This window comes from Paenibacillus lautus NBRC 15380 (genome assembly GCF_004000945.1).
GTDB classification, from domain to species: domain Bacteria; phylum Bacillota; class Bacilli; order Paenibacillales; family Paenibacillaceae; genus Paenibacillus_AQ; species Paenibacillus_AQ lautus.
The window spans coordinates 57,672-288,357 of the sequence record NZ_BIMF01000004.1; the positions used below are offsets into that span (position 1 = coordinate 57,672).

General features: G+C 50.3%; 212 protein-coding genes, 6 tRNA genes, 3 pseudogenes and 2 other annotated features (2 of these 223 only partly in view). Of the genes and pseudogenes, 50 read left to right on the forward strand and 171 right to left on the reverse strand.

Annotation, left to right across the window (positions count from 1 at the left end):
• The 3 genes in view from PLA01S_RS09420 to PLA01S_RS09430 are tightly spaced (at most 24 nt apart) and all read right to left on the reverse strand, a layout consistent with a single transcriptional unit that may run on beyond the window.
• Positions 1–817, reverse strand: partial view of a glutathionylspermidine synthase family protein gene (locus PLA01S_RS09420; RefSeq protein WP_127591775.1) — the 5' portion only. 383 nt of this gene lie to the left of the window's left edge; the window shows 817 of its 1,200 coding nt (coding positions 1–817); its start codon is at positions 815–817; its stop codon lies beyond the left edge, outside the window.
• Entirely contained in the window at positions 814–1,494 is a 681-nt protein-coding gene (locus PLA01S_RS09425; protein WP_127591776.1) for a hypothetical protein, read from the reverse strand. Before PLA01S_RS09425 ends, PLA01S_RS09420 begins: the two co-directional genes overlap by 4 nt.
• Positions 1,495–1,518: 24 nt before the next feature.
• Positions 1,519–1,734 (reverse strand): hypothetical protein, encoded by a 216-nt coding sequence (locus PLA01S_RS09430; RefSeq protein WP_100536170.1) that lies wholly within the window; start codon positions 1,732–1,734, stop codon positions 1,519–1,521.
• A gap of 329 nt (positions 1,735–2,063) precedes the next feature.
• On the opposite strand from PLA01S_RS09430, the gene PLA01S_RS09435 reads away from it, so the two are divergent.
• Positions 2,064–3,002, forward strand: a complete 939-nt coding sequence (locus PLA01S_RS09435) for an NAD(P)-dependent oxidoreductase (protein WP_127591777.1) — start codon at positions 2,064–2,066, stop codon at positions 3,000–3,002.
• Positions 3,003–3,166: 164 nt separating this feature from the next.
• On the opposite strand, the gene PLA01S_RS09440 is transcribed toward PLA01S_RS09435, so the two are convergent.
• From PLA01S_RS09440 to PLA01S_RS09450, 3 genes are all read right to left on the reverse strand, one after another.
• Positions 3,167–3,406 carry a glutaredoxin family protein gene (locus PLA01S_RS09440; protein ID WP_127591778.1) on the reverse strand — a complete coding sequence of 80 codons (240 nt, stop codon included), beginning with the start codon at positions 3,404–3,406 and terminating at the stop codon, positions 3,167–3,169.
• A gap of 23 nt (positions 3,407–3,429) precedes the next feature.
• Entirely contained in the window at positions 3,430–4,302 is an 873-nt protein-coding gene (locus PLA01S_RS09445) for a DUF8832 domain-containing protein (protein ID WP_127591779.1), read from the reverse strand.
• A 194-nt stretch (positions 4,303–4,496) separates the two neighbouring features.
• Positions 4,497–6,131 carry a cobyric acid synthase gene (locus PLA01S_RS09450; RefSeq protein ID WP_164817385.1) on the reverse strand — a complete coding sequence of 545 codons (1,635 nt, stop codon included), beginning with the start codon at positions 6,129–6,131 and terminating at the stop codon, positions 4,497–4,499.
• Positions 6,132–6,315: 184 nt separating this feature from the next.
• On the opposite strand from PLA01S_RS09450, the gene PLA01S_RS09455 reads away from it, so the two are divergent.
• The 3 genes from PLA01S_RS09455 to PLA01S_RS09465 all read left to right on the forward strand — a co-directional run bounded on the left by PLA01S_RS09455 (position 6,316) and on the right by PLA01S_RS09465 (position 8,379).
• Positions 6,316–6,567, forward strand: a complete 252-nt coding sequence (locus PLA01S_RS09455) for a cyclic nucleotide-binding domain-containing protein (RefSeq protein ID WP_127591780.1) — start codon at positions 6,316–6,318, stop codon at positions 6,565–6,567.
• An 18-nt stretch (positions 6,568–6,585) separates the two neighbouring features.
• Positions 6,586–7,149 (forward strand): redoxin domain-containing protein, encoded by a 564-nt coding sequence (locus PLA01S_RS09460; RefSeq protein WP_127591781.1) that lies wholly within the window; start codon positions 6,586–6,588, stop codon positions 7,147–7,149.
• 255 nt (positions 7,150–7,404) lie between these two features.
• Positions 7,405–8,379 carry a hypothetical protein gene (locus tag PLA01S_RS09465; RefSeq protein WP_127591782.1) on the forward strand — a complete coding sequence of 325 codons (975 nt, stop codon included), beginning with the start codon at positions 7,405–7,407 and terminating at the stop codon, positions 8,377–8,379.
• On the opposite strand, the gene PLA01S_RS09470 is transcribed toward PLA01S_RS09465, so the two are convergent.
• From PLA01S_RS09470 to PLA01S_RS09490, 5 genes and pseudogenes are all read right to left on the reverse strand, one after another.
• The gene (locus tag PLA01S_RS09470) at positions 8,374–9,459 is read right to left on the reverse strand and encodes a Gfo/Idh/MocA family protein (protein ID WP_127592206.1); all 1,086 of its coding nucleotides are present in this window, start codon (positions 9,457–9,459) and stop codon (positions 8,374–8,376) included. The genes PLA01S_RS09465 and PLA01S_RS09470 overlap by 6 nt on opposite strands.
• 46 nt (positions 9,460–9,505) lie before the next feature.
• Positions 9,506–9,592, reverse strand: a pseudogene (locus tag PLA01S_RS33015) (ThuA domain-containing protein); the annotation flags it as partial.
• Between the two features lie 291 nt (positions 9,593–9,883).
• On the reverse strand, positions 9,884–11,503 hold the full coding sequence (locus PLA01S_RS09480) for an extracellular solute-binding protein (RefSeq protein WP_127591783.1): 1,620 nt from the start codon (positions 11,501–11,503) through the stop codon (positions 9,884–9,886).
• Between the two features lie 43 nt (positions 11,504–11,546).
• A complete protein-coding gene (locus PLA01S_RS09485) occupies positions 11,547–12,467 on the reverse strand; it encodes a carbohydrate ABC transporter permease (RefSeq protein ID WP_127591784.1) in 921 nt (306 codons plus the stop codon).
• A 20-nt stretch (positions 12,468–12,487) separates the two neighbouring features.
• Entirely contained in the window at positions 12,488–13,417 is a 930-nt protein-coding gene (locus PLA01S_RS09490) for an ABC transporter permease (protein ID WP_127592208.1), read from the reverse strand.
• Between the two features lie 313 nt (positions 13,418–13,730).
• On the opposite strand from PLA01S_RS09490, the gene PLA01S_RS09495 reads away from it, so the two are divergent.
• On the forward strand, positions 13,731–15,467 hold the full coding sequence (locus tag PLA01S_RS09495) for a sensor histidine kinase (RefSeq protein ID WP_127591785.1): 1,737 nt from the start codon (positions 13,731–13,733) through the stop codon (positions 15,465–15,467).
• On the forward strand, positions 15,464–17,086 hold the full coding sequence (locus PLA01S_RS09500; protein ID WP_127591786.1) for a response regulator: 1,623 nt from the start codon (positions 15,464–15,466) through the stop codon (positions 17,084–17,086). Before PLA01S_RS09495 ends, PLA01S_RS09500 begins: the two co-directional genes overlap by 4 nt.
• A 139-nt stretch (positions 17,087–17,225) precedes the next feature.
• Here the strand turns inward: PLA01S_RS09500 and PLA01S_RS09505 are convergent, their stop codons facing one another.
• From PLA01S_RS09505 to PLA01S_RS09535, 7 genes are all read right to left on the reverse strand, one after another.
• Complete coding sequence (locus tag PLA01S_RS09505; RefSeq protein ID WP_127591787.1) at positions 17,226–18,302, reverse strand: Gfo/Idh/MocA family protein; 1,077 nt, start codon at positions 18,300–18,302, stop codon at positions 17,226–17,228.
• 217 nt (positions 18,303–18,519) lie between these two features.
• Positions 18,520–19,437, reverse strand: coding sequence for a ribose ABC transporter substrate-binding protein RbsB (rbsB, locus tag PLA01S_RS09510; protein WP_127591788.1), 918 nt, complete (start codon positions 19,435–19,437; stop codon positions 18,520–18,522).
• A gap of 15 nt (positions 19,438–19,452) precedes the next feature.
• On the reverse strand, positions 19,453–20,421 hold the full coding sequence (rbsC, locus tag PLA01S_RS09515) for a ribose ABC transporter permease RbsC (protein WP_076320794.1): 969 nt from the start codon (positions 20,419–20,421) through the stop codon (positions 19,453–19,455).
• Between the two features lies 1 nt (position 20,422).
• Positions 20,423–21,904, reverse strand: coding sequence for a sugar ABC transporter ATP-binding protein (locus PLA01S_RS09520; RefSeq protein ID WP_127591789.1), 1,482 nt, complete (start codon positions 21,902–21,904; stop codon positions 20,423–20,425).
• 15 nt (positions 21,905–21,919) lie between these two features.
• A complete protein-coding gene (gene rbsD / locus PLA01S_RS09525; RefSeq protein ID WP_127591790.1) occupies positions 21,920–22,318 on the reverse strand; it encodes a D-ribose pyranase in 399 nt (132 codons plus the stop codon).
• Between the two features lie 2 nt (positions 22,319–22,320).
• Positions 22,321–23,199: a ribokinase gene (gene rbsK / locus PLA01S_RS09530; protein ID WP_127591791.1), complete on the reverse strand. Its 879-nt coding sequence runs from the start codon at positions 23,197–23,199 to the stop codon at positions 22,321–22,323.
• The gene (locus PLA01S_RS09535) at positions 23,199–24,182 is read right to left on the reverse strand and encodes a LacI family DNA-binding transcriptional regulator (RefSeq protein WP_127591792.1); all 984 of its coding nucleotides are present in this window, start codon (positions 24,180–24,182) and stop codon (positions 23,199–23,201) included. Before PLA01S_RS09535 ends, rbsK begins: the two co-directional genes overlap by 1 nt.
• Before the next feature lie 236 nt (positions 24,183–24,418).
• On the opposite strand from PLA01S_RS09535, the gene PLA01S_RS09540 reads away from it, so the two are divergent.
• The 5 genes from PLA01S_RS09540 (at position 24,419) to PLA01S_RS09560 (ending at position 30,129) form a co-directional block, all read left to right on the forward strand.
• Positions 24,419–25,399: a carbohydrate ABC transporter permease gene (locus PLA01S_RS09540; RefSeq protein WP_127591793.1), complete on the forward strand. Its 981-nt coding sequence runs from the start codon at positions 24,419–24,421 to the stop codon at positions 25,397–25,399.
• Positions 25,396–26,220 carry a carbohydrate ABC transporter permease gene (locus tag PLA01S_RS09545; RefSeq protein WP_127591794.1) on the forward strand — a complete coding sequence of 275 codons (825 nt, stop codon included), beginning with the start codon at positions 25,396–25,398 and terminating at the stop codon, positions 26,218–26,220. Before PLA01S_RS09540 ends, PLA01S_RS09545 begins: the two co-directional genes overlap by 4 nt.
• Before the next feature lie 124 nt (positions 26,221–26,344).
• Positions 26,345–27,706, forward strand: a complete 1,362-nt coding sequence (locus tag PLA01S_RS09550; RefSeq protein WP_127591795.1) for an ABC transporter substrate-binding protein — start codon at positions 26,345–26,347, stop codon at positions 27,704–27,706.
• Positions 27,707–27,938: 232 nt separating this feature from the next.
• A complete protein-coding gene (gene rocF / locus PLA01S_RS09555; RefSeq protein WP_127592210.1) occupies positions 27,939–28,844 on the forward strand; it encodes an arginase in 906 nt (301 codons plus the stop codon).
• 94 nt (positions 28,845–28,938) lie between these two features.
• A complete protein-coding gene (locus PLA01S_RS09560) occupies positions 28,939–30,129 on the forward strand; it encodes an ornithine--oxo-acid transaminase (protein WP_127591796.1) in 1,191 nt (396 codons plus the stop codon).
• Positions 30,130–30,142: 13 nt separating this feature from the next.
• Here the strand turns inward: PLA01S_RS09560 and PLA01S_RS09565 are convergent, their stop codons facing one another.
• Positions 30,143–31,108 (reverse strand): arsenic resistance protein, encoded by a 966-nt coding sequence (locus PLA01S_RS09565; RefSeq protein WP_127591797.1) that lies wholly within the window; start codon positions 31,106–31,108, stop codon positions 30,143–30,145.
• A 229-nt stretch (positions 31,109–31,337) separates the two neighbouring features.
• Between PLA01S_RS09565 and PLA01S_RS09570 the strand changes: the two genes are divergently transcribed.
• Positions 31,338–32,234, forward strand: coding sequence for a TIGR01777 family oxidoreductase (locus tag PLA01S_RS09570; protein ID WP_127591798.1), 897 nt, complete (start codon positions 31,338–31,340; stop codon positions 32,232–32,234).
• A 72-nt stretch (positions 32,235–32,306) separates the two neighbouring features.
• Here PLA01S_RS09570 and PLA01S_RS09575 read toward each other — a convergent pair whose 3' ends face one another.
• Positions 32,307–32,897 (reverse strand): YdhK family protein, encoded by a 591-nt coding sequence (locus PLA01S_RS09575; protein ID WP_127591799.1) that lies wholly within the window; start codon positions 32,895–32,897, stop codon positions 32,307–32,309.
• A 206-nt stretch (positions 32,898–33,103) separates the two neighbouring features.
• Here PLA01S_RS09575 and PLA01S_RS09580 point away from each other — a divergent pair, with 206 nt between their 5' ends.
• From PLA01S_RS09580 to PLA01S_RS09595, 4 genes are all read left to right on the forward strand, one after another.
• Complete coding sequence (locus PLA01S_RS09580) at positions 33,104–34,036, forward strand: AraC family transcriptional regulator (protein WP_127591800.1); 933 nt, start codon at positions 33,104–33,106, stop codon at positions 34,034–34,036.
• A 226-nt stretch (positions 34,037–34,262) separates the two neighbouring features.
• Entirely contained in the window at positions 34,263–36,044 is a 1,782-nt protein-coding gene (locus tag PLA01S_RS09585; protein ID WP_246059407.1) for a class I mannose-6-phosphate isomerase, read from the forward strand.
• Positions 36,031–37,035 (forward strand): ROK family protein, encoded by a 1,005-nt coding sequence (locus PLA01S_RS09590; protein ID WP_127591802.1) that lies wholly within the window; start codon positions 36,031–36,033, stop codon positions 37,033–37,035. The genes PLA01S_RS09585 and PLA01S_RS09590 overlap by 14 nt, the downstream gene beginning before the upstream one ends.
• 21 nt (positions 37,036–37,056) lie before the next feature.
• Positions 37,057–39,546: a glycoside hydrolase family 38 N-terminal domain-containing protein gene (locus PLA01S_RS09595; protein WP_127591803.1), complete on the forward strand. Its 2,490-nt coding sequence runs from the start codon at positions 37,057–37,059 to the stop codon at positions 39,544–39,546.
• Positions 39,547–39,652: 106 nt separating this feature from the next.
• Here PLA01S_RS09595 and PLA01S_RS09600 read toward each other — a convergent pair whose 3' ends face one another.
• The 19 genes from PLA01S_RS09600 to rpmG form a co-directional block, all read right to left on the reverse strand.
• Complete coding sequence (locus PLA01S_RS09600) at positions 39,653–39,889, reverse strand: DUF6953 family protein (RefSeq protein ID WP_041621962.1); 237 nt, start codon at positions 39,887–39,889, stop codon at positions 39,653–39,655.
• A gap of 80 nt (positions 39,890–39,969) precedes the next feature.
• Entirely contained in the window at positions 39,970–40,695 is a 726-nt protein-coding gene (locus tag PLA01S_RS09605; protein WP_127591804.1) for a YwiC-like family protein, read from the reverse strand.
• A gap of 51 nt (positions 40,696–40,746) precedes the next feature.
• Positions 40,747–42,261, reverse strand: coding sequence for a nitrate/nitrite transporter (locus tag PLA01S_RS09610; protein ID WP_127591805.1), 1,515 nt, complete (start codon positions 42,259–42,261; stop codon positions 40,747–40,749).
• A gap of 167 nt (positions 42,262–42,428) precedes the next feature.
• Positions 42,429–43,076, reverse strand: a complete 648-nt coding sequence (locus PLA01S_RS09615) for a response regulator transcription factor (protein WP_127591806.1) — start codon at positions 43,074–43,076, stop codon at positions 42,429–42,431.
• Complete coding sequence (locus PLA01S_RS09620) at positions 43,073–44,155, reverse strand: sensor histidine kinase (protein WP_127591807.1); 1,083 nt, start codon at positions 44,153–44,155, stop codon at positions 43,073–43,075. Before PLA01S_RS09620 ends, PLA01S_RS09615 begins: the two co-directional genes overlap by 4 nt.
• Positions 44,152–44,616: a GAF domain-containing protein gene (locus PLA01S_RS09625; RefSeq protein ID WP_076320773.1), complete on the reverse strand. Its 465-nt coding sequence runs from the start codon at positions 44,614–44,616 to the stop codon at positions 44,152–44,154. Before PLA01S_RS09625 ends, PLA01S_RS09620 begins: the two co-directional genes overlap by 4 nt.
• A 51-nt stretch (positions 44,617–44,667) precedes the next feature.
• Entirely contained in the window at positions 44,668–45,360 is a 693-nt protein-coding gene (gene narI / locus PLA01S_RS09630; protein ID WP_100536131.1) for a respiratory nitrate reductase subunit gamma, read from the reverse strand.
• On the reverse strand, positions 45,347–45,925 hold the full coding sequence (gene narJ / locus PLA01S_RS09635) for a nitrate reductase molybdenum cofactor assembly chaperone (RefSeq protein ID WP_127591808.1): 579 nt from the start codon (positions 45,923–45,925) through the stop codon (positions 45,347–45,349). Before narJ ends, narI begins: the two co-directional genes overlap by 14 nt.
• Positions 45,918–47,453 (reverse strand): nitrate reductase subunit beta, encoded by a 1,536-nt coding sequence (gene narH / locus PLA01S_RS09640; RefSeq protein WP_127591810.1) that lies wholly within the window; start codon positions 47,451–47,453, stop codon positions 45,918–45,920. The genes narJ and narH overlap by 8 nt, the downstream gene beginning before the upstream one ends.
• Positions 47,443–51,117: a nitrate reductase subunit alpha gene (locus tag PLA01S_RS09645; RefSeq protein WP_127591812.1), complete on the reverse strand. Its 3,675-nt coding sequence runs from the start codon at positions 51,115–51,117 to the stop codon at positions 47,443–47,445. The genes narH and PLA01S_RS09645 overlap by 11 nt, the downstream gene beginning before the upstream one ends.
• Before the next feature lie 244 nt (positions 51,118–51,361).
• Complete coding sequence (locus PLA01S_RS09650; protein WP_127591814.1) at positions 51,362–52,336, reverse strand: Gfo/Idh/MocA family protein; 975 nt, start codon at positions 52,334–52,336, stop codon at positions 51,362–51,364.
• A 33-nt stretch (positions 52,337–52,369) separates the two neighbouring features.
• Positions 52,370–52,819, reverse strand: a complete 450-nt coding sequence (locus PLA01S_RS09655) for a hypothetical protein (RefSeq protein ID WP_127591816.1) — start codon at positions 52,817–52,819, stop codon at positions 52,370–52,372.
• 154 nt (positions 52,820–52,973) lie between these two features.
• Entirely contained in the window at positions 52,974–53,579 is a 606-nt protein-coding gene (locus tag PLA01S_RS09660; RefSeq protein WP_127591818.1) for a hypothetical protein, read from the reverse strand.
• On the reverse strand, positions 53,572–54,402 hold the full coding sequence (locus PLA01S_RS09665; RefSeq protein WP_127591819.1) for a sensor histidine kinase: 831 nt from the start codon (positions 54,400–54,402) through the stop codon (positions 53,572–53,574). The genes PLA01S_RS09660 and PLA01S_RS09665 overlap by 8 nt, the downstream gene beginning before the upstream one ends.
• Positions 54,403–54,527: 125 nt before the next feature.
• On the reverse strand, positions 54,528–54,716 hold the full coding sequence (locus PLA01S_RS09670) for a hypothetical protein (RefSeq protein ID WP_127592212.1): 189 nt from the start codon (positions 54,714–54,716) through the stop codon (positions 54,528–54,530).
• Positions 54,717–54,905: 189 nt separating this feature from the next.
• On the reverse strand, positions 54,906–55,808 hold the full coding sequence (locus PLA01S_RS09675) for an alpha/beta hydrolase fold domain-containing protein (RefSeq protein WP_127591821.1): 903 nt from the start codon (positions 55,806–55,808) through the stop codon (positions 54,906–54,908).
• 213 nt (positions 55,809–56,021) lie between these two features.
• Positions 56,022–56,630, reverse strand: a complete 609-nt coding sequence (locus PLA01S_RS09680) for a DUF1349 domain-containing protein (protein WP_127591823.1) — start codon at positions 56,628–56,630, stop codon at positions 56,022–56,024.
• A gap of 109 nt (positions 56,631–56,739) precedes the next feature.
• Positions 56,740–57,210, reverse strand: coding sequence for a hypothetical protein (locus PLA01S_RS09685; protein WP_127591825.1), 471 nt, complete (start codon positions 57,208–57,210; stop codon positions 56,740–56,742).
• A 112-nt stretch (positions 57,211–57,322) separates the two neighbouring features.
• Positions 57,323–57,472, reverse strand: a complete 150-nt coding sequence (rpmG, locus tag PLA01S_RS09690) for a 50S ribosomal protein L33 (protein WP_127591827.1) — start codon at positions 57,470–57,472, stop codon at positions 57,323–57,325.
• Positions 57,473–57,774: 302 nt separating this feature from the next.
• Between rpmG and pdxR the strand changes: the two genes are divergently transcribed.
• Complete coding sequence (gene pdxR / locus PLA01S_RS09695) at positions 57,775–59,211, forward strand: MocR-like pyridoxine biosynthesis transcription factor PdxR (protein ID WP_127591829.1); 1,437 nt, start codon at positions 57,775–57,777, stop codon at positions 59,209–59,211.
• A 135-nt stretch (positions 59,212–59,346) separates the two neighbouring features.
• Here the strand turns inward: pdxR and arsC are convergent, their stop codons facing one another.
• The 5 genes from arsC to PLA01S_RS09720 all read right to left on the reverse strand — a co-directional run bounded on the left by arsC (position 59,347) and on the right by PLA01S_RS09720 (position 63,567).
• Positions 59,347–59,766 (reverse strand): arsenate reductase (thioredoxin), encoded by a 420-nt coding sequence (gene arsC / locus PLA01S_RS09700; RefSeq protein WP_127591830.1) that lies wholly within the window; start codon positions 59,764–59,766, stop codon positions 59,347–59,349.
• A 29-nt stretch (positions 59,767–59,795) separates the two neighbouring features.
• The gene (locus tag PLA01S_RS09705; RefSeq protein WP_127591832.1) at positions 59,796–61,088 is read right to left on the reverse strand and encodes an arsenic transporter; all 1,293 of its coding nucleotides are present in this window, start codon (positions 61,086–61,088) and stop codon (positions 59,796–59,798) included.
• Between the two features lie 132 nt (positions 61,089–61,220).
• Positions 61,221–61,544, reverse strand: a complete 324-nt coding sequence (locus PLA01S_RS09710) for an ArsR/SmtB family transcription factor (RefSeq protein WP_127591834.1) — start codon at positions 61,542–61,544, stop codon at positions 61,221–61,223.
• A 239-nt stretch (positions 61,545–61,783) separates the two neighbouring features.
• Positions 61,784–63,190: an FAD-dependent oxidoreductase gene (locus PLA01S_RS09715; protein ID WP_127591836.1), complete on the reverse strand. Its 1,407-nt coding sequence runs from the start codon at positions 63,188–63,190 to the stop codon at positions 61,784–61,786.
• Positions 63,191–63,252: 62 nt separating this feature from the next.
• Positions 63,253–63,567 (reverse strand): ArsR/SmtB family transcription factor, encoded by a 315-nt coding sequence (locus tag PLA01S_RS09720; RefSeq protein WP_127591838.1) that lies wholly within the window; start codon positions 63,565–63,567, stop codon positions 63,253–63,255.
• A gap of 211 nt (positions 63,568–63,778) precedes the next feature.
• Here PLA01S_RS09720 and PLA01S_RS09725 point away from each other — a divergent pair, with 211 nt between their 5' ends.
• Together PLA01S_RS09725 and PLA01S_RS09730 are read left to right on the forward strand one after the other, a co-directional pair.
• Positions 63,779–64,228: a MarR family winged helix-turn-helix transcriptional regulator gene (locus PLA01S_RS09725; protein WP_127591840.1), complete on the forward strand. Its 450-nt coding sequence runs from the start codon at positions 63,779–63,781 to the stop codon at positions 64,226–64,228.
• 53 nt (positions 64,229–64,281) lie between these two features.
• Positions 64,282–64,792: pseudogene (locus PLA01S_RS09730) on the forward strand (arsinothricin resistance N-acetyltransferase ArsN1 family A).
• Between the two features lie 43 nt (positions 64,793–64,835).
• Here PLA01S_RS09730 and PLA01S_RS09735 read toward each other — a convergent pair.
• Positions 64,836–66,425 (reverse strand): sensor domain-containing diguanylate cyclase, encoded by a 1,590-nt coding sequence (locus tag PLA01S_RS09735; RefSeq protein WP_127591841.1) that lies wholly within the window; start codon positions 66,423–66,425, stop codon positions 64,836–64,838.
• A 233-nt stretch (positions 66,426–66,658) separates the two neighbouring features.
• Here PLA01S_RS09735 and PLA01S_RS09740 point away from each other — a divergent pair, with 233 nt between their 5' ends.
• Positions 66,659–67,279 (forward strand): putative glycolipid-binding domain-containing protein, encoded by a 621-nt coding sequence (locus PLA01S_RS09740; RefSeq protein ID WP_127591843.1) that lies wholly within the window; start codon positions 66,659–66,661, stop codon positions 67,277–67,279.
• Between the two features lie 198 nt (positions 67,280–67,477).
• On the opposite strand, the gene PLA01S_RS09745 is transcribed toward PLA01S_RS09740, so the two are convergent.
• Entirely contained in the window at positions 67,478–68,779 is a 1,302-nt protein-coding gene (locus PLA01S_RS09745) for an NCS2 family permease (RefSeq protein WP_127591845.1), read from the reverse strand.
• A gap of 198 nt (positions 68,780–68,977) precedes the next feature.
• Here PLA01S_RS09745 and PLA01S_RS09750 point away from each other — a divergent pair, with 198 nt between their 5' ends.
• The gene (locus PLA01S_RS09750; protein ID WP_127591847.1) at positions 68,978–69,685 is read left to right on the forward strand and encodes an SOS response-associated peptidase; all 708 of its coding nucleotides are present in this window, start codon (positions 68,978–68,980) and stop codon (positions 69,683–69,685) included.
• A gap of 227 nt (positions 69,686–69,912) precedes the next feature.
• Here the strand turns inward: PLA01S_RS09750 and PLA01S_RS09755 are convergent, their stop codons facing one another.
• The 4 genes from PLA01S_RS09755 to PLA01S_RS09770 all read right to left on the reverse strand — a co-directional run bounded on the left by PLA01S_RS09755 (position 69,913) and on the right by PLA01S_RS09770 (position 75,149).
• On the reverse strand, positions 69,913–70,200 hold the full coding sequence (locus PLA01S_RS09755) for a stage VI sporulation protein F (RefSeq protein WP_127591849.1): 288 nt from the start codon (positions 70,198–70,200) through the stop codon (positions 69,913–69,915).
• A gap of 86 nt (positions 70,201–70,286) precedes the next feature.
• Positions 70,287–72,338 carry an ATP-dependent DNA helicase RecG gene (gene recG, locus PLA01S_RS09760; protein ID WP_100536110.1) on the reverse strand — a complete coding sequence of 684 codons (2,052 nt, stop codon included), beginning with the start codon at positions 72,336–72,338 and terminating at the stop codon, positions 70,287–70,289.
• A gap of 14 nt (positions 72,339–72,352) precedes the next feature.
• Positions 72,353–73,210 (reverse strand): DegV family protein, encoded by an 858-nt coding sequence (locus PLA01S_RS09765; RefSeq protein ID WP_127591851.1) that lies wholly within the window; start codon positions 73,208–73,210, stop codon positions 72,353–72,355.
• Positions 73,211–73,370: 160 nt separating this feature from the next.
• A complete protein-coding gene (locus tag PLA01S_RS09770; RefSeq protein WP_127591853.1) occupies positions 73,371–75,149 on the reverse strand; it encodes a DAK2 domain-containing protein in 1,779 nt (592 codons plus the stop codon).
• A 366-nt stretch (positions 75,150–75,515) separates the two neighbouring features.
• Between PLA01S_RS09770 and rpmB the strand changes: the two genes are divergently transcribed.
• Complete coding sequence (gene rpmB / locus PLA01S_RS09775; protein ID WP_006209230.1) at positions 75,516–75,704, forward strand: 50S ribosomal protein L28; 189 nt, start codon at positions 75,516–75,518, stop codon at positions 75,702–75,704.
• Between the two features lie 441 nt (positions 75,705–76,145).
• Here rpmB and spoVM read toward each other — a convergent pair whose 3' ends face one another.
• The 18 genes from spoVM to PLA01S_RS09865 form a co-directional block, all read right to left on the reverse strand.
• The gene (gene spoVM / locus PLA01S_RS09780; RefSeq protein ID WP_034273235.1) at positions 76,146–76,226 is read right to left on the reverse strand and encodes a stage V sporulation protein SpoVM; all 81 of its coding nucleotides are present in this window, start codon (positions 76,224–76,226) and stop codon (positions 76,146–76,148) included.
• A 160-nt stretch (positions 76,227–76,386) separates the two neighbouring features.
• A complete protein-coding gene (gene rpe / locus PLA01S_RS09785) occupies positions 76,387–77,046 on the reverse strand; it encodes a ribulose-phosphate 3-epimerase (RefSeq protein WP_127592214.1) in 660 nt (219 codons plus the stop codon).
• 3 nt (positions 77,047–77,049) lie between these two features.
• On the reverse strand, positions 77,050–77,958 hold the full coding sequence (gene rsgA, locus PLA01S_RS09790; RefSeq protein WP_127591855.1) for a ribosome small subunit-dependent GTPase A: 909 nt from the start codon (positions 77,956–77,958) through the stop codon (positions 77,050–77,052).
• 51 nt (positions 77,959–78,009) lie between these two features.
• Positions 78,010–80,145, reverse strand: a complete 2,136-nt coding sequence (gene pknB, locus PLA01S_RS09795; RefSeq protein WP_127591857.1) for a Stk1 family PASTA domain-containing Ser/Thr kinase — start codon at positions 80,143–80,145, stop codon at positions 78,010–78,012.
• Entirely contained in the window at positions 80,142–80,918 is a 777-nt protein-coding gene (locus PLA01S_RS09800; protein ID WP_127591859.1) for a Stp1/IreP family PP2C-type Ser/Thr phosphatase, read from the reverse strand. Before PLA01S_RS09800 ends, pknB begins: the two co-directional genes overlap by 4 nt.
• Positions 80,919–80,924: 6 nt before the next feature.
• The gene (gene rlmN, locus PLA01S_RS09805) at positions 80,925–81,965 is read right to left on the reverse strand and encodes a dual-specificity RNA methyltransferase RlmN (protein ID WP_100536104.1); all 1,041 of its coding nucleotides are present in this window, start codon (positions 81,963–81,965) and stop codon (positions 80,925–80,927) included.
• A 180-nt stretch (positions 81,966–82,145) separates the two neighbouring features.
• Complete coding sequence (gene rsmB, locus PLA01S_RS09810) at positions 82,146–83,474, reverse strand: 16S rRNA (cytosine(967)-C(5))-methyltransferase RsmB (protein ID WP_246059430.1); 1,329 nt, start codon at positions 83,472–83,474, stop codon at positions 82,146–82,148.
• Between the two features lie 50 nt (positions 83,475–83,524).
• The gene (gene fmt / locus PLA01S_RS09815) at positions 83,525–84,466 is read right to left on the reverse strand and encodes a methionyl-tRNA formyltransferase (RefSeq protein ID WP_127591863.1); all 942 of its coding nucleotides are present in this window, start codon (positions 84,464–84,466) and stop codon (positions 83,525–83,527) included.
• Positions 84,463–84,957, reverse strand: a complete 495-nt coding sequence (gene def / locus PLA01S_RS09820; protein ID WP_076320731.1) for a peptide deformylase — start codon at positions 84,955–84,957, stop codon at positions 84,463–84,465. The genes fmt and def overlap by 4 nt, the downstream gene beginning before the upstream one ends.
• 43 nt (positions 84,958–85,000) lie before the next feature.
• Positions 85,001–87,529, reverse strand: a complete 2,529-nt coding sequence (gene priA / locus PLA01S_RS09825; RefSeq protein ID WP_127591865.1) for a primosomal protein N' — start codon at positions 87,527–87,529, stop codon at positions 85,001–85,003.
• Complete coding sequence (gene coaBC / locus PLA01S_RS09830) at positions 87,529–88,779, reverse strand: bifunctional phosphopantothenoylcysteine decarboxylase/phosphopantothenate--cysteine ligase CoaBC (protein ID WP_127591867.1); 1,251 nt, start codon at positions 88,777–88,779, stop codon at positions 87,529–87,531. The genes priA and coaBC overlap by 1 nt, the downstream gene beginning before the upstream one ends.
• A gap of 124 nt (positions 88,780–88,903) precedes the next feature.
• Complete coding sequence (rpoZ, locus tag PLA01S_RS09835; RefSeq protein ID WP_076320729.1) at positions 88,904–89,104, reverse strand: DNA-directed RNA polymerase subunit omega; 201 nt, start codon at positions 89,102–89,104, stop codon at positions 88,904–88,906.
• A gap of 59 nt (positions 89,105–89,163) precedes the next feature.
• Positions 89,164–89,736, reverse strand: a complete 573-nt coding sequence (gene gmk / locus PLA01S_RS09840) for a guanylate kinase (RefSeq protein ID WP_071223696.1) — start codon at positions 89,734–89,736, stop codon at positions 89,164–89,166.
• Between the two features lie 13 nt (positions 89,737–89,749).
• Entirely contained in the window at positions 89,750–90,010 is a 261-nt protein-coding gene (remA, locus tag PLA01S_RS09845; protein ID WP_006209218.1) for an extracellular matrix/biofilm regulator RemA, read from the reverse strand.
• A gap of 53 nt (positions 90,011–90,063) precedes the next feature.
• Positions 90,064–90,951 (reverse strand): YicC/YloC family endoribonuclease, encoded by an 888-nt coding sequence (locus PLA01S_RS09850; RefSeq protein ID WP_127591869.1) that lies wholly within the window; start codon positions 90,949–90,951, stop codon positions 90,064–90,066.
• 38 nt (positions 90,952–90,989) lie between these two features.
• On the reverse strand, positions 90,990–92,861 hold the full coding sequence (locus PLA01S_RS09855; RefSeq protein ID WP_127591871.1) for a bifunctional homocysteine S-methyltransferase/methylenetetrahydrofolate reductase: 1,872 nt from the start codon (positions 92,859–92,861) through the stop codon (positions 90,990–90,992).
• A 182-nt stretch (positions 92,862–93,043) separates the two neighbouring features.
• On the reverse strand, positions 93,044–93,880 hold the full coding sequence (dapF, locus tag PLA01S_RS09860; RefSeq protein WP_127592216.1) for a diaminopimelate epimerase: 837 nt from the start codon (positions 93,878–93,880) through the stop codon (positions 93,044–93,046).
• A gap of 75 nt (positions 93,881–93,955) precedes the next feature.
• A complete protein-coding gene (locus tag PLA01S_RS09865; RefSeq protein WP_127591874.1) occupies positions 93,956–96,751 on the reverse strand; it encodes a calcium-translocating P-type ATPase, SERCA-type in 2,796 nt (931 codons plus the stop codon).
• Between the two features lie 177 nt (positions 96,752–96,928).
• On the opposite strand from PLA01S_RS09865, the gene PLA01S_RS09870 reads away from it, so the two are divergent.
• Positions 96,929–98,686, forward strand: coding sequence for an Rqc2 family fibronectin-binding protein (locus PLA01S_RS09870; RefSeq protein WP_127591876.1), 1,758 nt, complete (start codon positions 96,929–96,931; stop codon positions 98,684–98,686).
• A 174-nt stretch (positions 98,687–98,860) separates the two neighbouring features.
• Here the strand turns inward: PLA01S_RS09870 and PLA01S_RS09875 are convergent, their stop codons facing one another.
• From PLA01S_RS09875 to PLA01S_RS09915, 9 genes are all read right to left on the reverse strand, one after another.
• Entirely contained in the window at positions 98,861–99,727 is an 867-nt protein-coding gene (locus tag PLA01S_RS09875) for a PHP domain-containing protein (RefSeq protein WP_127591878.1), read from the reverse strand.
• Positions 99,728–99,765: 38 nt separating this feature from the next.
• The gene (locus PLA01S_RS09880) at positions 99,766–100,671 is read right to left on the reverse strand and encodes a selenium metabolism-associated LysR family transcriptional regulator (RefSeq protein ID WP_127591880.1); all 906 of its coding nucleotides are present in this window, start codon (positions 100,669–100,671) and stop codon (positions 99,766–99,768) included.
• Between the two features lie 117 nt (positions 100,672–100,788).
• Positions 100,789–101,226: a hypothetical protein gene (locus PLA01S_RS09885; protein WP_071223691.1), complete on the reverse strand. Its 438-nt coding sequence runs from the start codon at positions 101,224–101,226 to the stop codon at positions 100,789–100,791.
• 405 nt (positions 101,227–101,631) lie between these two features.
• On the reverse strand, positions 101,632–101,895 hold the full coding sequence (locus PLA01S_RS09890; protein WP_006209210.1) for a YlbG family protein: 264 nt from the start codon (positions 101,893–101,895) through the stop codon (positions 101,632–101,634).
• Positions 101,896–101,942: 47 nt separating this feature from the next.
• The gene (locus PLA01S_RS09895; RefSeq protein ID WP_100539297.1) at positions 101,943–102,380 is read right to left on the reverse strand and encodes a YlbF/YmcA family competence regulator; all 438 of its coding nucleotides are present in this window, start codon (positions 102,378–102,380) and stop codon (positions 101,943–101,945) included.
• A 103-nt stretch (positions 102,381–102,483) separates the two neighbouring features.
• A complete protein-coding gene (locus tag PLA01S_RS09900) occupies positions 102,484–104,205 on the reverse strand; it encodes a helicase-associated domain-containing protein (protein ID WP_127591881.1) in 1,722 nt (573 codons plus the stop codon).
• Entirely contained in the window at positions 104,202–105,986 is a 1,785-nt protein-coding gene (locus PLA01S_RS09905) for a DNA repair helicase XPB (protein ID WP_127591884.1), read from the reverse strand. The genes PLA01S_RS09900 and PLA01S_RS09905 overlap by 4 nt, the downstream gene beginning before the upstream one ends.
• A gap of 160 nt (positions 105,987–106,146) precedes the next feature.
• On the reverse strand, positions 106,147–107,316 hold the full coding sequence (locus tag PLA01S_RS09910; RefSeq protein ID WP_127592218.1) for a M20 family metallopeptidase: 1,170 nt from the start codon (positions 107,314–107,316) through the stop codon (positions 106,147–106,149).
• Positions 107,317–107,349: 33 nt separating this feature from the next.
• Entirely contained in the window at positions 107,350–107,859 is a 510-nt protein-coding gene (locus PLA01S_RS09915; protein WP_100536088.1) for an NUDIX hydrolase, read from the reverse strand.
• A 253-nt stretch (positions 107,860–108,112) separates the two neighbouring features.
• On the opposite strand from PLA01S_RS09915, the gene PLA01S_RS09920 reads away from it, so the two are divergent.
• Both PLA01S_RS09920 and ftsW read left to right on the forward strand, forming a co-directional pair.
• Positions 108,113–108,460 (forward strand): YugN family protein, encoded by a 348-nt coding sequence (locus PLA01S_RS09920; RefSeq protein WP_100536087.1) that lies wholly within the window; start codon positions 108,113–108,115, stop codon positions 108,458–108,460.
• An 11-nt stretch (positions 108,461–108,471) separates the two neighbouring features.
• Positions 108,472–109,689: a putative lipid II flippase FtsW gene (gene ftsW, locus PLA01S_RS09925; protein ID WP_100536086.1), complete on the forward strand. Its 1,218-nt coding sequence runs from the start codon at positions 108,472–108,474 to the stop codon at positions 109,687–109,689.
• Between the two features lie 56 nt (positions 109,690–109,745).
• Here the strand turns inward: ftsW and PLA01S_RS09930 are convergent, their stop codons facing one another.
• Complete coding sequence (locus PLA01S_RS09930) at positions 109,746–110,132, reverse strand: Asp23/Gls24 family envelope stress response protein (protein WP_009589611.1); 387 nt, start codon at positions 110,130–110,132, stop codon at positions 109,746–109,748.
• Between the two features lie 187 nt (positions 110,133–110,319).
• Here PLA01S_RS09930 and cax point away from each other — a divergent pair, with 187 nt between their 5' ends.
• Complete coding sequence (cax, locus tag PLA01S_RS09935) at positions 110,320–111,393, forward strand: calcium/proton exchanger (protein WP_127591886.1); 1,074 nt, start codon at positions 110,320–110,322, stop codon at positions 111,391–111,393.
• A 119-nt stretch (positions 111,394–111,512) separates the two neighbouring features.
• Here the strand turns inward: cax and PLA01S_RS09940 are convergent, their stop codons facing one another.
• The 5 genes from PLA01S_RS09940 to PLA01S_RS09960 form a co-directional block, all read right to left on the reverse strand.
• A complete protein-coding gene (locus PLA01S_RS09940; protein WP_009589686.1) occupies positions 111,513–111,800 on the reverse strand; it encodes an Fpa/YlaN family protein in 288 nt (95 codons plus the stop codon).
• A 150-nt stretch (positions 111,801–111,950) separates the two neighbouring features.
• On the reverse strand, positions 111,951–112,196 hold the full coding sequence (locus tag PLA01S_RS09945) for an HPr family phosphocarrier protein (RefSeq protein ID WP_071223684.1): 246 nt from the start codon (positions 112,194–112,196) through the stop codon (positions 111,951–111,953).
• 95 nt (positions 112,197–112,291) lie between these two features.
• On the reverse strand, positions 112,292–113,407 hold the full coding sequence (locus PLA01S_RS09950; protein ID WP_100536083.1) for an aminopeptidase: 1,116 nt from the start codon (positions 113,405–113,407) through the stop codon (positions 112,292–112,294).
• A 128-nt stretch (positions 113,408–113,535) separates the two neighbouring features.
• Positions 113,536–114,363, reverse strand: coding sequence for a hypothetical protein (locus tag PLA01S_RS09955; protein ID WP_246059410.1), 828 nt, complete (start codon positions 114,361–114,363; stop codon positions 113,536–113,538).
• Between the two features lie 103 nt (positions 114,364–114,466).
• Positions 114,467–116,458 (reverse strand): sensor domain-containing diguanylate cyclase, encoded by a 1,992-nt coding sequence (locus PLA01S_RS09960; protein WP_127591890.1) that lies wholly within the window; start codon positions 116,456–116,458, stop codon positions 114,467–114,469.
• Between the two features lie 532 nt (positions 116,459–116,990).
• Here PLA01S_RS09960 and rpsD point away from each other — a divergent pair.
• A complete protein-coding gene (rpsD, locus tag PLA01S_RS09965; protein ID WP_100536080.1) occupies positions 116,991–117,593 on the forward strand; it encodes a 30S ribosomal protein S4 in 603 nt (200 codons plus the stop codon).
• Positions 117,594–117,741: 148 nt separating this feature from the next.
• Here rpsD and tyrS read toward each other — a convergent pair whose 3' ends face one another.
• Positions 117,742–118,992: a tyrosine--tRNA ligase gene (gene tyrS, locus PLA01S_RS09970; RefSeq protein WP_127591892.1), complete on the reverse strand. Its 1,251-nt coding sequence runs from the start codon at positions 118,990–118,992 to the stop codon at positions 117,742–117,744.
• A gap of 51 nt (positions 118,993–119,043) precedes the next feature.
• Positions 119,044–119,299: a binding site (T-box leader), on the reverse strand.
• A gap of 144 nt (positions 119,300–119,443) precedes the next feature.
• On the opposite strand from tyrS, the gene PLA01S_RS09975 reads away from it, so the two are divergent.
• Positions 119,444–122,548 carry a transglycosylase domain-containing protein gene (locus tag PLA01S_RS09975; RefSeq protein WP_127591894.1) on the forward strand — a complete coding sequence of 1,035 codons (3,105 nt, stop codon included), beginning with the start codon at positions 119,444–119,446 and terminating at the stop codon, positions 122,546–122,548.
• Between the two features lie 256 nt (positions 122,549–122,804).
• On the opposite strand, the gene acsA is transcribed toward PLA01S_RS09975, so the two are convergent.
• Entirely contained in the window at positions 122,805–124,529 is a 1,725-nt protein-coding gene (acsA, locus tag PLA01S_RS09980; protein ID WP_127591896.1) for an acetate--CoA ligase, read from the reverse strand.
• A 286-nt stretch (positions 124,530–124,815) separates the two neighbouring features.
• Between acsA and PLA01S_RS09985 the strand changes: the two genes are divergently transcribed.
• Positions 124,816–125,448, forward strand: coding sequence for a GNAT family N-acetyltransferase (locus PLA01S_RS09985; protein WP_071223676.1), 633 nt, complete (start codon positions 124,816–124,818; stop codon positions 125,446–125,448).
• A gap of 112 nt (positions 125,449–125,560) precedes the next feature.
• Here PLA01S_RS09985 and PLA01S_RS09990 read toward each other — a convergent pair whose 3' ends face one another.
• The 4 genes from PLA01S_RS09990 to PLA01S_RS10005 all read right to left on the reverse strand — a co-directional run bounded on the left by PLA01S_RS09990 (position 125,561) and on the right by PLA01S_RS10005 (position 128,347).
• Positions 125,561–126,262, reverse strand: coding sequence for a 5'-methylthioadenosine/adenosylhomocysteine nucleosidase (locus PLA01S_RS09990; RefSeq protein ID WP_127591898.1), 702 nt, complete (start codon positions 126,260–126,262; stop codon positions 125,561–125,563).
• 115 nt (positions 126,263–126,377) lie between these two features.
• Entirely contained in the window at positions 126,378–127,388 is a 1,011-nt protein-coding gene (ccpA, locus tag PLA01S_RS09995) for a catabolite control protein A (protein WP_015734310.1), read from the reverse strand.
• Between the two features lie 93 nt (positions 127,389–127,481).
• The gene (gene ytxJ / locus PLA01S_RS10000) at positions 127,482–127,829 is read right to left on the reverse strand and encodes a bacillithiol system redox-active protein YtxJ (protein ID WP_127591900.1); all 348 of its coding nucleotides are present in this window, start codon (positions 127,827–127,829) and stop codon (positions 127,482–127,484) included.
• A gap of 95 nt (positions 127,830–127,924) precedes the next feature.
• A complete protein-coding gene (locus PLA01S_RS10005) occupies positions 127,925–128,347 on the reverse strand; it encodes a hypothetical protein (protein ID WP_246059412.1) in 423 nt (140 codons plus the stop codon).
• A 305-nt stretch (positions 128,348–128,652) separates the two neighbouring features.
• On the opposite strand from PLA01S_RS10005, the gene PLA01S_RS10010 reads away from it, so the two are divergent.
• Positions 128,653–129,180 (forward strand): type 1 glutamine amidotransferase domain-containing protein, encoded by a 528-nt coding sequence (locus PLA01S_RS10010; RefSeq protein WP_127591903.1) that lies wholly within the window; start codon positions 128,653–128,655, stop codon positions 129,178–129,180.
• A 154-nt stretch (positions 129,181–129,334) separates the two neighbouring features.
• Here PLA01S_RS10010 and ptsP read toward each other — a convergent pair whose 3' ends face one another.
• The 4 genes from ptsP to aroA all read right to left on the reverse strand — a co-directional run bounded on the left by ptsP (position 129,335) and on the right by aroA (position 134,932).
• Positions 129,335–131,098, reverse strand: coding sequence for a phosphoenolpyruvate--protein phosphotransferase (gene ptsP / locus PLA01S_RS10015; protein WP_127591905.1), 1,764 nt, complete (start codon positions 131,096–131,098; stop codon positions 129,335–129,337).
• Positions 131,095–132,978, reverse strand: a complete 1,884-nt coding sequence (locus PLA01S_RS10020) for a glucose PTS transporter subunit IIA (protein ID WP_100536073.1) — start codon at positions 132,976–132,978, stop codon at positions 131,095–131,097. The genes ptsP and PLA01S_RS10020 overlap by 4 nt, the downstream gene beginning before the upstream one ends.
• 187 nt (positions 132,979–133,165) lie before the next feature.
• On the reverse strand, positions 133,166–133,588 hold the full coding sequence (locus PLA01S_RS10025) for a CoA-binding protein (RefSeq protein ID WP_127591907.1): 423 nt from the start codon (positions 133,586–133,588) through the stop codon (positions 133,166–133,168).
• A 51-nt stretch (positions 133,589–133,639) separates the two neighbouring features.
• Positions 133,640–134,932 carry a 3-phosphoshikimate 1-carboxyvinyltransferase gene (gene aroA / locus PLA01S_RS10030; protein WP_127591909.1) on the reverse strand — a complete coding sequence of 431 codons (1,293 nt, stop codon included), beginning with the start codon at positions 134,930–134,932 and terminating at the stop codon, positions 133,640–133,642.
• A gap of 166 nt (positions 134,933–135,098) precedes the next feature.
• On the opposite strand from aroA, the gene PLA01S_RS10035 reads away from it, so the two are divergent.
• Positions 135,099–135,407 carry a rhodanese-like domain-containing protein gene (locus PLA01S_RS10035; RefSeq protein ID WP_174819205.1) on the forward strand — a complete coding sequence of 103 codons (309 nt, stop codon included), beginning with the start codon at positions 135,099–135,101 and terminating at the stop codon, positions 135,405–135,407.
• Positions 135,408–135,538: 131 nt separating this feature from the next.
• Here PLA01S_RS10035 and PLA01S_RS10040 read toward each other — a convergent pair whose 3' ends face one another.
• Entirely contained in the window at positions 135,539–136,051 is a 513-nt protein-coding gene (locus tag PLA01S_RS10040) for a shikimate kinase (protein WP_272868142.1), read from the reverse strand.
• A 205-nt stretch (positions 136,052–136,256) separates the two neighbouring features.
• Between PLA01S_RS10040 and PLA01S_RS10045 the strand changes: the two genes are divergently transcribed.
• Entirely contained in the window at positions 136,257–136,694 is a 438-nt protein-coding gene (locus tag PLA01S_RS10045) for a hypothetical protein (protein WP_246059414.1), read from the forward strand.
• Between the two features lie 46 nt (positions 136,695–136,740).
• Here the strand turns inward: PLA01S_RS10045 and gnd are convergent, their stop codons facing one another.
• Both gnd and PLA01S_RS10055 read right to left on the reverse strand, forming a co-directional pair.
• On the reverse strand, positions 136,741–138,150 hold the full coding sequence (gene gnd, locus PLA01S_RS10050; protein ID WP_174819206.1) for an NADP-dependent phosphogluconate dehydrogenase: 1,410 nt from the start codon (positions 138,148–138,150) through the stop codon (positions 136,741–136,743).
• 192 nt (positions 138,151–138,342) lie between these two features.
• On the reverse strand, positions 138,343–138,939 hold the full coding sequence (locus tag PLA01S_RS10055; RefSeq protein WP_127591911.1) for a YkzI domain-containing protein: 597 nt from the start codon (positions 138,937–138,939) through the stop codon (positions 138,343–138,345).
• Positions 138,940–139,203: 264 nt separating this feature from the next.
• Between PLA01S_RS10055 and PLA01S_RS10060 the strand changes: the two genes are divergently transcribed.
• Entirely contained in the window at positions 139,204–139,827 is a 624-nt protein-coding gene (locus PLA01S_RS10060) for a DUF1054 domain-containing protein (RefSeq protein ID WP_127591913.1), read from the forward strand.
• 372 nt (positions 139,828–140,199) lie between these two features.
• Positions 140,200–141,675: an aminotransferase class I/II-fold pyridoxal phosphate-dependent enzyme gene (locus tag PLA01S_RS10065; RefSeq protein ID WP_127592223.1), complete on the forward strand. Its 1,476-nt coding sequence runs from the start codon at positions 140,200–140,202 to the stop codon at positions 141,673–141,675.
• A 66-nt stretch (positions 141,676–141,741) separates the two neighbouring features.
• Here PLA01S_RS10065 and PLA01S_RS10070 read toward each other — a convergent pair whose 3' ends face one another.
• Together PLA01S_RS10070 and PLA01S_RS10075 are read right to left on the reverse strand one after the other, a co-directional pair.
• Positions 141,742–142,065: a DUF1292 domain-containing protein gene (locus PLA01S_RS10070; protein WP_071223049.1), complete on the reverse strand. Its 324-nt coding sequence runs from the start codon at positions 142,063–142,065 to the stop codon at positions 141,742–141,744.
• Positions 142,066–142,159: 94 nt separating this feature from the next.
• The gene (locus PLA01S_RS10075) at positions 142,160–142,714 is read right to left on the reverse strand and encodes a stalk domain-containing protein (protein ID WP_100539292.1); all 555 of its coding nucleotides are present in this window, start codon (positions 142,712–142,714) and stop codon (positions 142,160–142,162) included.
• A gap of 251 nt (positions 142,715–142,965) precedes the next feature.
• Here PLA01S_RS10075 and PLA01S_RS10080 point away from each other — a divergent pair, with 251 nt between their 5' ends.
• On the forward strand, positions 142,966–143,703 hold the full coding sequence (locus PLA01S_RS10080) for an MBL fold metallo-hydrolase (RefSeq protein WP_127591915.1): 738 nt from the start codon (positions 142,966–142,968) through the stop codon (positions 143,701–143,703).
• 62 nt (positions 143,704–143,765) lie between these two features.
• On the forward strand, positions 143,766–143,999 hold the full coding sequence (locus PLA01S_RS10085) for a DUF3892 domain-containing protein (protein WP_100536066.1): 234 nt from the start codon (positions 143,766–143,768) through the stop codon (positions 143,997–143,999).
• A gap of 88 nt (positions 144,000–144,087) precedes the next feature.
• On the opposite strand, the gene PLA01S_RS10090 is transcribed toward PLA01S_RS10085, so the two are convergent.
• A complete protein-coding gene (locus PLA01S_RS10090) occupies positions 144,088–144,531 on the reverse strand; it encodes a GNAT family N-acetyltransferase (protein WP_090912986.1) in 444 nt (147 codons plus the stop codon).
• A gap of 342 nt (positions 144,532–144,873) precedes the next feature.
• Positions 144,874–145,137 carry a hypothetical protein gene (locus tag PLA01S_RS10095; protein ID WP_100536065.1) on the reverse strand — a complete coding sequence of 88 codons (264 nt, stop codon included), beginning with the start codon at positions 145,135–145,137 and terminating at the stop codon, positions 144,874–144,876.
• A 135-nt stretch (positions 145,138–145,272) separates the two neighbouring features.
• On the opposite strand from PLA01S_RS10095, the gene PLA01S_RS10100 reads away from it, so the two are divergent.
• Positions 145,273–145,345 (forward strand) — tRNA-Val (locus PLA01S_RS10100).
• Between the two features lie 160 nt (positions 145,346–145,505).
• Here the strand turns inward: PLA01S_RS10100 and PLA01S_RS32490 are convergent.
• The 4 genes from PLA01S_RS32490 to PLA01S_RS10120 form a co-directional block, all read right to left on the reverse strand.
• Positions 145,506–145,712 carry a hypothetical protein gene (locus PLA01S_RS32490; protein WP_127592225.1) on the reverse strand — a complete coding sequence of 69 codons (207 nt, stop codon included), beginning with the start codon at positions 145,710–145,712 and terminating at the stop codon, positions 145,506–145,508.
• Between the two features lie 276 nt (positions 145,713–145,988).
• Positions 145,989–146,129, reverse strand: coding sequence for a cyclic lactone autoinducer peptide (locus tag PLA01S_RS10110; RefSeq protein ID WP_098742799.1), 141 nt, complete (start codon positions 146,127–146,129; stop codon positions 145,989–145,991).
• Positions 146,107–146,655: an accessory gene regulator ArgB-like protein gene (locus tag PLA01S_RS10115; protein WP_127591917.1), complete on the reverse strand. Its 549-nt coding sequence runs from the start codon at positions 146,653–146,655 to the stop codon at positions 146,107–146,109. The genes PLA01S_RS10110 and PLA01S_RS10115 overlap by 23 nt, the downstream gene beginning before the upstream one ends.
• Positions 146,597–147,274 carry a hypothetical protein gene (locus tag PLA01S_RS10120; RefSeq protein WP_127591919.1) on the reverse strand — a complete coding sequence of 226 codons (678 nt, stop codon included), beginning with the start codon at positions 147,272–147,274 and terminating at the stop codon, positions 146,597–146,599. Before PLA01S_RS10120 ends, PLA01S_RS10115 begins: the two co-directional genes overlap by 59 nt.
• 806 nt (positions 147,275–148,080) lie before the next feature.
• Here PLA01S_RS10120 and PLA01S_RS10125 point away from each other — a divergent pair.
• Positions 148,081–148,362, forward strand: a complete 282-nt coding sequence (locus PLA01S_RS10125) for a hypothetical protein (RefSeq protein WP_127591921.1) — start codon at positions 148,081–148,083, stop codon at positions 148,360–148,362.
• A gap of 45 nt (positions 148,363–148,407) precedes the next feature.
• On the opposite strand, the gene PLA01S_RS10130 is transcribed toward PLA01S_RS10125, so the two are convergent.
• The 5 genes from PLA01S_RS10130 to PLA01S_RS32495 form a co-directional block, all read right to left on the reverse strand.
• Positions 148,408–150,039, reverse strand: coding sequence for a hypothetical protein (locus PLA01S_RS10130; RefSeq protein ID WP_127591923.1), 1,632 nt, complete (start codon positions 150,037–150,039; stop codon positions 148,408–148,410).
• Between the two features lies 1 nt (position 150,040).
• A complete protein-coding gene (locus tag PLA01S_RS10135) occupies positions 150,041–150,826 on the reverse strand; it encodes an ABC transporter ATP-binding protein (RefSeq protein ID WP_127591925.1) in 786 nt (261 codons plus the stop codon).
• A 64-nt stretch (positions 150,827–150,890) separates the two neighbouring features.
• Complete coding sequence (locus tag PLA01S_RS10140; RefSeq protein ID WP_100536010.1) at positions 150,891–151,430, reverse strand: GNAT family N-acetyltransferase; 540 nt, start codon at positions 151,428–151,430, stop codon at positions 150,891–150,893.
• Between the two features lie 22 nt (positions 151,431–151,452).
• The gene (locus tag PLA01S_RS10145; protein ID WP_127591927.1) at positions 151,453–152,079 is read right to left on the reverse strand and encodes a TetR/AcrR family transcriptional regulator; all 627 of its coding nucleotides are present in this window, start codon (positions 152,077–152,079) and stop codon (positions 151,453–151,455) included.
• Positions 152,080–152,456: 377 nt separating this feature from the next.
• Positions 152,457–152,666, reverse strand: coding sequence for a hypothetical protein (locus tag PLA01S_RS32495; protein ID WP_246059415.1), 210 nt, complete (start codon positions 152,664–152,666; stop codon positions 152,457–152,459).
• Here PLA01S_RS32495 and PLA01S_RS10150 point away from each other — a divergent pair.
• Positions 152,598–152,924, forward strand: coding sequence for a L,D-transpeptidase (locus PLA01S_RS10150; RefSeq protein WP_233355172.1), 327 nt, complete (start codon positions 152,598–152,600; stop codon positions 152,922–152,924). The two genes, PLA01S_RS32495 and PLA01S_RS10150, sit on opposite strands and share 69 nt — an antisense overlap.
• Before the next feature lie 52 nt (positions 152,925–152,976).
• Here PLA01S_RS10150 and PLA01S_RS10155 read toward each other — a convergent pair whose 3' ends face one another.
• Positions 152,977–153,360, reverse strand: a complete 384-nt coding sequence (locus PLA01S_RS10155; protein WP_127591929.1) for a VOC family protein — start codon at positions 153,358–153,360, stop codon at positions 152,977–152,979.
• A gap of 90 nt (positions 153,361–153,450) precedes the next feature.
• Between PLA01S_RS10155 and PLA01S_RS31915 the strand changes: the two genes are divergently transcribed.
• Positions 153,451–153,612 carry a hypothetical protein gene (locus PLA01S_RS31915; RefSeq protein ID WP_164817388.1) on the forward strand — a complete coding sequence of 54 codons (162 nt, stop codon included), beginning with the start codon at positions 153,451–153,453 and terminating at the stop codon, positions 153,610–153,612.
• Between the two features lie 69 nt (positions 153,613–153,681).
• Here the strand turns inward: PLA01S_RS31915 and PLA01S_RS10160 are convergent, their stop codons facing one another.
• The 11 genes from PLA01S_RS10160 to PLA01S_RS10210 form a co-directional block, all read right to left on the reverse strand.
• Positions 153,682–155,598: a beta-N-acetylhexosaminidase gene (locus PLA01S_RS10160; protein WP_127591931.1), complete on the reverse strand. Its 1,917-nt coding sequence runs from the start codon at positions 155,596–155,598 to the stop codon at positions 153,682–153,684.
• Between the two features lie 142 nt (positions 155,599–155,740).
• Positions 155,741–158,476: an alpha-mannosidase gene (locus PLA01S_RS10165; RefSeq protein ID WP_127591933.1), complete on the reverse strand. Its 2,736-nt coding sequence runs from the start codon at positions 158,474–158,476 to the stop codon at positions 155,741–155,743.
• A gap of 21 nt (positions 158,477–158,497) precedes the next feature.
• Complete coding sequence (locus tag PLA01S_RS10170) at positions 158,498–161,638, reverse strand: beta-galactosidase (protein ID WP_127591935.1); 3,141 nt, start codon at positions 161,636–161,638, stop codon at positions 158,498–158,500.
• Entirely contained in the window at positions 161,635–162,954 is a 1,320-nt protein-coding gene (locus tag PLA01S_RS10175; RefSeq protein ID WP_127591937.1) for a glycoside hydrolase family 125 protein, read from the reverse strand. Before PLA01S_RS10175 ends, PLA01S_RS10170 begins: the two co-directional genes overlap by 4 nt.
• 20 nt (positions 162,955–162,974) lie before the next feature.
• Positions 162,975–166,088 carry an alpha-mannosidase gene (locus PLA01S_RS10180; protein WP_127591939.1) on the reverse strand — a complete coding sequence of 1,038 codons (3,114 nt, stop codon included), beginning with the start codon at positions 166,086–166,088 and terminating at the stop codon, positions 162,975–162,977.
• 4 nt (positions 166,089–166,092) lie between these two features.
• Positions 166,093–168,390: a glycoside hydrolase family 3 N-terminal domain-containing protein gene (locus tag PLA01S_RS10185; RefSeq protein WP_127591941.1), complete on the reverse strand. Its 2,298-nt coding sequence runs from the start codon at positions 168,388–168,390 to the stop codon at positions 166,093–166,095.
• 26 nt (positions 168,391–168,416) lie between these two features.
• Positions 168,417–169,313 (reverse strand): carbohydrate ABC transporter permease, encoded by an 897-nt coding sequence (locus tag PLA01S_RS10190; protein WP_164817402.1) that lies wholly within the window; start codon positions 169,311–169,313, stop codon positions 168,417–168,419.
• Between the two features lie 53 nt (positions 169,314–169,366).
• The gene (locus tag PLA01S_RS10195) at positions 169,367–170,296 is read right to left on the reverse strand and encodes an ABC transporter permease (RefSeq protein WP_164817403.1); all 930 of its coding nucleotides are present in this window, start codon (positions 170,294–170,296) and stop codon (positions 169,367–169,369) included.
• 140 nt (positions 170,297–170,436) lie between these two features.
• Positions 170,437–171,915, reverse strand: a complete 1,479-nt coding sequence (locus PLA01S_RS10200; RefSeq protein ID WP_127591943.1) for an ABC transporter substrate-binding protein — start codon at positions 171,913–171,915, stop codon at positions 170,437–170,439.
• A 127-nt stretch (positions 171,916–172,042) separates the two neighbouring features.
• Positions 172,043–173,554 carry a response regulator transcription factor gene (locus PLA01S_RS10205; protein WP_127591945.1) on the reverse strand — a complete coding sequence of 504 codons (1,512 nt, stop codon included), beginning with the start codon at positions 173,552–173,554 and terminating at the stop codon, positions 172,043–172,045.
• A complete protein-coding gene (locus PLA01S_RS10210; RefSeq protein ID WP_127591947.1) occupies positions 173,547–175,370 on the reverse strand; it encodes a sensor histidine kinase in 1,824 nt (607 codons plus the stop codon). The genes PLA01S_RS10205 and PLA01S_RS10210 overlap by 8 nt, the downstream gene beginning before the upstream one ends.
• A 181-nt stretch (positions 175,371–175,551) precedes the next feature.
• On the opposite strand from PLA01S_RS10210, the gene PLA01S_RS10215 reads away from it, so the two are divergent.
• Entirely contained in the window at positions 175,552–175,890 is a 339-nt protein-coding gene (locus PLA01S_RS10215; RefSeq protein WP_127591949.1) for a L,D-transpeptidase, read from the forward strand.
• A gap of 101 nt (positions 175,891–175,991) precedes the next feature.
• A complete protein-coding gene (locus PLA01S_RS10220) occupies positions 175,992–177,068 on the forward strand; it encodes an AI-2E family transporter (protein ID WP_127591950.1) in 1,077 nt (358 codons plus the stop codon).
• 100 nt (positions 177,069–177,168) lie between these two features.
• On the opposite strand, the gene PLA01S_RS10225 is transcribed toward PLA01S_RS10220, so the two are convergent.
• The 3 genes from PLA01S_RS10225 to PLA01S_RS10235 all read right to left on the reverse strand — a co-directional run bounded on the left by PLA01S_RS10225 (position 177,169) and on the right by PLA01S_RS10235 (position 178,563).
• Positions 177,169–177,597 carry a hypothetical protein gene (locus tag PLA01S_RS10225; protein WP_246059417.1) on the reverse strand — a complete coding sequence of 143 codons (429 nt, stop codon included), beginning with the start codon at positions 177,595–177,597 and terminating at the stop codon, positions 177,169–177,171.
• Positions 177,584–178,270, reverse strand: coding sequence for a uracil-DNA glycosylase (locus tag PLA01S_RS10230; RefSeq protein ID WP_127592230.1), 687 nt, complete (start codon positions 178,268–178,270; stop codon positions 177,584–177,586). Before PLA01S_RS10230 ends, PLA01S_RS10225 begins: the two co-directional genes overlap by 14 nt.
• Before the next feature lie 207 nt (positions 178,271–178,477).
• Positions 178,478–178,563: transfer RNA gene (locus tag PLA01S_RS10235), tRNA-Leu, on the reverse strand.
• A 358-nt stretch (positions 178,564–178,921) separates the two neighbouring features.
• Between PLA01S_RS10235 and PLA01S_RS10240 the strand changes: the two genes are divergently transcribed.
• The 3 genes from PLA01S_RS10240 (at position 178,922) to PLA01S_RS10250 (ending at position 181,804) form a co-directional block, all read left to right on the forward strand.
• Positions 178,922–179,686, forward strand: a complete 765-nt coding sequence (locus tag PLA01S_RS10240; protein ID WP_127591954.1) for a polysaccharide deacetylase family protein — start codon at positions 178,922–178,924, stop codon at positions 179,684–179,686.
• 192 nt (positions 179,687–179,878) lie between these two features.
• The gene (locus PLA01S_RS10245; protein ID WP_127591956.1) at positions 179,879–180,478 is read left to right on the forward strand and encodes a TetR/AcrR family transcriptional regulator; all 600 of its coding nucleotides are present in this window, start codon (positions 179,879–179,881) and stop codon (positions 180,476–180,478) included.
• A gap of 120 nt (positions 180,479–180,598) precedes the next feature.
• Positions 180,599–181,804, forward strand: coding sequence for an MFS transporter (locus PLA01S_RS10250; protein ID WP_127591958.1), 1,206 nt, complete (start codon positions 180,599–180,601; stop codon positions 181,802–181,804).
• A 613-nt stretch (positions 181,805–182,417) separates the two neighbouring features.
• Here the strand turns inward: PLA01S_RS10250 and PLA01S_RS10255 are convergent.
• Positions 182,418–182,606 (reverse strand): hypothetical protein, encoded by a 189-nt coding sequence (locus PLA01S_RS10255; RefSeq protein ID WP_071223022.1) that lies wholly within the window; start codon positions 182,604–182,606, stop codon positions 182,418–182,420.
• A gap of 275 nt (positions 182,607–182,881) precedes the next feature.
• Here PLA01S_RS10255 and PLA01S_RS10260 point away from each other — a divergent pair, with 275 nt between their 5' ends.
• Positions 182,882–184,492: a GMC family oxidoreductase gene (locus PLA01S_RS10260; protein ID WP_127591960.1), complete on the forward strand. Its 1,611-nt coding sequence runs from the start codon at positions 182,882–182,884 to the stop codon at positions 184,490–184,492.
• A gap of 241 nt (positions 184,493–184,733) precedes the next feature.
• Here the strand turns inward: PLA01S_RS10260 and PLA01S_RS10265 are convergent.
• From PLA01S_RS10265 to PLA01S_RS10285, 5 genes and pseudogenes are all read right to left on the reverse strand, one after another.
• Positions 184,734–184,795 (reverse strand) — tRNA-Met (locus PLA01S_RS10265).
• Between the two features lie 10 nt (positions 184,796–184,805).
• The gene (locus PLA01S_RS10270) at positions 184,806–185,516 is read right to left on the reverse strand and encodes a DUF421 domain-containing protein (protein ID WP_127591962.1); all 711 of its coding nucleotides are present in this window, start codon (positions 185,514–185,516) and stop codon (positions 184,806–184,808) included.
• A gap of 75 nt (positions 185,517–185,591) precedes the next feature.
• A pseudogene (locus PLA01S_RS33175) lies at positions 185,592–185,690 on the reverse strand (YmaF family protein); the annotation flags it as partial.
• A 9-nt stretch (positions 185,691–185,699) separates the two neighbouring features.
• Complete coding sequence (locus PLA01S_RS10275; RefSeq protein WP_243390839.1) at positions 185,700–186,461, reverse strand: DUF2935 domain-containing protein; 762 nt, start codon at positions 186,459–186,461, stop codon at positions 185,700–185,702.
• A 749-nt stretch (positions 186,462–187,210) separates the two neighbouring features.
• Positions 187,211–187,276 (reverse strand) — tRNA-Met (locus tag PLA01S_RS10285).
• 279 nt (positions 187,277–187,555) lie between these two features.
• Here PLA01S_RS10285 and PLA01S_RS10290 point away from each other — a divergent pair.
• Entirely contained in the window at positions 187,556–188,206 is a 651-nt protein-coding gene (locus PLA01S_RS10290; RefSeq protein WP_164817390.1) for a DUF4367 domain-containing protein, read from the forward strand.
• 65 nt (positions 188,207–188,271) lie between these two features.
• On the opposite strand, the gene PLA01S_RS10295 is transcribed toward PLA01S_RS10290, so the two are convergent.
• Positions 188,272–188,475 carry a YolD-like family protein gene (locus PLA01S_RS10295; protein ID WP_127591968.1) on the reverse strand — a complete coding sequence of 68 codons (204 nt, stop codon included), beginning with the start codon at positions 188,473–188,475 and terminating at the stop codon, positions 188,272–188,274.
• 428 nt (positions 188,476–188,903) lie between these two features.
• On the opposite strand from PLA01S_RS10295, the gene PLA01S_RS10305 reads away from it, so the two are divergent.
• Positions 188,904–190,853, forward strand: a complete 1,950-nt coding sequence (locus tag PLA01S_RS10305) for a glycosyltransferase (RefSeq protein WP_127591971.1) — start codon at positions 188,904–188,906, stop codon at positions 190,851–190,853.
• Positions 190,854–190,967: 114 nt separating this feature from the next.
• Positions 190,968–191,498 (forward strand): class I SAM-dependent methyltransferase, encoded by a 531-nt coding sequence (locus tag PLA01S_RS10310; RefSeq protein ID WP_127591973.1) that lies wholly within the window; start codon positions 190,968–190,970, stop codon positions 191,496–191,498.
• Between the two features lie 429 nt (positions 191,499–191,927).
• Here the strand turns inward: PLA01S_RS10310 and PLA01S_RS31920 are convergent, their stop codons facing one another.
• The 22 genes from PLA01S_RS31920 to lspA all read right to left on the reverse strand — a co-directional run bounded on the left by PLA01S_RS31920 (position 191,928) and on the right by lspA (position 211,609).
• On the reverse strand, positions 191,928–192,068 hold the full coding sequence (locus PLA01S_RS31920; RefSeq protein WP_164817392.1) for a hypothetical protein: 141 nt from the start codon (positions 192,066–192,068) through the stop codon (positions 191,928–191,930).
• Between the two features lie 295 nt (positions 192,069–192,363).
• Positions 192,364–192,437: transfer RNA gene (locus tag PLA01S_RS10320), tRNA-Ile, on the reverse strand.
• 55 nt (positions 192,438–192,492) lie between these two features.
• Positions 192,493–192,569, reverse strand: a tRNA-Met gene (locus PLA01S_RS10325).
• Between the two features lie 82 nt (positions 192,570–192,651).
• Entirely contained in the window at positions 192,652–192,816 is a 165-nt protein-coding gene (locus tag PLA01S_RS31925) for a hypothetical protein (RefSeq protein WP_164817394.1), read from the reverse strand.
• A gap of 178 nt (positions 192,817–192,994) precedes the next feature.
• Entirely contained in the window at positions 192,995–193,267 is a 273-nt protein-coding gene (locus PLA01S_RS10330) for a WXG100 family type VII secretion target (protein ID WP_071223018.1), read from the reverse strand.
• Between the two features lie 44 nt (positions 193,268–193,311).
• The gene (locus PLA01S_RS10335; RefSeq protein ID WP_100535987.1) at positions 193,312–193,581 is read right to left on the reverse strand and encodes a DUF4176 domain-containing protein; all 270 of its coding nucleotides are present in this window, start codon (positions 193,579–193,581) and stop codon (positions 193,312–193,314) included.
• 2 nt (positions 193,582–193,583) lie between these two features.
• Positions 193,584–194,348: a hypothetical protein gene (locus PLA01S_RS10340; protein WP_127591977.1), complete on the reverse strand. Its 765-nt coding sequence runs from the start codon at positions 194,346–194,348 to the stop codon at positions 193,584–193,586.
• A 14-nt stretch (positions 194,349–194,362) separates the two neighbouring features.
• The gene (locus PLA01S_RS10345; protein WP_127591980.1) at positions 194,363–195,436 is read right to left on the reverse strand and encodes a WXG100 family type VII secretion target; all 1,074 of its coding nucleotides are present in this window, start codon (positions 195,434–195,436) and stop codon (positions 194,363–194,365) included.
• A 73-nt stretch (positions 195,437–195,509) separates the two neighbouring features.
• Positions 195,510–196,295, reverse strand: a complete 786-nt coding sequence (locus PLA01S_RS10350) for a hypothetical protein (RefSeq protein ID WP_127591982.1) — start codon at positions 196,293–196,295, stop codon at positions 195,510–195,512.
• A gap of 218 nt (positions 196,296–196,513) precedes the next feature.
• A complete protein-coding gene (locus tag PLA01S_RS10355) occupies positions 196,514–197,098 on the reverse strand; it encodes a TetR/AcrR family transcriptional regulator (RefSeq protein ID WP_127591984.1) in 585 nt (194 codons plus the stop codon).
• Between the two features lie 201 nt (positions 197,099–197,299).
• Positions 197,300–197,941: an orotate phosphoribosyltransferase gene (gene pyrE / locus PLA01S_RS10360; RefSeq protein WP_127591986.1), complete on the reverse strand. Its 642-nt coding sequence runs from the start codon at positions 197,939–197,941 to the stop codon at positions 197,300–197,302.
• On the reverse strand, positions 197,938–198,675 hold the full coding sequence (gene pyrF / locus PLA01S_RS10365) for an orotidine-5'-phosphate decarboxylase (RefSeq protein WP_127591988.1): 738 nt from the start codon (positions 198,673–198,675) through the stop codon (positions 197,938–197,940). The genes pyrE and pyrF overlap by 4 nt, the downstream gene beginning before the upstream one ends.
• Before the next feature lie 19 nt (positions 198,676–198,694).
• Complete coding sequence (gene carB / locus PLA01S_RS10370) at positions 198,695–201,901, reverse strand: carbamoyl-phosphate synthase large subunit (RefSeq protein WP_127591990.1); 3,207 nt, start codon at positions 201,899–201,901, stop codon at positions 198,695–198,697.
• Position 201,902: 1 nt separating this feature from the next.
• The gene (gene carA / locus PLA01S_RS10375) at positions 201,903–203,039 is read right to left on the reverse strand and encodes a glutamine-hydrolyzing carbamoyl-phosphate synthase small subunit (RefSeq protein WP_127591992.1); all 1,137 of its coding nucleotides are present in this window, start codon (positions 203,037–203,039) and stop codon (positions 201,903–201,905) included.
• Positions 203,040–203,099: 60 nt separating this feature from the next.
• Positions 203,100–204,401 (reverse strand): dihydroorotase, encoded by a 1,302-nt coding sequence (pyrC, locus tag PLA01S_RS10380; RefSeq protein ID WP_127591994.1) that lies wholly within the window; start codon positions 204,399–204,401, stop codon positions 203,100–203,102.
• Positions 204,402–204,524: 123 nt separating this feature from the next.
• Positions 204,525–205,436, reverse strand: coding sequence for an aspartate carbamoyltransferase catalytic subunit (locus PLA01S_RS10385; protein WP_272868143.1), 912 nt, complete (start codon positions 205,434–205,436; stop codon positions 204,525–204,527).
• The gene (gene pyrR, locus PLA01S_RS10390; protein WP_127591996.1) at positions 205,436–205,996 is read right to left on the reverse strand and encodes a bifunctional pyr operon transcriptional regulator/uracil phosphoribosyltransferase PyrR; all 561 of its coding nucleotides are present in this window, start codon (positions 205,994–205,996) and stop codon (positions 205,436–205,438) included. Before pyrR ends, PLA01S_RS10385 begins: the two co-directional genes overlap by 1 nt.
• A gap of 317 nt (positions 205,997–206,313) precedes the next feature.
• Positions 206,314–207,567 carry an LL-diaminopimelate aminotransferase gene (locus tag PLA01S_RS10395; RefSeq protein WP_127591998.1) on the reverse strand — a complete coding sequence of 418 codons (1,254 nt, stop codon included), beginning with the start codon at positions 207,565–207,567 and terminating at the stop codon, positions 206,314–206,316.
• 152 nt (positions 207,568–207,719) lie between these two features.
• Positions 207,720–209,684 carry a ribosomal protection-like ABC-F family protein gene (gene abc-f / locus PLA01S_RS10400; protein ID WP_127592000.1) on the reverse strand — a complete coding sequence of 655 codons (1,965 nt, stop codon included), beginning with the start codon at positions 209,682–209,684 and terminating at the stop codon, positions 207,720–207,722.
• Between the two features lie 143 nt (positions 209,685–209,827).
• The gene (locus tag PLA01S_RS31930) at positions 209,828–209,983 is read right to left on the reverse strand and encodes a hypothetical protein (RefSeq protein ID WP_164817395.1); all 156 of its coding nucleotides are present in this window, start codon (positions 209,981–209,983) and stop codon (positions 209,828–209,830) included.
• 154 nt (positions 209,984–210,137) lie between these two features.
• Positions 210,138–211,094 (reverse strand): RluA family pseudouridine synthase, encoded by a 957-nt coding sequence (locus PLA01S_RS10405; protein ID WP_246059419.1) that lies wholly within the window; start codon positions 211,092–211,094, stop codon positions 210,138–210,140.
• A 14-nt stretch (positions 211,095–211,108) separates the two neighbouring features.
• Positions 211,109–211,609, reverse strand: a complete 501-nt coding sequence (gene lspA, locus PLA01S_RS10410; protein ID WP_127592003.1) for a signal peptidase II — start codon at positions 211,607–211,609, stop codon at positions 211,109–211,111.
• A gap of 210 nt (positions 211,610–211,819) precedes the next feature.
• Here lspA and PLA01S_RS10415 point away from each other — a divergent pair, with 210 nt between their 5' ends.
• Positions 211,820–212,560, forward strand: coding sequence for a TraR/DksA C4-type zinc finger protein (locus PLA01S_RS10415; RefSeq protein ID WP_127592005.1), 741 nt, complete (start codon positions 211,820–211,822; stop codon positions 212,558–212,560).
• A gap of 74 nt (positions 212,561–212,634) precedes the next feature.
• On the opposite strand, the gene PLA01S_RS10420 is transcribed toward PLA01S_RS10415, so the two are convergent.
• From PLA01S_RS10420 to murG, 18 genes are all read right to left on the reverse strand, one after another.
• On the reverse strand, positions 212,635–212,982 hold the full coding sequence (locus PLA01S_RS10420) for a DUF5665 domain-containing protein (protein ID WP_127592007.1): 348 nt from the start codon (positions 212,980–212,982) through the stop codon (positions 212,635–212,637).
• Between the two features lie 241 nt (positions 212,983–213,223).
• On the reverse strand, positions 213,224–216,313 hold the full coding sequence (gene ileS / locus PLA01S_RS10425) for an isoleucine--tRNA ligase (RefSeq protein ID WP_127592009.1): 3,090 nt from the start codon (positions 216,311–216,313) through the stop codon (positions 213,224–213,226).
• Between the two features lie 280 nt (positions 216,314–216,593).
• Positions 216,594–216,875 (reverse strand) — a binding site (T-box leader).
• A gap of 65 nt (positions 216,876–216,940) precedes the next feature.
• Positions 216,941–217,435 carry a DivIVA domain-containing protein gene (locus PLA01S_RS10430; RefSeq protein WP_071222998.1) on the reverse strand — a complete coding sequence of 165 codons (495 nt, stop codon included), beginning with the start codon at positions 217,433–217,435 and terminating at the stop codon, positions 216,941–216,943.
• A 172-nt stretch (positions 217,436–217,607) separates the two neighbouring features.
• A complete protein-coding gene (locus tag PLA01S_RS10435; protein ID WP_127592011.1) occupies positions 217,608–218,390 on the reverse strand; it encodes a YlmH family RNA-binding protein in 783 nt (260 codons plus the stop codon).
• Positions 218,391–218,405: 15 nt separating this feature from the next.
• Entirely contained in the window at positions 218,406–218,675 is a 270-nt protein-coding gene (locus tag PLA01S_RS10440) for a YggT family protein (protein WP_100535966.1), read from the reverse strand.
• An 8-nt stretch (positions 218,676–218,683) separates the two neighbouring features.
• Positions 218,684–219,130, reverse strand: a complete 447-nt coding sequence (locus tag PLA01S_RS10445; RefSeq protein WP_009589651.1) for a cell division protein SepF — start codon at positions 219,128–219,130, stop codon at positions 218,684–218,686.
• Positions 219,131–219,132: 2 nt separating this feature from the next.
• Entirely contained in the window at positions 219,133–219,822 is a 690-nt protein-coding gene (locus PLA01S_RS10450) for a YggS family pyridoxal phosphate-dependent enzyme (RefSeq protein WP_127592013.1), read from the reverse strand.
• An 8-nt stretch (positions 219,823–219,830) separates the two neighbouring features.
• Positions 219,831–220,688, reverse strand: coding sequence for a peptidoglycan editing factor PgeF (gene pgeF, locus PLA01S_RS10455; RefSeq protein WP_127592014.1), 858 nt, complete (start codon positions 220,686–220,688; stop codon positions 219,831–219,833).
• A gap of 69 nt (positions 220,689–220,757) precedes the next feature.
• The gene (locus PLA01S_RS10460) at positions 220,758–221,057 is read right to left on the reverse strand and encodes a YlmC/YmxH family sporulation protein (protein ID WP_243390607.1); all 300 of its coding nucleotides are present in this window, start codon (positions 221,055–221,057) and stop codon (positions 220,758–220,760) included.
• Between the two features lie 198 nt (positions 221,058–221,255).
• Positions 221,256–222,038: an RNA polymerase sporulation sigma factor SigG gene (sigG, locus tag PLA01S_RS10465; RefSeq protein ID WP_006209087.1), complete on the reverse strand. Its 783-nt coding sequence runs from the start codon at positions 222,036–222,038 to the stop codon at positions 221,256–221,258.
• 77 nt (positions 222,039–222,115) lie between these two features.
• The gene (gene sigE / locus PLA01S_RS10470; protein WP_071222992.1) at positions 222,116–222,838 is read right to left on the reverse strand and encodes an RNA polymerase sporulation sigma factor SigE; all 723 of its coding nucleotides are present in this window, start codon (positions 222,836–222,838) and stop codon (positions 222,116–222,118) included.
• A 172-nt stretch (positions 222,839–223,010) separates the two neighbouring features.
• On the reverse strand, positions 223,011–224,027 hold the full coding sequence (gene spoIIGA, locus PLA01S_RS10475) for a sigma-E processing peptidase SpoIIGA (protein ID WP_246059433.1): 1,017 nt from the start codon (positions 224,025–224,027) through the stop codon (positions 223,011–223,013).
• Between the two features lie 390 nt (positions 224,028–224,417).
• Entirely contained in the window at positions 224,418–225,545 is a 1,128-nt protein-coding gene (gene ftsZ / locus PLA01S_RS10480; protein ID WP_100535962.1) for a cell division protein FtsZ, read from the reverse strand.
• A 57-nt stretch (positions 225,546–225,602) separates the two neighbouring features.
• Positions 225,603–226,886, reverse strand: a complete 1,284-nt coding sequence (gene ftsA, locus PLA01S_RS10485; RefSeq protein ID WP_100535961.1) for a cell division protein FtsA — start codon at positions 226,884–226,886, stop codon at positions 225,603–225,605.
• Positions 226,887–227,101: 215 nt separating this feature from the next.
• Positions 227,102–227,857 (reverse strand): cell division protein FtsQ/DivIB, encoded by a 756-nt coding sequence (locus PLA01S_RS10490; RefSeq protein ID WP_127592016.1) that lies wholly within the window; start codon positions 227,855–227,857, stop codon positions 227,102–227,104.
• Between the two features lie 60 nt (positions 227,858–227,917).
• On the reverse strand, positions 227,918–229,201 hold the full coding sequence (murA, locus tag PLA01S_RS10495) for a UDP-N-acetylglucosamine 1-carboxyvinyltransferase (protein WP_071222989.1): 1,284 nt from the start codon (positions 229,199–229,201) through the stop codon (positions 227,918–227,920).
• 16 nt (positions 229,202–229,217) lie between these two features.
• Positions 229,218–230,123, reverse strand: coding sequence for a UDP-N-acetylmuramate dehydrogenase (gene murB, locus PLA01S_RS10500; RefSeq protein ID WP_100535960.1), 906 nt, complete (start codon positions 230,121–230,123; stop codon positions 229,218–229,220).
• A 158-nt stretch (positions 230,124–230,281) separates the two neighbouring features.
• Positions 230,282–230,686 carry the 3' end of an undecaprenyldiphospho-muramoylpentapeptide beta-N-acetylglucosaminyltransferase gene (gene murG, locus PLA01S_RS10505; protein ID WP_127592017.1) on the reverse strand. Its footprint extends 705 nt past the window's final position, so the window shows 405 of its 1,110 coding nt (coding positions 706–1,110); the start codon falls outside the window, past its right edge; the stop codon is at positions 230,282–230,284.

Consider the following 230,686-nt stretch of genomic DNA (forward strand, 5'->3'; position numbering starts at 1 on the left):
CCCACATGGCGGCAAGCAGTCCTTTGGATTGCAGTAAAATGCTGTGCGGCGAGTTGAACAGCTGCAGCCGTCCCGTCTCGATGGCATAGGCAAGCGCATCTCCGCCATCATCGACGGACATCCACTCCTTCGGATATAGGGCAAACATCCGGTGAATCTCCCGGCCGTCGCCGTCCTTCAGCATGCCTTCGTCCACCCACAGATCAAGACAATCCACCAGCCGGATATCCAGCCCGCTGTGCCGAACCAATGCTTCGATCGTACCGGAGTCCTCTTTATGCTCGCCGTAAGCAATGCAGGCGGCCGTATCCGGACGCTCTGCCCCCCACGCTTGTGCGACCAGCTCTTGCATCCGTTCGTTGGGAGAGAAGATGCCAGCCTGACGGCACATCCACGGCGTTGCAATGGAAGCCTCAACATAACCTGTAGGCGTGTCCGCATTCAGCTCCAGCAGCTTGATGCTGCCGTCATGGGCAATAGCAAAATCAAACCTGGCATATCGGCTGATCAATCCCTCTTCCGGCAGCGGACATTCGTCCAGCATCTGCCACAGGACGGGCGGAATGCCAATTAAGGCGTAGATATGATGATTGCGATGAATATAACGAACGGTTTTGTCCAGCATGGCCCATAATACCGCAGCCGCTTCTTCCAGCTCACGATAGGTCTCTTGGCGTATGGTGACGATCTGGTCTATCCAGTAGGCTTCCCCTTCCAAATCCGCCCAGGTAAAGCCGAGCTCCGCGAGCTCCGATACGCGACCATCCCGATTGGGGTCAGGCTGTCCCGATACGGTGAATACGCTGTCGTGACTCATCCTCCAAAACCGCCGGATCTGGAGCTTGATTTCGAACCCGATGAACTGAACCCGCTGGAATTGCCGCCAATACCGCCGGACTTCGACGACGTGGAGCGGCGCGTAATCGTACCCGAAGAAGAAGTGGAGGTTTTCGGGCGAACATTGGAGTTCACCACCGGTTTATTCTGAAACGTACCACTCGAATACGTGCGGGGTTTGTAAGGCTTGCCGTTATTCGCATAATAACCGCGATGATTGTTGTACCATCCGCTGGATGAATAATAAGAACCATTGTTAAACAGCATGTGATAGAGCAGCAGATCATCCCAGCCGAAGCCGGAATTGTACCCGCCATAGTTGTTGACAATCGTGGTTCCGCCGCCCGAACCCGATCCTGCAGCGGCTCCTTCTACCGGCTCTTCCTGGAATTCTTCCTCACTAGGAAACGGAATGTTCCAATCCACATTCTTGTCAAAATACTTCTTCACTTCTTCTGTTGACCAGGATACCAGCTGCGGCTCTTCGGATGAGGTAACCGCTTCCGAAGCGAGGTCTTTCGCAGCCGCGCCCGATACCAGAAATGCGTTCGCCAACAAGGCGATGCCCAGCGAGCTCGACAAGACCCGAATCGGTTTGCCTTCCGGCGTCAGCCATTTGGATGTTGACTGATCTTTTTTGTCTTTTTCATTACTCAAGATGGTTTCTCCTTTCGGACAGAATTAATCGTTCCGCATCGGAACGAGCAGAAGCTCCAGTTTGCCCGTGTCTACATTTAATCTGCCTTCAATCGTTTCATATTCCCGGCCGCCAACAACGATATAATTCACATGCTCCAGGGCAGCGACCATGTTCATCGTCCATGACCGTTCTTCAATCTGCACCAGCTCACCGTCCGGCCTCTTTTCAAACAAAATGACGTTCATCCCATTATCCACTGTGTGTCTACCCCTTCCATCTAAGCAGTGAGTATTGATACGTGGTATATTCCGAATCGTTTCAAAAAATCTACGATGGGCTATCAACGCTTACCGCAGCGATTTTTCCAAAAGACGCAACCCATATAATAACACCGCTACTGATTATTTACACCTGCGAATTACCATTAAAAAATTGATGAAAACGAACATTCTGGCCATACAGTACCTGATTATTTACGTTTTATAAGGTGTAGCATCAAATTTCATGATGATCGTCTGTCTTGACATTGTCACTAGTGTCATACTTTAGAATCGGTATCATTCCAGTCCAGAAAGGGGTTTTACCGATGAATCCAAATCTTGATAGATCATCTCACGTTAACCATCAGCCCAATGCGAAGGCGAACAGTTCTGCTCTTACTTCAGTAACCGTGATCGGATTAGGCGCCATGGGCTCCAAGCTGGCCCGCACCTTCGTGAACAGCGGACATGACACCACCGTCTGGAACCGCACACCTGATAAAGCCGCTGAACTTGTAGGTTTGGGTGCCTCCGGCGCTACGGAGATCGCAGATGCCATCGCCGCCAGTCCCCTCGTAGTCGTCTGTGTCCTGGATTACGATGCCGCCCGGCACATTCTCGAGCCTATTGGCGATAACCTTTCCGGCAAGGTTGTCGTAAATCTGACAACCGGCACTCCCGAGCAAGCCCGCACGATGGGGACGTGGATGAGTAGCCTGGGCGCTGAATATCTGGATGGAGGCATCATGGCCGTCCCTTCCCTGATCGCCACACCTCATGCCGTCATACTCTACAGCGGTTCAGAGACTGCGTACGGAACGTATGAACAGGTCTTGGACAGTTTAGGTACAAGTCACTATTTGGGACCTGATCCCGCCCTCGCCCCACTGAATGACTTGGCACTGCTTAGCGGAATGTATGGGATGTTCGGCGGTTTTATCCATGCCGCGGCGCTTGCAGGCACCGAAGGAGCGAAGGCTTCAGACTTCACGACTTCGCTGCTGATGCCTTTTCTGCAGGCCATGATGTCCACTCTGCCGGAGATGGCGAAGCAGATCGACTCCGGCGATTATACCGCCAAGGATGCGAGCCTGGCGATGCAAGCAGCTCACGACACCATCGGGGAGGTCAGCAGGGCACAGGGCGTCAGCCCCGAGCTGTTCACGCCGATTTATGAGCTGATGAAACGCCGGGTGGAAGGCGGTTTTGGCGGGGACGACTTCGCCAGCGTAATTGAACTGACCCGCAAGCGTCCATCGTCTTGATCGGCATAAGAGAGAGATTAGCGGCATGAGGCTAATGGCACATGCGAGACACATCGCGCTTTGGTGACCATGCGATGCGCTCTGGATCCCTCAACACAAAAAGAAGCCTGGATCATCCCGTTGGGAACGATCCAAGCTTCTTTTTCATTTCCATGAACCTTTATTTATTCAATCAATTCCCTGATTTCCTGAAAGTTATCGGCAAATCCGATAAATACTTTTTCACCCATAACGATCGTAGGCACAATCTGTTTTCCCGTCAGACGTTTCACTTCTTCCGGATATTCCGGGTTCTGTGTACAATCATACTCCGTATACGGAACCTCCTGCTCCTTGAAGTAACGCTTGGCATGATGGCAATCGCTGCATGTGGGTATGGTATAGATTTTCAATGGTTCTGTCATATCGATCACTCCTTAAGCGAAATTTATTTTATCTCAACAACAAAGGGCACGGTCATCACTTCACCTTGATGCTGGAATTGTCCCCAGATTTTGTAGATGCCGCTGTGTGGAAAGGTAGTGGCAAATTCCGCTTTGGGTCCTGTGCTCTGCTCGTCCAGAGGATGCACATGGATGTACTGCTCCGCGTCTTCGGACAGAATGACAACGTGCCCGACTGCGCCCAGATAAGGCTCCAGATTGTTGATTCCTTGCTTGGTCTTTGCATCCTGAATATGATAGGCGAGCACGACCTCTTCATTCGATAAGGTATTGCTTAAGTTCAGTTCAATTTCCTTGCCGTTTACTTGTTTGATAAGGCTGGCATCCGGTTGAATCGGCGACGGTTCTCCTTCTTCTCCCTCAATCTGAACCCATTCGCTAAGCGTGGTCCCTCCAGCACCTGTAGGGACAAAATCTGCGAACAATTTATATTCGCCGCCAGCCGGGAATGTCGTGTTCACGGTAAATACGCCATTCTCCTTGTAATCCGGATGAATATGGTTGAAGAAAGACAAATCGCGATTCACGATGATCAGATGCAGGAGCTTCTCATGATTGACATCAAAATCCTGGACAGGTTTACCGTCTTTATCCGTAATTTGAATCGTCAGCTCCGATTCGGCGCCTGCCCTTGCCGGTTCATTCCATGTAAACGCTGCGTTGTAATGATCCGAGGCAGTTTCATGCCCGCCAGCATGTTTACCGTGTCCGTTTGTTTCCTGGCTTTCGCTTTCCTGTTCATGGTTCCCGCCATGGCCGCCCGCATCAGGGGCCTGCTTCGCGTTATCGCATGCTGTCAACAATCCAAAAGCAAGTATGCCCGTTAAGGTTAGTATGGTGCCCTTCCTATTCAACATGGGCTATCACTCCAATCATTGGATATACTGCAAGATGAATTTTCATTTTCACCCGCTTCTATATTTAGTATACCCCCCTATCCTATAATTAATCAACTTTTTTCTGTTCGCTCCACGCAAATAACACCATGCAACCTGCATGGTGTTATCTTCCTATTCATCATTATTACCCGAATGATTGGATGCATTCCTTATCATGAATGCGTATAACCGATGATTTCATATATTTTTTTCATATCCACATGGTTACGAACGACGTCCGCTACACGGTCAAATTCCGCAAATTTGCGTTCTTCTGCTTTGTACGTTTCCGAAATTGGCATCAGCCCCTTCTTCATCCGAATGCCGTTCAGCCAGGACCTGCGGAAGACATCATTGTCAAACAAGCCATGCAGATAACTTCCCCATATGCGGCCATCCGAAGTAGCTGTCCCTTCAACGTGCGGCTGAATATCTTCTGTCGCCTTTAAAGAATCTGTACCATCTGCTTCAATCGAAAAAAGCGGTCGGTATCCCGAGCCGTCAGCCAAGGCACTCCATTGCGTCACGCCCATATGAATTTCATAGGCCGTAATCGTCGAATCGGCCTCAGTGTCCGAAATAACGAACCTCAGAGGATGTTCCTGTAACAATTCCCCTTTCACCCGAACGGTCCTTTTGTGCTTTAAAAAGGAAGTCCGAATCGGCAGTAGTTCGAGCCCCTTCGCTTCCCGAACGCGCCCTTCGACCGCATGCGGATCCGACAGCTGCTCGCCCAGCATTTGATATCCTCCGCAGATGCCAACCAGCTGCACATCCCGCTGCTGCGTCTGCCTCAAGATCGCATCGGCCAGCCCCCGATCCTGGAGGAACCCGAGGTCACTGATCGTATCCTTGGTGCCAGGCAAAATAATGACGTCCGGCGTGCCGAGTTCATCCGCTGATTGGACGAAGCGAACGACAACATCCGGTTCCCAGCGCAGCGCATCAACATCCGTAAAATTCGAAATGCGCGGATACCGGATCACGACAATATCGAGGTCGCGTTGTTCCTGTCTTTGATATTGAAGCTCATCCAGCACAACCGAATCTTCTGCCTCGATTCGCATGTCCTGAATATAGGGGAGTACGCCTAGCACGGGAATGCCTGTCCGCTCTTCAAGCCAGTCCAGTCCCGGCTGAAGCAGCGCCAGATCCCCACGGAACTTGTTAATGATAAACCCTTTGACCCTGGCCGCTTCATGGGGCTCAAGCAGTTCAAGCGTACCTACAATGGAAGCGAACACGCCGCCGCGATCGATATCCGCAACCAGAATAACCGGCGAATCCGCCCATCCTGCCAAGTTCATGTTAACAATGTCCCGATCCTTAAGATTGATCTCCGCCGGGCTTCCCGCGCCTTCCATAACAACGATGTCGTAACGCTCCCGTAGTCGATCCAGTGCATCCAACACAATCTCTTTGGCCTTCGGCAGGAACTGTGTCCGGTAATCCATCGCACTCATCTGCATTTGGGGCACGCCGTGGATCACAATTTGCGAAAACATGTCCTTTATCGGCTTGATCAGGATCGGATTCATGTCCGTTGTTGCGGCAATGCCGCAGGCTTCAGCCTGTACGCCCTGTGCTCTGCCGATCTCTTTGCCATCCGGCGTCACGTAGGAATTAAGCGCCATGTTTTGCGATTTGTATGGAGCCGTGCGATAACCATCCTGTAGAAATATGCGGCATAGCGCTGTCGTTACGATGCTTTTGCCTACATCCGAAGCGGTGCCCTGCAGCATGAGTACCGCTCCTTGTCCCTTCCTGATCTTCGTGGGTGTATCCCTTATGTATTCTGTTTCATTCATCTTCTTCACCCTTCTCCCTGACTTAAACCGCTCACCCACATCATTATAGCAAACCGTCGTTAAAGGCGTTCTTCTCCCATGAAATCCAGATAAATTCCCTTGTACTTTGTCAGCCCGAAATGTTAACTATATAGAATAGCAGTATCGCATGTCCGTGTTGATTACCGAAAGGCGGAAACCAACCATGAAGCCTGAACTGAATGACAAGCAAATAACCGACATCTTCCCTTATTTAAAAATTGTACCACCAGAAGAATGGATTCAAGCTAATGCTTTTACCAAACATTTTGAAGCCAAATCGAGAATCTTTCATCGAGAGGATGCCGCGATGTATGGCATGTTCCTGATCAGCGGATCAGCCCGGATCACGATTATCAACGAGGATGGCAACGAATCGGTGTTAAACATACTAGGCCTCACGCCTATATACCGTTAACCCAGGAGGAAATCCAAAATGAACAACGTGCTTCAATCCGGAGAATATGCTCCATTATTTCAAAGTGTAGATCAACATGGAAATATGATTTCGCTGGAAACCTATCGCGGACGTAAATTACTTCTCGCTTTTTTCCGTAACGCAGCCTGCGCACTGTGCAATCTGAGGGTGCACCAGTTTATTCAACGATATCCTCAGTGGCAGCAGTATCATCTCGATGTCATTTGCGTATTCGAATCACCGGAAGCAGCGCTTCATCAGCATGTTGGTCAGCAGAAAACTCCGTTTCCTCTTATTGCCGATCCGAATGCGGAGCTCTACACGCTCTATGGAGTCGAGACTTCGGCAGCCAAGACACAAGCCACCTTAGCTCAACCGAATGTGCATCAATTTACGGATGAAGCCGAAGCGGCAGGTTTCAAGCTGACGCCGGAAGAAGGTTCAAATTTCAATCGGATTCCAGCAGAGTTTGTATTGGACGAGGACGGCATCATACGGATCGCGCATTACGGTCGTCTGATTACCGATCATCTGCCTTATGAAACCATTGAACGTTATGCTGCCGTAACACAGCTTCCTTAGCCGGGTTGAGCCTGTCTTTAAGCCGCATTCAGCAGTAAAAAGAACTCCTAACACGGGACATAAAAACAAGCCGATCCGGGTGGATCGGCTTGTTTGGTGACGCTATGACTATAAAGTCAACCGCTGCCTATGAACGCTCTTAAGGGATAAAATTATCATAACGAGGGATATATTCATCCAACAATATACTTTTTTAGTTAATTTTGTATTATCTTGGATAGGTGACTAGAGTTGGTTAAGGGAGGAACTGATTGAATGGTAATGCATTTCTCCGAGATTAGCAACATCTATATTCATGTCAAATGGTTCACGGATAACTTTGAATGGGTCCCCCTGCCTTTTCCCCGCATCGTTACACTGACATTCCTGTTTTGGTTAGCGTTTACATTGTTGATCTTATTGCTCACATGCGCATTTCACGATCCCTTGGGAAAGATGCGGCCCGTCGTGCGAATCCACGGATGGCTGCACAGGCTGAGGCCCCATACCGAGGTGATTCTGCGTTTTGGGCTGGCTATCGGGCTGGTGCTGCAGCTTCTGAGCGGCTCGTACCTCGCACCCGAATTTCGAACCAATTCCATGTGGATTATCCTCGGCCTATCCGCAGCAGCAGCGTGCCTGCTCTATAAACGCACCTTGCCGTTGAGCGGCGCCATCCTATTCTTGCTCTATATCCAAGCTTCCTTGTCCTACGGTATGTTTCATTCCATCGATTATTTGATCTATCTCGGCATTGTGTATTATCTGTTTGTGTGCGGCACTCCTATAAAAAGAACGGCAGCCCCGGTCATGTATATATGCACAGGCATGTCCCTCGCTTGGCTTGCCATGGAAAAGCTGACCATTCCCGAGCTCGCCTGCACGGTTATGGGCAGCTATGGACTTCCTACCTTCGGTTTTACCATTGAGCATTTCGTCATGATTAGCGCTTTTATCGAAATCGGGCTGGCATGGGCGTTCATCGTAGGCATCATGAACCGGTTCACGGCGCTGCTGGTATCCTGCATTTTTGTTATGACAAGCCTTGTATTCGGTTACAAAGAAGTCATCGGCCATACGATCATTCACACAGTGCTGATCCTGTTCCTGATCGAAGGCACGGGGGACCTCCGTACTCCTTTTCAGTTCCACCGCTCGCCTGTGCTCCGCGGATTGTTTGTAGGCGTCAACTTCTGCCTGTTTCTGTTCAGTTTGATGGCGCTGTATATCTGGATGGGCAAGACGTTATGACAAACTCTGGATCCGTTGGCCGATGGATTTACCAAGCTCTACCACCGTTTTGGTCTCGCTTGATCTGACGACCGCGTCCAGCACCTCTTGATTCCGGTATCCGTCCATAAACCCGGGGACTCCGTCGGCAGGCGTTCCCCGCAATATCGCGGCAAAATCGGCATACTGCTTGACTTTGCAATGCTGCGGCACTTCCATTGTCGTTCTAGCGAGCTGCCCGGGCTCTTCTTCGCGAATCCACACGACCCTCTCCGGATCCAATGTACTCGCGTGGACCGTGCCGTGGTCGCCATAAATGGACACTTCATGCTGATTGCCTGAACCGAATGCATTGCGTGACGTCTGGAATACGCCCATAATATCATCGGTCATCCGGGCCTGAAAGCTGGCAAAATCATCGACTTCGATCTTGGCCATGGCTCCCGTCACCGGGTCCCGGCGTTCCGGGATGATGGTATGTAGCTGGGCCGTGATTTCTTCAAACTCTCCAAACAGAAAACGGGCCATATCAATCATATGCGAACCGAGATCTCCCAGCGTCCCCGTGCCCGTGATGGCTTTGTTATATCTCCACATGTAGGGAACCTGCTGGTTCGGCACGCCAAACCCCTGCAAATACTGAATGGAGAAATGACGGATCGTACCCAGTTTGCCCGTACGAATGAGTTCCCTGGCATAACGAAAAGCAGGCGTATAACGGTACGTAAACCCGATCATGGCTGGAACGGGCTGCTTCTCATACAGCTCCAGCAAGGAGATGGCCTCTTCAAAGACGCGCGTAAAAGGTTTTTCCGCCAAGAAAGGTTTCCCCGCTTGCAAGCATGCACTGATGATATCGGCGTGCACGTTGTTGGGCGTAACCGAAATGACAGCATCGACGTCAGGATCTTCAATCAAATCTTTGAAATCCGCATAGCGCTTGCCGTCCTCGATCCCCAGCTGATCACCTACTCTGGCCACGGCTTCGCCGTTGACGTCGCTTACGGCCACGAACTGATAAATTTTCTCTTCATTCATCCAGCGGATATGCTCCTGCGCCATCCCGCCCAAACCAATTAAGCCGATTCGAAATTGATTCATCATCAAAACACTCCTTGTATATATCTTATCTCTCACTGGTATTGAATATGCCGTTCGGATATATGCTGGCTACCAGTTCATTATGTCTCTCATGCCGGTATTCATTCCATACCGTGACTTTGATGTTTCCCATGATTGCTGCTTCCTGAGTTCCCTAGAATTCGATTCAATAAAAGCTTATTCATCACTTCGAATGCGGATCATACTTACGATCCCTGTTGCCCCCAGATTTTTTTACGTTTTGTTATATGGTGATAATCCGGGGACAAAGGGGACCGCTTCGCTTCTCCAATATGATTCCGCCTTCTCCGTTGAAGTCTGATACATGAATACTGATCATAATCCTTTTTCATCCCATGTCGAAATCACGCTGCCCCGCAGCATTTCGATCTGCGGGGCAGCTCATGACGATTGCAGCCAATCCTTATTTGACGCTGATATACCGCTGATAGGCTTCCTTGCGGATCTGTACCAGCCGCTCAAGGCCCATATCGTTCAGCTTCTTGACGTACGCATCCCATTCCGCATCGATGTTGCCTTCGGATATCCATTTTGCGCGGGTCGTGCCGACATAACCATCGATATCCGTTGTCAGCGTAGGCAGCTCCTGGAATTCTTCGGCGCTGTACATCACGTTCGGGAACGGCGTTGTCACGTAATCGCTGCCCAGCTTGTCGATGACCAGCTTCAAGCCGTCGCCCGTGGTCTCATCCAGTATGATGTTTTTCTCGAAGCTCGGGCTTACGTACTTGGGACCGAAATCCCTTACGGATTGCTCCCAGTACCAGGCATCCGCACTCGTTCCTTCCGGCGGACTCATGAGCGTAAACGTTCCGTCGTCGTTCTTCTGAATCACCGTGCCGATGGCTCCCCAGAAATTCTGGATGCTCGCTTCATTGGTGTAGAACTGATCCGCCCAGCGCGCCGAAATTTCCGGATATTTGTTCGACGTGGTGATGAGGAACTCGTTTCTTCGCAGGCTCATGCCCTGAGGCTCGCCGCCCTGGTACCGTTTCCCGTCAGGTCCGGCAATGGACGGAATCGCGATGTATTGATCCTTCCATTTCCCGAATACCGCGTCCGGTACCCATTGGTTGGAAAAACCGATCAGCGCCGCATCCGGATTCTGATGCTTCGCCGTGGACATGGTGCTGTCCTGCGTGAAAATCTCTTGGTCTATGAGGCCTTCGGCGTACAGCTTATGCGCCCACTTGATCGCCTCCTTGTAGTTCTCCGTCACCGGGTAGAACACGGGCTCGTTATCGATAACCATCATGCTGTTTCCGTTGATGTCCGTGATGCCGAACGGATTCAACAGATCGATGCTGATGTTCCCCGATCCGCTGACCGGAATTTCGTCGGCCTTGCCATTGCCGTTCGGATCTCCTTCTTTGAACGCTTTAAATACGTTATACAACTCGTCCGTGTTGTCCGGTACTTCCAGTCCGAGCTGATCCAGCCAGGCTTTGTTGATGATCGGCTGAATCGATGCTTTCGGCCTTGACGGCAGCCGCGCCGGCAAGGAGTAGATTTTCCCGTCCGGGAATGTGCTCATCTTTTTCATTTCTGGCGTTTCTTCCAGCGCCGCTTTCAGGTTCGGCATGTATTGATCGATGTAGTTATCCAGCGGGCGGAAATACGACAGGTTGTTCACGATGTCGGAATCGCTGAACACGATATCGCCGAAAATGATATCCGGCAGCGTACCGCTCGCCAGCATGATCGATTTTTGCTCGCCCCAATCATTGGAGGACATGATTTGCCAATTGATTTTGACGTTGGTCTCCTTCTCCAAATCCTTAAGCCACTGGTTCTGGAGGAACGTATCTCCCATATTGCCCCAGCGAACGGTCAGCACGTCCAGCGTAATCGGCTCATTCACGATCGGCAGGCCTTCTTTGTTAAAAGCGGCTTCGGCATCCGAATTGGCGTCCTCCTTCTTGCCGCCGCTGCAGCCCGCCAGATTCAGCAGCAGGATTGCGGCCAACATGATGACGGCAGCCAGCTTCAGGCGGTGCTTCCTCTTTGCGTTGTTTGTTCCCATTCAACCATACCCCCAATACTTATTTTTCATAAATTCATCGGTGTTACGACTTCACGGCTCCGATCATCACCCCCTGATTGAAATACTTCTGCACGAACGGGTAGATGCACATGATCGGCACCGTTGCGACGATAATGACCGCGTAGCGCATAATATTGGCCAGTCGCAGCGCGATGGCCGCGGCTTCTCCGGTACCCATGGCGGACTGCATCTGGTTGGTGACCAGAATATTGCGCAGAATGAGCTGCAGAGGGTACAGGTTCGTATCTTTTAAATAGATCAGGGCGTTGAAATAGGAATTCCAGTGACCCACGGCCGTCCACAAGGCGATGACCGAGATGACCGCTTTCGAGAGCGGAATCACGATGGTCACGAAATATCTCAGATTTCCGCAGCCATCGAGCTGTGCCGCCTCCCATAAATCCTCCGGAATGCTGCTTTGGAAAAAAGTCCGCGCCACAATGATGTTGAAGGCGGCAACCGAGAACGGCAGCACCATGACCAGAAACGTATCGTACAGCTGGAAATCGCGGATCGTCATAAAGGTCGGAATCAAACCGCCGTTAAAGAACATCGTAAAAATAAAGAGCAGCGATATATACTTGCGGCCCACGAGGTCTTTGCGCGAGAGCGCGTAAGCTGCGGATATGTTAACCACCAAGCCGATGGCGGTACCCACAATCGTATACACAATCGTATTTCGGTACCCAATCCATATATTAGAGTGCTTCAGCAATTCTTGATAGCCTGCCAGCGTAAAATCCTTAGACCACAGCCATACCTGTCCATTCGCAACCGCCGCCGGCTCGCTGAACGAAGCGATGATGATGAAGTACAGCGGATAAATTAACACGATCAGCATCAAGACAGCGAATACATACAGGCCGATTTCCAGCACCCTGTCGGAAGATCGGGTATTCCTCTGCCGCGGCGCCGTCTTCTCTCTTACTTCCACTACACCCATAGAACCCTTCCTCTCTTGCGTTACCACAAACTGTTTTCGCTGTATTTTTTCGAAATCTGGTTGACCAGAATCAACAGAGCAAAATTAATGACCGTATTAAACAGATTGATGGCCGACGAGAAGCTGTATTGGCTGCTCAGCATCCCGATTTTGTATACATACGTGGAGATGACCTCACTGGAGGTAATATTGAGACTGTTTTGCATAAGGTAAACCTTTTCGAAGCCGACGCCAAGCAAGCTGCCTATCCGCAAAATGAGCAGAGTCACAACCGTTGGCATCAGCATCGGGATATCGATAAACCGGATTTTTTGGCACCGGCTTGCCCCGTCCATCGTGGCCGCTTCGTACAAGCTGGGGCTCACCGCAGATAACGCTGCGATATAGATAATGCTGTCCCAGCCCGTATGCTGCCACACATCCGACCATACATACACGCTGCTGAACAAGCCGGCCGATCCCATCAGGTTCGGCGCCTCAGCACCGAAGAGCCGGAATATATTTCCGATCAATCCCGAGCCCGGCGAGAACAGAATCAGCATGAGTCCCACCATCACGACCGTGGATATAAAATGCGGCATATAGGTTACGGTCTGAAAGAAGCGCTTGAACCCATTCTGGCGCATTTGATTGACCATCAAGGCAAGCATGATCGGAATCGGGAATGTCGCCACGCTGTATAAGCTGATGACCAGCGTATTGGTAATGGTTGTCGAGAATTGATAGGAGTTAAAAAACTTCTCGAAATACTTCAGGCCTGCCCAGGGGCTGTCCATAATCCCGAGAGCGGGACTGTAATCCTTGAATGCAATCAAGATCCCGTACATCGGTACGTAAGAAAACAACAAAACCAGCACTACCGCAGGCAGCAGCAGCAAATACAGGCCCCAATTTTTTCTGATCCGCCCGAGGGTTGGGTGTGTGGTTCTATTCAGTTGGCCTGCTTTCAAATCGATTCCCCTTTCTGTGTTCGTCGTGAATCCGGTATGTCGCGTAAGCAATTTCAGTATACTGCGATCCGGCATCATGATTTGGACCTCATGATGTCCTATCCGGACCTTTGCCTTGTTCCACTTCAAGGAATCCTCGAGTCCCCTATGCAAAGCATGCTATTATCCGGACTTTACGATGTGGTATCCGGACTTTATGGAAAATGCGCTCACGTTCGCTCCTGTTTTTTTCGTCTTTTCCATTTATAATGATCAGTACCACTATTAAAACGCTTTCATGTACAGGCGAATTGAAAGGAATCACGGCATCCCTATGGTTAAAGCACTGAATAACAAGCCTTATCCCATCCGTCACTATGTGAAAATCATGCTCTTTATCTCGATTTTTGCCCTCGTGGTGGATCTCGTGATCAGTTTCGCTTCCATCTTCATCGTGAAGCAGCAATCGACCCGATATTTGCAGGATACGGCGAATCTGTACATCAGGCAGATCAATCATGACTTCTCCTACATCAACCACTATATGGGCTGGACGCTGGCGAATGATGAGAGCGTTAAGATCATGGATACCCCCGGCACTGACTACGTGGACTATATAAAGTCCAGCGAAAGAGTGCATAAACGGTTTAACGAGCTTCAAAAAAACTACGGCCAAGAATACAACTTCTTCTTCTATTTAAAGGAGCAGGATTTTTTCCAGAATTATGCGCCCATGTCCCTGTCGTATACGGAGTTCCTGGAGCTAAAGGAACAGATCGTCTCCCTCACGGATTCCAAAAACGTATACGAAACGTTCTACTCCAACTGGAATCCGATCCTTGTTCAGGACACGCATTACATCATCAACATCGTTCCTTACCACAACCGGTATCTGATCTGCCTCATCTCCGCTGACGATTTGATTCGACCGCTCCAACAGCTGGATTTGGGCGAGGACGGTTACGTTTCTCTTGTGGATGATCAAGGGGCAGCCCTTTCGAGTGCCGGTACCGGCGAGCTGGGGGCCAAGGCCGAAGCTGCCAAAGCTTCCCCCTTTAGCTTGTCACAACCGCGGACAACGGTCACGGAGGGATTCTCGAACGCCTCCTTCAACGTGCAGCTGGTCATCCAATTCGGCGTGTTTGAAACCATCATGATCGCCCAACTCCTCATTATGCTGCTGTTTGTTATACTGACGTGCACGCTCAGCGTGGTTATGCTGTATTTCAAGAAGAAGGTGTTAAAGCCGATTCAGAATTTCTCGGAAAACGTAAGGCGCATCCATGAGGATAGCGAAAATTTGGATTTCATGAGCAGCGAGATTATCGAGCTCGAGCAGGTCAACTCCCAATTCAAACACCTGATCGAACAGATCAAGAAGTTTAAAATCGATATCTACGAGCAGGAGCTGGAGAAGCAAAGAATCCAGCTGGATTACATGAAGCTGCAGATCAACCCCCATTTCTTCCTGAACTGCCTGACGAACATCTACAGCATGGCGCAAATGCAGATGTTTAAGGAAATCGAATATATGTCACTGTCCACATCCAAATATTTTCGTTACATCTTTCAAAGCGGCGATAACCTCGTGCGGCTTGAGGACGAAATCGAGCATGTCCGGATTTACCTGGAGATTCAGAAGCACCGCTATCGCGATGCCTTTTCTTATCGTATTGATTTTGAAGAGGAGCTTACCGGTCTCACCATTCCGCCCCTCGTGCTCCAGACCTTTATCGAAAACGCGGTAAAATACGCCGTATCCCGAGATCATGAGCTGCAAATCCGGTTGTCCGTCAGCCTACGGATGGAGGGTGATAAACCTTCGATGGTCATCCGGATCTCCGATACCGGCCCCGGGTTTCCCGCAGACGTATTGGATAAACTGGCTGCCGGCAAACCGCTGGATCAAAGCGAAGGAAAGCACATCGGGATCATGAACACCCTTCAGCGGCTGGAGCTGCTTTATCATCGCAGGGCGCAAGTGGAATTTTCAAATCGAGAAGAGGGCGGCGCTTGCGTCATATTAACGCTGCCACAACCCGTGCAGGAATGGAGAGGAGAAATTCAATGAATGTATTGCTGGTTGATGATGATTATTTTGTCGTGGCCGCACTGGAGAAGAAAATCGATTGGAAGGCACTCTCGATCGAACAGGTCCATACCGCTTACAGCGTTGCACAGGCAAGGGATATACTGCAGCAGCATTCGGTCCAGATCCTCATCTGCGATATCGAAATGCCGCAAGGCAGCGGGCTGGAGCTTCTCGCCTGGATACGCGAGGAACAATACAGCATTCAGACGATCTTCCTGACCAATTACGCTGATTTCAATTATGCGCAGAAGGCCATTGAGCTGCAAAGCCTTGACTATTTCCTGAAGCCGATTGAATTCGATAAGCTTAGCCTCATCATCTCCAAGGCTGCCTATAAAGCAAAGGAACAGCAAAGCGATCAGGAAGCGATACAAGACGGGCAGCTGTGGAAAAAAAATCAAAAAAAGCTCCAGGAGCATTTTTGGAGCAAGCTGATAAAGGAAAGGAAAGCTTCTTCGGACCGGGTCGCCATCGCAGGATATATCGCGGAACAGAACCTGTCCTATGAGATGTCGGATCTATTTCTTCCTGTGCTCGTCACCATTTTTCCGCATGATAAAAGTTTGGGCAAAGAAGACAAAGACCTGTTTGACTATGCATTTCTCAACGTGCTGTCCGAATTGTTCCAGGACCCGCTCTTCACGGTTGAAGCCGCTATGGAATATAGGGATTACAATTGGATGGTCATGCTGAAATGGAATCATCCTCCGGATACCGGGGTCATTGAATCCATCTGCACTTCGTTCATTGAAAAAGCCAATCAATTCCTCCGGAGCGATGCTTGCTGCAGCGTATCGACTTCGGTGGCTTTGGAGGAAATCAACAAGTCCATTCGGATTCTGCTGCAAATGAATGAGGATATGATCAAGAAGCGGAATCAGATTGTTTTTCTGGAACATCATTCCATGCAAGAAACCGCGTACGCCCCTCCCCCGCTGCAAGACTGGGAAGCGCTTCTTAGCGGTAACAATCCGGCTGGGTTTCTGGTTGAGACCCGCAAATACTTGCAAAACCTAGCCAGGAACGGCGTCTACAACACCTCGGTGCTGCGTTTATTCCGCTTGGATATCGTGCAGCTGGTGTATTCCTATCTGAAGGGCAAAGAGATCCAGGCACATAAGCTGTATACCGGCAAAACCAATGACCAGCTGTTCCTGCAATCCTTGAACTCGATTGAAGATATGGAGAAATATATGGAATATCTCGTCAGCACGGCAGCAGAATATCATGCCTACGCCGACCATTCGCATACGGTGGTGGAGGAGATCAAGCATTATATTCAAAGCCATTACGGGGATGAGCTGACGCGAACGAGCCTGGCGGAAACCGTCTATCTTAACCCGGATTATTTGGCCCGCGTGTTCAAGAAAGAGACGGGCGTCTCTTTGGGTACTTACATCATTCAGTCCCGCATCAAGGCGGCCAAGCATCTGCTGGAGACGACTCCATTGTCGGTGTACCAGATTGCGGCTAAGGTGGGGTACGCCAACTATTCCTATTTCTCGAAGCTGTTTAAGCAGGATACGGGCTGGGCGCCCAGCGACTACAGGCGGGTGCTGCAAGCCGGGAGTTCCGGAAAGGTCAATCATGCGAAATAACATTACATTCTCGATGAGTTTCGCAAAGTAAGCTGTCAGTTACCACAACATAAAAAATAAAAAGTACCGCAGCCTCAAGCCTAATTCGCTTGGAGGACGCGGTACTTTTTCTATAATAATAAGTGCAAATCTGTATAGATTACGCAGGGTAAATATCGAAATCCTTCAGCGTTTCTCCTGTTCGTGCCGATTCAAACACCGCTTCGATCAGGTTCAGGACGCGCAGCACTTCCTCGTTCTTCACAATCGGTTCAGCCTCGCCTTGGATCACGGCCGCAAAGTTATCGAAGAAGCTGCTGGACTGACGGTATGGCTCCGGCAGAGCTCCAGTAATGGTAGCTTCTTCGGAAGGAGGGGCCATCGTTTTGGTCAAGCCTACCCCGGCTTGAATCGGCTTCGGCTCCACTTTCACGGCATCCTGGTTCCGGGTAACGACTCTTCCGTTTAACGACCAATCCTCAATAATACCGGTTCCCTCGGTTCCTTTGACGTACCAGCGTGGCAGCGTAATGAAATTCGTCGTCCCCACTTCAATCAGAACCGATACGCCGTTCTCGAATTCGATAACCGACTCAAAGCCGTCATCCACCTCATCGCCCAGAATAAAGCTTAAACGGCTGCTCAGGCTGGTAATCCGGCTGTCCACCATGAACAGGATCTGGTCCAGCAAATGCACGCCCCAGTCCAGCAGCATGCCGCCGCCGTGGGCTTCCAGGTGGCGCCAGTCGCCCGGAATGCCGTTCGCCCCGTGTACCCTGGATTCGATACGGAACAAATCGCCAATCGTCTTCTCGTTGTACATTTGCTTAATCGTCAAGAAGTCCTCGTCCCAGCGGCGGTTCTGGTGAACCATCAGCACCCGTCCAGCAGCATCGGCCGCAGACACCATCTCTTTGAAGTCACTGACGGACAATGTTACCGGCTTCTCGCAGATGACATGCTTGCCGGCTTTAAACGCCTGAAGTGCCAATTCCTTGTGCACATCATTAGGTGTAGCAATGAGCACCACGTCAACCGCAGCATCGTTTAATACCTGTTCATAACTCTCGTAGGCAGGATACCCGTCCTGCTGGGATACCTCCCGGCGATCTGCCAAAATATCGTAGGTTCCGGTCACCTCAAGAAACGCGTTGTCCTTAATCAGCTTGGCATGGTAGCTGCCCATTCCGCCGTAGCCTACAATCACGATCGCTTGTTTTCTTTTTTCCGTCGTCATAGTTACATAGCTCCTTTTTCACATCTAAGCAGTAAACGCATACACAACCATTATAATATCATATGCGAAATAACTGTTCCCTTTTACGATATTGTATTCCTGCTGTCATCGCAAGGCTGTGAGTTACTTCGCAGCCCGGGATGGAATGATCAGGATGGCAAAAAAAAGCGTTACCCTGCTTCTATCGCACAAGGTAACGCTCCTTGATCCCGCCAGATTACTCCTTCACAACCAGTTTCAGCGGTGCAGCGATATTCGCTTCCACCTCTTTGCCCTGCAGCACATCTTTGGCTGCGCCAACGGCGAGCTGACCGATCAGCTCAGGCTGCTGGGCTACCGTGGCCGTCAGGTTGCCGGCTTCGATGGACTTCAGCGCATCATCATTACCGTCGAAGCCGATGACCATGATGTCTTTGCCCGAGCTTTGGATCGCTTCGATTGCGCCCAGGGCCATCTCGTCATTATGGGCAAATATCGCTTTGGTGTCCGGATTGCCCTGCAGCAGATTCTCCGTCACGGTAAGACCCTTTGTCCGGTCAAAATCCGCTGCTTGCTTCGCGACCACGTTCAGCTGCTTATCTGCGATATCATGGAAACCCTTGCCGCGTTCACGGGTCGCGGAAGCGCCCGGAACGCCTTCGAGCTCAATGACCTTCGTATCTTTGCCCAGTTGTTCCACGATATACTCGGCTGCCATCTGACCGCCTTTGACGTTATCGGAGGCAACCAGCGCAGCGACCTCACCTTGATCCGCCGAGCGGTCGAGTGTAATGACCGGAATGCCCAAGCTATTCGCCGTTTGCACCACGGTTGAAATCGCAGACGAATCCGTTGGGTTAATCAGCAGTGCGTTGACGCCCTGCTGAATCAGGTCGTCGACGTCATTGCTCTGCTTAGCCGAGTCGTTCTGTGCGTCAACGACAACGACCTCCATTCCCTGCTTCGCCGCTTCGGCGACGACGCCATCCTTCAAGGAGACAAAGAACGGGTTATTCAAGGTCGAGATGGAAAGACCGATTTTGATGTCTTTTACATCTCCGCTAGCCTTGGGCTTCGCCCATTCCGGCGGCTCCAGCGAACAGCCTGTTATGAAGATCAGCATAAGTGATACGAGCAGCAAAGTTGTTTTTTTCATCGTTCATTCTCCCCCTTAAGCCGATTTTCTACGGTCGAGCAGTACGGCAATCGCAATCACGACGCCTTTGACAACCATCTGATAGAAAGAGTTCACGCCGAGCAGGTTGAGTCCGTTGTTCAGTATGCCAATGATCAGCACACCGATTAACGTACCGACGATCCGGCCGCGACCGCCGGTCAGGCTTGTACCGCCCAGAACAACGGCTGCGATGGCATCCAATTCATAGGACGTCCCTGCTGTCGGCTGTGCGGAATTCAAACGAGAGGTTAGAATCGCGCCGGCAAGCGCGGACAGCATCCCTGCCAAGGAGTAGATCATAATCTTCACGCGCGGTACTTTAATACCGGATACTAGCGATGCTTTTTCGTTACCGCCGATGGCATAGGTCTTGCGGCCAAACGACGTTTTATGCAGGATGACCCACAGCACGGCAAACGTGATGATCATCGTAATGGCAGGTACCGGAATACCAAGCAGGTAACCGCGGCCGAACAATTGGAATGCAAGGCTGTCGCCGAGACCCGTAATCGGGTTACCGTTCGTATAGACCAGCGTAAGTCCTCGGAATATCGTCATGGTAGCCAAGGTGGCGATAAACGGCGCCATTTTCCCTTTGGTAATCATGAGACCATTGATCATCCCCATGACACCGCCAAGGGCAACGCCGATGATGATCGATAGGATCGGGTCAAACCCGGCCACCATCATATTGGCGACAAATGCGCTGGAGAGTGCGAGAATCGAACCGACCGAAAGGTCAATGCCGCCTGTCAGGATAACAAACGTCATACCGAATGCAATTAATGCGTTAATCGATACCTGACGCAGCAGGTTCAGAATGTTAAGCGGTTCCAAGAAGCTTGGATTCAGAACGGATACGATAACGATCAGAATGATCAGTCCGAGCAGCGGACCGAGCTTTTGCGTCAAACCTGATACCTTAAACCCTTTTTCCGCCTTGGCATCGTTAATAGTTGTCATATTACTGACCTCCTGTAGCTAGAGTCATGATGTGTTCCTGCGTGGCTTGTTCGCGATCCAATTCACCGGAAATTCTGCCCTCGTGAACAACCAGAATCCGGTCGCTCATCCCGAGCACCTCCGGCAGCTCCGACGAGACCATCAGGATCGCCACGCCGCGTTCGGTAAGCTCATTCATCAGCTGGTAAATTTCCCGCTTCGCCCCAACGTCCACGCCGCGTGTCGGCTCGTCCAGGATGAGCACGCTCGGCCCAATGCCGATCCACTTGGCGATTACGACCTTCTGCTGGTTACCGCCCGACAGATTGCGTGCCTGCGTCTCGGATGAATGGGTCTTGATTTGCAGCCGCTTCGTCAACGTGTCCACGAAATCCTGCTCCTTCTTCCCGGAGATGAACCCTCTGGATGAGAAGCTGAACAGATTGGGCAGCGCCATATTTTCACGGACCGAGAAATCCAGGACCAACCCTTCATCCTTGCGGTCCTCTGTTATGAATCCAATACCGTGTTTCACGGCATCATCCGGCTTCTTGATCGAAACTTTCTTTCCGCGTACCCAGATTTCGCCGCTATCCAGCGGGTCCAATCCGAATATCGCTCGCATCATCTCGGTGCGTCCCGCGCCCATCAAACCGGACACGCCTACGATCTCGCCGGCACGAACCGAGAAACTCACATTCTCGAACCGGCCCTTGCCCGTCATATTTTTCACTTCCAGCACCGGTTCGCCCGGAGATGGCTGTCGTGCGGGATATCGCTCGGTCAGCTCCCGGCCGACCATCTTTTTGACAACTTCGTCAAAATTCGTGTCCGGAATGGCTTTGGTATCAACGGATTTCCCATCCCGCATGACCGTGATTCGGTCGCAGATCGTAAAAATTTCCTCCATCCGGTGGGAAATGTAGACGATGGATACGCCTTGTTTTTTCAATGAACGGATGACATCAAACAGCTTCTCGATTTCCCTTTCGGTCAGCGCCGCCGTCGGCTCGTCCATAATAATGACTTTCGCTTTGGTCATGAGTGCTTTGGCGATCTCAATCATCTGCTGCTGGCCGACGGAGCATTCTCCCGCCTCCTGCGTCAATGGTATCGTCACCGCTAATTTGTCGAACTGTTCCTTCGCAAGCGCCTTCATTTGTTTCATATTGAGGAAACCGAGGCCGGACGTCATCTCCTTGCCGATAAACAAGTTATCCAGAACCGTCATCTCCGGCCAGATGTTAAGCTCCTGATGGATGAAGGCAACGCCTTTCTCTTCCGCTTCCTTCGGATTAGCAAAATAGGTTTCCTTACCGTCGATGACAATCTTGCCTTCATCCCGGCTGTGAAGACCGGTTAATATGTTCATCAGCGTCGATTTACCCGCGCCGTTCTCTCCCATCAGAGCATGGACCTCTCCTTCCCGGAGATCAAAGTCCACGCCTGCCAGCACCCGGTTCGTGCCAAAAGATTTATGGATGTTCGTCATCTCAATGTTCATGGTGCTTCCTCCTTTTTAACCGAAATGAACACCGGCCTGCAAAATGCAGTTCGCGTAGGGCTTGGCTTCGCCTGTACGGATAACCGCCTTGGCGTTTTGCGTCCGTGCCTTGAACTGCTCATGCGAGCAGGCCTCAATCTCGCAACCGTGAAAGTTCTCCTGTATATAGTGCAGTGTTTCCTTATTATCAAGCTTCATTTCTTCAGCAATGACGATTTTTTCAATCACCATATCATTGGCAATCGCATCCACCACCTCGGTAAAGCTTGGCGTCCCCAGCGTTAATGCCAAGTCAATCTTGGGAACGCCGGGAGGAATCGGAAGGCCCACGTCGCCAACAACGATGGTATCGGTATGTCCCAGATCTGCCAGCACTTTCGCGATGTGACTGTTCAGCATGCCGTTCTTCTTCATGATCAAAGACTCCCTTCCACTTCGAGGCGAGACGGCATTCCGCCCTGCGCTCCGAACTTCATGACCGACAAGGAAGCTGCGCGGTTCGCAAATCTCAGGCTGTCCGCAATGCTCATGCCCTCGGACAGAGCCACGGCAAAGGCACCGTTGAATGTATCGCCGGCTCCCGTCGTATCCACGGCATCAACCTGATAGCCGGGAACCACAACCTCTTCGTTGCCGTCGAAATAACGAACGCCCCGCTTGCCTTCCGTCACGATCAGTTTGTTCGGATAACGGCGCAGCACGTCGCCTAATGGCTCATCTCCGAACAGAATAGCCGCTTCGTGCTCGTTTGGCGTAATGTATGCCGCCCGTTCAATAACGACGCTCGGCACCGGGCGGGCAGGAGCTGGGTTCAGCATCAATGGCACCTGATAATTCGCGCATAACTCACTCACGTGGACCACCGTTTCTTCCGGAATCTCCTGCTGAATCAACACGATATCCGCGGCCTTGATCACAGCTGCTGCCTGTTCCACGTAATCCGGAGTGATCCGATCGTTGGCAGCCTTAACCACCACGATGCTGTTGTCTCCCTCTGCCAAAATGATGTGTGCGGTTCCGCTTTCCATACCTGTAACCGGTTCCACATGGTTCGTAATAACGCCATTCGACTTCAAATTGCTCAAAATCGTTTCGCCGAAGGAGTCATCGCCTACACAGCCAATCATCGTCACCTCTGCGCCCAGTCTCGCCGCCGCGACGGCCTGGTTGGCTCCCTTCCCTCCGGGTACCGTCTTAAAGCTGTCGCCAAGCACCGTCTCTCCCGCGCCGGGGCGCTTGGTGGAGATGACCACCAAGTCCATCGACGCGCTTCCGATTACCACGATTTTCGCCATTATGATTCCACCTTTCTCGTTGTCTGCCGCTCTATAAATTCTACCGAGAATTCGATATTGCTTTTCTCAATGTGCCGCCCCTCAATAAGTCCGATAAGCAATCTGGCCGCTTCCCGGCCCATTTCATATGCCGGCTGATGAATCGTGGACAGCGGAGGGGCCAGCAGCCTGCTGAGCAAAATATCGTCAAATCCGATAATTTGTACGTCTTCCGGCACCCTTTTCCCCAGCCGATGCGCTTCCTTCACCACGGCCGATGCCATGATATCGTTACTGGCGATTACGCCGTCCGTGTCCGGATGCTCGCTGAACACTTTCTGGGCGAATTCTTCGGCATCGGTTAAAGAAAACGATGTCGTCTTCAGCACTTGATACGCAGCCGCCTGTTCTTCCAGAACCTCAACGGCTCCTTCAAAACGTTCCTGAGCAGGCCGCACATCCGCCGGACCTTGAATGACCGTTACAGCTTTACTCCCTCGCCGCACGATCTCCTGGGCGGCTATTCTTCCTCCCTGCCGACCATCCGCGTAAACGGAAGGGCGGTCCGACGAGGTGCGGTCCAGAAACACAACGGGAATGTTCAGCTCTGTATACATGTCGGCATCCGGATCATTGGTCGATGATATGACACCAACCACATTATTTTGGACAAAGGTTTGGATGTACTCCATTTCCTTCTTCTTGCTCTCGTCGCTGTTCCCGAATATCAGCCGATAATCATTCTCCTGCATCTCATCCTCAACTCCGCGAGCAAGCTGCGGGAAATAAGGGTTCATAATATCCGGAAGCAAAAGTCCAATCAATTTGGATTTTCTTTTATATAAAGAACGTGCTACTTCATTCGGCGTATAATTCAGCTCGCGAATGCTTTGTTCTACCTTGGACCTGGTGTCCTCATGCACGTAACCGTTTCCATTTAAAACCCGTGAAACCGTGGCTACGGACACACCGGCCCGATTTGCCACATCCTTGATCGTTGCCATTACCGTCATCACCTCATTTATGTGTAACCGGTTACAGCTATAAGATATCACATCCCTTCTCAACCTGCAAGCCTTTAAGGATTGGAATATTTTTGTACCGTGCGCTGACAAACTCTCCTTCAGTAACTAAAATGTCCGGCAATAAATTACGGTATTCTTACAAAATCCTTTACTGGAGTTTACATCCGACTCCTATACTCAATACCTGTAAGGCCAAGCAGGAAAGTGAGGTAAACATGATTATGGAAAAAGATTTGACGCTTCCATCTCCGGGTCACTCTCTGACGCCGCCGGTCAGCGAAGCTGAGTCTACGACAGCGGCAAAACCAATCTCCATCAAGAAAACAAGGCGCAGGGAAATCATGCTTGCTTATGCATGTTTAGCACCTTCGCTGCTCATTTTCGGTCTGTTCCTGTTCTACCCGCTGCTCAAATCGGTTTATCTGAGCTTGTTCCTGACCGATCCCCAAGGCCGGGTAGCCGAATTTGTAGGGTTCGATAATTTCAAGGAAATACTAGCCTCCGAGATGTTTTATACAAGCTTCGGCAACACGCTGCTGTTTATCGTACTGACGGTCCCGACCGGCATGGCGGCCGCCATACTGCTCGCAGCCCTGACGCACAATAAGCTGAAAGGCATGAAAATATTCCGCTTCATATTCTCGCTGCCGATGGCCGTGTCCGTCGGCACCGGCTCGATGATCTGGGTGATTCTCTACCATCCGACGTTGGGCATACTGAATTACTTTCTGTCGCTGCTCGGCACTCAGCCCATTCAATGGCTGACCGATCCGAAATGGGCCATGATCTCCGTTGCGCTCATGACCGTCTGGATGAATCTTGGATTTAATTACATCCTGATGCTGAGCGGCATGCAGGGCGTATCCGAGGATATCTACGACAGCACCAAGATGGACGGCTCCGGTCCGCTGAGAACCTTCTTCCGGATTACGATGCCGCTGATCTCCCCTACGTTATTCTTCACGTCCGTTGTCTCGGTCATCGGCGCCTTCCAAGCATTCGGACAGATCAACATCCTGACCAAGGGCGGTCCGATGAACAGCACCAACGTCATCGTATTCAACATCTATCAGGATGCATTCGTCAACTTCCGCTTCGGCATCGGCAGCGCGCAAGCACTCATCCTGTTTGCGATCATTCTGCTGCTGACCGTCTTTCAATTTAAATTCGTGGAGAAGAAGGTGCATTACCAATGAGCATGCGTCTCATGCCCAAAAGCTTCATCTACGTCGCGCTGCTTCTCGGTTCATTGGCCGTTGCCTTTCCGCTCCTGTACACCTTGTCGACATCGCTGATGAGCGAGGCCGAGTCGGCCGTTTATCCGCCGCCTCTGCTTCCCGAAGCCATCAATCTGTCCAATTTCGCCAAGGTGATCGATACGATCCCCGTCCTTACCTTTATCGGAAACAGCCTGGTTGTTTCCATTGCCATCATGCTTGGGCAGATCGTGACCGCGAGTTTGGCGGCATACGCTTTCGCTTTCCTGCGGTTCCCGGGAAAAACGCTGCTGTTCAGCCTCTTTCTCGCCACCATGATGATACCGTGGGAAGTGATCATGATTCCGAATTATTTGACGGTCAAAAGCCTGAACTGGCTGGATACCTATCAAGGGCTCATCATTCCATTTCTGGCCACGGCCTTCGGAACCTTCCTGCTCAGACAGACCTTCCTGCAGCTGCCGAAGGAGCTGTTTGAAGCGGCCCGCGTGGACGGCTGCGGACATGTCCGCATTTTCCTGAGCATGGTGCTGCCGTTATCCATCCCCGGAATCGCCACGCTGGGCGTGTACTCGTTCCTGAACCATTGGAACATGTACCTGTGGCCGCTCCTGACAACCAACCGCGTCGAGATGCGAACCGTCCAAATCGGGATCGGCATGCTGCAGTTCGAAGAGATGAACTCATGGAATCTGATACTCTCCGGCGTACTCCTGCTGCTGCTTCCTTCCCTGCTGCTGCTTGCACTCGGGCTGAAACCCCTTGTACGCGGCATCACGGCAGGTGCTTTGAAGGGCTGATGGCTAATATAGCCGGACCCTACATGTTCAGCCTTGCGTGCCGGTTATCGATAAAAATCGGTCCCACGCATTTCTGATAGATCAAACCATACTTTATTTTCAAAAAGGGAGAGATTAACCGATCATGAAACGTTTTGGTAAAAGGTCCTTCGCGCTGCTCCTGCTTTCCTGCTTCATGCTGATCAGCGCCGCTTGCAGCAATACGCCAGCCGCTGGAGAAACGACCGTTGCCGCCGGCAGCGAACCGGCCAAAGAACCTGTTAAGGTCGTATGGTGGCATTCCATGAGCGGTGAGCTCGGGACCGTCGCGGACAAGCTGATCTCCGATTTTAACGCAGCCCACATGGATATTCAGGTAGAGGGCGTGTTTCAAGGAACATACGATGAAAGCTTGAACAAGCTGAAGGCTTCCTTGGGATCGAACAGCGGCCCGACCATGATTCAGGTGTACGAAATCGGCAGTCGTTTCATGATGGACACCAAGGCGATCCGTCCGGTTCAGGACTTCATGGATGCTGAAGCATACGACATTTCCTCCTTGGAACCGAATATTAAAAATTACTATACATTCGACAACCAATTGTATTCGATGCCATTTAACTCCTCCAACCCGATCCTTTACTATAACAAGGATGCCTTTAAAGCGGCCGGACTGGATCCGGAAAATCCTCCAAAAACCTACGAAGAGGTAGCCGACGCGGCCAAGGCGCTAACGAATGGCGGCCAAACCGGCGCATCCTTTGCGATCTACGGCTGGTTCATGGAGCAATTCCTTGCGAACCAAGGCGTTGAGCTGCTGAACAACGGCAACGGCCGCACTTCCCCGGCAACCGCTTCGCAAGTCAACAACGGCGCTGCCGTGAAGACGCTGGAATGGTGGAAGCAAATGCTGGACGATAAAGTTCTGCTGATCCTGGGACGTAAAACGGATGACACCAAAAAAGCATTTGCAGCGGGTCAAATCGCCATGACGCTGGACTCCACGGCTTCGCTCCGCGGTATCGTCAGCGCAGCGGAAGGCAAATTCGAAGTCGGCACTGCTTTCCTGCCTAAACCGGCTGACGGCGGCGACGGCGGCGTGATTATCGGCGGTGCAAGCCTGTGGCTGATGAACAACAAATCGGAAGAAGAGCAGCAGGCAGCCTGGGAATTCATGAAATATTTGGCCGAGCCGCAAACGCAAGCCTACTGGCATGTCAACACCGGTTATTTCCCGGTAACGACTAAAGCTTACGAAGAGACCCTGGTGAAGGAAAACTTGGAGAAATATCCTCAATTCCAAACGGCTGTGGATCAATTGCATCAAACGACGGCCAACCTGGCAACGCAAGGCGCTGTCATGGGCGTGTTCCCTGAAGCCCGCCAGCTGACGGAAACGGCCATCGAGGAAGTGCTGAACGGTCAAAAAACGGCGCAGGAAGCACTGGACAAAGCCGCTCAGGAGATCAGCTCCAAGATCGAGACCTATAATAAAACGGTAAAATAAACGTCGATCATGCCGCGTACGCATACGATGAAGCATGAATCGAATTGAATGTATTACACACCCTTCATGCTGCATCATGGGGCCCTCTACGGTCACCTCATGAATCATGCATCAAGGGTGTTTTTCTCGTGGTATCCAAAACCTTCCACATTGGTCAGCTTGTATAGGGGTTTGCCCAAGTCACGCAGCCGGGCTCCTGAATACACTGATACAAAGTGGAGGTGAGCCTATGATGAGAAATCTTCCGTCCACCGTAACAATTGTCCCGGTGCCTTTCGACCGGGGAGCTACCCGACGTGGCGCCGGACAGGGACCGAACGCGATATTCGGAGCCGGTCTGAAACGCAAGCTTGACTCGCTCGGTGTATCCTACCAGGTCGATGACTTTGCTGCGCTCCCCGAACACAAGGATGAAGCGCACCATCCTCAACTAAAACATCTGAAAGAAGTCATAACGATTAACGAGCAGCTCGCAACTCGTGTGTCCGCCCTGGCAGAATCGGGTGTCTTCCCGCTTGTCCTTGGCGGTGACCATAGCATTGCAATCGGCACACTAGCCGGGCTTACCCGGCACTACCAAAGCCTGGGCGTCATCTGGATCGATGCCCACTCCGATCTCAATACGCCGGATACCACCCCAAGCGGCAATATCCACGGCATGTCGCTGGCCGTCAGCTTGGGAAAAGGCGATGCGCGGCTAACCTCGATTGGCGGCGTAAAATCAACGATCAAGCCGGAACACGTAGTGCTCATTGGCGCACGCTCCCTCGATCAGGGCGAACGGGATTTCATCCGCCAGGAAGGCATTACCTGCTTCACAATGCAGGATATCGACCGCATGGGCATGTTCCGGGTCATGGAGGAAGCCATCCGAATATCGTCAACGGGGACGGATGGCGTTCATCTCTCCTTCGATATTGACAGCGTCGATCCAAAGATTGCACCGGGAACAGGAACGCCGGTTCAAGGCGGGCTGAGCTACCGGGAAGCGCACCTGGCCATGGAAATGCTGTCGGAATCCGGTATTCTGACCTCAGCCGAATTCGTGGAGAACAACCCGCTGCTGGACCGCGGGCAGAAGACTTCCCGGCTGCTTGTCGGCTTAATCGCCTCCATGCTGGGCGAAAGCATCTTGTGACATGGCACCATGCTTGATATGAGAAGCCTCTTAAGCACGGTATAAGGTATTTTCCCTGTTACAGGTTTCTTTAGACTCCCAAGGAGGTTACGCCATGAACCCTTCCAACCCACATATCGAGAAAGCCGAACGGTACGGCGCGAGAAACTACCACCCCCTTCCCATCGTCATTGCCGAAGCTGCAGGCATCCATGTGACGGATTCGGATGGCAAGCAGTATATCGACATGTTGAGCGCCTACTCGGCGCTGAACGCAGGTCATTGTCACCCCCGCATTATCCGGGCCTTGAAGGAACAGGCAGATAAGGTGACCCTGACCTCGCGCGCATTTCATCATGATCAATTGGGCGTCTTTTACGAGAAGCTGTCCGCTTTTACCGGCAAAGGCATGATGCTTCCCATGAATACGGGAGCCGAGGCGGTTGAGACAGCGCTTAAGGCAGCACGTCGCTATGCTTACCGGAAGAAAGGTATACCGGCAGATCAGGCCGAAATCATCGTCTGCGAAGGCAATTTCCACGGCCGAACCATCACCGTTACCTCTTTCTCCTCATCCACCGAATACCGTGAGGACTTCGGTCCGTTCACGCCGGGCTTCAAAATCATCCCTTATGGCGACCTGGAAGCGCTGAAGCAGGCCATTTCACCGAATACGGCCGCCTTTCTTGTGGAGCCGATCCAAGGCGAATCCGGCATCGTCATTCCGCCTGACGGATACCTTAGCGGCGCACTGGAGCTGTGCAGGCAGCACAACGTCCTTATGCTTGCGGACGAAATCCAGACGGGCTTTGGCCGAACGGGCAAACGCTTTGCCTGCGACTGGGAGTTGATCGTGCCGGATATGTACATTCTTGGAAAAGCGCTCGGCGGCGGCGTCTTTCCCGTCTCTGCCGTGGCGGCGGATGCGGATATTCTCGGTGTATTCGAGCCGGGGTCCCACGGCTCCACCTTCGGCGGGAATCCGCTCGGCTGCGCGGTGGCCATCGCCTCCATGGATGTGTTCATTGAGGAAGGGCTGGAAGACCGCTCCCTGGAGCTCGGCGAATATTTTCTCCAGCTGCTTCGATCCATCCCGCATCCCGATATTAAGGAGGTGCGCGGCAGAGGTTTATTTATCGGCATGGAACTCAAGGTCCCGGCCAGATCCTACTGCGAGAAACTAAAAGATCTCGGCCTGCTCTGCAAAGAAACCCATGAATCCATTATCCGCTTCGCCCCTCCGCTTATTATCACAAAAACGGAGCTAGACCAGGCCGCGGAGATCGTAAGGCAGGCGTTTGCGTGACGAATCGATCTAGTTATGAAATCGACTTCCGATTCATTCTTCTTGTAACTAGCAGCAGCTGAGAGACAGCGGCAAGCACGGGCAGTTCGATCAGCGGTCCGATGACCAAGGCAAGGGCAATCACGGGCTGTTCCGGAAAAGCCGTCACGGCGATCGCGAGCGCTACCGGGGAGTTCCGGGCAATGATCGTTAAATGGAGGCTGACCGAATCCTCGTAGGAGAAACGCAGCATTCTGCCTACCACGCTGCCCAGCATGTAATTCATTATGAAATAAATCAAGATCGGAACAATGAGGATATACATCATGTCCAAGTTGTTCCATAAGTATGACCCTTGAGACGCAAACATCGCGACAATGGCAAGACCCAGAAAGACAATCTGTGCCCGGCCAAAGAACGGCATCAGCTTGTGCTCCAGCACCTCTTTCTTCGCTCTCAGCAAGAAACGGGTGAGATGTGCAAGAGTAAACGGAACAACGAGCACAAGCAGCACGCTTTCGATCAGCGTTGCCATCGATATCGTTTCGATCGTGCCGGAGAACAAGAGCAAATACAGCGGAAGCAGCAGCACCTGGAGGATCAGGTTAATGGGCAGCACCGATGTTGACAAGGGCACGTTCCCCTTGGCAATCGAGGTAAACACCAAATACCAGTCGGTACAGGGGGTCACCATCAGCATGATGAATCCGATCCAGAGCGCCGGGCGATCCGACAGAAAGACAGCGCCAAGTCCCCAGGCAAGCAGCGGCGTCCAGATAAAATTAATGAGTGTGCTCGCCCCCAGAAACTTGATGTTCTTGAACGCCTCTCTTAGCTGCTGCAGCGGTATCGTCAAAAATAATCCATATAACATCAGCAGCAAAAAAGGAACAATCCCATATTCCGCATAATCTGCGGCAGCCGGCAGCTGCCCCAATGCCAGCCCCATCGCCACTGCGCCCATAATGATCAAGGTTTGAAGTTTCTCTATAAGTCCCATCCCGCACCCCTTACCGTTTCAAATCATGACAAACTGAAGCGTTGACCGAAAAATCGTATAACGGTATCATACCGCATTTCCTGTATAATGGATTGTATAATGTTGGCTTTAAACTTCAGAAAAGAAACATATCGTTATTCCCTCTCGGCTCATTTCAACGTATGAGGGGTAATGATTCTCAGCCATGTTTTGTCAAGGTTGGTGATAACTTTAACAAGGAGGTTCACTTATGAGAATAGCCGTTTGCGGGGGCACCGGTTTCATTGGCCAAGCATTGTGCAAGCGCTGGCAGCGCGACGGTCATGACGTTATCATCGTCACCAGATCGAAGCCGGAAACTCCCCAACACGGGCAGGTATCCTACTTGACCTGGGATGATATGAAGTCTCATCCGGAGCGTTTTGAGGATTTGGATGCCCTCGTTAACCTAGCAGGCTCTTCCCTTAGTCAGCGCTGGACACAAGCAGGCAAGCAGAGAATACTTCAGTCAAGACAACGAACCGTCTCCTCCGTAGCCGAACTGATGGACCGCCTGGAGCATAAACCTCCGGTCGTAATTCAAGCTTCGGCGATGGCCATTTACGGCACATCCGAGTTTGAAACGTTTGATGAGGAAAGCCCTGCCACCGTTATGGACTTCCCTTCCGAGGTTGTGTTGCAATGGGAGCAAGCGGCCGACCGCATCCCGGTTGACCGCTTGATCAAGCTGCGCATCAGCGTTGTTCTGGGCGGAAATGGCGGAGCCCTTCCCAAAATGCTGCTGCCCTATAAACTGGGCGTTGGCGGCAAGATCGGCAGCGGCAAGCAATGGCTCTCCTGGATACATATCGACGACATCGTGGATTTAATCGATTATTGCATCCGGCACGGGGACATTTCAGGAGCCGTGAACGCCGCTTCCCCGCATGCGGTCACGAATGAGGAATTCGGCAGAAGCGTCGCCAAGGTTTATCACCGTCCGCATTGGCTCCCCCTGCCTGCCTTCATGCTCCAAGCCATCCTGGGTGAAATGTCGCTCATTCTGCTAAAGGGCCAGCGAATCCTTCCGGCCAAAGCGCTGCGTCACGGCTTCCAGTTTCGATATCCGGAAGTGACGGGTGCACTGCAGCAGATCAAAGGAAGCTGAGCATCCCCCCATATGCATAAAAAACCATCGCTCTCTTGTCTTAAGAGAGCGATGGTTTTATTCTATGAAACTTTATTGGACCGGGGATAACTCACTCTCTGTCACCCACTTATGGTTCTTGACTTCTTCGCCGGTTGTTGTCGTGAAATCCACCATATAGACCGTCGTTTGTTCGGCGGAATCGATAACGGCAGTGGCTCCCTTCATCCCCTCCATATGATCCGCATTCACGACCGCTTCCGTTCCAGGTTCCAAGGGCTCCTTTCCAGCATCCTTCAGCTCCTCATGAATAACCCATTTATGATCCTTCACTTCGGGTCCGCCGTTCGTCGGCGTATACGATATGGTGTACACCGTCGTATCGTAAGCTCCGACTATCGTTGCTTTTGCCCCCTTCATCCCGGGCATGTGATCGGATTTAATGATCGCTTGGGTCTGGACCGCATAGGTTGGATTCTCTGCCGACTTTAACCCATCCGGAACCTCGCCCGAGCCGGAATGATTCATGCTGCCATGATCCATGCCATCCGTGTTCCCGGTGGCCTCCGTGCTTTCCTTGCTATCCGGATCTGCGCTTTTCGTATTTCCGCAGGCACCCAGTATGAGGATAAGGGATGCTAACGCAACCAGAAAAAGCGGCTTCAATCGTTTAGTAGCTGACATATAATGAACTCCTCTCTTATATTGAATGTTCATAGCATAGCAACTACTTATGAAGAACTTGTGTAGCTGTCTATGCATTACATCACGATACCCATTTTTTCAATAAAACATATCTATGATATAAAATAGAGAGTGATCATTAGTCCCATTTAGCCCATATTCTTGGCAGGGAAATCCGCCAATTCCGAAAAGGAGTACCATCTCCCATGCACATCGATGACGATGCTTTCATCCCCTTATTTAAACGGGCCAATTCCATATTAAACCGAACCTTGAACCGTATTAAACAGCAGGAACTGAACGTCCGGATCCACTACTGGGGATTTATGCCGCGCCACTTCGACAATACGGAGCATAAGCATTCATTTTTTGAAGCTTGTTACGTGTTGACAGGCTGCGGCTCGTATATCGAAAACGAGACAGAATTCCATCTTCATCCAGGCACCCTGTTTCTCTCCAGGCCGGGCGTCCAGCACCAAATTAAGAGCAGGGAAGGCTTGGCTTTATGTTATGTTGCCTTTGAACTGGATGAATCGGCAAACAACGATCTCCATACGGCTGCTTTCCGAAGGTTAGCCAGCCAAGGCATTCCGGTGCTTCAGGAAGGTGCCGGGCAAGCGCCCGGACTCTTGTGGCTTTCGCTGTTATCGGTGTTTCATTCGGGCTCTGGCGGTAAGCAGCACCCGCCGCATATGCTGAACAGCATGGCTATTTCGCTCCTATTATCGATTCTGGCTGCGCACGGCCCCGGTTTCTACCAAGAACCTTCCGAAGTTGGAGCAAACGAAGAAGGGGCGTCGATGTTTCATCAAGCCGAATTGTTTATCAAGGATAATCTGGGCGAGCCGCTCTCACTGGAGCGGGTGGCTGGCCATCTTCACGTTACGACCCGTCATTTGACCCGGCTGTTCCGTAAATACGGACATCAATCCTTTGTTCATTATGTGCAGGAGCAGCGCGTGCAGCAGGCTAAACACCTGCTTCTGAATACAGACCGGCAGATCAAAGAGATTGCCGTCTCTTGCGGATTCGAGTCCGTGCACTACTTCACCCGGGTGTTTACGTCCAAGCTTGGCGTAACCCCGGCCCGCTTCCGGCGATCGCAGTTTTCGGAAGGACGTTACGACTCCGAGCTTTAGCGCTTAGGGGCCGATGTCCTGATCGTACAAAAACACTTCCTCTTTTTATAAAGACGGATCCTCCCTTGCCTTCTACAATGAAGTCGTAACAGACATTCCGGAAGGGAGGATCCATCAATCCATGAAACCTGCAACGGCCTTTCAATCACACCCAATCAACCACTTGGACTTTCGCAACCAACCCCTATTTATGAAGAATGGGATCGACTCATGGTGCTCACTTATCATGTCGACCTACAAACAAAAATCCCAGCATCTAGTACAAGAAAAGCGCAGTATCTTCATTACGCTTGACGGAACGCACGGCGTCGGTTTCGATAAACTGCTGGGCAAGCTTCAGCAAACCTGTGAGCAAGAAGGGATCGCCTTCTCATGCGATTCCACGTCCAATTACGTCAAACCCGAAGCCGAGCTCCGGGCCGAGATGGCTCCTTATCTGACTGATAATCGGGCATTCGGCTATAAAGCAACCGATGTCCGCCCCATTCAGTATTTTCAACAGGACGCACGGCCTGCCTTGAAAAAAAGCGCGCTTGAATTTGACGCAATGCAAGGCATATACGTACTGCACGGACCCGGTGCTTCGCTGCTTGAAGGCCAGACCCCCGACCTTCGCTTCTACGCCGATTATTCCCGCGAAAATCAGCAGCGGCGCCATGCCCAGCATATGGGCGGCTTTGGCTTGGGCAGCTCCAACGATAAGGTTGAGACTTACAAGAATTGTTTATTTCTCGAATGGCCCGTCTGGGAGACTTACCGTAGCAACTGGTTAGCCCATTATACCCATTCCGAACACTCGGATAACAAAGCTTACTATATGGACTTCAATCGTCCGGAAGAGCCGGTGTGGCTGCCGACAGCAGACTTGGTGAACGTACTGCATAAAGCTAGTCGGCAGCCGTTTCGGGTCAAGCCGTTTTTTGCTCCGGGGATATGGGGCGGTCAATACCTTAAGGAATTGTGCGGTCTTCCCGACGAATGGCCGAACTGTGCTTGGAGCTTTGAACCCATCGCTCCCGAGAATACACTTCTGCTGCGCGTGCAGGATATCACCCTTGAGGTTCCGTTCACGTTATTAATGGAATCGGCTCCCCAAGAGATCATGGGAGAGCGGAATGCCCGGCTATTCGGCGATTACTTCCCGATCCGGTTTGATTATCTGGATACGATGCAGGGCGGCGAACTGTCGCTGCAGGTGCATCCGCTGCAAGAATATGCCGAGTCGCGGTTCAACGAACATATGACACAGCAAGAGTCGTACTACATCATGCGGAATGCCCCGGGAGCCAAGGTATATCTCGGGCTGAAGGAAGGAATAAGCGGCGGACGGCTGCTTGAAGCAGTGGAAGACGCCCAACTTCGGGAAGAGCCGCTTGAGCTTTCCGACTACGTTAACGAGTACTACTCCCAAACCGGGGATCTCTACCTCATTCCACCGGGCACAGTCCACTGCTCCGGCAGGGATAATCTGGTGCTGGAAATCTCCTCAACCACCTGGTGGTTTACGTTCAAAATCTACGATTATCTGCGGCTGGACGCGGATGGCAAGCCACGCCCGATGAACCCTGAGCATGCACGCCACAATATCAATGACGCCATGAATACGTCAGCGGTAGAAGACGGACTTATCGCCCAGCCAACCGTCATTAGGCGTCAAGGCAGCAGTTCGGAGGAGCTGCTCGGCCAACGGGATGATCTGCTGTTCCAGGTCAGCAGGCTGACCCTGCATGAAACATGGAATGCGGACACACAAGGAGAATTCGTCATGTACAACCTCGTGGATGGCGAACGCGTCCGCCTTGTACCGGCAGCGGACGAAGGTGCGGCCGTTGAATGGGGTTACGCGGAATCCTACATCGTCCCGGCATGTGTGGGAGAATACCGTCTGGAGAACCTGTCCGGGTCCCCATGCACCTTGATTGCAGCCAGAGTCAATCCCGAGTGGAATCATCCGCTGCTTCCGCCTTCCCGGACATCCGGAACGGAGAGTTTCCATGTTGCGGAATGATGGGGCGGATCCTGGGGGCATGCCCACCCCGGCCCCCATCACCATCGCGCTGGATGCCGGCGGCACCGCCTTGAAGGGAGCGCTTATCGTGAACGGTCAGCTTGTTCCCGGATCGTTCCTAACCCGGCCCTCGGAATCGCAAGGGGCTGCGGCCGATACGATCGCCAGCTTCGCCCAAGCCTGTCATGATCTGATCACCTATTACGCTTCGGCCTACCGGCCGTTGGATTATCACGATTCCATTCGGATCGGCTTTGCTTTTCCAGGACCCTTCGATTACGCAAAAGGCATCGCGCTTCTTCAAGGCATCGGCAAATATGAAGCCCTGTTCAAGCTGTCGGTTCGGGATCTGCTCCGCTTCGAATTTCAGAGACTCAAGCCATTCTTCCCGGGTGTCACGATGAATCGACTGACCGCCGCCGATATCCGGTTCGGGAATGACGCCTTCATGTTCGGGCTTGGGGCCTCCATCCGGTTCCCTTCGGAACGTCTCCTATGCCTTACGCTCGGTACAGGCCTCGGCTCTGCCTTTGTGGAGAATGGTCAAATCGTAGCCGGCAGGCACGGTATCCCAAGCAGCGGAATGCTGTTTGCGGAGCCTTACCGGGATCACATCGTGGACAGCTATTTCGGGAGAAGGGGCATTCTGAACATGGCTTCGGAGAGGGGGCTCCTGGCTGACGGGATCGACGTAGCCGACCTCGCTGAAGCAGCCAAGAGCGGTAACGCGCAAGCTCAGGATGTATTCCGGGAATACGGCAGCAAGCTGGGAGAGATGCTTCTGCCTTATCTATCCGAGTTCAAACCGAGCCGCCTGGTGCTGGGCGGACAAATCTCGGGCAGCTTGCCCTTATGGGAAAGAGATATCCAACTGGCTTTAGGCAGGTACCCCGTTCCGGTTCACGGTCTCGCGGATGGGACGGCGGCTGTGTTTAACGGCATTGAGAAGCTATTCGAGGATACGGATTATCATGCATCCGCTCCCAATTAATCTATAGGAGGTCACCAATATATGAACCTATCCACCCAAGGCGGTCATGAACCCGCCCGCCCCTGGACGATTTATGTCATTCATCATTCTCACACGGATATCGGCTACACCGAGCGCCAAGAGAGGATTGAGCAGTACCATGTTGATTTTATCCGCCAGGCACTAGGCATCGCGGAAGCCGCAAACAGCGGAGATCGCCCGGAATGGAAAACATTCCGCTGGACTTGCGAAACCTTTTGGGCCGTAGAGAAATTTCTCGAAGCAGCAACTCCGGCAGAAAAAGAAGCTTTTCAACAAGCGGTAAAACGCGGCGATATCGAACTGTCCGGAACCTATCTCAATATGACCGAACTCCCGGATTACGACCTCCTACTGCGGAACCACGGCAAGGCGCAAAGGTTCGCGGAGACCTTCGGACATCGGATCGACAGCGCCATGACCGCTGACATTAACGGGTACGGCTGGGGGTACGCGGAAAGCCTGCTGCAAAATAACATCGAGCATCTATTTTCATGCATTCATACGCATCACGGCATGTATCCGTTGGGCCGCAAACAAACGCCGTTCTGGTGGGAAAGCCCGAACGGCGGCAGACTGCTTGTTTGGAACGGCGAGCATTATATGTTCGGCAACGAGCTCGGGTTCTGTCCGGACGCACTGGGTAAATACATCATCAAAGACGAGCTTCAGCATAACCTGATGGAGCCTGAACAACGTCACAACGACATCGCTGCTTTACGGATTAACCGGTATTTATGGAATCTCGAGCAGGAAGCCTACCCGTATTCCTTCGTTCCGGTCATGGTCTCCGGCCTGGGCACGGACAATGCATCCCCGAATGCGGATATCGCGGAGTGGTTGACGAAATGGAATGAACAATACGGCGACCGAATCACCATCAAGCTGGCTACGCTGTCCGAATTTTTTGCGGCATTGAAACAGGAGGACCTGTCCGAGCTTCCGGTACACCGGGGGGATTGGCCGGACTGGTGGACCGATGGGGTGGCTTCAACAGCGATGCATACCCAGATTTACCGGGATGCCCAGCGTACCCTTCGCAAAGTCAAGCGGCTCGATCCGGCCCATGGTGCGGCAAGCCTCGCCGAGATCGAGGATGCCTCACAGGCGCTGACCATGTACGCGGAGCATACATGGGGCTATCATTCCTCCGTGTATGAGCCATGGCATCCGCAGGTGCAAATGCTGGAGGTACGGAAGCAGGCCTATGCGGCGGAAGCCAGCAAACTTGCTTACCGGGCATTGGACAAAGCGCTCGTGGCCCGTCATGGCGCGCTGCTTGCCCCCCATCGACCCTTGCGGTACGAGGTGATCAACACGGAACCGGCACCGGCGACGCTGCAGGTCACCATCCCGCTGGATGGTTGGGAACACGTGATCTTGAAGAAAAAGTTCGAGCTCATCGACGAAACGACCGGGCAGCCTCTACCGTACCAATTGGCACATTCGGGTGCGCTTGTCGCGCAGCTCTCACTTGAACCGGATGAGTCCCGGATCTTGTACATCCATCCGCACGAAACGCAAGATGCCCTCTCCGCTTTCGGGAATATGGTGACCGCGCGCAACACCGAACCGATTGCGTGTGAAGGAATCGCAGACATCCAGACTCAGCCCATAACTCCTTATCCGATCGTGGTGGGCAAGCGTTCGATCGAATCCGAATCCTTCCGGATCGAATGGGAAATGAACGAAGGCATTACGGCCTGGATCGATAAGACGCGCTCGGCAGACCTGCTGGACGGCGTACGCGAGCACGGGCCATTCACCCCCGTGTACGAGGTTACGCCGGCTCAGGATGAGCATAATCCATCCGAGGTGTGCTCTACCCGCCGCCGCATGGGTCGCAACCGGAAGGGCGTCAACGTCCAGCGGGACACCGGGCGCCTGACCCGAGCGACCGTTCTGGACAACGGGCCGCTATTTGCCCTGGTGGAGCTGGTCTTTGACGTGAAAGGGCTCAGCTACTATGCCCTCCACATCAAGATGTATGCGAATCAGCCTCGTGTCGAGGTGTCCGTCCGCTTCCACAAAGACAGCGTCTGGCTGCCGGAAAATGTTTACGTGGCTTTGCCATTCACCATGGGCACTGAAGCCGAGCTATATGTAGAAAAAGCAGGCTGTCATATCCGCCCATGGAAGGATCAGATTCCCGGATCCTGCCTGGATTACACCAGCGTCCAAGAGGGGATATTCTGGCACTCGGCTAAAGAACGGGAAGCGCTCATCCTGTCCATGACAGACACGCCGCTCGTACAGCTGGGAACGCTGGAGCACGCGCCCCGGCAGCTCCACACCATGCAGCCTGCGGACAGCCGTCCTTCCACGTATGCCTGGATATTGACCAACTACTGGGAAACCAACTTCAAGGCTACGCTTGGCGGCTTCTACGAGTTCCGCTATGCGGTAGAACGGCATCGCCAGCTGGACCCGGAGCAGGCTGCGAAGACCCTGCACGCTTCAACCGGACAATTCACGGTTCACCGAATCAAATAAGTCGTAATGAAAAACAGCTGCCCTGGTTTCAAGGCAGCTGTTCTCATTATAATAGGCAGGATGGCCCTCAAGCCGCTCCAGCCCTTATTATTTTTCCGAAGCAAGACTACGTCCATGCCCACATGAATCCGTCACGATCCCAAGCGATCCGACCGCCATGCAGTTTGCGGAATGCCTTCTTCACGTCCTTGGACAGTGAGGCATTACCGTTTTCGTTAACGAAAACAAACTCTTCCCCGAAGTTCTCGCGTACATAGCGGATGGCCTCCGTCTGATACAAATTACCCGTAAACCGGATTTCCTCCACCATCCATTCAGCCACCTGCTGCGCTGTATATGTCATATAAACATCGTTCCCTTCTGTATGCCTCCACTTATTATAACAGAATGGACGATGGAATCGATTTTTATGAAAACGGCAGACTACATCAACATCATGGACAGCAATAAAAACTGAACGGAACCTACAATCTCGATGATTCCGACCTTCATCGGTTTCATTGCTTTTCCGGAATACAGGAACGTCTTAATGAACGGAAATACGAATGGCAGAAACATCCACGGATTCCCGAAGATGATCGGCAGAACCAACATGACGGCATGATATATTCTTGCGTATATCGTCCAGCGCCTGTTTTTCCGCTCACGGAATACCGATTTGACAAAGAACACGGTGCCCGTGAAATATAGGAAATTATACACAATGACGGCGGCAAGCATCGGATCGAAACCACCGCCCCCCAGCATATAAGCAGCGGCACCTCCGGTACAGAACAGCAGAATTGCGCAAATATCATTTAACAGCGCACGCTCCGCTTTCTGAAGGACATGCCAAACGTTCACCATGATCAGGATGAGCAGCACAGGTGCAAACCAGAGCATCGACGGTTTGAAGACAAGCACCGGAATCAGAAAAACCACGGCGATAAAGGTATAAATGATCCCCCAGGATATCCAAGTTTTACGTTGGGACATCTTCTTTAAGGATTGCAGAAACGGATAGGACGCCATGTATAAACCTAACCACGCCAAAAATAGCGGAAGGTGCAGCAGAGCCGGCTTGGCTGCCGCCATTCCTATGATATAGGGTACACTGACCATAGCCCAGCCACCATGCTCCCGCGGGATGACAATCCTCGTCTTTTTCATGCGTTTCTCCCTCTCCAATCCATCAACTCATACCCATCGTGATTCATATCTTCAGCCATTCGAACAACGGCCAGGCGGATGATAAGTAATATCGCTAAAGGTACCCACATACTGAACGATGTCACCCGATTCGTCCTTTACCGCGTTAATCGTCAGCAGCTCCAAGTACTCTTCTCCGTCTTTCCGGCGGTTCCAAATCTCCCCCTGCCAGCTCCCGTGTTCCCTGATTTCAGACCACATCGCCTGATAAAACGCCGGTGATTGTCTTCCGGACTTTAATACGCTCGGATTTTTGCCGAGTACTTCCTCCTCCGAATATCCGGTTAACTTCGTGAATGCCGGATTGACGGCATTGATCCTACCGTTCGGATCCGTAACCAGAATCCCCTGGCCGGTGGAGTTAAACACCTCCGATTGTACGGTGAGTTTGTCCTGGTAGTACATCCATACCACAATAACGAAACTGGCAAGCGCAACCTGCGATAAGGCCATGAATCCAATGGAGTACTGCCCCGTAGCCGAATGGATGAAGGAAAGCATCAGCGGCGGGAAGAATCCGCCAAGGCCGCCCATCATGGACACAATACCGTTTACAATACCGGCCTGCTTGTTGAAGTAAAGGGGCACGAGTTTGAAAACAACCCCGTTTCCGAGACCGGCACCAACGGCAATGGTTAAGCATCCGGCCGTATATAAGCCAATGGATGGAGAGAATGCCAACAGGATGGCCGCAGCCGTGAGCCCTATGAATACGCCCATTAATAAGAACAGCGGTTTAAATTTATCCGCAAGCCAGCCGCCTACGGGACGTAATAAAGTGGCTACCAAAATGAACCCTGCCGTCCGCATGCCGGCGTCCACCTTCGCAAGCTCAAAATGGGTTACCAGGAAGCTTGGCAAGTACACTGTAAAGGCCACGAACGAACCGAATGTAATAAAATAAAAAAGCGAGAAAAACCACAATTTTTCATTTTTATACACGCCCTTGATTTGTTCCATTACCGGTGTTTTTACCTTTATTTCTTTGCGATCGCCTAAAAATGCATTTAGCACGGCAAATATCAGCAGCAGTATCAAATACAGCTGGACGGTGTTGGACCATCCGATCTGAGTCGCGATGACCGGTGCGGCAAACGTGGTAATGGCAGTACCGATGTTGCCCATCCCGTAGATCCCATTCACGAGTCCCAGCTTCTCTTTCGCATAGTATTTAGGCAATGAGGTCACGCCAACCGAGAACACCGCCCCCCCGATCCCCAGGAACAAACCTCCGATGACCAGATGCGTAAAGGAGGAAGCCGAGCTGATAAAATAGACCGGAAACAGCAGCAGGATGAAGCTGGCGATAAAAACAATTCGTGCTCCCACCACATTGGCGTAATAGCCAAGCGGAATCCGGAGGACCGAACCCAGCACCACCGGAATAGCCGTCAGAATAGCGAGTCGGTCGGCCGAAATGGAGATGTCCTCTCGAATAAACGGCAGGAGCGCGGAGATGATAACCCATACCATAAAGCCAAGCACCAGATTCATTGTTTGCAGCGGAAGCTGCAGCTTTTTGATCATTTCCATCACCTTTTCTAAAGCGTAATGAATGGCATATTGATCCCCAGCTCCTATTGTACGTGCACCTATTCACAATGCTAATAGGGAAGTTCCCTGAATCTCCCCGGGGAACTTCCCTATTCCTTAAAGCAACGACCCTTAATTGCGCCCTGTTGTATATGTAAGGACTAAAAATCCAGCAATTTTTTCTTCAATGCATATTCCACTAACTCCGGACGGCTTTTCAAATTCAGCTTTTCCATAATTTTGGCCTTGTGCGCTTCCACCGTCTTGACCGATACGAATAGTTTTTCTGCGATTTCCTTATTGCCATAACCCTTGGCGATCAGAGGCAAGATCTCAATCTCCCGTTTGGACAGACTGTTAAACGGATCTTGGTCCGCGCTCTCGCTATCTTTCTTAATAAACTCCCGAACCAGGGAAGTAGCCATCTGGGGATGGATATAGGTCCCTCCCTTATGCACCATGCGGATGGCGGAGATTAATTCATCATCCGGCGCATTTTTGAGTACGTAACCTGAAGCCCCGTTTTTTAATACATGAAACAGATAATCATCATCATCATACATGGTTAGAATCAGAATTTTCGTCTCTGGAAATTCACTGCTGATCTTGCCGGTTGCAATCAGTCCGCTTTCGCCGGGAGGCATGCTTAAATCCATCAACAGCACATTCGGCCGGTGCTTCGCCACCATGGTGTAAGCCTCCATGCCGTCTGCCGCCGTCGCGACGACCTCCATATCTTCCTGGTAATTCAGAATCATGGAAAATCCGCTGCGAACCACGGCATGATCATCCGCAATCACAATTTTCATGTACCCATCACCTCCAGCTTGTCGTCACTATTCGTAAGCGGAATGTTAAGCTGAATCGTCGTACCCTCACCGGGAGCGGAAAGCAAAATAAACTGACCACCGACAAGCTCTGCGCGTTCGCGCATCCCGTACAGTCCCAGTCCGGTTCCCTTAGCTTCATCAATGACCCTGTTAAACCCGACTCCACGGTCCCGGACGGTTAACTGAAGGTAGCCATTCACTTCACATAAGCGTACATGCACCTCATCCGTTCCTGAATATTTCATGGCATTCAGCACCGCTTCCTGGCATACCCGGTACACAACCGTTTCAATCTCGCTGCCGTAGCGTGCTGCCGCTAACTCCGCAGAAAAATCAACAAGCACTCCGTAGTTCTTTCCAATCCATTTAAAATGGGAGCGGAAGGCAGCCTCAAGCCCCAAATCATCTAATGAAGCCGGCCTGAGTTCAACGGATAAATGCCGGATATCATCCAGAAGCCTGGTTAAAGACACCTCGGTCTGGTGCAGTTTCTTGAGCACATCCTCGCCCACGTTCATATATTTAACGACGCGCAGGTCGACCAGCGAGCTTAAGAGCTCTTGAGCCACGCTATCATGCAGTTCGCGGGATATCCGCTTGCGCTCGTCCTCCTGTGCCTTGATGACATATTTCAGCATATTCGTCCGCTGCAGCATTTCCTGTGTCTTCTGCTGCTTCGTCAGGTCGAGAAGCATCATCACCCGGATGCCGCGAGCTTCATCGATGATATGGTAACTGGCCGCATAGGGAACGATTCCTTCGCCCCGTGTCTTAAGATAGACTTGGAACGACGAAAACTCGCCATCCGGATAATCCAGATAGCATGTGGAGCAGGTTATGAGATCCTGTTCATCGGTGTACCCTTTGCAGGTTTGGCAGAAGGAACCATCCGCACCAGAATGCATCCTCTCGATCACTTCAATGTCAAGGATGTTCTTTGCGGCCGGATTCATAGCCACCACGCTGCCCTTTTCGTCAATAAAAAAAATGGCCTCCATGCTATTATGATACATGTTTCTAAGCAATTCGCTTAAATGCTCATCCGTCATTTGAATCAAGGCTGTGATACCTCCTTGGCATAAAAAGCACCAAATTCCGTTCCTATTCCTTCCTGAAACGTCTCAAAGGACATTGGATCCAGCACGTTTTCCTTGCGATATCCCACAAGCAAAACACCCCTGACGCGAGAGCCTTCCCACAGCGGTACTGCACCAAGGCTTTTCAACTGCTCGGCAACGATAATCGGGTAATTATACAAGTCCCTTGATTCAATATCAGCATTCACGTTTTGAATCAGCATCGGTTTTCCGGTCTTAAACACCATGCCGGCGATGCCTTTGCCGGAATGTAAAACGATGCGCTTATACCTCTCGTTTATATTTCCCGAGGCATACTGCCAGGTCAATACAAATCGGTCTTCAGCCGGCTGCACCAATGCCATGGACACGAAATCGAATTGAAACCGGGCACGAAGCTTATCCATTTCACTTTGGTAGTTAAAGATCGGCTGATTCTTCATTTCCATTACTCCTCTGACGTAGAAAAGAAGGCCAAAAAGCCTTCTTCCGCTCTACGATTCAAATTTACGGTGCTTTCTATACAGGATATATCTTCTACCCACATAATTCAACGGAACACTCCACACATGCACCAATCGGGTAAACGGCCATAAGCCGAAAATGCCAAATCCCGCCAGAATGTGAATTTTAAACGATAGCGGCACATTCACCATCAATGAAGCATCCGGACGGAGCATAAACAACCCACGGAACCACACGGAGACCGTTTCCCGATAATTGAACTCCGGCTGCACCGCGTTCGTGACCAGCGTGCTGTACATCCCCATAAATACGATAAACAGCAGGAGGACATTAACCATCATATCGGATGCGGAGCTGAGTTTTCGGACATTTCGAATGGTGAACCGCCTGGCGGTTAACAATACCATGCCTGCCAGCGTTAGAAAGCCAAATGCGCTCCCGATATACACCGCCCCGATATGGTACATATGATCACTGACGCCCAGCGACTCCATCCAGGATTGAGGGATAGCTAGACCTGCGACGTGCCCCCCGATAACCGGAATGATGCCTAGATGAAACATGAGACTGCCCAGTTTGAGATGCTTCTTCTCGATAAATTCGCTGGATTTTGCCGTCCAGTTAAACTGGTCCGTACGGTATCGGTAGATATGACCGACAATAAACACGGCAAGGCAGATGTAGGGAAAAATGACCCACAGAAACTGATTAATCATGCTCATGAGCTGCCGCCTCCCGATGGACACACGCTTTGAACGTCTCTCGCAGACCTTGAATGAGATAACGATACGGACTCTTATACTTCTCCAAAGCTTTCAGCAGATGATAGGTGCCGTCTTCCATTACAGCCATCATCAAACCCAGGCTCTCCGCCGCTTCCTTTTCACGCCCCTGCCAATTCGCTGCATACAAAAATTCACACATCAGGGGAAGATAATCCGATAATTCCGAGCCCTCGATGCCGAGGCCAAACATCTCATACGTCTCTTTAAGTCTGGCGAGCATCTGGCCACGTTCCCTGCCATCCTCAAATTTATAATAGGTCATATACAACGTAGATTTTGCCTGAAAGTCGAAGGTCTGGACGTAGAGCTCTTCAATCTGTTCCATGCTGTATTCATGCATGGTCGTCCAGTACGTTCTGATGGATTCATAGGCCGGGTCTGCGGAGCCAAGCGACTCCTCCATGACCGACGGATGGAAGTCCAGCTTTTCCGGATACGTGAGCTGCTGAGCGAAAAAGCCGAAAACATGTTTATAATCATGCAGCTTTCCGAGATTAATCACGCCAGATCCCTCCGTAGAAGTTTTCTTCGTACAGCTCTTTGCCCGTTTTGCCCTGCAAACCTTCCGGTCCGCAGCCGCCGCAGCTTGCGCTAAAGCCTTCGGAACCCTGTGAACGGTAAACATCCATATGGCTTTCTTTATGCGAAGTCGGAACAACAAATCGGTCATCGTATTTAGCGATGGCAAGCAGCCGGTACATCTGATTCATTTGATAGGCGGTCAAGCCAACCCGTGCTAGCCGTGTCTCATCAAACGCAGTCTCCGACGATTGCGCACGCATGTAAGAACGCATCATGGCCATTTTTTGCAGAGCTTCCTTCACCGTCACCGTATCCCCTGCCGTGAGCAGATTCGCGAGATACTGGATCGGTGTACGCATCTCCTCGATTGCCGGGAAAATCATGTCCGGGTTCTCAATCGAATCCCTGCCTTCAAAATAGTTCATGATCGGACTGAGCGGCGGCACGTACCAAACCATCGGCAGCGTCCGGTACTCCGGATGGAGCGGAAAGGCCAGCTTGTATTCAATGGCCAGTTTATATACGGGCGAGTTTTGGGCAGCTTCGATCCATTCTTCGGTTAATCCGTCCTTGCGCGCCTGCTCGATCACAGCCGGATCATGCGGATCCAGGAACAGATCGCACTGAGCTTGATAGAGATCCTTCTCATCCGGCGTGGAGGCTGCCTCCTGTACCTTGTCGGCATCGTACAGCAGCACGCCCAAGTACCGGATACGTCCTGTACAGGTTTCGGAGCATACCGTAGGCAGCCCGGCTTCAATTCTCGGAAAACAGAAGGTGCATTTCTCTGCCTTGTTCGTTTTCCAGTTAAAATACACCTTTTTGTACGGGCAGCCCGTCATGCAGTACCGCCAGCCGCGGCAGGCTTCCTGGTCCACCAATACGATGCCGTCTTCATCCCGCTTGTACATGGCTCCGGAAGGACAGGACGCTACGCAGCTCGGGTTCAGGCAGTGCTCGCACAGGCGGGGCAAATACATCATGAACGCCTGCTCAAAGTTGAACTTGATTTCTTCCTCGATCTTTTCGATATTCGGATCTTTTGGGCCGGTCACATGGGCTCCCGCCAGATCGTCTTCCCAGTTCGGACCCCATTCCAGATTCATCGTCTCGCCGGTTACAGCCGATTTCGGACGGGCCACCGGCTGATGCTTCTTCTCCCCGGCATTGGTTAGATGCTCATAGTTATAGGTCCACGGCTCATAGTAATCTTTCATTTCCGGCATATCCGGATTGTAAAAGATTTTGCCGAGCGCGATTTTGGACAGCTTACTGCCGGATTTCAGCTGCAGCTTGCCCTTTTTCAGCGTCCAGCCTCCCTTGTACTTCTCCTGGTCTTCCCAGCGGATCGGATAGCCTACGCCCGGCTTCGTTTCCACGTTGTTAAACCACATGTATTCCGCACCCGGACGGTTCGTCCAGGTGCTCTTGCAGGTGACACTGCACGTATGGCAGCCGATGCATTTATCCAGATTCATGACCATGGCGACTTGTGCCTTAATCTTCAAGCCAATCCACCTCTTTCATTTTGCGGACAGCCACGTACACATCCCGCTGGTTGCCGATCGGTCCGTAGTAGTTAAATCCATAGCTGAGCTGTGCATAGCCCCCGACCATCTGGGTCGGCTTCACATGTATTCTCGTCGGCGCGTTGTGGCTGCCTCCGCGGTCCTTCGTAATTTCCGAGCCCGGCACGTTGATGTGTTTATCCTGCGCGTGATACATGTACATCGTGCCTTTCGGCATCCGGTGGCTGACGACGGCGCGGGCGGTGACAACGCCGTTGCGGTTGTAGACTTCCAGCCAATCGTTGTCCTGAATGTCATGAGCCGCTGCGTCATCGTTGTTAATCCATACCGTCGGGCCACCGCGGAACAGCGTCAGCATGTGCAGATTATCCTGATAGGTGCTGTGAATGTTCCATTTGCCATGCGGCGTCAGATATCGGAGCACGAGTGTATCCTTCCCCCCGGTAATCTGCTTGTCGCGCGGTCCGAATACCATGGGCGGAAGCGTCGGTTTATACACCGGCAGCGCCTCTCCGAACTGCAGGAAAATTTCGTGATCGATATAAAAATGCTGTCTGCCGGTCAGCGTGCGGAAAGGTACGAGCCGTTCAATATTCGTTGTGAACGGGGAGTATCTTCTTCCCATTTTGTTCGATCCGCTGAATACCGGCGTCGGAATAACTTCCCGCGGCTGGGCCGTGATGCTCTGGAACGTGATGCGCTCTGCGGCGCGGTCCGCGGAAATGTCTTTCAGCTGCACGCCGGTGTCCTGCTCCGCCGATTCCCAGGCTCGCTGCGATACTTTGCCATTCGTGGCCGAAGACAGATTCAAAATGGCGTCCGCCGCATTTCTTGCCGTATGGAGTTTGGGCAGGCCATTCTTGATGGTGTCATCGTAATAAGTTCCGTTCAAACGCTTCAGCTCTTCATACTCTTCGGCGACCGAGAAGCTGACGCCGTGCGCTCCGACTTTGCCTGTAGCCAGGTTCGGACCGAGCGTAATATATTTGTCGTGAATTTTCGTATAGTCCCGCTCAACCACCGTCAGATTAAGCATCGTTTTGCCCGGAATCGCTTCGATCTCGCCCTTGCGCCAATCCTTCACTTCACCGTATGGCTGGGCAATCTCGCTAATGGAGTCATGAGAGAGCGGTGTGGTGACCAGATCCTTATATATTCCCGGCAGATGAGTCTTCGCCATGTCGGAGAAGACTTCGGCAATCGTTCTGTATATATCCCAGTCCGACCGTGATTCCCAGAGAGGATCGACTGCCGGGTTAAACGGATGCACAAAAGGATGCATATCGGTTGAAGACAAGTCCGTTTTCTCATACCAGGTTGCTGCAGGAAGGACGACATCTGCGTACATCGGAGTTGATGTCATCCGGAAGTCCAAGGCAACAAGCAGATCCAGCTTGCCTTCCACGTTATCGCGCCAGACCATTTCCTCCGGCTTATCCTCTTCATTCGGCGTCGAGAGCAGGCTGTCCGAAGCGCCCAATAAATGCTTCATGAAATATTCCTGACCCTTGGCAGAGCTCGAGATCAGGTTCGAGCGCCAAACGAACAACGAACGCGGATAGTTTTCCGGCGCATCCGGATCCTCTGCCGCAAACCGGGTCTCTCCAGAGATCATTTGCGCAAGCGTATGCTTCACAATTTCCTCATGGGTGGTTTTCCCCTGCTGCGCTGCTTCCTCCGCAAACTTCAGGCTGTTTTTGTTGAACTGCGGGTAAGATGGAAGCCATCCAAGTCTCGCGGCAAGCACATTGTAATCCGCCGGATGCTGGTAACGGATCTCCCCGCCCGTTGGCGATTTCAGAGAATCGGCTCCCATTTCTTCGTACTTCCATTGGTCAGTCGCAAAATAAAAGAACGATGTCGCGTTTTGCTGACGCGGCGGTCCCTGCCAGTCTTTGGCGAAGGCGACCGTGGACCAGCCCTCGATCGGTCGGCATTTCTCCTGGCCGACGTAATGCGCCCAGCCACCGCCGTTTACGCCTTGGGACGCCGTTAGAATGACCAGATTCAAAATGGAACGGTAGATCGTGTCACTGTTAAACCAGTGGTTAATCCCGGCGCCCATGATGATCATCGAGCGACCGCCGGTTTCCAGCGAATTCTGCGCAAACTCCCGGGCAATCTGAACCACGATGGATGGCTTCACACCGGTGATTTTCTCCTGCCAGGCCGGGGTATAGAAGGAGTCCGCATCCTTGTACCCGTCTGCATCCAGCCCGCTGTCTGCCTGTCCAATGCCATACTGGCTCAGCATCAGATCGTATACCGTTACCACCAGACGCTGCGTCCCGTCCGCCAGCTGAATGGTCTTCGCCGGAATATGGCGTTCGAAAGTGCCGTTGGCGTTGTTATCGAAGAACGGGAAGGAAATCGTCTGTCGCTCTCCACCCTGAGGCTCCACGGATAGCGCCGGCGCAATGACCGAGCCGTCCTCGCGCTCCAGGATCAGGTTCCATTTCTTGTCCTGCTCCCAGCGCTGCCCCATCGTGCCGTTCGGAACCGTGATTTCATTGGTATTCTCGTCGATAATCACCGGCTTCCACTCGGCATGCTGCGTGGTATCTCCCAGATCGCTTGCCCGGAGGAAGCGTCCTGCCTTGTATCCCCCCTCAAACTCATCCAATAGAATCAGGAAAGGCATATCCGTATATTGTTTCGCATAATTCAGGAACATCGGTTCCTGACGGTCATGATAGAATTCTTTCAAGATGACATGCGTCATGGCCTGTGCAATGGCCGCATCGGTTCCGGGATTCGGAGCCAGCCAGTTGTCGGCGAACTTAACGTTCTCGGCATAGTCCGGCGCGACCGACACGACCTTCGTGCCTTTGTACCGCACCTCTGTCATGAAGTGGGCGTCCGGCGTCCGCGTTAACGGCACGTTCGAGCCCCACATGATAAGGTAACCGGCATTGTACCAATCGCTGGACTCCGGCACGTCGGTCTGCTCTCCCCAGATTTGTGGAGATGCCGGCGGCAAGTCCGCATACCAGTCATAGAAGCTGAGCATTTCTCCCCCAAGCAGGGAAATAAATCTGGCCCCTGAAGCATAACTGATCATCGACATGGCCGGAATGGGCGTAAACCCGGCAATGCGGTCCGGGCCGTATTTACGGATCGTATAGATTAACTGGGCGGCGATCAGCTTCGTGGCCTCCTGCCAGGACACACGGACATGACCGCCTTTCCCCCGTGCTTGTTTATAGGACTTGGATTTCTCCGGATCTTCGACGATGCTGGCCCAAGCGGCGATCGGATCGCTGTGTTGGCTTAAGGCCTCTTGCCACATATGCCATAGCCGGCCGCGCATATAAGGGTATTTCACCCGCAGCGGACTGTATTCATACCAGGAAAATGAAGCTCCGCGCGGGCAGCCGCGCGGTTCGAATTCCGGCATATCCGGCCCGCAGGAGGGATAATCAATCTGCTGGTTTTCCCAAGTGATGATCCCGTTCTTCACAAAAACCTTCCAGCTGCAGGAGCCTGTGCAGTTCACGCCATGCGTCGTCCGTACCACTTTGTCATGCGACCAGCGCTTGCGGTACATATCTTCCCATTCCCTGCTTTTCTCCTCCAGAACGGACCAATTGTCAGAATAGCTTTCCATCCTCTTGAAGAACTTCAGCCCCGACTTTCGTTTCATAGGACAGTTCAACTCCTTCTGCTTGAATGACAATGATTGGGGAATCAATGTGCCGTCCTTCGTATAGCTTTATTATGGGTGCCTTCTTGATCGGTTCCTATTAGGGAAACACCTATATTCCTGCGAGAATTCCCTTGGTTAAGGCAGGCGCGATTCATGCACGGTTCTCTTTGAAACGAAAAAAAGATGCCCCCGGAAGACCTGATGGTCTTCTGGGACATCTTGGGGTTCTAACGGGATATGATCATTCCCCGATCTTCACTGGGACCCCCGTTTCGGCCGACTGCAAAGCAGCAAAGGTAATTTTCATGGTTTTAAACGCATCCTCGTATGAGGATAAGATTCCGGAGGCATCCCCGGTGCGAACCGCGTGGATGAACACTTCGTTCTCCCGAAGATACGGGTTAGCCGCATTGCGGTATTCCGTCATTCTTCCTTTTTCCTTAACGATGAGTTTATCAGATTGAATGCCGATGACCCCCTGCTCCGTATAAATATCCAAGCCGGCCCGATCCGACTCCGGCAGCATGCAGGTATTGGAGATCGTTGCCACGGCGCCGGATTTTAATTTCAGCGTCGCGGTACCTACGTCGTGCACCGTCACCCCCTCATGAATATCCTTCATCGCTCGATGGGCAAAAGCCGCATACACTTCATCCGCTTCACCCAGCAGGCAGCGAAGCAGGTCAACTATATGGGTGGTTTGCTCGATGAATTGCCCTCCCGAGCCTTCCTGCTGTCTCCACCAGTACACCTGCGGCATGTCTCCCATCCAGTAGCCAAGCGCCATCCCGATCTCCCGGCCTTCCAGCAGCTCGGCAGCCTTGATGGCTGCATCCGTATAGCGGAAATGGTACCCTGCAGACGTAATCAAACCGGCCTTCTTCACCTCATGCAGAATTTGCCTTGGCGTATCCAGGTTCGTGCCCAGCGGCTTCTCGACCAAAAAAGGAATGCCCCGCTCCACTACCTGGGCTTCGATCTCTCCGTGCGCAAACGGCGGGACGCAGATATAAACCGCATCCGGCTTAGTTGCATCCAGCATCTGTTCAACGTTGCTGTACGCCTTGGCCCCGGCATAGCCCCGCACCGCTTGTTCCGCTTTCTCCTGACTCGTCCCAACAAAGGCGGCAACGTTAACTCCGTCCATGTTGGACAAAATATCTGCATGTACTTTGCTAAACCAGCCTGTGCCTATGATTCCAATTCGCAATGCCATGTAATCCTAAGACCTCCCCTTTGATTAGAGATACTATGGTTTTCTTCTCAGCCATTGATATACAAATCCTGCAGCGAACACAACCAGCATCAGGACATAAGCGATGATGACGATCTCCGTGGAGCTGATGTCTCCAGAATACATCAAATGAACCTGGGTTCCAATGATAATCATGAATAACACATAATATTGGGACAGACCGGCGAGCATCATGTTCCTGGAGGCCTCGTCCACAAGTACGAACTGCCAAATGTAGAGCAGGAAGGCTGGCAGCCAGACCAGGTTACCCAGTAGGAAGCTGTATATCTTACTCCTCGGAAGCAGAGCGAACTGCCGCCCGGCCCAGAACAAGAACAGCATGAATCCTATATTGACCGTCCAGAGCAAAAAACCGTAAAAGGGCAGCATAACCATTAATGAATTAAACAACCAGCCTCCGATTAATGGCGCCAGCACAATCAAGCCGTATTTGTTTTTTCTCAAAAAAAGCTCCAAAACCTCACTCCTTACTGAATGATTCTTTTCCTATTATAAAAGATGTCAGCGGGTGATGCTGAAAATCGTGCCTTTCAGCGATTGAAAAAACGAAGAGGCGGCCGCATCCGGCCGCCCTTCTGTCTGTATTACTTGTTCCACGCTATTTCAGAGTCAATGTTTTCTCCCAGGTTAACTCATGTCCCTGCTCATCGATAAAACGGAACAAGACCTGGCCCTCCTCGCCCTTCATCCCGTCAGGATAGATAAACCCGGAAAATTGTCCGTTTCCGCTGATATAAAATCCGTCTTCCCCGGTCTGCCCGTGTTCAATCGCTTCTTGAAACGTGCTCTTGATCTCGGTTTTGTCCGATTTCCACTCCATTTCACTCAAGGAGTAACCCTCCGGAAGTTTAGTCACGCCAAAGTCGAAGCTGTTTCCCGTAATCGGCTTGGGGGTTTGATCGATCACAATAAGGATCTGCTGATCCCCTTCCGCCGGTGGATCCTGGATTTCGTTTTGTTTTTCCTGATCAGGATCTTTGGTTGCTTCCGAGTCTCCTTGGTTCGATTCGGGATCCGCTGAAGCACCGGTCCCATCTTGACTGGCAGCCGGCGTTTCAGGATCGACCACGTTACCTTGATCCGTATCAACCGTCGAGCCAGCTTGGGTTTCCGGAGACTTCGTGTCCGATGGTCCGCCGCACGCGCTGGTCAGAAGCAGCACGAGCAGGGTTGAAATAAGATAGATATATTTGTTGTTATTCATGATTTTCCCCTCTGCTTTCGTTCAATGTAAAATAAAAGGCCACGCCTCGATCCGTATTCATCACGCCATAGTCGCTTTCATGAAGCACCAGAATATGTTTGACAATCGCGAGTCCAAGGCCGGTACCTCCGGATTTGCGATCCCGGGAACGCTCGGCTCGGTAGAATTGGTCCCATATCCGCCCCATATCCGATTTCGAAATGGGCTTGCCGGCATTTTCAATGATCGTGGTGACCTTCCCTGGAGACATCCGCAGTAACCTTATGGTAACGACGCTGTTCTCCTCGGCATGCCGGATAGCATTGCTCAATAAATTGAGAATAACCTGTTCAATCCGTCTCGAATCCGCCTGAACGATGGCCTCTTCATCTTGACCTTGGTGGATGCTAAGCTGGAGACGTTTGTCCTCCAACTGCCGGGTAAACGAATCCGCCGCCTGTTGGATAAGATCAGTGAGCGAAAAACTTCGGGGCTGCAGCCTTATAGCACTCACTTCGAATTTGGAAAGCTCCAGCATATCCATAATCAGCGCATTCATTCGATCCGTTTCATTGACGATGAAGGCAAGGTACCGTTCTCTTTTATCGTCCGCCACCCCATCCTGCAGCCCTTCCGCAAATCCTTTGACAATCCCCAGCGGGGTCTTTAATTCGTGGGAAATGTTCGCGATCAGCTCTTTGCGGAGCTGTTCGGATCTCAATTTCTCCTCCACGTCTTCCTGCAGCCTGGCATTCGCCCGGGTAAGCTCCTTCAGGGCTTCATCCAGATTCTGCGATAACGTGATCATGCTGCGTGACAGCTCCCCGAACTCATCCTTGTACATCGTGTGTACTCGGTTTGAACTTTAGATGCTCCTATCACGAGATGATCATCGGACACCCCCGAGTCCTTTATCTGAATAACAAAAGGCCGCTCCCCGGTCATCGTTCCAGGAAACGGCCTTTACAGTTATCTAAAAATCATCCATATCACAATAAACGCAATTAACGAAACAAGATAAATGATGAGCAGCTTCGTGAGATTGGTTTTTGTTTTCCGCTCATAGTTCGGGTTTGCCTTCTTATTCTCCTGAGATAATCCTACAACAAGCGTGGAAACTCCTCCAATTAAAGCCAGCGCGATGACGATAATATACATAACCAACCACAAACAACCCCATTCGATTATTCATTATATACAATCTATTATAGAACCTGAGGCATCAGGATCAACAGTAATCATCATTCTTATATCATTTCTGCCTCATTATAATGAACAATCGGCTAATGCACACCATCCAATTTCGCCACAGTTTGACCATCCAATTGGATGGTCGCTCACCCTCCATTACGACTCTCCTCCATCGCACGCCACCCATTGATGCAGCCGCTCCAGTGCCTCTTCGGCTTCAGGCATCGGAAACAGAGGCCACACATGCATCATATTCTCGTACTCCCAATACTCGGTATCAACGCCTTCTCGGACCAGTTTATCGCGCAGAAGGCGAGTGTCCGGCAGCAGGGAATCATCGGTTCCGACGAGAATGACCGTGCGGGGAAGGCTTCTCATCTCGCCAAACAAAGGACTGACAGACGGGTCGTCCATCGAAAGGCTTCCTGCATACATCCTTCCGACCTCACCGAGCCCGACCGGCTGGAGAAAGACGTCGCGCTGCGGTATACCGAGCGCGGCAATCTGCGGATTGTCCGTGGCTGCATCCACCCATGGCGAGAGCAGTATTAACCCCTTTGGTGCAAACAGAGTTCCCTTGACCGACTGGGCCATATCGAGAGCCAGCGCGCCACCCGCCGAATCGCCCATTAGAAATACCGGACTCCACAATTGGGTGCAGATGTACTTGTAAAATTCGCGCATGAGCCCCGTCAGCTTCTTGGCATCCATAGCTGGGACGGTAGGATAATTGGGTATAATTACGCTGAATCCAGTTCGCTTCGTCCACTGTTTAGCAAAAGCGAAATGGGGCGCCAAAATCTCTTCGATATAAGCTCCGCCGTGCAAATAAACAACGGTTCCCTGTTCCTTAGAGCCATGCGATACATAATAATTCATGCTTACGCCCGATCCGCTTTGGAAACAGCGGGTTTCAAATCCTTCCTGTTCCTCTGATAACGTAGGATATGGAGGCAATGTTTCGATATATTGCCGAATCGTTCCGGCATTTTCCCATTTATGATGAAATCCCTCTGCGGTCAGCAGTTCTTTGATAGCAACACTTTCTTTGCTCGGCATATGGCTTTATCCCCTTTGCTGGACGTAATCAATATATGGCAGGTTAGTGTGTATCCACCCTCAATATATCACCACACGCGGCATGGCCGCTGTGGCAATTGATACAGAACTATCTGTATAAAAAAATAGACCTCACCGATCACGAAATGATGGGTGAGGTCTATTTGCCGCTATGAGTGTTGGTTAATCTCAGGAATCTAAGTTGGCTCTTTCCTACTCTTCAATCGGCGGGTCAACATGAATATCGCTGTCCGGCTGCGTGCTCACCCAACGCGTAAAGGTCACGATCAGACCGGAGCGGGTCGGCGAACAGACAAAAGGCCCTGCTTGACTTTCTGTTCTGGCGGGGAAAGGTGCCACGCGAACGGTTCGCCAAGGATGCTTCCCGGTTCTCGCCCTGATGATGACCGCATCATTCAGCCTGGAGGCACGGATCGTGACACGCTCGCCCACCCACTCCGGCACGGGTGCGAGTGACCAATCCGAATATTCATGGGTGACGACCGTGGCCAGCTGCGGGATTCCGTCATTGATTTCGATCCCGGCTTTGATCCATTGTCCCGGAGCGTTCATTAGCATCAGCCCGGCCTGATCATAAAGTTCCGTAAAGGCATCCAATTCAAATGTGACCTCCATTGCTGCATCTTTATCCCACGCCGCAAGCAGTGAATGGCCGCTGTCGCGTTGGAACCCATACAGGGTTTTCTCCCAATAATCACTGCCTTCTCTGGACTCAACCTTCAGATTCAACCCTTCCTCTGTCACCGATACCGGTGCGGTTGTCCATTGGGCTGAATGCCAAGCAATTCTTCGTTTCGTCATTCGATCACGACTCCTTATTTCACCTAATAGGGATGTTCGAAGCTAAGGTGCTCAAGGGACTCTGAGCTGGCAAAACAATAGAACTTCTATGTAAAAGCTCCGTATTCTACTAGGCTGAATCTCTTAGTAACTGATCCGCGCTGTGCTGGAGAAGAAGACAGAAGGACCGGTTATGTCCGATAAAAAACGACGATACGTCATAGCGGTGACGGGCAGGCTCATAGGTAATCAGCGCTCGATGCCTCATATTTCCCATCAGTATGTTAGCGAACTGCTCCGCAGGACCGCTCGAGAAAAAAGTTAGGTAGGCGTACAGAGAATGATCAACAGGTTCATCAAGAGGACTTACGCCCGCGCAGGAAAACTCGGTGTCCAATCCCGCCTGCTGCAGCCGGATCAATATCGGATATAACTGCTCATCCACAGGGGTGTTGCCGAATAACCGCGTCCGTTTGGGCTGTTTGCTTATTTTGGGTCTGTTGATCCACTCGTTTAGCTCCTGTCTTCTCCGCCTCCACTGTTCCGGGGTATGTGTACTCAGGAGCAGCTCTCCGCTGGTATCATGTCGTTCCTGGTTCATCCTATCCATCCCCCTCATTGACATGGCTGCATTCTGCTACTTCTAGTGTAATCCCATTTCGTTTGAAGTCAAATAAGCCGGATGATAGATCCGGCTTATGATTCGTATTCGTTTAACGGGTTTCCCGATGAAGCGTCACCCGCTTCAAGCGCGGACAATATTTGCGCAATTCCATTCGCTCCGGGTGATTTCTTTTATTTTTGGTCGTTGTATAGTTACGGTCGCCGGTTTCCGTGCATGCCAATGTTACCGTCAGTCGCATACTTAGCACCTCCTATTCTCGTGTTTATATAATCGTAATAATTACGATTAACTCAATCCATACTTTATTCCTGTTTTTACGTTTTGTCAAGAAACCGAAAGCGACTTCAGCCACATCCCGGTATGGGTGGTTATGTTGACCCATCCAATGTACAAATTAGATCCGCCATCCATGTTCAACGGAGTGCTGGATATTTGTCATCGTAATGATGAAATTATGAAAACACTTCATTTATGCATAATGATATGATTAACATTACAGACAAAAAACAGCCTGAATATGTTCATGAAAGGATGAGGAAGGTGTGGAAGCCGGATCGCAACAGCACACAACCTCTATATCAGCAAATTGCAGATGATCTGGAGCAAAGAATATCCTATGGTGAGTTTCCTCCAGGCAGCTTACTCCCCTCCGAGCGAAAACTGGCGGAGCAAATCGGAGTTAATCGAAGCACCGTGGTTCTGGCTTACTCGGAGCTTCGGGCGCTAGGAATTATAGAGAGCCGTTCCGGAAGCGGAACACGGGTCAGCAACTCCAAATGGGGAGCCACGCCCAAGCATACGCCGAACTGGCACCGTTATGCCGAGGGAGGAAATTTCCTGCCGAATCTCCCTTTTCTCCGCCGGATTCGGGAAGCGCTGGCGCATGATCCTTCTTTGATTGATTTTGCCAGCGGAGAGCTTGCCGGCGATTTGGCGCCGATCCAAGAAATGAATACGTTAATGAGCCAAAAACCGAACACGTCCTATTTCGGATATGACAACCCTCAGGGATATGGACCGCTCCGACAGGCATTGGTTACGTATCTGAAAAAGTATCGGGGGATCCGGACCACCGAATCCTCCATATTGATCACGTCAGGATCACAGCAGTCGCTGTATCTTATTACGCAGTGCTTGTTGTCGCCTGGCGACGCGGTGGCTATTGAAGACCCGTCGTATTGCTATTCGCTGCCGATGTTTCAATCGGCTGGCCTTCGCTTGTTCAGACTCCCAGTTGATGAACGGGGGGTGCGGCCCGATGACATTCGCTCGCTGTACAAGAAACACCGGATCAAGATGATTTTCATTAATCCGAATTTTCAAAATCCGACTGGCACCGTCATGGCTCAGGAGAGAAGATCGCAGCTGCTGGATGCAGCCAGTGAACTTGGACTTCCCATCGTGGAGGACGACCCCTTCAGTTTGACCGCCTACCAGTGCTCGCCGCCTGCCCCTTTGAAATCCGTCGATTCCATCGGGTCGGTGCTGTACATCGGATCGCTCTCGAAAATAGCTGCATCCGGCCTCCGCGTAGGCTGGATGGTCGCCCCGAATTCGGTGGTGGAGCGGCTCGCGGACGCCAGGCAGCAGATGGATTTCGGATTGAGCGTGGTGCCCCAAAGCTTGGCCGGACAGTTTCTCAATTCTTCCTATTTTGCTCCGCATCTAGACAGACTGAGAGCGAGCTTGCTGTACAAGCGGGATTTACTGATCGAGGCCCTGCAGAAAGAACTGCAAAACCTGGTTCATTTCCATGTGCCGGAGGGTGGCCTGCATCTCTGGTGCAAGATCGTCCCGGAAGTGAATGACAGCAAACTGCTGGAGGCCGCCATTCAAAAAGGCGTTATTTTTGCGCCGGGAAGTGTATACGGTTCAGCTTCCGGATATGTGCGGTTCACTTATGCCCGTGCCAGAGCCCAGGATATCCCATCCGGAATAACAAGGTTCGCTGAAGCTCTGCGCGCCGCGATTCAATAGGGAGAACCGGTAACGAGAGGTCCTCTCGACAAAAAGAACGCCCGAGTAGGGGCGTTCTTGGTATACATGGATGCAGGCTTTCAATGTTTTCTCAAGAATTCTCTTAGAGTTCGGACCCTGGCATAAGGCTTTATATTACTCGCCGGTTTCAGCGAATTTTTGAATACGCTCGCCGATTTGATCGCGAACACGCTGGAAAACAGCCCATTTTTCTTCGTCGGTCCCCTGAGCCTTCGCCGGATCGTCAAATCCCCAATGCTCACGGCGAACATGCGGAGGCGTCATCGGACAACGATCGGCAGCATCACCGCACAAGGTGACCACCAGGTCGGATTGATTTAACACCTCCGGATCAATGATATCGGAAGTTTGTTTCGATATATCAATGCCAACCTCATTCATCGCTTTGACGGCATTCGGGTTCAGGCCATGAGCTTCGATGCCGGCGCTGTAGACCTTCCAATCATCACCCAGATGTTTTTTGGCCCATCCCTCCGCCATTTGGCTGCGGCAAGAGTTGCCTGTGCACAAGAAGTAAAGTGTCTTTTTCTCCACGATTCGATTCTCTCCTTTTATCCTGTAAATTACGGTATGGTCAACCAGATATATAAGCCTAAGAGGGTTATAAATAAAGTTGGGATCGTCAGTATGATGCCTGTCTTAAAGTATGTCCCCCAGCTAATCTTCACGCCTTTGTTCGAAAGGACATGCAGCCATAGCAAGGTTGCCAGCGAGCCAATCGGCGTGATCTTGGGACCTAAATCGGAACCGATGACATTGGCATAAATTAATGCCTCCCGAATGGCAGCCGATGTGCTTGTCGCATCAATTGCCAGCGCATCAATCATGACGGTCGGCATATTGTTCATGATGGAAGAAATAATCGCTGCGATAAATCCCATCCCCATGGTTGCAGCAAGTAGTCCTTGATCCGCGATGCTCTGTATGACGCTTGCCAGTAGATCCGTAAGACCCGCGTTACGCAAGCCATATACGACCACATACATGCCAATAGAGAAAAACACGATTGCCCACGGAGCACCTTGGAGGACTTCCTTGGTTTGCACAGCCGGACTTTTCCGCGCCATCAGCAGGAAGAAAATCGCGATAACCCCAGCTACGATCGATACCGGAATACCGACAAATTCGCACACAAAGTAACCGATAAGGAGCACACTCAACACGATCCATGATAACCGGAACATCGCAGGATCTTGAATCGCCGTTGATGGCTGCTTGAGCTGGGTGCCATCAAACTTCCGCGGGATACTTTTGCGGAAAAACAAGTAAAGTACCAGGACACTTGCTGCTAAAGAGAACAGATTGGGAACCAACATTCGGCTGGCGTATTCGGTAAACGTGATGCCAAAGAAATCGGCAGATACGATATTCACCAGGTTGCTGACCACTAGCGGAAGGGAGGTTGTATCCGCAATAAAGCCGCTTGCGATAATAAAGGGGAATACCTTCTTTTCGTCGAAATTCAGCGCCCGTACCATGGCAAGCACAATCGGGGTTAAGATCAGTGCTGCACCGTCATTTGCGAAAAAAGCAGCGACAACCGCTCCAAGAACGGATACATACACAAACATCCGGATACCGTTTCCTCGAGCAGCGTTCGCCATATGCAATGCCGCCCATTCGAATAAACCGATTTTATCCAGAATCAATGAAATGATAATAATGGCGACAAAGGCAAGCGTAGCATTCCATACAATCTGGGTGACATCCCAAACATCCTGAAAGTCGACAACTCCAACGAGCAGTGCCAGTACAGCACCTCCGAAAGCCGACCATCCAATGGACAGATTTTTAGGCTGCCAAATAACAAAAACCAATGTAACAAGAAAAATAATGCTAGCCAAAACAGAAACCAATGTACAAACCCTCCAATGACGTGTTGAACTAAAATACCGTTATGCATTCCCTCTATTAATCAATATATATTTAGGCAGCGATTATAACTCTCATCAACCTGAGAGCTATTGCTCATACGGACTGATTGCCGGTTAATCACAGGAACAGTTGATTTCCTTATTTAACGTTGACAATATTTCTTGAGAACTTGGCATTTCATTCAACACCGCTTGGATATATGGCTTATCCGCAACATGCAATGAATAATAAACCCATTGGCCTCTTCTGGCTTCATTTACGATCCCTTGAGACTTAAGCTTTCTTAAGTGCTGGCTGATTGCAGGCTGTGACATATCAAAAATATCTACAAACTCGCAAACGCACCATTCTCTTTCCTTAAGGAGCGTCAACATGGTAAGCCTTGTTTTATCCCCAAGCAATTTGAGTTTCTCGGCTATTTCGTTCATATGCTCCATTAAGGTTCATCCCTTTCTTCCGATAAAATAAGATTAATGATCCCATAACCATATAATTTAATGCTTATATACTAATGGAAAGCGTGCCTGATTTCAAGTGCGGAGACTCTTCCTCCAAAAATTCTCGCTATCCAGCCCATCAACCGCCCCGTTCCTATAATGATTGATTTATACATGTCGCTCACTCCTCTGTTTCATTTATCCGGGAGAACCAGGTCTTGATTCCCCCTAGATAGATATTAATTGCAGCCGGAAGTAGATGAGGCGGCGGGCATGCAGCAATCATTGGCATTCGGCGCACTGTTAATACCGCATACGCCGGTCTCCGGCAGCTCTAATTCAACTTTTAACGCGGATTCTAAATCGTCATCCAGATATGCAGCAATGGATCTGACCTGTTCGTAGCCCGTCGCCATAAGGAAGGTAGGTGCTCGGCCATAACTCTTCATTCCAACGAGATAGAAATTCTTATCTAAATGACGCAGCTCTTTTTCGCCATGGGGTCTTACAGTTCCGCAGCTGTGTACATTGGGATCGATAAGGGGCGCAAGCGCTTCAACACTCTCCGTAGCAGGATCAATGCTAAGTCTGATCTCGCTCAGGAATGAAAAATCAGGTCGGCTCCCTGTATTTACGATAATTTCATCGATTTCTTGTATTTCGTTGCTTTCACCGTTTGCAGTCCCCTTGATGTTCATTCTTCCATCGTGTTTGGAAAGCCCCTCGATCATGAACGGAGTGACCACTTGGATTTGGCCGGCATTAATCAACTGGTGAATGTGGCTTCCAAGTGCCCCTCGCGCCTCTAACTGATCATTCTCTTCACCACCGTAAGCTTCTTCCACAGATTTTTTTCTCATCACCCAAATAATCTCAGTGTTCGGATCCGTTTCTTTGAGCTTGGCTAAATCCAGTAAAGTGTTGATCGCAGAGTGCCCGCCTCCTACAACTGCAACACGTTTTCCTGCGTACTTCTGCCTTTGTTCTGCTGATAAATCCGGAATCCCATAATAAATATGGTCCCTCAAATCACGCTCTTCACGTGTCCATATCCCGTCTGCATTTAGCGGATTCGAATGTCCCCAGGTTCCAGAGGCATCGATTACTGCCCTAGCTTCAAAGCGTTCGGTATTTCCGTTTCGTTCAACATAAAGTACAAACGGCACAGCTACGCGATTAGCGGATTTCATTTTATCAGCATTTTTCTTCGATATAGACACCACTGTAGCATTCAACATGATGTAGGGCTCCAATTCAGGTAGTTGCGCTAAGGGCCACAAATACTGATTCACAATCTCTTGACCGAAAGGTAATTCCGTTAATATAGGAGGCTGCCATCCTTGTTTACGCAAAAGTCGCTCAGCAGCTTTATCGATGTTGTACTGCCATGGTGAAAAAAGACGCACATGTCCCCATTGCAGGATGTTTTGACCTATGCTGGGTCCCGCTTCAAAAAGAATGAATGGTTGCCCTCTTTCGGCCAAATGAGCTGCTGCAGCCAAGCCGATAGGTCCGGCACCAATAATTACGACAGGCAGGTTACCGTTGTGCGGAACATACTCCTCCTTCACTGTTTCTTTAGTGGTTAACGGTACTTGGGGGGTACAACAAGAAGATGAGGCTGCCTTAAATTCAATGTTTTTCATATAGAAAATCCTCCTTATGTTTTCAATTCATCAATTTTTTTTGATGTATTGGTTAAAAAAAATTATGTTTTTGTACTAGGATAGAAAATGCAGCACAGCTTTTCGGATAATAGTCCTTTAATTTCTTCATCGTTTAATTCGTAGTAATTCCATTTTCCGATGCGTTCCATCAATATAATATTTGCATCCAGCAACATTTTCAGATGGTACGACAGTTTCGATTGAGGCAGTTCCAGCATGTCGGTAAGGTCGCATACACATACTTTACCTCGTTGATTTAATTCATAAATGATTCTCAGCCGATTCTTATCGGATAACGCTTTGAACTTCTGTTCATACAGGCTTAATACGTCTTCTGGTATTGTAGAGACCTTCATGTTGTCACCTCTTTACTTCCCATCAAATAATTTTGATGTGCTCATTGTAGCAAGCCATCCGTGACACGTCAAGCATCAATTATTTTTGATTTGTTTAGTAATGTTTGCAGAATCACACTCTGATATACGATAGAACTGAATGAAACGATAGGTTAAATTACTTGCATATTGCAAATATGTGTTGTATAACAAATCAGAGGTGATATTCCAGATGGAAAATGCTCGTGAGTTGTTTCAAATCATGACCCGCAGATTTGGTCTATTGAATAAAAACTGTTGCAGTGTAGGAGTAACCGATGTCACTTTGGTTCAGAGTCACATCTTGTATGAAGTTGACCGGCAGCATAATCCCTCGATGCAGCAGATCGCTGAAACATTGGGGACCGATATTACGACGTTCAGCCGACAGGTCCAATCCTTGATTAAACTGAATTTCGTACAAAAAACACCGGATCCCCAGGATCGAAGAGTTCATACGCTGGCGCTTACCTCAAAGGGGAAATGGATAGCCGATACCATTGATAAGCAGATGAATGACTATCTGGACGAAGTGTTCTCCTATATGACGGATTTCGAAAAAGAAACCGTGCTTCACTCCATTAAAATTTTCAACCAAGCCATGGCTAAATCCAGTACATGCTGCAGCCCATTATCGCAATAACTTTTGGCTAAGCTGTCATTCATTTAAAGAGAAAGGTGAGGAACCCGCCGCTTATGAACCCAATTACGATTAGAACAGCCCACACGAACGACGTGAATCGAATATTACTTATTTATAATCAAGGAATTGAAGATCGCATTGCTACCCTTGAAGTAAAGACAAAAGATATTACATATATGCATCATTGGTTCCGACAACATGCGGATCGTTACGCTGTCATTGTCGCTGAAAGCGCAGGCGAGGTGGTCGGTTGGGCTTCCCTCAACCCTTATTCTCAGCGCTGCGCCTATGATGGTGTTGCCGACCTATCCATATATATCGATCGGGCATTCCGAAGCAAAGGAATTGGAAGTATGCTGCTTCATCGCCTTGAGACGATTGCAAAGGAAAATGGTTTTTATAAAAATTGTGCTGTTCACCTTTCCGTTCAATCAAGGCGGGCAGGGTTTATATCATAAACTCGGGTACCGTGATGTTGGTGTTTTTGAAGACCACGGCATCTTGGATGGTAAGTTCGTAGACGTAAAGATTATGGAGAAGTTATTAAATGATATCCTCTCATAAATATACTTTGACTCGGTAATTAAGGGATTAGTCGCATGTACTATTACGCCGATAATCCTGCGGCGATCGTCCGGTTACGGCCTTCGTCCTTCGCCCGGTATAACGCCATATCCGCTGCCTGGAATACATCCTCGCGGGTCCTGCCATGTTCAGGATACAAGGAGACGCCGATCGATACGGTAAGCGTTAGGGAATACGGCGTTTGGGAAACCAGGATCGCGTTGCGTATCCGTTCAGCCATACGGTAGGCCTCTTCCATACTATGCTTGCGAAGAAGAATGACAAACTCCTCCCCGCCAAAACGGGAGCAGACCGCACCCGCAGGAACGCAACCGCTCATGACCGCCGCCACCAGTTTCAGGACTTGGTCGCCGGTTTGGTGGCCATATGTATCGTTTACTTTCTTAAAATGGTCAATGTCCAGCATTAAAAGGGCATACGGATCCCCAAGCGAATCCCACGAATCAAGGCAGCGTTCCAGTTCTCTGCGATTGGTCAGCCTTGTTAATGGATCCGTACTGGCTTCCTGCTGTAACGAATAGGCCTGCTTGGCCAGCGTTTCGGCAGCGGCCCCCATAATCTGGTTCAATTGATCAGCTTCCCGATTCCAATGCGGCCGGAATTCCTCGGAAGACACCGTTTGGCCGGCTGCTATCGATTTTGTTAACTTATACAGCTGGGTAAATGGCGCAGCAATTCTTGTAGCCATATATGCGGCAATGACCAGCATGATCATGATCGGAAGGAGCATACTTCTCAGCTGATCCTGCAAGTTGCGATTGACATCGTCCAGAATGGAACTTACCGATGTCTGCATGACAATCCCCCAACCATTCATCGAAACGCCGGCGTAACCCGTCAAGTAATCGTTACCTTGCGTATTCATGACACGTTGCATGCCGCTCTCGCCGTCTATGAGCCGCTGTACCACAACGTTAGAACTTACGTCCTCCCCCACCCGGCTTTTATCCAGATGATAGAGCAGCTTCCCGCCGGAATCGACAATGTAGGAGTAGGAGTCCTCTTCATTTCCCGCACCAGATCCGAAAATACGATGCAATATATTATTTTCTTCCAAGTAGATCGTGCCGGCAATCATCCCGTGATACTTGCCGGAACTGTCGAAAATCGGCTCGCTCGCAAGAACAATCCAGCGCCCAGATGGGCTTCTATACGGTGCCGATAAATAGGACTTTCTCTCCTTTAGCGCCTCCGTGGTCCCTTCCGTTATTAATCGGGCCGGATTCAAATGGTTCCCCACAGGAGAAACCACTCGAATGGTACCCGCTTGATCGGCCCAAAAAACGGAGTTGAAGTAAGGGCTGCTCTGAAGCATAAGATCAAAAATGACCTGCAACTCCTTCTCATCGGATGCCGCACTGGCCTCAATTGCCGGGTTGTTGGCAGAGGCGCGAAGGCTTTGGCGCATCCCTGAGAAAAGCGCTTCAATGGTAACCGCCATTTTTTGTGCGGAGGATAAATTAAGCGACATGGTATTGTTATATAGTGAACGTTTCTCATTTTTATACTGAATATAGATCATAATCGACATCGTCATCAGAATGGATAATGAAACCAGCGCAGGCATGACCGTGGCTAGACTGATTTTAATGCGTTTTTTAGGTATGTTCATGGCGGCTGCACTCCTACTCTGGATGAAAAATATTGCCGAATTATTATACGATCTTTACATATTACTTCACAAACCTTTTTGCGTCCATATATGGAATTAGCGTTTTGCGTTGGAAGTCCCCAATCGGTTATGACGCACTGTATTTATCGCTTTATAACAAACGTATGTTCGTTATATAATATAGAGGAGCAGCATCCATTCATACTCTTTTTGATAAAGGACGTGATCTCGCCTTGAACGACAATATACATACTGAAGCAAACATGCAGCACATCGGACCAATAACCGCAAGCCCTGGTCAGCTTCTGCAATCGCTGCTCTGGAACCGACACGATCTGCCCTCTCTGGAGCATGGCCGGCTCTATCGACATCATGACGGATTCACGCTCACCGGAATGGTCGTAGCCGATCTGGAAGGCCGGCAGCTCCACTGCTCCTACGAGGTTGGAACCACCTGCAGCTGGCAGACCAGGAAGGTAAAGATTGAGCTCTCCAGCGGCACCGAAGAACAGTCCCTTCACCTGGAGCGGGATGATGACGGCCGCTGGTGGAACGGCGATTCCGAGCTCACCGCATTTGCCGGCATGAACGATATTGATCTTGGCATTACCCCGTCCACCAACACGCTGCCGATCCAGCGGTTGGGACTGAAGCCTGGGGAGAGCGCGTCCATGACGGCAGTCTGGATTCAGTTCCCGAGTTTAACCATCGCCCCCCTTGCCCAACAGTATACGCGTACGGGTGAGTATGCCTACCGTTATGAGAGTAACGATGGAGCCTACCAAGCGGATCTGGAGGTTGACGAGCACGGCCTCGTTACAAGGTACGCGGACGTATGGAGCCGTGCTCGCTAAAGCTCGGTGCATCCACGGCCGGCATGAGAAGGTATATCCTCTTAACCGGTCGAAAACAACAACCCGGAACCGTTGCAGCATCGCCTAGATCCGTTACCAATAATCCTCACACTTATACGGTTTATCGGCATGCCAAATATCCCCTGCCGGGTCTGCTCAGACCTTGCAGGGGATTTTCATGCACCTAATACTCCTGAATCAATGCGGGACAAAGACAAGCTGCAGCACGAACAGCACGGCAAAAATATACATCAGCGGATGAACCGCCTTCCACTTGCCCTTCACGATTTTCATCAGCGGGTATGAAATAAAACCGAGCGCGATCCCGGTCGCGATGCTGGACGTAAGCGGCATGGTCAAGATGACGAGAAACGCGGGGAACGCTTCATCAAAATCATTCCACCGGATGTGCTGAACGTTGCCCAGCATCAGGCAGCCCACTACGATGAGCGAAGGGGCCGTAATGGCGGATAATCCCGCAACCGCGCCGATCAGCGGACTGAAGAAGGCGGCAACGACGAACAACGCGGCAACGACGACCGCCGTCAATCCTGTCCGACCGCCTGCGCCGACGCCGGCTGCAGATTCAACATAGGCGGTGGTCGGGCTTGTACCGACCATGGATCCGGCCACGGTTGCCACCGAATCGGAGAACATGGCGCGTTCTGCACGAGGCAGCTTGTTATCCTTCATCAGCCCCGCCTGCTCCGCCACACCAACAACCGTGCCTGTGGTATCGAACAGCGTCACCAGGAGGAAAGAGAACACAACGGCATAGAGTCCATGCCTGATCACATCGGAGGCAGCGGTAATCGGGTTCCATACCAGAATGCCTTCCGGCAGCGTAGGGACCGACATAATCCCGCTCGTAAAGGACAGCATATCGGCAAAATAAGCAATAATCCCGGTAATAATCATACCGATAAACAAAGCACCCTTTACATCACGGGACAGCAGCACAAGCGTAACCGCCAATCCCACCAAGGCGAGCACAACCGATGGCTGGTGCAGATCACCGAGCGCTACCAGATTATCCGGATGCGCTGTAATGATGCCGCTCATCCGCAGACCGATAAAAGCAATAAACAGGCCGATTCCGACCGTGATCGCATGCTTCAAATTCGACGGGATCATCTCAATCAGCCTGCGCCGCAGGGAAGTCATCGATAACACCAGAAACAGAATACCGGCTATAAAAACAGCCGAGAAAGCTTCAATATACCCAAGTCCGGCATGTCCTTGAACAACGGAATAGGTGAAGTAGGCATTCAAGCCCATCCCCGGCGCCACAGCGATCGGGTAGCGGGCTACGAGCCCCATCAGCAGTGTGCCAATCACAGCGGCAATAATCGTTGCCGTGAAGCTCTGCTCAAAAGGTACACCCGCTTGCGACAGAATCAGCGGATTCACAACGGTCACATACGCCATCGTGAAAAACGTCGTGGCCCCGGCAACAACTTCTGTCTTCACCGAGGTACCATTAGCTTTTAAATCAAACACAATAAATCCTCCATTCATGATGCTTGGCCTGGCTTTGTGCTAGACTCTTTTGGTAAGTTATGCAATATTTGATATACTCAAAAACAAATGTACTGTAAATCTCTAAGTAGCCATTTCGTTCTGAACTCGATAAAAAGTCTTAATTAGTCGCTATATTCAAAATCTTAAGCGAGAGCAAATGACAGGAGGTTTGAATCCATGTGCGGACGCTTTACACTCACGGTCACTTGGGAAGAACTAATGACAAGGTATCTCATCGATCCCGAATCGGTATCTCCCTTTCACATTCCCAGGTACAACATCGCTCCTACGCAGATGGTCACGGCGATTATCAACGACGGCAGCGCCAACCGGATCGGTCAGCTGCAATGGGGGCTTGTCCCATCCTGGGCCAAGGATCCCTCAGCCGGAGCCAAAATGATCAATGCGCGCAGCGAAACGCTGGAAGATAAGCCTGCATTTAGGATGCCCTTTTATCGGAAAAGATGCCTGATACCTGCAGACGGTTTTTACGAATGGCAAAAAAACGGCAATGGCAAGCAGCCTTTTCGCATCGGCTTGAGGAACGGGGAAATATTCAGCATGGCAGGTCTGTACGATACCTGGATCACCCCAAGCGGAGATAAGCTCAGCACCTGCACCGTCATTACAACCGCACCCAATCGACTCATGGAACCGATCCATAACCGGATGCCGGTCATTCTGAGCCCCGCTGACGAAGCGCTATGGCTCGAACGGCAGACATCTTCCCAAACCAATGAAAGCAGCCCTTCCCTTTTGCAAACCCTCAAAGAGCTTTTGAGGCCTTACCCCGCGGAGGAAATGCAGGCCGTACCGGTTAGCACAACCGTAAATTCCGTTAAAAATGACACGGAAGCTTGCATCCGTTCCATTACGGACAGCTAAATACTTCGGAAAGATTGGGAGGGCCTCTTCAACTTCCGCACTTTTTCTTAGCTCCCCGGTTCCTCTGCTATCGGTTAGACTACAAATCAAGGGACTTCTTTTATAAAAGTCCGCCAGGAACGTTTCATCCCTGCACATGCCAAATCAAAAGCCCCTGCTCATAAGGAGAAAACACTCCCGAGAGGGGCTTCTTCTATGCAAAATAAAACCTTGATGTCATCCAATTGTTATCGAAACATCCCCCACAGCTTGATCAAATGGAAGGTGTTGTTCGGATCGATGCGCTGTGCAAGGACGAATTGAACCATTTGCTGCTCCTGCGCGGAGCTCAGCTTTTCATTCAAGATGCCGCTGGCCGTCCGGATCAATTGATGCACTTTTGCGCTATTTTGAAGATCTGCCTTGGTCAAACCCTGAGTCAGCCCTTTGATTCTTTCCTTGACTGCCGGGTTTTTCATTTTTAGCTTGATTCGCTCCACCAGCTGCGGACTAATCCCGTACTGCTGATAACTCAATGTTGAAGCACCTCCAGTCATAAATGCTGCTACCCTTTTTGAGTATATGACGAAGGTCTGTCCATTGTGCTAACAGATTCATGTCATTAATCCATGATATCGCCCTGGAAGATCTTTTCCTGCTGCAAAAAGTCGCGCAGCGGCTCATATTCCGGCGACGTCCAGAAAGAACTGTCGCTAACGAGAGCTGCCGCGTCTCCCCGGGCCTCTTCAACCACTTTGAAATCCGCGACCATGTCGGCCAGCCGGAACTCCGGCAGCCCGCTCTGCTTCGTACCGAAGAAGTCGCCCGGTCCCCGAAGCTCCAAATCCCTCCGGGATACCTCGAAGCCGTCCTCGGTTTCCGTCATGACCTGCATCCGCTCCTGGCCCACTTCCGATTTTGGATCGGCCACAAGGACGCAGTAGGATGCATGCTGCCCACGGCCTACGCGACCCCGAAGCTGGTGCAGCTGAGACAGACCGAAGCGATCGGCATCCATAATGATCATCAAGGTTGCGTTCGGCACGTCAACGCCAACCTCAACAACCGTCGTGGAAATCAGCAGCTGGACCTCATTGCTGTAGAATTGGCGCATGACCTCATCCTTCTCGGCAGGCGTCATACGACCGTGCAGAAGTCCGACAGCATACGTGGGAAACGCCTGCTGCATCTGGACATGCAGGTCAATTGCATTCTGAACGTCCAGCTTATCCGATTCTTCAATCAAAGGAGCAATCAAATAGGCCTGACGACCTTGATTTACTTCCCGGGAAATAAATCCGAGCACACGGTCCATGAGTTCATGTTTGACCCAATAGGTCGTAATAGGAATACGACCTTTCGGACGCTCCGACAGCGTGGATACATCCATATCCCCAAAGGCAGTAATTGCCAGCGTCCGTGGAATCGGCGTTGCCGTCATCGTGAGCACATCCGGGTTATAGCCTTTACGGCGGAGTACGCTTCGCTGATTCACGCCAAAACGGTGCTGCTCGTCCGTCACGACGAGTCCCAGCTCCCGGAAGTACACATCATCCTGGATGAGGGCATGTGTGCCCACGACAACGTCCGTCAGCCCCATCTGTAAGGAAGCCAGCAGGTCTTTACGCTTCTTCCCCGTTACACTGCCTGTCAACAGGCCAACGGTAATGCCGAAGGGCTCAAACAGCTTCTGCAGCGAACGCATATGCTGTTCGGCAAGAATCTCCGTTGGGACCATCAAGGCCCCTTGAAAGCCTGAGCGCACCGTTGTAAACAGAGCGATGGCGGCAACAATCGTTTTTCCCGAGCCGACATCCCCTTGAAGCAAGCGGTTCATGCAGTAAGGGGAGCGCATATCATGCAAGATCTCCAGCTCCACCTTCTTCTGCGCATCGGTAAGCTCAAACGGGAAGCTGCGCACGAACTCCCGGATCGTTGCATTGTCAGCCGTATGTACAACACCGTCCATCCGTCCCCGGTTCAGCGCCCGGAACGCCTGCATTTTCAACTGGAACAAGAAGAGCTCCTCATACACCATCCGGCGCCGCCCTTCCTGTCCTTCCCGGGAGTCGACAGGCTGATGGATCGTCATGATCGCCGCTTTACGAGGCATCAGATCATACTTCCTGAGCAGGGATTGCGGCAAAATTTCGGGAATCATCTCCCCGTATTGCTCCAAAGCCTGTCCCATCGTTTTTCGGATCCAGGATTGCGTGATCTTCCCGCCGATGGAATACACCGGCTGCAGCGTTCCGCTGCGGAAGGCTCCCTTATCCGGGAACTCGGACTCGGACACCGTAAGCTGCATTCTGCGCTGATCCCACTTGCCCGTCAGCACGATCTCCCGGCCGGCCGTAAGCTGGTCCTTCAGAAAATGCCGATTGAACCAGGTTGCGGTGAACATCCAGTTTTCGGCCAGCATTTTGCAGGTGAGACGGGATTTGCGCCCGTAGCGCTGCAGTACCGGCACGCTGGCTATTTTAGCTTGTATGGTGATTTTGTCCCCGTCCTTGACTTCGCTTAAAGACCTTAGCCGGTAATCCTCATACCGGAAGGGGTAATACTCCAAAAGATCCTTGACCGTAGAGACGCCAAAGGCGTGAAGCTCCCCCTCTTTCAGGGCGCTCACGCCGTTGATCTGTCTGACGGATATTTGATCGAGTTTGAGACTCATATCATCTACCTCACTTAAGCAGGCCATATATATGCTGCAATGGTTCCCGGTCCAACATGCGTACCGATAACCGGACCGATCTCGGAAAACACCGTTTCCTCGATCGTAAACACAGCGGACAGCTGCTGCAGAAAATCCTCAACCTGAGCAGGGTCAGCTGTATGACCCACAGCCACTTTAATATTTTTCACACCGGATAGATCCTGTTGAAACAGCTCAATGATTTTGGCCGTCGCTTTCTTGCGACCGCGGACCTTGTCTACCGGAAAGATAATCCCTTCGCCATCAATGGACAGGATTGGCTTAATGTTAAGCAGTGTGCCAAGCACGGCTGAAGCCTTGCCGATCCGTCCGCCCTTCTGCAAGTACTCCAGTGTGTCTACCAGGAAGTAGAGGCGGCGCTTAGAGCGAAGGTCCTCAAGCGACGAAATAATATCTGGAACAGCGGCTCCTTCTTGTGTGAGCTTCGCTGCATGAACCACGAATAGTCCGAAACCGTAAGAGGCCGATTTGGAATCCCATACAGTGATATCCGCTTCTCCTTCGATAAGAGAGGTGGCAAGCAATGCGGACTGATACGTTCCGCTCAAGCCGGATGAGATGTGAATGGACATAATGGAGCAGCCTGGGTGCTGTTCCAGAATGGACTCATACACAGCTACAAAATCTGCGGGTGAAGGCTGGGAGGTCGTCGGAAGCTGGGGTGACTGCACCAGCTTTTTGTAGAACTCTCCCGGCGTGATTTCGACTCCGTCCAAATACGTATCTTCCCCGAACATAAGTCTCAGCGGCACAATATGAATGTTGTGTTGCTTCGCCAGGTCTGCCGGAATATCCGCTGTGCTGTCTGTCACAATAACGGTCTTATTCACCGGAACCCCTCCTAAAAATGTACCTTGCATAATGTCAAAGCGTTATAAGAAAAACTTTATCGACGTACTTCCTTAGAAGTCAGACCGCATATAGCGGAAGTTTTTCTTGCGAGATAAGGAAGGGAAAACCTCGGAAGTGTATACTTCCTTATCTCTTAGATCAAGACTCCACGGAGAACAGATAGGAATAAATCGGCTGACCGCCGTAGTGAACCTCAACCTCTGCGTTAGGATACTGCTCGCCAAGCCACTCCGTGAGTGCGTTGGTCGATTCCTCAGTTGCGTCCGCGCCGGTAAGCAGCGTCACGATTTCATCGCCGGACTCCAGCATTTTACCCAGCAAATCCTGGGAGGTCGTAATCAGATCCTCGTTTGCTGCAACGATGTTGGAATTGCGAATACCGATAAACTGGCCAGCCTTGATCTCGAGATCATCAATCGTTGTGTCCCGAACGGCATAGGTTACCTGCCCCGATTGCACGCGAGTGATCGCATCCAGCATGTTGTCGGTGTTCATATCCGCATTCTCGTCTTCCTGGAAAGCAAATGCCGCCGCGATCCCCTGCGGAATCGTCTTGCTCGGAATGACCGTTACGCTGCGTTCGCCTTCAAGAAGCTCTCTCGCCTGCTGGGCGGCCAGCACGATGTTGGAGTTGTTCGGCAGGATGTAAATCTGCTGCGCCGAGATCGAAGAAATCGCATTAACAAAATCCTCGGTGCTCGGGTTCATCGTCTGTCCCCCGGAGAGAACAACGTCAACGCCCAGGCTCTTGAATATATCGGAGATGCCTTCCCCTGACGATACCGCTATGAAACCGTACGGTGCAATCTCGTCTGCCGGGGGAACAGCCGGAGCTTCCGGTGTCACGGTCTCTGCCGGAATATCTGCAAACAACTCGGGCATCGGTGCAATATCCATTCCCGTTGTCAGCAAATCACGATGCTGCTCGCGCATATTCAATATATGAATCTGAGTGATCTCTCCATACATTAGCGCCAAATTCAACACTTCGCCCGGAGCCTTGGAATGCACATGAACTTTGATCGTCTCGTCATCGGCGATGACAATGATGGAATCACCATTCACTGCAAGCGCTTTCCGGAACTTATCTTCATCAAAGTCTGCGCCCGTTCCTTCGCCGAGCTGCCTATTAATAAAGAATTCCATGTCATATAAAAATTCAATGTCCTCTGTGGACAGTCTGGACTGGGCAGAAGCCGGAGCTTGAACCGCCGAGAAGTCAGGGACCGCTTGAAAGGCCGGTGCCTTGTTGCTCTGTTCGGCTTGTCCTTCCGCAACAGCAAACGATCCGGACGGAGCGTCTTTTCTAAGCGCCTGCAAGAAACCTTCATAAATGTAAACCAGGCCCTGGCCACCCGAATCCACTACGCCAACCTGCTTCAGAACAGGGAGCATATCCGGCGTCTGGGACAGTGTTTCTTTGGCTTTGGCCAACACCTGCTCCATCAATTCCACAATATCGTTGTTGCGGCGGGAAAAATAGACCGCATGCTTGGCCGCTTCTTTAGCTACGGTAAGGATGGTACCTTCGACAGGCTTCACAACAGCTTTATACGCAGCTTCTACGCCTGTTTGCAGTGCTGCGGCGAATTGATGAGAATTTAGTTCTGTATAAGGTGCCGCATATCGGCTGAAACCACGGAACAGCTGGGACAGAATAACCCCCGAGTTCCCTCTGGCTCCCATCAGAAGCCCCTTGGACAGCACACCGGCACTATGCCCGACGGACTCCGAGTACTTACTCTTCAGTTCTGCCACACCTGCCGTCATCGTCAAATTCATGTTGGTCCCCGTGTCGCCGTCCGGCACCGGGAACACATTCAGGGAATTGACGTGTTCTGCATGCTGCTGCAGCTGCTCCGCTCCGGCTAGGACCATCGCGGTAAATTCTGTTCCATTCAAAGAACGCTTACTCAATGAGAATTCCCCTTCCTGGCTTGATACCCATAACACTACTTGTCGTAAATTTCATATTTATTTCATAGCTTATAGCTGACGAAATGCCCAGGCAGTAAATAAAAGACTTACCGTGATTAATGGATCATAAATCTAGGTTGGGCGATCCTCTCGTCCTCTACGCTTTCCGGCGGTTCCCAAGCCTCTTGAGAGCCCTGCCGACCAGCCCACGAACTATTTCTTCGGAAATATTATGGACTAATCAACATTGTACTATAATGGCAAAGAGAAATAAATGTTTTTAGGACAGTTGACGGAGCAATTTTTACTGTGATATTATATTTAAGTATTGTTTCATGCAGGGTTAGGAACAAGGAGGTGTAATGAATGGCTCGCAAATGTTATGTAACTGGCAAGAAACCAAGCAGTGGTAACCATGTTTCTCACGCTAACAATCACAACAAGCGTTCTTGGGGTGTCAACGTTCAAAAGGTTCGCATTTTGGTAGATGGCAAGCCAAAACGTGTATACGTCAGCACTCGCGCTTTGAAATCCGGTAAAGTGACTCGCGTATAATCATCTTGTGTTATATGAAGAAAAACTTCTTAATCTCCAGGCACCATTTGTGGGCGATCCGGGACAAGGAAGTTTTTCTTGCGTTTAGATACATATTCTTCTTCTAAACAAAAAGCACCCTGAGCAGTTAGCAGGTGCTTTTTTTATTTAGATATAAGAAAAATGAAAGAGCAAAACTTCCGCTTTCTTATATCGCAAGAAAAACTTCCGGTCGAACGCGGTCTGTCCTCGATAAGTACGTCGCTAGACACTCTTCTTTTGATATAAGAAAGCGAAGGAGGACTAACGCGCATTTTGGCTTTCTTATACCGCAAGAAAACTTCCGCATACAGATGCGGTATGTCCTCCATGCGCTCTATCGGAGTGTTCTTGCCTCTTTCCCCAGAACCGGCTAGGCGGCGTCAGTCCCAGGCGGAGGTTTTGTTACGCCGGGACAAGCTGTCAGCTCTTGTGAAACGTATTTAAGATGGCCTTCACAAAACCTCCCAAAAACTTCGGCAGCTTGAACGTATAGAATTTCATGTCTCACCCTCCCCATCATTCTCATGCCTTCCTAGATTATGTTATGCACCAAGCCCATAGATGTGAACACAGACAAAAAAGGCTACATGAGAACCCAGCTCATGTAACCATATTTATGCGGGAACCCCGCGCCCTATGCATCCCGTTGCTCACGTTCTGGTCAAGATGTTACGCTGTCACGGATTTTTGCAATGGCTGCCGCGCGATCCGGCATGCCGAATACCGCGCTGCCCGCAACCAGGACATCCGCTCCCGCTTCCACCACAAGCGGCGCTGTCTCCGCTGTAATGCCGCCATCCACTTCAATATGGATATTCGGGTTGTCAGAGTTTGAAATCCATTCACGCAGCTGTGAGATCTTGTTTACCGTCCGCTCGATAAAAGCCTGTCCGCCAAACCCCGGGTTCACGGTCATCACCAGTACCAAATCCAAGTCAGGCAGCACTTCCTGTAGGACATGGGCCGGCGTAGCCGGATTGATCGCGACGCCGGCCTTCACGCCAAACTCTTTGATCAGATGGATGACACGATGAAGATGCGGGCAGGTCTCGGCATGAACGGTGATCAGGTCGGCTCCAGCCTTGACGAAGTCCGCAATATACAGCTCCGGCTGTTCAATCATCAGATGCACGTCAAGCGTCAGGCTCGTATGGGGCCTGATTGCTTGGACGATGGGCGGCCCCAGCGTAATATTAGGTACAAAGTGTCCGTCCATGACGTCCACATGTATCCAATCGGCTCCGCCGGCCTCGGCTTCCTTAATTTCTTGTCCCAGCTTCGCAAAATCCGCTGACAATATGGATGGGGCAATTTTTATCATCATTCAGTACCTCCGTTTCTTGTCTTTCATCTCCGTATAAAACTCCACATAATGCTCATAACGGCTAGCCAGGATGATTCCATCCTCTTTGGCTTGGACCACCCGGCAGCCCGGCTCATGCAGATGACTGCAGCCTCTGAATTTACATTCGGCAGCATAAGGAGCGAATTCTCTGAAACAGGTCGATAACTCCTCGACACCCAGCTCCAGAAAATCCAGCTGGCTAAAACCCGGGGTATCGGCGACATACCCCCCGTTATCTAGCTCAATCAGCTCCACATGGCGTGTCGTATGCCGACCGCGGCCAAGACGCAGGCTGATTTCGCTCGTCTCCAGCGAGAGGCCTGGCATTAACGCATTCAGCAGGGACGATTTCCCGACACCGGATTGACCGGAGAAGACACTAATTCGACCGGCCAGCCGTTTCTTTACCTCTTCAGTCCCGATTCCTTGCAGAGAGCTGGTAATCAGCACTTCGTAACCAATCTCTTCATACTGGCGCTTCACCTGCTCCAGCACATCGTCGGATGCGTCCACAAGATCCTGCTTCGTCAGACAGATCAATGCCTCAAGGCCCTCATTCTCTATATGTACCAGAAACTTGTCCAGCAGATGCAGGCTCAGATCCGGTTCTTTGACCGAAAACAACAGCACCGCCAAGTCGACGTTCGCGACAGGCGGGCGAATTAGTTGGGAAGACCGTGGAAGAATTTCATCCACGGTCCCTTCCCCATTTTCAGTCAATGAGTACATCACGTGATCTCCAACGAGCGGAGAGATACCTTTCTTTTTGAAAATGCCGCGGGCTCTGCATTGAACCGCTGGGTCCTCCCCGGATATAATGTTGCCATCCTGCAGTGGTTTGACATAATAATATCCGCTTAGTGCCTTCACGATCAGTCCCTCTAGCATATAATAGGCCTCACCTTTCTTGTTGAAATTTAGTGTTCTCACGACTTGTTTCTAATCGTTATCTTTACCTTTGCCATTACCCTTGCCGTTTCCATTGTTCCCGGAGTCCCAATGGTAAGCAGCATCATCTTCCTCATTCGAACCTTCCTCACCATTTCCTTCATCCGGATTCGTGTCCACCGGTACATCAGGTTCAACGGGCGGTTGTTCAAAGGTCGGCTGCGGCACAGTACCGTTCTTGACATCGCTGTAACTTACGCTGTACGTATCCACCTGGCGACCGTCACGGAAGATCATGACCGTTGCATGCTTGTCGGGAGCCAGCAGCAGCTTAACAGGTACCATTTCCGAGGTCGTAATGGTCTTGTTCACAGCTTCCTGGTTTTCTCCCAGCGCGTCGGTGAAAACGACCCGTATTTTGCTTTCTTGGCCTTCGACGCTCGGCGACACCGGTACGCTGTAATTATACTCAAGCGCGTCCGAAGGATAGCCGGAGCTGACGAACAGCGTGATTTTTGAGCCTGGAGCAACCTGTTGATTGGCCTCATGCGGCCATTGCTCTATTACGATACCCTTCTTCACTTCAAAGCTGGATCTCTCTTTGATTGCCTCAATCTTAAAGCCATTGGACTCCAAAATATTGACAGCATTTTCCTGCTCTAAGCCAACCACGCCCGGCATAGGGACCAGATTCTTGCCCTCACTTACCGTTACGCTGATTACTTCCGTTTCCGGATCGATTTTTGTCTTGGCTTCTGGACTTTGCTTAAAGATCTTGCCTTCAGGCACTTCATCATTTTTCTCCGAATTTTGCTTAATGGAGATTGGCTTAACTCCAATCCCTTTTAACGCAGCAACTGCCTCATCAAAAGTCTTCCCATTAAGATCCGGCATTTCCGGAAGTGGCTTGGCATCCCCAACCGACAATTGAACAGGGGCCCCCTGCCTCAGCATGGAATCTGGTTCCTTATCCTGGGCAAACACAATGCCTTCATCGACATTTGGTTTATATTCACGAATGACTTCCTCATCCACCGTCAAACCTTTGGCCTCAAGCTCGCGGATCGCATCCTCCTCCGTCATGCCTACAACTGGCGGCACCTTAACCTCCGGCACCTCCAGCATGTTGTTCACATACATGACGACACCGAACATGATGCCGAGGAACAGGAGCACTGACCCGATGATGATGGTCGGCTTGACCCATTTTTTCTTCGGTTTACCTGTCGGCTTTTCCTCAAACTCCTCATCTTCCGTATCATCGTCTTCGTCATGATGCTGGCTGCTGCGCTGCATCGTTTTAAGCGCCGGCATGACCAGAGTAGAATCGGCATCGTCCTCAAACTCCATCTTCGGTTCGTTGAGTCGCATCGGCATCAAACACGTCTCGAGATCGTCCATCATCTCTTCCGCAGACTGGTAACGCTCCTCCGGGTTTTTGCGCATGGACTTCAGGATGATGTTCTCCACGCTTTGAGGAATGAGCGGATTCACTTCTCTAGGCTCATCAAATTCCTCTTGGAGATGTTTCAGAGCAACACTAATCGGGCTCTCGCCCAGAAACGGAAGACGGGCCGTGAGCATTTGATATAACACAATACCAAGTGAGTATAAATCCGATTTTTCGCCCGTAACGACGCCCTTGGCGTGCTCCGGGGAAAAATAATGCACAGAGCCCACAACAGAGCCTGTCTGTGTAATGGTTGTCGACGTGACCGCTCTGGCAATACCAAAGTCGGTTACTTTTACCCTCCCATTACGACCAATCAGAATATTATGCGGTTTAATGTCCCTGTGAATGATCTGGTTATGATGAGCGTGCCCCAGTGCATCACAGATCTGGGTCGCAATCCTCACAGCTTCTTCCACCTGCAGCGGTGCCCGTTCTTTTATAATTTCATTCAAATTCTGACCTTCGATATATTCCATGACGATGTAATGCACATCTTCCTCTTGGCCCACATCATAGATGCTGACCACGTTGGAATGCGACAACGAAGCCGCTGATTGTGCTTCACGCCGGAAACGGCGAATAAATTCCTCGTCGTGCACAAACTGCTGGCGCAGCACTTTGATCGCTACATTCCGGTTCAGCAAAATATCCTGAGCCTTGTAGACCAGCGCCATGCCACCGCCACCGATGCGTTCTATAATTTTATAACGACCAGCCAATTCATGTCCGATCATGAATCCCACCCCTTTATACGTTGCCCGACAACTTCTTCTTGATGTTCAAACATGGCGACCGTGATGTTGTCCTCACCGCCGGCAAGAAGTGCCAGTTGAAGCAGGCGATCCGCTCTTTCTTCCAGAGGAAGGTCAAGTGAACCGGAAATCTGTCCGATCAGCTCGCGGCTGACCCGGTTGCTGAGTCCGTCACTGCACAGCAGCAGCACTTCGCCTTCTCCGATCGTAACTGGTGTAAGCTCAACCGTCACATCCACATCCGTTCCAAGTGCCCGGCTTAATACATTTTTCCGGGGATGGGTTTCCAGTTGATCTTCCGTAATCTGACCACTCTTAAAAAGCTCATTGACCAATGTGTGATCATCTGTGAGTCGAATCACTTGTCCGGGAACGACTTTGTAAGCCCTGCTGTCCCCGATATGTCCGATATAGCCTTCGGAACCTCGCAGCAGCACCGCTACAATCGTCGTGCCCATATTGTGAAGCCGCTCATCAGCCGAGGCTTCCCGATAGATAACGGCATTGGCATGCAATATGGCATCACCAAGCGCAGCCCGGATACTATCCATGGACATGTCCTGTTCCAATGAGGACAAATCCTCGGCCACGGTATCTACCGCAAGCCTGCTGGCGGTGTCACCCGCAAGGTGACCTCCCATACCGTCAGCAACCACACCCAAGGTATAGCCATGCTCCAGTGTGCTAACAAATACCGAATCTTCATTAACAGGACGAACGCGTCCCACATGGCTTACATGAACCGTCTTGATCAAATCTTCTCACCTCAACTCCATATGCTTGGCCCGCAGCTGACCGCAAGCGGCAGCGATATCATGGCCTTGTTCACGACGGATGGTCACATTGACCCCCTTGTCTGCTAACGCACGTTGAAATTTGAAAATATCGTTACGCGATGTGCGAACATATTTCCGTTCCGGCACATGGTTAACCGGAATCAGATTGACGAAGCAGTTCATATCCTTAATGACGTCCGCAAGCTCTTCGGCATGCTCAACCTGATCGTTTACGCCGCCGATCAAGGCGTATTCAAACGTAATGCGCCGCCCGGTTTTTGCCTGGTAATAACGAAGCGACTCAATCACGTCGTCGAACGGGAACCGGCGGTTAACAGGCATGAGCTTGGAGCGCAGCTTATCGTTCGGTGCATGTATGGAGATGGCCAGATTAATCTGGGTATCCTCTTCCGTGAATTTATAGATGTTAGGCACAATGCCACTCGTTGAAACGGTAATGTGGCGCTGGCCGATATTCAATCCTTTTTCATGGATCATCGTGCGCAGAAACTTCATCGTCGCTTCATAGTTCTCAAACGGTTCGCCTGAGCCCATGATCACGATGCTGCCGACACGTTCTCCCGTTTTATCGAGAATCTTCTGCGCCTGAACCACTTGGGCAACGATCTCGCCGGAGGTCAGATTTCGCTTCAAGCCACCCAGCGTGGATGCGCAGAACGTACATCCGATACGGCAGCCTACCTGCGTTGTCACGCAGATGCTGTTGCCGTAATTGTGCCTCATGATGACGGTCTCGATCGCATGGTCATCATGCAAGCCGAACAGAAACTTGACCGTTCCGTCCTTCGACTCCAGCTTGGTGATTTCCGTCAGGGTAACAAAACTGAACTCCTGCTCCAGCTTCGAGCGAAGCTCCTTGGATAGATTCGTCATTTCCGCAAAGTCGTTCACCCGCTTCACGTACAGCCAGTCATAAATCTGGGTTCCGCGAAACGCCGGCTCCCCATTCTCTTGAGCCCATGCTTGAAGCTCTTCCAGTGAATAATCATATATAAAAGGTTTCATTCTCACCACACCTGTCTAATTTAGAGGATGTCCAGCCAGCATTCTTCCGAACTCTCCCTATTACATTCATATGCATCTCTTTTTTCATTCTTCCTATTCTAACATAAATAAAAGAGACGGTAAAAGAGGAAAACCCGCCGGCATTGGCGGGATACGACTATAGTCATGGCGGCAGAGCCCTTAAGAGGGGCGTCTGCCGAGTCTTGCAATGTAAAAACCGTCACTGTGATAGTGCTGGGGCAGAATTTGAATCCCGCCTCCTCGCTGAAGCGATTTCTCCTCCAGCCGGCTTAAGGCGCCAAGACCATCTTCCGCGATTTCAAACTCGGAATGGCCTTCCAGAAAAGCAGATACAACGCCTTCATTCTCCAGCGGTTCAATCGTGCACGTGCTGTACACCAAGAGTCCTCCGGGACGAAGCAAGGTAGAGACCGACTCCAGCAGCCTTAGCTGCAGCGCCGCAATTTCATGGATGTCCTCCTGTGACTTGCCCCACTTCAGATCGGGCTTGCGACGGATGACGCCAAGGCCCGAGCAGGGAGCATCCAGCAGAATCCGGTCAAAAGACGCAGGCTCGAAGCGGTCAACCAAATCCAGCGCGTCCCCGGTCACGATCGAAATGCTGTCCAGTCCCAAACGGCTGGCCTGATCCGATATCAGCTTGCCTTTATGCGCATGAATGTCGTTAGCGACAATGCTGCCTTCATCCTTCATCAGCTCGCCCATGTGGGCACTTTTCCCGCCCGGGGCTGCACAGCAATCCAGCACCCGCATTCCCGGCTCGGGCTTAACAGCCTCGGCAACCAGCATGGAGCTTTCATCCTGGATCGAAATCATTCCGTCCCGGTACCAATCGGTCAAGGCCATATTGCCCGCTCCTTTTACGACAATCCCATAGGGACTGAGCGACGAAGGGGTGGCGTCGAGGCCGTGGCTGCTCATTAATGTCAGCATGTCCTCACGGCTGAGCATCGTGGTATTCACCCTGACGCTGACTGCCGGCGGTTCATTGTTTGCGGCACAGATCGCTTCCGTCGTCTCGATCCCGTACTGGAATATCCAGCGTTCCACCAGCCACTGCGGATGGGAATGAAGCAGAGAAATACGCTGGGCAGCCGGCATATTCTCAGGGATCGCCATGCTTTCCTTCTGGCGCAAAATATTCCGAAGCACCCCGTTCACCATACCGGAAATCCCTTGATGCCCGCGGCGCTTCGCCAGATTAACGGCCTCGCTGACAACCGCGTGATCCGGAATCCGATCCAGATATACGACCTGATACAGACTGATGCGAAGCAGCGCCCTTACCCACGGCTGAAGCTTCTGTACCCCTTTATTGACAAACTTGTCCAAAAAATAATCGAGCGTGTTCAGCCGCGATATCGTGCCATAGATCAGCTCCGTGGCAAGTCCCGCGTCGCTCTTCGCAAGCGAGGACTTCTGCAGGGCGGTGTTGAGCAGGAGATTGCTGTACGCTCCCTCCTGCTCAACCTGTGTCAATACATTCATCGCCAGCTCCCGCGGGGAGTCCAGTCGCCCCTTCGGGCTGCGGTTTCCGCTCACGTCAGCACCGTCCCGGCCGTCAGGCTCGTCCCGCGCACGAATTGCGCTGCATTCATTGCCTTCTTGCCGCTGGGCTGAACCGTAAGCAGCGTCAGCGTGCCGTCGCCTGTTTTCACGACGATCCCCTTCTCGTGGAGCTCGAGCACGGTTCCGGGCTGTGCATCGCTAGATGGCTTCTGAGCGCTGTCCGGCTTAGCCGCTGCCCATACTTTGAACACTTCCCCGTTCCACAGCGTGAATCCGCCGGAATAAGGAACCAGACCACGAATTTGATTGTAAATTTCGCGGGAAGTGCGATTCCACTCAATCTTCTCGTCATCCCGGTTCAGGTTCGGAGCATACGTTGCCTTCGTTTCATCCTGGGGCTCGGCATCCACCTTGCCCTTCACGAGCCGCGGCAGCTCCCGCAAGAGCAGCTCCGCTCCGGCTTGGCTCAGCTTCTCGAACATGGTTCCGGCCGTATCGTCATCTTCAATGGGAACCTCGGCCTTGGCGATCATATCACCCGTGTCGAGCCCCTCTGCCATATACATCAGCGTGATGCCTGTTACGGATTCTCCGTTGATGATGCTGCGCTGAATCGGAGCTCCTCCCCGATAAGCGGGGAGAAGCGAGCCGTGGACATTGAGACAGCCCAGTGCCGGCATCTCCAGCACCGATTTCGGCAGGATTTGGCCATAGGCGGCCGTGACGATCAAGTCAGGCTTATATTCGGCCAGTTCGGCCACGGCTTCCGGATTCCGCAGGCGCTGCGGCTGCAGAACAGGTATGCCGTGACGAAGAGCGGCTTCCTTAACCGGCGTTGGGGTCAGCACTTTTTTACGCCCTTGCGGACGATCAGGCTGAGTGACAACGGCAGCTATGGAATAACCTTCGGCAATCAACATTTCCAGGCTGGGTACTGCAAAGGCCGGGGTGCCCATAAATACGATATTCATCGATTCTCCAGCTCTTTTCTCGGCTGTTCCGGAACATACTCATACACCCGGTCAGCGATTTCCGTAAACAGCACCCCGTTCAGATGATCGATTTCATGTTGAAACGCTCTCGCAAGCAGCCCGGTACCCGTAATGATAAGCTCTTTGCCTTCGCGGTCAAGCCCCTTAACCGTCACTTTTTCCGCACGGCGCACATCCCCGTTCCATCCCGGAATGCTCAGGCATCCTTCCGGCCCGAATTGCTCGCCTTCGCTCTCCACGATCTCCGGATTGATCATCTTGATCAAGCCATGCTCGTCACCGGCATCGATTACGATCAGACGCTTCAAAATGCCGACCTGCGGCGCAGCCAATCCGACGCCTTCCGCATCGTACATCGTGTCGGCCATATCGTCCAGGAGCTTTTGAACGTTCGGCGTAATTTTGGTAACTTCCTTTGCCTTTTTATGAAGAACCTCATCCGGTTCTTTAACGATAATTCGAATCGCCATGTCTATGACACCATCCTTGTGCTTTTCATCATTGTATGCTGTATTACATTAACATTTGCGGATCAACGTCAATACTGATCTGGAGCTTGCTGTCCCGCGCCGAATCCTGAAGCTTCTCGGCAACCGAACGCACCAGCGAGACAGCATCCATCGTTCCCCGCCATTTTATCATACATTGAAATCTGTATCTATTTTTCAACCGTGGAATGGGAGAAGCTACCGGACCCAATATATCGAGCGCGCTGGCGTCGAATCGGTCCAGGCTTCCAAACCATCCCCGGCGGTCGGATTCGCTTTTGATCGTCGCGGCAAAATTCTCCGCCATTCTTACCAGCAGCGGCAGTTGTTCATGCGACAGCGTCACCAGGATCAGCCTGCAATACGGCGGATAATGGAGCGCTTTGCGGTGCTTCAGCTCGTCCTTGACGAAGGATAAATAATCATGGCTGCTTGCATGGATAATCGAATAATGCTCGGGCGTATAGGATTGGATAACCACTTCACCCGGCAGCTGATGGCGGCCTGCTCTTCCGGCAACCTGAGTGAGCAGCTGAAACGTCTTCTCGGCCGCCCGGAAATCGGGCAGGTTCAAGGCCGAATCGGCCGTAATGACACCGACCAAGGTGACATCGGGGAAATCCAGGCCTTTGGCGACCATCTGGGTGCCTAGCAGCACGTCCCCCTTTTTATCCCGAAACTGCTTCAGCAGCTTCTCATGGGAGCCTTTCTCGGTCGTGGTATCGACGTCCATCCGAATGACGCGAATGCCGGGAAACAGCTTGGCCAATTCTTCCTCGACACGCTGCGTGCCCGTACCGAAATAACGTATATGCTCGCTTCCGCAATCCGGGCAAACCTCTGGCGCTTGTGCGGCATAACCGCAATAGTGGCAGCGCAAATTATTCGATTTCTGATGATAGGTTAGCGAAATGTCGCATTCCGGACAGCCTGCCACATATCCGCAGCTCCGGCACATGACAAACGTGGAGTAACCCCGCCGATTCAGCAGCAGCACCGTCTGTTCACCGCGTTCCAGCCTTGTCGAAATCGCGGCATGCAGGGAGCGGCTGAACATGGAGCGATTTCCTTCACGGAGCTCCTCCCGCATATCCACGACCTGGACTTCCGGCAGCTTGTTGCCCAGCGCACGGCTCGGCATCTCCAGCAGATGAGGCGCAAAATCATCCTGAGCTTGCGATCTCGCCGCATGGTAGCTCTCCAACGAAGGGGTTGCCGAACCCAGAATGACGGCTGCACCGGTCAGCTGGGCACGGTGAATCGCAACATCCCTGGCATGGTACTTCGGCGTTTCTTCCTGCTTATATGAGCCTTCATGCTCTTCATCCATAATGATCAGGCCCAGACGGTCAAACGGCGCAAATACCGCCGATCGCGCACCCACGACAACGGACGCCCGGCCTTCTCTTATTTTCCGCCATTCATCGTAACGCTCCCCATCCGAAAGCCGGCTGTGCATGACAGCTACACGGTCGCCAAAACGGGCTTTGAACCGCTCCACCATTTGCGGTGTCAGCGATATCTCAGGTACCAGGACAATCGCTTGACGCTCCTGTTCGAGACAGCGCTGAATGGTCTGCAGGTAGATTTCGGTCTTGCCGCTGCCGGTTACCCCGTGCAGGAGAAACACGCCATGCTTGCGTTCACCCAGCTTGTGCACGATACTGCGGTACACCGCTTGCTGCTCCGGTGTGAGCGCCAATGGGGTGCTGGGCGTAAAATGCCGCCCTCGATACGGATCCCGGAACACTTCGATATCCTCAAGGGTAATCAGCCCTTTGTCAGCCAGCGCCTTCACGGTGCCTGCGGTGACGCCCAGCGTCTGCAGCAGATCCTTCTGCGATATCGGCAGAAATGCTTCCATCTCCAATATATATTGGAGCACTTCCTTCTGACGCTGGGCCTTGGCAGGAAATGAAGCCAGCGCCTGTTGCGCTTCCTCGCTCGATACGGCAAGCTCTACCGCTTTCATCGTTTTTTTCTGCAGTTTATCCTTGATTTGCTGAAATTCACTCAGCCGTCCTCGGCCGATCAGCGCTTTAATGGTAGCAGCCCCATCCGGAAATGCTCGCGTTAACTGCTGGAGCGAAACCTCGCCTCTCTGACTGACAAACCGGATCATTTCATGCTCCGACTCGCTTTCCGGCAGCAGCGCAAATAATCCGTCGCTTTCCTCCGTCAGACCTGCGTCTGGCTCGCTAAGGGAAATGTATCGCTCGGCTTTCCCTTTGAGCGCTGTTGGCAGCATCGACTGCAGAACCGATATATAACGGCATGCATAACGCTCCTTCATCCATTCTCCAAGCTCAATCAGTTCAGGCGAAAGAGGCGGCATCACATCGAGCACTTCCTGAATCGGCTTCATTTTGGCCGTATCCATCTCGGGCCTTGGATGCAAAGAGACCACGAACCCTTGGAGCGTACGGTGCCCAAACGGCACGCCGACCCGGCTGCCTACCTCGACCCAGGGCCGGAGTTCCTCGGGAATCAAATAATCAAAAGGTCGGTCCGTATCCTTGGACGGCACGTCCACAATCACGCGGGCCATTTCCATCAGGACGACCTCCCGGACAACCGATCAGCCGCCAGCGTTAACAGCCTCTGGGCCACTTCCTCCTTGGACATCACTGGAAGCTGGAGGACCAGTCCTTCTGCATCAAAGATATGAACGCTGTTCGTATCCGTGCGGAAGCCCGCTCCTTCCTGTGTAACATCGTTAGCAACGATCAGATCGCAATTTTTACGTTTCAACTTTTCCCTGGCGAACTGCTCCACCGTATCGGTTTCGGCCGCAAATCCGATTAAGAACTGGGAGGTTTTTTGGCGTCCCAGGCTTTCCAGAATATCCGTTGTCTTGACAAGATCCAGCGTCATGGTCTCCCCGCGCTTTTTGATCTTTGACGTCGCTACCTCAGCAGGGCGATAATCGGCAACCGCCGCTGCTTTGACCACGATATCGCTATGATCGAACACGCGTAGCACCGCTTCGTACATATCTTGGGCCGATTCCACCTTTTCCGTCCGGATTCCCTCTGGTGGAGCTTCATCGGTATGCGCGGCAATCAGGTGAACATCCGCTCCCAGCTGCTTGGCCGCTTTCGCGATCGCAAATCCCATTTTTCCGGAAGAATCATTCGTTATATACCGGACCGGATCAATGCGTTCGATCGTGCCGCCGGCCGTGACAACTACCTTTTTACCATGCAATATGCCTGTGGTGCTGCTCGCTATTTCTTCATTCAACGCCACAAGCTGTGCGCGTTCTCGGAAAAACCGCTCAACCACATCAACAATCGTATCAGGCTCTTCCATCCGTCCCTTTCCGACGTATCCGCAAGCGAGAAGCCCCTCTCCAGGTTCAATCATGGACACCCCGCGGGAGACCAGCGTCTCCATATTCGCCATGACGGCCGGATGCGTGTACATATGCACGTTCATTGCCGGCGAGATCATGACAGGTGCCGTGGTCGCTAGCAGCGTCGTGGTCAGCATGTCATCCGCCAGGCCATGTGCCATCTTGCCGATGACATTGGCTGTAGCCGGGGCGATCAACACCAAATCGGCCAGATCGGCCAAGTGGATATGCGAGACGACCGATGGGTCCCGTTCATCAAAGGTATCGCTATAAACCGGGTTTTTGGTCAGCGTTTGAAGCGTTAATTCCGGAATGAACTGCTTCGCGGATTCCGTCATAATGACATGCACATCCGCCCCCCTCTGGACAAGCCTGCTGCATAAAGTCGCTGCTTTATACGCGGCAATGCCACCTGTAACGCCAAGCACAATGACTTTTCCGTTCAACATGACAATCCCCCGCTTTCCATTGTATAAAGGCTACATTCTCATATCTTCTCAAAAAAATAACAACCTTTCGGTTGTCACATTTTCGCGCGCTAACGCATGTTATTCAAATATTGAAAAAATAGTCTTAGTCCTGTCCCCGCTCGATTTTCACGTAATCGCCATAGATTTCTTCCAGAGCAACACCGACAAACTTATGGGATTTCGGATTTTTCAACTCGCTGACTCCACCTTCACGCAACTGGCGTGCACGGCGGGAAGCCGCAACCACAAGAGAATATTTACTGTCTACTTTGTTCATCATTTCATCAATGGATGGATATAACACGGTCGAAGCACCTCTTCTTCTTTTACTTGAAAGTTAACACCGTCTATGAAAAAGACAGCTTACTTTCTCACCTTACAATGTTCGGCAATAATGATAGATTGTATTCTCTCACAAGCGAGATTGATTTCATCGTTCACTACCGCATAATCATAATGCTGCAGCAAATTGATTTCGTCAACCGCTACGGACATGCGGTGGTCGATGGTAGCTTGACTCTCGGTTCCCCGGCCCTGGATCCGATCTTTCAGTTCATCCAGAGACGGCGGCATCAGAAACACAAAGATACCTTCCGGAAACTTCTCCTTGACCTTCAGTGCACCTTGCACTTCGATCTCCAATATAATATCCTTGCCGGAGGCTAAAGTTTCTTCCACAAAATCACGCGGGGTTCCATAATAGTTCCCGACGTATTCCGCATATTCGAGAAGCTGGTCGTTCTCAATCATATCCATGAATTGTTCCCGACTTTTGAAAAAATAGTTCACACCATGTACCTCACCGAGCCGCGGCGAACGTGTCGTAGCCGACACCGAATACACCAGCTCCGGAACCCGGCTGCGAAGTGCCGTACAGACGGTTCCTTTTCCCACCCCGGAAGGACCGGACAATACAATCAATAATCCTCTAGACATAGTACTCCTCATCTTATTCGTCGTTGTCGTCATCTTTGCTGGACAGACGGTGAGCCACCGTTTCTGGCTGCACAGCCGATAAAATAACGTGATCGCTATCCGTAATGATAACTGCTCGTGTCCTTCGGCCATATGTAGCATCAATCAGCATATGACGGTCCCGTGCTTCTTGAATGATCCTCTTGATCGGAGCCGATTCAGGACTCACGATTGAGATGATCCGATTGGCCGATACGATGTTTCCGAAGCCAATATTAATAAGTTTGATTGCCATTGTGCGGTTGCTCCCCCTATACATTTGACTCTTACTTGCCGATGAAGCTGCGGTCATTCCACATTAGCGGCTTGTTCACGAATCTTCTCCAGTTCCGCTTTCATTTCGACAACACGGTTTACCAGAGTCAGATGATTGGCTTTCGATCCAATCGTATTGACTTCTCTATTCATTTCTTGAATCAGAAAATCCAGTTTACGGCCTACAGGGCTCTTCTGATGAAGCAGCTCTCTGCATTGTTCCAAATGACTGTGAAGTCGAATCAACTCCTCGTCCACATTGGAACGTTCAGCAAACAGCGCGACTTCCATTCCGAATATATGTTCATCAACAGCAAGCGATCCGTCATCAAGAGATTCTATGCGCTGCCGCAGACGCTTCCGGTATTCTTCCGGAACTGCCGGAGCAAGTTCGGTCATCTCTCGGTGAAGCAGCATCAATCGGTCAAGCCTCTGCCCGATGTCCTTCACGAGAAAAGAGCCTTCCCTGCTGCGCATCTGGATCAGACCATCCAGCGCTTGTTCAAGACCTTGAAGAAGCGCATCATTCCATAACTTCTGCTGCGCTTCATCCATGGGAAGTCCGCTCGGACTAACAAGAACATCTGGCAGCGACAAAATATCCCGCACCGCCAGATCTCCCTTGATTCCATATGACTTCAAATCCTCGGCTGCCTGTAAATACGCCTGAACCATGGCGTGGTTCAGCACGGCACCCTGGGACTCGCCGTTGTTTTCCTTGTTAATATAAACATCAATCCGTCCGCGTCCGATTCGGCTCTGTACCGTCCGTCGAAGTGAATCCTCGAAGAGTGCCCATTCACGGGGCATACGAAAGACGATTTCACAATACCGATGATTGACTGACTTCACTTCGAAAGAGATACTGTAACCTTGAAAATCGACAACGGATTGCCCATATCCGGTCATGCTCAATGACATCGGAATCACATCCATTACACTATTGTAATTGATAATTATTAATGAAACAAGGGGGTCAATCGGCGGCCCGATTTCTCCCAGACATACTCCATTAATTGTACGCTCATTTCATAGAACATAAACGGCGTCATCAAATATATGCCGTTAAAATGCGCTGTTGCAACATCCAGCAGCTCCTTGCCGATCTTAACGCCCATCGCCCGGCCCGCTTCGCCTTCAAGCCCGGCCATGCGGCTGCGGACTTCGTCCGACAGTTGAATGCCAGGCACCTCGTTATGCAGATACTCTGCGTTCCGTCCGCTAGCCAGCGGCATGATGCCGATAAAGATCGGAATATCCAGATGTGCCGTCGCTTCCCTCAGCCTAACCATTAACTCGGGATCGTACACGGGCTGCGTCATCACATAATCCGCACCGGAAGCAATCTTCTTCTCCAAGCGGGCAACCGCCTTGTCCAGATGCCTTACATTGGGATTGAACGCTGCACCGACAACGAATTTGGCCTTTTGCTTCAGCGGCTTTCCGGAAAAAGCAATGCCCTCGTTCAGCTGTTTAATCATGCGGATGATTTCAAATGAGGTCATGTCGTACACCGAGCTGGAATCCGGCAAATCCCCGAAGCGTGCCGGATCACCCGTCACCGCAAGCACATGGTCGATGCCGAGCGCATCAAAGCCCATCATGTGCGACTGCGTACCGATCAGGTTTCGGTCACGGCAAGCGATGTGAATCAGCGGCCGCAGTCCCGTGCGTGCTTGTACCAGATGTCCAAGGGCCATGTTGCTCATACGGGTTACGGCCAGCGAGTTATCCGCAAGGGTCAAGGCGTCGGCTCCTGCTTTTTTCAAAGCTTCCGCGCCCTTCATGAACTTGGTGATATCCAGATCCCTTGGAGGGTCCAGTTCCACGATCACCGTATGCCGCTCCTTCACGATATCAACAATCGTCGGCTCCCCGCTGCGCTCGTAAAACTGCTCCTGGGCCGTCTCGTGAATCACGATCCGGTTGACCTCAGCCTCTTCGACGATGGGAAGCGGCGCAGGTACGTAACCGGACAACGCCGATGAAATTTCAGCGATATGCTCCGGCGTCGTTCCGCAGCAGCCGCCGACAATCCGGGCGCCGCGATCCGCAAACTCCAGGGCTGTCCTGCCGAAATACTCGGGACTCGCACCATACCGGTATTCCCCGTCCACATAATCGGCGATCCCCGCATTAGGGTAGACCGAAGCCGGAAGATTCATAATGCCGTTCAGAGTCTCCAGCGCACGCATAATGCCGTTTGGACCTGTCCGGCAGTTAAAGCCGATCACGTCCGCACCTTCTTGACTCAGTATGCGGTATGCATCCGGCATCGTGAAGCCGTCCAGCGTGCGGGCAATATCCTCTACCGCAAACTGGCAGATCACCGGCAGGTCGCTCAGCATCCGAGCCTGCGCCAAAGCCAATTGAATTTCATCCACGTCATAGAACGTTTCGAGCAGAATGCCGTCAACGCCTTCCGATATGAGTACCGACAGCTGCTCTTCGAAATAACGCTTGAGCTCGCTCGTGGAAATGTTGCTTCTTTTGCCCGCGCGAATGGAGCCTACCGCACCCACTACATATCCATGATCACCGGCAGCTTCACGCGCAATTCTCACGCCTGCACGGTTAATCTCCCCTACCTTCGCCTCCAAACCGTATTTGGACAGCTTGTCATAATTGGCAGAGAACGTGTTCGTCTCTATGACCTGGGCACCCGCCTCAACATACTGGCGATGAACGTTCCCGATGACCTCCGGGGAGGTTAAATTCAGTTCTTCATAAGAAATGCCTACAGGAAATCCTTTTTGATATAAATAAGTACCCATCGCGCCGTCACCGACCAGTACCTGATTCTCCCATGCCTGCCGAAGATTCGGTTTCATCGCGTTTCTCCTCCACCCGACGTTTATTTTCAACTAATGTATCATAAAACCTCTCAAAAGATAAAGAGACAAAAGGGAGGCCTTCCGAAGGCCTCCCTAACGTGTCCACCCCTACAGGACAAACTTTAGATCATACTGTTTTTTGCTTTTGCGAGCGGGGATTGTCATGGCTGGCGAATGCTCTACAAGGCAAGCGTCCCTGCGTACACGACTTCGGCCGGCCCTGTCATGTATACATGATTGTCGGACTCATCCCACTCGATGAACAAGTCCCCGCCTTTAAGAGAGATCGTCGCGCTGCGGTCTGTCAATCCGTTCAGCACCGAGGATACCAATGTTGCGCAAGCGCCGGTCCCGCAGGCCAATGTCGGTCCTGCACCGCGCTCCCATACCCGCATATCCACTTGACCCCGTGAATTTACCGTCGCAAACTCCACATTAATCTTTCTCGGGAACAGCGGATGCACCTCCAGCTTGGGTCCCCATACACCAAGGTCGAAGTTAATTGCATCGTCCACATAAATGACGCAGTGCGGATTGCCCATGGACACGGCGGTGAAACGGAATTCCCGGCCGTCCACTTCAATGGGATGATTCACCACCGGATTAAGATCAACCAAGGTTGGCACGCTGAGTCCGTTCAGGCCCGGTTCACCCATATCGACCCGGACGCTGCTTACCTGACCGTCCTGCACCGTGAGGCGTACTTGCTGTACTCCGGCGCCGATGGTTTCAATAGTAATCTCCTCTCGGTCAATATGGGCGTGATCATACACATATTTCGCGACACACCGAATGGCGTTGCCGCACTGCTCCGCTTCGGAACCGTCTGAATTCATTATGCGCATCATGAAGTCAGCCTTCGTGGAAGGCAGAATATATACAAGTCCGTCTGCACCGATGCCGAAAAAGCGATTGCACAGCTTCACGGCCCGTTCGGATGCATTGGATGGAAGTTCTTGCTCGCCATATACGACAACGAAGTCGTTGCCAAGTCCATGCATTTTCGTAAATTCCATCATAAAACCCATCTCCTCTGCAATTGCTATGCTCGTGCTTAGCATATCGCAGAGGTGATGGGCTATCCATTCAATTTATGCCGAAATATTTGCACTCTTCGTCATCATGCTGCGGCGGTTCCGGTTGCGGTTTCGTCTGCCGCCCCACACGCTTCCAGCCCCCATCAGGAAGGTAGGGATGCCGGCGGCCACGAGTGTCAGTGCCCACTCCTTCAAGCCAAGCGGAACCGTCTTGAAGATCGGCTGGAACGCCTCGATGTACATGACGCCAAGCATCAGCAATACCGAGGACAGCACAGCCAGAACCAACGCTTTGTTCTGAAGCGGATTGCGGTGGAAAATCGAACGTGAGCTGCGGCAGTCAAACACATGGATCAGCTGGGCCATGACGAGGGTAGCAAAGGCAACGGACTGTGCTTTGGCCAACTGGCCCGGATCATTCGGTGCGATGCGCAGCGTAATCCAAAATGCCCCGAGTGTACACAGGCCGATCAAGATGCCGCGGCTGATGATTTTCCAGCCAAGGCGTCTGGCAAAAATATTTTCCTTGGCTCCGCGGGGCTTGTGCTCCATCAGATCCTTCTCCGGCTGATCCACCCCAAGCGCCATCGCCGGCAGCCCGTCGGTAACAAGGTTCACCCACAGAATCTGGATCGGAACGAGCGGAAGCGGCAGACCCATCATCATCGCGAAAAACATCGTCAGAATTTCGCCGACATTGGAAGCCAGCAAATAACGGATAAACTTGCGAATATTTTCATAGATGCTGCGCCCCTCCTCAATCGCCGAAACAATCGTGGAGAAATTATCGTCACTGAGCACCAGCGATGACGCTTCCTTCGTTACGTCCGTACCGGTAATGCCCATGGCAATCCCGATATCCGCGGCTTTGATGGCCGGAGCATCGTTCACACCGTCCCCCGTCATGGCAACCACATGCCCCTTACGTTGAAGCGACTTCACGATGCGGAGCTTATGCTCGGGAGATACGCGGGCATAAACGAAGGTCTGATCCACCCTCGCATCCAGCTCCTTGTCATCCATCCGGGATAACTCCCGTCCCGATAGCGACAGTCCGTTCCTTGGCAGGATGCCGAGCTGGGCCGCAATCGCTTCCGCCGTTGTCCGATGGTCGCCCGTGATCATGACAGTCTTGATGCCCGCGCGGCGGCATGTCGCAATCGCATCGCGCACTTCACGGCGCGGCGGATCGATCATTCCGGCAAGTCCCACAAAGATAAGCTGGCTCTCGGCCTCTTTCTCCGTTTCCGGCTTGTCATAGGAACGCAGATCCCGATAAGCCAAACCAAGCACGCGCAGCGCATCGGAAGCCATGCCTTCATTGGCGGTCAGCACCTTCTGGCGGAGCGTGGCGGTAAGCGGCACAACGTTTCCGTCCCACAAAATATAAGTGCATGCATCCAGCAGGACGTCCGGCGCGCCCTTTGTGCAGAGCAAGCGCCCTCCCTGATGGCTGACGATGACGGACATCAGCTTTCGCTCCGAATCAAACGGAAACTCTTTGTCTCTCTGATAGATGGTGTTCAGGCTTCCCTTTGTCAATCCCATTTTGGACGATAGCGTCAGCAGTGCTCCTTCTGTCGGGTCCCCTTTTAACTCCCAAGCAGCAGCTGCCGGCTCTTCCTTGCCCTTGCGCTTGTTCCGGGCTTCCTCCTGCACGTTCTCATAAATCTCCGCATTGTTGCACAGCCCGCTGATTTGCAGCAGTCGGCGAAGCCCCTGATCGGATCTCAGCTCCACCGGCTTGCCTCTGTGAAGAATTTGACCCGTCGGGTCATACCCATGCCCGGTCACTTCCAGCGAGCGTCCTCCCAGCCAAACCTGGGTTACGGTCATTTTATTCTGCGTGAGCGTCCCCGTTTTGTCCGAACAGATCACGGATGCGCAGCCCAGCGTCTCCACGGATGGCAGCTTGCGCACGATCGCTTTGCGCTTGATCATGCGCTGCACGCCGAGGGCGAGGGCAATCGTAACGATGGCCGGAAGCCCTTCTGGGATGGCCGCAACCGCCAGGCTGACTCCTGCGAGGAACATGCCTGCGGCAGGCTGTCCATGCAGAATGCCTGCTACGACAACCAGAATCGTAAGCCCCAGCGAAACGACAATCAGAATTTTGCCCAGCTGTTCCAGGCGATGCTGCAGCGGCGTCTCCTGTGACTCCGTGTTCTGGATCAAATCGGCGATTTTGCCCATCTCCGTATCCATTCCGGTTCGGATGACAACGCCTTTTCCCGTACCTCGGGCCACCATCGTGCCCATAAAGCCGATGTTCTTGCGGTCGCCCAGCGGAACATCCGCATCGTGAATCGGCTCGGCATGTTTGTTCACCGGCAGGGACTCGCCGGTCAAGGCCGATTCCTCGACACTGCAGCTGTTGATCTCGAGCCAGCGAACATCGGCCGGAATGCGGTCTCCGCTCTCCACGAGCACGACATCGCCAGGGACAAGTTCCCTAGCCGCAACCTGTACCACTTTACCGTCCCGGATCACCCTGGACGTCGGCGCGGACAGCTGCTTCAAAGCCCGAAGCGACCGTTCCGCCCTAAATTCCTGGACGAAACCAAGGATCCCGTTGATCAGGATGATGGCTACAATCGTGACGGCATCCAAATACTCGCCCAGCAGACCGGATACCAGGGTGGCGCCAAGGAGCACCAACACCATGAAATCCTTAAATTGATTCAAGAACAGAACAAATGGAGAAATTTTAACGCCCTCGGAGAGCTCATTATAGCCACTTTTTTTTCGTCTCTCCCCGGCTTCCTCTTCCGTGAGGCCCTGCTCCGGATGCATATGCAGCACTTGCTGCAATTCATCCGTATCCATTTGGTGCCATTGCTTTTGTTCCATGCTTCCTTTCCCTCCCGGTTGTTTGCTCCGGCGGATGACAGCTTTTCCACCCTTTCTACGTAAATGTATTCGGACAGGTCCTGAATTATCACAGAAGGGGCCTTAAGTTTTTGAGGGAAATATGGCATCATAGAGAAGTACGATAGGAAGGGTAACAGACAGATAGGAGAATGAAGGATGGCATTAGACGGCATTGTCACGCGTGCGATCGTGCATGAGCTTCAATCATGCCGGGGCGCACGGATCAATAAAATATATCAACCGAACGATCGGGACATCGTATTTCATATACGCACCCAGCAAGGTAACGCCAAGCTGCTGCTATCCGCAAACCCCACGTATCCCAGGGTCCATCTGACACAGGAGACCTTTCTGAATCCGGCCGAAGCCCCTATGTTTTGCATGATTCTGCGCAAGCATTGCGAGAGCGGCATCATCGAGGACATCCAGCAGGTGGGCATGGAACGGATTATTCATCTTACGATCCGGCAGCGTGACGAACTCGGCGATATTTCCTCCAAGAAAATCATCGTTGAGCTGATGGGCAGACACAGCAACATCATTCTGCTCGATCCCGCAAGCGGCACCATACTGGACGGCATCCACCATGTGACGCCTGCCATCAGCAGCTATCGAGTGGTCATGCCGGGATTCTCTTATACGAATCCGCCGGAGCAGCACAAGCTCAATCCGCTCGAAACCGGGCAGGAAGCCTTCCGGGAATCTTGTCTGATGAACGAGGAGCAGGCCGTTCCATGGCTGGTCGGCGCATTCAGCGGCCTTAGTCCGCTCGCGGCCCAGGAAATTGCCCACCGCGCAGGGGGAAGCAGTCCAGGCGGGCTTGAAGGGGAAAAAGATTGCGGCAGCCTGTGGAGCGCATTTGATGAGATCATGGAACAAGTCCGCAACCATCAATATACGCCGGTTACAGGCGTCAATGCCAAGGGGAAGTCGGTGTTCTCCGTCATTCCGCTGACATTGCTGGTGGACGAGACTACAACCTACGAATCGGTCAGTCGATGCATGGAGGATTATTACGGAGATAAAGCTCAGCGGGATACAGTTAAACAGAAGGTCAGCGACCTCCTCCGATTCCTGCAGAATGAACGGTCGAAGAACATCAAGAAGCTGGATAATCTGAACAAGGACTTGGAAGAAGCCGGGGATGCCGACCGGTATCGGATCTTTGGCGAGCTTCTCTTCGCTTCGCTCCACCAGATTCAGAAGGGCGACCGTGAAGCCAAGCTGGTTAACTTCTATGATGAAGAGCAGGCGACCGTCACCATCCCGCTGGATCCGCTCCTGACTCCGTCGGACAATGCGCAGCGCTATTTTAAAAAATATAACAAGTACAAGAACAGCCTCGCGGTCATTGACGAACAGTTAATCAAAACCCGCGAAGAGATCAACTATATCGAGAATCTGCTGCAGCAGCTGTCGCATGCTTCCTTGAGCGACATCGATGAAATCCGGGACGAGCTGATCCAGCAGGGATACTTGAGAGACCGCAATCGTAAAACGAAGAAAAAGAAGAAAAACGACAAGCCGACGCTCCACGTCTATACTTCATCCGAAGGCATCGAGCTTTATGTAGGCAAAAATAACCTTCAAAACGAGTACGTAACCAACCGTCTCGCTTCCTCAAACGATACGTGGCTGCACACCAAGGATATCCCGGGCTCCCACGTGGTCATCCGAAGCAGCGAGTACGGGGATGCAACGCTGCAGGAAGCGGCACAGCTGGCTGCTTATTACAGTCAGGCCAAAGAATCCAGCAGCGTGCCCGTCGACTACACGCTCATTCGCCATGTACGCAAGCCGAATGGAGCCAAGCCCGGATTTGTTATTTATGACAATCAGAAAACACTGTTCGTCACGCCAGACGAGCAGCGAATCAAAGCGATGCCCAATTCGGTAAAAAACAATCGCAATTAAGATGACCAAAGACATCGATATATCGTTGGCTTAACCAAAAACGGGTACCCCGAGAGGTCGTATGACCAGCCGGGATACCCGTTTTTTTCTTACTGTCATGCCGGGATTCACCTATACGAATCCGCCTTAGCAGCACCAACTTAATCCGCTCGAAACCGGGCAGTATTGTCGATCTTAGCTCCTTGCCCGCACCTGTTGAAGCTGGTTCAATACCTCGATGGATACCTGACGGCTGCCGATATCCCCATGGAATACCTGGCCCTGCCTCTCGCCATGGTAATCCGATCCGGCGGTCACGATCAAACCGTATTCCTCGGCCATCGCCAAGTAGCGTTTCTCCTCCGCTGCCCCATGGTCCGAATGATAGACTTCAATCCCTTTGAAAGCAGCCTCTTCAATGATAGCTCTCACCAACGCATCATCGTCGTAGAGTCCAGGGTGTGCAAGCACCGGCACGCCCCCGGCTTCACGTATCCATTCGCAGGCTTCCTTGGGATGAATCCGCGGCTGCGGCACATAAGCAGCTGCGCCCTGTGCGAGATAACGGTCGAAGGCATCCCTTAGATCGAGGGCATGACCCTTAAGGACCAGCGCATCCGCAATATGCGGGCGTCCGATGCTCTCATCGGGTTCCAGCGGCCGTCCCAAACCTCCGATCACTTCTTCCATCGTCAGCACGATGCCAAGCTCACGGAGCTTGGCCACGATCTTCTCATTGCGCTTCTCCCTCGTTCGACGCAGCTCTGCCAGCCGCTCCAGAAATACGGGATCCCGGTAATCTATGTAATAACCCAGAACGTGAATATCCGTCCCGCCTGCCATGGTACTGATTTCTACGCCGGGGACCACGACCATGTTCAGGCGTTCTCCGGCTTGCAGCGCCTCCTCGACACCGGCTACGGTGTCATGATCCGTTATAGCTAGAGCCCCAAGTCCCCGCTCGAAAGCAAGCTGCACGTTCTCCGAAGGTGTATTCATCCCGTCCGAAGCCTGGGTGTGGGAATGGAGGTCGCAGCCCGTCCGATCCATCGATTTATCCATAATATTCAATCCCCTTTCGTTGTAAGTGCGGGTGTTCTTTATCGCTGGGTTCGCTGGCGTTCCCTTAAATAGGCCAAAAACGTCATTGCCGACATCGGCAGCAGCGCGGACCGTAACTGAATGGAATAAAAGTTGCGTTTAAACGAGGCATCCGCAATATCGATCATTTTGACTAATCCGAGCGCGGTTTCATGCTTGACCGTTGAGGTCGACAGCATCGTAATGCCGAGCCCTTCCTCTACCGCCGATTTCACCGCTCCCGTACTCCCTAGCTCCATCACCGTTCGGATGCTTTCGGGATCGTACCCCCGTTCCAGCAGCACATCCTCCATCACCTTCCGTGTGCCAGACCCCTTCTCGCGAAGCACAAACGGATATTTCAGCACGTCATCCAAATATATCGCATCCTCCCTTGCTGCTAAAGGATGGCCGGAAGGAACGATCAGTTTGAGCTCATCCTCCATGACCGAATCCAGGACCATATCCGGATGCTCCACAGGTGCCTCAATCAGCCCAAAATTCAATTGATGGCCAGCGATTTCCTCGAGAATCTGCGTGGTGTTCATCACTTTAAGCATGATGGATATATCCGGATATTCCCGGCCGAAGGGCCCCAGCAATCGGGGCAGCACGTACTCCCCAATGGTCAGGCTTGCCCCCAGTTGCAGCCTTCCCTGAAGCTTATTCGAGAAAGCCGCCATCGCCGCGTCCGTTTCCTGCGACAGCTCCAGGCTCTTGCGGGCAAAAGGAAGCAGCGTCCTTCCAGCCTCGGACAATTCCATGCGCTTGGTGGAACGAATGAGGAGTTTTGTCCCAAAATACTCCTCCAGCGATTGCACCTGCATCGTTACAGCCGGCTGGCTCATATGAAGCGCCTGGGCAGCAGCGGAAAAACTCCCGCGCTCTGCTACCGTATAAAAAATATGTAGCTGATGAAAGTTCATAGCATCGGTTCCCCTCTCGCTGCCTCTTTTGTTTTTATCATTGTAACGGATCACGGCGGAGCATACAAAAAAGACATCCGCGCTTACGCTCGCATGCCATATGATGACTCTATTTCTTTATTTACGTTTACGGCTGTTCTTAATCAGTGTCATACGACGTGAATGGCGAAGCCATGAGTAATACGACTTCAGGTCTCGAAGCTCAATGGTTTCTGACATACGTCCCAAAAAAGTTACAATAATCATCCGATGCAGCGGATTGCCAATCAAATCACGTTCATGCTCCAGCTCCGAAAACTCCGCCACAACCACCAGGTCATCGTCAATCAGATAGACATCCTGTTCGTTGCGGTAATACGGCACGATCCGGTCCTGCTTCAGGCACTCCCACATCCAAGTCCCGATTTCCTCATGGGAGGTGTCGTTACCCTGAACCCGGTCCGTATAACGGCTCTTCGCATGATTGGTAATGACGATGTCGGCTACCTTTTTATCATTTAACGTAATATAAAACGGCTCATAGGTGCTCCACCGCTCAGTCCCTTTGTCGCGCATGGAATATCACTCTCCACCAAATGGGTCTTTGTATCTATGTATATATACCCAACATATTACATCATTCCACTGGCATTCACAAGATTGAAACCTCGCTTCTTGTGAACAATCACCGAAAATTTAGAAATATCTCTAGTTGTATCCTGTGCGTTAGGCGCTGACGTCGCCTGGAATGATGGCTTGATTAAAATGTAAATTGTACCTTACTTATACTATTTTATCAAACAAGTTTCTGATTTATGCCAATCTATCGCCATCCATTCGTAATAAACTTTATGAGGATATACACATGCTCGAATTTAATACTTTCCGATATCTTAAAAAAAGCGGCCCCTGCGGGGGCCGCTTTACGCTCTTTTCGCTAACTTATGCGATTTGCGTTAGATTCTCGACAGGCACATCATGCTAAGGACCGTAAAACTTCGCTTTATCCGGCCCTTTGCTGCTGTACTCTGTCTTAATCTCATTCCGGTAGGAGCGCTCGATCTTACGAACGTAGGACAATCTCCGGATGTTCTTCATTGTTTCCTCGGCGCGGTCAGCATTGACGTACATGACAACATAGTGCATGCGGCGTGATATATAGTGCACGCTGCCGTATTTCTCCAAATTCCTTGCTGCCTTTACATCGCTGACCCATATAATAAAACCGGTCCGTTCAGCCAACATCCTAAGCTCCTCGCCTCACTTTCGTCTCTATCTCTAGTCTATGCCTATTATCCGCACGAACAAGCTCCGCCGCTGCCGCACCCCTTCTTGGGAAGAGGATCGTTGCCCGGAACCTTGATGCTCTCCGAAACCGAAAAAGCAATCTTCTCCGACATCGAATGCAGCAGATCGTCCAGATTCTTCTCCGCCTGCTTGAACCGGGCTACAGGCTCGAAAGCCTCAAGCTCCGCTTCCACTGCGGCTACTTCATCCTTGGCCGAATGGTAATTCGGGTGAAAGTGACCGAACCGCTGAGTCTCTTCGAACAGTTCTTTTTTGGAATCAAGCTTTCTGATCAAAGCCTGAATCGTAGGGTCACCCTCAACTGCCTGCTTCCAATATAGATAATCCGCCACTTCGACGGAAGCATTAATCATGTCGCCTATTTCATAGGCATAGGTGAGCACCTCGGCCATATCGACCGTGTTTATTTCCGATACGCTCATGAACTCATCCCGCTTTTCTATTAGTTTGGCCCACTGCTTTGTTCGTGGACTCTTTCATCATAGCATAACGCTCGTATCTTAAGAAGGGGGAATTCATACGCTTTTAAGGAATCACAAGCCGCATTTCCTTCCATTCCCCTTCGCCTAACTGCACCACGGTTCCCGTCATTTCGGAATCGGTATCGGAATCCGGATCGTATAACGCTCCCGAAATTTTCCATGGCTGCCGTTCGAGCTGAAATGGAATAAACTCCATCCGGCTGCCGTCGACCGCTATTTCTAATTTGGCTGACAATTCAAGCGCCTGCTCCATCATTTGCTTGGCCGTGGAACCGTGATAAGAGCGCCAATCCCGTGTCCACATGATGGGAATCCGGTTCAAATCCGGAACGATTGACGCTTTATCGGGAAGGCTGTCGTCCATTTCAAGAGCAAGCTCGCTGCGCGCTGGGCGAATCAATCCGCAGGAAGGGCTGCCAGGATAAACCGACAAAGCGAAACGGTTTTCTCCTTTATCACCGGCCCCGATTGCCGTTTCATCTTTCGGAGCTGCACCGGTATACCGTAAAGACTCATTCTTCCCCGCGCTCTCAAACTCCTTGCCCCACTGACGCAGAGCGGCGTGCACGTTCTCGGGAAATTCCGCGGCTGCATGCTCCGTGAAAAATGCCGTGATCGCTTCCGGCCCCATTCCTGCTATCGCCGCCTGAAACACCGAATCCCTGGTTAGACGATAGACCGTCATTACGTCATCCGAGAAACGCTCCGTGCAGCAAGCAGCCGTGAATTTGACCGTATAAGGCACGTCAGGCGGAATCAATATATCAAAATCCGGCTGAATAAACAGCCCCGAAGATCCGGTGTTATCCTGGCCGCTTCCACTCAATAAGGAGCAGGGATCCATACGCCACCGGAACAGTAATTGACCATCGTGATCCATGCCAAGATCGGTGTAACCGCAGCCGGTCAATAAACGGAGCCATGAAGCTGCATCCTCCGCGGACAATGCCCTTCCGCTAAGAGGCTCCCCTTTCAGGGGAGCCTTGTCGTTTGCCAGCAAGTGCTGCGCATAATACCACATCCCGCCGATCCGTGATGAGTGACAAATCCGCCATGTGAAATGCTGATACTCGGCCGAACCCGGAACATAGCGCTGCATCATACGCAAAAGAACCAATCGGTCCATCGCTTCGCGCGAGAGTGCGAGCCAATGGCGCAATGCGGTCATGTTCAGCTTAAGCTCCCCTTGCTCCAGGGCGACCAGCTCCAACGAAAACAGCAGATCCAATACGATTGCAATATGTGGTGGGTAAACATCAGCATGGTCATATTGGAGAGCGAGCCCCTCGACATCGGATGGCGTTAGTCCGACCACGCTCCCCAGTTTCTGAATAAACTTCTTATGCAGAACCCCTTTACTGGTCATTGTCACGCGGTTCTTGGCCATATATACGAGAACATTGAACATATCGACTGCTATGCCGCTTCTTCCCTCTTGCTGCAGCTTCACGGCAGCAGCGGGAACGGAACCAGCCTCAAGATCGCCAAAGGCCTCCTGAAGAATCTGAAGCTTATCAAAGGGAATGAAATAGAGCCTCTCGCCCCAGCCCTGTTTCACCGCTTGAACCCACCGCTGCTGCCTCAAGGATAAGAAGGCGAGTTGTACTTCCACGCCGCTTAGGCGCCGAACCCGCAGCGAGCGAAGTTTGTCGTCATCAAATCTCTGCCCGGCAAAGCGGGTCCAGATATGCCGAAGGACCGACCGCTCCTTCGGAAGAAGCCGATCTAAACTTATGGCTTCCGTCACGTCCTGCTGTTCCATCATCTCCACGAGGCCCCCTTCCCGTCAGGGATATGCAAGCGATTCGTATGCCGCATTGCTATGAGGTCAAAGGAGGCCGGGTGCTTCGCTTGAATCGCGTGATATTCATACCCCTGCTCGATCAGGAACAGCTGGCGCCGGATCGCAAACATCTCCTCCCGGCTGTCCTCCGTCACCAATGCATAGAAATAAGCCCGATTCTCCCCTTGCTTCGGGCGCAGCAAGCGTCCGAGGCGCTGCGCCTCCTCCTGCCGCGAGCCGTAGCTGCCCGAAACCTCGATCGCAACGGAAGCATCGGGCAGGTCAACCGCAAAGTTAGCCACTTTTGAAACGACCAGTATACGGACGGCTCCTTCCCGGAAAGCCTTATACCATTCATTGCGCTGATCCTGCGTCATCTGCCCCGTAATGAGAGGGGCCTGCAGCTCCTCGGCAATGGCATAAAGCTGATCCAGGTATTGCCCAATGATCAGTGTCTGTGCATCCTTGTGGAGATCCACGAGCTGCCGAATCACGCGGACCTTGGAGGGATTCTCGGCCGCCAGCCGATACTGCTCCCTTTTGCCAGCCTTCTTGCACGTTTCTCTGATCTCATCCGGCAGCGGCACCTTAATCTCCGTACAGTCCACCGAAGCAATCCAGCCCTGCTCCTCCAGCTTTTTCCACGGCATTTCATATCGTTTGGGACCGATCAGCGAGAACACGTCATGCTCCCTTCCATCCTCGCGAACCAAGGTGGCGGTCAGTCCAAGCCTGCGGGTCGCTTGAATATCGGCCGTCGCACGGAATACCGGGGCGGGGAGAAGATGGACCTCATCATAGATGATTAAGCCCCAGCGACGCTCATTAAACAGCTTCATATGCTGCTGTTCATCCCCCTTGCCCTGGCGGTGGGTCAAGATTTGATAGGTGGCGACCGTTACCGGTCTCACCTCTTTGCGCTGACCGGAGTATTCACCGATCTCCTCCGCGGACAGCGTGGTTTTCTGCAGCAGCTCGGCGATCCACTGCCTTACAGACGTTGTGTTGGAGGTGAGAATCAGGGTCTCGCACTGCAGATCGCGCATGGCAGCGATGCCAATCACCGTTTTCCCGGCACCGCAGGGCAGGACAAGCACCCCGTTGCCGCCTTCACAGCCGACATCCCGAAAGGATTCGGCAGCCTTCTGCTGATAGTCGCGCAGCTTGAATCTCGGATCATTTGAGCCGCCGTTTGAATCCTCGTCTCTCTCCGTGCGCGGTGTTTCGCCTCGCCAAAGGATGTTCAGATATTGCCCGTCCAAATATCCCGCCTGGTCCAGCACAGGATAACCAAGCCGGGTCAGCTCCTGCTTTAATACGCCACGGCGGTCTGAGGGCACCTCTGCTTCGTTTGCCGAAATCAACCGAACGCCGATTTCCAGCAGGGAACGCTTGGACGTGAGCTCCTGCATCAGGGCTTCCCCATTGCTGTGCAGCAGCAATGAACGAGCAAGCGTTGGATGCGGGAGCAGCGACAGCTGTCCGTAACGCCCAACGAGCTGGAAAACCTCTTCCAGCAGGGCAGCCGGCACATCCCAACGTGACAGCGACTGAAGGCTCGAACAAATCGCCTCAGCCGTCATTCCTCCGGCAGCGGCGTTCCATAAGGATAACGGGGTCAGACGATATGTATGAAAAGACGTAGGACTTTTGATCAAATCCGCATACTGGGCCAGTTGTTCACGTGCGGCCTCAGCATCCGCATGAGCGGTTTCCAGCAATATGGTCCGATCCCGCTGGACGATGCATGGCTTGTTATGCACCCTATTCCCTCCTCGTAACCTTTGGTTCTCTATTTTTCATGGCCAGGGTAAGAAAAAAAAGAAGCCCATATCCATATCCATGGATTTGAACTTCCCCTATGATCAATAGGATTTCCAAATTACGAGCGTTCATGCGCTTGGATTGCGATTTTCTTAAAGTCTAGTCCCCGTTCTGATAGCTCGACACCATCTCAACCAGCAGCTTCGCCCCGTAACGCATGGCGTCTTCATCAAAGTCGAACATCGGATGATGATGCGGATAGATTGCCCCCTTGTTCGGGTTACCGGCTCCAACGAAAATGAAGCAGCCCGGAATTTCCTTCAAGTAATAAGCAAAATCCTCTGCCGGCATCAATTTGGGCGAGACCTTGACCTGATCCGCTTCGAAGACTTTAGGTGCCGTGCGGAAAAACCGCGCGGTTTCGGTCTCATCGTTCACTACAGGTGGATAACCGACGAGATATCGGACCGCGGCCTTCGTGCCGTAGGTTTCCGAAACCGTCCGGGTCATATGCTCGATCCGCTCCCGGATCAACGTCCGGGTAGATTCGTCAAAGGTGCGTACCGTTCCCGTGATCCGGCAAGAGGAAGCAATCACGTTTTGCGCCGTGCCGGCTTGCATCGTGCCTACTGTAACCACGGCAGGCTGCAGTGGATCTACCGTGCGGCTTACAATGGTTTGGAGCTGCATGACCAGCGCTGCCCCTGCTACCAGGGCATCGGCCGTCACATGCGGCATACCGCCATGTCCGCCGCGCCCTGTAATATCAATGAAAAACTCATCCGCCGCCGCCATCAGCGGACCCGGCGCGCTCGCTGCAGTACCTACTGGAAACGGCGTCCATAAGTGGAGACCATAAACGACGTCGGCTCCGTCAAGCGCTCCATCCTTGATCATCTCTACCGCTCCGCCGGGACAGACTTCCTCCGCCGGCTGGAACATAAAACGAAGCTCGCCCTGGACTTCTTCCGGGTACGTGCTGTAGTATGCTGCAGCCCCCAGCAGCATGGAGGCATGCCCGTCATGCCCGCAAGCGTGCATCACGCCTTGTACCCGGGATTTGTACTCGCAGCTCTTGCCGTCTTCAATGGGCAGCGCATCCATGTCGGACCGCAGCACAACGGTCTTGCCGGGTTTATCCCCTCTTAGAATTCCTATCACTCCATGCCCGCCCACATCGGTCTTAACCTCCAGACCAAGCTCCTGCAGCCGGGCTGCTATAAATGTCGAAGTTTCCTTCTCCTGGAACGAAAGTTCCGGATGCATATGTAAATGACGCCGCCACTCCACCATCCGTGGATACCATTGTTCCCAAAATGCTTCCTTCATCAAGTTCCATCATCCTCCCCCGCTATATGCGGCTCAATCGATCGCAAGAAATCCGTAAAGCTTGCTCAGCAGCAGCCCGTGCCCAACCATGGCATCCATTCGGCCGCCTTCCTTGATCTTGCGATACACATCCCTGAGCGGGACCCACACAGCTCTAACATCCTCGTCCTCATCTTGATTCGACTCTTGTCTCCCGGACACCTTCAAATCGTCGGTGAAATAAAAATGAACGTTCCGGTTGGCCAGAGAAGCCATCGGATAGGCACTGCCCATGTAGGACAGGTCCTTGCACAGTACGCCTGCCTCTTCCTCAAGCTCCCGCTTCACGGCAAGCTTCCGTTCCTCACCAGGTTTCACCGTTCCGCCGGGAAGCTCCCAGGTGATCTCATCCACCGCTTCCCGGTGCTGGCATACCAGGAGCAGGCACCCTTGATGAACGGCCACAACCGCTGCCGATTCCGGAATCTGGTCCATGACGACAATTTCCTTCTGCCCGTTCTCTTCCACTACATAATAATCCGTGCGGTAAACGACGCGATTCATCGGCCATATCCACCCTTCGCTTGAATTGAGGTCCTATGAATATATAACCACCAGGATGGAAAGCGTACATTTCACAGCGTTTTCACTTTCTTTTATTTTAGCAGAAAAGAAGAATGCCTGTCGTTATCAAAATCTCACCCTGGATAAAAGGTCTCAATTGAAGCGTGACGGGCGGTACAGGCTTGCACAAGTTCCTGAAACATACTATCATATTAAAGAACTTTGCAAGGACTATTAAGGGGGTTACGACCACATGATTTTCGAAAATACAGGCTTGGACGGATTGCACAGCGATTTAGCTTACCTCGATGAATGTGCCGAGAAAGTAGGCTTCATTCGTTGGCAGTGGGAATACTACCGCGCTACATATGACTTGAAAATCGAAGATAAAAAGAATCAGGCTGAATATTTCCTGCGCATTAACACCCGCGCTGTTGAAGGCAAGCTCGAAAAACCGGACGCCATCCTCAAAATCGAAGCGGTATACCTGGGTAAAGCCACGTTCCCGCATGGACTCGAATATGAATCCATGGCTCCACAGCCCGTTATGAATGTGGCAACCAAGAAGCTTCAAGAGCTCAAAGCTCTTCTGGAAGCGTAAGGTCGAACATTATGAATACGACCAAACCTCAGCCGAAGAGAGGGACGCCTGATTTTCAACTGCTGATCCTTACCTTGCTGTTAGTGGGATTCGGACTGATCATGGTGTTCAGTTCCAGCTCCAGCTTGGCCGTTTTCAATGAAAAATTCAATAACGATCCGCTGCATTTTACGAAGCGGCAAGCCGCGTTTGCCGTCCTAGGCACGTTGGTTATGTTTGTTGCCATGAACATCAACTATAAGAAGTACAAGAAGCTATTCATACCGGTGTTTTTTCTAACCTTGATGCTGCTGATTCTTGTGGTGATCATCGGTTCCGCAACCAACGGAGCCACAAGCTGGTTTAACCTGGGGAAATTCGGCATCCAGCCGACCGAACTGGCCAAAATAGCGACCATTGTCTATCTGGCAGCGCTGATCACCAAAAAAGGGGAACGAATCCGTCAATGGAAGGGCGGTTTCTTCCCCGTACTCATTATTGTAGGAATCGTAGCGGGACTGATCATGCTTCAGCCGGACTTAGGGTCCTGCTTCATCCTCGTGGCTACCAGCGGGCTGCTGATCTATGCCGGCGGCGCCAGCCTCAAGCATATCCTCGGGTGTATCTCGCTTGTCGCGCTTGGCCTGGTGCTCACACTGGGGGTCGGATCACTCTTTAACTCCAGCGGAGATCAGGAGCAGGCTTCCAAGAATTACAAGATGGGCCGGATCGAGGCTTTCATGGACCCGTTCCACGATGAGTCGGACACGGGCTACAATTTGGTCCAATCACTGATTGCCATAGGCCAGGGCGGTGTCACTGGGGCCGGTTACGGGGAGAGCGTGCAGAAGCTGCATTACCTGCCGAATCCTTACAACGACTTTATCTTTTCGGTCATTGGCGAAGAATTCGGTTTTATCGGAACCGCGATATTCCTCTTGCTCTACTTATACTTTATCCTGCGAGGGATCATTGTGTCGCTTCGCTGCTCGGATCCGTTCGGAACCTTGACCGGCGTCGGCATTATGGGACTGATCGCCATCCAGGCCTTCATCAATATCGGCGGGGTGACCAATACCATTCCGATTACGGGCGTTACTCTCCCGTTCATCAGTTATGGCGGATCCTCGCTGCTGGTCATGATGCTGAGCATGGGAATCGTGCTTAGCATATCCCGGGACAGCAACCGTCCGATGAAAGAGGAGCAGGTTAAATCCGTAATTAAAAAAGACTACCGGGCAACCGTGTAGTCTTTTTTCTCGATTTTTTTCATCATCAGCGGGGAACGATCCCCCTATGGTTCGTCTTATTTGGCTCGAAGCTGAATATCGTCGATTTCATCGTCTTTAAACGCTACGCCTTCGACCTTCACGTTGACCTCAACCACACGAAGCCCTGTCATGCTTTCCACAGCTTCGCGGACATTCTGTTGAAGCATGCGGCACACTTCATGTATTGGTGTCTCATAGAGCACGATAATCCGCAGGTCGATCGCCGCTTCCAGCTGACCTACTTCTACGGTAACACCCTTTTGCACATTTTTGCCGCTCAGCCGCTTAGCCCAGCCCTCGGACAATCCACCGGACATTGCTGCAATACCTGGGGTTTCCAAGGCAGCCAATCCGGCAATTTTCGAGACGACATCATCCGATATTCGAATCAAACCGTTATCCAGTTGAAGTTGTTCCGTCATGCCATATCCTCCTTCACCTCATTATCCGTTATTGTAAATGGTAACGGACCTAAAAAGCAAATGCTCCCTTCAGAAAAGAGGGATAATTTTTCGAAAAATTTGGGTATATTGTAGAAAGCGATACGAGAATCGTCGATTCCACTCGCGAGGACTCATCAGTACATAAACCATAAGGTAGGTGTCGGTTATGAAAAAATGGCTAAATCCCGCGCTTCTCATCTTCACTTTTTTACTTAGCGCGCTGGGCCACTTTGCAAATTGGAACTTCACGCTCCAATTCATTCTGTCTGCCATCTCGGTTATTTTTGTCGCCGGTTTTCTCGGCAAAGCAACCGAAAGCGTCGCGCATTACGCCGGCCAACGGCTCGGGGGATTCCTGAACGCCACCTTCGGTAACGCGGCGGAGCTGATCATTGCCATCCTGCTGATCAAGGAAGGCTTGTACGACATGGTGAAAGCAAGCATTACCGGCTCCATTATCGGCAACCTGCTGCTCGTCCTCGGGCTCAGCCTGTTTGCCGGTGGCCTCAAATTTAAAATCCAGAAATACAACGTGACGCTGGCAGGTCTGAACGGATCCCTGATGACGCTGGCCATTATCGCGCTGTTTATCCCTGCTGTCTTTCTCAATACCCACTCTATTACGGAGAGTGAGACCAAGACGCTTAGTCTCATTGTTGCGGGAATTCTGATCGTGGCCTACATCGCATGGCTTGGGTTCTCGATGATCACCCACAAAAATTATTTGGCAGATGTCAGCGACGATCACGACCAGGATGCGCTGCCGCATGAGCACGGTCCCACCTGGTCCAAGAAACGCTCGATTCTATACCTTGTTGTCGCCACCGTGATGGTTGCGTTTGTCAGCGAATGGCTTGTTGGGGTGCTTGAGCCCATCAGTCACGAGTATGGCCTCAGCGAGCTGTTTATAGGGGCCTTCCTGGTTGCTATTATCGGTAACGCCGCAGAGCACAGTGCAGCCATCATGCTTGCCATGAAGAACAAAATCGGCGCAGCCGTTGAAATTGCCGTCGGCAGCAGCCTGCAGATCGCGCTGTTTGTTGCTCCCGTGCTCGTGTTCATCAGCTTCTTCCTCGGAGATACGATGGATCTCGTGTTTACCACGCTGGAGCTGGTTGCTATCGGTGTCGCCGTATTTATTGCCAGATCCATCACGCAGGACGGTGCTTCCAACTGGTATGAAGGCCTGCTGCTGCTCGCCGTATACGTCATACTGGGCGTCTCCTTCTTTCTCGTCTAAAGTAAGGAACGCTCAGCCCACACAGCTGTATACATGATGTATGATCCACAAATGAAAAAAACGCATGCCGCCTGAGTGCGACATGCGTTTCTCTATGTATGCGCCTGTACAAGTACAGGCTATTTGGATTGATTCATGGCTTCGTACAGGACCGCCAGATTGCGTTCAAGCTTGCTGATCAGCTGCTTTCCCGTACTTTCCGGAAGAAGCCCGGCCCGCACCGCGAAATCAACCTCTTTTGAAAAACCGTACATTTGGGTATCCAGCACTTCCTCATAGAGAGGGCAATAACGGGTCGCCAGATTCTCCATCTGTACTTCAATAAGCTTTAGGATTTTATCTGCATCTTCATGAAGAAGACTGATCGCTTTGAGATTCAGCTGTTCCTGTAAATCAGATGAAGTCATGATCTTCCCCCCTATGTCAAAAATCACAGCACAGTTACTATCTTTAATATTAGTCGAAATCGTTTCTCAATACAAGGACCTGAACAAAATAGACCCTTTCTCTACGAAAAAACACCCTTCCATTCTATGGAAGGGTGTTTTTGGCGACTGTTATTCAGCCACGACGGATACATTCAAACCATGCTTGGTGAATACGTCGATCATTGCTTTTTTAGCTGCATCAGCATCAGGTCCGTGTACATGCAGTTCATAGCTTTGGCTGTTGACAAGCGTTGTGAACAGACCCAAGATGCTCTTAACATCAATGTACTTGTTCTCCGCCTGCAAAACGATGGAGGATGAGAACTGGCTAGCGGTTTGCGAAATTTCTACGATAGATTGATTGTTATTGGACATACGAATCCCTCCGTAACTTTAGGATCTGAATAAAGCTCATCACTGCACCTTCATGATACATTGAATCCGTTTTCTTATGCAACATTTTTTCCAATCTATTTAAGATTTTCCGGATTTAACGCTGCCAGCTCTGGAATAACAAATATACCATCCTTGCGAATCAGGCGATCGTCAAAGTAGATTTCCCCGCCGCCGTACTCCGGACGCTGGATCAAAACGAGATCCCAGTGAATCGAGGAGCGATTGCCGTTGTCTGTTACATCATATGCTTGACCTGGCGTAAAATGCAGGCTTCCGGCGATTTTCTCATCAAACAGAATATCTTTCATCGGTGTCAAAATGTACGGGTTGAAGCCGATGGCAAACTCGCCGATATATCTTGCGCCTTCATCCGAATCCAAAATCTCGTTCAAACGTTTTGTGTCGCTGCCGGTTGCTTCAACAATTTTTCCGTTTTCAAAGCGGAATTTAATATTCTCGAAGGTTACGCCATTGTACAGGGTCGGTGTATTGTATGAGATCGTTCCGTTAACCGAATCACGAACAGGCGCTGTGTACACCTCGCCATCCGGAATGTTTTTCTGACCGGAGCATTTCTCCGCACCGATGTTTTTGATCGAGAAGCTGAGATCCGTTCCCGGTCCCACGATGCGAACCTTGTCGGTATTTCTCATCAGCTCGGCCAAAGGATCCTGGGCGCGGTCCATCTTGGAGTAATCCAGATTACACACATCGAAGTAGAAATCCTCAAATGCCTCCGTGCTTGTGTTGGCAAGCTGCGCCATGCTGGCGTTCGGATAGCGGAGAACCACCCATTTCGTACGCTTGACACGCTCTTCGCTATGTACGGGGTGCGAGTAAAGGGCATTGTACAGCTTCATGTTTTCCTCAGGCACGTCAGCCATATCGTTGACGTTCTCACCTGCGCGGATACCGATGTAACAATCCATTTTCTTCATGCGTTCAAGATCCAGCTCAGCCCACAGCTCAAGCTGCTCCTTATTTGCGTTCTTCAGCATTGCACGTTGAACCGTACGATCTGTCAATTGCACGAACGGGCGGCCACCTTGATTCGCAACCTCCTCAATGATGGCATTTAGCAGATCGCGCTCCGATCCAATCATTTCGATGAGCACATTTTCGCCTGGCTGCATATCTACCGAATAGTTCACGAGATTTTGAGCCAGTTTTTGAATTCTGGGATCACGCATATGTCATATCCTCCTTATGATGACTGTTCCCTACATGAATTGAACAGTGGTAAATTTATAAATTATTGTAGCATGCGAACAGCCCTAAGTCAGCGTTCATCGTTAAAAAAATTTTCATGGTTATTCCTTCAATAACCGGTAAACGTAACATCGGACAGCAGTGTTTCCGTGCGTGTTCTGCCTTGTTCGTCTACAAAAAACAATGTTCGTTCCATAGTCAGTTTGGTAGGAAGTTGCTTTTTTTTGTTAATGGTTACATGAGAGACCGAAACAGTATCCGCCCTGCTCAACATGTTCTTCATTTCAGTATAGTCCCGCTCCCACACGGCCTTCAGTTGTTTACGAACCTTCGGATCTTCACTGTACAGCGGATCTCCTTTGCGTTCGATCCGCTCCGCCAGCGCCTTCATCTGCTCATCCAGCGATCCGTAGACCATATTGGCAGCCGCCTCCGGTGACAACTCAATGCGCAGCACCTTGGTTCCTCTTGCCGCCCCCAGTTCCTGGGTTACCGTCTTCTCCGACTTTCCGATATACTCCAGCAATTCAAGCGGATTCAGGCGGGCCATCCACAATTCCTCGGCATGTCCCGATGAGAGCGCGCTCCACTTGCCTTCCTTGCGCTTCAGCGCCACGGTAAGTCCTTCCGATTTATATACCGAATCCGCAGATACCTTATCACTACGTATTGTTGTGCCCTTGTCTCTTGATGATAGTGTCAGATCCTTATGATGCTGCAGATTGCCTTCAAATGCCAAACTTTGCTGAAACGGTCCGTTTTCTCCGCTCCGAATCGCCGCTTCTCCCCGAAAAGAGAAATTATCAATGCCGGACAGCCCCGATAGGGCGCGGTTAAACGATTCTTCGGCAGACAATTGTTCCTGCCAGGCACATCCGGTTAAGCAAAAGACGAACAAAACCATTCCGATGACGCTCCGTGATCTTCCCATTCTCATAATCATCAGCCCCTCGTTGATCTTGTTCTTAGGCTATCCGCGGCCCATCACATTATGCAGATTACATAAAAAACCCTGCAGCCACTAAATAGCTGCAGGGTATTTAATCCAAACCGATTTCAGCCTCGGCTCTCTCCACGACAATCCGGTTGCGGCCGCCGTTCTTCGCTTCGTACAGGGCCATATCCGCTCGATAAAAGAGGGTCTCCACGCTGATCTTCTCATTGGTCCAGTTCCATTCAGAAATTCCGCAGGACACCGTTACGCGCGGATCGGTCTCTTCCGATACCCTTATGCGAATCCGTTCGGCGACCTGCATCGCCTGCTGAATGCCGAGTCCCGGCAAATACACGGCAAGCTCCTCGCCGCCCCAGCGGGCCGGAATATCACTGTGACGAATCGTTGTCTTCACGATACTGCTGACCTGCTTCAAAATTTTGTCCCCCCGCTGGTGACCGAACGTATCATTGACCTGCTTGAATTCATCGATATCCACCACAATGAGAGAACCGCAAAAATCACGGTTCTGACATTCATAAATCATTTCATCAAGATAATGCCTCGCATACAGTTCAGTCAGCATATCCCGGTTTGCCATTCTTCTCACTTCCGCATGCAGAAAGGCATTGCCGATAGCCAGACCAATATGGCTTGTCAGGGCTTGAAGCAACCGATAGCTGTCATACGAAAAATAATGCCGCTTCGCATGGGTGAGAAGGACAACGCCCCGTACCTCACCGTTTACAGTAAGCGGAGTAGCAATCATCGAGCTGGAATGAGTGCTCTCCATCAGCCGGGATTCAGCCGGATGTTCTTCGTGATAGTCTGACAGGATGAGCGGCTCCTTGGAATGATAGACTAGGCCGCCTAAACCGTAATCCTTCTCAAAGACCTCTTTGGCAAGCCACTCGGCGTTGCAGGATACCACTTCAAGACCGCCAAGCTCCTCGTTATAAATCAAAATGCAGCAGTAATCGGCCTCAAGAATCTTTAGCAGCTCATGGTTGGCAAATTGGAATATCTCCGCCAAATGCAAGCTTTTGTTCAATCGCTGTGTCAGTTCATTAATCATACGCAGCTCATGAATCATCAGATTGGACTGCTCGTACAATTTGGCATTCTCAAACGCGGTGCCCGCAGCATCGGCCATCATCCCGAGGAGCTCCAGATCCATATCGGGCAGCTCAGACTTGTCCACTTCCACATGGAGCACGCCATAAACACCCTGCTTGCCTCCCATGGGAATCCCGATTTCCACGATTGAATCGGGTTCCTCATGTTCATGAATCGTGAGGGTACCCTCCATAAATGTGCGGACATAAACCTCTTTCTGCCAATGATGGAGCAGCAGGGGACGCACCAGCGGATGTCCGCTCTCATGGTCCTGAGACATAAACAATTCGACTTTGGCCTTGGGATACAGCGCCAGAACACTGTCTATAGCCTCCACCAGCACACTGTCCACATTAATCTGGACATGCATCCGCTTTACATACTGAAACATGATGGAACGCCTGTGCACCTCACGCTCAGCTTGAGTGTGAACTTTCTCCAGATCATCAGCAAATACGTATTCCAGCTTCCGATAGAAGCAGGAACGAAACAATAACGCGTACGTTTCTGTCAGCATAAGTGACTGTTCCGGCTCCATCGCATGCGAGGAAACACTGACCATCACCGCAAATACATCACCATGAATGCGAGTGAAGAGCGGGACAGCGCACAACACTTTTCCCTCAAACGAACCTTTCCCCATCCCTTGGGCGGCTTCTTTGGAGTTTAAAACAAGCGATAACGTCTCATCTTCTCTTGCATTAAGGTATTCCGTTATTTCGGACGCCCCTGTCAGCCAAGCTCCCTCATGAGAAAGAAGGGCCCAGCTGAATCTCTTCATCGCCTGTGTGCCTGCGCTTTCTCTTAGCCACTCCAGATAGCTGTCTGATATGAGAGGCTGAATATAAGGGAAATCATGAGGTGTAATATCCAAGCTCTGAAGCCAAAAACGAGGCTCGTTTCCAGGAATTGGCCCGGCATCATTTAACGTAACTGCAGAGCCGGGAGAGCTTTCATACACTTTCCGTTGATCTTCTGACATATTGGGCGCTCCTTTGCACCATTATAAAAGGCCTATCCAAGACTGGCGTTCCGATTCATAATGTAAGGATCCTTTTGGCTGCCGCATGAATGGCGGTAACCCAGCTGTTCAACATGTTGGGAGGGTGATGATATACATCAAAAGATGTTACGATATGTAACTAGATAAATGAGACTACTTAATCCAATATCATCTTACTCTTTTCTACCCATTTTTGCATTAGAATTTATGCGTTTTTCACAATAATTTTAGGTCCATGGTCCTATCGACAAAATTAGACAAAAGCCAAGTTATAGTAAGTTGCAGGTTGAACTTGACTTTATATCATTACTTCATATAATATTTATTGTTGAGTAAGAATGCAATGCATTCCATGAATTTGGGCGGGTTGTGTCACCCTCACGTTATTTGTTACTGACAGGACAGCGGCTGAACTTTCCTGCCAGATCTTCCGGCGATTACGGTTAGAGCAAACAAATACGGCGCAAATAGAGCCCTAATGAAACTTTAATTAAAAAGGAGTCTATATAACATGGCACGTTACACCGGTCCTAAATTTAAATTAAGCCGTCGTCTGGGAATCTCCCTGAGCGGTACAGGTAAAGAATTGGCTAAGCGCCCTTTCCCTCCAGGTCAGCATGGTCCTAACCAACGGAGAAAAGTAAGTAACTATGGTATGCAGCTTCAAGAAAAGCAAAAGCTGCGTCATATGTACGGCTTGGGCGAGAAGCAATTTAAAACTCTGTTTAACAAAGCAACTGGCATGAAAGGGATCGCTGGTGAGAACTTTATGTTCCTGCTTGAGAGCCGTCTGGACAACCTGGTTTACCGTCTTGGCTTCAGCAACTCCCGTGCGGGTGCTCGTCAATTGGTAGCTCACGGTCACGTGACTGTGAACGGCAAGAAAGTCGATATCGCTTCTTACGCTGTAAGCACTGGCGATGTAATCGGTCTTCGTGAAAGAAGCCGCAGCCTCTCTTCCATCAAAGAAGCTTTGGCTAACCGCGTACATCTTCCAGCTTACCTGGAGTTTGATGAAGCAGCAATGGAAGGGAAATACATCCGTCTTCCAGAACGTTCCGAACTTTCCCAAGATATCGATGAGAAGCAAATCGTCGAATTCTACAACCGTTAAGATTAACTCGGAACCCAAAAAACCTGAAGGCCTCGGCCTTCAGGTTTTTTTATCCTTTTCTCGCAAGAAAAATCACAGCTAAGCGCGGTCTGTCTTCTGAGAAAGACATCGACAGTCGTTTTATGAATCCTCTGCACTTTCAATAACCTCAAAAAAGCTTCAATCTGGCAAATTTACGCCTACCCAGTTGAACCACATCCCCATCCCGAGGAACGATCTCACCGTAGATGTCGCTGCACTTCTCACCATTCCATTTTACGGCCCCCTGCTGGATGCTCCGTCTGGCCTCACCATTGGAAGCGGCAAAACCGAGCAGTGTCAGCAGTTTGATAAGCGTAATCTTTCCATCCTCCAGTTCTCCGCCCGGTACAACGTAATCCTCGATGTTTTCAGGAAGTGCCTTCTGCTGGAAGACGGTCACAAAATGCTGCTGTGCAGCATCCGCAGCCTCCCTCCCATGATACATGCGAACGAGCGTGTGCGAGAGACTCATCTTGGCATCCCGGGGATGAACGCTTCCGTCCCGAAGCCCCTTCTCCAGTCTGGTTACCTCCTCGCCGGCCATATCCGTGGCCAAGCTGAAGTATTTGAGCGTGAGCTCATCCGGAACGGACATGGATTTACCGTAAATCTCATTTCTCTCTTCATCGATACCGATGTAATTGCCCAAGCTCTTACTCATCTTCTGTAAGCCGTCCAGCCCTTCGATAAGCGGCATCGTGATCGCAACCTGAGGTTCTGAGCCATATTCCTTCTGCAGGGTGCGTCCCATCAGCAAGTTAAACTTCTGGTCCGTCCCCCCAAGCTCGACATCGGTTTTAAGCGCCACGGAATCCATGCCCTGCATCAACGGGTAAAAAAACTCATGGATGCTGATCGGAAGTCCGCCCTGGTAACGTTTTGTAAAATCATCGCGCTCCAGCATCCGTGCCACCGTAACCTTTGCCGATAAGCTGACCACTTCGGCAAAAGTCATCGGCGCAAGCCACTCGGAATTGTAGTATACCTTCGTTTTCTCAGGATCCAATACTTTATATATTTGTTTTTTGTACGTTTCCGCATGCCGCCTCACATCCTCTTCGGACAATTGCTTACGCGTTTCGGATTTGCCTGTTGGATCTCCAATCCTGCCCGTAAAGTCCCCGATGATGAGCTGTACTTCATGACCGAGTTCCTGAAACTGACGCAGCTTCTGCAGCACAACGGTATGCCCGACGTGAAGATCTGGCGCTGACGGGTCCATACCCAGCTTCACGCGCAGCGGCTCGCCGGTTACGACCGATTTCGTCACCTTCTGTCTCATCTCTTCTTCCGGAATGATCTCCACCACTCCACGGGAAATCGCCTCCATCTGCCGTTCCACCTCCTGCTGCTGAACGTTCGATAAATTCCATTTCATGTTTCCGCACGCCTCCCTCTATTTATGAACGCAAAAAAGCTCCTACTCATCCCAAGGGACGAGTAGGAGCGCTCGCGTTACCACCCTAATTAAAATCCGTTACCTCGGGAACGGATTTTCACTTCATTGCCATAACGGGTTGTCATCCCGGAACCGGACTACTGTAACAGCCGCACGCATGCACGACTCTTTTCCCCCGGTCAGCTCCGGACGGTAATTCAAAGGGGCTCGTTATCGATTTACACCACCCACCGACTCTCTGGAAACGAAAGCTCCGCCTTCTACTGGGGTCCTTCAAAGCTTTTCACGATATGAACTTTGCATTATTTGTATCATATGCTTTCCGAAAAAGTCAATCTTCCTCAAAAAAGGACACGCTATATAGGGACACATGATTCAAAACCTTCGATTTATGCTATAATAGGTGCGTTAAAAGGAGGAGTATACATTCATGGTTGAGGAGAAAAAACAAGAGCCTGAAAAACAGAAGAAACCGAGTAAACGGTCCTTTCTGCTGGTGCTCGGATCCGTCATCGGATGGCTCTTTGTGGTAGGTCTGATGGGCGTTTTGTTCGCCGGCGGAGCCGTAGCTGGCTACGTAACCTCTATCGTTGAGAATGAGCCGGTAAGATCCAGGGCTCTCATCGAGAATACGGTGAACGACAACGCCATAACGGGCTTCGCCTACTTCGCGGATGGCTCACCGATCGGGCAGCTTAGAACCGAAGAAGACAGACGACCTGTGGAATTCAAGGATATTCCCCAGCTTGTTAAGGATGCCGTCGTATCCATAGAAGACAACCGTTTTTATACACATAAGGGTGTTGACATAAAAGGTACCGCTCGCGCCGTGAAGGAACGCGTGCTGAACGAGCCGGTTCAAACCGGCGGCAGCACGTTGACACAACAGCTGGCCAGGCTCACTTTTTTAAGTCGTGATAAAACCGATAACCGCAAGGTAAAAGAAATGCTGCTTGCCATGCGGATGGAACGCTTTTTGAGTAAAGACCAAATTTTAACAGCCTACCTGAACAAGGTTCCTTACGGCAACGGTTCCAGCGGATACCAACTGTTCGGGATCAAAGCTGCGGCAAGAGGTATATTTAACATCAACAATCTGAATGATCTGAATGTGGCCCAAGCTGCATATTTGGCAGGTCTTCCGCAGCTACCGTCCTCCTACTCTGCTTTCAACGGCAAGGGGGAATTTGACGAGAAATCATTCAACCGGGCAATAAACCGCCAACACCGCGTGCTGGCAAGCATGCTGGAAGAAGGTAAAATAACGCAAGCCGAGTATGAAGAGGCCAAGGCATTCGATATCAAAAAATCGCTTGCTCCTCGCACGCAGAAGGCCTATGTGACTTATCCTTATCTTATGATGGAAGTAGAACGCCAAGCATCAAATATCCTGATGCAACTGGGCGAGGAAGCCGAAGAGAACGCTAAAGGCACGCAAGCAAACTCCGATCTGATGGATGCTTCCCGAGCTCAGCTCAGCACCGGCGGTTACCGTGTGTACACCACCATCGACCGGACGCTCTACAAAACCATGCGTTCCATTGCGGAGGATGACAGCAACTACTTGCCTGACAGCGCCGAAAAAGGAATGGAGCAAACCGCCGCGATGATGATCGACAACAAAACCGGCGCCATTCTCGGTATGATTGAGGGCAGGGATTTCAACACGGAACAAATGAATTATGCTACGCAAATGAAACGGCAACCCGGATCTGCCATGAAACCTATTGCCGCCTACTTACCGGCACTTGATACGGGGGCGATTCAGCCTGCCAGCGTGGTGGACGATTCACCGATCATCTTAAAGGACTACAGCAAAGTATTCCATATCCCTAAAAACTCGTACGCCGGGTACAGAGGATTGATGACCGCAAGGCAGGCGCTGAACGATTCGACCAATACGGTGGCACTCAAGCTGTTTAACAACACGGTCGGCATTGAGAAGGCCTGGGAGTTTTCCAAGAAGCTGGGCATCACGACCTTGGAGGAAGACGATTATAATGCTTCAACCGGCGTCCTGGGCGGATTGCATTACGGCGTGACCGTGGAAGAGCTGACGAATGCCTACAGTTCCATCGGCAATCAAGGCAAATTCACGGATGCATTCATGATCGAGAAAATCGTGGATTCCAAAGGCAATATTGTTTATAAACACGAAGTAAAACCGGAGCAGGTATTCTCCGAACAGACCGCGTATCTCATGACGGATATGCTGCGTACCGTCATTACGAACGGAACGGCCAGCAAGGTCAGGGATACGTACAAGAAATTCAATGAGGTTCCAGTCGTCGGTAAAACCGGCTCCACCCAGAACTACGGGGATGTCTGGTTCATGGGATACTCGCCCGATGTTACGCTTGGCGTATGGGTCGGATATAAGGAACAAAAAAATACGCTCGTTGGAGACCAGCGCAAGCACGCCCAGGCCATCTGGGCCAGAATCATGAACGAAGTGACGAGCGTTAAGCCGGAGCTGTTCCCAACCAAAACGTTCGAGAAGCCTGAAGGCATAACGTCCAAGACGGTCTCCGCTTACAGCGGCAAGCTGCCGACTTCCTTAACGGATAAATTCGTAACGGATCTGTTCAACGCGAAGTTTGTGCCTACCGAAAGCGATGACGGTATCGCAAAAGCGAAGTACATTACCTATCGGGGTGTAAATTACATTCCACAGGAAGCAACACCTTTGGATATGTTGAGAGAACAAATGGTAATTAAGCGTGAAAAGCCTATTGATGAGCTGATTGTGGAGCTCCAGAACGCCCTGAAGGTCATGAAAGGTGAGAAGAGATCGCTAGAATCTTATCTCCCGCAGGACGCCAAGAAAGGGATGCCAAGCAGGGTCGACCCTAGAACAGATGACGGCAAAGCCCCTACCCCACCGAAAAACGTACATTATTCGATGGGCAGCGGGTCCATCAGCTTTAATGCCAGCGGATCTCCTGATGTTGTCGGATACCGGCTCTTTAAGTCCGTTAACGGCAGTCCGTTTACACATCAAGGGCAAGTCGTGCTTGGCGACGAGAGCCTTGTCTTCTCGGGACTTGGAGCTGACGGAATGTTTACTTCCTATTACGTTGTCGCCGTTGACGTAGCCGGCAAAACATCTGAGCCAAGCGCAATTGTGGGCGGCACAGCGCCTGGATTCGAAGTTCCAGGCGATAACAACACGAATCCGGACGACATCGAAAATCCTGGTGACGGCGTCACTGAGGGAGATCCCAATATCGACCTGGAACTTGGGAATGAAGGTGCTGCTACCGTACCGTCTGCACCAGGTCAGCCGACCCTCGTAGCTACCCCTGAGGGCTTTCAAGCCACTTGGAGCGGTAATGCTCCTGAGGAAGAAGTTATGGTCTACAACATCTACATCAGTCCAAACAGTGACGGCAATTACCAGATTCTTGGCTCAAGTAAGAGCACGGAGTTCTACTACTCCTCTGGTAACCCGATCGGCGGTACCTTTAGAGTAACTGCCGTCAATCCAATCGGTGAATCTGCCGCTTCACCGGCCGTATATTTTGAGAAAAAATAGATGGTTATATTAAAAAGCCAGCCCCTCTACAGAGATCATCTGTTGGAAGGGCTGGTTTTTTTAGCTGAAGCAGATGCTTGTAGTTAGTCCATGTCGAAGTTTATACTCTCCGATATCTAAAGAAAAACGTTTATCGACGTATATACCAAATAGACAGACCGCATATAGAGAAAATTTTTGTTGCGATATCAGAAAAAGACTGACAACGAAAATGGCGGTCACCATCTTCATTGTCAGCCCTGTCTTGATCATGGTTTTAATCTTCAATCGTGGACAGATCGCCGGTCGGAAGATCCAGTTCCCACGCTTTCAATACGCGGCGCATGATCTTACCGGAGCGCGTCTTCGGAAGTTTATCCTTAAACTCAATTTCACGAGGCGCGGCATGAGCGGAAAGTCCTTCCTTCACAAAACGGTAAATTTCATCCTTGAGCTCCTGAGTAGGTGTATACCCCTCACGTAAGGAGATAAAGGCCTTAATGATCTCGCCACGGGTTACATCAGGCTTGCCGATCACGCCTGCTTCAGCGACAGCCGGATGCTCAACCAGCTTGCTCTCGACTTCGAACGGTCCGATTCGTTCACCGGACGAATTAATCACGTCGTCTATTCTACCCTGGAACCAGAAGTATCCTTCTTCATCCATATAGGCCGAATCACCTGAAATGTACCAGCCCGGAATTCGGAAGTATTCTTCATACTTCGCCTCGTTATTCCAGATCGCTCTCATCATGGACGGCCAAGGTGTCTTGATTGCCAAGTTGCCCATCGTATACGGAGGAACTTCTTTCCCTTGATCATCCAGGATAGCGGCTGTAATGCCTGGCAGCGGTCGTCCCATGGATCCTGGCTTGATCGCCATCCCCGGGTAGTTACAGATCAGCTGTCCGCCGGTCTCCGTCATCCACCATGTATCATGGATACGCTGGTTATAAGCCTTGTGTCCCCAACGCACTACCTCGGGGTTAAGCGGTTCGCCAACGGATAAAATATGCCGTACATGGCTCAAATCATATTGGTCGATAAGCTCGGAACCCGCACCCATCAGCATGCGGAATGCGGTCGGAGCGCTGTACCATACCGTTACCTTATTGTTTACCAAAGTGCTGTACCAATCCTGCGGACTGAAACGGCCGCCGCGAATGACATTGGTGACACCGTTCAACCATGGAGCAAAAATACCGTAGGACGTACCGGTTACCCAGCCCGGATCGGCTGTGCACCAATATATATCATCTTCCCTTAAATCCAATACAACCTTGCCCGTATAATAATGCTGAATCATGGCATTCTGCACGTGATACACGCCCTTCGGTTTCCCGGTAGAGCCTGATGTATAGTGCATGATCAATCCATCTTCCCGCTCAAGCCATTCAATCTCCAGCTCACTTGATGCAGCCTCTACTTCCTCGTGGTAGCTTACTAGCCGCGGGTCCTCTTCCTCAATATCGCCAACGACAAAAATATGCTTCAGTTCAGGCAGCTCATCCCGCTTCACGCGCGACAACAGTGCAGGCGTTGTGATCAGTGCAACAGCTCCACTGTCCTCCAGACGGTCCTTTACAGCCGTCTCCATAAACGCCTCGAACAATGGGCCGACCACGGCGCCAACCTTCAGAATGCCCAGCAAACCGGCATAGAGCTCAGGGCCGCGCGGCATAAAGATAAATACCCGATCACCTTTGCCAACGCCATATTTGCGGAGTACATTACCGAACTTGTCGGATTTCTCTTTCAGCTGCGCGTAAGTAATAGATTCCTCACGATTGGCGTCGCTGTACAGGAGAGCTACCTTATCTCCTCGCCCCTCTGCTACATGACGATCAATAGCTTCATACGCCATATTCACTTTGCCCGTCTCATACCAAGTAAAATGTCTTTCGATTTCGTCCCATGAAAACTCGGAGCGTGCCTGCTCGTAACTCTTCATATTGGAATGCGAAACTTCACTTGGCAATATTTCGCTATGCGTTTGATTCATGATAACATCCTCCTCATTCTCAAATCGGTCTCCTCATAGTGGACAGCGCTTACAAAATGATTGAATGAAACATACATTTTACACATTGCGGTGGGTCGTCACGTTGTCGCAGTCATCGAGTCATTAACCCCTAGAATTCGCAAGGAAACATATCGTTAAGTACGACACAAATGTGAAGATTTTATGTCGAAAAGATTATATCATAGCTGTTGTTTGCCTGTCATTGCTTTTCATTTTTTTATTTTTTTGCTATAAGTAGGGTATGGAATTGAAAGGAGCGTAACGGATGGAACACTGCAAGGTATACCAGTCTCATGTTCTGTTCCCTGAAGACCGCCGCCTGATCATCGAAGGACCTGTACCTCCCGAGCAACTATCCGAACTAACCATGCACCCTGATCTCAAGGCTTTTCGTCGTCCTGCGGAGCAGCATGAGGCATTGGTGGAAATTGCAGGCCTGCCCGAAGGCAGAATCATCATCACGAGAGACCAAGATATGATCGTTGGATATGTAACGTTTCATCACCCGGATGAGCAGGAACGCTGGTCTGAGGGCAATATGGAAGATTTGATTGAACTTGGCGCCATCGAGGTAGCGAAAGACTACCGTTCTCTGGGACTTGGGCAGCAGATGATCAAGACTGCATTTGAAGAAGAACAGATGGAGCGTTACATCGTGTTTACGACCGAGTACTACTGGCATTGGGATCTTAAAGGAAGCGGCCTTAACGTATGGGATTACCGCAAAATGATGGAACGGTTAATGAAAATCGTGGATATGGAGTGGTATGCAACCGATGATCCTGAAATCTGCTCCCATCCCGCCAACTGTCTCATGGTCAGAATCGGGCGGCACGTACCGCTTTCGTCACAAGAACAATTCGATCGTATCCGTTTCAGACAGCGGTTTATGTATTAAGTTGATATCAAATAAATAAATAAAACAAACTCCCCTGAGCTTGCTCAAGGGAGTTTGTTTGAATGCCGGCACATACTGGAAATGCATACCTACCAAATCCACAAAGTTTTTACTAGAGTTTGCCCAGCATGTAGTTCACGATTTCGTGTGAACGCTTGGAAGCTTTCACTGTAAACTCAGGGAAGTTGACATGGGCAGAGCCGTCTGCCTTATCCGACATGGATCTGATCACCACATAAGGCACACTGTTCATATAACATACCTGGGCAACGGCAGAACCTTCCATTTCCGCGCAAGCCCCGTTCAGATCCTCGTAGAGCGTCCGTACCGTTTCACGGCTGGCAATGAACTGGTCGCCGGACAGAACCTTCCCGATGACGTAATGATTCACCGCCTGCTCTTTGCACGCTTCCTCTGCCAGCTCGATCAACGACGGATCTGCAGGAAAATCGGATACTTCCTGATACGGAATCACCCCACGCGCAAAGCCGAGCGGAGTCACGTCCATATCGTGCTGCATGCAGGAGGAAGAGATGACGATATCGCCAATGTTCAGCTCCGGATGCAGCGCACCCGCTACGCCGGTAAACAGTATTTTGGAAACGCCATAGGTGTCAATCAAGATTTGCGTGGTAACCGCGGCATTCACCTTACCCACCCCGCTCTTGCATACAACGACTCTCTTGCCATGAATCGTTCCTGAAGCATATGTAACCCCTGCACGGACTGCTGATTCTTTATTCTCCAGTTGACTGAGCAGCAATTCCACTTCTTCGTCCATAGCCCCGATTAGGCCGATAACCTGTGTTGTCATACCGATATCCCTCCTGAATTCAAGAACACATAAACATCCCACCAGAAAAAAGCCCCTTAAAACCAGGAGCTTTCTTCAAGTCAATAGATGTCTAAACAACTTTCATTCACACTTCTTACTCGTTCACATGACTAACCGAAAGCCGAAGAATCGTTTCATGCGGCAGAATCACTCGAGGATTCTCCACATTCTCCTTCTTCATCAGCTTGGTAAGCAAACGCATCGCTACGGCTCCCAGATCATACATCGGTTGAGCCACCGTTGTCAGCTGTGGACGAACCATCGAAGCCATCCGGATATTGTCTACGCTGATGATTGAGAAATCATCCGGCACTTTGTAGCCTTCATCCTGAATGCTATGAATAGCGCCAATCGCCATCTCATCGGTAGCAGCAAATATAGCCGTTGGTTTCTTTTTGAGGCCCAGGAAGTACTTCATCGCTTCCACACCGGACTCATAGCGGTAGTTACCGATCCGCACCAAATCCTCTTGATACTCGATGCCTGCAGCTTCCAGTGCTTTTTTGTAGCCTTGGAAACGCGCATAACCGTTCGCCGGATCCTGCAGCGTGCCGCTGATCATAGCGATCTCGCGGTGTCCGTGCCGGATCAGTGTGTTTACCGCATCAAACGCAGCCTGTTCATGATCAATGTCGACCGAAGGATAAGAACCTCTCTCGTCGCTTGTCGCACAAAGAACAATCGGCACAGCCGATGTTTGGAACGCCTGGATATGCTCGTCCGTCACCGTTCCACCCATAAACAACAACCCGTCCACTTGCTTCTCAAGCAAGGTGTTGATAACGCGGATTTCTTTTTCCTTACGTTTGTCGGCATTACACAAAATTATATTATAGTGGTACATGTTAGCAATATCCTCAATACCACGGGCAATCTCCGCAAAGATCGAGTTCGAAATGTCAGGGATCACAACGCCGACGGTTGTGGTCTTCTTGCTGGCCAGACCTCTGGCTACCGCATTCGGACGATACCCTAAACGTTCAATCGCTTCGTATACTTTTTTCCGGGTCTGAGGCTTAACGTTCGGGTTATTGTTTACAACCCGTGATACCGTCGCCATGGAAACGCCTGCTTCGCGCGCAACATCGTAAATGGTTACCGTCAAATTCCTTCTCTCCATTGCCAATAGATTTTCATTCGTTCAATACCAATTGAATTTATGATACGACAAATTACTGCTTTGTGCAACGACACGGCATTAGATGCCGTCCAATTGAGCTTTCAGCGCTTCAGCCGTAATATGGGAATGGGATGTATGCCAGACTGGCGCTCCTTCTTTTACAAGAATAACTTGTGGCGATTCGTGCTGTATGCTTAGAGTTTCCGCAGCCTGACCCGACACCGGACGGTCGGCAATGACATCAATCCATACATAGTCGATCCGCTCGTTCGGCTGGTTCTCCAGGTAAGCTTGCACTTCCTTATAAGCTCCGGCACTAATTGGGCATCTGGTACTATGTTTGAACAACAGCAAGGGCCTCTGCTCCGAAGATTCAAGCGTGTTGCGTAACTCTTCTATAGTAGTCATTTTCGTCAACGTCGCCATAGGATATACATTCCCTTCATTGTATTGAAGTTCCTATCCTCTATCCTAACAAAAAGTGCGTGAAAAATCCAACAACCGCGAAAATTTTCTGAAAATTATCTTGCATAATTGCCCGAATTTTCAGGAATGAGAGATTTTATGGTGCTTAATTGTTCAAGACGCCCCTCAATTTGTCTCATCCAATCACCGTCGACCATGCTCTGGGCATAACGAAATAGATCCAACAGCATATTGATCCGCTCGTCAAAGACTTCCATGCAGCGTGCCTGCCATTCTACCGACGAATCATCATCGTATGTACGGAACACTTCTCGAAGTACGTATGCAGACTCATTAACATCTGCGAACGAAACGTGTATTCGACCGGTCTCATTGCTAATCGAAGCGAGATAGCCAAGTAAATCCGGTTTAATAAAAGGCAGAAGCTCATACTTCTTGCAAGCCTGACAGGCATAAACAGGAACATCACATATGCGAGTCTTTTTTTCATGAATCAGCTTTCTTAATTCCAACTTCATCCATTGTCCGCAGTTGCAGGTTTTGAACAAAATGCCCACCCCAAATCCTATCACGTAATCTAATGCCAACAGCCCTATGTCACAAATCTGTCACCTGAACTAGTTCTATTCGACTATCATACCAAAGAATCCTGCAAATTTGTGATAATGCTTTATTTACCAGATATGTTTCCAAATGTTTGTCCTTTGGTCGCTCCTATGAAACTGCCCTCCATATTTGTTACAATGAGTATAGTCTTAAGAGACGTATTCGGTCGTTTTACGGATATATCAAGAAATCTGCAGAGAAAGGGGCTATATCGAACATGAGATTGGCTGGAAAAAAAGTGATAGCACTTGTAGACGAAGAGTTCGAGGATCTGGAACTATGGTATCCCGTTTACCGAGTCCGTGAGGAAGGGGCTGAAGTCCATCTTGCCGGATTGGAAAAAGGAAAAACTTACACGGGCAAATATGTCGTTCCCGCTCAAGCCGAGTATTCGTTTGAAGAGCTGAACAGCAAGGATTATGATGGAATTCTCGTTCCGGGAGGCTGGGCACCGGACAAGCTGCGCCGTTATGATAAAGTGCTGCAGCTGGTTAAAGAAATGAATGCGGACAAAAAGCCGATCGGGCAGATCTGCCACGCCGGCTGGGTGCTCATCTCTGCCAAAATCCTAGACGGCATCACGGTTACTTCCACACCGGGAATCCGGGACGATATGGAAAACGCTGGTGCAATCTGGAAGGATGAAGCGGTCGTGACCGACGGTCATATTATTTCCGCCCGCCGTCCACCGGATCTTCCGCCGTACGGCAAAGCCTTTTGCGATGCATTGGCACAGCAAAGCTAGTAGCTCCCCCTGCACCACAAAAAAACAGCCGCTTATTTCACCAAGAAGAGCTCTGGTGAGATAGGCAGCTGTTTTTTTGTGAATATAGCTTGTCCACTCAAAAAAGAAACATGAAAAATTAAAAACTGGAATGTGATCCGTTTCTTGAAGCTTTTTAAGAGGCCGTGCTGTCCGTACCGTTAGTTCCGTTCAGATAACTGCTCCGTTCGGCAAAGGCGCTGAGACGCTCTTCGACAGCGGAGCTGGTACGCAATTTGAAGCAAGCCGCTGCCTCCCCCTTCGCTTCTGCCGCATTGGTATTCAAGATGCGATGCTTCACGCGAAGCAAGGATTGCGGAGACATGCTTAGATCCTTAACGCCAAGCTCCAGCCATATCGGAATCGCCCGCTCGTCCCCTGCCATTTCTCCACACACGCTGACCGGTATGCCTGCCTCATGCGCAGCCTCCACCGTCGTCCGAAGCATGCGCAAGACTGCAGGATGAAACGGATGGTACATGTGCGCGATCTGCTCGTTCATCCTATCCACCGCCAGCACATACTGAACCAGATCATTCGTTCCGATGCTGAAGAAATCGGCTTCCTCTGCCAACAAATCCGAGATGGTGACTGCTGCCGGCACCTCAATCATGATGCCGACCTTAATGTTCGGATCGTATGCAATGCCGCGTTGGTCCAAATCGGCCATCGCACGCCGCAGCACGGCATTAGCCTGTTTGACTTCATCTACCGAGGATATCATCGGATACATGATTTTGACGTTACCAAAAGCGCTGGCCCTCAGAATAGCGGACAGCTGGGTCTGGAACGGCTCTGTTCGATCCAGACTGATACGGATGGCGCGATATCCCAGGAAGGGGTTCTCTTCTTCCGGCAGCCCGAAATAATCCAGCTGCTTATCGCCGCCAATGTCCAGCGTACGGATCACGACCGAGGCCTGACCTGCGTTCTCGGCAACCAGTTTATACACTTCAAACTGCTCTTCTTCCGAAGGAAAGTTGTGGCGGTCCATGTATAAGAATTCCGTCCGGAACAATCCGACTCCCTGCGCGCCGTTCTTCAGCGCAATCTCCATTTCTTTCACGGAGTTCATATTCGCGGCCAGATTAAAATAGGTTCCATCCTTCGTAACCGCATCAACCGTTGCCAGGAGCTGCAACTGCTCTTTCTTTTTCCGTTGTTGCTCGCGGATCCCTTCATAACGATCCACGATCAGCGTGTCGGGCTCCAAATACAGCAAGCCTTCATCTCCATCCACAACTAAATGCTGTCCGGTCTGGATCGGATTATCCAGCTTGTTCTCAATCCCGGATACAAGCGGTATGCCGAGAGCGCGGGCCATAATCGCCGAATGAGAGGTCTTGCCACCCGTCATCGTCACTATGCCAAGAACATGGGAAGGGTTAAGGTGCACAAGCTGAGACGGAGAGAGTTCCTTCGCAACCAAAATATAAGGCTGCGTATCAGCCGGAAGCTTGACTTCCGGAGCACCGAGAAGATGCTTGAGCAGCCGATTGCCAACATCCTTAATATCCAGCGCCCGCTCCTTCATATATTCGTCGTCCAGCAAATCGAACATGGATACGAAATGATCGATCGCCTCTTTAACCGCCACCTCGGCAGCCTTGTACTGGCGCTCGATGATCCCTTGAATTTCGTTCATGAACACGGGATCCTCCAGTATGGCCAGATGCGCATCAAAGATCTGCGACTCCTCGTGCCCCACCATTTCCTTGAATTCGTTCTTGATATATTCAATTTCATTCTTGGAGGTTCGTATGCCTTCATATAAGCGCTCGAACTCTTTGGCTAAATCGACAGCATCCATTTCGGAATCCGGAAGGTCCAGCTCCCAATGCGGCAGTACGAAAGCCTTACCGATCGCTACGCCTGTTGCTGCGCCAATGCCTTGTATCATGATTCTCTACCCCCAGCATTACTCTCATTTAATACGACGGACATGACAGATGACTGTCCTCTCTTAACGGACTTGAATGGAGCAAAGCTCCAAGATCTTACTTTATCGGGATTGGTGATCACCATAGGTGTGGCCAGTGAAGCGGCATGTGTCTTTAAATACGCCAAATCGAACTTGACCAGCAGTTGCCCCGGTTCAACAGTATCCCCTTCGCTTACCACAGCTGTAAACGGTCCTTTCAGTTGAGAGGTATCGATTCCGATATGGATCAACACCTCAAGCCCATCCGGCGTTGAAATGCCAATGGCATGCATCGTCGGATAGACGTGCATCACGGTTCCGTATACCGGAGATACAAGTTCCCCTTTTTCCGGAATGAACGCAACGCCGTTGCCGACAAGCTTGGCGGCAAAAATATCATCCGGCACTTCGTCAATCGGAAGCATACGTCCCTGTACGGGCGCGCTGAACAGAACGCGCGGCAAATCTTGCTGCATCAGCTTATTGATCTCTTCGCGGATGAGCTCAGAATACGTCCCGAATACCACCTGGACGTTACCACCGCCCAACTTGATGATGCCGGCTGAACCGAGCAATTTCAGTGCGTCCGAATCAATCTGGCGGTCATTGTATACGGTCAATCGAAGACGCGTCATGCAGGATTGGACCTGAACGATGTTGTCTTTCCCCCCAAGCGCCTCCAGAATAAGCGGTGCCTGATAGGGAATGTCTCCTGCCCGGCCTTCCAGCGCCGAACCTTCTTCACGCCCGGGTGTCGGGATTTCGAAGGTGCGAATGGCCCAACGGAACAGAAAATAGTAAACGATGCCGTATACCGCCCCGATCGGTATGATGATCCAGGCGTTCTGCGACAAATGAAAATTGAGTACATAGTCAATAAATCCGGCTGAGTACGAAAACCCGTGATGGATATCAAACGCATAGGTAAGCACCATCGCGAACCCGGCCATCAGGGCGTGGAGCACATACAGATAAGGAGACGCAAATAAGAACGCGAATTCAATCTGCTCCGATACCCCGGTCAAAAAACAGACAAGCGCAGACCGCATGAATGTTTTTTTCACCTTCGGCTTCAAATCTTCCCGTGCCTCTTGAATAATCGCAAATGCAATCGCCGGAAGGGCAAACATCATAATCGGGAATAACCCCGCCATGAAGTCGCCTGCTGTTGGATCACCCGCGAAGAATCGGGGTAGATCTCCCTGAACGACGGTACCGTCTTCCGTCTCGTACGAGCCCAGCTGAAACCAATACACGTTATTCAACAAGTGATGCAGGCCGAAGGCCGTCAGTACCCTGTACAAAATGCCGTAGAGAAATAATCCGAACGCCCCCATATGTACGGTCAGATCATAAAAAGCATCTAATCCGCGCTGTACAATGGGAGCCATCCCCAGCATGATCCATGCAAATATCGTCGAGAACAGTCCCATGAACAAAAGTACAAATCGGGAGCCCCCAAAAAACTGTATAGCTTCAGGAAGCTTAATATGTTTGAACCGGTTATAAACGTAACCGGACATTACCCCAAAAATAATACCAATCAAGGTCGAGGGCTGTACACTCCCGTCTCCCAGACGGGATATAACCTGATCATAGATGAACATGCCAGCCAGAGCGGCAAGACCTGCAGGTCCTCCCTGGTTCGAGAGCCCCCATGCGACACCGATGGCAAATAAATACGGCATATAATAAAACACGCCGTGCCCCGCTGCCTGGGCAATTTCGCCCAAGGTTCCGAAGCCCCACGCCGACCATGGCAGACTCCCCACGCTAAGCAGGAGAGCTGCCGCCGGAAGCGCCATTGTAGGGAGCATAACTGCTCTGCCCAGCTGTTGTAATGATCCCAACCAATTCAAGGCGAGCCCTCCTTTCTATCCTTGATGGTAAGCGCTGCGCCTGTTTTTGTCAAAAAGAAATCAGGGCAAATGCCACATAGAAAAGCAAGCCTCACAAGCAGCACCTCGGCTGGCCCAGGATCGTGTCCAGTCTGCCACCGCTGCTTCAACATAAGGCTTGCCATAATTCCAAAACACCTATTAAATCTTAACGCCCGCCCAAAGCGATGGAATCCTCCACCTTAATGCAGCGGTCCATGATGGCAATCATGCCGTTTTTCTCCGCGATGGCCGCCGCCTCTTCACTAATAATTCCCTGCTGCAGCCACAGCACCCTCGCGCCAATCTCGGCAGCTTCCCGCGCCACGTCGGCACAGTATTCGCTGCGACGGAACACATTGACGATATGGATCGGCTCCGGAATGTCCTTCAGGGATGGATAGCTCTTCTCCCCAAGTATTTCTGTTGCACCAGGGTTAACCGGGATAATCCGGTATCCGCGTTTTTGCATCGCAGCAGAAACCATATGAGATGTACGATCCGGCCTGTCGGATAGACCGACAACAGCGATATTGCCTGCGTTTCGCAAAATATCCGCGATTTCTTCACGCGTAGGATTTTCAAATGCCATGCTTCAAGACCACCTCTCCATTCGTAATAGACGAGCCGCCTGGCTATTCCTTTATTTTACCCATTCTACGTTAGCTCCAAGCGCCTTCATGTGATCAAAATATTGCGGGTACGACTTGGCCACATGATGCGCGTCCTTAATCCGGATCGGCTGATGTGCGCGGAGCCCGACCACCGTCAGGGCCATGATCACCCGATGATCATAATGGGCATTGATCTCCACACCACCCTCAACGCCTTCCGGACGGCCGTGAACGATGATCTCGGCCTGGCGTTCCTCAACGTTGGCTCCGGCTTTTCGCAATTCGTTCAAATAATCCGTAATCCGGTCACATTCCTTATAGCGGAGATTCTCCACGTTGTAGAATCGGGAGGTACCTTCCGCAAACACAGCGGCCGCTACCATCGCAAGCACCGCATCGGTCGCTGCATCTCCGTCGAATTCCAATGCCTTGAGGGTACGGTTGCCCTGCACATGGACATTTCCGTTCTCGTGCGTGAGCGGTACCTCCATCATCCGAAGGACGTCAATAATGGCCCGCTCCCCCTGCTTGCTGTCCTCTGACAGATTGCGGATGGTTACATCCGACTGCGTAACCGCAGCCGCCGCCAGAACGGCAGCGGAGCCCGGATAATCGCCTTGAACCGTATAGGTCTTCGCTTCGTAGGATTGACCGCCAGGAACCCGGAAGAAGGTATAATCGTCCTGTGCGTGAATCGTAATGCCCGCTTGCTCCAGCACTTCCAGGGTCTGACCGATAACGACCTTGGATTTCAAATCTCCGGTAACGGTTATTTCGCTGTCTTCGGCAAGCAGTGGCGTTAAGAACAACAATGCGCTTAAGTACTGCGAACTCACTTCGCCAGAAACGGTGAGCTGTCCGCCCTTAGGCTGACCGCCACGAATCGTGATCGGCAGCTTGCCCTCGTTATGCTCCACTTCCACACCCAATTGACCAAGCGTATCAATGAGATCATCATGTGGACGTTTGCCCAGTGATTCCGGATAGGTATTGACGAAGGTAACCTCTTTCGACAACGCCGTGATTCCCATCAGGAAACGCAAAACGGCACCGGCATTACCGACATTCAGTTCCTTCACATCCCGCGGCGATTTGCCAAAGCCCGTAATGACCGCCTTCTCCTCGTCCTCCTCGAGCACGGCTCCAAGATCCCGGATACAGCGTCTCATGGCATCGCTATCCTCGCTATGAGCTGGGTAATAGATCGTGCTCGTTCCTTCCGCAAGTGCAGCCACCAGCAGGTAACGGGTTGTATAGTTCTTGGAGGATAACGCTCCAATCTCTCCGGTTAATATTGGCGTAGGCTTGACGATTACATCCATCGTATGTATCTCTCCTTGTGTATATTATGTTACGATAACGAACCTTGAAATCTCCCCTAGGATAAATTGACAGGGAAAGAACCGCTTGGTTATCATAGTTCATGTGAACTGGAAATTCAGATCGTTACGATCTTAATCATTTATTATCAGAAAAGAGGTCTATATGATGAAACCGATCCCTCAAATGGAAACATCGGAGCTTAGAAGCCGGCTTCAAAACGGCGAAAATGTGTACATGATTGATGTCCGCGAGGATGAGGAAGTTGCTGCCGGCATGATCAGCGGCGCCAAGCATATTCCTATGGGCGAAATTCCGAATCGCCTGGACGAAATTCCACGCGATCAAGAGGTTGTCTTCATCTGCCGCAGCGGTGGACGCAGTCAACATGTATGCGAATTTTTGAATCACCAAGGCTTGACTAATGTAATCAACATGAAGGGCGGCATGCTTCAGTGGCATGACGATGAAGAATAGACAAGCTTATGGAAGGTGCGGGATGATCGTTATCCCCGCCTTTTTTGCTTGTTCCAATCCAAATGCGATCCCCAGATTCACCCATAGAGACTAATCCATGATCATCATCCCCAACCCGTTCGCTGACCATCTTAGCCGCGGTAATGCGTTAAAATGTCAGTCGCCACTTCCCCTGCGGATCGACCAACCGTATCCACGATTACATCCGCAAACAGGTATTTGTCCTTTCGTTCATCCAGGATACGCCGAACTCTATCTTCGACATCACCCGCAAGCAGCGGTCGATTGGCATCGCCCCGTACCCGTTCAACGATGCTGGCAGCATCCGCTGTAAGAGCAGCGACCCAGCCACCACGTTTCATTTGGTCACAGTTCTCGGAACGAAGCACAGCCCCTCCGCCGGACGCTACAACAATGCCTTTCCGTTGCAAAACGCTGCGCAGTACAGCAGATTCAGCCTCGCGGAAATACGCCTCTCCATCCGTTTCAAACATCTCGGAAATCGTTCTGCCTTCCATCCTCTCAATTTCCGCATCCAGATCGATCAGGGTGTAGCCGAGCGTGTCTGCCAGAAGACGCCCAACGGTTGACTTGCCCGTACCCATCATCCCGATCAGAATGATGTTCCTACCTACTTTATCCAATTTGACACCCCATTTGCTGCTTCACTGTAAAGGTTGCTCATATCATACCACAGCCCCAAATCTTTCGACAATGGACCTGACTCTCTAAATTGTTGTGATGCGAGTAACCCAAGTAAAGCTCCAATTATAACGAGTCTATCTGGTTCCCTATTGTCATATACTAATTACAAGAATACAAGATTAAAAGAAAGGAGTGAAATTCATTATGTCTTCTCGTCCAACCGGTCTCTCTTCCGCTGCCAAGCGCATCCGTCGGATCCTCGACCCATCCTACCCGCTATGCCGCGAAGATGTGATCTGGGTGCTTCATTTTGTCCAAAAAAAAGTGGCTCTGAAGGATCCTGCACTGCTGGATCTTTCAAAGCCACGTTTGCTGCAAAATTTCAACAGTTACTGCGAAGCCGCGCTGCTCTTGCTCGGAAGCGGAAACCACATCCATACCAAGAACCACGACATCCGCACCTGTCTCTTAGAAGCCATGCACGGACTTCCTGAGCTGGCGGAGGCACACTCCCCTTCTCAAGCCCGCACGGTTGAATCTCTGACCTCTCCCCAGGCGAATGGAATTCATCCTACCTCCGAGAATGAAATAGACCCATCCAAAAAGGTTGGTATTCATACTCCCGTAAAAGAGCAGGATTAATTCATCTAGGGGGGATGGCGTTCATGCTGCCATAGATAGAGGAGAATTATTCCATCCAGTTATAGTGGAAGGTTCCTTCTTTGTCCACGCGTTTAAACGTATGCGCTCCAAAGTAGTCACGCTGTGCCTGCAGCAGGTTTGCTGGCAGGTTTGCAGTGCGATAGCTATCGTAGTATGCAAGCGCGCTGGAGAAACCAGGAACCGGAATGCCCAGGGACACCGCGGAAGCAACTACCTTACGCCATGCATCTTGATAGGATTCAATAATATCGGTAAAGAACGGATCCAGCAGCAGGTTCTTGAGCTCAGGATTGTTCTCATATGCATCCGTGATGTTCTGCAGGAAACGGGAACGGATAATGCAGCCGCCGCGCCAGATTTTAGCGAGGTTGCCGTATTGCAGGTTCCAGCCGTACTCATCGGACGCCACGCGAAGCTGTGCAAAGCCTTGAGCGTAGGATACGATCTTGCTTGCAAACAGCGCTTTGCGCACATTTTCAATGAACTCGGCTTTGTCGCCGTCAAATGCAGCCGTTTTTGGACCATTCAGGATTTTGCTTGCCGCCACACGCTCTTCTTTCATCGCGGAGAGGAAACGGGAGAACACGGATTCGGTGATCATGGACAGCGGCACACCCAGATCCAGGGAGCTTTGGCTTGTCCATTTGCCTGTTCCTTTTTGACCCGCCGTATCCAGGATGACGTCAACCATCGGCTTGCCGGTTTCTTCGTCATATTTGGAGAAAATGTCCGCCGTAATCTCGATCAGATAGCTGTCGAGTTCGCCTTGGTTCCACTCCGTGAAGATTCCGTGCAGATCCTTCGCGTCAAGGCCGAGTACGTCCTTCAGCAACTGGTAAGCTTCGCAAATAAGCTGCATATCGCCATATTCGATACCGTTGTGAACCATTTTTACATAATGGCCGGCACCGTCTGGTCCGATATATGTACAGCAAGGCTCTTCGTTAACTTTAGCGGAAATGGCTGTCAAAATAGGCTCAACCAGCTTGTAGGCACTTTCTTGTCCGCCAGGCATGATCGATGGACCTTTCAACGCGCCCTCTTCGCCGCCGGAAACCCCAGCACCGATAAAGTTAAAGCCTTTTTCAGCCAGTTCTTTGCTGCGGCGCTGTGTGTCAGGGAAATAAGCGTTACCGCCGTCGATGATGATATCGCCTTTGTCCAAATGTGGAATCAGCTGTTCAATCGTAGCATCCGTAGCTTGTCCCGCTTGTACCATGATCAGGATTTTACGAGGAGTTTCAAGGGAATCCACGAATTCTTCGATCGAGAACGTCCCCTTCACTTGCTTGCCTTCGGTTTCCTTCAGCATATCTTCCGTTTTTTGCGGAGAGCGGTTATATACGGAAACGGTGAAGCCTTTGCTTTCGATGTTCAGGGCCAGGTTTTTTCCCATTACAGCAAGGCCAATCACACCGATTTGTTGTTTTGACATCTGGTTCTCCATCCTTTGCTCCAATATATTTTTAAACAACCCATCCCTATCCGAGATGATTTGCAATAATCTTATATTAACGTTTTTCATTTGACAAGTGAACCCCTGTCACAAAATCAGAACACGCGCGAAAACACCCCTTCTGTTTCGGAGTGTTGTTCGTGCTTTAAACTTGTATCCGGGTTGAAGTCATTACCACTCCAGTCTCATCAGCTCCAAGGAAAGCTCACGGAGTCTTTGCTTGCAAGCCGAAATTTTGTCTTCGTCCCCCTCTTGCAGAGCCGCATAGAGCTTCTCAAGCTCATCATCGGTTTCCAGTCTGGACAGCAGTAATCGCTGTTCCCCTACATCCGATTCAAACAACCGCAGCATTTCCTGCTCCGTCATCGGCGTCCCCTTCTGAAACAGCACCCGCTGCCGGTAACCGGATATTTCCACGAGTCTTATGACCTCACCAAACAAAATATTCTCGATCAATATTTGCCGATCCTTGAAACGTTTGACGACAGCATGGCCACGGGTATTCTCGATCAATTTCTCCATCCATTCCGCGAGTTTGGGATCACGGATCATATAATCGCCTACCAGTTTAAAACCGCTTCCTGTTCGTTGAAACCGCAGCTTTACCAGCTTGCGACCTGTTCGGATTGAAATGACAAACTGCGTATCATTCTCGCTCCAATAAAGCGAATATCCTTCCTGGATCAATTCCTTGATTAGGTCCTGGATATGCCGGCGATCAAACCGGAGCTCCAGGTTGCAATATTCCACTTCCTCGCTCTTATTCACGGCACTCCCTCCTCCGGTTTACTACCGATCATTAAACGGCGGTGAAGATTTCCCCCATGGCTGGTTTTGATGTTGTCTTATCTATATCTTATACTCCATCTTATGTAACGGTAACTTGGTTTATTGACTATTTTTAACCCACATGAACATACGGTGAAGCTTTTCTGGGTAATGCGTGATGTCCGTTCGCCTTATGGTATAATAAGTTATCCAAAAACCGAGTTTAGTAACGATATCATCAACAACAGGGAGGCCATCACATCCATGACGGTTACCGGATTTACAGATCAAGATTTCGACGTATTCTCCGTTCCCGGGCTTGAAGCCCGTATGGAGGTTCTCATTGAACGGGTAAGACCCAAGCTGGAAGTGCTAGGGGCTGAACTCGCCCCCTATGTATCCGCATTGGCTGGGGAAGAGATGTTTGTGCATGTGGCCAAGCATGCTAGACGCACTGTCAATCCTCCCATTGACACCTGGGTCGCTTGGGCTGCGAGCAAACGCGGCTATAAAGCACTGCCTCATTTTGAGGTAGGCATGTTCGGAACCCATCTGTTTGTCATCTTCGCGATTATTTACGAAAGCCCCAACAAAACCGTGTTTGCCAGCAACCTGGAAGCCAAGCTGAAAAAAACAGCGAAGGCGCTGCCTAAACATTTCTACTGGTCCATGGATCACATGAACCCGGCCGGAACCCCTCATCAGGATATGAGCGAGGAGGATTTCACGCGTCTGATTGAGAAGCTGAAGCAGGTGAAAAAGGCTGAAGTCATGTGCGGACTGCGCATCCCGCGCGAGGAAGCCGTCAAGCTTGAAGGGGACGAGCTGGTGCAAAAAGTGCAGGGAACGTTTGAGACGCTGCTACCGCTTTATAAAATGGCGTTTTAATGAGCATGATATGTGGATGAAAAGGGCTGCTGATGCAGCTCTTTTTTTAAGATTATAGAATTTATAAATTTTCAGCGAAGCTGAACAATTCTATATCGCAAGAAAATCTTCCTTTAACCGCGGTCTGTCTTCTGAGAAAGTACGTCGATAGACGTTTTTCTTATGGATGATATTTTAATGAAGGAACGATGAAGATCTTGTTGCTCCTCCGTAATATGTCTAAAGTTTGAAGCGTTGCTGGACAAAGCAAAAAAAGCCGTTCATTCTCCTTGCATTCCCCCCCTATTTTGCTATACTCAATTTTGTTTATATAAAAACAGAAATCAACAAATCATAAGAAAATAAACATAAGGAAAGGTTGTGACAACGTCCATGGACCACAGTCGTACACCGCTCTTCACCGCACTTAAAGAACATGCGGCCAAAAACCCCGTGCAATTTCACATTCCGGGACATAAGAAGGGCCTCGGCACCGATGCCGAATTTCGGGAATTTATAGGGGATAACGCCTTTTCTATAGATTTGATCAATATTGCGCCGCTGGATGATTTGCATCAGCCCACTGGCGTCATCGAGGAAGCCCAAAAGCTGGCCGCCGACGCATTCGGTGCCGATCACACCTACTTCAGTGTCCAAGGAACAAGTGGAGCGATCATGACCATGATCATGTCGGTATGTTCGCCCGGCGATAAAATCATCGTACCGCGCAATGTCCATAAATCCGTGCTTTCCGCCATCATTTTTACCGGGGCCAAGCCTGTATTCGTATCGCCTGCCCAGGATTCCAATGTGGGTATCGATCACGGAATCACCATCAGCTCGGTCCGAAAAGCATTAAAACGTCACCCTGACGCCAAAGCCGTTTTGGTCATTAACCCAACTTACTTCGGGGTAAGCGCGAATCTGAAGGAAATCGTGGATTTGGCTCACAGCTACAATGTGCCCGTTCTCGTGGATGAGGCGCACGGAGTATTGATCCACTTCCATGAAGACCTTCCGATGTCGGCAATGGAAGCCGGGGCCGATATGGCTGCGACCAGCGTTCACAAACTCGGCGGCTCGATGACGCAGAGCTCCGTACTAAACGTGAATACCAAGAACGGATACATCAATCCTTACCGCGTACAAACAATCATCAGCATGCTGACCACAACCTCCACCTCCTATATCCTGCTGGCATCGCTTGATACTTCACGCCGCAGTTTGGCGCTGCATGGACGCGAAATGGCTGCAAGGACGATTGAGTTGGCGCAATATGCACGTCATGAAGTTAATAAAATCGAAGGTTTGTACAGCTTCGGTGAAGAAATATTAGGCGGAGAAGCAACCTACTCCTATGATCCGACCAAATTGACGATCCATGTACGTCATCTTGGCATTACAGGATATGAAACCGAGAACTGGCTGCGGGATCACTACAATATTGAGGTGGAGCTCAGTGATATGTACAATATTCTGTGCCTCATTACACCGGGGGACAATCAGGAGACCATCGATATTTTGCTGACAGCGCTCCGCGAGCTTTCGAATCAGTACATGCATGTGAATGAGATTAACGAGCTGGTAGTGAAGACACCAGAAATTCCACAGTTATCGCTTATCCCTCGCGATGCGTTTTACGGAGATACGGAAGTTGTGCCTTTCAAGGAATCGGCAGGACGCATTATTGCCGAATTCATCTATGTCTATCCGCCAGGGATTCCAATTCTGCTTCCGGGCGAAGTGATTTCCCAGGAAAACATCGATTACATTATCGATCATGTCGAAGTAGGCCTTCCGGTTAAAGGCCCCGAGGACCGCAGCATCCAAAATGTGAAAGTCATCGTGGAAACAGACCCTATATTCTAAAATGACAGATATAAATACAATAAACCCGGTGCGAGAGGTTCGCACCGGGTTTATTGTTTGGGAGTCTTATTCCTGGTTTGCAGCAGCGACCAGTTCGTTGTAAACCGCCTCTACTTCATTCCATTCTTCTTCGTCCTCAATATTGTAAAGAACCATTTCCTCGTTCTCTTCTTCCATACGTAGAATGACGCCGTCCGCTTCCGGATTTTCGCGTTCAAGCAAAAGCGCGTAAAGTTTCTCGCCGACATCAAATGTCTCCACAAGAACCATCTCTACTTCTTTTCCTTCTTCATCCGTCAATGTCAGCACAAACTCTTCATGTTCGTGATCGTGGTCATGGTCGTGACCGCAACCGCAAGCATCTCCGTGTTCATGTTTGTGTTCACTCATTGAAAAAACCTCACTTCGGTTAAATTATCATACTTTCGTATCGTATCACGGATAGCTTCTTCAGGTCAATTTCTGCCAATGGTCTTTATCCCCATCAGTTGAGCGTTGTAATGACTTTTTCAGCAATTTTCACAAAATCCGAATCCGCTTTTACTTTTACATAAAAACCAACCGAATACTTGCCTGTTGTTTTAAAATCGTACGTGAAGTCATAGGTTCGGAACCAAAAGTTATCCTTGCGGTCCTTCACAACCTCGGATTGAATATCCTTGATATTGCCCGAAGGATCCTCAATCGCTACTTTCACTGAATGAATATCGTTGTTTAAGCTGTCTACCTGGCTAAAAACATTGAATTTCAGCTTCCCCTTGTTCACGTTGCCGAATACAGTATCCCCTTTAAACAGGAAAATATGCACGTTCGGCTTGATGACTTGAACTTGTCCATTCGCGGGATTCCAATCTACAGCCCCGTCAAATTCCCGAACCGGCACATAGGTTTTGCCGTCAATTAAATATCCGCCATCCTTCAATTCATGACCGTTCAGCCAGACACGGACACGCTCATTGACGGAATCTGCAAACAAAAGGGTGCTGCCACCCATTAAAGAGAGCACTAGCATACATGCCATCACTTTTTTCCACTTCATAATAATCATTTCCCTCCATTGGCTCATCTTGTTGTTATATGTGTATACTACATGTCAAAAAACAAGTTGCGGACAATTTTGCACTTTGTGGTAAAATTTTTTCCTCATGCTTTAAGGTTTGTTCTTCTCACGAATTATACTGCATTTCAGCCCCGATTCGATCATATAATCCGTGTAAATCAACGTGGAATTCGTTAAAATATACATTAGCATACTGGACTGCACATCAAATCATCAGGAGGTTTCATCCATTGACACTGAAATTGCAAATGCTTGGCACCGGCAGTGCGTTTGCCAAGAACTACTATAACAATAACGCACTGATCCATGACGGAAATTTCACACTGCTCATCGACTGCGGCATTACCGCTCCCATGGCACTTCATCAGCTAAATAAAACATTTAACGATATGGATGCCGTGCTTATCACACACATTCATGCCGACCATGTGGGCGGACTGGAGGAGCTTGCCTTTATTATGAAAATGAAATACAACCGCAAGCTCCCGCTCTACATTGCTGAATCGCTGGTGGAACCGATATGGGAACATTCACTCAAAGGCGGCTTATATCAACAGGGACATATCTCCTCCCTGGATGATGTATTTGACGTACGCCCTTTGAAACCGGGAGTAAAGGCCAATATTTCATCAGGGATCTCGGTAGAGTTGATTCATACGCAGCATATTCCCGGCAAGGACAGCTATTCGCTTTATCTGAATGACCGGATTTTTTACAGTGCTGACATGGTATTCGATCCTATACTGCTCAACCAATTGGTGAATGAGCGGGATTGTGAAGTGATTCTACACGAATGTCAGCTGCAGGGCCCGGGCGAGGTTCATACGACACTGGATGAACTGCTGAGCCTCCCTGAAGAAATTCAGGAACGCACCTATCTCATGCATTACAGCGATGAGGTCGAAGCTTTCATTGGCAAGACCGGAATCATGGAATTTGTGGAGCAGCAGCGGGTATACGAATTGTAGATCAATATAGATGAATAGTTTATGAGGTTTCCCGGGAACACTAATGCCGGGAGGCGATTCATATGGATAATGCACAACAAGAAGTCGTAGGCGTCCGTAAAAATGGCGATGGCGACATCATCGAACTTAAACTGGATAACGGTAGTGTCGTTGACTACAAGACAGCTCAACAGATGGCCAAGAATAAAGAAATCAAAAACCTGAACGTATTCCGTGGACGTGACGGAGACGAACATCTTCGTTCCAATGCGGATGGCGATCCCAGCAACAACCTGGATAATTTGCCAAACTTTTAAATTCATGCCTAAAAAGACCTCGAGTCGATACTCGAGGTCTTTTCTTTTTAGAACGATGCGGCTCATTAGCACCTTATATTTAAGAAGCCTACAGTTCCTTTTTCATACGAACGTGGGGAATGCCAGCATCATCAAACGGCTCGTCCGAAATCGTTTCATACCCCAGCTTGCGATAAAATGCCTCCGCTTGCACCTGCGCATCCAGCACGGAATACTGCAGTTTCAATTCACGCGCCTGCGCTTCCAATGCCATCATGAGCACACGCCCTATCCCTTTGGAACGGAATGGCTTACGTACCGCGATTCGCTGCATTTTGGCGGAATCCTTATTGTAATAGGTGATGCGTCCGGTTGCCGCGTACTGTCCCTCCGATTTGATCAAGATATGATGCGCATCGGATTCGAGGCGATCGTAATCATCAATCTCCAGGTCAATCGGAACCTTCTGTTCAAGCACGAAGACATCCTTCCGGATATCCAGCGCCTGCTGCAACTGCTCTTCTGTTGATACATTTATGATTTCTGCTGCCATTTCAACACCTCTTTATGTAGAATCAATTCCTTGTGATATCGCAGATCGAGATATTATACAAAATAATCATTTTCCTGTATAGTATAAGCTAACGTTTTCTTGAAAGGAGCATGGCCTTTATGGGCATGGGAACCACGATGTTTTGGGCTGTTATCATCTCAGCCATCATCATCTACCCTATTTTTTGGGCGATCAAAAAAGGTTATTCCCGCAAATGGGATGAAGAATAGCATCGGCCGTTTTACAGCAAACCGCCAGCTTGCGAGCCGACGGTTTGCTCTGCTCGCTGTTGAGCAAAAGACATTGATATGATCAATCTGTTACAAAACGTTACTGACCCCTTTATGGTTGGAGGTCGCGTAATGTATCTACCGAATCCATCGGCGGTACCGGCTCCAGTGCCCCGCTTCCCTGGTTGGAATAAACGTCCTGATCTACAGAACGGCCGTAAACATCGAGCAATACAGGCGCTGCAGGCCCATGCAGCGGCTCCAGCTGCACCGACGTTCTCTCCGGGATACTGCAACCGCTCCCCAGTACAGATACCCCCAGCAACGAGAGCACCAGTCCGGCTCGTTTGAAATAATGGGATTTCCCACCTGCCATGCCATTCACGCTCCTCCATTGGCAAAATCATGCTGTATTTAGTCTGAACCGGAATGTGATTTTTTATAACGAGAAAACCATTGACAGCCAGATGGTCTGCTGGTAATATATGAATTACCTTTTTAAATATTTCATGATCTGTTAGCTCAGCTGGGAGAGCACTATCTTGACAGGGTAGGGGTCAGTGGTTCGAGCCCACTACAGATCATAGCCGTAAACCCTTGATGCCATTGGCGTCAAGGTTTTTTTCTGTATTCCTATTGCTATGCTGCAATGATGATTGGATTTGAACGGGCGCTTCCGCAAAGTCCGGACACGGATGCGAAACGTCGGATCTTGATCAAGATTCTCAGCATGTTCCTTCCAGATTAGGAAGCATGCGCCCCCCTTCCTTTCTCAGGTCTCCAGGACAGAATATTATGTTCATTAAACACTCGAGGTTTTCCCGTCTCCAAGCATGTTGCCCGTATCCGCTGATCCCGAATACTGTGTATCTGTATTTTTCGTTGGGTAATGTTCCCTTTCCGGTCTTCATATATGATTTCTATGGTTTGTTCCAGGTATTTCTCTAACATCATGCATTCACCTCTTACTCGAATGTTTGTTTGTATTATATGCGAACATTAGTTCTGTTATCAATGTTAATTTTACCCTAATTACACTTTGAATCTTACCAATACAACTCGCGAGACATACGTATCGAAAGATCAAACGACACCAAACTTCCAATTATCCATATAAAAAAAACGGTACCTAGAAAGGTACCGGAAACCATAACCCACATATTCATACATCGTTTATCTATATCATAACTAAAACGTACCTCAGTCCCCTTACGGATAAATCAGGGCTTATTTCAAAAGTTCTTCCGGTGTCTCTCCGCTGTACACAAATACGGGACTTGCTGTATTCACTACGAATACGGCTACCATCGTCAGAGCAGATGCGATAAAAGAAAACAATCGATGTCTAATCCTGTGGATCCATAACATGAGCTTGTCCTCCTTTCCAGCGTAATAAACTAATAGCCTGGACCAAAAATATGACAGCCAATGTTGGGGACTGAAGTCCAAAATTAAACATAACAATGACACTGCTAATCATGCGGAGTTTTACGTAATGCTTCTTCGGTATTCGGGACTGCCTCTCGATTCGGCTGGGAGCGAACACCATCACCAGCAACAGACTGAGAGCATTAAGGATGTGCACACCTGCGGTATCAAGATCTACAAAAGATACCAGGGTGAATAATGCTGTCGTGAATGCAATGCAGCCGGCCCCCGTCTTAAGGTGATACCCTCCTGAGAATTGCCTTAATATCGCGAAACCCATCAAGGCTAAAACAGCCTGCTTCACGTTACCCGTTAATATAGAGATAACTAGCGTGAAGACCACAATAAACAATACGTTTAAAATGATGGCGATTGCATGGCTCAAAACAGGAACAGAGGACTTATGGTCAGGTACCTGGCGTTTGATCCCCTCCGCTATCCGCTTTGATATTCCTTCTATGATCATAAGAATCCCGCTCCTCTGTATTGATGGCATAATACAAGAAGATTCCAAATGTTATTCCAAAGAAGAGAAGATGCAGCCATAAACGGTTGAGGTAAAATAGAATCGCAATTAATATCAGCACCACGATAATCAAAGCGATCAGTAGAACATGTTCAAATTTAATGCGCAGCTTTTCCAGATCATACTTAAACCCAATACCAAATCTGTACATAATCCAAGATATCAATAGTCCTGTCGCTCCTGACAGGATTTGAAGAATATAACCATTGGCATGATCGGTCTGAATGGAGTCAATAGATCCGAATATCGTTGTCAAATAGGCCGTCTGTACCAACGCATAGAGCATGTATCCAATGATGGTACATATCGCCGACCAGATAACTGGAATCTTAATAATGGCAGAAAATAAGAAAACGAAGATCAGCACGGTAATAAGAGGGGCGAGAAAATCCAATTGCAGCTCGTTGCGCATAATGAAGCTTTGTAAGTTGGCAAGTATCATGACAATCAACGCCTGCCATATGTACTCTGTTGTCTTAAATCTAAGCAATGACATGATTAGTGAATAAATCGCCAGTGTTTCAAATGTTGAAAACACCATAAACCAAATAACTTCCATTCAAAGATTTCCTCCCTACACCCTAAGAAATGGTTAAATGTGTACTACGCCACTTCCCGATTTATCCTGATTACACTGGTGTGTATATCGTCCATAAAGAAACGGTATACCGACAGACCCTCAGTTTTCTATCGAGTCGTCCTAAATGATGCATATTCTTGAGGTCAATTCCGATGGCGCCTGCCACTTCTTATATGTCTGGAAACTGTGATGGAAAATGCCAAACTTTAAACGTCGTTTATAGCTCCGGCTTGGCTCAAAAATTCTAAAAGAGAACAGCTTAGAACTTATACACCAACCACTTGCAACTTTCAATCCATATACCAAACGAAAATCAAGCATTAGTTATCAAGAATCCACGACCTTGTGAATATGACTAAGCCAGAATAAACTCAGTTTCTACCATTTAACTTCCTGACATCATCTAATTCGATTATATAAGGCCAGGAAGGCATAACAACAGGTAATAAAATACATAAGTGGGGGAATCCATCATGGATCTATGAGGTGAAGAGTGAAATAGAAAGTTAATTTGCTATAATTCTATTATACGGGAACTATTGTTCCCATTCAACCATTTTGAAACACTTGCATATATTTAGTTCTCCATCTACCTTACACAATTAAAAAATTTTCGAAATAACACATATAATCTGAAATCCAAGGAGAGGCTCCCCAATCAAATGCCCCTTCCCTTCTATTACAGTTCTCTATCCCCGACTCCAGAAGGATGGATCCTTGTTAGCCGGAATGCTATAGTTGTATGGTAATTATGAACTGGAAAAAACGTTCTAAGGAGAATAACATTGCGAATCAAGATCTTATGCTTAACCATCCTATTTCTGGCATTCAGTTTACTCCCAAGCTATGCATATAACGATATTCCGCTCGACCAACAAACGATGGATCGCTTGCGGGAAACCTATAACATGGAAGCTCCCGGCTCTCCGTTCATGTTGCTATCCAGGTGGAGCGAAGGAGACTGGGGAATCAGCCTGGACCCGTCCTCACTGCCTGATCTTTTTCAAGCAGCACTGTACCCTGCATGGTTCCTGGCTCGGCAGCTGGTCTTAACCTTATCCTCTTAGCGTCCCCCCCTCATCTTCCCTCTGTTCTTCCTGCCATTCCCCAGCTTACCTATACAGCTTGGTCCATGCCAAGCCATTGGCAACGAGCAGCAGTAGGATATATGCCAACATACCATAGGGAAACGCGCTGCTTGCATAGTGCAAACCGCATAATCCACCCACTACAATCATGAATAGCAGCACCCACCAGCCGTCTTTCTGCTGAGCCATATGAAACGCTTGAGAGAACGGCGGATTGCGCAGAATTGCCTTGGCTGTTAGAGGAATCAATACCAAGCCGGTAAGGAATATGATGAGAACATCCGGGAAAATCCGGATACCGAACAGGATCAGGAATACGATCGCATTCATAGCGAACAACGGTAGGAACATTTTTATGGCAAAAGCCTTTAAAGCACCTTGGTATAAGGGACTCATGTTTGACATGGGGGCTGCCCCAAACAACCAGAAGGCCTTGGGCTTCCCTGAGAATTTCAGCATCATCACGACCGTTACAATCATGATGAGCATGACGTGCAGCACATAGTACGACGATCCCCTGCCGATTTCCGCCAGAGAGGAATTGCGGATCGTGGAGAAAAAGAACAAATAGGGCAGCAGTACGGACAATCCGAGTGTAGGATACACCTTCAGCTTGAATTCTCTCTCGTTCTTTAACATGCTGGCAGATAACCGAAAACATGCCTGCTCTGTACGCGAACTGCATACCAATTTGGCCAAAAATCTGTCCAATCGCCCGCGTTCCCGACCTTTTCCCGCTTCGCTGTGAGCCAGCTTTTCCAGATACTGCTCGAAGGATGGAATATAACGAAGGTACACCATCATGAGCAGAATCGGAACGAACACGGCCAGTAAGGAGAGAACCATCAGCCACCCGCTCCCCTTGCCGAACATCCATTCAAATGGAGCCGCAAACCAGACGGGTGGAAGCAGAACCTGCCACCAGGCCGGCGTAAATACCAAATGGAAATCGATCAGATCAAACGAACGGATCACGAACTGATAGCCGATGGCCAGCGTAGCGGAAAGCCCAATCTGAACATAATTGATCAGATCCTTCAGTTTCTCGCCGTCCCAATATTTAAGCAGCACCAGATAAATCATGGAGGTGCTTACGAGAATGAGCATATTCATCAGAATAAGCTCAAGGATGCAGATCAGAAAGAACAGCACGCCATGCTTAAACAGCCCCACAGCAAGTGAAGAAGCCGATAGCGCCCCGGTCAGCAGCAGCAAATAAATGCCGGCATGAATCGATCTCGCCAACCCGACCGTACGACCGTCGATCGGCTTTGTCATCAAAATGCTGCGATCGCGCACATCCAGCAGCACGGATGAGAAATCCGAAATCATGGAGGTCATGATCAGGAACATGAGGATGGCAGACAGGATGCTCATCGGCATCAGATATTCCGGATCGCTCCAGAGCACAAACGGCGTCAGGACAAGCCCGATTAAGCCATACAACCAGAGGGAACTGACAAACAGATTCTTGTCCTGCTCTTCCGCCTTCCGGCTGTTTGAAGATAATATGACGGGTGCCCGCCTCGAGTCCATGAGCAGTTTGACATGCAGGATCCGCCGCAGCGTTTCATAGTCCACGCCCATTCGCGAGATAACCCCTTGAAATCGATCCAACAGCTTCAGCATTCGAAATGATGATTCCGATCCGGCCATATCAACTTCCCTCCCGAACGATCGATACGAACCGTTCAGCGATGCTGGCATGGTCATTGAAACCCGTCAGCTGATTGAACACCTCTTCCAGCGACCCTTCATGGGAATGCTGCTGCAGTTCTTTGAATGTTCCGTCCGCCACCACCCGGCTGTCAGCGAGCAGGATGATCCGGCTGCTGATTTTCTCAACAACGTCCATGATATGCGAGGAATAAAAAATCGTCTTTCCCTGGGCCGAGAGCTGGGCCAATACTTCCTTGACCACCATCACGCTGTTCGCATCCAGCCCGCTTAAGGGCTCATCCAAAAACAATAGATCAGGGTCATGCAGCAGGCTCGAGATCAGGAGCACCTTTTGCCGCATTCCTTTTGAAAACGTAGCGATCCGTGAGTGATAGGCCTTTTCCATGTCAAAACAGTCCATCAATTGCTTCGCTTTATAATCCGCTGCATCATATGTAAGTCCGTACAACTCGCCTATAAAAGTCAAATACTCGGCAGCGGTTAACTGATCGTACAATTCCGCCACCTCGGGCACATATCCGATTCTCCGTTTATAATCGATATTCCCGTCGGAAATATCCTGACCGAATATGCGGACGGTCCCCGTGTACCCCTCAACCAGCCCGAGCATAATTTTTACCGTCGTGCTCTTCCCCGCCCCGTTCGGACCGATATATCCTATCATCTCACCGCGATTGACCTTCAGATCAATCCCGTTCAATACATAACGGTTATCATATTTCATGCGCAGGTCTTGAATCCATAACACTTCATTTTCGGACATGATATTATTCTCCCATTCCCTCATTGTCTTCACCTACCTACCTTATTATGGAAGGGGAGGAAAATCAACCTTTTGACGCATACTCGCTCTGCAGTATCCCCATATGCACGATGTCATGCCAGACGCCATTCCGATACAAACTTTGTCTGGAGCTGCCTTCGTGGACAAATCCGATTTTTTCATACAGCTTAATTGCTTTATGGTTGAAGGAAAATACCCGTAAGTTCACCCTGTGCAGATTCAGCTCCAAAAAAGCATAATCGAGCAAAAGCGTCATCGCTTCAAAACCATACCCTTTGCCCCAATAGGTCTTTTCGCCAATGTCGATGATGCACTCCGCATTCCGGTTCTTGGTATCGATATGAATCAATGACATGATGCCGATCGGTCTGCCCGTTTCCTTCAACAGGATCAGATAGCTCTTCGAGGAGGAAGAGCCCAGGATCACATGCTGAACGAAGTCCTTGGTTTCCTCCAGTTGATAAGCATCCAGGCAGGGACTGGTGGATTGCATCACTTCGAGATCATTCCGCCAAGTATGATACAGCTCTGCGTCATTCAACGTCATTTTTCGACAAGTCAATCTAGCAGAATCAAATAGCATTCAGAAAGCACCCTTTCTATAATCATAATTCTATTGTTATAGGATTTAACATTGCGCAGAGAGATTGAATAAACGTTTCCAGCTGCTCCGGCACGCAAGTCACCGTCGGTCCGAGCTGGAAGGTATCCAGCATGAGCCCGTTCAGAAACGAGATTATATACCGCGCTATGGCTTCCGGTTCCAATCGGGGCCGAAACTCCCCTTGCTCCCGACCCTTCCGAATGACCCGGCCCATGGCCTCAACGGTCAGCTGATAACGTTCGGTTAAATAGGGATAATCCTTCTTGGCATGAACATAAGAGGAAGACAGGAAAAATTCAGCCCTGGCCAATACAAGCGAATGCTGGATTAGCGAAATATCACCCTGCTGTTTCCGAACCCAGTCCATCAACTGATTCCATATCGGATATTGCGGATCCGGTTCAAAAAAACGGAGCGTCTCTTGGTCATCAAAACGCAGGACCTCTATAAAAACATGCTCCACATTATCAAAATACGCATATACGGCCCCCCGGGACATGCCCGCTTCATCCATAATGTCCTGCATCACCGTGCGGGTATAACCCTTTCTGATAAAGACGCGTCTGGCTGCCGTCAAAATTTCAAGTTTCTTCTCCCGTTTGTATTCCTCACTAACCCGTGGACACATAAGTCATTCCTCTCCCGACCTTTATCATGAATATCGATTCCACGAACTTTACCTCATTATAAACGACATCAGTGTCGTTTTTTAACTCATTTCATCATAAACGACATTAATGTCGTTTTCAAGAGACATCCGTAGTAAACACGAAAGCCTCTTGAAGAAATCCCTTCAGGAGGTATTTGCGTACAGCCAAGCCACGATCAATGTTAGATAGAATGTCCCTTCCCCCTCCTTATATTTCTCTTTGAAAACAACTTGTTCTATTTTTCGGCTTATGCACATTTCCGTCAACATTCGCGAATAGCTGCATATATATGGGGGAGAACGAAAAGAGGTGATCGGACATCATTAAGGGCATTAGCCGCATACTGATCTTCACCTTACTGCTGGTTTTCTTTTTCCCCGCCGTATCCCAAGGCGCTACCGGACAGAAGCTGGACAGTAAGTACACCAAGTACGCACAGTTTATCGTCATTGATAAATCCACCAACAAACTGACGTATTACGAAAAAAGTAAGGTCATAAAAACGTTTCCCGTCGCCACAGGCAAAAAACCCTCCTATACGCCGGAAGGCCTGTTCAAAATCCACGAAAAAGTGAAGAACAGACCTTACTACAAGGAAGGCATCAAGGGAGGAGACCCGCGTAATCCGCTTGGGGACCGCTGGCTCGGCATTAATGTGAAAGTGAACGGCAGAGTTAGCTACGCATACGCCATTCATGGAAACAACAACGCGAATTCGATCGGCAAGTACGTATCGGCAGGTTGTATACGGATGCATAATAAAGACGTTCGCTGGCTCTACGACAAGGTGAAAATGAACACCCCCGTCCTCATCCAAAAATAAGAGCAAAAAGCCAAACACGTTCATGTGTCTGGCTTTTTTTAAAATTTGACGTTTACGATCCATACTTCGCTCCGAATTCAATAATATTGCGGTCTGGATCCAGCACGAAAACTTGCGCAAAACCGGCAACGCTGTCGGGATTAGCTACATACTCAACGTCCATTCGGTCCAGCCATTCCTTTGTTTCGCGGTAACTTTTCACCCAGATCGAGAAATGCCCGTCCGTCGTATCGATCCCACGCTCCCGCAGCGTATCACTGATCGGATGCTCCAGCAGATGGAGCTGCTGGTCTCCGACAGCGTACCAGACACCCTTGGAGGCAAACGGCGGGCGCGGCAGCTCCTGAAACTTCAGCACCTCCGAATAAAACACCTTTGCTTTCTTCAGATCGCGAACCGCCAAGCTAACATGGTGCAGCCCTTCAAATTGAATCATGAATCACACCCCCAGGTATGTAACTTTATTCTAAAGGATACCTTATACATTATATAACATGAATTAACCATCTAAGGGGGGGAGTTTACCATGGACATCCATTCGGAGGAATATAAAATCGCCTCACTCAATGGGAATGAAGGTACCTTGAAAGCGATTGAAGACGCTGAGACCAAGATTGCCGAGCTTACAGGCAAAGACATCACCCTGATTGCTTACGAGAAAGACCAGATCCAAGAGAAGAATCAATAATTAAGCCGAGTAAAATAAAAGAGCTGCCCTCCAACCGTCCCTAAAGACCTAGGAAGAGCAGCTTCTTCATTATAGAAAATAGGATGCGGTCACGGCAGCTTGATAGGTCACGTTAACCTCCAGCGGCTTGTCGGTAAGACCATTCTGATCGAACAGCAGCCGGTCCACCTCAAGCTCCTCAATCTCTTCGATACGTCCCTCCACATAATCCGCAAGCCGGTCCCTCGTGGAGGAGATTCGCACGAGCAGCCCTCCGTAGCGGAGATCCAGCACTTCCCAGCCAAAAGGCTTGTACGTGTCCATCCAAAGCGCCCGGTGCGAAATGCGCAGTGTCTCGATGCGCTGCTTTAATGCGGACAACGGGGAATCTGCGGCGGTAGCAAGTTCGGCCAGCAACTCCTTTTCTCCTGACTGGTACAGCCTTCTGAGCGTAAGGCCCAACGTGCTTTTGATAATGAGTACCGACGCCAATTTTTCATAAAAATCATACAAGCGGCTAAACGGTGCCGGAAACTGCTCCTTACAGTGCCTCCATCTCTTCTCCAGCTCGGCATAATGTCCAGCCAGCACAGATTCCGCTTCACCTTCGACATGCTTGTCCAGCAGTCCCAGCAAAGGATCCTGCCACAGCAAATACTTCGAGGGATTGGCCATCCAGTGATTTCCCTCCGATACGCCGGGAACCTCATCCATATATTTCAGAGCGTTCAGGGATCTGAACAAATCGATGCCTGTGCAGGCTAGAAGCCGTCTGCCCAGCAGCTCGTCGTTGATATCGTCTCCGTACCCATGCTCGGCAAACAGCTGCAGGCCCGCAAGAATGACCAGGTGGTTGGTTTCGTTGCCGTTATCCCCCCAAGCGGTGGATATGACCTCGCGAATCCCCTTGGTTTTGGCGGCACGCAGCGCGGGATGGCTGGTCATCCATGTCTTGCCGTGGTTGGGACTGATGCTGTTCCACATATGAATGCCGCCGGCAAAAATCGGCTTGGAGCCCAGCTTCATATGCTTATCATACAGCCGTTCATAACCACGCTCGTCGTTCCGTCCGTAATCCCAATACACGAATTGAACGCCTTTGGGAATGCGGCTCATGTTATCGTCCGAGAAATCCGCATCCACGTTGTACAGCGCCCCCTGATAATCGTTGGCCAGCAAATTAAAATACATATCGCTCCAGATCATCGGCTGGAGTCCGAGACGCTCGGTGATGGCCAGCACTCGGCTGACATGATCATTCATGATCTGAAACCGGTCCTGAATTCCATTCAGCTTTAAATACTTTCCGAGGCCGACCTGAAACGCCTCGTCCATACCGATATGAATTCGCTTGGAACGGAACATGCCGGATGCGGCAGTGATCATCTGCTCGATAAAAGCATACGTCTTCGGCTCGCCTGCGAGCAAAATATCGGCATGGTCCTTGATATCCGAGGCATAACCCCATTTCAGCGCTTGCTGCAAATGCCCCAGTGTCTGAATGCACGGGATCATCTCGATGCCGAACAGATCCGCGTAATCGTCACATTCCTTCATTTCAGAAGTCGTGTACCGGCCGCGCATGTATCCAAAGTAGGGCTGCTCTTCCACCTCATAGGTATCCTCCGTATACATCATCAGCCCGTTCAGCCCCATCAGGGCCATGTAACGGATAAACTGCTTGATCACCGGGACCTTGAGAACGCCATTGCGCGAAACGTCGAGCATCGTGCCGTTAAAGTCGAACTTCGGTTCCTCCGTTAGTTCGAATTGCGCTCGCTCCCTGGCCTGCTCCAGAAACACACCCATGGCACGGAAAAAGTGTATGGTTTCTTGGTAACGGATCGTCCCCTGCCCATCCTTCAATGACACCTGAATCGGTCCTTTCGCTTGAATGGCCTGAATTTGTAAGCCCTCTCCCTCTGTGATTCGGATGTCCAATATTTCCGAGAGTTCGCTGATCCCTTCATGCAATTTCCCCGGCAGGTTATCAAAATGAATCTTCATGTCATTCCTCCATTATCCACTATCCCATTTTTGAGATGCTGCCTATCATTATGCAAGACAGTAAAGCCCGATCCCTGTAATCTCGGAATCGGGCTTTACTGGGCTGGGACATTCATCATTCCCAGTGCTATATAATAAATGCTTATTTGACCGAAACTTTAACGCCTAGTGTCACGATTTCGTGAGGCTTAACCGGCAGCGTTAAGCTTTCTTGATCATCAAAGCTTTGAACCGCTCCCTCTACTTCCAGAATAGAGCTCTTATAAACGCCCTGGGAAGGTAGAGAAGACTTCAGCTTCAGCTCTGTATCCGTGCCTGCCATATTGAACCAGCGCAGCATCAGATCACCGGTCTTCGGATTCACTTTCAGGGAAGAGAACGCAAGTTCTTCATGGCTCCATTCAAGCGGTGCGGAAGTCGATGCGACAGCCCCGGCATGAACCCCGGTCTGCGCAACCGTCCATGGGATTTGGAACTGGTAAGCCTCGGCGTATGCGCCTGACTTCATGCCGTCGCCCTGATGCGGAATGACCTCCATACGTACCGTATGAACGCCGATGCATTGAGCTTCAGGCGTAGGGAAGTACCCCCAATCACCGAGCTCGCCTACGGAACGAAGCAATGTAACAGCGATGGTATTCCGGCCGTCACGCAGGACTTCATATTCATTCAAGCCCTGGTTAGCCACCGTCAACCCTGCAGTAGCCGTCGTAACGTCAACGAAAGCCTGTTGGTGAGCCGTATAGCTCGGGTTCTCCCATTCGGCAGCAGGTTCGTTATCCCGCGTCGCCACTTCAAACATGGAATCCACGTTATGGGACGATGCCTGCAGATCCGTTGGGAATAATGCACGCACACGATGATCCTTCGCTTGATTATCCATCGTGGCTTCGATCTCTACGCCTTTGCCGCTGCGGTTCAGACTGACCACGGTACGAATGCGCATTGGCACCATCTCGCTCGATCTTTGCGCTTTGCGGTTCGGATAATATACGAGCTCATGCTGCTCTTCATCCAGCTTGTTGTCCGCCATAGCCGGAATGGACCAGTTATGAACGATTTCAATGGATGCGCGGTAAGGCGTATCCTCCAGAACCGAAATTTGGGCGGTCTGGCCTTTAGTGGTCAATGCAACTTCGCCATCCGGCTGTTTGTACATATATTCGTTACCGATATCTCCGGTATTTTCATAGACGCCCAGATCGCGGTATACTTGTCCGTTCTTTTTATCCGTCAAGGAGAAGGAGCCGTCTCCTTGGATCTCGACCTTGATCAGCTCATTCTCCATCACATTGGCCTTGCTGATTAAGGATTCTACCTCGGCAGGCTTCACTTCGCTCTTCACCCAAGCATACGTGGTCAAGCCCATTGCAGGAATCGCGCTTGCCTCGAAGGTAAGTCTCACACGGCGGCACATATACGGTTGGCGGAAACGGTCGTCCGGCAGATCGTACCCGAACTGAAGACCCAGATCCTCAACGGTGCAAGGTACAGCTTGACCTTGAGCGTTAACCAGCACACGGCCGGACAAATCGATTTCCTTCATTCGGCGGCTGGTTTCCTCCAAAGAGTACCCTTCCCGGAAATAAAGCCGTTTCGCGTCCAGCTCGATGCTGACCGTACCGCTGCGACTCCATCCCGTCGTATTGAATACAACAAGCGGCAGCGGATCGGATCCCCATTGTTCGAAGGCGTTCGTGTCAACTGCATCTGCAATGACGCGAACGCTGTCGTCCACGATATTTTCGGCCACGTGTGCGCTTTTCTCAAAGCGGGTAACCATCTCGCGGTGAACTTCGTCCACGCTGCAGCCGCAAATGCTGTCATGCGGATGATTCTGCATCAGCGTCTTCCACGCATAGGTGAACAGATGATGCGGATACTCTTTGCCCAGCAGACTGGCGTAGGATGCAAGCGGCTCGGCCACTTTTTCCAGTAAGGTCTGACCGCGCTGGTTCATCTGCTTCAGGTATACGCGTGCCGAAGCGGTATTCACGAGCGTTCCCCATCCATCGGTACGCTGGCTGCGCAGCTCTCCTTTTACGGAGGAAAGATCCTGCGGCAGCTTCTCCCGAACGGCTGTCAGGTAATCGTCAAAATTGGAATGAATAAACTCCGTATCCGGATACAGCTTCTTCGCTGTACGGATGCCTTCCGGAAGATCGGTCTGTATCGGCTGGTGGTCACACCCGTTCATATAGAGCAGCTCAGATGTGGAAGCATACTTCTCGGCGTCCGCCAGCTTGCGGTCCCAGAACGCCTTCGCTTCCGCTTCATCAACGGGCACCTCGTTACCGTTACTGTACCAGTTGGCAAACAGGATGCCCAGCACCTTGGAGCCATCCGGACCTTCCCACATCAGCTCTGAGAATGAAGACTCATAGCCGCTGTCGGAGACGGTATTGTTAAAGCCCGTTGGTTTCACGCCCCGACCGAAGAAGGCATTATCGATGCCGGACTGCAGCATCAACTGCGGAATTTGGCCCGTAAGTCCAAATGTGTCCGGGAAATAACCGATTTTGGCAACCGTGCCATAACGCTCGGCATCCTGGTGCCCGATCTGCATATTTCTCACGTTGGCTTCACTGCTTGTCAGGTAGGCATCCTGCAGAATGTACCATGGACCGATAATGATGCGTCCATCTGAGATCAGCTGCTCAAGCTGATCTTTCTTCTCCGGTCTCACCTGCAAGTAATCTTCGATAATAATCGTCTGGCCATCAAGGAAAAAGCTGCGGTATTCCGAGTCCTTCTCCATCGTCTCAAGCAAGCTGTCCATGAGCTCGATCAGCCGCACATGGTGCTTTTCATACGGTAAATACCACTCGCGGTCCCAGTGAGTATGCGAAATAATATGTGCTTTTCTGGATTGATCCATCTCTGCTAAGTCCCCCTTATGTTAGCCCTTCGATACCGTGATTTCGACCTCATCCGGACGGTACACCGATAACAGGTCACCGCTCGCATCTACTGCGAACAAGACTGAACGATCCGCTTCCAGAACGAATGAATAGATGAGGCCTGTTGAAGGATCCTTCACCTCAACGTTCGTATCCCATGATTGCTCCGAGCCGAATACGAAGAGAGCTCCTTCTTCAAACGTTACCTTGCGTCCATATACGCCGGAATGTTCTCCGCCTTGATTCCAGATCAGCCCTGTATCGGCAGCAGATAGCTCCAATGCATACCGATATAAAGCCGCGATGGTGTCGATTCGATCATTTAATTCTACAGGAAGCGGGCTCCAGAGAAGACGTCCTGCCCCAAGCTTCACGTCCACGATGGAGTCGCCGGCTACATCGGCCGGTTTCGCCCCGCTGCCTGCCGGAATTTCTTTGCTCAGCTCGGCAATCTTCCGATGACCATACGATGCAGACCATGTACGTTCCCCAATGCGCAAGCTTTCTTCCCGGCGCACATTCGCCAGCTTCCGCTCGCCCAGTTCCTCCGTCATTCGATCGACTGGATGCCAGTATGCATCCAGACCGATAGGACCTGTCAGGAGGAGCGTAGCTCCCGTTTCCTTCACGATATCCATCAACTCAGCAAACGCCTGGTCATCTACATTGTGCGCGCTCGGCAAAATAATGAACTTCACCGGTTGGTTACGCAGCGAGCTTAAATCATACTCTCCGACAGCACGGAATGGCACGTTCAGCTCGTAAGCAAGCGCCCGCGTCGCCTTAGTCGTTGCTTCAAAAGCGAGCTTCCGGTTAGAGAAGTCGTTTGAATAAGGGAAGATGACCGCGGTCTCTTCCAGCTTCCGGCCTTTAAACATGTCCCGGATGCCTTCCATGAAGGCGCCGAAATCATACGACACATCCGCTTCCGGCTTCTCCGTGCCGTCAGCGCGGACGGCTCCGATATGCGATTCATTGGCATTATCCATGTAGAAATTCGTGTTCCAGATCCAATGAATGGCTCCTGCGCCCCCTGTGGAGAAGGCGTATGCATACTTGCGCTCCAGCAGATTCCGAAGCTCGGCTTCGCTCCGCTTCGCCCGGCCATCCGGCGTTTCCACGTACATGATGCCCGTTTCCTGAATCAGGTTCGGTTTATCCGGCGTTTTGGCAAAGATGCCGTCCCAGATCAAATAGTCGTTGAACCACCAGGAATGGACCGTCGTATAGTCTACGGCTTCAGCATAGAAGAACGGAGATGGACGCTGTGCGCCAAGCGCCTCGTCTTGTCCAACGGTCACCATATGATCCGGGCATACCTCTTTAATATCGTCATATAATTCCTTGGCCCAGCGGTTATGCATGTCCATGGAGAACAGTACGTAATCGAGCCATTGCGCGCCTTTTTTCCCTTGATGCATGTCTTGAACGTCAAAATTAATGACTTGAGGCTCCGGAGGAACCACGGAGTCAAAACCCGGCAGCTGATCCGCTGTCATATTCCAGCGTTCCTGCAAACGTTCAATCGAACCATGACGCTTTTTCAGCCAGTCGATATAAGCTTGTCTCTCAAATGGATCCTTCGCGGAGCGCGGACCGTCCGAGAAAATCTGCGGCGGATCAAACATGGAAGGCTCGTTAATAAGATCCCAGTCCACATTCTTCGTATCTTTATGTCTACTAATGATGGAACGTATGAAACGCTTCTGCGCTTCCACGCTTCGAGGGTCGAGGTAAGGATTTTGGCCTTCCCAAGTCTCCGGCGTGAAGGAGAAGAAGGTGAATGTTACCTGCAAATCATGCTTTTTCGCCGTTAACAGGAAGGCGTCGATCGAACGCAAAACCTCTTCGGATGCATGTCCGTCCACCTGCATAATATTGCGGTATGCGGTCCAGATGCCGGTACGGATCCAGTTGATGCCGGCATTACGCATTTGCGCCATATCGCGATCCCATACATCCGTATTCGGAAGGAACAGGAACTTACGCGCGACATCCGACGTCATATAAGTCATCCCGACAACAGGCAGCGGGCGGCCGTCCTTGATGAAGTAATCCCGATTGCAGGTTACAGGCGTACCCGCCTGCAAAAGCTCGGGATCTGCTCCCCAGAACCCTTGTCTCAGCCTGCGGATTTCTCCATCCGGTCCTTTTGCCTCGCACACCACGCGATAGGATCCCGGCTTGATATCCAGCATAACCGGAATACGCTGCACATGAAATTGTCCGGTCACATCCACCGTCACGGAATGATGCCATGATAAGGATTCATCTTGGTCGTGCTTGACGGAGATGCGGAACGTCCAGCTCTGCGGCTCATGGACCGGCAGGCTCCGGCCAAGCCTTTGTGCCTGCAGGGTCAGGATCGCACGCTCACCGGACTCGTAGGCCGCATAATTCGGCTTGATCCACAGCTCGGTAATCCCTTTCGCGCAGAATGCGGCCCAGCGGCGCACCTCTGCTCCTCCATCCTGTTCCCAGAAAGAAGCGGTGAGTGGCTGATTCACAAACAGCCAGCGTCCGCCCAAGAAAGGTCCGCCGACATTTTCCCATAGAACGACCGGAGCGGCGACCTCTCTCCCGTTCGCCGTGCTTCCCTTAAGGAGCGGATAAATCCGCGTATCCATCGGTCCTGCCGAACCCATTTGATGCGGCAGGTCACTGCTTTTGGTAACATGCGGAACCAGGTTCCACGTATCGCGGACGGATAACAGCTCCCGGCTGCTCTCCATCAGCGGTATCACGTCGCTTGCAATCAAATGATCGACACGCCCGCTGTCCACAGGCAGCACCTCATGAATATGAAGCTGCTGGTGGTACGCCGTCTGTTCGTGCTCCACCACCCAAGCGCCGTCCTCCTTACGGACAGGACGCTTGAAGGGTGCGCCGCCAACGCTGACCAAGCCGCCGCCGTTTCTCAGAAAGTCCAGAATCGCTCTCCAGGCGGATTTCGGGAAATAAGGCGCGTGCAAATTGACAAAGGTTGCACCTTGTCCGCCTGACGATGCCAGTGCTTCAGCGAGGTCCTCGGCGCCGCACACCGCATCGAATGCATTCAGAGCCGCGACGCTAGCCGGCAAACCGGCAGCTTCTGCTGCCGGAAAGGACGGATCATAGAATACAATCAGGCGCCCGCTCATAGAATCCCTGCTTTCATCGCCTGGTACACCAATTGCGAGAAGAGGCTGTTGGACCAAGCAAACCAAGATCTGGTGAAGACTTTCGGATCGTCGGCATGGAAACCTTCATGCATAAATCCGGTATCAGCATCGGTCGCTTCCAGCAGTGCAATCATCTCCAGCTTCTCTTCTGCCGTCTGCGCCGTAATTCCCTGCATGGACAAGGCCATATGCCAGATATAATCCGGCGGCGTATGCGGACTGCCGATTCCTTTGGCAACAGCGCCCTCGTAATAGAAAGGATTTTCTTTACTGAGTGCAAACCGTCTGGTGTTTTGATAGATCGGATCATCGGCAGAGCAGTACCCCAGATAAGGAATGGACATCAAACCAGGTGTTCCCGCATCATCCATCAAACAGTAATTTCCGTATCCGTCTGTTTCATAGGCGTAGATCGGTCCAAACTCCGGATGGCGGTAAATGCCGTACAACTGAATCCCATGATCCACGTCGGCTTCGAGACGCTTCAGTTCATCCAGCAGCTTCATATCCCGGAATACCCATTCCGCAAATTCCTGCATTTGACGAAGAGCGACAACGGCAAACATGTTGCCTGGAATATTGTAGTGGAAATCGCAAGCGTCATCGCTTGAACGGAATCCGGACCAGATCATGCCCGTATAATTCACCGGCATGCCGAGCCCGTTATTGCGCAAGGAATCCGTTGGAATTCCGTTATCCCGCGTGAAACAGTAAGGCGATTTCTCGAAATGGTGCTGCTCGGTTTTAAACAGCTCGATGATCTTGATCATAGCCGACTTGAAGTTGGCGTCAAACACATCCGTCAGGCCGGTTTCCTTCCAGTACAGGTAAGCCAGGCGAACGGAGAAGCATAGCGAATCAATCTCAAACTTGCGCTCCCATACCCATGGGGACATTTCGGTTTCGTCGGTTGTGTTCCAATGCCAGTCATTCGCCGATTCATTAAAGGCATTGGCATAAGGATCGATATGAATATATTGAAAATGGCGTTTGATCAATCCGCTTAAAATCCGCTGCAACTGCGGATCATTTTTCGCAAACGGAATGTAATGGATCACCTGCTCTACCGAGTCGCGCAGCCACATGGCGGGAATATCGCCGGTGATCACAAACGTCGTGCCATCCTCCATCAGTTTGGTTGTTGTCTCCAGCGTGTTCGGGAAAGTGTTCTTGAACAGCTGAAGCAGCTTCGGACGGTGCGCCAGCTTTTCTTCAGCCTCTTGCAGAACCGCCTGAATCGATTGCGGGAGCTCTAGCTCCGGCATTGGTATTTTGGGGAGTCTGAATTGTTCCATGTTTGTTCTGGCTCCTTTGATTAAGTATGATGTGTAGTCAATTTGATGGTTTTAATCTCATACGGCAAGAATGGAAGGGTTAACCTTCCTTCCGCGGTATCCAGTTGTTCGAGTTCTTCTTCCAAGGCGTTGGATAAATGGATGCTTTCATAAGGATAAGGCCAGCTCAGTGCAGCTTCGTCTCTGCCTCCGGCGGATTCATACATCCGAAGGATATACCCTGAACCGTCTTCTGCTGGTTTAACCGTATCCAGAATTACATGATGGCTCTCGAACGAAATAAACGATTGAACAGCAGGCCGAGAACCTTTATTCGAGCTTGTTCTTACGCATGGAAGCTCATGATTGAGCTCGGCAGCTTTACGGACGATTCCAGCACTTCTCCAGTCTCCGTTATGCGGGTATAAGGAATACGTGAACTCATGCTCACCCAAGTCTGCCGTGACATCGGGCCACTTCGGCGCGCGCAGCAGGGACAACCGGATCGTGCTGTCCTGAATGTCATACCCGTACTTGCAGTCGTTGATGAGGCTGACGCCGTATCCATGCTCCGACACATCAGCGAAGCGGTGACCACAGACTTCATATTGGGCCTGCTCCCAGCTTGTATTTCGATGGGTTGGTCTCTCGATGGTTCCAAACGGTATCTCATAAGTAGCCTTATCGGCAACAACCCCGATTGGGAAGCCGACTTTCAGCAGTTTGTGTGATTCGTTCCAATTGACAAACGTCTTGAAGTCGATCCGCCGGTCATGATGATAAAATATCATGTCCTGCAGGATCTCCGAGTTATGGATGCGCCAACGGAAACGCAGCACATCCTGTACCTCACCCGCATGCACCAGCTTCTTCTCGATCAGCTCCGCCTCTCCGGCCAATTGCTCCTCGTAACGGGTATCGATATCCCATGCGTCCCACAGCGTCGGACGGTCATGGAAGAAGTGGAAGCGGTTCGCGGCTTCACCCGGCTTGACCACTTCCCGATGAGCCTCTTTATCCCACAGGCTCGTGATTTCGCCGCGCTCATTGAAGCCGACCTTATAAAAATCCGTTTCCCAGGAATCTGCGAACACTGTAGTAGAATTCTCCGCCACCGCTTTGTTTCCTGCTGGCGGCTTCAACCAAATGGTCTTGTATCCCAAAGCCGGGATGCCTTGAACAAGAACATTCAAGCGGTGAGAAGTTTTACCGTTCTCTTCGGTTTGGGCATCGTACTGCAGCAGCGCTCCATCTGAATCATACGGAGCGAGTCCCTGCTCTCCTTCAATCGAAATGACGGCATCTCTGCTCCATCCAAGTCCGTTGAAGATGACATACGGAATGCCTTCCCCTTCTGTATCGGCCTGATCCGCCAATACTTGAAGCCCAAGATGGAGGCTATGATTTCCTTTTTGGAACACCTCTGCGTATTCCTTCTCAGAGGTGACGTAAGACTCCGTAATGGCAGAGCCCGGGATAATATCATGGAATTGATTCAGCAAAATCAACTTCCAGCCGTCATGCAGCTCGCTCATAATCGCCTGCCGCTTCTCATTGTCCATCGATGGAAATGCCACCGAATTCCATAGCTCCGCCTCGCGGTACAGGATTTCCGCTTTCCGGTTATGACGCTTGTTCCGCGCATGCGTTGTATAGGTGCCGCGATGAAGCTCAAGGTACAAATCCCCGCGCCATTTCGGCAGCTTCGGCTGTGTTTCCTCGATCCCGCCGAAAAACTCGGCAGCCGTGCTGTACTTGCTGGCCGGTTGACCCACCATAAGCTCGGCACGGTCGATATATTCCAACATTTCGCGGGTTACGCCGCCTCCGCCGTCACCATGTCCATAAAGCAGCATCTGCTCCGGATGAACGGCTCTTTGGCGGTAGGACTGCCAATGCTCGTGAACATCTTTTGGCAGCGTGTTTTCGTTCACGCCGTGATTGAGATAGGATAACATCGGTGTTCCATCGATCCCAACCCAATGGAACAGGTCGTAAGGAAACACATTCGTATCGTTCCAGCCAAGCTTGGTTGTCATGAAATAACGAATGCCGCCATGCTTCAAGATCTGAGGCAGGGATGCACAGTATCCGAACGTATCCGGCAGCCATTCAATATGAGATGTCAGGCCAAACTCTTCTTGATAGAAGCGTTGCCCATACAGCATTTGACGCATGAGGGACTCCCCGCTCGGAATGTTCAGGTCCGGTTCGACCCACATCCCGCCGACAAGCTCCCAGCGTCCCTCCTTGATTCTGGCCTTCACTCTCTCGTACAGCTCAGGATCGTGATCCTTCAGGAATTGGTACAGTAAAGGCTGGCTCTGCGCGTACTTAAATTCGGGATACTCATTCATCAGCGCATCCATGCTGGAGAAGGTCCGGCTTGTTTTTCGCACGGTTTCCCGGACGGGCCACAGCCAGGCGATGTCGATATGCGACTGACCCACCATATGCTCGGTGCCTTCGGCATGGCCGCCAATGGCAGTAACCGCCTGTTTAAGATCTTGCTCAATCCCGGTTACCTGAGCGCCATCCCGGAGGGCGGCGTCATCCAGGCTGACAAAGCGGTCCATCGCCTGATACAGCGCCTCCAATAAGCGGATGCGCCGCATATCGCTATCCGGCAACAGGATAAGCGAATCCCGAATCACGGTTGCGGTGTACATCAGGCTCTGAACCGGCACATTCACGTTGACAAGCATGCTTTGCACCCTAGTAATCGGAGGCTGTATGACAGCCTGCTGATTCAGCGGGTCCACCGGCTCCGGAATCGGATCGTACAACTCGATCTCAAGCTCCATATTCATGCCGGTGCGTTTCGGATCGAGCTTGACGAAGGTATGATTTCGGTCCAAGCCCTGATAAGATACTCCGTTTATGCGCAGTAAGCCCTCGCCCCCGGAGTGGAACACCAGTCCGATCGCACCGTCCACCCAGTGCGTGGGCAATTCAAGGTTCCTCCGAAAAAAGTAGGTTGTCCCTTGCGTACTCGGGAACCTGTTGAAATCTTGTCCTTCAGCATAAGGGGCCGTATCTTCGTACACGCCCGGAACCATGTAAGTGGTCCGGGTAATGTTCCAATCTCGAAGCTCCGTCGATTCGAGCCACTGCCGCTCCGACAGTTCGCGTATAAAGCGTCGAATCCGTTCCATTCATTTAACCCTCCTGTACGGTCAGATCTGCACTCAGCGTATCGTTCACGTGTCTGCCTATCATCATACGGAACAGCCCAGGCTCAACAACCTGCTGGTAATCTTGACCGATATATTGAAGCTGTTCCGGACCGACGGTAAATTCCACTTTGCAGCGCTCTCCAGACTGCAGGAAAATTTTCTGGAAGCCCTTCAGCTCACGCGCCGGTCTCGTATATTTGCTGGCAGCATCGCTTACGTATAATTGTACAACTTCGGAGCCTTCGCGGTCACCGCTATTTGTAACGTTCACAGAAACAACGGCCGTACCGTCTGTTCCGATCACTTCAGGAGTAATCTGAATATCCGAATAACTGAATTCGGTATAGCTAAGCCCGTATCCGAACGGATAACGCGGCTGAGAATCCTCTTCGAGGTAACGCTTACCACGCGACCGCTTGCCGTTATAATAAGCCGGAAGCTGTCCGACATGCTTCGGTATCGACATCGTCAGTTTGCCGGACGGATTCACATCGCCGAACAAAATGTCCGCTACCGCATGTCCGCCCTCCTGACCCGGATACCATGCTTCCAGGATGGCATCAGCATGCTCGTCGATCCACGGCTCCGCAATTGGCCGGCCGTTGATATACACAACGATCATCCGCTTGCCAAGCTTATGAATCTCTTGGGCCAATTCCAATTGAACGCCAGATAACTGGAGCGTCATCCGGTCGATCCCTTCGCCGCAATCCATGTCACTTAAAGCGTCGTCCGTAACCTTTGATGCCCCTGTGCGCAAATCGATCGTGCCTTCGCCAAAGTCGCGTGCGCTGGAACCGCCCAGTACCATGACCACGGTATCGGCCTGATCCGCACAAGCTAATGCCAATTCAAAGCCCTCCCTGGAATCGTCCTTAATGCGGCAGCCCGGAGCATATAATACACGCTTCGCTTCATCCCCCAGTTTCGCACGAATTCCATCCAGTACGGTGGTCACGCTTGCCGGCGGCTGAGGAGAAGTATAGTCCCCAAGCTGATTGTATCCTTGATCGGCATTAGGTCCAATGACGGCAATCACGCCGCCTTCCTTGGATAACGGCAGGGCCTTTGCTTCGTTCTTAAGGAGAACGATGCCTTCTGCCGCAAGCTGCCTGGCAAGTCCGACATGCTGCTCGCTGCCGATCACTTCCTCGGCTACCTGCGGATCCACATAAGGATTCTCGAACAATCCAAGTTTGAATTTTAACGTCAATACACGGCGTACAGCCTCGTCCAATACGGAGACTTCCAGCTTATTTGACTCCACAGCCTTCAGAAGGTGCTTGCCAAACATCTCGCCCGACATCTCCATATCGATGCCGGCACGAATGGCCTGAACGGCGGCATCCATTCCGTCTTCAGCGGTATCATGGCCGCTGGCCAGCATATCGATGGCACCGCAGTCGGTGATTACCATGCCGTCAAAACCCCACTCCTTGCGGAGAATGCCGTCAAGGAGCTCGGTATTGACGGTGCACGGCACGCCGTCAATCTCGTTATAGGCCGGCATAATGGATGCAGCTCCTGCCTCCACGGCTTTCTTGAATGGCAGCATGTCCACTTCCATCAGCTCGCGCGTGCCCATATGCACGGGTCCCGCATTTCTTCCGCCTTCGGAGCTGCCATAGCCCACAAAATGCTTCAACGTCGCCGCAACGCTGCTCGGGCTGTCCAGGGACTCGCCTTGAAGGCCTTCGACCGATGCGACCGCATATTCGCTGATTAGGTATGGATCTTCGCCGAAGCACTCCTCGGTACGTCCCCATCTTGGATCGCGCACGACGTCGAGCACCGGCGAATAGGTGACCGCACCGCCCTGGCTGCGTGTTTCCAGCGCGACGGCACGGCACATATCGCGGTATAAATCCACGTTCCATGTGCTCCCGATAGACAGCGGCACGGGGAATACCGTGCCGCCGATGGCCATATGCCCATGCGAGCATTCCTCCCCGATCAGGATCGGAATACCCAGACGCGATTGCTCAATAGCGTAGCGCTGGATGTGATTGACGGCTTCCGCTCCTTCACGCGGAGAAAGACCGGTCTCAAGTGTTACACCGGTCCATGGATCGGCGCGAAGGGTCCCGTAAAGGGATCCGACGCCGCCATTTTTTACTTGCTCCTTAAATGAATCCGTCAAGGTAATCCGGCCTTCATTCACTTCATAGGTCTTCCAGCCGAACGGCTGGATCAGCTGCCCAACCTTTTCCTTCAGGTTCATCAGGCCAAGAAGATGTTCAACTCTTTCCGTAATGGGTTTACTGGAATCTTTATATGTCATCTCATACCCTCCGGTACATGAAGAATTTATTCTTTAACCGCGCCGATGGTCAGACCTTGAATGAAATAGCGCTGGAAGAACGGATAGGCCAGAATAATCGGTCCGGTTGCCAGAACGACCATCGCCATCCGCGAAGTATCCTGCGGCATGCTCTGCAGAGCGGCCATGCTAAGTGATGAATTCTGAGAGTTTTGCAGGATGAACTGCATGCTGGTCTCAATCCGCATGAGCATGGATTGCAGCGGAACCAGGTTCGGATCATCAATGTAGAGCAATGCGTTGAACCAGTCGTTCCAATACCCCAAGGTGCTGAATAACCCGATGGTTGCCAGACCCGGCAGGGATAGCGGCAATACCAGCTTGTAGAATATTTTAAACTCGCTCGCGCCGTCGATTTTACCGGATTCAATGATGGCATCCGGAACGCTGGTGCTGTAGAAGGTTCGAAGAATCATAATATAGAAAGCATTGACCGCCAATGGCAGGATCAAAGCCCAGATGGAATCTTTCAGGCCGAGCAATTGCGTTGCAACGATATAAGTCGGTACCAGACCCCCGTTAAACAGCATCGTGAAAAATGCAAAGAACGAGAAGAAGTTCCGGTATCTGAACCCTTTACGGGAGACAGCATAGGCATACAGCGAAATAATAAACAAACTGATCAGCGTACCCACTACCGTGACAAAAATCGTAACGCCGTAGGAACGAAGAAGCGTATCGCCTGTCTGGAATACGTATTTGTAAGCTTCAAGACTCCATTTCTCCGGCCAGATTTGGTATCCGTTGCGGGCCAGTGAGCCTTCATCTGTAAATGAAATGATCATAACGAATAGGAACGGAAATACACACAGGAACGCGAAAATACCGGCAATCAGGTTGAATACGACATTCCACCCGGATGAAAGCTGATGGAAATCCTTCATCTTGCTTTTAGATTTGAACACATCACATACCCCCTTCTTGGTAGATTGATCGATTAGAACAATGCGTTATCCTTGTCATATTTACGAACGACATAGTTCGATACCATAACCAGAATAAATCCGACTACGGACTGGTACAGACCCGCAGCAGTACTCATTCCGATCTCGCCTGTTGTTTTCAGACCACGATATACATAGGTGTCAATGACGTTCGTTACGGAATACAAGGTTCCCGAATCCCTTGGCACTTGATAGAAGAGACCAAAGTCTGCGTAGAAGATTTTACCGATCGCAAGAAGAGTCAAAATGGTCATCAGCGGTTTCAGCATCGGAAGCGTGATGGCTTTAATCTGCTGCCATTTGTTCGCTCCGTCAATCATGGCCGCCTCGTACAAGGATTTGTCGATCCCCATAATCGCCGCCAGATATACGACACTGTTGTAACCAACGGATTTCCACAAACTGATTAACGTCAGGAATATCGGCCAATATTTGGCTTCGGAATACCATTGGACCGGCTCCATGCCAAACCATCCCAGGATCTGATTCAGCATCCCTTTATCCATGCTCAGGAAACTGAATGCGAAGTAACCTACGATAACCCAGGACAGGAAATACGGCAGGAACATGCCGGTTTGATAGACTTTCGCCAATTTCTTGTTCACGATTTCGGACAATACGATAGCCAGCGCTACGGATAGAACGAGACCCAGAATGATGAACACGAAATTATAAAGAACGGTGTTGCGCGTAATGATGTAAGCATCGTTGGTACTGAACAGGAATTTAAAGTTTTGGAATCCTACCCATTCACTATTAACGATACTTGCCCAGAACCCGTCACGGCTAAAGCGATATTCCTTAAATGCAATAATGGTCCCGAACATGGGCAAATATGAGAATAAGAGAAACCACAGGGTCCCCGGCAAAACCATGAACAACATGGCCTTATTCGTCATAATATTTTTGAAAAACTGTCCGATTGCTCTCACGCTTACCCCTCCTCGTGATGTGCATGAAATGAACAAAAGAAGGGCGGTGAACATCCGCCGCCCCGTCCTTGTTCATGCTGCAGCGGCATCTGCTGCCCCTTAGGGCAGGCAGGCCGCTTCATGCATTGTTATTACTTGCTTGCTTTCCAAGCATCAATTTGGCTTTGTGCTTCAGCGATGATCTTGTCCAGACCAGCAGCTTTCAGCTTTTCATTCGCTTTTGGCAGGAACTCTTCAGGATTCACGGTACCTGTCATCAGCGGCGCCCAGAACTCTTCTTTTACGTTGTTCACGGCTGCGAGCTCTGTCGATACTTTGGTTGGATCGAAGTTGAAACCGAGAAGCGGAGCAGCCTGGCCGGACTCGTTAAACTTCTTGAACTCTTCCCATTTGTTCTCAGGGTCCTCAGGATTCAAGTAAGTCAGCATGACATTACCAAGCGCGAAGGTAGGCATGTCGTAGTTTTTCGATTCTGGCAAGTTTTCCATTACGTTCTCGCTAAGCTTTTTGTAGTGCACGCCTTCGATACCGGAGTCAACCAGGTTACGAAGATATACGTCTGTGTTCAGCAGGTTCAGGAACTCCATGGCTTTCTCAGGGTATTTCGAGTTAGCGGAAATCGCTTGCATCGAACCCATTACCGACCAGTTAAAGATGGTTGCGTCGCCAGCCGGAGTGGATACGACCGGATAGCCGTAGCTTTGGCTCCACAGATTGTCTGCGAACGGCTGCGTTGCCGCACGATCTGTGAACCAGTTTCCGGAAGTCATCAGATCTTGCGTCGAAGTTGTTGTAGCTGCTTCTGGGGAAATGTATCCCGCTTTGTAGTACTTGTTCATCAATTTAAGCATGTCCATCGTTTCCGGCATTTCGAGGAAGTTCACGACTTTCAGCTCTTCCTTGTCATCCAGGTATACGGCCATTGGCATTTTTTCGATGATGTAGTCAAACGGAAGCAATGGACCGAAGTCTTTGCTGATCGCCAAAGGAACAACGTTTGGTTCTTTTTCCTTGATCGTTTTCAGCAGTGGCTCCAAGCTTTCCATCGATTTCACGTTCGAAATATCGAGGTTGTATTTATCAAGCAATGTTTTATTAAAGCGCCATGCTTCTTGAGCAGGAAGCTCTTTGTTTGCCGGAATCGCATAGTTGTGACCGTCAACCTTGGAACCTTCCAGGAACGCAGGGTCAATCGCGTCTTTAATGCCTTGTCCATGGCTTTCGATCAGCTCGTCCAATTCCATGAATGCGCCTTTACGTGCATTTTGCACGTAGTCAAACGCCCATGAGCTTGTGAACAGGATATCCATCGGTTCGCCGGAAGCTGCCATGACTTGCATCTTCTGGTTGTAATCACCGAAGTCGATCATTTTCATGTCAACGGTTACACCAATCTTCTCAGCAGTGTATTTATTGATTTCTTCTTCAACCTTGTCGACATCCTTTTGAGGTGTTCCGATGGTGTACCAGATCAGCTCAACCGGTTTCTCGGCAGTTCCCCCGCCGGATCCTGCACTCTCATCCTTGTTGCCCCCACATGCCGACAACAGCATGGATGCGGACAATAAAAGCGTTAGCGGCAGGAGCCATTTCTTTTTCGATTTACTCATGTTTATCCTCCCTTTTGAATCCTTGTGTCTCTACACTTCTAAGGTTATCCCATGAAAGCAGTTTCACATAGGCGAAAAATTAAAGGTATTATGGTGAAAATAAAGAAAAAAACTCTGATTAAATCAATCAGAGCATTCCTCGAAAATCCCTCGGCGATACGCCGACAAATTTTTTGAACTGTTTATAGAAATAACCGGTTTCCCAATAACCGACATTTTTTGCGATATCTTGTACTTTCGTTGAAGAGTTTCGGAGCAGCTCCTTCGCTCTTTCAATCCGGTACCGGTTAATATACTCCGTAAAGTTCTCTCCCGTCTCTTTATGGAACAGATGCCCCAGATAGACGGGATGAATGTGATACTGGGCGCCTAACACCTTCAGCGACAAATCCTCGTTATAATGGTGCTGGATATGATGCAGAATCTGCTGGATGACAGGGCTCTTCACGTCATTGTTGAGCGAATCGACCAGCCCGCCGACCCCGTCCTTCACGGCCGTAATCAGATCGTCGATCGATACGGAATCCATAATATCGGTAATCGTATTTTTCACAAAATCAGGGGCTGCCGTGTATTGGATATCGTTCAGCTCCAGTTTCAGGCGAATGACCATCTCGACTGCAATGCTCTTGAGTGTCGTTGGGATCATCCCCTGCGTATGGCGAAGCCGGTCAAAATCACTGTCGATCAAATCAAACAGCACCTGCTTGTCCCTTCCGGCGATGCCTTTGGCATATTCGGGCCACTGTACGGAATAGGATTCCGCCGCTTCTCCCTTCTTGGCTTGAACATCAACATAATCCACGTAGGAAGGCTGCTCCAGAACGAGATAGTATTCCTGTGCCTCCTTGGCGTGAAGATAACTGTCCTTATAATTACCGCCGAGGCTTTCCACGCTGCCAAGCGAGATGGACAGCTCCTCTTCATAGCAGTACTCGCGCACCTGCTGCAGGAGCCGGATGGCTCTCGCTTTTTCCGTGTCCGGATCTTTCATCATAAAAATCACCACGTGATCGCCGTCGTTGTCCCGGAAATACAGGACGCCCGGCTCCTGGTCCATTAATTGATACAGACAGCTCTCCAGCGGCGTGAAATCCGCTCTCAGAATAGACGCCATGACGTAAGGCAAATTCAGATTCAGCCCCAGAAGGGTCGCCCGCTCCTCCAGCTCCTCCGGCTCAATCCGGTCCGTGATCCAGCGATACAGGATATTGCTGCGCAATATGTTAATGTCGTACTCGTCCAGTCTCATTTCTCTTCTGGATTTGTTCATTTTATCCGTTGTGCTGGCAATCGTTTCTTCCAATTCCTTCAGATTGATCGGCTTGAGCAAATAATTCTCGATCCCAAGACGCATGCCTTCCTTCAAATAGGCAAAGTCGTCGAATCCGCTCAGGATAATCACCTTCAGATTACGGTTTAATTTGCGTGCGCCTTCGATCAATTCAAGTCCCGTCATCACAGGCATCGATATATCCGTTATGAGAATATCAACCGGGATGACCGCCATCTTCTCAAGTGCTTGACGACCATTCTCCGCATGACCGACCACCTCAATGCCATATTTCGACCAATCCACGACATCAACCAATCCCTCTATAATGAACGGTTCATCGTCCACGATAAATACCTTATACATCGTTATTCAGCTTCCCTTCTGCCACCGGAAATTTCACTGTCACCGTCGTTCCGCTACCCGGCTCACTCTGGATGTCCATTCCGTACGAACTTCCAAACGTCAGCTTTAATCGCTCGTTCACACTCCGCAGACCAAACGATTCTTCACTTGATTCGGCCATGTCCAGCCGCGATTTGATCTCTTCCAGCTGCTCCGGCTCGATCCCTTTCCCGTTATCCTTAATCTCGATCACGACATCATCATCCTGCTGGGTCGCGTTAATCGTCAGCCAATTATCATCCTGATCGCTGCGCAGCCCGTGAACGATATAATTCTCAATCAGCGGCTGCAGCGACATTTTGATCATCGGCACATGTTTGATTTGATCGTCGCAGTGCATTTTGTAGATATACTTGTCCTTATAGCGAATGCGAAACAGCTCCAGATAGAGCCTGCACGCCTCCAGCTCATCCTTCAGCGTATAGTGGGACTTATGCTGAACGATATTCTTGAACAGCATCGACAAGCTGTAGATCATATCGCCGACGTCCTGCGCCCCCTGCGAGAGTGCTCTCATTCGAATCACTTCGAGTGTGTTGTATAGAAAATGCGGGTTAATTCTTGCCTGCAGTGCGGACAGCTCCGCATTCTTCTGGTTAATCTCTGCTTTATACACCTTGTCGATATAACGGGTAAGCTCATCCAGCATTTCATTAAAGCTGCCTGCGATTTGCCCCAGCTGATCCTCCTTGGTATCCTGCATTCGGGCAACGAATTCCCCCTTCTCTACCTTGCGCATAAAGCGGATAATGTTATCGGTACGCTTGGAGTAATTGACAATCGTCAGCGAAGGAATGGATACCGCAATCACGATGCACAGCAGGGCAACGATGATGATGGTGTTTTGCAGGCCATGGAAGGACTCAGCAATCTCACGCTTGGGTGTGATTCCAACCACCGTATAACCTGCCTGATTGTGAGCTGCCGTTGTAATATACGATTCCTCATCAAGGGTCACGGTTTCTTTGGAATTCAGCAGCCGGTCGGCATAAGGATACTTCTCGCCGTAATATTTACCGGAGGAGTCAAACATCACGCGGCCGTCACCCGACAAGACCAGTACGGACCCCTTCAAGGGATCGTCCCCGCTGTTCAGGACGGCATCCAGTGCTTCCGTTCGATATAAAATAACCAGCTGCCCCAGATTCTTGTATGTGGTCATATCATTAATCGGGCTCCGGATCGAGAATAACGGCAAACTTACGTCTCCGGCCAGCTTGCGAATCCAGAGATTCGGCAATGTAACACTCTGGCTTTCGAGCGCCATCACGTCGGGGATGTATGAATGTGTGGCATTCGCCTGATAGAGCCTTGTCATGCTGCCCTGCTTGTATACATACACATACTGTTTCTCCGCGCTGTACAACATGATATTCTCAATATCCGGGTCATCGTCCAGCCTCTGCTTGAAATAAGCGACCACACTATCCGAATTGGACTGCCCGCCGCCCGCGATCCGATCCATTCGCTTGGCCATGTACTCATTAAACGAGTTCATGAGGAAATAGGAAGTGTCAAGGCCTAGAGAACTGTTGCGGTACAAGTCATTTACATAGGACTGGGCATTCTCATATTTTTGATTCAATTGCCGCTCCACCCGCTCTACCGCGCTTCGCTGAATGTCCAGTTCGCTGCGAACGGCCGATTGAAACAAGAAGTAATACATGATGTACGACAAGGTGACAATGGTAACCACCGCAATCAAGGAGATTAACAGCAGCATTTTGGTAAACATATTATTTTTAATATATTTTTGATAAAACCTAGCAGGAGACATCGGTTTCCCCTTCCTGATGTAAACGTTGTTAATGCTTATCATAAATATAACATCGGCAGGCCGTCATCAATGGGTGAAATTTCTACCAAGTCATGAAGGTGTAATTTGCCTATTTTAGGTCAATTTAGGGGCCGGTCTTCGCCCTGATTCATAGCATGAATCAGGAAGGAGAGGGTTTAGAATGCCTCAATACCGCATAATTGTCGATACATCCGATTTTCAGCTGCACCTGCTGGATGGTGACATCGTGGTCCGTACGTTCCCGGTCGCCATCGGTAAAATGGCTACACAGACGCCGCCAGGCAATTACACCATCGTCAACAAGCAGCCGAATCCCGGAGGACCTTTCGGAGCCTATTGGTTAGGGTTGTCCAAACCCCATTACGGCATCCATGGCACAAACGACCCTTCATCCATCGGCCGCTCCGTTTCCCATGGCTGCATTCGGATGTACAACGAGGATGTGATTGAGCTGGCTTCCCTCGTGCCTATCCATACCCGGGTCACCATACGAAACTGATAACATAATCTGGTGATTTCAAATCCCTCCAAATTGGTTAAATACAAATGTTATATGGTATCTATGTATTTTACCTATTCGTTGTTATGGAGGGATTGCTCATGATGCAGAGCAAATATTTCAGGACATGCTTTGGCATAATCGCACTGCTCTTGATCATTTATCTAGGATCCGAAATCAGCTTTTTGTTCCGGCCAATCGTCTCCATGTTCAATATGCTGATCGTTCCCGTCGCGATGGCCGGCTTCTTTTATTATCTGCTCAGACCGATCGTGGACTACCTGGAGCGGCGGAAAATCAAACGATCCATTGGCGTCCTGATGCTGTATTTCGTATTTGCCGGTCTCTGCGCCATCTTCGGCATCGTGGTGTGGCCGACACTCCGCGAACAGATCGAAAATTTTATCAGCAATACTCCCTTTCTGGTAGAGGGTGTACAGGAACAGATCGACCAGCTGCAGCAGAATCGATTCTGGTCACGCTATATACCAACGGAATCCGAGCTGTCTACCTCACTGACGGAGTACATGAATCGGATCATTACCTGGATCAGCAACTCCATCAATAACCTGATCACCGTTGTATCCAGCGTTGTCGTTATTATTGCTACGATTCCGATCATTCTGTACTACATGCTGAAGGAAGGCAGCAAGCTTCCGCCCAGGCTGCTCAGTGTCCTGCCAAGACGATACCGCCGTGACGGCAGCGAAGTGCTGGGTGAGATCGATACGGCACTCAGCAATTTTATTATCGGCAAAGTGATCCTGAATCTTATACTTAGCATCATGATTTATATCGGATTTCTGATCATCGGGCTGCCCTATTCGTTGCTCTTAACGGTGATCTCCTTCTTCTTGAATTTCATTCCGTATATCGGTGCGCTGCTGGCGACCATTCCTGCTGTCATTATCGGATTTATCGAATCTCCTTCCATCGCGATATGGTCCGTTGTTGTTATTGTCATCGCGCAGCAGATCCAAGATAACATTCTGACACCGGTTATCTACGGGAAACAGCTTGATATTCACCCGTTGACCACGATTGCCCTCATACTTGTAGGCGGCGATTTCTTCGGGCTGCTTGGCATCCTGCTCGCCATTCCAGCCTACATGATCGTCAAAATTATCGTGGTACGGATTTACGAACTGTTCCTTGCTGAAAAAGTAGAGGACGCATAATAAACTCGAGTTACTGTAGACATACAAATTCCATTTGCACAAAAAAGGATGTCCCCGCCAACTTCACGATGGCTGCTGGGGACATCCTTTATGTAAAGAATCACGCATTGCCGCGCAGGGATCGAACCACAAAATCATGCTCGTCCTTGCGTAAAATCATCCCGTTTGACAGGGTAACGGTTTCCTCATCGTGAGAAGTCAGGATGGCCTGTGATGACACCAGTCGATTGTCCCTCCATATCATCACAGAAGATCCAAAATAGACGGCATTATCGAATTGAATGGTATGATTCACGACATAACCGATGGAGTTCAAGGCCGGGTATGCGTTTCTCGGCATAATTCTATGAATAGCGCGAAACGGTATTACAAGCTCACCCGGGCCTAGAATCACTTTTTCCTGAACGGGATCCCAACCTTTCAACACACCTTCAACCGTGCTTTTCGCCCCGTCTAAACGCTGAATGACAACATGACGACCAATCCAATGCTTCATGAAGGTCACCTCTCGCGGATTATTCATCTCCATCGCCCGGTGTGCTCGGGATGTCCCAATTCACCGGATCCATACCCTTTTGCATTAAAAAAGCATTCGATGCTGAAAATGGACGACTACCGAAGAATCCTTTATGTGCTGCAAACGGACTCGGATGACTGGACTCAAGCACCTTGTGCCGGCTTCGGTCTATGAAGGAACCTTTCTTCTGTGCGTAACTTCCCCATAATATAAAAACCATTGGCTGATCACGTTCATTCAGTTTCGTAATGATCGTATCGGTGAATTTCTCCCACCCGATCCCTTTATGCGAGTTCGGCTCGCCTTCGCGAACCGTAAGCACTGCATTGAGCAGCAGTACTCCTTGATCCGCCCACGATTGTAAGGAGCCGTGATTGGGAATCGGGATTCCCAGATCCGAAGCAAGCTCCTTATGTATATTTCGTAAAGATGGAGGAATCGCAACCCCGGGCGAGACGGAAAAGCTCAGTCCCTGTGCCTGCCTACGACCGTGATACGGGTCTTGTCCCAAAATAACGACTTTGGTTGATTGGTACGATGTTTGCTGAAGGGCCCGAAATATATCTTCCTTGGGAGGATACACCGTGCAACGCCGGTATTCCTCGTCCACCCGCTCCATCAAATCTTGAAAATAAGGCTTATCCATTTCTCCCTGCAGAATAAGGTCCCAATCATTGTTAAACATCCGCATGTCTCCTCTCTCCTCCTCACACAGGCCAGCATGGAATCATAAAAGAATGCGATTTCTATAATCGGAACACCATTACAACTTCCGTTCATTTTGAATCAAATAACAACACTCATCATGAATTGACCTTGTGTCGATTTAAAAAATAAGCCGGCACCCATACGGGGGCCGACTTATTTTGCATCTTACCAGACGCTGTTATAATGCCGAGGACGGGGGTCGAACCCGTACGGTAGTCACCTACCGCAGGATTTTAAGTCCTGTGCGTCTGCCAATTCCGCCACCCCGGCATATTTATCCGCGCATGTTCCTAGCGTCGTTCACGTTCACTTACATAGCCTAAGGTACGCGTTGAATTCGCAATAGGTGCGATCTCATTCCGATATCTAGGTGTGCACATTTCGTCTTAGCGACAAAATTGATAATACCATGTCCAACCATATGATGTCAATATATGAAACTCATAATTTTTCGCATCACCTCTATCTAAGCCTCATTCTCGATTGCTTCGAGCCGCCGCTCTAATTCATCGATTCGAATGCTTCAGTTTGTCATAAAGAATAATTTTTCCGTTATCACCAAATGATAAATAGGCTTGCATTGTCATATGCGAAGACTAGAACAGCAGAGAAAAGGATACCGCCCACCATGAAAAAACTCTCAACCATCATATTGTTCGCTATCTCCGTCTCCCTTTGCTATCCGAATGTTGTCAACGCCGAGCGTGCGCCATCCACTTCCAAAGGCAGGGGTTATTATGAAGAACGCGGCGAGATTGTATGGGAAGTCCCCACACACAACAAGGTCATTGCCCTTACCTTTGACGATGGCCCGGACGAGCAGAATACTGTTCAAATTCTGGATCTGTTACAGCAATATAACGCAAAGGCCACCTTCTTCGTTGTTGGCAGCCGGGTGGAGAAACACCCTGAGATCGTAGCGCGAGAGCTGCATGAAGGACATGAGATCGGCAATCACTCTTACTCCCATCCTCCCTTTCACAATATTAACGTCAGCAAGTTAACGAGCGAACTGAACCGGACGCAGGATGCGATCTTTCATGCAACCGGCATTCGAACCGCTCTCTTTCGTCCACCCGGAGGCAGCTATAATGAAGCGATTGTTCGAACGAGCAAGGATTTCGGTATGCTGACCGTATTATGGTCATGGCACCAGGATACGCTGGACTGGCGAAAGCCCGGCGTTAACCGGATTGTCAAAAAAGTGCTGGATAATGCTCACAATGGAGACATCGTACTGATGCACGACTTTGTGCCAAGCAGTACACAGACGGTAGAGGCTCTCAAAGTGATTTTACCGGAGCTGCAAAGGAGAGGCTACGAGTTTGTGACCGTTTCGGAGCTGCTCTCCTATCACGAGAAAACGCGTAAGTTCATTGAAGTTAACCATTAATGAAACAGATATCACGCGTTCTGCAATAACCGCTGCCTCCTAATGGTAACGGTTATTTTTTGAAGCCGCTAGGATCCGCAAACACACTGTCCAATTTTCTCTTGAATATATCATTTCCATCTGCTAAGATACAGAACGAACGTTCAGTATATAAATTTTGAATATGGCCGAGGGTTATAAGGGGGTGCATGCGTGAACAAAAAACAACAACAAACCGAAGATACCAAGCGACGCATAGCCGAAGCTGCCAAGGCGCTTTTTATGCAGAAGGGTTACAAATCAACGTCAATAGAGGAGATCGTTGAAGCCACCGGAAGCAGCAAAGGGAATATCTATTATCATTTTAAGAGCAAGGAAGGGCTGTTTCTGTATCTGATCGAGGAATGGGATCTCGAGTGGGAACAGAAATGGAACAGTAAAGAGCAGCATTACACCACCACCGTCGACAAGCTGTACGGAATAGCCGAACAATTGGTGTTTGATGATCTGAACCACCCCTTCTCCAAGGCACTTGATGAATTTATGAACAGCAATGGAGCTGTTACCGAGGAAGTAGAGCAACGAATCGTCCAGATTATCCGGAGCCATTTAGAATTCAATCAGAAATTGTTGCAGCAAGGGATTGATCGCGGGGAGTTTGAGAATCATAATGTGGAGCAGCTGTCCGTCATCTTTGAGAGCCTCATTGTTGGCTTAAGCCAGATGTCCCGTATTACCAAGGTGGAAAATGCCCTTTCCCTTTATCATGCCGCCATCAAAGTATTTCTGCATGGCATTGAAAAGAAAGCATGAAAAACAGGACCCTTTTTTCATGCTTTATTATAAACCGAACGTTCAGTATGCAATTAACCGAATGACGATCATTTTCATTATGTCCTTATTAAATCGTCTTTTATTTTTGGAGGAATCATCATGTCATTACTGATGCGAAACAATGGAGCCATTCTGCTCCTCATGTTCAATATATTTCTAGTCTTCACCGGGATCGGGCTCGTCATACCTATTATGCCAACCTATATGACGGAACTGCATATTAGCGGAAGCACGGTAGGCATGCTTGTTGCCGCTTTTTCATTAACACAGCTGTTATTCTCGCCACTTGCGGGAAGATTGTCCGACACGATCGGACGTAAAAAAATAATCATCTCCGGCATGATTGTGTTCGCCGTATCGGAATGGTTGTTCGGAGCTGCCAGCACACCGCTGCTCCTGTTCGCCTCGAGAATGCTGGGCGGGATCGGCGCTGCACTCATTATGCCCGCTGTTATGGCCTACACGGCTGACGTGACTTCGAATGAGGAACGAGCCAGGGGCATGGGGTTCATTAATGCTGCGATTACGACAGGCTTCATCATCGGACCGGGCATCGGTGGATTTATCGCCGAGTTTGGCATTCGCGTTCCTTTCTACGCCGCGGCCGTTGCGGGAGGAATTGCTGCGCTGGTCACGCTGCTGCTGCTTCCGGAATCATCCGCCAAGCAGGAAGCACCTACCGTACTGGGACGGAAGAAGGAGAGCCTGGCTGTCCAGCTGGTGCGTTCTTTCAGGGAACCTTATTTCCTGAGTTTGATTATTGTATTTGTGCTCTCGTTCGGTCTTGCCAATTACGAAACGGTGTTCGGCCTGTTTGTAGATCATAAATTCGGGTTCACCCCTAAAGATATTGCCATGATCATCACGTTTGGATCCATTGCGGGTGCCGTCGTGCAAGCGACGATATTCGGTTGGATCCTGAACCGGTTCGGTGAGAAAAGAGTCATTACACTCAGTTTGCTTACCGCGGGGATCTGTATCCTGTTAACCCTGTTTGTGCATAAATACTGGCTGATATTCCTCGTTACCTTCCTGGTCTTCCTGTCGATCGACATCCTGCGTCCCGCTATCGGTACGCAAATGTCCAAACTGGCGAAGGATCAGCAAGGCTACGTGGCCGGCTTGAACTCGGCCTACACCAGTCTGGGAAACATTGCCGGACCGCTGGTGGCAGGGTACCTGTTTGATGTGGACATCAACTTTCCCTACATCTCCGCGTCCATCGTCCTCATCCTCTGCTTCTTCCTGGCCATGCGCGCAGGCAGAGCCTGGGCGGCTACGGAAGCCGTCATGAATGAGCGTTGACGATCAAGACTATCCAGACCTGTCAGATATGAACAGACCCCGCCATCAATCGGTGGGGTCTTGTTTTTTATTTTCCTTCAGGCTAACCACTTATTTGTCAGTAATAATACAAATGGCGACTAATAAAACTACTAAACCATATACTCTATTTAACTATTTTTAGTAGAAACCCAAGCCAGCTTACGATATTTGAATATGTTGAATTATCCAGCAACGGGAGGTGATTTCTATGTCTTGTCGTAAACAAAAGAAAGTAGTCATCATCATCGTTGTAAAGTAAATAAAGGCGTTGTAAGATCGCTCCAGAAGAATCACAATATTATCATTCTTGCTAAAGAGGGCCATTCGATGGCCCTCTTTAGTTGCTGCTTTGTTCTAACCATTTTCCATTGCATATTAAACACAAACACGTAAAAACACTAATCATCTATTTCTTTGATAGATAGACCATTCCAAAGAGCTCTATAAAACGATGACCTTCATCTTTAGAAACAAACCCAGTGCCACAGTGCTGGGTCTTATTTATACTGTATTTTCGATTCCTTTGGTTGTTTCTTACGGCTTGAAGTTAACAGTTAACATTGTATGTATAGGGCTTATTACAGGAATACCTTCAGTAAGCCACCAGGACGATCATTGCCAATAAAGCAACAAGCGCAAACAATAGAGACCATCCCAATTCAAAACGTCTTTTTTCTTTATATGCCTTGAAGGCTTTCCTAGACTCAAATACAAATACGATCACCAAGAAGGCGAGCAACACCGGCAGTCCCCAGGACTGATTTAATACCCACTCTGACACCTTGATCCCCCGTCCTATATGCTAATATGAGCTGCATCCAACCAGCAGCAGTCGTATAAATCGCGTCCCCAACGACTCCATTAAAATGTACCGTAAGTCGCCCCCGATTACAAATCTCGCTTGTCGGAATCTCTGATTGATCTTTCAGGTTCCTCTGGATTTGAACTCCATGTGAATAATGATCATGTTCATTGCACTGGCAGGTGCGGACTTAAGCACATTTGTCAGAACAAATTAATATTCTGAATTAATTCATTTCCAAGAGGAGTTCGTTGATGAAGAAAAAATCAACTTATGATTACATTGTGGTAGGCACAGGCCCGGCAGGAGCCGTTATCGCGAAGTCACTTACTGATGACATGCGAACTTCCGTACTTGTATTAGAATCCGGTGGAAATCATGACAAAGACAAACCGATCAAGGATTCAACCTTTGCACTTGAGCTTGAAGAAAGTTTCTTTCCGAATTACTTCTGGCAGGGAGAAGGCATTCCCCAAGAAGAACTTGACGGACGCGCATTCGAATGGACGACGGGGCGACTCTCGGGTGGCGGTTCTTCAATCAACGGAGAGCAGTATGTACGACCGACAGCTGCCGTGCTCCTAAAGTGGGAACGACTGCTTGGACGTCATTGGTCACCTGAAAAAGCCACGCAACGATTCAAAGCATTGGAGAATTATAACGGTGAAACCACAAATATCAATGCGCATGGGTATCGAGGAAGAATTAACATCAGGCAAGCACCCGAAACTCCGACACCGATGGCTCACAAGCTGACAACTGCGATCGAGCGGGCAACAGGTTATCCTATTATTCTTGACTACAATGATCCGGATACTCCCATGGGACCGTTCACCCGTTGGCAATTATATCAACAACCTGATGGTCGTAGGGAAAGCTCATCCACAGCCTTCCTTTCTCCCGATATTATGACGCCAACAGGTCGGGGAGTTCATAACCGAAAATTAACTGTAATGTTTCGGACAACGGCTCTCCGTATTCTCTTCTCCGGTAAACGTGCCGTTGGTGTTGAATATTTGAAGGATGGCAAATGCATCCGTGCGTATTCCCGTAAAAAGGTTATTATATCTGCAGGAATAAATAGCCCTCAGTTGTTAATGTTGTCTGGAATTGGATCCGCTAAAATGTTGAAAAAGGCTGGAATCCCTGTCATCTTCGATAACCCAAACGTAGGGCAAAGGTTAAAAAACCATACGCTAAACTTCGCTGTATTTGCTACCAATTCAGAAGATCGCCCCCTCCCTACCCTTGATCCAAATGCACTTTATACGGGAGGAGCTTTCTTGCCAGATCCATCTGGTATCGATCCGGATGAACGGGCGGTTCAACTCGTTGGCATCGGATCTGAAGAAGAATTGACCATAGCGATTTTGTACTTGCGGCCAAAGAGCAAAGGGACGATCCGCATCCAAAGCAAAGATCCGCTAAATATCGTATTGGCAGACGAAGGATTTCTCTCAAATCCAGACGACATGGAGGCTGTAAAAAGAATTTATCGAACGTATATCAGAGATATTGCCTTAGAGTTGGAACAGATTGATTCTTCGTATCAGCTCCTATCCCCAGCATTCGATGTGATTGATGATGATGACAGACTCGAAGAATTTATTAAGGAAAATTCCGACCACAATCATCATCAGCAAGGATTTCTGCGTATGGCTCCTTTATCAAAAGGAGGAGTCGTTAACCGTAAAGGAAATGTACATGGGGTTCAAGATTTGATCGTTGCAGATGCGTCCATAGTTCCATATACAGTCGATGGAAATACCTCTTCTGCTGCATATCTTATCGGCTATACCATAGCGAAGCAATTATGTAAACGCAAAAAAAATCAACGACCACATACGGAATTAGGGGAAGAATGAAAACAGAACATAAAGGGGCAGGATAGCCCCTTTTTCAGTTTCCCGCAAAGGCGATCGGTTTGCCCATCGGTTCCCTGTGAATGTACATTAATCGAGGTTTTTACAATCAATGGATTATCACCAAGAATTCTCATGTTGCTTATTTCTTCGCTTTAAATAGTGCCGGTAGCTTCCTAGCACTTCGGTTAATGCCCCCTATAAACAGCAAAAAACCCTTGCATCGCAAGGGTCTTCGATAAAGTGGGCCCTAAGGGACTCGAACCCCCGACCAGTCGGTTATGAGCCGACCGCTGACCAATCCAACAATGCCATATTACTCTATGTCAATTGGATGTTGAATTTTATCCTTGTAAAAATCGATATATAGTTGCCCATCGCTCCCCTTCACAGCATAAAAAACATCCTCAATTCTTCTTCCACGGGTTTTTAATTTATCCATCATCCAATCTGGTGGTATATTATTGGCTTTTAGATTACCTTCTAATAGCCGACCGTCCATGATAAGCTCAATCGGGAATTTCAAATCCTCTTTCACTTCATTCTTCAAGTCTTTTAATGTTACATTCTGATATTCCTTTTTCTTCATCACTGATATTTTTCCGTTTACCTCCATTAACGCGTATTCAATTTCACTGTAATCAAAAATATCCTTTTGTCGTAACATCTGATTCAAAGTATCTAAAGTCATATTATTTTTCTTAAGATTGTCTTCGAGGATGTTCCCACCCTCAATCAAAATAGTAGGTGTCCCTGCAGTCCACATTCGGAATTTTCTGCTTTTTAAAATGATCTTTGATAATAGGTATGAAGTAACTGTAAAAACTGCGAGAGAGATTAATAAGTGAAGTATTTGTATTTTTTCATTAAAGGCTAAGTTTGCAGCAATTGCTCCCAAAATAACTGCGGTGACAAATTCATGAAAATTCATGTTAGAAAGCGTTTGTTTCCCTAGGAACCTCGTGATAATCATAAGAATTATAAAAGCTGATATGCTTCGAATTAAAATTATTAAATCTTCAACCATACTCAGGTACACTCCCATATTTCTTTTAGCCTAAGTATGATCTTTTATTTATAAAACAATAACAAAGAACGGATATGTTCCTCTAATCATGTGCTTGTGTTGGTCATTAAATGATGTTCGGGCATGATAATTATGGACGTGTGGAACACCACTTGAAGCTGGTTCCGTTATACCTCCCTTAAATTAATGCATGATTTCTTTCTTGTTTACCTTCATGCCAGACAATGACCGATCGAACATGTCAAGAATAAATAAGAATCGTTCAGCTTCACGAAAAACGTGATCTGCTAATAAGGGGTGAATGATACTTTTAATTCGACACTCCTCAATTAAGTCACGTGCAGTCTTCTTAAAATCTCGTAATGATTTGACTGAAACGCGGTTTTCATCAACAAATTGACTTAGTAATGGATGGGTTTGCGATTGTGGACGCATGGAACTTAAGTCAATGGCTTGAAACATCAGCGTATCAAAGTCTTGGCTAAACTCCCTAGCTTGCTCCACTAATTTTCGCTCGGATGGATCAAGTAGATGACCTATAAATTTTGCATGGTCAGCCATGATTTTTAGGAAAAAGACATTTTCATCGATAATCGCATCTGGTAATGGTTCAAGTCTCCCGTTATTAAGTTCCTCTAGCCGATTTTTAAAATAATTTGCTTCTCGGCTAACATGATCTACAAGCAGAGGGAAATTTGTTCCCCCGGGAAGTTGGCACCGTAATATAAGCCCAAGTACCTTTCTCTTAAATGCCCAAATGTGTGCAGCCGCATTGTGAACTTCTGAATTAAACTGTCTAATGATTTGGGGATCAGTATCTGCTTGAAAAGAATGTGATCTTCTTTCAATATCCTCAAAGATTTTATGAAATTGATTTGCCTCATTAATTAACTGCGTGTCCTCACACCTAAATCCTAGTCGAAGAAAAAAGGAATGTTCTTTCATTATGCGTGACCAAAAACGTATCTCATCTAATGATCTGATTACAAAAGGATCCGACAACCCATATCCCACCTTTCGGGCCATTTTTGCTTGATAGCAGAGTATATGGGGATGACATGTTTCAATATGCTATCGGACAATAAAATTCAAGATCAATTAGGGGTAAAAAGCCTCTCCGGCTTATTTGTCATCCGAGGCAGGAAAATTATCAAGCGAAATCATTATTGTTCTACAATTAAGTTTCGATTTACAGCCTTTGCCGGGTCGCCATCACCGCCAGTCCTTTTATGCATACCCTGTTATGTATCTTAAAATAGATTTTTAGTGAGTTCGTAGAACAAGCTTTTTTCAATTATATATATCCTTATTTGGGATTTGCCGATAAGATGGTCACTCTTATGATGGATTTATTACTCATGTCGATAATGAGTATGTCACTCTTGCTGTTCCAACGGATGAAATGATTGAGGAAATGCGTGGGATGCCCGCACAGGAATCAACCTACAGACAATTCGGTTTCCATCCAGGCTTCTTCCTTCGTCGTCGTTTCTTGCAGCGCCGTATTCCTTTTCCCATTAGTGCTATATTCTTGCTTCCATTCTTCATATGATCCAATGGCTGAGAGGGATATGGAGAAAACATATCCCTTTCTCTCTCAGGCTTTGTCTTTTATATTTACCCTATTATTTTTCTCCGCATAACAGCTCTATAAACAGCAAAAAACCCTTACATCGCAAGGGTCTTCGATAAAGTGGGCCCTGAGGGACTCGAACCCCCGACCAGTCGGTTATGAGCCGACCGCTCTAACCAACTGAGCGTTTTTCTGAGTTGAACTCGGTTTGGTTTCTTCTATTATATATGGCGTTTTGCCTGATTAAGTTTCTGTGTATTTTTTAGGTTTTGTTAGCAATTGCGTTAGCAATTTGTGACTCTCGAAGGACTTACTGTTCTCACAAAAAGCATATACAAAATCACAGTTCTTTACAACTCTCCAAAGAATTGATATCCAGTAATGCTATATTAATTTCCAACCTTTTTGTTTCTGTGGGGTTTTATATATGAGAGATAAAAACACAGAACAAAAGGAGGATCAAAAAATGAAAAAACAAGTTGCTGTTACGGCCTTAGCTAGTGCGCTTGTTCTTGGTGGCGGAGGGTTTGCATACTATTCTTACGCTGCTGGTGCTGAACAAAAAACCTTTGTTCCAGATGTTGCGTCTTTCTTAGCACCACAGCAAAATGAGGAAGGTCCGGTGCTTGAAACTTCATCACTAGACCAAGAAACGTTTGAAATAAAGCCAGAAACAACGGTGGGCCCTGGTGTTCAGGATCCTGAAACGATCGATTTAGCTGATGTACCGGAGGCGGATATACATATTCCGCTCTTAAAAGATAATGCAGTTGCATTACTCAGTTCCTTGGGACTGACTCAACAAAATATTCAAGCGTTGCAAAAAGAGTATGGACTTCACCTTAGATCCTTATTAACAACCACAGATGGTGATGAGATTCGTATAAGTCAAGTCGATGCAAATAAGGGGGTGTCAGATGCTATCGAGAGCCTTAAGGCAGATTATTCCCCGGAGACTTCTGAATTGACAGAGATTAATGGTCTGAAAGCATTGTATGTTGATGGGGAAGTCAGAAAAGTTGTTCATTTGATCTCTGATGATCACCTCTTTACTATTTCAGCTAATACGGCCACACTTGAAGAATTGATGGATATTGCAAAACAAATTCGTGAATAGGTGTCCATAATAAAAACAGCTCATAGCTGAGCTGTTTTTTTATGTAGACTTATATACACTGTTTCTCATCCAACAGATACAATTTCATCGATCTTAATCCAATGCCATTCTCCTTCATCAATGGACAATTTGATCTCCCGTCTGAACGTGTGAATTAATACAACAATACCCGTTAACTCCTTATCTTCATATTCATCAAATAGCCTCACTGTAATAGTTCGGTGTTCATGAAAAGACGCACAGGATACGCCGATCATTCTCCAGTCCATCAAGCAATAGAGGTAATAAGATATAATCCTTCACTAATTTTGATTCATTTGGCTTCAGCCAATACTCGACATACTTCACCACCTCGAAACAAGAACATTTGTTTGTATTATATGCGAACATTCGTTCTTTTATCAATGTAAAAAAAGTAACCTAGCATTACGCCTTAATGACACTTTTGTTCAATTGATTGTTAATATTGAGGGTGTCTGGCGGACGGAGAACCACCCAGCTTTTACTGTCGTAAACCGAACAGGATTCTGTACATTGGCATAAATCCGACACTTCCGTGAAGATCACCTACGCGTCCCATACAGGCCCTGCATACTATACAGTAATTCAAATAGTAGATACTGAGTCGAGCTATGGCTGCAATTTAGAGATAATTGTTGACTGTCGATTTTGAAGCGAGAGGGGGTTCATTCAACGAATGCTGAATCTTTTTAAACAACGCGAGCCGTTGGTATCCGTTGTGATCGCTTGTTATAACTATGGTATATATCTTGAAGAAGCGATCGACTCATGCCTCGCCTCCACTATCCAAAATATCGAAATCATTGTTGTCAATGACGGTTCTGACGATCCTATTACCGTCGATCTGCTCAAAACGATGAAAAAACCAAAAACCAAGATCATCCATCAAGAGAATAAAGGTATCGCGCCGGCTTTAAACCGCGGCATACAGGAAGCGAGAGGCAAATATATATTCCGGTTGGACTCGGATGACCTAATTCATCATACCTTATTGGAAAAAGGAGTCCTGGTTCTTGAATCGCGGCCGAATATCGGATTTGTGACATGTTACTTGCAATCCTTTGGTAAAGAGGATTGGGTATGGACACCACCTCCATTCTCCCTAGCCGAGCTGATGAGAGATAACATTGTCGTTGGGAACTCACTGTTTCGGAAAGCGGCATGGGAAGGATCCGGCGGATTTGATGAACAAGGAAGAGGTTATGAGGACTGGGAATTTTGGATTAGGCTGGCCAGTATTGGATGGGGGGGCTTTCAAATTCCTGAATTGCTCTTCTTCTACCGCAGACATGGAGAAACGGAGTCCGTCCGGCAATTCCACCGCCAGAACGAGCTACGTGCAGATATTCAAAGGAAGCATCGCCGAGTGTACGACATGCTTGAGGCAGGCCAGTTGGAGCATAGCATGAAGCAATCATCAGCGATTACAGTGAATTGGAATGTGAATGCTGACACCTATCAAGTTAGGAAACCCGCCGGCGATAAAATAAAGATCATGATCGTAATGCCTTGGCTCATCATCGGAGGGGCCGAACGTTTTTTTCTGGACCTACTAGAGGGATTGCCAAAAGACCAATATTATATAACTCTCGTCACGACAATTCGTGCAGAAAGCCCATTGTATCAGAGATATGATCAATGTACAGACGAAATTTTTCTGCTGCCTTCATTCTGTGATACTCCAGAGCAAATGGAGAATGTGATGTTTCATTTAATCGAAACAAGAGGCATTCAGATAGTCCATATCAATAACAGCGATATTGCATACGGCATGCTTCCTCGCTTGAAAACAAGATTCCCTGGTGTCAAAACGATAGCACTGCTTCATGCTTACGTCCCTGAGCTTCCGTGGGATCACGTTAGAAATTCCGTTGGTTTCAACGCATGGATCGATTGTTATAACGTATGTAGAGAATCACTGAAGGATACCCTCACGAACTTGTTCCATATTTCACCCAATAAAATCCGTGTGCTTCCGAATGGTATCGATACTAATCTGTTCCGCCCGGGAATTGACAATGAATATGCCATTCTGAAGCAAGGTTTCAATATTCCACTAGACAAAAAAGTGATAACGTATATCGCCAGATTGCATTCCGACAAGGACCCGCTCAAATTCGTTGCTATCGCCAAACAAATGATTGCCTCCGATCCGGCTGACCGCTACCGATTTCTGATGATTGGAGAAGGCCCGTTGAAGGATGAGGTTATCGAAGCGATTGGAGCGTTGTCTTCCAAAATCATCGTACTTGGCGCTCGAGGAGACATCCACCAGGTTCTCAAATTTACTGACGTCATGGCGTCCACTTCACCGAGCGAAGGGCTTCCTCTTAGCGGTCTTGAGGCGATGTCAGCCGAGGTGCCGGTTATAGCCTTCGCTGTCAGAGGCTGGCTGGACATCATTAATCAGCACTATGATGGACTATTGATCGGGCGATCGCAATTTGAGGAAGTCGATTATGCGCAGCAGCTCACGTACCTGTTGGACCATCCCGATTGGCTGGGACGAATGCGTGTGGCAGCGCGCAAGAAAGTTACCACTTATTATACTCGCAAACTATTCCTTGATCGGTATCAGGGACTCTATCGCGAATTGGTTTCAGGCGGACTACCTCCGTTAGAATAGATTCAGAAGAAATTAATGGATCCGTGTGTCACGAGAAATAAATTACATTTACAATAGGACCCTGCGGGAAGCAAGGTCCTTTTTATAAGTATAACCAAAAGAGGTGCGAAAAACATGAAGATCAACTGGCATGAAGACTTCATTCTCTTTCTGGCAAGCATCGTCCGCCCCAAAGTATACGTAGAGCTAGGACTATATCAATGCGCGCTGTTCAACCGAGTTATTCCATTTGCAGAAACTCTAATAGGCGTCGATATCAACGGAGAAGCCGGCCAACATATGAACATCTTGCCTAATACTCGGTTCTTCCACGGCACGACCCAAGCTTTCGCCAAGGAACTCTCAGCCCAACCTCTACAAATTGATATGCTGTTCATTGATGCGGACCATTCGAGGGAAGCTGTTCTTCAGGATTTTCACGATTTTTTTCCTTACGTGGCACCCCACGGTTTGATCCTGATGCATGATTCACATCCGGGGAACGTCGAAATGATGGATTCAACGCTGTGTGGGACCGCATATCAAGCCATTGCAGAATTATCCCAGGCGGCGAATAACGCCTATGAAATGATGACGATTCCGATCTCGCCGGGCCTTACGATCTGTCGCAAACGCCAGCAGCAGCTATCCTGGCAGGAAATGTAGCCCTAATCATTGTTTTATCAATATCAAAAGAAGGGATATGAAATGCAACGCGCTATAATTCGGCAAAGGGGTGTTTCAATGTTTATTGAACCAATATTACTCGCAACTGCCCCAGAACCGTTTTCCGATCGGCATTACATCTTCGAACCTAAGATTGATGGCCACAGGCTCCTGTTTTCACAGAAGAACAGCTGGATCAGACTATACACCCGTCACAAGACGGAATGTACCCAGCATACCCCAAGTTGCTAGCGTCGATTGACGACGATATCCTCCTTGATAGCGAAGTAGCTTGCACCGGCCCGGAACGGTGTGGACTTTGAAGCGGTCTTGACCAGGTTTCAAACTAAAAAGGAGCAACGCATCCGGGAAGCTTATGGGGATATCCCCCGTTACATTTGTTGTGTTCGATGTGCTGCAATACAAAGGTCAGTACCAACGGAAGATGCCGCTGCTGCGGCGTAAAGAGATTCTTGCCGGCATAAGTATGCCAAGCAGCACTTCGGCGTCATACCCTTCGTGGAAGCCGCCGATCGCCAGCCTGGCAGAAGGTCTTAAAAATTTGTTCATTTGAGGCCCGGTTATAGCGGATGAAGTTTCGAAACTGGACAAAATCGGGCTTGCCGCGAACACTGGTTTTAATAAGCCCCTGCATGCAATTAAACTTCAGGGGCTTTTTCCAATACTGGTCAATTACTACTTGCCATCAGTACTCCATAAAACAAGTGCGACGCTAAATCCTGTGGATAAATAGTTGTCGTTAGCAAATCGAAGTGTCCAGCTTCTTCATCATAGTTTTTTTCACTCAACTAAGCAGCCCTATAAATAGCAAAAAACCCTTGCATCGCAAGGGTCTTCGATAAAGTGGGCCCTGAGGGACTCGAACCCCCGACCAGTCGGTTATGAGCCGACCGCTCTAACCAACTGAGCTAAGGGCCCTGAACATACATGTACACATAAACATAAGGACGTCATACATACATCGTTTAAAAATTGGTTGCGGGGGCAGGATTTGAACCTGCGGCCTTCGGGTTATGAGCCCGACGAGCTACCGAACTGCTCCACCCCGCGTCAATGCTGTATCAAACAGCGACAAGAATAAATATACACCATTACCCTGCATCAAGTCAAGTGCTGTTTTAATGGAATTTCCTCAAGGCATAAACCGCACGCCATAGCGGCCCTTTTTGGAACGGTAAACCTCCACCATCCGCGGGTCATGGTATCCGAACAGCCAGCCATCCTGCTCCAAACGTTTAGCAAAGCACCCTGCCTGAAATTTGCTTGTATACAGCTTTCCGTAATATACCCAGTTCATCCTATGCGACTCCTTGCCCGAATGATAATGTGATGCTGTCATATTATGTCCAAACTTCCACAAAAAAACCGCTGCCTAACAAACTTCTCCATGATCACCCGATAAAAAAACAATCAGCCATACCTCGTACCACATCGGGATACGAATACGATTGATTGTCACCTTAAGTAAACCGCGCCTATTGGCCGTCAGCCTCCGCAAACCGGGCAGCAATGCTCATAAGCTCCTGCTCCATCGAATTCATCATCTGGATAAAATTCATCAGCTGCGCCTTCGTCTCCTCGGCCTCCGTACGAAACCGCTGCTGGGAAACGCCTTCCCATTCGGCATTCAACGTTTCAATGACCTGGGACAATCGGGCGACCAATTCCCCGCCGTAGTCACTCCCGCTTCGAATGTCTGCCGCAGCCCGGCGCAGCTCCTCGGGGGATACCTCTATACGTCCTGACATGGATCTATCTCACGCTCCTCCCTTTATGGATATACCCTCGTTTGTTATGTAGCCTTCGTCTCAGCCAGTACGGCCTGAAACTGTTCTTCCTCTTCATCCTGGTAACCGGTAAATATAATCTCCTGGATATCCTCATGATTAAAAACGTAGGCAAACTCCGGGCTAACATACCCTTCCGGATACGGGCAAGCCAGATAGTCGAACAATTGCGGCTCCTCTAGCGCCAGAATTTGCTTGCGCCCATAGATCACCAGCTTTTTCTCGCCTTCCTTCAAAATGACAATCGATCCGTTCGGCAGCAGCTGCTGCGTCATAATTATCCTCTCCTTTTCTTGCTCTTCCGGTGCGGTGCCGCCGGCGTGCGGCCCTGATTCATTTTGTTCAGAAACGCGGCGTTTCGCTGCTCCTTCGGCAATCCCAGTACAGGATAATGAGCTTTTAGCTTATCCATATTGTTTTGAATGAACCTATACCGGTGAATGAACACAACGGCCATGTACAGACCGAGAATCAACAGAACGGAAAAGGCCGCCATGCCCATCACAAATCCGCCAAGATCGCCGGTTACCGCCACCACGACGTAATACCCTGTGTAACCGATGGCCGCTAACAGCAAGGCGGCTTTGCCCGCTTTTCCGACGCCGCCTTTGCGCTCCATGGACTGGTACGTCCCTTGCTGCAGTGCTCTGAAATGCAAAACATAAAACACAACGAGCAGCAGCAGCATCACCGCGATCGAGCTAAGCCCATACCCTATGGAATCAACTCCGGCCATGTCATACATCATTTTCAGTATAGCAAGCTGGCAAGTGACCGCCAGCGCCAATCCGTATATCCCCAAGTACAGCACAAAACCGACCTCAGACCGGTACGGATTTACACTCAGACCAATCCCCCACAGCAGCATAGCCGCCCATACCGCCGCCGCCGCATAAAAATAAACCGACATCATCGGCGCCGCCAGCGTGACTAGTGCGGGGATCAGCATTATAAATAAAAAACATACGATACCGCCCCGAATTTGCTCGGCGGGGATTAGCCGGAAATGAAACTGTTCTTCCTCTGAAATCTTCGTGCTCATCTTTGACACTCCCCTTATTTGAACCATCCGGCTATCGTAGAACCTAGCTTCTCTGCCCCCATTTTCAATCCTTCGGTGACAGTATCTTTTTTCCCGTCCCCGTCAAAATCCGTGAACTTGATGCCGTCCATGACGTAGGAAGCGCCTACCGACACGCCGAAGCCGATGGCCGCACCCGCAAGAGTGCCGATGGGACCGCCTACCGCTGTTCCAATGAGGGCTCCTGCCTTGGCGCCAGCCGCTGCGGAAGCCACGACGGTTCCCACGCCGACACCCACGTCCACAACGGCGTCTCCGGCTATTTTTGCCCCGCTCTTGTTCTCGTTGATATTCGTGACCAGATTCCCCACCGTTTGCATGGCGATGCCTGCATAACCAAGCTTGCCACCCTTCCAGCTGAGCGAGTCTTTAACGGCTGCGCCGGGAAGGACGTATTTCGGAATTCGGGGGTGATTCCGCCAATTGTACTCGGCATAGGATTTTTTGCGGATATTGGCCAGCATGCCGTTCGTCACATTGGCTCGCATATTGCCGCGCTTGTCTTTCTCAAGCCACACGCCAAAGCCGTTCCGGTACATATCCCAGTATTTGTACATCGTCCCGGATGCGGTTACCGTACCGAACAATACGCCGGCGGACGCGAGCGGGTTGCCGGTCCATTGATCCGCCGTTCCGCCGAAAGGCGCAAGCGCATTGAATTCAACGCCCGCTGCCGTCACGGGCGGATCCGTTTTCTTGTTCCCGTTCTGTGCCAGACTCGCCTGAAGCAGCAGATGCGGACTAACCTGGGCAATCGATTGTTTGCCGAAGGTAAGATTGTTCCCGAGCGATTGATCGGTCTGCGAAAAATCCCCCGCCTTTTTCACCAGCTGCCCTCGATTCTGCTCCAGACGGCCTACCACCGACTGGCAGGCAGCCCTGCATTGGGCCAGGCGCTGTTCGACCTGGGCACGATGACGCGACTCCCAGGACATGCTCTGGAGACGCTGCTGCATGCGTTCCTGGAGCTGCTGGACTTCCCGTGCAATATCAGATACCGCTGCTCCTTGCTGGTTCAGCATTTCGGGTACCACACGTATTTTGGTCATATCTAACAATCCTCCATGTCGTTAATCGAGAAGGCAATAGCACGTAAATGCAGGGTCATGATGCCGCCCTTTCTCACTTAATGCGCTCAATGACCGCACCAAGCTCCCGGATTATTTCCGTTACCGTCGCGCCCCAAATTTGATCCTGTTCGCCTTCATTGCGAATCAGCCAATTGGAATGTTTTCCTCTCAACAGTTCGATTCCCTGTATTCTGCAGTTCAGATCCGGACAATAGTACGCCGTGAAGGTGGCATATCTCTCCGGATCGGTGACGCAATCGGCCAAGGCGGAAACGACGGATTCCGGGTAGCCTTGTGCAAGCAAGTACTTCCGAGGCTCCTGCTCCCCTTGCTCGGCACTCATCCATTGCTGGAACCAGCCTTTAGGCATAGCCAATGGAGCTGTATCACGGTTCTTCCTATCCTCCAGCTGCAGGTGACGGATGATTTTAAGCCAAGCTTCCGAAGGGGTTCCCAGCGCTTCCAGCACATAGGCTCTCGCACCGTCAGGCCCGCTTTCAATATCGGCCTTTACAACCAGACTTGAACTGTAATAAATGAAGCACTCCTTCTGCCCTTCGTCGGAACCGGACACCCTCATATGTATCGTTAGCAGGGTCCGGCTGCATACTTCTATGTATTCCAGCAGTTCCTGCACAAGAACCGGCTCGTTATCGGCCGTATCAATCAAGCCTTTCTCCTGCAGCTCCTGCTCAATCTTAGCCACTTCTACAGGCATCTCCTCGGCCAGCGTTCCACGAAAAGGGTCCTCTAACCCAATGACAGCCCGCGCACCGACAATGCCGGTTAGTACAAAGAATTGTTTGCCGGTCAGTTTGATCCTGGACGGAATTTCCAAAGATCTCTCCTCCTTACGGTCAGCCCCGCCTATTTTTGTAATTAAATCTGAGGTTATCATTACTATTATAGGTGAGACATCTCCTTCCCCTCTACCAAGTCGTGGCCCTAAATTTATAGGAACATATACCCAAATCAGCCGATTTTCAAACCGTTCAGCAATAAAATTTCATAAAAAAACATTCCCGGGTCGAAATCACCTCTGGAATGTTTTTGTTCTCATGTTAGATTAGACGGATCTTCCTGCTGGATAATACCGTGATAAAGAATCGTCATCAGCTGTTCACTGACAGCGTTCAGGCTTCCCAGACCATGGTACCATTCATTCCGTGCCGTAAATTCCTTGATAAAAGTAAGGAACGCGACCAATACCTGGGGAGAGATATCTTTTCGAATCTGTCCAAGCTGCTGACCTTTAAAGATCAGCATTTCAAATTCCGGAACAACGAATTTCTGGTTGAATTGAAGCAGCTTGTCCATCTGCTCCGGGAATTTGGCCAGATCCGCCACAAATTTCTGTGATACAAACGCCGAAAATTTTTGCTGATCCTTGTAGAAGACGGTTAACGCCTCAAGCGGATCATTTGCCTGATCCATGATATCGCGGTAAATCGCCATGAGCTCCTCGACCATCCGGTCCACGACATGTTCCAGTAAGCCCTCTTTGCTCTGATAGTAGTTATAAATCGTCATCTTGGAAACCGGGACAGCTTCGGCAATCTGCTCCATGCTCGTCTGCAAAATCCCCTGCTCCATGAACAGCCGCTTCCCGGCTTCAAGCACCGCTTCTTTTTTTGCATTCATCTGTTAGACTATATCCCTTCTATATCAGCATAAGGACATCATGGCTGGCTACAGCCGCGTACAGTCCTAATGTAACGATCCAGCCTACCGCTGTCAACCCGGCGCCCATCAAGGCTTATCTTCGGCCTCGGTTTAAAAAAAGCTGTCGCTCTGCGATAACTCACAAAGACGACAGCCTGATTCCTAGCTGATATAAGTTGTTTACACGCCAAAGGAAGCAGGATTCGATCTCCAGGATTGAAGAAGCTCCACATCCTGTTCCTGAATCCGATTCTCGGATAGCGCTACATCAATCAGCGCACCATAGTTGGACAAGCTCTGCAGCGGAATCCCGGCTTCGGCAAAGGCTTGTACCGCTTTATCCAGCTGATAGCTGAATATAGCCAGTACCGCGAGCGGCTCGGCCCCTGCATCCTTAACCGCTTGTGCCGCTTTAAGCGAGCTGCCGCCCGTGGAGATCAGATCCTCGATCACAACCACCTTCTGTCCCGGCTTGATCAAGCCTTCAATCAGGTTTTCCTTGCCATGACCCTTTGCTTTGTCCCGAATATAGGACATCGGCAGGTTCATCTTCTGGGATACAAAGGCCGCATGCGGAATCCCGGCTGTGGCCGTTCCGGCAATGGCCTCGGCTTCCGGATATTGCTCCCGGATGACGGCTGCGAACGATTCAGCAATGTAGTCGCGAATCTCGGGATAAGACATCGTCAAGCGATTGTCACAGTAGATTGGGGACTTCATTCCCGACGTCCATGTAAACGGCTGATGGGGTCTAAGGGAAACGGCCTCAATCTTCAGCAAATAAGATGCGATCTGATGTGGAATATTCGCGAGTGTACTCATGCTTGAATCATCTCCTCAATAATCTGTTCTGCAGCTTGTCTCGGGCTCGGGGATTCCGTAATTGGGCGGCCGACAACCAGATAATGACTGCCCTTGCGAATGGCTTCCCCTGGTGTAAGAACCCGAGCCTGGTCTCCGATATCCGCACCGGCCGGACGGATACCCGGTATAACGGTCTTAAACGCTTGGCCGCATGCGGATCGAATAGCCTCCACTTCAAGCGATGAAGCGACGACGCCATGCAGCCCTGCTTGCTGAGCCAGCTTCGCATAGCGTACGACCGCATCCTCTACCAAACCCGGAATGCCGATTTCGTTATTCATGACATCCTGACCCGTACTAGTCAACTGGGTTACAGCTATGATGGTAGGCATGGCAAGATCCGGGGTGTCCGCCACTGCGGCCTCCGCCCCGGCTTTTGCCGCCTGCATCATGAGAGCGCCGCCGCTGGCATGGACGTTAAACATGTCCACACCCAGCCGCGTTACGCTGTCCGACCCGCCTTTTACCGTGTTCGGAATATCATGCATCTTCACATCCAGGAACACGGAATAGCCTTTGGCTTTCAATTCTTTGACAAAATCAGGACCGGCAGCGTAGAACAGCTGCATGCCGACCTTCATATAACATGGGATGCCCTCCAGCTGACGTACCAATCCTTTCGCACGTTCGGCATCCGGGTAATCCAATGCCACCATCAGGCGGCCCGCCATTTCGTTGTAGCTGGCGTTCATCTATATCCCCCCTTCTCGATTAAACCGGCATCGCTTCAGAAGAGAAGTTGATGGTCTCCAGCATCGTGAGAAGCTCACGAACCGTATCGAGCGAGGTCATACATACCACACCGTTTTCTACCGCTTCACGGCGAATTCTGAATCCGTCACGCTGCGGCGTTTTCCCTTTGGTCAATGTGTTGAAGACGAAATTCGCTTCACCTGTGCGGATCATATCCAGAATGTTCGGCGTTCCCTCGGACAGCTTATGGATGGTGGTCACATCAAGCCCCGCTTCTTTCAATGCTGCTGCCGTGCCGCCTGTGGCGATGATTTTATAACCAAGCTTATGGAAGCCTTTCAGCAGTGCCGCAGCTTCGGCTTTATCTTTATCTGCGATGGTAGCGATGATGGCACCCGTTGAAGGGATTTTCATGCCTGCACCGATCAGACCTTTATACAGCGCTTTGGCATACTTCACGTCACGGCCCATAACCTCACCGGTGGATTTCATTTCCGGTCCAAGGGTAGGCTCAACGCGGCGAAGTTTAGCAAAGGAGAACACCGGTACTTTAACCGATACATGTTCGCTTTCCGGCCACATGCCTTCCTCGTATCCAAGATCCTTCAGCTTGCTGCCCATGATCGCCTGTGTCGCCAGGTTGGCCATCGGGATGCCTGTAACCTTGCTCAGGAACGGAACCGTCCGGGAAGAACGCGGATTCACTTCGATCACGTACACTTCATTTTTATAGATAACGAACTGGATGTTAACAAGTCCGCGTGTATTCAGCTCTTTGGCAATCTTGATCGTAATTTCGGCAATCTTGTCTTTCAGGTCCTGGGACAAGTACTGAGGAGGATATACCGCAATCGAGTCACCGGAGTGAACGCCTGCGCGCTCTACATGTTCCATGATGCCTGGAATCAGCACCGTATCGCCATCGCAGATTGCGTCGACTTCCACTTCTTTACCCATCATGTAACGGTCGATCAGAACCGGATGGTCCGGGTTGATCTTAACCGCCTCTTTCATGTAGCTCAGCAGCTCGCTGTCAGAGTATACAATCTCCATGGCGCGTCCACCGAGTACATAAGATGGTCTTACCAGAACAGGGTAACCCAGCGATTGCGCGGTTTCTACGGCATCATCAACCGAAATTACGGTTTTTCCTTTCGGCTGGGCAATCCCCAGTCTGGACAGGAGTGCTTCGAATTTTTTACGGTCCTCGGCTTCGTCAATGCTTTCCAGGCTGGTACCCAGAATTTTCACGCCCGCTTTGCTGAGCGGCTCAGCGAGGTTAATTGCTGTCTGCCCGCCAAACTGTACGATGACACCGACCGGTTTCTCCTGCTCGATGACATTCATGACATCTTCAAGGAAGAGCGGCTCGAAGTACAGACGGTCCGACGTATTAAAGTCGGTGGATACGGTCTCCGGGTTGTTGTTGATGATAACCGCTTCGTATCCCGCCTTCTGGATTGCCCATACCGCGTGCACCGTGGAGTAGTCGAACTCGATCCCTTGACCGATCCGGATCGGACCGGAGCCCAGCACGACGACCTTCTCCTTGGCGGATTCGATGACTTCATTCTCCGTTTCGTATGTCGAGTAGTAATACGGCGTCGTTGCTTCAAACTCCGCGGCGCAAGTATCCACCATTTTGTAAACCGGGCGCAATCCATGCTCGCGGCGCAGGAATCCGATCGACTCCTCGGTTGTGTGCGTGCTGGCTTTACCTTCCGTGCGCAGCTCAGCTATGGCGCGATCCGTAAAGCCTAGTCGCTTCGCTTCGTACAGCGTTTCGTAAGTCAGTGACGTTTCGCTGCGAATATGATCTTCATATTGGATCAGGCGCTCGATTTTGTCCAGGAACCACCAGTCGATGTTTGTCAGGTCCTGAATCTGCTGAAGTCCATACCCTCGGCGAAACGCTTCCGCGATCAGGAATATCCGCTCATCGTCGGCTTTGATCAGACGCTGCTGTAGCACTTCATCGCTCAGCTCGTCAGCACCTTTCAAGTAGAGGCGGTGCACGCCGATCTCCAGAGAGCGAACCGCTTTATGGATCGACTCTTCGAAGGTGCGGCCGATCGCCATTACTTCGCCGGTTGCCTTCATCTGAGTTCCCAGCTTCCGGTTTGCGTGGATGAACTTGTCGAATGGCCAGCGTGGAATTTTGCTGACGATATAGTCCAGCGTAGGCTCAAAGCAAGCATAAGTCTGTCCCGTTACCGGATTGACGATCTCGTCCAGGGTGTAACCCATCGCGATTTTTGCTGCCATCTTCGCGATCGGGTAACCCGTTGCCTTGGAAGCAAGGGCGGAAGAGCGGCTGACCCGAGGGTTTACCTCGATGACATAATATTGATAGCTGTTTGGATCCAGCGCGAATTGCACGTTGCATCCGCCCTCGATGTTCAGTGCGCGGATGATTTTCAGCGATGCGGATCTGAGCATTTGATACTCGCGATCGGATAGGGTCTGGCTTGGCGCCACGACGATGCTGTCGCCGGTATGAACGCCGACCGGATCAAAGTTCTCCATGTTACATACCACGATGCAGTTGTCGTTCGCGTCGCGCATAACCTCATACTCGACTTCTTTCATTCCCGCGATGCTCTTCTCGATCAGGCATTGCGTGATCGGGCTGTAGCGAAGTCCTGAGCTGACCGTTTCACGCAGTTCCTCTTCGATTGCGCAGATACCGCCGCCGGTGCCGCCCAAAGTGTACGCCGGGCGCACGATCAGCGGATAACCAATCTCATTTGCGAAATCAAGCGCCTCTTCCAGGGTCGTTACAATCATGCTTTCCGGTACAGGCTGATCGAGTTCGCGCATCAGATCACGGAACAGGTCGCGGTCTTCCGCTTTCTCGATGGACTCCAGCTGCGTTCCGAGCAGCTTCACATTCTCCTGCTCCAGAATACCGGCGCGTGCAAGCTCGACCGCCATATTCAGGCCCGTTTGTCCTCCAAGCGTCGGGAGCAATCCGTCCGGACGCTCTTGACGGATAATCTGTGTAACAAAGTCGAGGGTGATCGGCTCGATATATACTTTATCCGCCATGTTTGTGTCGGTCATGATGGTTGCCGGGTTGCTGTTAATCAACACTACCTCGATACCTTCTTCTTTCAATGCTTGGCAAGCCTGTGTTCCAGCGTAGTCAAATTCCGCTGCCTGCCCGATGACGATCGGACCGGAGCCGATAACGAGAATTTTTTTCAATGTATCATTTTTAGGCATATTAATGAGCTCCTTTCACGGCTGCGGCCAGAACCGCTTGGCGCGGTTTCCGGATTTCATTCTGTTTTTGGTCTCTTATCATCTCAAGGAATTCATCGAACAGGTAGCTGCTGTCGTGCGGACCAGGTGCAGCTTCAGGGTGATATTGCACGGAGAAGGCAGGAAATTTCGAGTGCTTCAAGCCTTCGATCGTTTTATCGTTATTGTTGATATGCGTAACTTCCAGATCCGTCCCTTTGATGGATTCTTCGTTTACGGTATATCCGTGGTTTTGGGAAGTGATGTAGCAGCGTCCGCTGCCAAGCTCTTTTACCGGATGGTTCCCGCCACGGTGTCCGAATTTCAGCTTCTCGGTGTCCGCGCCCGCAGCCAGTGCAAACAATTGGTGGCCAAGGCAGATGCCGAAGATCGGATATTCGCCAAGCAGTTCTTTGACCATGTTCACCGCGTAAGGAACATCCTTCGGGTCCCCAGGGCCGTTGGACAACTGAATGCCGTCCGGGTGAAGTCTGCGGATTTCATCAGCCGTCGTGTCATGCGGAACGACTATGACGTCGCACCCACGGGAAGTCAGTTCGCGCAGAATTCCGCTCTTTGCACCGAAGTCAACCAGAACGATCCGCTCCTTGGAGCCCGGGCTTGTAAACATTTGCGGTGTAGAGGTTTTTGCCACCTGGTTGCGGAGTTCGGCGATCGTCGTATCGCCGAGCATTTCCTTAAGTTCTTCCACCGGCTTGTTGGAAGTGGTCAGAATCCCCTTCATCGTACCGTAGTGGCGGATGATCCGGGTCAACATCCGTGTATCAATCTCGCTGATTCCTGGAATACCATATTCCTTCAATAAGCTGTCAACGCTATATTCTGCACGCCAGTTGCTTGGAACAGGCTCATGACGACGAACAACGAATCCGTGGACGAACGGCCGGATGGATTCAAAGTCATCCCGCGTGATGCCGTAGTTTCCGATCAAAGGGTACGTCATGGTCACGATCTGTCCACAGTAAGACGGGTCGCTCAGCACCTCTTGATATCCTGTAATTCCTGTATTGAAAACAACCTCTCCGGTCATTTCAGCATCCGCGCCGAAGGATTTTCCGCTGAACAGCGTCCCGTCCTCCAGTAACAATCTTGCCTGCATCCCGATCACTCCTGTCATCTATGTGTAATTTATTTTATAAGTCTTTTGCCTAAGTGTTACTCAAAATCCGTTTTGCTCTGACCATTTCACTTCGCCGTCCACCCAAGTCATCACGGGCCAGCCTTTCAGCTTCCAGCCCGTAAATGGCGTGTTGCGGCCTTTCGTTGCGAACTCTTCCGGATTCACTTCTTTCTCTGCATCGAGATCAATCATGGTCAGATCCGCTGCTTTACCGGCTTCCAGCACGCCCGTTGCAAGATCGAATACTCTTGCCGGATCGCTGGTCATCCGCTTCACGAGCAGGCCGAGATCCCATTTGCCTGTGGCGACAAATTTAGTATAGAGCAGCGGGAATGCTGTTTCGAATCCCACGATACCGAATGGTGCAAGCTCCATGCCTTTCGCCTTCTCTTCCGCGCTATGCGGTGCATGATCCGTTACGATCATATCGAGCGTTCCATCCAGCAGACCTTCTATACAAGCCTCCACATCACGCGGGGTGCGCAGCGGCGGGTTCATCTTCCAGTTGGCATCCAGGCCGGGAATATCTTCGTCAGAGAGAACCAGATGGTGCGGGCATACCTCGGCCGTTACCGAGATGCCAATCGCTTTTGCCTGGCGGATCAAGCGTACGGACTGCTCAGTGCTCACATGGCATACGTGGTAATGTACGCCGGTGGCTTCTGTCAGCAGAATGTCCCGTCCGACATGGATCGCTTCCGACTCATTAGGTATTCCTTTCAGGCCGTGCTGCTGAGCGAACTTGCCTTCGGTCACGCAAGCCCCTTTTACCAACGAGTCATCCTCGCAGTGAGCAATGACCGGCATGCCCAGCGCTTTCGCTTTGTTCATGGCATCTTTCATCATCTGTGCGTTCTGCACACCAACGCCGTCGTCCGTAAACCCGATTGCACCCGCGGCCTTCAAGGCCTCAAAGTCCGTTAGCTCGCGGCCCAGCTCGTTCCTCGTAATGGCTGCATAGGGCAGCACCTTCGCAAGTCCAGCCTCGCTAGCCTTATCCAGCACAAGCTTCACCGTTTCCGGCGTATCGGTCACCGGTCTTGTGTTCGGCATGCAGGCAATGGTTGTAAAGCCGCCTTTGACTGCCGAGCGGCTGCCGCTCTCGATCGTTTCCTTGTGCTCATATCCCGGCTCTCTCAAGTGCACATGCATATCGATGAATCCCGGTGTGACCAATTTCCCCTCGGCATCGATGATCTGAACGTTATCGCCCGGTTCCGGCAAGGCTGCGATATCACTCGCAACCGAATGAATCAATCCGTCTGCAATGACGATATGTTTATCTTCGAGCTGTCCTTGTTCATTGATCACTTTGGCATTCTTTATCACTTGCATTTGCATCCTTGGTTCCCCTCCGCAGCAGAAGCACCGTTCGCTTCTTAGTATATTGTATAATAAAAATTCATATTTGTGTATAAATATTAATATTTATTCATTCTGTAAACCATATTCCGCGTTTAAGAATCAGACCATCGCCCGTTCCATGACCGCCATGCGAATCGGCACTCCGTTCGCCATCTGCTTGAATATCATCGATCTTGCGCTTTCCACGACCGCGTCGTCGATTTCAACGTTCCGGTTCACCGGTGCCGGATGCATAATGATCGTGTGCCCCGACAGCTTGGCCGCCCGCTCTTCCGTCAAACCGTACTGCTCCCGGTATTCCGCGCTGGATTTGAATACTCCTTCATTATGCCGTTCCAGTTGAACTCTCAGCATCATCACTACATCCGCCTTGAGTGCTGTTTCCATCGATACGTAAGGTGCATACCGGGCCAGCTCCGGAGCCTGCATCGTTTCCGGTGCGCAGAACTGTACATGGGCACCGAATTTCTGCAGGGCCCACAGGTCCGAACGAGCAACCCGGCTGTGCTTGATGTCTCCGATGATGGATACCGTTAATCCCTTAAGCTCGCCGAAGCTTTTCTTCATCGTATAAAGATCAAGCAGCGCCTGCGTGGGGTGCTCATTGTTGCCGTCGCCCGCATTGACCAGCGGAATCGAGATCCGCTCCGCTAGCTCCTGCAGTACTCCGGCTGGCTTCAGCCGGATGACGCCCGCGTCGATTCCCATGGATTCCAGCGTTCTAACCGTATCGTAGATCGACTCGCCTTTCTCGACGCTGGATGCTGCCGCCGCAAAGTTCATGACCTCAGCACCAAGTCTTTTCTCAGCCATTTCAAACGAAAATCTCGTTCTGGTGCTGTTCTCGAAGAACATATTAACCGCAAATTTCGATTGAAGTACCGGCACCACTTTCTCGGACTGCGCTTCCCAATATGCCGCCCGATTCAGGATCGATCCGATTTCGTCTCTGCTAATATCCTTCAAACCCAAGAGGCTGCGTTCTTTCAATGAAATGGCTGTTGTCATGATTATCGTTCCTCTCTTTGGCTAATGGTCACTTCGTCCTTGCCGTCGATTTCGGTTAATGCCACCGTAATTTCCTCGTGTTTGGAGGTAGGAACGTTCTTTCCGATATAATCCGGCCGGATCGGCAGTTCGCGATGTCCCCGGTCTGCCAAAACCGCAAGCTGTATCATTCTTGGCCGTCCGCAGTCCATCAGGGCGTCCATCGCAGCCCGGATCGTCCGTCCGGTGTACAGCACGTCATCAAACAAAATGACCTTCTTGTCATGAATATTCAGATGGGCAAGGCTGAGCTTCGCTCCCTCTCCCCGTTCAGCAGCGGCTCCCTTGCTGTCCCGGTCATCGCGGTAGGAAGTCACGTCGATCTCTCCCCAAGGAATCGGCGTACCTTCAATCTCATTCATTCGCTCAGCGATCCGCTGGGCCAGGAACACGCCGCGTGTGCGGATGCCGACCAGGATGCAGTCCTCAATCCCTTTATTCTTTTCCAATATTTCATGGGCAATTCTCGTTAGGGCGCGGCGGATGGCCGTCTCGTCCATAATCACATGCTGTTCGTTGCTCATCCTTAAGTCCTCCTTCTAAACGTTTGATTAGCCCTTTTTAGTTCAGACGATCCGTGAGTTCATTACACACAAAAAAACTCCTTGCCCGGCTGGACAAGGAGTTGATCTCATAGAGATAGTGTGGAAAGCGCAGCATCTATCCGCAGACAGAGCTATGCCTCCTGTTAATGAACCTCGGTTCACGTTACCTTGCCAGCCTCACGGGACTGATTTAAAGGTGCTATTCGATTAATTTCATTATGACAGACCCTACAGGAGCTGTCAACAGCAATCATGTCGAATGATGTCACGTACCAAGCGGAGTTTATAACATGTCATTAAAATTCAAATTCAACATCGCTAAGTCTTCTGCGAATTTCGGAAATGACGCGTTTCTCTTCTTCCTCACCGTCAGCAATGAAGGTAACGGAGAAGCGTACGAAATGTCCCGCATCATCCCAAGGCACGGTGGAGATCAATTTCTCGCGAATCAGATACTGGGAGAAATCTTCGCCGGATTCAAAGCGGCGCCCGCCTTTAACGCCTTTTGGAGCTTCAACATAGAGGAAGAAGGAGCCCTTCGGCTTTTCGGCCGTAAAACCAAGCCCGTTCAACACGTCTACCAGCATGTTGTGGCGGCGGGAATACTTCTCAGCGATCTTCTCCGTAATTTGCGGATTGTCCAGACCGTATGCAGCAGCCTTTTGAATGGCTATGAATTGTCCCGAATCGTTGTTGTCCTTCACATCGCCAAACGCTTTAACCACAAGCGGATTACCGGCGATGAAGCCAATGCGCCATCCCGTCATATTGTAAGATTTGGACAGGGAGTGAAGCTCCACGCCAACATCCTTCGCGCCGGGGACGGAGAGAAAGCTGAGCGGCTTCAAGCCATCGTAAGTGAGAGCTGCATAAGGAGCGTCATGGACAACAACAACACCATACTTGCGGGCCCACTCGACAACCTCGGTGAAAAACTCGACCGTTGCGCTGGCACCCGTCGGGTTGTTCGGATAGTTCAGGTAGAGCAGTTTGGCACGGTGGGCAATGTCCTCAGGGATCGAGCTGAGATCCGGAAGAAATCCGTTCTCTTTTTTCAGCTCCACATTGTAAACTTCACCGCCCAAGTACTTGGTATGCGTACCGAGTACAGGATATCCGGGAACCGTCATGATGGTGATGTCCCCAGGGTTAATGAAGCAGGACGGCAGCATAGCCAGTGCCGGCTTGGAACCGATGGAATGCAGAACTTCTGTAGCGGCATCAATGCCTTCAACCCGAAATACATTCTTCAAGTAGCGAACAGCTGCTTCCTTGAACTCCGGAATTCCGTTATCCGCATAGCCGCGGTTTTCCCGCTTCGCTGCTTCTTCTGCCAGCTTTGCCACGATGCCTGCATCGGCCATCTCATCCGGCTCGCCAACTCCCATATCGATGAGCTCCGTCCCAGGATGTTCCTGCTTCGCAGCTGCCTTCGCTCTTTTGATTTTCTCGAATTTATAAATGGCTGTATCTTTGCCATAATTAGCGCCGCCGATCCGGTTGGCAAAGCTCTGTTGAATGTACGTTTCCTGATATTTATCCATACTCATGATTTGTATTCATCTCCTACTCTAGCTTTCATACTCATCCTAAATATGCAGGAAAATCACAACGGGAGCCATGCATTATATATCAAATGATTTGTACTTTTTCGGCTGGGCGGAGCTGGTAGATCCTATGGTGTTCCTATTTGAAAACACACTTAAGTTATCTCCAGCCATTCCGCGAGAAGCTCGTCACGACTCGCGGATAGCGACTCCCGCTCGTTCCAGCGCTGCTCGAGCAGTGACAGATCCGTATCCTCGTGTAAATCGTCGCCTTCCGTCTCAAACCAGCCGTCAAGCTGCCGGATACGGGTTTCTAGACGAGCAATCTCCTCCTCCAACCATTTGGACCTTTCAGCGGAAGAGCGATCCGGGTTTACGCGTTTGGAAAGCTGAGCAGAGCTATCCTTCGCTTGGGCCTGCTGGATCACCTTCTGTTTGGGAATAACATCAAAACCCGCTGATAGCTCCCTTGCCTGCAATTCCGCGTCAAGCCGGTCTTTCTTATCCCGGAAATCATCATAATTTCCATGATAGACAGTCAGCATCCCTTGATTCAAATCCCACACTTTACGAGACACTTGATTCACGAAATAACGGTCATGGGAAATAGCAAGAACGGTCCCCGCATAACCCTGCAGCGCATCCTCCAACGCTTCACGGGAGGCAATATCCAGATGGTTCGTGGGTTCATCCAGAAGCAGCAGGTTCGGCTTCTGATGGATGAGAAGCGCAAGTCTCAATCGTGTCCATTCCCCGCCGGACAGCTGCCCCACCGATCTGAACACGGCCGCACCATAGAACAGATACCTTGCCAATATCCCTCGAGCTTCTCCCTCTTCAACTCCAGCCTTCTCCTGGAAATATTGAAGCACCGTTTCCTTCGGATTGTCCGGTTCCTCCTGTTGAGCCAAATAACCCACATCGACACGCGAACCCCATTCAAGCGAACCGGAATCGGGCGTCAGCTCACCCAACAGCACTTTGAACAGCGTTGTTTTCCCGCTGCCGTTCGAGCCCATCAGTGCAATTTTTTCGCCGAATTCGATTAGACCGGATGCGCCTCTCAGCACCGCCTGATTCCCATAGGAAACCTCAACTTGCTCAAAGTATGCCACGCGGCGACCGGAACGATCCTGAGGATTCAGTTCAAAATCAGCCTGTCTGCGTTCCAGTACGGGCCTCTTGACCCGCTCCATTCGCTCCAGTGCCCGCCTCATGGAAGCCGCGCGCTTGAAAAACTTTTCATTGCCGCCAATCCGGCCGAACTCTTCAAGCTGCTTGATGGATTCCTTCATCTTCTTGATTACTTTCTGCTGTTCTTGGTAGTCAGCGAACTGCTGCAGCAAACGCTCTTCCTTATCTTTCATGAACGTGGTGTAGCCACCTTGCGCAGTGAAGGCTTCGCCATCTTCAAGCTCAATCGTTTTGGACACGACCCGATCCAGAAAATATCGGTCGTGAGAGATCATGACGCAGGTTCCCGGATATTCGCGCAAGAATTCCTCCAGCCATTCCGTGCGTGCCAAATCCAGATGGTTGGTCGGTTCATCGAGCAGGAGCAAATCCGGCTGTACGATCAGCTGCGATGCCAGCACGACTCGAGTCTGTTCTCCACCGGACAACGAGCCAAAGGCCAGTCCGTATTCGCTCTTGGGTATTTGCAGCCCGGTAGCGATTTTGTCGATGCTTGCTTCCAGCTCATAGCCGCCCTCTGTTTCAAAGCGTTCCTGAAGGGCAGAGTATTTCCGCAGCACTCGATCGAGCTGTCCAGCATTTCCGGCAATGTCCGGGTCACTCATTTTTCTCTCAAGCTCCGTCATTTCCGCTCGGTAATCCTTTAAGTGACTCAACCCCTGTTCAAGTACATCCAGCACCGTCCAGGAATCCATATGGCTCGGAATCTGCTCCAAATATCCGATTTTTGCCCCCTTCTTTATGGCCAGCTGCCCTTCGTTTGGCTGATCGAGACCCGCAAGCAGGCGCATCAGCGTCGACTTTCCGCTGCCGTTCCTTCCGATAAGCGCAACCTTCTCGCCTTCCTGTATTTCAAACGATATCTGGTCCAGTACCAGATGAGCACCGTGGTATTGCGTCAGTTTCTGTACATTGATCATATTCATTCTAGGTTTCCTCCTGTATGCTGCGAACATTCAACCTGTTCGCTAAAGCGTATAGATTAGGGAGAAGACCCGGACTGCAAACGCAAAAAGGGCCCACAGAGCAAGCTCCGCGGACCCTTAAGAATGGTAAGCCTTAAATGGGCTTAATCCGTGCAGGCAGGCAGGTGACTTCTCGCGATGGTACAAACCGTATCATTAAAATTGGACAGACCTCTCCCGTTGTAGAGAAATGCATGAACAATGCCAGCCATAGCTATAGGCAGCTGGCTAATACGGTTGTTAACCATCTCGATATTCATCCTGCTCACCTCCTTCATCAAAGTTATCGTCACTATAACATATCCCTGAGTAGAATGGCAAGAAAAATAGCCCCACAAAGTGGAGCCTATACTTCGATGCTTATTCCAAATACTTTGCGGGGACCCCAAAACATATAAATGCAAAAAGGAACCGCTAGCGGCCCCTTAGAATCGTCAGCAGTTCTTCCATATCATTCGGCATCGGTGCCGAAAACTCCATATACTCCCCTGTCGAAGGATGGACAAAACCCAAAATGGCGGCGTGAAGCGCCTGACCGTTTAATTTAATCCCCTTGCTCTTGCCGTATACAGGATCACCTACGAGAGGATGGCCGATATACTTCATATGCACGCGGATTTGATGCGTACGTCCCGTCTCCAGCTTCAGCTCGAGAAGACTGTAATCCCCGAACCGTTCCACAACGGTAAAATGAGTAACCGCATGTTTGCTGTTCCGGTCCGTGACGGTATACAGTTTACGATCCTGCGCGTCACGGCCGATAGGGGCATCAATGGTGCCCTGATCATGACTGATGTTGCCATGCACCAAGGCCAAGTAACGGCGGTTCACGCTGTGATCCTTCAGCTGGGCGGCAAGAGAAGCATGAGCTTTATCATTCTTCGCTGCCATGATGAGACCGGTTGTATCTTTGTCAATCCGATGGACGATGCCAGGACGAAGCTCCCCATTAATTCCCGACAAGTCTTTACAGTGAAACATCAACGCATTGACAAGTGTACCCGACGAATGTCCCGGAGCCGGATGGACCACCATCCCTCGAGGTTTGTTCACAACAATGACATCCACGTCTTCAAACGCGATCTCAAGCGGGATGTCCTCCGGAATAATCTCTACTGCCGATGGCTCAGGAACTTTCAGCAGGATGCGGTCACCCTGACTCACTTTGTAATTGGACTTAACCGGACCTTCATTAACGATGACATGTCCATCCGTAATCCATAACTGCACCTGGGAGCGTGAAACATCCTCACCGAGGTTCTCCGTTATGTATTTATCTATACGGGTTTTGGCAGATTCGGCATCCACTGTCCACTCACAGGTTTCCGATTCGTGCCCCGTTTCGCCTGTCCATTCCGTATCTGTTTCCATACCGTCTTGCAACATTATTCATTCCCTTCTGTGCCAGAAACTTCACTTGTTGTCTGTATCTTCTCTCGTCTTCCTTCCAGAAGCGTGTCCAATATGATCAATCCCACACCGATGACGATACAAGAATCGGCGATATTAAAAATCGGGAATGTGTAGCTGCCAAAATTAAATTGCAGGAAATCGACAACCTCTCCCATCAACAAGCGATCGATGAAGTTTCCAAGTGCCCCGCCCAGTACAAGCGCAAGAGCCGTAGGCAGCAGCTTACGTCCTTCTTTCGATACCTTCCGCAGGTACCAGACAATCCCGCCCACAACGATTAGCGTCACAACAATGAAGAACCATAATTGATCCTGCAGTATGCCAAACGCGGCTCCCCGGTTTCGGCTGGACGTAATCAGGAAGAAGTCTCCGATCACAGGGATCTGTTCATAAAGCTCAAGCTTCGAGGCAATCAAGTACTTGGTTCCCTGATCAATAAGAAATAAAACAAATGCAATCAAATAATACACCACTTGTTTATGTCACTCCGTTCTTGTCTTCTCCAATCAGGCGATCACCTTCGCTGATCGGTCAGTAACTCGTCTTATTGTAGCACAGCGGCTCAGAAATCGTCCATTCCTGTCCAGTGGCGAGAACATTTTCCGTCAGTAAAACCATCTCAATGGGTGCACTCTATACATATGAACCAGAAGGTCAACTTCGGACCATGAAAGGAGCCTGACATGTCGCATCTAACTCAGGAGCAACTCAATAATTTGCAACAAAAGCTGATGGATCGAAAGGTTGAGCTTGAACGGCGCATGGTATATAACGACCAACATGGGCTGGGGGAATCAGAGAGAGATATGACTGGCGAGCTGTCCCATATTGATAACCATCCTGGCGATTTGGCAAGCGAGATGTTTGAAAGAGAAAAAGACCTTGCACTCCAGGACAGGGTCGATCAGGAACTGCAGCGGGTTATTTTTTCGCTTGAAGCGATTCATCACGGCCGTTACGGCGTGTGTCTTACCTGCGGACAGCCCATTCCGTACGAGCGGTTGGAGGTCCTCCCGGATACGCAATACTGTGTAAAAGATACGCCTCGTGAACGAGTCTCCCGCGATCGTCCGGTTGAAGAGGAAGTTCTTGCTCCCGCTTTTGGAAAATCCAGTATGGACGAGCACGAGTATGCTGCGTTTGACGGGGAGGACGCGTGGCAGATCGTTGAAAGCTGGGGGAACTCCAATTCCCCTGCTCTGGCCGAAGGTAACGAAATTGACAGCTATAACGAGATGGATATCGAGAATGGCGATGATCAAGGTGGATTTGTTGAAGTGTATGAAAATTTCGTTGCAACCAATATCGATGGCTCCGAAGTGTTTATCGTACGAAGTCCGCAATATGTCGATTACCTAAACCGGGGCGAAGGAAGCTACCTGCTTGATCCCCATGGCGACCCTGATGATGAGTCATTCAGCTAAATAAGTTTTTACGACCGGCAGCATAACAAATTGGATGCAGCGCTGCCGGGCATTACATATTCATATAGACAAACTCACGTTAGTTCAAGCTGACGCTGAACAATCCGCACAATATCCGCAATATAGTCGCCGATAATAGGCAAGTTCAACGCGCCAAGCGCCTGAAGGACGTATATAATGGTGGCCGCAAAAAAGGTAAAGCCAATCGCGATTCCCACACCTCGAGCCGACCCGGCCAGCAGATTGGTCCATATCAATTTCCATGGACGATTCAGCAGCTGGGTGTATTCTGCGATTCGGGCCTTCTCCAGCTGCTGTGCAATGTCCGTAGTCATACGGTGTATGGCGCTCAATTGGTCCCGCTCTTCCTCCAACGACTTTTTTTGATCAGCTGACACCCCAGCATCCGGCTTCTCCGCCATCTCCACCGCCCCTTTGCCTATACAAATCGACATCAGATAAATTAGATCCAGAGCAGCTCCACTACCATGTGTGCTCGTTGCCTGCTTAGCATTACATTTGAATTCGCTGATTATTATGCATCTATTGGAAGCATCTCATTCGTTCGTGAAAACGCCCTTGATGAAATTCGTTCCTTCATTTGAGCAAGAAAAAACCACTGCCCCTGTAGATAAGGGCAGTGGTTACTAACCAATTTAATACTTAGGCGATTTGGATGCCGATGGTTTTGCCGCCAAGCTCTACCCGCTCCATGCCTTCGCTTTGTCCGAATTGCAAATCGTTTACAAGGACATTCTCGCGCAGCACATCTTCAAATGCGGTGATCGCAGCTTTTAGCTCTTCATCTGTATCCAGGGTCAAATTGACCCGCTTCTCGATCGGCAGATCCAGCTTCTTACGCGTATCCTGTACGGCCCGCACCACTTCGCGAACCCAGCCTTCTTGCTCCAGCCCTGGCGTGATATCCGTATTAAGCGCCACGGTTAAACCATAACCTGAAGCCGATGCGAAGCCTTCCTTCGCCTTCTTCTCCACCAGCAGCTCTTCGGACGTGATCTGTAATTCTTCACCCTCCGGCGATGTAACGTTCACGCCGCCCGTTTGAACCACCTTGCGGGTCTCGTCACTGCTCATGCCTTTCAGGAACCCTTGCAGGAACCCGATATTTTTACCGTATTTCTTGCCTGCGACTTTCAGGTTCATTTTCAGTGTGAAATCGACGAAACCACTATCGCTGGTCTCCACCTCAATCACTTTGACGTTGATCTCATCCTTGATGATATCTTCATACCCGGAGAGATCAAACTCGCGATCCATGGACACAATCAGCTCAGACAGCGGCTGACGCGTTTTGATCCCTGTCTCGTTGCGGACGTTGCGCGCAAGCTCTACGATCTGTCTTGCCGTCTCCATGTCCTGCTCGAGCGCCTTGTCGATCAACGCTTCGTCGGCTTGCGGGAAGTCGGCCAGATGTACGCTTTCTCCTCCGCCCAAATTCACAAAGATATCTTCGGACAGCATCGGCGTGAATGGAGCCATCAGCTTGGAGAGGGTCAGCAGCACATGTGTAAGTGTTCCGTAAGCCGCCAGCTTATCTTCTCCGAGTCCACTGCCCCAGAAACGGTCACGCGAACGGCGGATATACCAGTTGCTCAGCTCATCCACATAAGCTTCGATTGCTTTTGCCGCGTTCAGGAAATCATTCACGGCCAATCCCTTATCAACCACCTGAATCAAGCTGTTCAGGCGGGACAGAATCCAGCGGTCCAGCTTATGGTCCGATCCCTTGAACTCATGCTCCTTCGGATCATAGCCGTCAATACCGGCATACAGGGTCAGGAATGCATGAGTATTGACCAGCGTATCCACAACCTTGGATTTAGCTTCGCCCACAATTCCCTTCGAGAAGCGTTTGCTGTTCCATGGCGCACTGTCAGCCAGCAGCGCCCATCGGAACGCATCCGTGCCGTACTCCTCGATGATTTCCCAAGGATCGATAACGTTGCCTTTGGATTTGGACATCTTCTGTCCATTCTCATCAAGGATATGACCTGTGGCCATAACCGCTTTATAAGGCGCTTTACCCGTGAAGAGAGTCGATACGGCGAGCAAGCTGTAGAACCATCCGCGCGTCTGGTCGATCCCTTCGCAGATCATATCGGCAGGATACTGCTGTTCGAATTTCTCCTTGTCCTCGAATGGATAATGGTATTGCGCATACGGCATCGATCCGCTGTCAAACCATACGTCGATGACTTCCGAGGTCCGTTCCATCACGCCGCCTTCACAGTGAGGGCATTTCACTTTCACTTCATCCACATAAGGCTTATGCAGCTCCAGATCCTCCGCTACCTCACCTACGGCGTTGGCGCGAAGCTCCGCAATGCTGTGCGGCGAGAATTGCCCTTCACAAGAATCGCAGACCCATACATTGAGCGGCGTTCCCCAATAACGGTTCCGGCTGATATTCCAATCCACCAGATCTTCAAGGAACTTGCCGAAGCGGCCTTCGCGCACATGGCCCGGATACCAGGTTACCTCATTGTTGTTCGCGATAAGTTGATCCTTAACGGCTGTCGTTTCGATAAACCAGCTCTCCATCGCATAATAGAGCAGCGGAGATTTACAGCGCCAGCAGAATGGATAGCTGTGCTCGTACTTCTCTTTGCTGTACAGAAGTCCTTTTTCAGACAATGCCTTCACGATGTCCAGATCGCAATCTTTGACGAAGCGTCCGGCAAAATCCGTCACTTCATCGGTATAACGACCTTGGCCGTTCACGACACTCACGAAGCTGATGCCATTCTCGCGGCATACGCGATAGTCGTCTTCACCATGCGCAGGAGCCATGTGCACAATCCCCGTACCGCTTGCATCGGTAACAAAGGATGCGCCGACGATAAGATTCACTTTCTCCGCTTTTATATACGGGAACGGAGGGTCGTAAGTCTTGCCGACCAGTTCGGAACCTTTCAGCGTCGATAGAACGGTAAAGTCGCCCTTCATGACATCCTCTACCAGATTCTTAGCCACGATATAGATGCCGTCCTCCTGCTCAACGCGGGCGTAATCCATATCCGGATTAACGGCCAGCGCCACGTGGGATGGAAGCGTCCAAGGCGTAGTCGTCCATGCCAATACATTCTCTCCGCTGTCATGCAGCTTAAACTTCGCCGTTGCGCTCAGGTCTTTAACATCCTCATAACCCTGAGCCACTTCGTGGGAGCTGAGCGTGGTCTGACAGCAAGGGCAGTATGGGCTTACGCGATGACCGCGGTACAGAAGGCCCTTGTCATGAATCGTCGCCAAAATGTTCCATACACTCTCGATGTAGTTGTTCTCGAGCGTGATGTACGGATGATCCAGATCGGTCCAATAAGCAATCGCTTCAGTCAGCTCGCGCCACTTATGCTCATATTCAAATACGCTGGCTTTGCACTTTTTGATAAAAGCTTCAACGCCATAATTCTCGATCTCCTGCTTGCCGGAGATACCCAGCTGCTTCTCAACGCCAAGCTCTACCGGAAGTCCGTGCGTATCCCAACCCGCTTTCCGAACGACATGGAAGCCCTTCATCGTCTGATAACGGCCCACAAAATCCTTGATGACCCGGCCAAGCACGTGACCGATATGAGGCGCGCCGTTTGCAGTTGGCGGACCTTCGTAGAATACATAGTTCGGCTTGCCGGCCCGCAGCTCGATTGATTTCTTGAACGTGTTCTCCTCGTTCCATTTGTTCAAGATGCGCAGCTCTCTTGCCCGCGCCTTCTCCTTGACGTCTACTTTGTTCATGCAGATCTTCCTTTCACTCTTTTTCAAGGTTGTTCAAAAAGTCCGATTTTGATCACGAAGTGAATCAAGAAGCAACTCGGCATCGAATCTTGAATTCAGCAGGGCCTTCCGGTGCTCACGTACAAACTACGTACGCTCCGCTCCTCACTCCCTAGCTTCATCCAACTGAAGCGTTTGAAAAAACGCACATCGGAAGCATAAGCTTCGGTGCTGAAAACCGACCTTTTTGAACTCGCTCTTTTCGTAAATGTTCTGTGAACATAAAAAAAGGCCTCATCCCCCAAGGGACGAGAACCTGTTCTCGCGTTACCACCCTAATTTCGCTTAACCGACTTTTTGCTAAAAAGCCTGCACAAGCGACACCTCAATGTCCATGCCTTTATTGTAATAGGCAAGGTCCGATGTAACGTTCGGCTGACGGTTCAGCTTACGCACGCGGTTAAACGCTTCAGCTTCACTTCTCCGGGATGATCTTCTGCTTGGTCTGAACGCCGGGCTTTCAGCAACTGCCGGCTCTCTGAGGGACAGATCCTTCGCGTACTATTCCCATCAACGAATTGTTGTATGAATCAACAATATGTTATTAGTTATAGACTCTTTCGCGGAAAAAGTCAACTGGATATCCGTCTAGTATACCTCTTTTGGTTCAAGACTCGGTTCCCGGTTCTCGAGCGTCTCCCAGCCTTCTTGTTTCAACAGCTCCAGCTGCGCCTCAACCAAGGAACGGAAGCGGGTGCGGTAGATGGAAGCTTGCTTCTTCAGCTCTTCCACCTCAAGCGCGATTTTGCGGGATTTACCGAGCGCATCGTTAATGATCCGGTCCGCATTCTTCTCGGATTCCTTAATGATCAGCTGAGCTTCCTTCTTCGCGTTGTTCTTCAACTCATCCGCCGCCTCCTGAGCGACTATGATGGTCTTAGACAAGGTTTCCTCAATATTCGAAAAATGATCCAGTCTTTCTTGCATCGCAATAAGCTGGTTGCCCAACTCTTTGTTCTCCCGGATCACACTTTCATAATCCTTAATAATCTGATCCAAAAACTCGTTGACCTCGTCCTCATCATAACCCCGAATTCGACGGGCAAATTCCTTGTTATGTATATCAAGCGGCGTCAATGGCATGGTGTGCACCTCCTAAATATATGGGCCTTACAGGACGGTTCATCCGCTGTGTTAGCCAACCCACCCGTCCGTGAAGACAATAGCGGTCATTTACGATTTATCGGTAAATCTATTGTAATTTTGAATAACTCTTTGTACTCATTCGACAAAAAAACGGCAATTCCTTCAAAGGTCAGGCATATTTCCCAACCTTGATACGGTACCGCCCTTTTTTCGTCAGGCTTCCTGTCTCCAAAACTTTAAACCGTCCAAATCCTTGGATGGAAACGACATCGCCTTCTTTTAAATTCGCTGAGGGATCCTCTTCCACTTTCCAGTTCACGCGGCATCGGCCGGCCTTGATCGGCACCACGATTTTCGTACGGCTGATTCGGTAGGCGTCACTGGCGATCCCGTCGAGTCTCATGGAAGATACCGTAATATCCATCGCTTCGAAATTCGTGCGGGCAACCTGAAGCTTGTCCAGAGGCAGCAGTTCCGTCATCACGTGCACCCGGTGGACCTGGCTGAGATTCAGATGGAGGAACGCGCTGATATCGTCGGCAACGACCGCATGACAGCCGTCCGCGAGCACATGGATGTCTCCGATCTTCGATCTCTTAATGCCAAGACCCAATATCGAACCCATGTAGTCGCCATGCTCCAGCTCCAGAAACTTCTGGTCTCCGGAAGAGATGCTGAGCACCTTCATCTTTAAATCCTCGCCTTCAAACTCTCGGTAATCCGGAGCAATCAGCGCCCGGACGCGTTCTGCCTCAGCATGTCCGCCATCAAACATGGCATGCACGTCCGGATGACGATTCACGAGCGATTCCAGAATGAATCGCTGGCGAGGATCCAGAAAATCCGTCAGCTTCGCTTCATGGTATTGTCCGGCATTGACAACCCATTCCCAAGCCCGGTCCACAAATTCCCGTTCATCCTTGTGAAAATGATCGTAGATGTCCAGTTTCATCGCTCATTCACCTGCTTACAGGAGATATCCGAGAATAGCGTATACGCCTCGCTCCGCTAACTGGAGCACAAACAATGCAATAATGGGCGAAATGTCAATCATCCCCATGATCGGGGGAATGAACCGGCGAAATGGTGCTAAATACGGTTCCACCAACTTGCCCAGTAATTCTCCGACAAAGCTTTCTCTCACATTCGGAAGCCAAGACATCAAAACATAAACCAAAATCATGTAGAAGTAAATACGGAATAGCGTGCTAACAACGCTAATAATTTCGTAGGTCAAAGCCTAAATCACCTCATTCTGTTATATTCATGCTCGTCTGCTAGAATCTCCGAGATCGAACCCTGGATCTCCACGGTATCCGGCGTGCATAGGAAGATGTTCCCGCCCACCTTCGAGATTCCGCCGCTAAGCGCATAAACGGTTCCGCTAAGAAAATCGATAATGCGCAGCGCCTGATCATTCCTCACACGCTGCAGGTTGACTACAACGGTTCGGAAGGACCGCAGATGATCTGCAATCTCCTGTGCTTCATCATATGAACGAGGCTCCACTAATACCACCTTAACGTTCTTCTGTGAATGAATGCTAACGATATTGCCACTCTTTTGGTTCTTCCGATGATCAAACGGCGTTGCCTCCACCGGCTCTTCCTGCGAGGCCAGAACCTCGCGTTCCACAACTTCTTCTTCCTCTTGCAGTCCCAAGAAATTCATAAACCGGTTCATCACGCCCATCGTCAATCCTCCTCTTTCCCTACTAAAATCGAGCCGAGACGCACCCAGGTCGCCCCTTCCTCTATGGCTACTTCAAAGTCATTGGACATGCCCATGGACAATTCGGTCAATGGCTCCGCCGTAAGCGCCTGTGCATTCAGCTCATCTCTTAGTTGTCTTAAACCACGAAATACAGGACGCGTCTGCTCCGCCGACGATTCGTATGGAGCCATGGTCATGAGTCCGGTCACCTTTACGTGTGAAAGACTGTTGATTTCCTTCAAAAACTCGGCTGCTTTCTCAGGAGGCAAGCCATACTTGGATTCCTCACCCGAAATATTGACCTGCATAAAGGCGGAAACCTGCAAATTGAGCGCAGCAGCTCTCTTCTCCAGCTCATGGGCTAAGGATAAGCGGTCGAGCGAATGAATATATTGAAATTTATCAATGACATCCCGAACCTTATTGGTCTGAAGATGGCCGATGAAATGCCACGTGCCGCGGTTTCCAAGAGCGTTCCACTTCGCTTGGGCATCCTGCCAGCGATTCTCGCCGATATGCTGCAGTCCCTGATCCAGTACCGAAGCTGTCATATCCAAGGAGACATATTTCGTGACCGCAATGATATTTACATCATTCCGGTCCCTGCCGCTTCTTGCGCAAGCCTCCGTTATTCGCTGTTCTACTTGATCGATACGTTCCTTCAAACTCAAGGGACGACTCACCTCTTTCTCATCCCGATCCAACTTGCCATACGACCCGTAGTCCCTCCATCTTTACGATAAGAGAAGAACAGATCATGATTGCAGCTTGTACACCATGATGTACATTCGATATGTTCCGCCAATATTCCTGCTTTAATCATAATGTGTCTGTTTATTTCTTTCAAGTTCAGCATGTATTTCCCTTGTCCCTTGTCGATATAAACAGCTGAATTTGTAACTTCCTCGGATATAAACTCCCCGATCCCCATATCGCGGACACGATCCATTACCCGATCATCCACCTCGTAGCAGCACTCGCCTATGGATGGACCAATCGCTGCGTGAATGTACTGAGGCAGACTTCCGTATTCCACAGCCATCCTGTCCACCATTTTCTTGGCGATGCTTCCCACGGTCCCCTTCCAGCCAGCATGAGCCAAACCAACAGCACCCGTAACCGGATCCCAAAAATAAAGCGGCACGCAGTCGGCATAGAAGGACGTCAATAAAACGCCGGGAACATTAGTTACAAGACCATCCGTATCTTGGAAAGCCGAGGCTCGGTCCAAGCTCCCTCTGCCCCTGTCCTTATCCTGAACCACGCCAATCTGAACATCATGGACCTGTTCACCGCAAGTCCAGTCTTCCAGAGAAAAGCCAAGCGCGGCAGCGGTCCGTTTCCGGTTCTCTACAATGTCACCCGGCTCGTCGCCGACATGAAAAGCTAAATTCAAACTGTCATATGGGGTACGGCTAACGCCGCCATGCCGGCCAGTAAAACCGGCCGTGAGTGCGGCGCTTCCCGATCCCCCACTCCATTTTTCGAGCACAAACAGACTCGGTGTCTGCTGATCTTGCCTAACAAACGGTTCCATGAGCATCCCACCTCTATGACCAGTGTAACAGAAAACCTACGCCGGAGACACATGAACCCATCTGTCTGTTTAGAAGGATCGCCGGTCCGGTCGTTCCAAATATTCCACCGATTCCGGATCATCGGGCGTTCTTCGCAATTCCTCCATTTTGACAAGGACGACATCCGAGCCAATCTTGACGATATTCCGCCACGGAATGATCAGGTCACTTCCGCCGCCGAACAGCCCCATGAATTTACCGTAGCTTGGCACCACAATCGCTTCAATCCGGCCCTGCCGCAAGTCCAGCTCCAGATCGCTGATCTGTCCGAGCCGCTTGCCATCAATGATATTAATAACATCCTTCGTTTGAAAATCGGAAATTTTCATCTTTTTCCCCACCATTTGATTATCAGGTATCATGAGCATCACACCTTAGATGTATTTGAAGGTAGCCGTCCATCCATTTTCAATCCTCCATATCCCTCTGTTCAATATATGAGCCGCTTGGGTAAAATAGCTTATTTAAAATTAAAAAAACGATCCCATAAACGGGATCGTTATCTGTTCGATTGATTGCTGGTCTTCTTACGTTTTGACGTGCTTCTGCATCTGCTTGATCGCTGACTTCTCCAGGCGGGACACTTGAGCTTGGGAGATGCCGATTTCATCCGCAACTTCCATCTGGGTCTTGCCTTCATAAAACCGCATGGATAAAATCATTTTCTCGCGTTGTCCGAGCTTGTGCATCGCTTCCCGGAGCGCAATTTCCTCAATCCAGGACACATCCTTGTTTTTATCATCACTGATTTGATCCATCACATAAATCGGATCGCCACCGTCATGATAAATCGGCTCAAACAGCGAAACGGGATCTTGAATAGCATCAAGTGCAAAAACAACGTCTTCCTTGGGCACGTTCAGCGCTTCGGAAATTTCAAAAATCGTCGGTTCACGCGAGTTCGCATTTGTCAGCTGATCCCTGACCTGAAGTGCCTTGTAAGCAATATCACGCAGTGATCGGGAGACGCGAATCGGGTTATTGTCCCTTAAGTATCGACGTATTTCTCCGATAATCATCGGTACGGCATAAGTGGAAAATTTAACATTTTGCGATAAATCAAAATTGTCGATGGCTTTCATCAATCCGATGCAGCCTACCTGAAACAGATCATCAACAAACTCTCCCCGATTGTTAAACCTTTGGATGACGCTGAGCACCAGTCTCAGGTTGCCATTCACCAGTTTTTCTCGAGCCGATCGTTCATTATTCTGCTGCAGATTATGAAACAGTTCCCTCATTTCCACATTCGTCAGAACAGGCAGTTTTGACGTATCCACACCACAAATTTCAACTTTGTTTCGCGTCATGATGACTAACCTCCCAAGGAGAAACATTACTGTACATTATCTCCGAGGGGGGCTATTTTATTCCTTACGATTTCCAGTTACACCATCTTGTTGAATTCTTTGCGGAGCCGTTTAATAATTCTCTTCTCCAATCGGGAAATGTAGGATTGTGAGATTCCAAGCAGGTCTGCCACGTCTTTTTGCGTCTTTTCCTCGCCGTCCTGAAGACCAAAACGAAGCTCCATAATCATGCGTTCCCGGTCGCTTAATTTATCGAGTGCTTTTTGCAGCAGCTTCCGGTCAACCTGCTCCTCGATGTTACGGTAGATGGTGTCATTCTCAGTGCCCAATACGTCGGACAAGAGCAATTCATTGCCGTCCCAATCGATATTCAGCGGTTCGTCAAAAGAAACCTCGCTGCGGGTTTTGTTATTCCGGCGCAAATACATCAAAATTTCGTTTTCAATACAGCGCGAGGCATATGTAGCCAGCTTGATTTTTTTCTCCGGATCAAAGGTATTCACCGCCTTAATCAAACCGATGGCACCAATCGATACCAAATCCTCGATGTTAATGCCGGTGTTCTCGAATTTGCGGGCAATGTAAACAACCAGACGCAGGTTACGTTCGATAAGCATGGCACGGGTGGCCGCATCGCCGGTAGGCAGCTTCTTGAGCAAGAACTCCTCTTCCTCTTTCGTAAGCGGCGGCGGGAGCGCCTCGCTTCCTCCGATATAGTAGATTTCCTGACTCTTTAGGCCTAGCAAAAAAAGTACGCGATAATACTGCAGCTGCAATGCTAATCTCCATTTAACGGGCATCTCTTATCCTCCTAAACGTTTTCCCGTAGGGATAACTGACTTCATAAGCGTAATTTTAATTCTTCTAGTCCGGAATATGCCGGAATTGTCATAAAGGTTTTCAAAGACTTATCCTTAACGTTCGGCCGTAAGGATGGCAACACGCGAACACTATGAAAATGGCTTCATCGTATCATCCTGCATTCTTGGCTTCACCTGGTTCCGAACCGGTTCCCCCATTGTGCGATGGTGCGTCCATATCGGCGGAATGTGCATTTATCTTCGGCGTACCTTCTCCTTCCGTCAACGCCGGATGGATGATGGCCCTGTATGCCCTGTCACCCGAGAGCGTCCCGCCATCAAGACCAATCAACACCTTGGATGCCGAATATTCAAATCCTCCCAGTTCGATCCGTACCCTGTCGGGCTTCAACGCAAGCATGAAAGCAGCCCCCCGGTTGACACCGCGGTACGGAACAAGCCGTAGACGGTCCTGCCATTCAAACTCCTCTGCCGCCAGCCCCATAATTAATTTGTCCGGTTCCCCCTCCATCAACTGTTTGCTCCATCCCTGGGGCAGGTGGGCTTCCCACAGTGCTGCTTCCATCACCATAACCGGCGTGCGCGTTAAGGGATCACTCAATTGGTTACCAGTATCGAGCAGCCCCACACAGGATATTTTGGCGCTGCCGATCCATACGGACACCTCTCCCAATAAGGCCTCCCGGTTCTCGGTTTTGCGTTTCGTGGTCTGAACGGCTTTAAACGCGAATACAACTACAAAAAAGGTAATGCACGCAAACCAGAATCCTACCTTCAATTCAAACGATAGCCCTCCCGATGTCGTATACCATATCCCGCTGAACAATTCTCCCGAATTTTGGAGCAAGTAATGAACACCGATAATGCCTCCGGCCGCGGCAAAATTCACCATATAAAATGCTCCCAAATTCCGCAGATAACTCTGTAAGCTTGCAAAGCCGAAAGCGATCCACAACATGATCAACGAAAGTCCAAATTTGATGAGAAAGGTAAACAAAAATGAGAGTTGCGGGACAAACATCATGACGACATACAACGCGCCTACCACAGAGGATAATACAAGTCTCCACCACCTTGGCTTGACCCTGCGCATCCAGGCGGTCAAAGCCAGCAAAATGCCGTCAATGACGAGGTTTGCCAAAAATATGAGATCAATATAAACAACCAGGTTATTCACCTGCCTAGTCGAAGAATCACTTCGGTTATCCTTCTGTTGTTTTCTGGGCAATGGGAGATGTTACTAGTATAAGAAGAATAGAATTCAAAGTCTGTCTAAACCTGTGGGCGGATTACAGACTTTTTTTGTCGATGAAGGGCAGTTTTTAGAGACCGAGAACCAAGAGCAGACCTCTTGGCGTTATCAGTGATCTCTTTCTAGGAAGGAAAGCTCGGGGAAAATCTTTAAAGTCCACTGTAATTTCGCATGGGGCTCTTATTCGTGAAAGTGTGACAGCATCAGCCGTATGGTCCTGCCATTGAAGTGAAAGGAAGTTGGCGAGGTTGGGTTACAAAAATAAGCCTGTCTTCATCATGATGACGAAGCACAGGCTTACTGATTTTAATCATTATTGCGGGAACGATTGCGAAGGAAAGTAGGAATATCAAGCTGATCATTGCTGTTCTGATTGCCAAATGGCTTCAGATTCACATTACTCTTGTCCGTTGCCGGCTGCTGTTGCTGCTGCTGTTCCCCTTGAGGGACAGGACGACGTCCAGGAGGGATTGGAGAAGGCTTGCCTTCAAAGCCGGTAGCGATAACCGTTACCTTGATTTCATCCTTCATGTTTTCCTCAATAATCGCACCGAAGATCATGTTCACTTCCGGATCGGAAGCTGAAGTTACGATCTCGGCCGCTTCATTCACTTCATACAAGGAGAGATTGGTTCCTCCCGTAATATTCATGATCACACCGCGTGCACCTTCGATAGAGGTTTCAAGGAGCGGGCTCATGATCGCCTTGCGGGCAGCCTCGGAGGCACGGTTCTCACCAGTAGCCAATCCGATACCCATCAGGGCCGAGCCGCGTTCTGTCATGATCGTTTTCACGTCGGCAAAGTCAAGGTTGATCAGACCCGGAACAGCAATCAGATCAGAGATGCCTTGGACTGCCTGGCGAAGAACATTATCCGCTTCACGGAAGGCTTCCAGCATGGGTGTCTTCTTGTCGACAATTTCGAGAAGTCGATCATTCGGGATGACAATCAGCGTGTCGACCTTCTCTTTCAGAGCTTCAATGCCAAGCTCAGCCTGAGAAGAGCGCTTGCGTCCTTCAAAGGTAAACGGTCGAGTCACCACGCCTACGGTCAGTGCGCCGCATTCCTTTGCGATTTCAGCAATGACAGGAGCAGCACCCGTTCCGGTTCCGCCGCCCATACCAGCCGTAACGAATACCATATCGGCACCCTTCAGGGTGTTCATGATCAAATCGCGGGATTCTTCCGCAGCCTTCTTGCCTACGTCAGGATTGGCGCCGGCACCAAGACCGCGAGTCAGCTTGTCCCCGATTTGCAGTTTATGTTCGGATTTAGCAAGGTGGAGTGCCTGAGCATCCGTATTGACCGTAATAAACTCAACACCTTGCACACCATTCTCAATCATTCGGTTAACAGCATTGCTTCCGCCGCCACCTACTCCGATTACTTTTATTTGAGCTAAGCTCTCCATTTCAAAATCAAATTCCAACATCTAATCCATCTCCCCCTCAATGTGCGTGGATGGCACGTCCACAGTCGAATGAATCCGCTATATAAACTCGCTGAACATCTTTTTCAGGCGTTCAATAAATCCCGGCTTCTGGCTGGTCTCCTGAGTTGCTGCGACAGGATTTTGCTGCTTCGCACGGTTCACCGGTTTCTTGCTATTTCCGCTGTTGTTGTTGCTTCCTCCTGTATTGCGTACACGTACGTTCCGGATTGCATTATGGAGGATGCCGACTCCGCTGCAGTATCCCGGATCACGAACACCGATGAAATCGGGAACCGCAATCCGTACGGAAGTCGCCAGCTCATTTTGTGCCACCTGCAGCACACCAGGCATGGACATAGTGCCCCCAGTAAGTATATAACCACCAGGAAGCTCACTGTAACCCAAGCGCTTGATTTCTTGGCGCACCAATTGGAAAATTTCCTGAACGCGAGGTTCTATGATAGCTGCCAAATCTTCTTGCGTGAACTCCTTGTCCACATTGCTTCCAATTCTAGTTACCTTAAACGTTACTTCTTGTGCGGCACTCTCGATCAGTGCGCATCCGTACTTCAGTTTAACCTTCTCTGCTTGATCCGTCAGCGTTCGCAGGCCATATGCAATATCATTCGTGACGAAATCTCCACCAACCGGCAGCGTCGAAGTCGCGGCAATGCTGCCTCCCTCGAACACGGCCAAGGTGGTTGAGCCCGCCCCGACGTCAACCAGCACCGAACCCATCGTTTTCTCATCCTTGGACAAGGCTAGCTGCCCGGCTCCAAGCGGAATCAGCACCAGATCCTTCACTTTTAGACCTGATTTCTCCACACAACGTAACAGGTTATGTATTGCCGTTTTGGCGCCAGTAATAATCGTCGCTTCAACTTCTAGCCTTACGCCGATCATTCCTCGCGGATCAGAGATTCCTTCCAAACCGTCAACTACAAACTGTTTAGCAACCACATCGATTATTTCACGATCCGGAGGAAGCGCCACGACTTCCGCTGCTTTCAGCACGCGGTCGATGTCCTCTTCACCAATTTCGCGATCCTCGTTCGATACTGCCACAACTCCATGGCTGGATTGAAGTCCGATATGATTTCCAGAAATGCCGACATATACTTCGGATATTTGAATACCGACCATACGCTCCGCATGATCAACAGCGCTGCGAATGGATTGTACGGTCTGGTCGATATCTACAATTGCACCTTTGCGAATTCCCTCCGAGTCGGCAGATCCAACTCCAATAATATTAAAGGTTCCATTATTAACTTCCCCAATAATAGCACGAACTTTGGATGTACCGATGTCCAAACTAACAATGATGTCATTGTTGCTCAAGCCCTGGCACCTCCTGTTTTTAGCAAATTAATTTTGATAATAAAGAATACATTTCTACTTATTCAACACTCGCAGGTCTTTCCCTCTTTTTTCAACATTTTTTTTACTGCCAACATTTGCTATAACAGGCCGTAAAAGTCATTCAAAAAAGAAGAGCCGAAACAAGTTGTCAATACTTTCAATTGTACCATTTATTCCAACCCCTGAGTAGGGGGTTATTGCCCTTCTTCCGCGCCTTCTTCAACTTCTTCTACAAACGGCACGTAAGAGTCCGCTTCCAGCATCGTAATGACACCCGGCCGCTCCATTTCGGTAACCTGATTCAGGTACTCTACTTTGTCACGGAGCAAGGCAACCGAAGTAATGACTTCGAACTTGGAACGTGTATACATCTTGATCCGATCCGGAAAAGACAACGTCGGCGACGGCATGATTTCCGAGATATCGGAGGTCAGGCTGCCCGAAATCTCGGCAAGGACTTCGCTAAGCTCGGCCTTGTTCGGATCGTCCGGATCCCAATTGGTCAAAATCGGCTTCTCAACGGCAATACCGCTCGCTGTAACGGGAACCGAGGTGCCGCTGGCCAGTATGGCTTGAAGTTCCCCGCTTTTGGACAACTCGTAGGCCACCGTAGGATGCTCCGTCACCACAATGCTGACTTCGCCCGGAAAGCTCTTGACCACTTCAGCCGACTTAATCGTTCCCAGCTTCATCAGGCGTTCCTGCACATCTTTCGGTTCAACGCCAAAGTACTGGTCTCCGATATGGAGTCCGCTTTGCTTGATAAGCTGCTCATTTGTATTAAACGTATTGCCTGTAAAATGAATCTCGGTAACTTGGCTGACAGACGACCGGAAAAACAGAATCGTCAGCAGGGCTACGAACAGCAGCAAAAGTATCCCTATGATTTTTTTGGCTGTTTTCGGTTTGGGCTTGTCCTGCTTAAGGACAGGCATATGTGTCTTGGACATATCCACTCTCTCCATAAAGACCTGTGATCCCCTCCTTTTTCGGAGGGGAAGCCCAGGACCTCAATTGGCTAAATCAAGCGGTTTTGGCACCGGGGATTGACGATAGATCCGTGCGCCTAAACCTTGGAACATGTTTTCAATACGATCATAACCGCGATCAATATGGTGAACTTGCTCCACCACGGTCGTTCCCTGCGCGGCCAAACCGGCAATGACGAGCGCCGCTCCAGCCCGAAGATCGGTTGCCTCCACAGTAGCTCCATAAATTCTCTGAACGCCGCGTATGAACGCATAGTTCAGATCCGTGGAAATGTCCGCCCCCATACGGGAGAGTTCCTCCACATGCTTGAACCGTCCTTCGAATACCGTCTCTTTCATCACGCTAAATCCGTCCGCCAAGGACAGCAGGACCATGACCTGGGATTGCAAATCCGTAGGGAACGAAGGATACGGTGAAGTCACAATACGTTCTACCGCTTTAGGACGGCTCATACAGCTTATGTTTATTATATCATTGCATATACTGGTTTGAACACCGGCGCGCTTTAGCACATGTATAAGGGAAGTTAAATGAGATGGATTGGTCTTTGTAAGCGTTACACTACCGCGGGTAACAGCCGCTGCAATCATGACGGTGCCAGCTACGATCCGGTCCGGTATGATCTCGTACTCGCAAGGCTCCAGACGCTCCACGCCATGGATCGTGATGGTATCCGTTCCTGCGCCGATAATGTTCGCTCCCATCTTGTTCAGGAAATGCTGAAGGTCCTGAATTTCAGGCTCTCTGGCGGCATTGGTGAGCACCGTTGTGCCAAGCGCCGTTGCTGCTGCCATCATGATATTCTCCGTTGCCCCTACGCTGGCAAAATCCAGATGAATATCAGTCCCGACCAGCCGGCTTGCCCTGCAATGGATCTTATCGTTACTCTCCTCGATTTCCGCACCAAGCGCCTGCAACCCCTGAAGATGGAGGTCGATCTTGCGTTCTCCGATCGCGCAGCCTCCAGGCTGATAGATCGTCACTTCACCAAAACGGGCCAGCAGAGGTCCCATCAAAAAGATGGAGGATCGCATCTGCTTCATTAAATCTTCCGGGACATGAAACGAATTGGCAGACGAGGTATCCACGGTAACCGTCTCCAGCTCATGCTTGCATTTGGAGCCAAGACGGCTGAGAATGCTGAGCATCACTTCAATATCCAGCAGGTGCGGAACATTGCTTAGCCTTACAGTCCCTTCTGCCAGAAGACTTGCTGCTAGAATAGGTAAAGCTGCATTTTTTGCGCCATGGATACGAATGGTTCCTGATAGGGGCCTTCCACCCTCAATCACCAATTTGTCCAATGTATCACCTCCGAGTTTACCGCTCGCCCAGAACGTACACCTCAGGCACCATATGAATTCCGTTCTTTTCCGAGATGGTTTCCTTGATGCGTTCCATCAAAGCGAGCACGTCCTCTGCTGTCGCTTGACCGGTGTTCTCAATGAAATTGGCATGCTGTAAAGAAACTTCTGCGCCCCCGATCCGTAGGCCCTTAAGACCGGCAGCCTCGATCAACCTCGCGGCATGATCGCCGGGCGGGTTGCGAAACACACTGCCTGCCGTTGCGGATTGGAGCGGCTGTGTACGCCGGCGACGGTCCTTGTAGGAGGCCATAACAGCTGAAATTTCTTTGCGGTCTCCTTGACGGAGCCCAAATACCGCTTCAGTCACAATCCCTTTTCGTTCATGCAGAATGGAGTGTCGGTAATCAAACGCCATATCTTTCGCAGCATACGTAACCAATTCCCCTGTTTCCAGTACAATGTCAGCGGACTTGAATATGCGTGACACATCAGACCCATGGGCACCTGCATTCATGTAGACGGCCCCTCCGACCGATCCAGGAATGCCTCCGGCAAATTCAAGACCGGATAATCCTTCTTTTCCGGCCAGAACACTGAGCTTGACAAAAGACAGACTGCCGCCTGCAGTAACCGTCTCTCCGTCAAAATGAAGCTCCTCAAATCCCTGGCCCAGCTTGATGACCGCTCCCCGAATGCCTTTATCGGCAACCAACATGTTAGAACCGCGGCCCAATTGTGTCCAAGGTATGTGATGGGCATGGAGAAGAGTGACCAGTTCCCTGAGCTGTTCCTTGTTCTCAGGAATAATTAGGCAATCGGCTGGTCCGCCTATTTTCCACGTCGTGTATTTTGCCAGCGGTTCATTCCATAACACTGTTCCGATATTGGCCTCTGATAGTAGCGATTTCCACTGCTGCATTTTAAATAAACCTCCCCTTGACTTTCAAAACCAAAAGGCCATTCCTTCAACTTGATGAAGAGATGGCCGCTGTCAGTAATGCCGGCCTCATGGGTGTGTCACGATTATAGAGTATCTTATGTCAGGCTCCATAGGTGTGTGACAATCGCCCAGCCGTTTTAGCGTTTGCCGGTTAACCGGCGGATTTCTTGAACAATGACGGTAGCCGAATCCGGTTTGCCGAGCTTTTTCGAAGCCGCGGACATCGCCTCTCTTGTAGAGCGACTGGTCATGATCTCCTCAAGCTTTCCGAACAGCGATTCAGCCGTCAAATCCTTTTCAAGAATCATGCTGGATGCGCCCGCTTCCTCCAATTGCCTCGCATTCGCCTCCTGATGGTTATTGGTGACGTTAGGTGATGGTATAAGGACGGATGGAATGCCAAGCGATGTAATCTCCGCCAGGAATGAAGCGCCTGCACGGTTTACAATCAGCGAAGTAGCCGCAAGCACTTCCGGCATATTATGAACGTATGGCACGATATGAAGTTGATTCGGCATGGTACCGAGCTGGGACAGGATAGA

Bases quoted from the DNA above. Each gene is read 5' to 3' on its own strand.
- PLA01S_RS09435 (WP_127591777.1), top strand. From the start codon at position 2,064: ATGAATCCAAATCTTGATAGATCATCTCACGTTAACCATCAGCCCAAT.
- PLA01S_RS09440 (WP_127591778.1), bottom strand. From the start codon at position 3,406: ATGACAGAACCATTGAAAATCTATACCATACCCACATGCAGCGATTGC.
- PLA01S_RS09445 (WP_127591779.1), bottom strand. From the start codon at position 4,302: ATGTTGAATAGGAAGGGCACCATACTAACCTTAACGGGCATACTTGCT.
- PLA01S_RS09450 (WP_164817385.1), bottom strand. From the start codon at position 6,131: ATGAATGAAACAGAATACATAAGGGATACACCCACGAAGATCAGGAAG.
- PLA01S_RS09455 (WP_127591780.1), top strand. From the start codon at position 6,316: ATGAAGCCTGAACTGAATGACAAGCAAATAACCGACATCTTCCCTTAT.
- PLA01S_RS09460 (WP_127591781.1), top strand. From the start codon at position 6,586: ATGAACAACGTGCTTCAATCCGGAGAATATGCTCCATTATTTCAAAGT.
- PLA01S_RS09465 (WP_127591782.1), top strand. From the start codon at position 7,405: ATGGTAATGCATTTCTCCGAGATTAGCAACATCTATATTCATGTCAAA.
- PLA01S_RS09470 (WP_127592206.1), bottom strand. From the start codon at position 9,459: ATGAATCAATTTCGAATCGGCTTAATTGGTTTGGGCGGGATGGCGCAG.
- PLA01S_RS09480 (WP_127591783.1), bottom strand. From the start codon at position 11,503: ATGGGAACAAACAACGCAAAGAGGAAGCACCGCCTGAAGCTGGCTGCC.
- PLA01S_RS09485 (WP_127591784.1), bottom strand. From the start codon at position 12,467: ATGGGTGTAGTGGAAGTAAGAGAGAAGACGGCGCCGCGGCAGAGGAAT.
- PLA01S_RS09495 (WP_127591785.1), top strand. From the start codon at position 13,731: ATGGTTAAAGCACTGAATAACAAGCCTTATCCCATCCGTCACTATGTG.
- PLA01S_RS09500 (WP_127591786.1), top strand. From the start codon at position 15,464: ATGAATGTATTGCTGGTTGATGATGATTATTTTGTCGTGGCCGCACTG.
- PLA01S_RS09505 (WP_127591787.1), bottom strand. From the start codon at position 18,302: ATGACGACGGAAAAAAGAAAACAAGCGATCGTGATTGTAGGCTACGGC.
- rbsB (WP_127591788.1), bottom strand. From the start codon at position 19,437: ATGAAAAAAACAACTTTGCTGCTCGTATCACTTATGCTGATCTTCATA.
- rbsC (WP_076320794.1), bottom strand. From the start codon at position 20,421: ATGACAACTATTAACGATGCCAAGGCGGAAAAAGGGTTTAAGGTATCA.
- PLA01S_RS09520 (WP_127591789.1), bottom strand. From the start codon at position 21,904: ATGAACATTGAGATGACGAACATCCATAAATCTTTTGGCACGAACCGG.
- rbsD (WP_127591790.1), bottom strand. From the start codon at position 22,318: ATGAAGAAGAACGGCATGCTGAACAGTCACATCGCGAAAGTGCTGGCA.
- rbsK (WP_127591791.1), bottom strand. From the start codon at position 23,199: ATGGCGAAAATCGTGGTAATCGGAAGCGCGTCGATGGACTTGGTGGTC.
- PLA01S_RS09535 (WP_127591792.1), bottom strand. From the start codon at position 24,182: ATGGCAACGATCAAGGATGTGGCAAATCGGGCCGGTGTGTCCGTAGCC.
- PLA01S_RS09540 (WP_127591793.1), top strand. From the start codon at position 24,419: ATGATTATGGAAAAAGATTTGACGCTTCCATCTCCGGGTCACTCTCTG.
- PLA01S_RS09545 (WP_127591794.1), top strand. From the start codon at position 25,396: ATGAGCATGCGTCTCATGCCCAAAAGCTTCATCTACGTCGCGCTGCTT.
- PLA01S_RS09550 (WP_127591795.1), top strand. From the start codon at position 26,345: ATGAAACGTTTTGGTAAAAGGTCCTTCGCGCTGCTCCTGCTTTCCTGC.
- rocF (WP_127592210.1), top strand. From the start codon at position 27,939: ATGAGAAATCTTCCGTCCACCGTAACAATTGTCCCGGTGCCTTTCGAC.
- PLA01S_RS09560 (WP_127591796.1), top strand. From the start codon at position 28,939: ATGAACCCTTCCAACCCACATATCGAGAAAGCCGAACGGTACGGCGCG.
- PLA01S_RS09565 (WP_127591797.1), bottom strand. From the start codon at position 31,108: ATGGGACTTATAGAGAAACTTCAAACCTTGATCATTATGGGCGCAGTG.
- PLA01S_RS09570 (WP_127591798.1), top strand. From the start codon at position 31,338: ATGAGAATAGCCGTTTGCGGGGGCACCGGTTTCATTGGCCAAGCATTG.
- PLA01S_RS09575 (WP_127591799.1), bottom strand. From the start codon at position 32,897: ATGTCAGCTACTAAACGATTGAAGCCGCTTTTTCTGGTTGCGTTAGCA.
- PLA01S_RS09580 (WP_127591800.1), top strand. From the start codon at position 33,104: ATGCACATCGATGACGATGCTTTCATCCCCTTATTTAAACGGGCCAAT.
- PLA01S_RS09585 (WP_246059407.1), top strand. From the start codon at position 34,263: ATGTCGACCTACAAACAAAAATCCCAGCATCTAGTACAAGAAAAGCGC.
- PLA01S_RS09590 (WP_127591802.1), top strand. From the start codon at position 36,031: ATGTTGCGGAATGATGGGGCGGATCCTGGGGGCATGCCCACCCCGGCC.
- PLA01S_RS09595 (WP_127591803.1), top strand. From the start codon at position 37,057: ATGAACCTATCCACCCAAGGCGGTCATGAACCCGCCCGCCCCTGGACG.
- PLA01S_RS09600 (WP_041621962.1), bottom strand. From the start codon at position 39,889: ATGACATATACAGCGCAGCAGGTGGCTGAATGGATGGTGGAGGAAATC.
- PLA01S_RS09605 (WP_127591804.1), bottom strand. From the start codon at position 40,695: ATGAAAAAGACGAGGATTGTCATCCCGCGGGAGCATGGTGGCTGGGCT.
- PLA01S_RS09610 (WP_127591805.1), bottom strand. From the start codon at position 42,261: ATGATCAAAAAGCTGCAGCTTCCGCTGCAAACAATGAATCTGGTGCTT.
- PLA01S_RS09615 (WP_127591806.1), bottom strand. From the start codon at position 43,076: ATGAAAATTGTGATTGCGGATGATCATGCCGTGGTTCGCAGCGGATTT.
- PLA01S_RS09625 (WP_076320773.1), bottom strand. From the start codon at position 44,616: ATGAAGAATCAGCCGATCTTTAACTACCAAAGTGAAATGGATAAGCTT.
- narI (WP_100536131.1), bottom strand. From the start codon at position 45,360: ATGAGCATGATTAATCAGTTTCTGTGGGTCATTTTTCCCTACATCTGC.
- PLA01S_RS09645 (WP_127591812.1), bottom strand. From the start codon at position 51,117: ATGAAACGAAAGTCGGGGCTGAAGTTCTTCAAGAGGATGGAAAGCTAT.
- PLA01S_RS09650 (WP_127591814.1), bottom strand. From the start codon at position 52,336: ATGGCATTGCGAATTGGAATCATAGGCACAGGCTGGTTTAGCAAAGTA.
- PLA01S_RS09660 (WP_127591818.1), bottom strand. From the start codon at position 53,579: ATGAATAACAACAAATATATCTATCTTATTTCAACCCTGCTCGTGCTG.
- PLA01S_RS09665 (WP_127591819.1), bottom strand. From the start codon at position 54,402: ATGTACAAGGATGAGTTCGGGGAGCTGTCACGCAGCATGATCACGTTA.
- PLA01S_RS09670 (WP_127592212.1), bottom strand. From the start codon at position 54,716: ATGTATATTATCGTCATCGCGCTGGCTTTAATTGGAGGAGTTTCCACG.
- PLA01S_RS09675 (WP_127591821.1), bottom strand. From the start codon at position 55,808: ATGCCGAGCAAAGAAAGTGTTGCTATCAAAGAACTGCTGACCGCAGAG.
- PLA01S_RS09680 (WP_127591823.1), bottom strand. From the start codon at position 56,630: ATGACGAAACGAAGAATTGCTTGGCATTCAGCCCAATGGACAACCGCA.
- PLA01S_RS09685 (WP_127591825.1), bottom strand. From the start codon at position 57,210: ATGAACCAGGAACGACATGATACCAGCGGAGAGCTGCTCCTGAGTACA.
- rpmG (WP_127591827.1), bottom strand. From the start codon at position 57,472: ATGCGACTGACGGTAACATTGGCATGCACGGAAACCGGCGACCGTAAC.
- PLA01S_RS09710 (WP_127591834.1), bottom strand. From the start codon at position 61,544: ATGGAGCATATGAACGAAATAGCCGAGAAACTCAAATTGCTTGGGGAT.
- PLA01S_RS09715 (WP_127591836.1), bottom strand. From the start codon at position 63,190: ATGAAAAACATTGAATTTAAGGCAGCCTCATCTTCTTGTTGTACCCCC.
- PLA01S_RS09720 (WP_127591838.1), bottom strand. From the start codon at position 63,567: ATGAAGGTCTCTACAATACCAGAAGACGTATTAAGCCTGTATGAACAG.
- PLA01S_RS09725 (WP_127591840.1), top strand. From the start codon at position 63,779: ATGGAAAATGCTCGTGAGTTGTTTCAAATCATGACCCGCAGATTTGGT.
- PLA01S_RS09735 (WP_127591841.1), bottom strand. From the start codon at position 66,425: ATGAACATACCTAAAAAACGCATTAAAATCAGTCTAGCCACGGTCATG.
- PLA01S_RS09750 (WP_127591847.1), top strand. From the start codon at position 68,978: ATGTGCGGACGCTTTACACTCACGGTCACTTGGGAAGAACTAATGACA.
- recG (WP_100536110.1), bottom strand. From the start codon at position 72,338: ATGAGTCTCAAACTCGATCAAATATCCGTCAGACAGATCAACGGCGTG.
- rpmB (WP_006209230.1), top strand. From the start codon at position 75,516: ATGGCTCGCAAATGTTATGTAACTGGCAAGAAACCAAGCAGTGGTAAC.
- spoVM (WP_034273235.1), bottom strand. From the start codon at position 76,226: ATGAAATTCTATACGTTCAAGCTGCCGAAGTTTTTGGGAGGTTTTGTG.
- rpe (WP_127592214.1), bottom strand. From the start codon at position 77,046: ATGATAAAAATTGCCCCATCCATATTGTCAGCGGATTTTGCGAAGCTG.
- rsgA (WP_127591855.1), bottom strand. From the start codon at position 77,958: ATGCTAGAGGGACTGATCGTGAAGGCACTAAGCGGATATTATTATGTC.
- pknB (WP_127591857.1), bottom strand. From the start codon at position 80,145: ATGATCGGACATGAATTGGCTGGTCGTTATAAAATTATAGAACGCATC.
- rlmN (WP_100536104.1), bottom strand. From the start codon at position 81,965: ATGAAACCTTTTATATATGATTATTCACTGGAAGAGCTTCAAGCATGG.
- rsmB (WP_246059430.1), bottom strand. From the start codon at position 83,474: ATGAATGTATTGACACAGGTTGAGCAGGAGGGAGCGTACAGCAATCTC.
- fmt (WP_127591863.1), bottom strand. From the start codon at position 84,466: ATGAATATCGTATTTATGGGCACCCCGGCCTTTGCAGTACCCAGCCTG.
- def (WP_076320731.1), bottom strand. From the start codon at position 84,957: ATGGCGATTCGAATTATCGTTAAAGAACCGGATGAGGTTCTTCATAAA.
- priA (WP_127591865.1), bottom strand. From the start codon at position 87,529: ATGGAAATGGCCCGCGTGATTGTGGACGTGCCGTCCAAGGATACGGAC.
- coaBC (WP_127591867.1), bottom strand. From the start codon at position 88,779: ATGTTGAACGGAAAAGTCATTGTGCTTGGCGTTACAGGTGGCATTGCC.
- gmk (WP_071223696.1), bottom strand. From the start codon at position 89,736: ATGTCTAGAGGATTATTGATTGTATTGTCCGGTCCTTCCGGGGTGGGA.
- remA (WP_006209218.1), bottom strand. From the start codon at position 90,010: ATGGCAATCAAACTTATTAATATTGGCTTCGGAAACATCGTATCGGCC.
- PLA01S_RS09850 (WP_127591869.1), bottom strand. From the start codon at position 90,951: ATGTCATTGAGCATGACCGGATATGGGCAATCCGTTGTCGATTTTCAA.
- PLA01S_RS09855 (WP_127591871.1), bottom strand. From the start codon at position 92,861: ATGAAACCGAATCTTCGGCAGGCATGGGAGAATCAGGTACTGGTCGGT.
- dapF (WP_127592216.1), bottom strand. From the start codon at position 93,880: ATGGAATTTACGAAAATGCATGGACTTGGCAACGACTTCGTTGTCGTA.
- PLA01S_RS09865 (WP_127591874.1), bottom strand. From the start codon at position 96,751: ATGGAACAAAAGCAATGGCACCAAATGGATACGGATGAATTGCAGCAA.
- PLA01S_RS09870 (WP_127591876.1), top strand. From the start codon at position 96,929: ATGGCATTAGACGGCATTGTCACGCGTGCGATCGTGCATGAGCTTCAA.
- PLA01S_RS09875 (WP_127591878.1), bottom strand. From the start codon at position 99,727: ATGGATAAATCGATGGATCGGACGGGCTGCGACCTCCATTCCCACACC.
- PLA01S_RS09880 (WP_127591880.1), bottom strand. From the start codon at position 100,671: ATGAACTTTCATCAGCTACATATTTTTTATACGGTAGCAGAGCGCGGG.
- PLA01S_RS09885 (WP_071223691.1), bottom strand. From the start codon at position 101,226: ATGCGCGACAAAGGGACTGAGCGGTGGAGCACCTATGAGCCGTTTTAT.
- PLA01S_RS09890 (WP_006209210.1), bottom strand. From the start codon at position 101,895: ATGTTGGCTGAACGGACCGGTTTTATTATATGGGTCAGCGATGTAAAG.
- PLA01S_RS09895 (WP_100539297.1), bottom strand. From the start codon at position 102,380: ATGAGCGTATCGGAAATAAACACGGTCGATATGGCCGAGGTGCTCACC.
- PLA01S_RS09900 (WP_127591881.1), bottom strand. From the start codon at position 104,205: ATGATGGAACAGCAGGACGTGACGGAAGCCATAAGTTTAGATCGGCTT.
- PLA01S_RS09910 (WP_127592218.1), bottom strand. From the start codon at position 107,316: ATGAAGGAAGCATTTTGGGAACAATGGTATCCACGGATGGTGGAGTGG.
- PLA01S_RS09915 (WP_100536088.1), bottom strand. From the start codon at position 107,859: ATGAATCGCGTCGTTTACCGCACGGATTATTATGTAGTGGAAGAGAAC.
- PLA01S_RS09920 (WP_100536087.1), top strand. From the start codon at position 108,113: ATGATTTTCGAAAATACAGGCTTGGACGGATTGCACAGCGATTTAGCT.
- ftsW (WP_100536086.1), top strand. From the start codon at position 108,472: ATGAATACGACCAAACCTCAGCCGAAGAGAGGGACGCCTGATTTTCAA.
- PLA01S_RS09930 (WP_009589611.1), bottom strand. From the start codon at position 110,132: ATGACGGAACAACTTCAACTGGATAACGGTTTGATTCGAATATCGGAT.
- cax (WP_127591886.1), top strand. From the start codon at position 110,320: ATGAAAAAATGGCTAAATCCCGCGCTTCTCATCTTCACTTTTTTACTT.
- PLA01S_RS09940 (WP_009589686.1), bottom strand. From the start codon at position 111,800: ATGACTTCATCTGATTTACAGGAACAGCTGAATCTCAAAGCGATCAGT.
- PLA01S_RS09945 (WP_071223684.1), bottom strand. From the start codon at position 112,196: ATGTCCAATAACAATCAATCTATCGTAGAAATTTCGCAAACCGCTAGC.
- PLA01S_RS09950 (WP_100536083.1), bottom strand. From the start codon at position 113,407: ATGCGTGATCCCAGAATTCAAAAACTGGCTCAAAATCTCGTGAACTAT.
- PLA01S_RS09955 (WP_246059410.1), bottom strand. From the start codon at position 114,363: ATGAGAATGGGAAGATCACGGAGCGTCATCGGAATGGTTTTGTTCGTC.
- PLA01S_RS09960 (WP_127591890.1), bottom strand. From the start codon at position 116,458: ATGTCAGAAGATCAACGGAAAGTGTATGAAAGCTCTCCCGGCTCTGCA.
- rpsD (WP_100536080.1), top strand. From the start codon at position 116,991: ATGGCACGTTACACCGGTCCTAAATTTAAATTAAGCCGTCGTCTGGGA.
- tyrS (WP_127591892.1), bottom strand. From the start codon at position 118,992: ATGAAATGGAATTTATCGAACGTTCAGCAGCAGGAGGTGGAACGGCAG.
- PLA01S_RS09975 (WP_127591894.1), top strand. From the start codon at position 119,444: ATGGTTGAGGAGAAAAAACAAGAGCCTGAAAAACAGAAGAAACCGAGT.
- acsA (WP_127591896.1), bottom strand. From the start codon at position 124,529: ATGAATCAAACGCATAGCGAAATATTGCCAAGTGAAGTTTCGCATTCC.
- PLA01S_RS09985 (WP_071223676.1), top strand. From the start codon at position 124,816: ATGGAACACTGCAAGGTATACCAGTCTCATGTTCTGTTCCCTGAAGAC.
- PLA01S_RS09990 (WP_127591898.1), bottom strand. From the start codon at position 126,262: ATGACAACACAGGTTATCGGCCTAATCGGGGCTATGGACGAAGAAGTG.
- ytxJ (WP_127591900.1), bottom strand. From the start codon at position 127,829: ATGGCGACGTTGACGAAAATGACTACTATAGAAGAGTTACGCAACACG.
- PLA01S_RS10005 (WP_246059412.1), bottom strand. From the start codon at position 128,347: ATGAAGTTGGAATTAAGAAAGCTGATTCATGAAAAAAAGACTCGCATA.
- PLA01S_RS10010 (WP_127591903.1), top strand. From the start codon at position 128,653: ATGAGATTGGCTGGAAAAAAAGTGATAGCACTTGTAGACGAAGAGTTC.
- ptsP (WP_127591905.1), bottom strand. From the start codon at position 131,098: ATGATACAAGGCATTGGCGCAGCAACAGGCGTAGCGATCGGTAAGGCT.
- PLA01S_RS10025 (WP_127591907.1), bottom strand. From the start codon at position 133,588: ATGGCATTTGAAAATCCTACGCGTGAAGAAATCGCGGATATTTTGCGA.
- aroA (WP_127591909.1), bottom strand. From the start codon at position 134,932: ATGGATGTAATCGTCAAGCCTACGCCAATATTAACCGGAGAGATTGGA.
- PLA01S_RS10035 (WP_174819205.1), top strand. From the start codon at position 135,099: ATGAAACCGATCCCTCAAATGGAAACATCGGAGCTTAGAAGCCGGCTT.
- PLA01S_RS10045 (WP_246059414.1), top strand. From the start codon at position 136,257: ATGTCTTCTCGTCCAACCGGTCTCTCTTCCGCTGCCAAGCGCATCCGT.
- gnd (WP_174819206.1), bottom strand. From the start codon at position 138,150: ATGTCAAAACAACAAATCGGTGTGATTGGCCTTGCTGTAATGGGAAAA.
- PLA01S_RS10060 (WP_127591913.1), top strand. From the start codon at position 139,204: ATGACGGTTACCGGATTTACAGATCAAGATTTCGACGTATTCTCCGTT.
- PLA01S_RS10065 (WP_127592223.1), top strand. From the start codon at position 140,200: ATGGACCACAGTCGTACACCGCTCTTCACCGCACTTAAAGAACATGCG.
- PLA01S_RS10070 (WP_071223049.1), bottom strand. From the start codon at position 142,065: ATGAGTGAACACAAACATGAACACGGAGATGCTTGCGGTTGCGGTCAC.
- PLA01S_RS10075 (WP_100539292.1), bottom strand. From the start codon at position 142,714: ATGAAGTGGAAAAAAGTGATGGCATGTATGCTAGTGCTCTCTTTAATG.
- PLA01S_RS10085 (WP_100536066.1), top strand. From the start codon at position 143,766: ATGGATAATGCACAACAAGAAGTCGTAGGCGTCCGTAAAAATGGCGAT.
- PLA01S_RS10090 (WP_090912986.1), bottom strand. From the start codon at position 144,531: ATGGCAGCAGAAATCATAAATGTATCAACAGAAGAGCAGTTGCAGCAG.
- PLA01S_RS10095 (WP_100536065.1), bottom strand. From the start codon at position 145,137: ATGGCAGGTGGGAAATCCCATTATTTCAAACGAGCCGGACTGGTGCTC.
- PLA01S_RS32490 (WP_127592225.1), bottom strand. From the start codon at position 145,712: ATGTTAGAGAAATACCTGGAACAAACCATAGAAATCATATATGAAGAC.
- PLA01S_RS10110 (WP_098742799.1), bottom strand. From the start codon at position 146,129: ATGTTATGGATCCACAGGATTAGACATCGATTGTTTTCTTTTATCGCA.
- PLA01S_RS10115 (WP_127591917.1), bottom strand. From the start codon at position 146,655: ATGATCATAGAAGGAATATCAAAGCGGATAGCGGAGGGGATCAAACGC.
- PLA01S_RS10120 (WP_127591919.1), bottom strand. From the start codon at position 147,274: ATGGAAGTTATTTGGTTTATGGTGTTTTCAACATTTGAAACACTGGCG.
- PLA01S_RS10130 (WP_127591923.1), bottom strand. From the start codon at position 150,039: ATGGCCGGATCGGAATCATCATTTCGAATGCTGAAGCTGTTGGATCGA.
- PLA01S_RS10135 (WP_127591925.1), bottom strand. From the start codon at position 150,826: ATGTCCGAAAATGAAGTGTTATGGATTCAAGACCTGCGCATGAAATAT.
- PLA01S_RS10140 (WP_100536010.1), bottom strand. From the start codon at position 151,430: ATGCTATTTGATTCTGCTAGATTGACTTGTCGAAAAATGACGTTGAAT.
- PLA01S_RS10145 (WP_127591927.1), bottom strand. From the start codon at position 152,079: ATGTGTCCACGGGTTAGTGAGGAATACAAACGGGAGAAGAAACTTGAA.
- PLA01S_RS10155 (WP_127591929.1), bottom strand. From the start codon at position 153,360: ATGATTCAATTTGAAGGGCTGCACCATGTTAGCTTGGCGGTTCGCGAT.
- PLA01S_RS31915 (WP_164817388.1), top strand. From the start codon at position 153,451: ATGGACATCCATTCGGAGGAATATAAAATCGCCTCACTCAATGGGAAT.
- PLA01S_RS10160 (WP_127591931.1), bottom strand. From the start codon at position 155,598: ATGAAGATTCATTTTGATAACCTGCCGGGGAAATTGCATGAAGGGATC.
- PLA01S_RS10165 (WP_127591933.1), bottom strand. From the start codon at position 158,476: ATGGATCAATCCAGAAAAGCACATATTATTTCGCATACTCACTGGGAC.
- PLA01S_RS10170 (WP_127591935.1), bottom strand. From the start codon at position 161,638: ATGAGCGGGCGCCTGATTGTATTCTATGATCCGTCCTTTCCGGCAGCA.
- PLA01S_RS10175 (WP_127591937.1), bottom strand. From the start codon at position 162,954: ATGGAACAATTCAGACTCCCCAAAATACCAATGCCGGAGCTAGAGCTC.
- PLA01S_RS10180 (WP_127591939.1), bottom strand. From the start codon at position 166,088: ATGGAACGGATTCGACGCTTTATACGCGAACTGTCGGAGCGGCAGTGG.
- PLA01S_RS10185 (WP_127591941.1), bottom strand. From the start codon at position 168,390: ATGACATATAAAGATTCCAGTAAACCCATTACGGAAAGAGTTGAACAT.
- PLA01S_RS10190 (WP_164817402.1), bottom strand. From the start codon at position 169,313: ATGAAGGATTTCCATCAGCTTTCATCCGGGTGGAATGTCGTATTCAAC.
- PLA01S_RS10200 (WP_127591943.1), bottom strand. From the start codon at position 171,915: ATGAGTAAATCGAAAAAGAAATGGCTCCTGCCGCTAACGCTTTTATTG.
- PLA01S_RS10205 (WP_127591945.1), bottom strand. From the start codon at position 173,554: ATGTATAAGGTATTTATCGTGGACGATGAACCGTTCATTATAGAGGGA.
- PLA01S_RS10210 (WP_127591947.1), bottom strand. From the start codon at position 175,370: ATGTCTCCTGCTAGGTTTTATCAAAAATATATTAAAAATAATATGTTT.
- PLA01S_RS10215 (WP_127591949.1), top strand. From the start codon at position 175,552: ATGCCTCAATACCGCATAATTGTCGATACATCCGATTTTCAGCTGCAC.
- PLA01S_RS10220 (WP_127591950.1), top strand. From the start codon at position 175,992: ATGATGCAGAGCAAATATTTCAGGACATGCTTTGGCATAATCGCACTG.
- PLA01S_RS10225 (WP_246059417.1), bottom strand. From the start codon at position 177,597: ATGGAGATGAATAATCCGCGAGAGGTGACCTTCATGAAGCATTGGATT.
- PLA01S_RS10230 (WP_127592230.1), bottom strand. From the start codon at position 178,270: ATGTTTAACAATGATTGGGACCTTATTCTGCAGGGAGAAATGGATAAG.
- PLA01S_RS10240 (WP_127591954.1), top strand. From the start codon at position 178,922: ATGAAAAAACTCTCAACCATCATATTGTTCGCTATCTCCGTCTCCCTT.
- PLA01S_RS10250 (WP_127591958.1), top strand. From the start codon at position 180,599: ATGTCATTACTGATGCGAAACAATGGAGCCATTCTGCTCCTCATGTTC.
- PLA01S_RS10260 (WP_127591960.1), top strand. From the start codon at position 182,882: ATGAAGAAAAAATCAACTTATGATTACATTGTGGTAGGCACAGGCCCG.
- PLA01S_RS10270 (WP_127591962.1), bottom strand. From the start codon at position 185,516: ATGGTTGAAGATTTAATAATTTTAATTCGAAGCATATCAGCTTTTATA.
- PLA01S_RS10275 (WP_243390839.1), bottom strand. From the start codon at position 186,461: ATGAAAGAACATTCCTTTTTTCTTCGACTAGGATTTAGGTGTGAGGAC.
- PLA01S_RS10290 (WP_164817390.1), top strand. From the start codon at position 187,556: ATGAAAAAACAAGTTGCTGTTACGGCCTTAGCTAGTGCGCTTGTTCTT.
- PLA01S_RS10295 (WP_127591968.1), bottom strand. From the start codon at position 188,475: ATGGACTGGAGAATGATCGGCGTATCCTGTGCGTCTTTTCATGAACAC.
- PLA01S_RS10305 (WP_127591971.1), top strand. From the start codon at position 188,904: ATGCTGAATCTTTTTAAACAACGCGAGCCGTTGGTATCCGTTGTGATC.
- PLA01S_RS10310 (WP_127591973.1), top strand. From the start codon at position 190,968: ATGAAGATCAACTGGCATGAAGACTTCATTCTCTTTCTGGCAAGCATC.
- PLA01S_RS31920 (WP_164817392.1), bottom strand. From the start codon at position 192,068: ATGAACAAATTTTTAAGACCTTCTGCCAGGCTGGCGATCGGCGGCTTC.
- PLA01S_RS31925 (WP_164817394.1), bottom strand. From the start codon at position 192,816: ATGAACTGGGTATATTACGGAAAGCTGTATACAAGCAAATTTCAGGCA.
- PLA01S_RS10330 (WP_071223018.1), bottom strand. From the start codon at position 193,267: ATGTCAGGACGTATAGAGGTATCCCCCGAGGAGCTGCGCCGGGCTGCG.
- PLA01S_RS10335 (WP_100535987.1), bottom strand. From the start codon at position 193,581: ATGACGCAGCAGCTGCTGCCGAACGGATCGATTGTCATTTTGAAGGAA.
- PLA01S_RS10340 (WP_127591977.1), bottom strand. From the start codon at position 194,348: ATGAGCACGAAGATTTCAGAGGAAGAACAGTTTCATTTCCGGCTAATC.
- PLA01S_RS10345 (WP_127591980.1), bottom strand. From the start codon at position 195,436: ATGACCAAAATACGTGTGGTACCCGAAATGCTGAACCAGCAAGGAGCA.
- PLA01S_RS10355 (WP_127591984.1), bottom strand. From the start codon at position 197,098: ATGAATGCAAAAAAAGAAGCGGTGCTTGAAGCCGGGAAGCGGCTGTTC.
- pyrE (WP_127591986.1), bottom strand. From the start codon at position 197,941: ATGAGTACACTCGCGAATATTCCACATCAGATCGCATCTTATTTGCTG.
- pyrF (WP_127591988.1), bottom strand. From the start codon at position 198,675: ATGAACGCCAGCTACAACGAAATGGCGGGCCGCCTGATGGTGGCATTG.
- carB (WP_127591990.1), bottom strand. From the start codon at position 201,901: ATGCCTAAAAATGATACATTGAAAAAAATTCTCGTTATCGGCTCCGGT.
- carA (WP_127591992.1), bottom strand. From the start codon at position 203,039: ATGCAGGCAAGATTGTTACTGGAGGACGGGACGCTGTTCAGCGGAAAA.
- pyrC (WP_127591994.1), bottom strand. From the start codon at position 204,401: ATGCAAATGCAAGTGATAAAGAATGCCAAAGTGATCAATGAACAAGGA.
- pyrR (WP_127591996.1), bottom strand. From the start codon at position 205,996: ATGAGCAACGAACAGCATGTGATTATGGACGAGACGGCCATCCGCCGC.
- PLA01S_RS10395 (WP_127591998.1), bottom strand. From the start codon at position 207,567: ATGAGTATGGATAAATATCAGGAAACGTACATTCAACAGAGCTTTGCC.
- abc-f (WP_127592000.1), bottom strand. From the start codon at position 209,684: ATGAATATGATCAATGTACAGAAACTGACGCAATACCACGGTGCTCAT.
- PLA01S_RS31930 (WP_164817395.1), bottom strand. From the start codon at position 209,983: ATGAATATCGAGATGGTTAACAACCGTATTAGCCAGCTGCCTATAGCT.
- PLA01S_RS10405 (WP_246059419.1), bottom strand. From the start codon at position 211,094: ATGGAAACAGATACGGAATGGACAGGCGAAACGGGGCACGAATCGGAA.
- PLA01S_RS10415 (WP_127592005.1), top strand. From the start codon at position 211,820: ATGTCGCATCTAACTCAGGAGCAACTCAATAATTTGCAACAAAAGCTG.
- PLA01S_RS10420 (WP_127592007.1), bottom strand. From the start codon at position 212,982: ATGGCGGAGAAGCCGGATGCTGGGGTGTCAGCTGATCAAAAAAAGTCG.
- ileS (WP_127592009.1), bottom strand. From the start codon at position 216,313: ATGAACAAAGTAGACGTCAAGGAGAAGGCGCGGGCAAGAGAGCTGCGC.
- PLA01S_RS10430 (WP_071222998.1), bottom strand. From the start codon at position 217,435: ATGCCATTGACGCCGCTTGATATACATAACAAGGAATTTGCCCGTCGA.
- PLA01S_RS10435 (WP_127592011.1), bottom strand. From the start codon at position 218,390: ATGAAACTGGACATCTACGATCATTTTCACAAGGATGAACGGGAATTT.
- PLA01S_RS10445 (WP_009589651.1), bottom strand. From the start codon at position 219,130: ATGGGCGTGATGAACCGGTTTATGAATTTCTTGGGACTGCAAGAGGAA.
- pgeF (WP_127592014.1), bottom strand. From the start codon at position 220,688: ATGGAACCGTTTGTTAGGCAAGATCAGCAGACACCGAGTCTGTTTGTG.
- PLA01S_RS10460 (WP_243390607.1), bottom strand. From the start codon at position 221,057: ATGAAAATTTCCGATTTTCAAACGAAGGATGTTATTAATATCATTGAT.
- sigG (WP_006209087.1), bottom strand. From the start codon at position 222,038: ATGACGCGAAACAAAGTTGAAATTTGTGGTGTGGATACGTCAAAACTG.
- sigE (WP_071222992.1), bottom strand. From the start codon at position 222,838: ATGCCCGTTAAATGGAGATTAGCATTGCAGCTGCAGTATTATCGCGTA.
- ftsZ (WP_100535962.1), bottom strand. From the start codon at position 225,545: ATGTTGGAATTTGATTTTGAAATGGAGAGCTTAGCTCAAATAAAAGTA.
- PLA01S_RS10490 (WP_127592016.1), bottom strand. From the start codon at position 227,857: ATGTCCAAGACACATATGCCTGTCCTTAAGCAGGACAAGCCCAAACCG.
- murB (WP_100535960.1), bottom strand. From the start codon at position 230,123: ATGCAGCAGTGGAAATCGCTACTATCAGAGGCCAATATCGGAACAGTG.